The sequence below is a fragment of the Methylopila capsulata genome (genome assembly GCF_016907975.1).
GTDB classification, from domain to species: Bacteria; Pseudomonadota; Alphaproteobacteria; order Rhizobiales; family Methylopilaceae; genus Methylopila; species Methylopila capsulata.
Genome location: NZ_JAFBCY010000005.1, coordinates 111,641 through 280,424 on the forward strand (window position 1 = coordinate 111,641; position 168,784 = coordinate 280,424).

The 168,784-nt window shown below is 70.6% G+C and carries 151 protein-coding genes, 1 tRNA gene and 2 riboswitches (1 of these 154 only partly in view); of the genes, 91 read left to right on the forward strand and 61 right to left on the reverse strand.

Going from position 1 to position 168,784, the window contains the following annotated elements:
- The 4 genes from JOD31_RS18525 to pyk form a co-directional block, all read left to right on the forward strand.
- On the forward strand, positions 1–482 hold the 3' portion of the coding sequence (locus JOD31_RS18525) for a DMT family transporter (protein ID WP_204951916.1). It extends 433 nt beyond the left edge of the window; the window shows 482 of its 915 coding nt (coding positions 434–915); its start codon lies off the left edge, out of view; its stop codon occupies positions 480–482.
- Positions 479–1,774: a glycerate kinase type-2 family protein gene (locus JOD31_RS18530; RefSeq protein ID WP_204951917.1), complete on the forward strand. Its 1,296-nt coding sequence runs from the start codon at positions 479–481 to the stop codon at positions 1,772–1,774. The genes JOD31_RS18525 and JOD31_RS18530 overlap by 4 nt, the downstream gene beginning before the upstream one ends.
- 141 nt (positions 1,775–1,915) lie before the next feature.
- Positions 1,916–2,386 (forward strand): DUF1036 domain-containing protein, encoded by a 471-nt coding sequence (locus JOD31_RS18535; RefSeq protein ID WP_428980920.1) that lies wholly within the window; start codon positions 1,916–1,918, stop codon positions 2,384–2,386.
- On the forward strand, positions 2,383–3,819 hold the full coding sequence (pyk, locus tag JOD31_RS18540; RefSeq protein ID WP_204951919.1) for a pyruvate kinase: 1,437 nt from the start codon (positions 2,383–2,385) through the stop codon (positions 3,817–3,819). Before JOD31_RS18535 ends, pyk begins: the two co-directional genes overlap by 4 nt.
- A gap of 57 nt (positions 3,820–3,876) precedes the next feature.
- Here the strand turns inward: pyk and JOD31_RS18545 are convergent, their stop codons facing one another.
- From JOD31_RS18545 to ykgO, 3 genes are all read right to left on the reverse strand, one after another.
- Entirely contained in the window at positions 3,877–4,863 is a 987-nt protein-coding gene (locus JOD31_RS18545) for an alpha/beta fold hydrolase (RefSeq protein ID WP_204951920.1), read from the reverse strand.
- Positions 4,863–5,543, reverse strand: a complete 681-nt coding sequence (locus tag JOD31_RS18550) for a tetratricopeptide repeat protein (RefSeq protein ID WP_204951921.1) — start codon at positions 5,541–5,543, stop codon at positions 4,863–4,865. The genes JOD31_RS18545 and JOD31_RS18550 overlap by 1 nt, the downstream gene beginning before the upstream one ends.
- Before the next feature lie 118 nt (positions 5,544–5,661).
- Positions 5,662–5,787 carry a type B 50S ribosomal protein L36 gene (gene ykgO, locus JOD31_RS18555; RefSeq protein ID WP_020186918.1) on the reverse strand — a complete coding sequence of 42 codons (126 nt, stop codon included), beginning with the start codon at positions 5,785–5,787 and terminating at the stop codon, positions 5,662–5,664.
- 274 nt (positions 5,788–6,061) lie between these two features.
- On the opposite strand from ykgO, the gene JOD31_RS18560 reads away from it, so the two are divergent.
- On the forward strand, positions 6,062–6,952 hold the full coding sequence (locus JOD31_RS18560) for an HpcH/HpaI aldolase/citrate lyase family protein (protein WP_204951922.1): 891 nt from the start codon (positions 6,062–6,064) through the stop codon (positions 6,950–6,952).
- 195 nt (positions 6,953–7,147) lie between these two features.
- On the opposite strand, the gene JOD31_RS18565 is transcribed toward JOD31_RS18560, so the two are convergent.
- Together JOD31_RS18565 and JOD31_RS18570 are read right to left on the reverse strand one after the other, a co-directional pair.
- Positions 7,148–9,262: a TonB-dependent receptor family protein gene (locus JOD31_RS18565; RefSeq protein WP_204951923.1), complete on the reverse strand. Its 2,115-nt coding sequence runs from the start codon at positions 9,260–9,262 to the stop codon at positions 7,148–7,150.
- Between the two features lie 112 nt (positions 9,263–9,374).
- On the reverse strand, positions 9,375–9,755 hold the full coding sequence (locus JOD31_RS18570; RefSeq protein WP_204951924.1) for a hypothetical protein: 381 nt from the start codon (positions 9,753–9,755) through the stop codon (positions 9,375–9,377).
- Positions 9,756–9,868: 113 nt separating this feature from the next.
- Here JOD31_RS18570 and JOD31_RS18575 point away from each other — a divergent pair, with 113 nt between their 5' ends.
- The 4 genes from JOD31_RS18575 to JOD31_RS18590 all read left to right on the forward strand — a co-directional run bounded on the left by JOD31_RS18575 (position 9,869) and on the right by JOD31_RS18590 (position 14,112).
- The gene (locus JOD31_RS18575; RefSeq protein ID WP_204952059.1) at positions 9,869–11,098 is read left to right on the forward strand and encodes a winged helix-turn-helix domain-containing protein; all 1,230 of its coding nucleotides are present in this window, start codon (positions 9,869–9,871) and stop codon (positions 11,096–11,098) included.
- Between the two features lie 39 nt (positions 11,099–11,137).
- Positions 11,138–11,608: a response regulator gene (locus tag JOD31_RS18580; protein ID WP_204951925.1), complete on the forward strand. Its 471-nt coding sequence runs from the start codon at positions 11,138–11,140 to the stop codon at positions 11,606–11,608.
- A gap of 85 nt (positions 11,609–11,693) precedes the next feature.
- Entirely contained in the window at positions 11,694–12,653 is a 960-nt protein-coding gene (gene tal, locus JOD31_RS18585; RefSeq protein ID WP_204951926.1) for a transaldolase, read from the forward strand.
- 289 nt (positions 12,654–12,942) lie between these two features.
- The gene (locus JOD31_RS18590) at positions 12,943–14,112 is read left to right on the forward strand and encodes a GSCFA domain-containing protein (protein ID WP_204951927.1); all 1,170 of its coding nucleotides are present in this window, start codon (positions 12,943–12,945) and stop codon (positions 14,110–14,112) included.
- Positions 14,113–14,226: 114 nt separating this feature from the next.
- Here JOD31_RS18590 and JOD31_RS18595 read toward each other — a convergent pair whose 3' ends face one another.
- Positions 14,227–15,114: a MurR/RpiR family transcriptional regulator gene (locus JOD31_RS18595; protein WP_204951928.1), complete on the reverse strand. Its 888-nt coding sequence runs from the start codon at positions 15,112–15,114 to the stop codon at positions 14,227–14,229.
- A 214-nt stretch (positions 15,115–15,328) separates the two neighbouring features.
- Here JOD31_RS18595 and JOD31_RS18600 point away from each other — a divergent pair, with 214 nt between their 5' ends.
- From JOD31_RS18600 to JOD31_RS18620, 5 genes are all read left to right on the forward strand, one after another.
- Positions 15,329–16,834, forward strand: coding sequence for an amino acid permease (locus JOD31_RS18600; RefSeq protein WP_204951929.1), 1,506 nt, complete (start codon positions 15,329–15,331; stop codon positions 16,832–16,834).
- Between the two features lie 75 nt (positions 16,835–16,909).
- Entirely contained in the window at positions 16,910–18,277 is a 1,368-nt protein-coding gene (locus JOD31_RS18605) for a glutamine synthetase family protein (protein WP_204951930.1), read from the forward strand.
- Between the two features lie 28 nt (positions 18,278–18,305).
- On the forward strand, positions 18,306–19,691 hold the full coding sequence (locus tag JOD31_RS18610) for an aldehyde dehydrogenase family protein (RefSeq protein ID WP_204951931.1): 1,386 nt from the start codon (positions 18,306–18,308) through the stop codon (positions 19,689–19,691).
- Between the two features lie 237 nt (positions 19,692–19,928).
- Positions 19,929–21,107: an iron-containing alcohol dehydrogenase gene (locus JOD31_RS18615; protein WP_204951932.1), complete on the forward strand. Its 1,179-nt coding sequence runs from the start codon at positions 19,929–19,931 to the stop codon at positions 21,105–21,107.
- Complete coding sequence (locus JOD31_RS18620; RefSeq protein ID WP_204951933.1) at positions 21,104–21,991, forward strand: type 1 glutamine amidotransferase; 888 nt, start codon at positions 21,104–21,106, stop codon at positions 21,989–21,991. Before JOD31_RS18615 ends, JOD31_RS18620 begins: the two co-directional genes overlap by 4 nt.
- Positions 21,992–22,316: 325 nt before the next feature.
- On the opposite strand, the gene JOD31_RS18625 is transcribed toward JOD31_RS18620, so the two are convergent.
- From JOD31_RS18625 to JOD31_RS18635, 3 genes are all read right to left on the reverse strand, one after another.
- A complete protein-coding gene (locus JOD31_RS18625; protein WP_204951934.1) occupies positions 22,317–23,129 on the reverse strand; it encodes an OmpA/MotB family protein in 813 nt (270 codons plus the stop codon).
- Position 23,130: 1 nt separating this feature from the next.
- Positions 23,131–23,901, reverse strand: a complete 771-nt coding sequence (locus JOD31_RS18630; RefSeq protein ID WP_204951935.1) for a motility protein A — start codon at positions 23,899–23,901, stop codon at positions 23,131–23,133.
- Between the two features lie 131 nt (positions 23,902–24,032).
- Positions 24,033–25,043, reverse strand: coding sequence for a KpsF/GutQ family sugar-phosphate isomerase (locus JOD31_RS18635; RefSeq protein ID WP_204951936.1), 1,011 nt, complete (start codon positions 25,041–25,043; stop codon positions 24,033–24,035).
- Positions 25,044–25,239: 196 nt separating this feature from the next.
- On the opposite strand from JOD31_RS18635, the gene JOD31_RS18640 reads away from it, so the two are divergent.
- The gene (locus JOD31_RS18640) at positions 25,240–26,724 is read left to right on the forward strand and encodes an outer membrane beta-barrel protein (RefSeq protein WP_204951937.1); all 1,485 of its coding nucleotides are present in this window, start codon (positions 25,240–25,242) and stop codon (positions 26,722–26,724) included.
- Positions 26,725–26,953: 229 nt separating this feature from the next.
- Here JOD31_RS18640 and galU read toward each other — a convergent pair whose 3' ends face one another.
- Complete coding sequence (galU, locus tag JOD31_RS18645) at positions 26,954–27,832, reverse strand: UTP--glucose-1-phosphate uridylyltransferase GalU (RefSeq protein ID WP_204951938.1); 879 nt, start codon at positions 27,830–27,832, stop codon at positions 26,954–26,956.
- A 261-nt stretch (positions 27,833–28,093) separates the two neighbouring features.
- Between galU and JOD31_RS18650 the strand changes: the two genes are divergently transcribed.
- Both JOD31_RS18650 and JOD31_RS18655 read left to right on the forward strand, forming a co-directional pair.
- Entirely contained in the window at positions 28,094–29,314 is a 1,221-nt protein-coding gene (locus tag JOD31_RS18650) for a lytic murein transglycosylase (RefSeq protein ID WP_204951939.1), read from the forward strand.
- A gap of 46 nt (positions 29,315–29,360) precedes the next feature.
- Entirely contained in the window at positions 29,361–30,827 is a 1,467-nt protein-coding gene (locus tag JOD31_RS18655) for an SGNH/GDSL hydrolase family protein (RefSeq protein WP_204951940.1), read from the forward strand.
- Between the two features lie 219 nt (positions 30,828–31,046).
- Here JOD31_RS18655 and JOD31_RS18660 read toward each other — a convergent pair whose 3' ends face one another.
- Both JOD31_RS18660 and gltB read right to left on the reverse strand, forming a co-directional pair.
- Positions 31,047–32,471, reverse strand: a complete 1,425-nt coding sequence (locus JOD31_RS18660) for a glutamate synthase subunit beta (RefSeq protein WP_204951941.1) — start codon at positions 32,469–32,471, stop codon at positions 31,047–31,049.
- 182 nt (positions 32,472–32,653) lie between these two features.
- Positions 32,654–37,384 (reverse strand): glutamate synthase large subunit, encoded by a 4,731-nt coding sequence (gene gltB / locus JOD31_RS18665; RefSeq protein ID WP_246482602.1) that lies wholly within the window; start codon positions 37,382–37,384, stop codon positions 32,654–32,656.
- Between the two features lie 462 nt (positions 37,385–37,846).
- Between gltB and JOD31_RS18670 the strand changes: the two genes are divergently transcribed.
- On the forward strand, positions 37,847–38,914 hold the full coding sequence (locus JOD31_RS18670) for a threonine aldolase family protein (RefSeq protein ID WP_204951943.1): 1,068 nt from the start codon (positions 37,847–37,849) through the stop codon (positions 38,912–38,914).
- A gap of 111 nt (positions 38,915–39,025) precedes the next feature.
- On the opposite strand, the gene JOD31_RS18675 is transcribed toward JOD31_RS18670, so the two are convergent.
- Entirely contained in the window at positions 39,026–39,490 is a 465-nt protein-coding gene (locus JOD31_RS18675; protein WP_204951944.1) for an Hsp20 family protein, read from the reverse strand.
- 622 nt (positions 39,491–40,112) lie between these two features.
- Between JOD31_RS18675 and JOD31_RS18680 the strand changes: the two genes are divergently transcribed.
- Positions 40,113–41,015 carry an alpha/beta fold hydrolase gene (locus JOD31_RS18680; RefSeq protein WP_271206206.1) on the forward strand — a complete coding sequence of 301 codons (903 nt, stop codon included), beginning with the start codon at positions 40,113–40,115 and terminating at the stop codon, positions 41,013–41,015.
- A 2-nt stretch (positions 41,016–41,017) separates the two neighbouring features.
- Here JOD31_RS18680 and JOD31_RS18685 read toward each other — a convergent pair whose 3' ends face one another.
- From JOD31_RS18685 to JOD31_RS18695, 3 genes are all read right to left on the reverse strand, one after another.
- Positions 41,018–41,449: a DUF805 domain-containing protein gene (locus tag JOD31_RS18685; RefSeq protein WP_204951946.1), complete on the reverse strand. Its 432-nt coding sequence runs from the start codon at positions 41,447–41,449 to the stop codon at positions 41,018–41,020.
- Between the two features lie 25 nt (positions 41,450–41,474).
- Positions 41,475–42,260, reverse strand: coding sequence for a histidinol-phosphatase (gene hisN / locus JOD31_RS18690; protein ID WP_204951947.1), 786 nt, complete (start codon positions 42,258–42,260; stop codon positions 41,475–41,477).
- A 444-nt stretch (positions 42,261–42,704) separates the two neighbouring features.
- Complete coding sequence (locus JOD31_RS18695; RefSeq protein ID WP_204951948.1) at positions 42,705–43,598, reverse strand: N-formylglutamate amidohydrolase; 894 nt, start codon at positions 43,596–43,598, stop codon at positions 42,705–42,707.
- Between the two features lie 171 nt (positions 43,599–43,769).
- On the opposite strand from JOD31_RS18695, the gene cpdR reads away from it, so the two are divergent.
- From cpdR to JOD31_RS18710, 3 genes are all read left to right on the forward strand, one after another.
- On the forward strand, positions 43,770–44,138 hold the full coding sequence (cpdR, locus tag JOD31_RS18700; RefSeq protein ID WP_020186943.1) for a cell cycle two-component system response regulator CpdR: 369 nt from the start codon (positions 43,770–43,772) through the stop codon (positions 44,136–44,138).
- 41 nt (positions 44,139–44,179) lie between these two features.
- Positions 44,180–44,350 carry a hypothetical protein gene (locus JOD31_RS18705; RefSeq protein WP_204951949.1) on the forward strand — a complete coding sequence of 57 codons (171 nt, stop codon included), beginning with the start codon at positions 44,180–44,182 and terminating at the stop codon, positions 44,348–44,350.
- Positions 44,351–44,479: 129 nt separating this feature from the next.
- Positions 44,480–44,554 (forward strand) — tRNA-Val (locus JOD31_RS18710).
- Positions 44,555–44,700: 146 nt separating this feature from the next.
- On the opposite strand, the gene rtcR is transcribed toward JOD31_RS18710, so the two are convergent.
- A complete protein-coding gene (gene rtcR, locus JOD31_RS18715; RefSeq protein ID WP_204951950.1) occupies positions 44,701–46,308 on the reverse strand; it encodes an RNA repair transcriptional activator RtcR in 1,608 nt (535 codons plus the stop codon).
- 194 nt (positions 46,309–46,502) lie between these two features.
- Between rtcR and JOD31_RS18720 the strand changes: the two genes are divergently transcribed.
- Together JOD31_RS18720 and JOD31_RS18725 are read left to right on the forward strand one after the other, a co-directional pair.
- Positions 46,503–48,059 (forward strand): vWA domain-containing protein, encoded by a 1,557-nt coding sequence (locus JOD31_RS18720; RefSeq protein ID WP_204951951.1) that lies wholly within the window; start codon positions 46,503–46,505, stop codon positions 48,057–48,059.
- Between the two features lie 838 nt (positions 48,060–48,897).
- A complete protein-coding gene (locus tag JOD31_RS18725) occupies positions 48,898–50,298 on the forward strand; it encodes an RtcB family protein (RefSeq protein ID WP_204952060.1) in 1,401 nt (466 codons plus the stop codon).
- Between the two features lie 95 nt (positions 50,299–50,393).
- Here JOD31_RS18725 and JOD31_RS18730 read toward each other — a convergent pair whose 3' ends face one another.
- Complete coding sequence (locus JOD31_RS18730) at positions 50,394–51,725, reverse strand: LLM class flavin-dependent oxidoreductase (RefSeq protein ID WP_204951952.1); 1,332 nt, start codon at positions 51,723–51,725, stop codon at positions 50,394–50,396.
- 702 nt (positions 51,726–52,427) lie between these two features.
- On the opposite strand from JOD31_RS18730, the gene JOD31_RS18735 reads away from it, so the two are divergent.
- Together JOD31_RS18735 and JOD31_RS18740 are read left to right on the forward strand one after the other, a co-directional pair.
- Positions 52,428–53,246, forward strand: a complete 819-nt coding sequence (locus JOD31_RS18735) for a TorF family putative porin (RefSeq protein ID WP_204951953.1) — start codon at positions 52,428–52,430, stop codon at positions 53,244–53,246.
- A gap of 64 nt (positions 53,247–53,310) precedes the next feature.
- Complete coding sequence (locus JOD31_RS18740; RefSeq protein WP_204951954.1) at positions 53,311–53,652, forward strand: SMR family transporter; 342 nt, start codon at positions 53,311–53,313, stop codon at positions 53,650–53,652.
- A gap of 9 nt (positions 53,653–53,661) precedes the next feature.
- Here JOD31_RS18740 and betI read toward each other — a convergent pair whose 3' ends face one another.
- Positions 53,662–55,608: a transcriptional regulator BetI gene (betI, locus tag JOD31_RS18745; protein ID WP_271206205.1), complete on the reverse strand. Its 1,947-nt coding sequence runs from the start codon at positions 55,606–55,608 to the stop codon at positions 53,662–53,664.
- Positions 55,609–55,804: 196 nt separating this feature from the next.
- Between betI and JOD31_RS18750 the strand changes: the two genes are divergently transcribed.
- The 5 genes from JOD31_RS18750 to betA all read left to right on the forward strand — a co-directional run bounded on the left by JOD31_RS18750 (position 55,805) and on the right by betA (position 62,317).
- The gene (locus tag JOD31_RS18750) at positions 55,805–56,752 is read left to right on the forward strand and encodes a choline ABC transporter substrate-binding protein (RefSeq protein ID WP_204951955.1); all 948 of its coding nucleotides are present in this window, start codon (positions 55,805–55,807) and stop codon (positions 56,750–56,752) included.
- A gap of 110 nt (positions 56,753–56,862) precedes the next feature.
- On the forward strand, positions 56,863–57,720 hold the full coding sequence (gene choW / locus JOD31_RS18755) for a choline ABC transporter permease subunit (RefSeq protein ID WP_204951956.1): 858 nt from the start codon (positions 56,863–56,865) through the stop codon (positions 57,718–57,720).
- A complete protein-coding gene (gene choV, locus JOD31_RS18760) occupies positions 57,717–58,946 on the forward strand; it encodes a choline ABC transporter ATP-binding protein (protein WP_204951957.1) in 1,230 nt (409 codons plus the stop codon). The genes choW and choV overlap by 4 nt, the downstream gene beginning before the upstream one ends.
- Positions 58,943–60,454, forward strand: coding sequence for a betaine-aldehyde dehydrogenase (gene betB / locus JOD31_RS18765; RefSeq protein ID WP_204951958.1), 1,512 nt, complete (start codon positions 58,943–58,945; stop codon positions 60,452–60,454). The genes choV and betB overlap by 4 nt, the downstream gene beginning before the upstream one ends.
- A gap of 162 nt (positions 60,455–60,616) precedes the next feature.
- Positions 60,617–62,317, forward strand: coding sequence for a choline dehydrogenase (gene betA, locus JOD31_RS18770; protein ID WP_204951959.1), 1,701 nt, complete (start codon positions 60,617–60,619; stop codon positions 62,315–62,317).
- Between the two features lie 15 nt (positions 62,318–62,332).
- Here the strand turns inward: betA and JOD31_RS18775 are convergent, their stop codons facing one another.
- The gene (locus JOD31_RS18775; protein WP_204951960.1) at positions 62,333–62,725 is read right to left on the reverse strand and encodes a winged helix-turn-helix transcriptional regulator; all 393 of its coding nucleotides are present in this window, start codon (positions 62,723–62,725) and stop codon (positions 62,333–62,335) included.
- An 87-nt stretch (positions 62,726–62,812) separates the two neighbouring features.
- Here JOD31_RS18775 and JOD31_RS18780 point away from each other — a divergent pair, with 87 nt between their 5' ends.
- Positions 62,813–63,667 (forward strand): NAD(P)H-binding protein, encoded by an 855-nt coding sequence (locus JOD31_RS18780; RefSeq protein ID WP_204951961.1) that lies wholly within the window; start codon positions 62,813–62,815, stop codon positions 63,665–63,667.
- A 19-nt stretch (positions 63,668–63,686) separates the two neighbouring features.
- On the opposite strand, the gene JOD31_RS18785 is transcribed toward JOD31_RS18780, so the two are convergent.
- The gene (locus tag JOD31_RS18785) at positions 63,687–64,697 is read right to left on the reverse strand and encodes a GlxA family transcriptional regulator (protein WP_204951962.1); all 1,011 of its coding nucleotides are present in this window, start codon (positions 64,695–64,697) and stop codon (positions 63,687–63,689) included.
- Positions 64,698–64,908: 211 nt separating this feature from the next.
- Here JOD31_RS18785 and JOD31_RS18790 point away from each other — a divergent pair, with 211 nt between their 5' ends.
- The 15 genes from JOD31_RS18790 to mmsB all read left to right on the forward strand — a co-directional run bounded on the left by JOD31_RS18790 (position 64,909) and on the right by mmsB (position 82,362).
- Entirely contained in the window at positions 64,909–66,162 is a 1,254-nt protein-coding gene (locus tag JOD31_RS18790; RefSeq protein WP_204951963.1) for a sarcosine oxidase subunit beta family protein, read from the forward strand.
- Between the two features lie 13 nt (positions 66,163–66,175).
- A complete protein-coding gene (locus JOD31_RS18795) occupies positions 66,176–66,469 on the forward strand; it encodes a sarcosine oxidase subunit delta (RefSeq protein WP_204951964.1) in 294 nt (97 codons plus the stop codon).
- Positions 66,469–69,453, forward strand: a complete 2,985-nt coding sequence (locus JOD31_RS18800) for a sarcosine oxidase subunit alpha family protein (protein WP_204951965.1) — start codon at positions 66,469–66,471, stop codon at positions 69,451–69,453. The genes JOD31_RS18795 and JOD31_RS18800 overlap by 1 nt, the downstream gene beginning before the upstream one ends.
- Positions 69,446–69,997 carry a sarcosine oxidase subunit gamma gene (locus JOD31_RS18805; RefSeq protein ID WP_204951966.1) on the forward strand — a complete coding sequence of 184 codons (552 nt, stop codon included), beginning with the start codon at positions 69,446–69,448 and terminating at the stop codon, positions 69,995–69,997. Before JOD31_RS18800 ends, JOD31_RS18805 begins: the two co-directional genes overlap by 8 nt.
- A gap of 161 nt (positions 69,998–70,158) precedes the next feature.
- A complete protein-coding gene (locus JOD31_RS18810; protein WP_204951967.1) occupies positions 70,159–71,514 on the forward strand; it encodes an L-serine ammonia-lyase in 1,356 nt (451 codons plus the stop codon).
- Positions 71,515–71,559: 45 nt separating this feature from the next.
- Positions 71,560–71,748 carry a type II toxin-antitoxin system HicA family toxin gene (locus JOD31_RS18815; protein ID WP_204951968.1) on the forward strand — a complete coding sequence of 63 codons (189 nt, stop codon included), beginning with the start codon at positions 71,560–71,562 and terminating at the stop codon, positions 71,746–71,748.
- Positions 71,749–71,756: 8 nt separating this feature from the next.
- Complete coding sequence (locus tag JOD31_RS18820) at positions 71,757–72,164, forward strand: type II toxin-antitoxin system HicB family antitoxin (RefSeq protein ID WP_204951969.1); 408 nt, start codon at positions 71,757–71,759, stop codon at positions 72,162–72,164.
- Between the two features lie 115 nt (positions 72,165–72,279).
- Positions 72,280–73,539 (forward strand): aromatic ring-hydroxylating oxygenase subunit alpha, encoded by a 1,260-nt coding sequence (locus JOD31_RS18825; RefSeq protein ID WP_204951970.1) that lies wholly within the window; start codon positions 72,280–72,282, stop codon positions 73,537–73,539.
- 5 nt (positions 73,540–73,544) lie between these two features.
- A complete protein-coding gene (locus tag JOD31_RS18830) occupies positions 73,545–74,666 on the forward strand; it encodes an FAD-binding oxidoreductase (protein WP_204951971.1) in 1,122 nt (373 codons plus the stop codon).
- On the forward strand, positions 74,663–76,705 hold the full coding sequence (locus JOD31_RS18835) for an NADH:flavin oxidoreductase (RefSeq protein ID WP_204951972.1): 2,043 nt from the start codon (positions 74,663–74,665) through the stop codon (positions 76,703–76,705). Before JOD31_RS18830 ends, JOD31_RS18835 begins: the two co-directional genes overlap by 4 nt.
- 280 nt (positions 76,706–76,985) lie before the next feature.
- Entirely contained in the window at positions 76,986–78,869 is a 1,884-nt protein-coding gene (locus JOD31_RS18840) for a DUF3483 domain-containing protein (RefSeq protein ID WP_204951973.1), read from the forward strand.
- Positions 78,866–80,065 carry an electron transfer flavoprotein subunit alpha/FixB family protein gene (locus JOD31_RS18845; RefSeq protein ID WP_204951974.1) on the forward strand — a complete coding sequence of 400 codons (1,200 nt, stop codon included), beginning with the start codon at positions 78,866–78,868 and terminating at the stop codon, positions 80,063–80,065. Before JOD31_RS18840 ends, JOD31_RS18845 begins: the two co-directional genes overlap by 4 nt.
- The gene (locus JOD31_RS18850) at positions 80,062–80,841 is read left to right on the forward strand and encodes an electron transfer flavoprotein subunit beta (protein WP_204951975.1); all 780 of its coding nucleotides are present in this window, start codon (positions 80,062–80,064) and stop codon (positions 80,839–80,841) included. The genes JOD31_RS18845 and JOD31_RS18850 overlap by 4 nt, the downstream gene beginning before the upstream one ends.
- Positions 80,842–80,882: 41 nt before the next feature.
- Entirely contained in the window at positions 80,883–81,383 is a 501-nt protein-coding gene (locus JOD31_RS18855; RefSeq protein WP_204951976.1) for a prolyl-tRNA synthetase associated domain-containing protein, read from the forward strand.
- Between the two features lie 88 nt (positions 81,384–81,471).
- Complete coding sequence (mmsB, locus tag JOD31_RS18860) at positions 81,472–82,362, forward strand: 3-hydroxyisobutyrate dehydrogenase (RefSeq protein ID WP_204951977.1); 891 nt, start codon at positions 81,472–81,474, stop codon at positions 82,360–82,362.
- Here mmsB and JOD31_RS19790 read toward each other — a convergent pair.
- The 3 genes from JOD31_RS19790 to JOD31_RS18875 form a co-directional block, all read right to left on the reverse strand.
- Positions 82,321–82,986 (reverse strand): helix-turn-helix domain-containing protein, encoded by a 666-nt coding sequence (locus JOD31_RS19790; protein WP_204951978.1) that lies wholly within the window; start codon positions 82,984–82,986, stop codon positions 82,321–82,323. The two genes, mmsB and JOD31_RS19790, sit on opposite strands and share 42 nt — an antisense overlap.
- Complete coding sequence (locus JOD31_RS18870) at positions 82,983–83,246, reverse strand: hypothetical protein (RefSeq protein ID WP_204951979.1); 264 nt, start codon at positions 83,244–83,246, stop codon at positions 82,983–82,985. The genes JOD31_RS19790 and JOD31_RS18870 overlap by 4 nt, the downstream gene beginning before the upstream one ends.
- A gap of 106 nt (positions 83,247–83,352) precedes the next feature.
- A complete protein-coding gene (locus tag JOD31_RS18875) occupies positions 83,353–83,541 on the reverse strand; it encodes a hypothetical protein (RefSeq protein WP_204951980.1) in 189 nt (62 codons plus the stop codon).
- 512 nt (positions 83,542–84,053) lie between these two features.
- Between JOD31_RS18875 and JOD31_RS18880 the strand changes: the two genes are divergently transcribed.
- From JOD31_RS18880 to JOD31_RS18895, 4 genes are all read left to right on the forward strand, one after another.
- Positions 84,054–85,337 (forward strand): putative HlyD family type I secretion protein, encoded by a 1,284-nt coding sequence (locus JOD31_RS18880; protein WP_204951981.1) that lies wholly within the window; start codon positions 84,054–84,056, stop codon positions 85,335–85,337.
- Positions 85,338–85,341: 4 nt separating this feature from the next.
- Positions 85,342–87,450, forward strand: coding sequence for a peptidase domain-containing ABC transporter (locus JOD31_RS18885; protein ID WP_204951982.1), 2,109 nt, complete (start codon positions 85,342–85,344; stop codon positions 87,448–87,450).
- A 103-nt stretch (positions 87,451–87,553) separates the two neighbouring features.
- The gene (locus JOD31_RS18890) at positions 87,554–87,976 is read left to right on the forward strand and encodes a VOC family protein (protein WP_204951983.1); all 423 of its coding nucleotides are present in this window, start codon (positions 87,554–87,556) and stop codon (positions 87,974–87,976) included.
- A gap of 14 nt (positions 87,977–87,990) precedes the next feature.
- Complete coding sequence (locus JOD31_RS18895; protein ID WP_204951984.1) at positions 87,991–88,467, forward strand: VOC family protein; 477 nt, start codon at positions 87,991–87,993, stop codon at positions 88,465–88,467.
- 3 nt (positions 88,468–88,470) lie between these two features.
- Here JOD31_RS18895 and JOD31_RS18900 read toward each other — a convergent pair whose 3' ends face one another.
- The gene (locus tag JOD31_RS18900) at positions 88,471–89,220 is read right to left on the reverse strand and encodes an SRPBCC family protein (RefSeq protein WP_204951985.1); all 750 of its coding nucleotides are present in this window, start codon (positions 89,218–89,220) and stop codon (positions 88,471–88,473) included.
- Between the two features lie 154 nt (positions 89,221–89,374).
- Between JOD31_RS18900 and JOD31_RS18905 the strand changes: the two genes are divergently transcribed.
- The 4 genes from JOD31_RS18905 to JOD31_RS18920 all read left to right on the forward strand — a co-directional run bounded on the left by JOD31_RS18905 (position 89,375) and on the right by JOD31_RS18920 (position 94,194).
- Complete coding sequence (locus tag JOD31_RS18905) at positions 89,375–90,064, forward strand: fumarylacetoacetate hydrolase family protein (protein ID WP_204951986.1); 690 nt, start codon at positions 89,375–89,377, stop codon at positions 90,062–90,064.
- Positions 90,065–90,159: 95 nt separating this feature from the next.
- Positions 90,160–91,755: an inorganic phosphate transporter gene (locus JOD31_RS18910; protein ID WP_204951987.1), complete on the forward strand. Its 1,596-nt coding sequence runs from the start codon at positions 90,160–90,162 to the stop codon at positions 91,753–91,755.
- A 13-nt stretch (positions 91,756–91,768) separates the two neighbouring features.
- Positions 91,769–92,752, forward strand: a complete 984-nt coding sequence (locus tag JOD31_RS18915) for a transporter (RefSeq protein ID WP_204951988.1) — start codon at positions 91,769–91,771, stop codon at positions 92,750–92,752.
- A 125-nt stretch (positions 92,753–92,877) separates the two neighbouring features.
- The gene (locus JOD31_RS18920; RefSeq protein ID WP_204951989.1) at positions 92,878–94,194 is read left to right on the forward strand and encodes an MFS transporter; all 1,317 of its coding nucleotides are present in this window, start codon (positions 92,878–92,880) and stop codon (positions 94,192–94,194) included.
- Between the two features lie 4 nt (positions 94,195–94,198).
- Here the strand turns inward: JOD31_RS18920 and nth are convergent, their stop codons facing one another.
- Positions 94,199–94,975: an endonuclease III gene (nth, locus tag JOD31_RS18925; protein ID WP_204951990.1), complete on the reverse strand. Its 777-nt coding sequence runs from the start codon at positions 94,973–94,975 to the stop codon at positions 94,199–94,201.
- 20 nt (positions 94,976–94,995) lie between these two features.
- On the opposite strand from nth, the gene JOD31_RS18930 reads away from it, so the two are divergent.
- Entirely contained in the window at positions 94,996–95,514 is a 519-nt protein-coding gene (locus tag JOD31_RS18930) for a DUF2244 domain-containing protein (protein WP_204951991.1), read from the forward strand.
- Positions 95,515–95,556: 42 nt separating this feature from the next.
- On the opposite strand, the gene JOD31_RS18935 is transcribed toward JOD31_RS18930, so the two are convergent.
- The 3 genes from JOD31_RS18935 to dapB form a co-directional block, all read right to left on the reverse strand.
- Positions 95,557–96,627, reverse strand: coding sequence for a TraB/GumN family protein (locus tag JOD31_RS18935; protein WP_271206204.1), 1,071 nt, complete (start codon positions 96,625–96,627; stop codon positions 95,557–95,559).
- A gap of 163 nt (positions 96,628–96,790) precedes the next feature.
- Positions 96,791–97,417 carry a 2,3-bisphosphoglycerate-dependent phosphoglycerate mutase gene (locus JOD31_RS18940; protein WP_204951992.1) on the reverse strand — a complete coding sequence of 209 codons (627 nt, stop codon included), beginning with the start codon at positions 97,415–97,417 and terminating at the stop codon, positions 96,791–96,793.
- 120 nt (positions 97,418–97,537) lie between these two features.
- On the reverse strand, positions 97,538–98,353 hold the full coding sequence (dapB, locus tag JOD31_RS18945) for a 4-hydroxy-tetrahydrodipicolinate reductase (RefSeq protein ID WP_204951993.1): 816 nt from the start codon (positions 98,351–98,353) through the stop codon (positions 97,538–97,540).
- A gap of 212 nt (positions 98,354–98,565) precedes the next feature.
- On the opposite strand from dapB, the gene JOD31_RS18950 reads away from it, so the two are divergent.
- From JOD31_RS18950 to ku (JOD31_RS18970), 5 genes are all read left to right on the forward strand, one after another.
- Positions 98,566–99,594, forward strand: coding sequence for a Fe(3+) ABC transporter substrate-binding protein (locus tag JOD31_RS18950; protein ID WP_204951994.1), 1,029 nt, complete (start codon positions 98,566–98,568; stop codon positions 99,592–99,594).
- A gap of 13 nt (positions 99,595–99,607) precedes the next feature.
- Positions 99,608–101,311, forward strand: coding sequence for an ABC transporter permease (locus tag JOD31_RS18955; RefSeq protein ID WP_204951995.1), 1,704 nt, complete (start codon positions 99,608–99,610; stop codon positions 101,309–101,311).
- Between the two features lie 114 nt (positions 101,312–101,425).
- Positions 101,426–102,652 (forward strand): 5-aminolevulinate synthase, encoded by a 1,227-nt coding sequence (gene hemA / locus JOD31_RS18960; protein ID WP_204951996.1) that lies wholly within the window; start codon positions 101,426–101,428, stop codon positions 102,650–102,652.
- A gap of 43 nt (positions 102,653–102,695) precedes the next feature.
- Entirely contained in the window at positions 102,696–103,214 is a 519-nt protein-coding gene (locus JOD31_RS18965; protein ID WP_204951997.1) for an RNA pyrophosphohydrolase, read from the forward strand.
- Positions 103,215–103,276: 62 nt separating this feature from the next.
- Positions 103,277–104,080: a non-homologous end joining protein Ku gene (gene ku, locus JOD31_RS18970; RefSeq protein ID WP_204951998.1), complete on the forward strand. Its 804-nt coding sequence runs from the start codon at positions 103,277–103,279 to the stop codon at positions 104,078–104,080.
- 222 nt (positions 104,081–104,302) lie between these two features.
- On the opposite strand, the gene ligD is transcribed toward ku (JOD31_RS18970), so the two are convergent.
- From ligD to JOD31_RS18985, 3 genes are all read right to left on the reverse strand, one after another.
- Positions 104,303–106,825 carry a DNA ligase D gene (ligD, locus tag JOD31_RS18975; protein ID WP_204951999.1) on the reverse strand — a complete coding sequence of 841 codons (2,523 nt, stop codon included), beginning with the start codon at positions 106,823–106,825 and terminating at the stop codon, positions 104,303–104,305.
- A 2-nt stretch (positions 106,826–106,827) separates the two neighbouring features.
- Positions 106,828–107,736, reverse strand: coding sequence for a non-homologous end joining protein Ku (ku, locus tag JOD31_RS18980; RefSeq protein WP_204952000.1), 909 nt, complete (start codon positions 107,734–107,736; stop codon positions 106,828–106,830).
- A gap of 69 nt (positions 107,737–107,805) precedes the next feature.
- On the reverse strand, positions 107,806–108,831 hold the full coding sequence (locus JOD31_RS18985) for a LacI family DNA-binding transcriptional regulator (RefSeq protein WP_204952001.1): 1,026 nt from the start codon (positions 108,829–108,831) through the stop codon (positions 107,806–107,808).
- Positions 108,832–109,037: 206 nt separating this feature from the next.
- Between JOD31_RS18985 and JOD31_RS18990 the strand changes: the two genes are divergently transcribed.
- From JOD31_RS18990 to JOD31_RS19005, 4 genes are all read left to right on the forward strand, one after another.
- A complete protein-coding gene (locus tag JOD31_RS18990) occupies positions 109,038–109,949 on the forward strand; it encodes a phytanoyl-CoA dioxygenase family protein (RefSeq protein WP_204952002.1) in 912 nt (303 codons plus the stop codon).
- Between the two features lie 128 nt (positions 109,950–110,077).
- The gene (locus JOD31_RS18995) at positions 110,078–111,436 is read left to right on the forward strand and encodes an MFS transporter (protein ID WP_204952003.1); all 1,359 of its coding nucleotides are present in this window, start codon (positions 110,078–110,080) and stop codon (positions 111,434–111,436) included.
- A 66-nt stretch (positions 111,437–111,502) separates the two neighbouring features.
- Complete coding sequence (locus JOD31_RS19000; RefSeq protein WP_204952004.1) at positions 111,503–112,384, forward strand: lipid kinase; 882 nt, start codon at positions 111,503–111,505, stop codon at positions 112,382–112,384.
- Position 112,385: 1 nt separating this feature from the next.
- Complete coding sequence (locus JOD31_RS19005; protein WP_204952005.1) at positions 112,386–112,832, forward strand: MEKHLA domain-containing protein; 447 nt, start codon at positions 112,386–112,388, stop codon at positions 112,830–112,832.
- On the opposite strand, the gene JOD31_RS19010 is transcribed toward JOD31_RS19005, so the two are convergent.
- Together JOD31_RS19010 and JOD31_RS19015 are read right to left on the reverse strand one after the other, a co-directional pair.
- A complete protein-coding gene (locus JOD31_RS19010) occupies positions 112,829–114,124 on the reverse strand; it encodes an MFS transporter (protein WP_204952006.1) in 1,296 nt (431 codons plus the stop codon). The two genes, JOD31_RS19005 and JOD31_RS19010, sit on opposite strands and share 4 nt — an antisense overlap.
- Positions 114,121–114,603, reverse strand: coding sequence for a DUF2938 family protein (locus tag JOD31_RS19015; RefSeq protein ID WP_204952007.1), 483 nt, complete (start codon positions 114,601–114,603; stop codon positions 114,121–114,123). The genes JOD31_RS19010 and JOD31_RS19015 overlap by 4 nt, the downstream gene beginning before the upstream one ends.
- Before the next feature lie 304 nt (positions 114,604–114,907).
- On the opposite strand from JOD31_RS19015, the gene JOD31_RS19020 reads away from it, so the two are divergent.
- From JOD31_RS19020 to JOD31_RS19045, 6 genes are all read left to right on the forward strand, one after another.
- Complete coding sequence (locus JOD31_RS19020; protein ID WP_246482603.1) at positions 114,908–115,456, forward strand: RNA polymerase sigma factor; 549 nt, start codon at positions 114,908–114,910, stop codon at positions 115,454–115,456.
- Positions 115,457–115,563: 107 nt separating this feature from the next.
- Positions 115,564–116,505, forward strand: a complete 942-nt coding sequence (locus JOD31_RS19025) for a FecR family protein (protein ID WP_204952008.1) — start codon at positions 115,564–115,566, stop codon at positions 116,503–116,505.
- Positions 116,506–116,639: 134 nt separating this feature from the next.
- Entirely contained in the window at positions 116,640–119,114 is a 2,475-nt protein-coding gene (locus JOD31_RS19030; protein WP_246482604.1) for a TonB-dependent receptor, read from the forward strand.
- 60 nt (positions 119,115–119,174) lie between these two features.
- Complete coding sequence (locus tag JOD31_RS19035; protein WP_204952009.1) at positions 119,175–120,173, forward strand: calcium-binding protein; 999 nt, start codon at positions 119,175–119,177, stop codon at positions 120,171–120,173.
- Positions 120,174–120,238: 65 nt separating this feature from the next.
- Positions 120,239–120,841: a biliverdin-producing heme oxygenase gene (locus JOD31_RS19040; RefSeq protein WP_204952010.1), complete on the forward strand. Its 603-nt coding sequence runs from the start codon at positions 120,239–120,241 to the stop codon at positions 120,839–120,841.
- The gene (locus tag JOD31_RS19045; protein WP_204952011.1) at positions 120,838–121,701 is read left to right on the forward strand and encodes an energy transducer TonB family protein; all 864 of its coding nucleotides are present in this window, start codon (positions 120,838–120,840) and stop codon (positions 121,699–121,701) included. The genes JOD31_RS19040 and JOD31_RS19045 overlap by 4 nt, the downstream gene beginning before the upstream one ends.
- A 26-nt stretch (positions 121,702–121,727) precedes the next feature.
- Here the strand turns inward: JOD31_RS19045 and JOD31_RS19050 are convergent, their stop codons facing one another.
- Both JOD31_RS19050 and JOD31_RS19055 read right to left on the reverse strand, forming a co-directional pair.
- Complete coding sequence (locus JOD31_RS19050) at positions 121,728–123,143, reverse strand: FAD-binding oxidoreductase (RefSeq protein ID WP_204952012.1); 1,416 nt, start codon at positions 123,141–123,143, stop codon at positions 121,728–121,730.
- Positions 123,144–123,388: 245 nt separating this feature from the next.
- Entirely contained in the window at positions 123,389–124,678 is a 1,290-nt protein-coding gene (locus tag JOD31_RS19055) for an MFS transporter (protein WP_204952065.1), read from the reverse strand.
- Between the two features lie 314 nt (positions 124,679–124,992).
- Here JOD31_RS19055 and cyoA point away from each other — a divergent pair, with 314 nt between their 5' ends.
- From cyoA to JOD31_RS19090, 7 genes are read left to right on the forward strand one after another with little or no spacing between them, the layout of a single operon-like run.
- Positions 124,993–126,141: a ubiquinol oxidase subunit II gene (gene cyoA, locus JOD31_RS19060; RefSeq protein WP_271206203.1), complete on the forward strand. Its 1,149-nt coding sequence runs from the start codon at positions 124,993–124,995 to the stop codon at positions 126,139–126,141.
- A gap of 18 nt (positions 126,142–126,159) precedes the next feature.
- A complete protein-coding gene (gene cyoB / locus JOD31_RS19065) occupies positions 126,160–128,163 on the forward strand; it encodes a cytochrome o ubiquinol oxidase subunit I (RefSeq protein ID WP_204952013.1) in 2,004 nt (667 codons plus the stop codon).
- Between the two features lie 4 nt (positions 128,164–128,167).
- Complete coding sequence (cyoC, locus tag JOD31_RS19070; protein WP_204952014.1) at positions 128,168–128,788, forward strand: cytochrome o ubiquinol oxidase subunit III; 621 nt, start codon at positions 128,168–128,170, stop codon at positions 128,786–128,788.
- A complete protein-coding gene (cyoD, locus tag JOD31_RS19075; RefSeq protein WP_204952015.1) occupies positions 128,788–129,225 on the forward strand; it encodes a cytochrome o ubiquinol oxidase subunit IV in 438 nt (145 codons plus the stop codon). The genes cyoC and cyoD overlap by 1 nt, the downstream gene beginning before the upstream one ends.
- Positions 129,222–130,016, forward strand: coding sequence for an SURF1 family protein (locus JOD31_RS19080; protein ID WP_204952016.1), 795 nt, complete (start codon positions 129,222–129,224; stop codon positions 130,014–130,016). The genes cyoD and JOD31_RS19080 overlap by 4 nt, the downstream gene beginning before the upstream one ends.
- Positions 130,013–131,323, forward strand: a complete 1,311-nt coding sequence (locus tag JOD31_RS19085; RefSeq protein ID WP_204952017.1) for an ATP-binding protein — start codon at positions 130,013–130,015, stop codon at positions 131,321–131,323. The genes JOD31_RS19080 and JOD31_RS19085 overlap by 4 nt, the downstream gene beginning before the upstream one ends.
- Positions 131,313–131,846, forward strand: coding sequence for a response regulator transcription factor (locus JOD31_RS19090; RefSeq protein WP_204952018.1), 534 nt, complete (start codon positions 131,313–131,315; stop codon positions 131,844–131,846). Before JOD31_RS19085 ends, JOD31_RS19090 begins: the two co-directional genes overlap by 11 nt.
- A 133-nt stretch (positions 131,847–131,979) precedes the next feature.
- Here the strand turns inward: JOD31_RS19090 and JOD31_RS19095 are convergent, their stop codons facing one another.
- The 10 genes from JOD31_RS19095 to JOD31_RS19140 all read right to left on the reverse strand — a co-directional run bounded on the left by JOD31_RS19095 (position 131,980) and on the right by JOD31_RS19140 (position 142,775).
- Positions 131,980–132,972 (reverse strand): Ldh family oxidoreductase, encoded by a 993-nt coding sequence (locus tag JOD31_RS19095; protein WP_204952019.1) that lies wholly within the window; start codon positions 132,970–132,972, stop codon positions 131,980–131,982.
- Between the two features lie 18 nt (positions 132,973–132,990).
- On the reverse strand, positions 132,991–134,019 hold the full coding sequence (locus tag JOD31_RS19100; RefSeq protein ID WP_204952020.1) for an ABC transporter ATP-binding protein: 1,029 nt from the start codon (positions 134,017–134,019) through the stop codon (positions 132,991–132,993).
- Positions 134,019–135,563, reverse strand: coding sequence for an ABC transporter permease (locus JOD31_RS19105; RefSeq protein ID WP_204952021.1), 1,545 nt, complete (start codon positions 135,561–135,563; stop codon positions 134,019–134,021). Before JOD31_RS19105 ends, JOD31_RS19100 begins: the two co-directional genes overlap by 1 nt.
- Positions 135,560–136,579 (reverse strand): extracellular solute-binding protein, encoded by a 1,020-nt coding sequence (locus tag JOD31_RS19110; protein ID WP_204952022.1) that lies wholly within the window; start codon positions 136,577–136,579, stop codon positions 135,560–135,562. Before JOD31_RS19110 ends, JOD31_RS19105 begins: the two co-directional genes overlap by 4 nt.
- 145 nt (positions 136,580–136,724) lie before the next feature.
- Positions 136,725–137,645: a hypothetical protein gene (locus JOD31_RS19115; protein ID WP_204952023.1), complete on the reverse strand. Its 921-nt coding sequence runs from the start codon at positions 137,643–137,645 to the stop codon at positions 136,725–136,727.
- A 90-nt stretch (positions 137,646–137,735) separates the two neighbouring features.
- Positions 137,736–138,905, reverse strand: coding sequence for an acetylornithine deacetylase (argE, locus tag JOD31_RS19120; RefSeq protein WP_204952024.1), 1,170 nt, complete (start codon positions 138,903–138,905; stop codon positions 137,736–137,738).
- A 10-nt stretch (positions 138,906–138,915) separates the two neighbouring features.
- On the reverse strand, positions 138,916–139,347 hold the full coding sequence (gene apaG / locus JOD31_RS19125) for a Co2+/Mg2+ efflux protein ApaG (protein WP_020187030.1): 432 nt from the start codon (positions 139,345–139,347) through the stop codon (positions 138,916–138,918).
- 194 nt (positions 139,348–139,541) lie between these two features.
- A complete protein-coding gene (locus tag JOD31_RS19130) occupies positions 139,542–140,546 on the reverse strand; it encodes an Hsp33 family molecular chaperone (protein ID WP_204952025.1) in 1,005 nt (334 codons plus the stop codon).
- Between the two features lie 79 nt (positions 140,547–140,625).
- Positions 140,626–141,555, reverse strand: coding sequence for an ornithine carbamoyltransferase (argF, locus tag JOD31_RS19135; RefSeq protein WP_204952026.1), 930 nt, complete (start codon positions 141,553–141,555; stop codon positions 140,626–140,628).
- Entirely contained in the window at positions 141,552–142,775 is a 1,224-nt protein-coding gene (locus JOD31_RS19140) for an aspartate aminotransferase family protein (protein WP_204952027.1), read from the reverse strand. The genes argF and JOD31_RS19140 overlap by 4 nt, the downstream gene beginning before the upstream one ends.
- A gap of 427 nt (positions 142,776–143,202) precedes the next feature.
- Between JOD31_RS19140 and JOD31_RS19145 the strand changes: the two genes are divergently transcribed.
- Positions 143,203–143,775, forward strand: a complete 573-nt coding sequence (locus tag JOD31_RS19145) for a GcrA family cell cycle regulator (RefSeq protein ID WP_204952028.1) — start codon at positions 143,203–143,205, stop codon at positions 143,773–143,775.
- A 79-nt stretch (positions 143,776–143,854) separates the two neighbouring features.
- Here JOD31_RS19145 and JOD31_RS19150 read toward each other — a convergent pair whose 3' ends face one another.
- Entirely contained in the window at positions 143,855–145,054 is a 1,200-nt protein-coding gene (locus JOD31_RS19150) for an O-succinylhomoserine sulfhydrylase (RefSeq protein ID WP_204952029.1), read from the reverse strand.
- Positions 145,055–145,111: 57 nt separating this feature from the next.
- Positions 145,112–145,191, reverse strand: a riboswitch (SAM riboswitch).
- A gap of 92 nt (positions 145,192–145,283) precedes the next feature.
- Here JOD31_RS19150 and JOD31_RS19155 point away from each other — a divergent pair.
- Complete coding sequence (locus JOD31_RS19155; protein ID WP_204952030.1) at positions 145,284–146,384, forward strand: 2'-deoxycytidine 5'-triphosphate deaminase; 1,101 nt, start codon at positions 145,284–145,286, stop codon at positions 146,382–146,384.
- A gap of 33 nt (positions 146,385–146,417) precedes the next feature.
- Here the strand turns inward: JOD31_RS19155 and JOD31_RS19160 are convergent, their stop codons facing one another.
- A complete protein-coding gene (locus JOD31_RS19160; RefSeq protein WP_204952031.1) occupies positions 146,418–147,056 on the reverse strand; it encodes a thioredoxin domain-containing protein in 639 nt (212 codons plus the stop codon).
- 233 nt (positions 147,057–147,289) lie between these two features.
- Here JOD31_RS19160 and JOD31_RS19165 point away from each other — a divergent pair, with 233 nt between their 5' ends.
- Positions 147,290–147,832, forward strand: a complete 543-nt coding sequence (locus tag JOD31_RS19165; protein ID WP_024816522.1) for a TIGR00645 family protein — start codon at positions 147,290–147,292, stop codon at positions 147,830–147,832.
- Positions 147,833–147,935: 103 nt separating this feature from the next.
- Entirely contained in the window at positions 147,936–148,436 is a 501-nt protein-coding gene (locus JOD31_RS19170) for a hypothetical protein (RefSeq protein ID WP_204952032.1), read from the forward strand.
- A gap of 10 nt (positions 148,437–148,446) precedes the next feature.
- Here JOD31_RS19170 and bluB read toward each other — a convergent pair whose 3' ends face one another.
- From bluB to JOD31_RS19210, 8 genes are all read right to left on the reverse strand, one after another.
- On the reverse strand, positions 148,447–149,178 hold the full coding sequence (gene bluB, locus JOD31_RS19175; RefSeq protein WP_246482605.1) for a 5,6-dimethylbenzimidazole synthase: 732 nt from the start codon (positions 149,176–149,178) through the stop codon (positions 148,447–148,449).
- Positions 149,179–149,229: 51 nt separating this feature from the next.
- Positions 149,230–149,413, reverse strand: a riboswitch (cobalamin riboswitch).
- Between the two features lie 105 nt (positions 149,414–149,518).
- Entirely contained in the window at positions 149,519–150,241 is a 723-nt protein-coding gene (locus JOD31_RS19180; RefSeq protein ID WP_204952033.1) for a heme-binding protein, read from the reverse strand.
- Between the two features lie 396 nt (positions 150,242–150,637).
- Positions 150,638–151,615 carry a D-erythronate dehydrogenase gene (gene denD / locus JOD31_RS19185; protein WP_204952034.1) on the reverse strand — a complete coding sequence of 326 codons (978 nt, stop codon included), beginning with the start codon at positions 151,613–151,615 and terminating at the stop codon, positions 150,638–150,640.
- 30 nt (positions 151,616–151,645) lie between these two features.
- Positions 151,646–152,392, reverse strand: coding sequence for an SDR family oxidoreductase (locus tag JOD31_RS19190; RefSeq protein WP_204952035.1), 747 nt, complete (start codon positions 152,390–152,392; stop codon positions 151,646–151,648).
- A gap of 13 nt (positions 152,393–152,405) precedes the next feature.
- Positions 152,406–153,107, reverse strand: coding sequence for a GNAT family N-acetyltransferase (locus tag JOD31_RS19195; RefSeq protein ID WP_204952036.1), 702 nt, complete (start codon positions 153,105–153,107; stop codon positions 152,406–152,408).
- A 50-nt stretch (positions 153,108–153,157) separates the two neighbouring features.
- On the reverse strand, positions 153,158–155,032 hold the full coding sequence (locus JOD31_RS19200; protein WP_246482606.1) for an IlvD/Edd family dehydratase: 1,875 nt from the start codon (positions 155,030–155,032) through the stop codon (positions 153,158–153,160).
- A 247-nt stretch (positions 155,033–155,279) separates the two neighbouring features.
- Entirely contained in the window at positions 155,280–155,627 is a 348-nt protein-coding gene (locus tag JOD31_RS19205; RefSeq protein WP_204952037.1) for a hypothetical protein, read from the reverse strand.
- Between the two features lie 56 nt (positions 155,628–155,683).
- Positions 155,684–156,256 (reverse strand): type 1 glutamine amidotransferase domain-containing protein, encoded by a 573-nt coding sequence (locus tag JOD31_RS19210; protein WP_204952038.1) that lies wholly within the window; start codon positions 156,254–156,256, stop codon positions 155,684–155,686.
- Between the two features lie 140 nt (positions 156,257–156,396).
- Between JOD31_RS19210 and JOD31_RS19215 the strand changes: the two genes are divergently transcribed.
- Together JOD31_RS19215 and JOD31_RS19220 are read left to right on the forward strand one after the other, a co-directional pair.
- Positions 156,397–157,584, forward strand: a complete 1,188-nt coding sequence (locus tag JOD31_RS19215; RefSeq protein ID WP_204952069.1) for a pyridoxal phosphate-dependent aminotransferase — start codon at positions 156,397–156,399, stop codon at positions 157,582–157,584.
- Positions 157,585–157,706: 122 nt separating this feature from the next.
- Entirely contained in the window at positions 157,707–158,279 is a 573-nt protein-coding gene (locus JOD31_RS19220) for a hypothetical protein (protein ID WP_204952039.1), read from the forward strand.
- A gap of 74 nt (positions 158,280–158,353) precedes the next feature.
- Here JOD31_RS19220 and JOD31_RS19225 read toward each other — a convergent pair whose 3' ends face one another.
- From JOD31_RS19225 to eda, 3 genes are all read right to left on the reverse strand, one after another.
- On the reverse strand, positions 158,354–158,650 hold the full coding sequence (locus JOD31_RS19225) for a DUF2934 domain-containing protein (RefSeq protein WP_204952040.1): 297 nt from the start codon (positions 158,648–158,650) through the stop codon (positions 158,354–158,356).
- A gap of 362 nt (positions 158,651–159,012) precedes the next feature.
- On the reverse strand, positions 159,013–159,861 hold the full coding sequence (locus JOD31_RS19230; protein ID WP_204952041.1) for a DUF533 domain-containing protein: 849 nt from the start codon (positions 159,859–159,861) through the stop codon (positions 159,013–159,015).
- Positions 159,862–159,945: 84 nt separating this feature from the next.
- Complete coding sequence (gene eda, locus JOD31_RS19235; RefSeq protein WP_204952042.1) at positions 159,946–160,596, reverse strand: bifunctional 4-hydroxy-2-oxoglutarate aldolase/2-dehydro-3-deoxy-phosphogluconate aldolase; 651 nt, start codon at positions 160,594–160,596, stop codon at positions 159,946–159,948.
- A gap of 159 nt (positions 160,597–160,755) precedes the next feature.
- Between eda and JOD31_RS19240 the strand changes: the two genes are divergently transcribed.
- Genes JOD31_RS19240 through JOD31_RS19690 form a run of 3 tightly spaced genes read left to right on the forward strand, consistent with a single transcriptional unit; the run spans position 160,756 to position 162,660 of the window.
- Positions 160,756–161,622, forward strand: coding sequence for a LysR substrate-binding domain-containing protein (locus tag JOD31_RS19240; RefSeq protein WP_246482607.1), 867 nt, complete (start codon positions 160,756–160,758; stop codon positions 161,620–161,622).
- A 7-nt stretch (positions 161,623–161,629) separates the two neighbouring features.
- Positions 161,630–162,529, forward strand: coding sequence for an ROK family protein (locus JOD31_RS19245; protein ID WP_204952044.1), 900 nt, complete (start codon positions 161,630–161,632; stop codon positions 162,527–162,529).
- Positions 162,526–162,660 carry a hypothetical protein gene (locus JOD31_RS19690; RefSeq protein WP_271206202.1) on the forward strand — a complete coding sequence of 45 codons (135 nt, stop codon included), beginning with the start codon at positions 162,526–162,528 and terminating at the stop codon, positions 162,658–162,660. The genes JOD31_RS19245 and JOD31_RS19690 overlap by 4 nt, the downstream gene beginning before the upstream one ends.
- Before the next feature lies 1 nt (position 162,661).
- Here the strand turns inward: JOD31_RS19690 and JOD31_RS19250 are convergent, their stop codons facing one another.
- Entirely contained in the window at positions 162,662–162,805 is a 144-nt protein-coding gene (locus tag JOD31_RS19250; RefSeq protein WP_020187066.1) for a hypothetical protein, read from the reverse strand.
- Between the two features lie 111 nt (positions 162,806–162,916).
- Here JOD31_RS19250 and JOD31_RS19255 point away from each other — a divergent pair, with 111 nt between their 5' ends.
- The 4 genes from JOD31_RS19255 to JOD31_RS19270 all read left to right on the forward strand — a co-directional run bounded on the left by JOD31_RS19255 (position 162,917) and on the right by JOD31_RS19270 (position 166,221).
- Complete coding sequence (locus JOD31_RS19255; RefSeq protein ID WP_204952045.1) at positions 162,917–163,804, forward strand: glucosamine kinase nucleotide-binding domain-containing protein; 888 nt, start codon at positions 162,917–162,919, stop codon at positions 163,802–163,804.
- The gene (gene nagA, locus JOD31_RS19260; protein WP_204952046.1) at positions 163,801–164,943 is read left to right on the forward strand and encodes an N-acetylglucosamine-6-phosphate deacetylase; all 1,143 of its coding nucleotides are present in this window, start codon (positions 163,801–163,803) and stop codon (positions 164,941–164,943) included. The genes JOD31_RS19255 and nagA overlap by 4 nt, the downstream gene beginning before the upstream one ends.
- 80 nt (positions 164,944–165,023) lie before the next feature.
- Positions 165,024–165,305 (forward strand): hypothetical protein, encoded by a 282-nt coding sequence (locus JOD31_RS19265; RefSeq protein ID WP_204952047.1) that lies wholly within the window; start codon positions 165,024–165,026, stop codon positions 165,303–165,305.
- Between the two features lie 37 nt (positions 165,306–165,342).
- Positions 165,343–166,221: an aldose 1-epimerase family protein gene (locus JOD31_RS19270; protein ID WP_204952048.1), complete on the forward strand. Its 879-nt coding sequence runs from the start codon at positions 165,343–165,345 to the stop codon at positions 166,219–166,221.
- Between the two features lie 43 nt (positions 166,222–166,264).
- On the opposite strand, the gene JOD31_RS19275 is transcribed toward JOD31_RS19270, so the two are convergent.
- Positions 166,265–167,842, reverse strand: coding sequence for a BCCT family transporter (locus tag JOD31_RS19275; protein WP_204952049.1), 1,578 nt, complete (start codon positions 167,840–167,842; stop codon positions 166,265–166,267).
- Between the last annotated feature and the right edge of the window lie 942 nt (positions 167,843–168,784).

Here is a 168,784-nt window from a genome sequence, read left to right on the forward strand (position 1 = left end):
CAGCGCTGATCGGCGAGAGCATGAGCGTCGATCCGGCGCGCCTCGCCGGAGACCTCTACGGAGTGGTCACCTCGGTGTTCTTCGGGGCCTATTTCCTCGCCGTCAGCCGCGCCCGGCGCAGCCACGGCTCGGGCCGACTCATCTTTCTGTCGTCGCTGATCACCGCCCCGGCGCTCGGCGCGATCGCCTTCGCCTTCGAGGACCGGTTGCTGCCCGCGAGCCTGAGCGGCGCCGCAGCGCTGCTCGCGCTCGGGATCGTCAGCCACGCCGGCGGCCAGGGGCTGCTCGCGGTCGCGCTCGGGCGGCTCCCGGCCACCTTCTCGTCGCTCGTGATCTTCCTCGAGGCGATCGCCGCGGCCCTGCTCGGCTGGGCCGTGCTCGGCGAGCGCCTCTCCGCCGTCCAGGCCCTGGGCGGCGTCATCATCCTGCTCGGTATCTACGTCGCGCGACCGCGCGCCGTTCCTGTGGAGCCTCATCCATGACGCCAGACGAACGCCGCCAGCTTCTCCGTCGCGCCTTCGACGCCGGCGTCGCGGCCGCCCACCCGGCCGTGTGCATCCCCGCGCACCTTCCGGCCCCGCCGAAGGGCCGCGTGATCGTGCTCGCCGCGGGCAAGGGCGGCGGCGCCTGCGCCGAGATCGCCGAGAAGGTCTACCGCGAGCAGTACGGCCTCGGGCCGGACCGGCTGATCGGCCTCGCCGTCACCCGCCACGGCCACGCGCGGCCGACCGAATGGATCAAGGTGATCGAAGCCGGGCACCCGGTGCCGGACGCCGCCGGCCTCCAGGGCGCGGCCGACACGCTCGCACTCGCCGAGCAGGCCGGTCCGGACGACCTCGTGGTCGCGCTGATCACCGGCGGCGGCTCCGCCAACTGGGTGGCGCCGGCGGCCGGCCTCGACCTCGCGGTCAAGCAGGGCACCACCAAGGCGCTGCTGCGCTCGGGCGCGCCGATCGACGCCATCAACACCGTGCGCAAGCACCTCTCGCGCATCAAGGGCGGCCGCCTCGCCCGCGCCGCCTACCCCGCCAAGGTCGTGACGCTCGCGATCTCCGACGTGCCGCGGGACGATCCCTCGGTGATCGCCTCCGGCCCGACCGTGCCGGACGCCTCGACCCTGGCCGACGCCCGCGCGGCGCTGGAGCGGTACAAGGTGACGCCGCACCCGGACGTGGCGCGGGCGCTGTCGGACCCTGCGAACGAGAGCCCGAAGCCGGGCGACCCCGCGTTCGAGCACGCGAGCTTCACCGTCGTCTCGCGGCCCGCGGACGCGCTGGCCGCGGCGATCAAGACGCTCGAGGACGCCGGCGTCGAGGTGCGGGTGGTCGGCGCCGACCTCGAGGGCGAGGCGCGCGAGGTCGCCGCCGAACACGCCGCGATCGCGCGCGGGCTCGAAGCGCTGGCGAGGCCGGTGGCGCTGATCTCGGGCGGCGAGCTCACGGTGACCATCCGCGGCCAGAACGGACGCGGCGGCCCGAACCAGGAGTACGCGCTCGCGCTGGCCCATGCGCTCCGGGGCGTCTCCGGATGGTCGGCGCTCGCCGGCGACACCGACGGCGCGGACGGCGGCGGCGGATCGCCGGAGGACCCGGCCGGCGCCGTGGTCGATCCGGGCACGCTCGAGCGCGCCGACGCCAAGGGTCTCGATACCGCCCACTTCCTGGCGGAGAACGACAGCACCGGATTCTTCGAGCAGACGGGGGACGGGCTCTACACCGGCCCGACGTGCACGAATGTCAACGACCTGCGTATTCTGCTCGTTGACAGCGTTTAACCATCGCCGCACAAAGCGCCCTGACGCGTCGCAACGCCAGCGTTCCCCCGCCGTATGACGATTCGCTTTCCAGAATGCCCGCGCGCTCAGCGCCGTCTCCCGCGTCTCGCGGTCGCAGTCGGCGTCGTCGCGGCGGGCGTCGTGGCGTCGGGGGCGGCGCAGGCGGACTTCCGTCTCTGCAACAAGACCGACAGCCGGATCGGCGTCTCGATCGGCTACAAGGACAAGGACGTCTGGTCGACCGAGGGCTGGTGGAACGTCTCCGCCAACTCCTGCGAGACTCTGCTTCGGGGGCCCTTGGCCGCTCGCTTCTACTACGTCTACGCGATCGACTACGACCGCGGCGGCGAATGGAACGGCAAGGCTTACATGTGCACCCGCGGCAAGGAATTCACAATTCGGGGGATCGAAGACTGCCTCGCGCGCGGTTATGACCGTTCCGGATTCTTCGAGATCGACACCGGCGAACAGAGGAGCTGGACGGTGCAGTTGACCGAACCGACCGCGAGGGCGGCCGACCCGGCCCAGACCCAGCCGGCCCCGCGCGCGGCCGTGCCGCCCGCGACGAACGGCGCCAGCGCCGGCGTCCTGCTGGGCGCAGCGGTCCGATGAGGCGGCTGCGACGCGTCAAGATTCTCGCGACCCTGGGTCCGGCGTCGTCGACGCCCGAGATGGTCGAGAAGCTGTTCCGCGCGGGAACCGACGTCTTCCGCATCAACATGAGCCACACCAGCCACGACCGGATGCGCGAGCTCGTGCAGACGATCCGCGACGTCGAGGACGAGGTGGGCCGCCCGATCGGCATCCTGATCGACCTGCAGGGGCCGAAGCTGCGCGTCGGCAAGTTCGCCGAGGGCGCCGCCATGCTGAAGGCGGGCCAGAGCTTCACGCTCGATTCCGACGAGACCCCGGGCGATGAAAACCGCGTGCGCCTGCCGCATCCGGAAATCCTCGAGGCGCTTGAGCCCGGCCACACGCTGCTGCTCGACGACGGCAAGATCCGCCTGATCGCGCGGTCCTGCACGCCGACGTCGACGACCGCCGAAGTGGTGGTCGGCGGCCGCCTGTCGGACCGCAAGGGCGTCAGCCTGCCGGACACGCTGATCAAGACCTCGGCGATGACGCCGAAGGACCACGCCGACCTCGAGGCCGCGCTCGCGACCGACAGCGTCGACTGGATCGCGCTGTCCTTCGTGCAGCGGCCGGAGGACATCTCGGAGGCCCGCGACATCATCAAGGGTCGCGTCGGGGTGATGACCAAGATCGAGAAGCCCCAGGCGATGACCCGGCTCGCCGAGATCATCGAGCTGTCGGACTCGGTCATGGTCGCCCGCGGCGACCTCGGCGTCGAGATGCCGCTCGAGAAGGTGCCGGGCCTGCAGAAGCAGATGACGCGCGCCTGCCGCAAGGCCGGCAAGCCGGTGATCATCGCGACGCAGATGCTCGAATCGATGATCACGCAGGCGACCCCGACCCGCGCCGAAGTCTCGGACGTCGCGACCGCGGTGTTCGAGGGCGCGGACGCGATCATGCTGTCCGCCGAAAGCGCCGCCGGCGCCTACCCGGTCGAGGCGGTCGCGATGATGAACTCGATCGCGACCAACGTGGAGAGCGATCCCTACTACCGCTCGATCATCGACGCCCAGCACGCCGAGCCCGAGGCGACGGGCGCCGACGCGATTTCGGCCGCCGCGCGGCAGATCGCCGAGACGCTCGACCTCGCCGCGATCATCTGCTGGACGGCCTACGGCACGACGGCGCGCCGCGCCGCGCGCGAGCGGCCGAAGCAGCCGATCATCGCGCTGACGCCGAGCCTCGAGACCAGCCGGCGCCTCGCGCTCGTCTGGGGCGTGCACTCGGTGCTGACGCACGACGCCCACGATCTCGACGACATGGTCGACCGCGGCTGCGACATCGCCAAGGACCAGGGCATCGCCCAGGACGGCGAGCGCGTGATCATCTCCGCCGGCGTCCCGCTGCGGACGCCCGGCGCGACCAACATGCTGCGCATCGCCTATGTCGACGGCGACCACAAGCGCGACTGACGCGGTCGGATCTGGATCTGACAATCAAAGACGGCGCGCCTGCGAAGGCGCGCCGTCTTACTTTTGAGCGGGCGTCCTCATGGCCAGCGCGTCGATCTCGTCGACCACGCGGTCGGTCGCGCTCCAGTGCGGCATGTGGCCCACGCCGGGGATGACGACCAGCCTCGCGCCCCGGATCTGCCGCGCGAGCGGACGCGAATGCACTTCCGGCGACACGATGCCGTCCTTGTCGGACGTGACGATCGTGGTCGGCACGCGGATGGCCCCGTAGCGCGGAGCCTGGCCGCGGAGGAACGCGTTGAGATCGGTCAGGTCCTGGGCGTTGGCGCGAAACTCCGACGGCCGCAGGACGAGCTTCGCGTCGGTGCGTTCGACGTAGTCCGGCGGCGGCGGTCGGGGCGCGAACACGCTCGAGATCGCGCGATCAAAGGTGGCGAGACCGACCGGCGCGACGACCGTCGCCGCGAACAGGTCCCCCAGCACCGGCGTCGCGGCGACGCTGTTGTACCAGGCGACCCCGCCCGGCCAGGGATGGGTCGCGCCCGAGAGCAGCGCCAGCCCCGACACGTGGTCGGGATGATCGAGCGCGAGGTTCGTTGCGGCCGAGCCCGCCCAGGAATGGCCCACGACGACCACGCGGCCGATGCGGAGCGCCTCCAGCGCCTGGACGACGGCGTCGGCCTGGGCGGCGGGGGAGGCCATCTCACGCCCGCCGAGACGATCGCTGCGGCCATGGCCCGGCCGGTCGACGAGGATCACGCGATGCCGCGCGGCGAGCCGCCGGCCGATCGACTCCTCGAGGTCCTTGAGGTTTCCGCTCGCGCCATGGAGCAGAAGCAGCGTGCGTCCCGAGGCGCGGCCCTGCGGCTCAAGGATGACGACGTTGAGCGCGCCGCCGCGCACAGGCACGCGCAGGGTCTCGGCGTTGGTCCTCGCGGCGAGCTGCTCGGCCCGCCGGGCCTCGACGGCGGACACGGCGGCCAGCAGCGCCGCAAGCGTCATCGTCGCCGCGACGACGATGGTCGCCACCCTTCCGGAGCGCATCAGATGGGCTGGCCTTCGACCTTCAGCGTCAGTTCGTCGATCTCGCGCTTCAGCCCCTCGGCGGCGGGATAGAGCGCGTAGGCCCTGCGGTAGGCGGCGAGCGCCTTGGCGTCCAGACCGGACTCCTGAAGGATGCGGCCGAGCCCGATCCAGACGCCGAAGTGGCGCGGCTCCCGCAGCAGGGTCTCGTGAATGTCGACCATCGCCTGGTCGTAGTCCTTCGCCTCGACGTGGATCGCGGCGCGCCGGCTCCAGCCTTCGGCGAACTCCGGCTTCAGGCTCACCACCTCGCCAAGAAGCTTCAGCGCCATGCCGGTGTTGGCCTTGCGTTGCGCTTCGAGAGCCCGGCTGGTGAGGAGATCGATCGTGTCGCTGCCGGAGCGGATCCACAGCGCCTGGACGGCCATGGCGATGCGCTTCGCGGTCTGCGGGTCGTCGGTCTTGGCGAGACGGGCGAGAAGTTCATCCACCGCCTTTCCGCGACTGTCGTTCGCGCTCTCGCCGGTGACCGCGGGATCAGCGGCGGGCGGCGACGGCGGGGCCGCGCCGGGCGGCGTCGGAAGGATGGGGGTCGTGGTCTCCGGCGAGCCGTCGAGCGGCGGCGCAGGCTGCGCGGAGGCTCCGACGCAGCCGAGACCGAGAGCGACGACGACGGTCGCGACCAAGTGAAAACGCATCATGGCCCGAAGCTTACGCTCCGGACCTGCGCGTCGTCAAAACACAGAAGCCTGCAAGACATGCACGCGGCGCGTGCGCCGCGACGGCGATCCGCAACGGGGCGGAGGCCGTAAAACGCCTTCAGCCCTGGCGGGCCTTGTAGCGCTTCTGGGTCTTGTTGATGATGTAGACGCGGCCCTTGCGGCGCACGATGCGGTTGTCCCGGTGGCGGTTGCGCAGCGACTTCAGCGAGTTGCGGATCTTCATGGCTCTCGTCCTCAAGACGCCGGCCGCGTGCGCGGCGACTTGCGTCGGTCGTGTTCGTGTCTGTCGGGGGCGGACAGGACGCGGATCGGCCGCGACCACGGCGACCGCCGGTTCGGGCCGCCTTCTAGTCGGATGCGGGGCAATTTGCAAGGCCGGAGGCGCGCTCGCCGCCGTCGCCCACGCCATCTCGCACCTGCGAAAGGCGAGATTGTCCACGCCGCGCGCCTGTGGTCTAGGGGACGTCAAAGACAAATAGAACAAAGGGGATGCGGAAATGGCCTCGGACCTGCGTCTGCGTCGCAGCGTGCTCTACATGCCGGGCTCCAACCAGCGCGCGCTGGACAAGGCCAAGACCCTCCACGCCGACGCCCTGATCCTCGACCTCGAGGACGCCGTCGCGCCCGACGCCAAGGACATCGCGCGCGAGCAGGTCTGCGCGGCGGTGAAGGCCGGCGGCTACGGCGACCGCGAGCTCATCATCCGCGTGAACGCGCCGCAGACCCCCTGGGGCGAGGCCGACCTCCACGCCGCGATCGAGGCCAAGCCCGACGCGATCCTGATGCCGAAGGTCTCCTCGCCCGCGGTGCTCGAGAGCATCGCGAACCGCCTCGAGGCGCTCGACGCGCCGGAGAGCGTGAAGATCTGGGCGATGATCGAGACGCCGGCCTCGATCCTGAACATCCGCGAGATCGCGGCCTCCCGGCGCCTGCTGCCGGGCGCCCGCCTCACCTGCCTGGTGCTCGGCACCAACGACCTCGCCAAGGACACCTGGGCGCAGATCGTGCCCGGCCGCGTGCCGATGCTGCCGTGGATCATGCTGGCGCTCGCCGCGGCCCGCGCCGAGGGGCTCACCATCCTCGACGGCGTGTTCAACGACATCGCCGACGTCGACGGCTGCCGCACCGAGTGCCGCCAGTCGCGCGACCTCGGCTTCGACGGCAAGACCATCATCCATCCCGACCAGATCGAGCCCGCCAACACCAGCTTCGCGCCGACGGACGAGGAGGTCGCCCGCGCCCGCAAGGTGATCGACGTGTTCGACGAGCCGGAGAACGCCAAGCGCGGCGCGATCAAGATCGACGGCCGCATGTACGAGCGCCAGCACATCGGCATGGCTCGCCGCGCCGTCGCCTGGCGCGAGGCGATCGACGCCAAGGGGTACTGAGGGGCTCTCGAAGGCGCGCTGCCGCAGCGCCCTCGGTTCGTGTCCCACCCGCACCGTCATGGTCCGGCTTGACCGGACCATCCACCGGCGGCGTCGAACCCGACGCCTGAGATGGGTCCTCCGGTCAAGCCGGAGGACGACGGCCCGGTGGGACGGCTCGGTGGGAGAGCGGCCCGCGTTAGGCCGCCCCTCCCCTCACCAGCGGTACTTCACGCCCGCGTAGATCGCGCGGCCCGTGCCCGGCTCGTAGAGCGCGGACGTGGGCGCCGCTCGGTCGGTCACGCTGACGCTCGCGATGTACTTTTTGTCGAGCACGTTCCGCGCCTCCACATAGGCCGAGAGCGCGCCGCCCGCGTCGTAGCCGGCCTTCAGCCCCAGCAGCGCGTAGGCCTGCGTCTTCGTGGTGTTGGCGCTGTCGACGTAATAGGCCTGGGGGACCCACTCGACGTTCGGTCCGGCGTAGACGCCGACCGGGTGCTTGTAGAGCAGCTCCGCCCGCAGGTAGTGCCGCGGCGCGCCGGGAATCTTGTTGTCGCCGAAGGCGTCGTCGTCGTCGAAACGGAAGTCGCTGAACGTGTACGCGAGGTTCAGCCAGACCTTGTCCGGCGCGTCGCCCTGGACCGCGAGGCCTTTGAGGATCGCCGCTCCGAAGCCGAGCTCGACGCCCTGGTGCATGGTGCGGTCGAGGTTGACCACGGCGCAGTTCCCGGACGCGCCGTCCCCGGCGTCGCAGAAAAATTCGTCGCGGATCTGGGCGCGGTAGAGCGCGACGTCCCAGGCCACGTCGTCCAGCCGACCCCGGCTGCCGATCTCCGCCGTCCACGCCTTCTGCGGTTTTGCGAGCGCGGCGTTCGCAAAGCTGTTCTCGCCGAAGCTCGGGACCTCGACCGAGCGCGAGACGTTGGCGAACGCCTGCCACCTCGGATCGATGTCCCACAGTAACCCGACCTTGGGGCTTGCGACCGAGAACGACTTGCGGCCGGAATCATTAGGGTTTGGGTCAGGCGTATTCGGATTGCCGTTCAACGGCGGATCCGCAAAGAACCGATCGTCCTGCTTGCGGCGGGCATAAAGGTACTGCAGCGCCGTCACCACGCCGACCGTCGGCGCGACATAGAACGTGTTCTCGGCATAAGCCGACAGGTTCGATGACGTCTGCTTGGCGTCGAAGGTTTTCGCGCCCTTGTCGCCGAGGACGTTGACGTACTGCCTGGCGTCGTTCTTGCCGTTGTGCAGCGTCACGCCCGCGATGAAGCGGTTGGCGTGGCCCGCGATCTCGCGCTCGTCGGTGACCCGGCCGAAGCCGCCGTAGTCGACATACTTGTAGTCCAGCCACTGGAAGATCGGGTGCATGAGGTGGCGGTCGACCACGAAGGCGCCGACGTCGAGCGAGGTGGTCTCGCCGAAGCGGACGGTGGTCTTGTTGGCGAAGCGGAGCGTGTCGATGTTTCGCTGGGAATCGAACAGGTTGACGTTGCTGGAGGCCGCGGTCTTCGGGTTTTTCAGCGCGTCCCGCCGGGTCACGGAGCCGGGGATTCGCTGGTCGACGTCGTTGGCGTTCAGGTAGAACCGCGTCTCGACGTCGTCGGAGAAGCGATAGCCGAGGTTCGCGCTCATGCGCGCCGCGCGCCCCCCGCTGTGGTCGCGGAAGCCGTCGGCCTCCTGCCACGCGCCGGTGACGAAGTAGTCGGCTTTCCCGTGGACGCCGCCTGAGCTCGCCTGGGTCCGGACGAAGCCGAACGACCCGACGTCGACGCCGCCCTGCGCGACGCTCGCGAGCGGATCCCGGCCCGTGGCGGTGACGAAGTTGATCGCGCCGCCGAGCGCGTTGGCGCCGTAGCGCAGCGCGTTGGCGCCCTTGTAGACCTCGATCAGCCGGTAGGCGGATGGGTCGATCTCCTGGAAATCGCCGTAGCCGTCCGCGGTGTTGATGGGGATGCCGTCCATATACAGCTGGACGCCGCGCAGGTGGAAGTTGCGCGCGAGCCCGGACCCGCGGATCGAGAGCCGGGTGTCGTCGCCCCACTTCGGCTGCGCGAACACGCCCGGCGTGTAGTCCAGCGCGTCCTTGATGGTGAGCGCCGGCGTCGTGCGCTTGTAGCCCTCGGCGTCGATCACCTCGACGGCCCCGGGGGTGCGCTCGATCTCCCGGCGGCGCTCCTCCAGCGACGGGGCGGTGAGGCTCTGTGAGAGCGCGGAGCCCTCGACGGTCAGGGGTTCGAGCGCGATGACGGGCTCCGACTGCGCGGAGGCGGGTGCGGCGTGAAGCGCGCAGGCGAGCGCGGCGCTCGCCGTGAGGCGGGTTTTCATGAGAGCGTTTCCGAAGGGACGTCGGCAGGGCGCGACGCGTCCGCCCAAGCCTCTCGGGGCCTCGGGGCGGTCGCGCGCGCGGGCGGCGCCGGGCACAAGGCCCGGCGGGGCGTCAGCCGATGACGGGCGGCCCTCGAGGTCGTCGAACGACGGCGTCCGCCACCGCGGACGCCGGGGCGTCGGGGTCCGCCGCCGGACGCGGCGCGGGTCTCGCCCTGGGATAGTCGAAGCCGGCGACCTCGGGTTCCGACGCCGGGGCGATGGCGACGCCGACGCAGCCGAGCGTGCAGCACGCCGCCATGTCGGCCGCGTCGTGTCCCGCGGTTTCGGCGCCCCCCTTGGCGAGGGTCGAGCACAGCACCGCGAAGGGATCGGCGCCGGCAAGCGCCGCGTGGCGGCCGCCGGCGAACCCGCCGAGCGCGGCCTGAGCCACGAGCACATACGCCGCGACCACCGCGAAAATCAGCCTGAAGAGGGTCAGACGACGGCCCACGCGCAAAGTCTCCTGCCCCTTGGCCGTAGCACAGGCGAAATCGCGGCGAAACTGCGGCAGGGGCCCGCAGCGGAGGATTGCCGCCGGTGACCGGCCGGGTCATATCGCCTGTGATGATCGAGCTCTCCCTCATGGACGCGCGGCGCATCGCGCTTCTCGCCTGCGGCCTCGCCGGCCCGCGGCCCGCCCGCGCCGGCCCCGCGGCCCTCGCCGCGCTCTACGACCGGCTGGCGATGACGCAGATCGACAGCGTCAACGTGCTCGCCCGCGCGCACCTGATGCCGGCGTTCTCGCGGCTCGGGGACTACGACGTGGCCCGGCTCGACCGGATGCAGACGGGGCCGAAGCGGGCGCTGTTCGAATACTGGGGCCACGAGGCCTCGCTGATCCGGGCCGACCTGCAGCCGGCGCTGCGCTGGCGCATGGCGCGCGCCAGGGAGGGCCGCGGGATCTACGCCGGCCTCGCCCGATTTGGACGCGAGCGAAAGGACTTCGTGGAGGCGACGCTGGCGGAGGTCGCCCGGCGCGGCCCTCTGTCGGCGGGCGAGCTCGGGGCGGGCGCCAAGGGCGAAGGCGGCTGGTGGGGCTGGAGCGAGGCCAAGATCGCGCTCGAATGGCTGTTCTGGGCGGGGCTCGTCACCACCCGCTCCCGCCGCGGCTTCGAGCGGATCTACGACCTCACCGACCGCGCCCTGCCCGAGGCCGCGGCCCTGCCGACGCCGGACGAGCCGGAGGCGCAGCGCATCCTCTTGCGGGCGGCCGCCCGGGCGCTGGGGATCGCGACGGCGGGCGATCTCAGGGCCTACTGGCGGATCGGGCCGGAGGACGCCAGGGCGCGGATCCCGGAGCTGGTCGAGGCCGGGGATCTCGTCCCGGCGCGCGTCGAGGGCTGGGCGCAGCCGGCCTATCTCGCACGCGGAGCCGAGCCTCCGAAGCGGCGGCCGCGGGCCGCGGCGCTGGTCTCGCCGTTCGACCCGCTGCTCTGGGAGCGCGACCGGGCCGAGAGGCTCTTCGGATTCCGCTACCGCATCGAGATCTACGTGCCGGCGCACAAGCGCGAGCACGGCTACTACGTGCTGCCCTTCGTCATGGGCGAGCGGATCGCCGCGCGCCTCGACCTCAAGGCGGACAGGGCCGCCGGCCGGCTGGTGGTCGCCGCCGCCCATCTCGAACCCGGCGCGCCCCCGGCGGAGACGGTGGAACGGCTGGCCCTGGAGCTCGAGCGGCTCTGCGGCTGGCTCGGCCTGTCCGGCGTCGACGTCGCGCCGGCCGGAAATCTGGCGGACGCGCTCCGCCTCCGGATCGCCCCCGCGGCGATGGCGCTGACGACGGAGTTGGGTTAACCGGGGTTAACGGGGGGTCAACACGGGGAGAATCGCGGGATGCGCGTGCTGATCGTCGAGGACGACATGGTGATCGCCGGCAATCTGGGCCCGATCATCACGCGGGCCGGCCATGATCTGGTCGGGCTGGCCGCCGAGATGGGAAGCGCGGTCGCCCTGCTGCGGTCGACCCGCGTCGACGTCGCCTTCATCGACATCCACCTGCTCGACGGCCGGACCGGCGTCGAGGTCGCCCGCGTCGCCGCCGAGGAGGGCGCCGTCGCGATCTTCACCACGGCGAACCGCGGCCTGGCGCCGCCGGACTTCGCCGGCGCCTGCGGGGTGATCGAAAAGCCCTATCACGACGCGGCGATCGAGGCCGCGCTCGCCTATGTCGCCGCCCGGCTCGCCGATGGCTGGACCGCCGCCCCGCCGCCGCCCGGCTTCGAGCTGTCGCCGCAGTGGGCCAAGCGTCCGAACGCGACCCCTCGCCCCCGGCCCGCCGCGACCGAAAGCCAGCCCAGCGTCTGAAGCGCTTGCGCTCGGGCCCGCGCGCCGGTATCGGCGAAGCGTTCCGGGCGGCGGCTCCGCCCGGCGACCCAGGGAGAGAGCCCGCATGGCCTCCAAGCTCGAGCAGCTCCGCCGGATGTCGGTGGTCGTGGCCGACACCGGCGAGATCGAAACCGTCCGCCGGCTCAAACCCCAGGACTGCACCACCAATCCCTCGCTCATACTGAAGGCGGTGGACGGCGGCGCGGCGGCCGCCGTGGTCGACGAGGGCGTGGCCTGGGGCAAGCGCCAGTCCGGCGCGCCCGAGGCGGTGGCCCGCGCGGTCTGCGATCGGCTGGCCGTCTCGCTCGGCGTGGAGCTCAGCCGCATCGTGCCGGGCCGGGTCTCGACCGAGGTCGACGCCGATCTCTCCTTCGACACCGAAGCGACGCTCGCCAAGGCGCGCGCCCTCATCGCCCAGTACAAGGAGCGCGGCGTCGAGCGCGACCGCATCCTGATCAAGATCGCCGCCACCTGGGAGGGCGCCCAGGCCGCCAGGATCCTCCAGGCGGAAGGCGTCGACTGCAACATGACGCTGATCTTCGGCCTGCCGCAGGCCGCAATCTGCGCCGACGCCCGCGCCTTCCTGATCTCGCCCTTCGTCGGCCGCATCCTGGACTGGCACGTCAAGGCCGGCGGCGGCCCCTACAGCCCGGACGAAGACCCCGGCGTCCGCTCGGTCAAGGCGATCTACGCCGACTACAAGAGCCGCGGCGTCGAGACCGTGGTCATGGCCGCCTCGTTCCGCAACGCGGGCGAGATCGAGGCCCTGGCCGGCTGCGACCGGCTGACGATCAGCCCCGCCCTGCTCGACGAGCTCGCCGGGGCCGACGGCGAGCTGCCGCGGCGGCTCGATCCCGCGACGCCGGACGCGGCTCCGGCGGCGGCGCCGACCGACGAGGCGGGCTTCCGCTTCGCACTCAACCAGGACCCGATGGCGACCGAGAAGCTCGCCGAGGGCATCCGCCAGTTCGTCAAGGATCTCAACACCCTGCGCGGCCTGATCGCCAAGCGTCTGGAGAGCTGAGCCGCGCCCGGCGCGGCCGGTGCGCGGGCGCTACAACCAGAGAGGCTTTGACTTCTCACGCAAAGTTGCTGCATCGTTAGCATCTGCAGCATAGGGGAGTCTCATGGCTGACGAAAGCGCAACTGCAAGTAAAAGCGGTGACAAGCAACACAGAATTGTCACAATGGTCGATGGCAAAAAAAGAACTATCGGTCATTCTTTCAATCGCGGCGAACAGGCCACCTTCGGCCCTTCTGAATCCCAGCTTACCCGACCGACCGGCCTGCAGCGTTACCTGACCAAGGGCCTGATGCCGGCGGAACGATTCATCGAAGCCGACACCACGATCGTCGCTTTCGGCAGCTGCTTCGCCAACAACATCAGCAACTACCTCAACAATCTCGGCTACAACGTAGCCACCAAGAAGGACAACGTCGCCTATATTTCGAAGATGGGCGACGGCATGGTGAACACGTACGCCATCCGTCAACAGTTCGAGTGGGCCTGGAACAACGTCGTTCCGAAGGCCGACCTGTGGCGCGGCTACGACGCCGAAGAGTTCGGGTACGACGAGAACGTCCGCCTGCGCACGGCCGAACTGTTCGACTCCGCGGACGTCTTCATCATCACGCTCGGCCTGTCGGAGATCTGGTACGACGAGCCGACCGGTGAGGTGTTCTGGCGCGCCGTGCCGAAGGACAAGTACGATCCCGAACGCCACAAGTTCCGGGTCGCGGGGTTCAACGAGAGCCTCGAGAACCTGCGCGCGATCTACAGTCTGATCCGCGAGCGCAAACCCGAGGCCACCATCGTCTTCACGGTCTCGCCGATCCCGCTGGCGGCCACCTTCCGCCCGATCTCGTGCATCGTCGCGAACGCGGAGTCGAAGGCGATCCTGCGCGCCGCGCTCGGCGAATTGCTGCGCGACTGTCAGCCGACTGACGCCAAGCTGATGTACTTCCCGTCCTATGAGATCGTGACGGAGGCCTTCCGTCACCAGTTCGGCAGCGACCGGCGGCACGTCTATCCGCACGTCCTCAACCTGAACATGAAGGCGTTCGAGCGCTTCTACTGCAAGACCGAGCTGTCGGACGAAGAGCTCGAGAAGGTCTACACGGACGCGATCCTCCGCGACAAGGCGCTCGGCGGCAATGACCAAGCGGCGGAGAGGGCCCGCCTCCACGCAGAGAAAACGGAAGCTCGCCAGAAGCTTATCGCCGATCGCAAGGCCCGCGGACTGAACACGACCGGCGCCAAGACCCGGGAAGAGCGCGCCGCCGCCCGGGCGAAGGCGCTGGCGGCCCTCGGCAAGACCGACGCGCCCGCCAAGGGCAAGAAGGTCAAGACGGCGAAGCCCGACAAGGTCAGCGGCGAAGCCAAGCGCGCGGCGACCGCCGCCGAGCGCAAGATCGCGAAGCGCGCCGAGCGCAAGGCGAAGGCGGGCGCAGCGACGACCGCCATCGACGGCAAGGCGGCCTGACACGGCCGTCGGCCGGTCGCTGCAGGCCGGTCACTGACCTGAACGAACGGTCGCTCTTCCCCGGAGCGGCCGTTTCGTGTTTCGCCCCGTCGCCGCGCGGCCGCAGCGGCATCGTCAGTCCTCGCCCAGCATCTTCGCCCGGATCTGCTCGACGCGGCCGAGCCGCTCGGCGGCCTCGTGGCTCATGAGTTCGGTCACGCGCGCGACCAGCGCCTCGGTGACCGCCATCAGGCTGGTGAAGCTGTCCCAGGCGCCCGCGCTCTCCGTCGCGCCGATCAGCGTCGCTTCCGCCGACGCCGCCGCCGGCGCGTCGGCCGCGTCGGTCAGAAGGATCACGGAAGCCCCCCGCTCCGCCGCGAAGGCGCAGAGCCGCACCACGTCCGGCTGGTAGCGCCGCACGTCGTAGGCGACCACGACGGTGCGGCGGCCGACGTCGATCAGCCGGTCCGGCCAGGTGGCCGACAGCGAGCCGACCTCCTCGACGCCGCCGCGCACGATCTCGAGGTGGCGCACCAAGAGCCGCGCCAGCGCCTGGCTGAAGCGCCCGCCGACAACGAGCACGCGCCGGCGCGGGTCCGACAGCCGCTTCGCCGCCGTTTCGAACGCGGCGCGGTCGAGGCCGGCGAAGGTCCCGGCGAGGTTCTCCGCCAGCTTCGCGCCGAAGGCCGCCAGCCGGTCGTCGCCTTCGGCGTGCGCCGTCGTCGCGCGATGGGCCGTCCAGCGGCCGAGCGGCGAGGCGCGCTCGCCCGCGAGCTCCGCCTTCAGCTGGTCCTGCAGGTCGCGCCAGGCCGCGAAGCCGAGCTTGGCGAGGAGCCGCAGCACGGTCTGCGAGCTGGCGCCTGCGCCGCGGGCGAAGCGCGCCATCGGCGCGAGGCCCGCGACGGGGTAATGCTCGCGCAGATGATCGGCGGCGCGCCGTTCCTGCGGCGTCAGCCCACCGTCGATTTCGCGCAGGGCCTCCGCGACCGTCCTTGGCCGCCGCCCCGCCTCGCCATCCGCCATTTCACGTCCCCAACCGCCCATTTGCGCGCCATGCCGAAGTTAACGGCGCATGACGGCCCCGGGCATATTGACAGACGATCGACGTGCGCGGAACGTTCATTCCAAACACGGGACGGTGAACACATTCGCCGCGGCATCGGACGGGGGACGCGTCGACCGGCGCGGAAACGAGGGCGCCGCGCTCGACCACTGACGACAACGGGGATTGAGCGGCATGGCACAGGACGGCAAGAGCGGCGTCACCTACCAGAAGGTGGACGCCGGCTACTTCGAAAAACGCGGTCTGACGCGCTACGCGGGCGTCGCGAGCCTCTGGGCGCTCGGCGTCGGCGCGGTCATCTCGGGGCACTTCTCGGGCTGGAACTTCGGCTTCGCCACCGGCGGCTGGGGCGGCATGCTGGTCGCGGCCATGATCATCGCGATCATGTACCTCGGCCTGACCTTCTCGATCGCCGAGATGTCGGCCGCCCTGCCGCACACCGGCGCGGCCTACTCCTTCGCCCGCACGGCGATGGGTCCCTGGGGCGGCTTCTTCACCGGCCTCTGCGAAAACGTCGAATACGTCATCACGCCGGCGGTCGTCGTCACCTTCATCACCGGCTACGTCAACTCGATCTTCGGGCTCGATCCGGCCTATTCGCCGCTGATCTGGCTGACGTTCTACGTGCTCTTCGTGGCGCTGAACGTGTTCGGCCTGGAGCTGTCGTTCAAGGTGACAATGGTGTTCACGCTGCTGTCGCTCGCCGTGCTGGTGTTCTTCTGGGTCAGCGCGATCCCGCACATGGACTTCTCGCGCTGGGCGCTGAACATCGCGGCCGGCCCCGACGGCGCCCCGGTCGAGCTGCCCGAGGGCGGCGGTTCGTGGTTCCCGTTCGGCGTCTCGGGCGTGCTCGCCACGCTGCCCTTCGCGGTGTGGCTGTTCCTCGCCATCGAGCAGCTTCCGCTCGCAGCCGAAGAGTCGGTGGACCCGGCCCGCGACATGCCGAAGGGCATCGTGCTCGGCATGATCACGCTGATCGTCTCGGCCTTCATGATCGTGCTGCTCAACCCGTCGGTCGCGGGCGTCGGCTCGTTCCATCTCGCGACGGCGCTCGAGCCGCTGCTCGACGGCTTCAAGGCGGTCTACGGCGACGGCGGCGTGGTGATCCTCGGCATCGTGGCGCTCACCGGCCTGATCTCGAGCTTCCACACCATCCTCTACGCGCAGGGTAGGCAGATCTACTCGCTCTCCCGCGCGGGCTACTTCCCCCGCGGCCTGTCGGTGACGCATTCGACCTACCGCACGCCCTACGTCGCGATGATCGTCGGCTCGCTGGTCGGCTTCGGCGTGATGCTGATCATCTGGTTCGCGCTCGGCGCGGAGACGGCGGGCTCCACCATCGGCAGCGTGCTGCTGAACATGGCGGTGTCCGGCGCGATGTTCTCCTACATCGCCCAGGCGATCTCGTTCATCCTGCTGCGCAAAAACGCGCCCCACATCAAGCGGCCGTTCAAGAGCCCGGCCGGCGTCGCCGGGGCGGTGCTGACGATCGTGATCGCGATCATCACGCTGTTCTACCAGGTGCAGGACCCCAACTTCACCAAGGGCGTGCTCTGGGTGCTGGTGTGGTTCGGCCTCGCCACCGTCTACTTCGGCGTCTACGGCCGTCACAAGCTTGTGCTCTCGCCGGAGGAAGAGTTCGCCCTGTCCGGCGGCAAGGGCGAGTACAAATCGCACTGAGCGCCGCACGGCGTCATCTCACGCTTGCATCCCGGCCTCGCGGCCGGGATGCGGCAGTCGGGGCCCTTGACACACATGAGCGCGCCCTCGCCCCACACCGCCGACAGCCTCCTCGCCCTCGTGACGGAGCGCGGGCTCTCCCACGTCAAGGTCGGGGTGACGGACGCGGACGGCGTGCTGCGCGGCAAATACATGAGCCGCGAGAAGTTCGCCTCGGCGCTCGAAAAGGGCTTCGGCTTCTGCGACGTGATCTTCGGCTGGGATTCGAACGACCAGCTCTACGACAACACGAGCTTCACCGGCTGGCGCACGGCGTTTCCCGACGCGGAGGTCCGCCTCGTTCCCGAGACCGCGCGCGACCTGCCGCTCGAAGGCGACATGGTGTTCGTGCTGGGCGAGTTCGGGGGCCGGGCCGAGGCGATCTGCCCGCGCGGGGTGCTGAAGCGGACGCTCGCCCACGCCGCGGACATGGGCTTTTCCGTCAAGGCCGCCGCGGAGTTCGAGTTCTTCCTGTTCGAGGAGACGCCGCGCTCGGTCCGCGACAAGGGCTACGCCGGGCTGACGCCGATGACGCCGGGCTTCTTCGGCTATTCGGTGCTGCGCTCGGGCGTCCACTCCGCGCTCTACGCCGACCTGCTGAAGCTCTGCGCGGACATGCGCATGCCGATCGAGGGGCTGCACACCGAGACCGGGCCGGGGGTGCTCGAAGCCGCGATCGAGGTCTCCGACGCGCTCGAGGCCGCCGACCGCGCCACGCTGTTCAAGACCATGGCCAAGACCTTCGCCCAGAAGCGCGGGCTGATGGCGACCTTCATGGCCAAGTGGTCCAAGGAGTATCCCGGCCAGTCCGGGCACCTCCACCTGTCGCTGCAGGACGCGGACGGCCGCTCCGCCTTCCACGACGCGGCGAAGCCTCACGGCATGTCCGACGCCATGCGTTGGTTCGTGGGCGGGCAGCAGGCGCTGATGCCGGAGCTGCTCGCCATGGCCGCGCCGACGGTGAACGCCTACACGCGCATGGTCCCCGGCTTCTGGGCGCCGACCGACGCCACCTGGGGCGTGGAGAACCGCACCTGCGCGCTGCGCGTGATCGAGGGCGGCCCGAAGGCCCAGCGCGTCGAGTACCGGATCACCGCGGCCGACATAAACCCCTACGTCGCGCTCGCCGCGGCCCTCGGCTCCGGCCTCTGGGGGATCGCGCGCCGGATCGAGCCGGACGCGCCCGTGACGAGCAGCGCCTACGACATGCGCCACCCGGCGGAGCGCGCCCTGCCCCGCTCGCTCGGCGAGGCCGCGGCGCGGTTTTCGAAATCGAAGCCGGCGGAGGAGCTTTTTGGCGCCGCATTCGTGGAGCATTGGGCCGCGACCCGCGACTGGGAGCAGCGCGAGTTCAACAAGGCCATCACCGACTGGGAGCTGCAGCGCTATTTCGAGATCATCTGACGCGCGGCGACACTTGAAACGGACGATCATGACCGACCTCATCTGCATCTCCCCCATCGACGGCCGCGAGGTCGCCCGCCGGCCGATCGACGGCCCTGACGTCGTCGCGGCCGCCGTCGCCGACGCCACGCGCGCGCAGAAGGACTGGGCGAAGGTCTCCGTCGCCGAGCGCGGCCAGAAGATGCTCGCCTTCCTCGAGGCGCTGCTCGGCCTCAACCAGCAGATCATCCCCGAGCTCGCGCTGCAGATGGGCCGCCCCGTGCGCTACGGCGGCGAGATGCGCGGCGTCGAGGAGCGGGTGAAGCACTGCGTCACGATCGCCGAGAAGGCGCTGGCCCCGCTTGTCCCCGAGCCGAAGCCGGGGTTCCGCCGCATGATCAAGCGCACGCCGATCGGCGTCGTGCTGGTGATCGCGCCGTGGAACTACCCCTTCCTGACCGCGGTCAACACCATCGTCCCGGCGCTGATCGCCGGCAACGCGGTGCTGCTGAAGCACGCCAACCAGACGATCCTCGCCGGCGAGCGGCTGCAGGAGGCGATGGACACGGCGGGCCTGCCGAAGGGCCTGTTCCGCAACCTCTATCTCGGCCACGACGAGACCTCGGACCTGATCCGCTCCGGCGCGGTCGGCCACATCAACTTCACCGGCTCGGTCGGCGGCGGGCGGGCCATCGAGCGCGCCGCGGCCGGGACCTTCGCGAGCCTTGGGCTGGAGCTCGGCGGCAAGGACCCCGCCTATGTCCGGGCCGACGCCGACCTCGACTTCGCGATCGAGAACCTCGCGGACGGCGCCTTCTACAACTCCGGCCAGTGCTGCTGCGGGATCGAACGCGTCTACGTGCACGAAAGCCTCTACGACCGCTTCGTGGACGGGGTCGTCGAAGCCGCCTCGAAGTATGTGCTCGGCAACCCGCTCGACGACGCCACCACGCTCGGGCCGATGTCCGCGACCCGCTTCGCCGAGACCGTGCGCGCCCAGACCGCGGAGGCGATCGCCAAGGGCGCGAAGGCCCATCTCGACCCGCGCGCCTTCGCGGCCGACAAGGCCGGCACGCCCTATCTCGCGCCCCAGGTGCTGACCAACGTCGACCACTCCATGAGCGTGATGATGGAGGAGAGCTTCGGGCCCGTCGTCGGGATCATGAAGGTCTCGGGCGACGAGGAGGCGCTGCGGCTGATGAACGACAGCCCCTACGGCCTCACCGCCTCGATCTGGACGAAGGACGTCGACCTCGCCGAGGCGCTCGGCGACCGGGTCGAGACCGGCACCGTGTTCATGAACCGCTGCGACTACCTCGACCCGGCGCTCGCCTGGACCGGCGTCAAGGACACCGGCCGCGGCGCCGGCCTCTCCGAGATCGGCTTCCACACGCTGACGCGGCCGAAGAGCTTCCATCTCCGCGAGGCGACGTAACCTTCCTGATCCCTCCTCGCGCCGAAGGCGTGGGGAGGGTGGCCCGCCGCGCAGCGGCGGGCCGGGTGGGGCCTTCGACGCCGCGGCGGATAAGGCCTTCAGGAGGACGCGGGACGCGTCCGACGTGAACGGGCGCCTCGGTCAACCCGGCGGCGCACCCCACTCGACCTCGCTGACGCGAGGCCACGACGTCGCTTGTGACCACCCATCGACCGCATTCCTGCCGCGAGAACGCCCATGACCAGCCCCTTCACCGCCGCCTGGAACTACCCGACCCGTGTCCTCGTCGGCCCCGGCCGCATCGCGGACCTCGGCGAGGCCTGCGCGCAGGCCGGGATCGCGCGGCCGCTGCTCGTCACCGATCCCGGGCTGATGAGCACGCCGCTCGTCGCGCGCGCGCTTGAAATCCTGGCGCGCGCCGGGCGGCCCGCGACCGTGTTCTCCGAGGTGAAGGGCAACCCGACCAACGCCAACGTCGAGGCGGGGGTCGCGGCCTACACGGCGGCGGACGCGGACGGCGTCGTGGCCTTCGGCGGCGGCTCGGGGCTCGACGTCGGCAAGATGGTCGCCTTCATGGCCGGCCAGACCCGGCCGATCTGGGACTTCGAGGACGTTGGCGACTGGTGGACCCGCGCCGACGCCGCGGCCATCGCGCCGATCGTGGCGGTCCCCACCACCGCCGGCACCGGCTCCGAGGTCGGCCGCGCCGCGGTCGTCACCAACGAGGCGAGCCACGAGAAGAAGATCATCTTCCACCCGAAGATGCAGCCGGCGGTCGTCATCCTCGATCCCGAGCTGACGGTCGGGCTGCCGCCGAAGCTCACGGCCTGGACCGGCTTCGACGCGCTCGCCCACTGCCTCGAGGCGTTCTCCGCCCCCGGCTTCCACCCCATGGCGGACGGCGTCGCGGTGAACGGCGCGCGGCTGATCAAGCTCTATCTCCCGCGCGCGGTGGCCGACGGCGCCGACATCGAGGCCCGCGCCAACATGCTCGCCGCCGCCAGCATGGGCGCGACCGCGTTCCAGAAGGGCCTCGGCGCCATCCACTCGCTGTCGCACCCCGTCGGCGCGCTCTACGACACCCACCACGGCCTCACCAACGGCGTGGTCATGCCCTACGTCTTCCTCGCCAACCGCCCGGCGATCGAGGAGCGCTTCACCCACCTCGCGCGCTCATTCGAGATCGACGGCGGGTTCGACGGCTTCATCGACTGGCTCCTGCGCTTCCGCGAGGACCTGCACGTACCCCACGCGCTGGCCGAGCTCGGGGTGGACGAGAGCCGCATCGACGAGATGGCGGAGAAGGCCGAGCGCGATCCCTCGACCGGCGGCAATCCCATCCCGTTCAAGGCCGCGGACTTCGCGCGGCTCTACCGCGCCGCGATCCGCGGCGACCTCGACGCGGCGCGGGCGTGACCGCGATGCGTCCGCTCCGCCTGCTCGTCGTCGAGGGCAACCCCAAGGCCATGCGCGAGCGGCACGCCGCCGTCTCGGGCCAGACGCCGAGCGCGTTCTACGCCGACATCCTTTCCGGGCTCGCGGCTGACGAGACACTCGAGGCCACGGTCGACGTCTGCTTTCCGGCGGACGAGGGCGCCAACCTGCCGGACGGCTCGGACCTCGCGTCCTACGACGGCGTCGCGATCACCGGCTCCGGGCTCAACCTGTGGAAGGCGGAGCGCGAGTCGCTGGTGCAGGTGGACTTCGCCCGCGCGGTCTACGACGCCGGCGTGCCCTTCTTCGGCTCGTGCTGGGGCCTGCAGGTGGCCGCGGCCGCGGCCGGCGGCGAGGTGAAGCTGAACCCGCAGGGCCGCGAGATCGGCATCGCCCGCGCGATCCACATCACCGACGCCGGCCGCGGCCATCCGCTCCACGCCGGCCGCACCCAGGTGTTCGACGCGCCCGCGATCCACTCCGACGAGGTGGCGGCCGTGCCGCCGGGCGCGATCGTGACCGCGACCAACGACCTCTGCGCCGTGCAGGCGGCCGAGATCCGGCACGGAAACGGCGTGTTCTGGGGCGTGCAGTTTCACCCGGAATACACCTTCGCCGAACTCGGCGGGATCCTGTCGCGCTACACGCCGATCATGCTGGAGGAGGGTTTCTTTCGCGACGGCGAGGAGGCGGCCGGCTACATCACCGACCTCGTGGCGCTCGACGCCGATCCCGGCCGCAAGGACGTCGCCTGGCGCCTCGGCGTCGCGCCCTCCGTGCTCGACCCGAAGATCCGCCGCACCGAGCTGATCAACTGGCTCACGCTGCAGGTGCTGCCGACCGCGAGCGCGCGCCTGAGGGGGTGAGGCGGCGGCTCGGCTGGCCGCTCCGCCCGCGTCCCGGCCTTGAGCCGGGACCAAGATTCTCAGGTCATCTCAAGAGGGCGCGGCGGCCGGCGCGCGAGCCTTATCCTGATGCCCACCCCACCCGGTCGGCCTGCGGCCGTCCACCCTCCCCTGTCCCAGGGGAGGGATCCCCGCGCCTCCTCTTCCACGCCGCAGATCCGGGCTCGGGCGATCCCTCCTCGCGCCGAAGGCGTGGGGAGGGTGGCCTTGGCGAAGCCAAGGTCGGGTGGGGCCTTGTGCGTAGGGCGCGGTCGCGGGCCCAGCGTGGAGCCAAACGGGCAAAACCCTACGGCTTCAGGTCCATCGGCAGCGCGCCGGGGGCGGCAGTCAACGAGATCGTCACGCGGCGGTTGGCGGCGATCTGGGGCGCGTCGGGGAACATCGGGTCGGTCGCGGCCTTGCCCTGCACCACGGTGAAGCGGCCGTCCGGCACGCCGTTCGAGGCCAGCAGCTCCCGCGCCGCGCTCGCCCGGTCGGCGGACAGGCGCCAGGCGTCGAGCGCGCCGGCCTCGGACACGCCCGCCGCCGTGTGGCCGGTGACGTAGATCGGGTAGTTCAGCGCGCGGATCGTCGGCGCCATGGCGGTCAGCGCGTCGACGATGCGCTGCGAGGGCCGCGCCGAGCCGGGCTGGAACATCGAGCGGCCGTCCTGGTCGATCAGCGAGATCGACACGCCCTCGGAGTTGTCCTCGACGACGATCTGGTTCGAGACGTCCGCGATCTCCGGCATGGCGCGCAGCGCCTGGCGCAGGCTCGCGGCGGCGCGGGCGTAGCCGCGGGCGACGGCCGCGGTGTCCGCCTTGTCCTTGGACAGCGGCCCCGACAGGTTCGCGGCGTCGTTCATGGTCTTGGCGCTGTTGTTTAGCAGCTCGGTGCGCGTCGGCGTGCCGCCGATGTCGATCACGCCCGCCGCCACGACCTCCCGCTGCGAGCCGAAGGCCTCGCGCATGGAGCCGGCGACCGCCGCCATCTTCTTCTTGTCCTGGTTCGAGAACGCGACCAGCACCACGAAGAAGGCCATCAGCAGGCCCATCAGGTCGGCGAAGGTGACGAACCAGCCGTGTCCGCCGCCGTGGTCGGCGTGCTTCTTCTTGGCCATGTCAGGCCGCCGCCTCGATCACGGCCGCCCGGTGCTTCTCCGGCAGGTAGGCGATCAGCATTTCCTTGACGACCGCCGGGCTCTTGCCGGCGCGCAGCTGGAGCACGCCGTCGATCACCAGCGTCTGGTTCAGCTCGTCATGGGCGAACTTGATGGCGAGCTTGTCGGCGATCGGCAGGAAGAAGAAGTTGCCGACGATCGCGCCGTAGAGCGTGGCGAGCAGCGCGATCGCCATGAACACGCCGAGCTTCGAGGGGTCCGACATCTCGGCGAACATCTGCACCATGCCGATGAGCGTCCCGATCATGCCGAAGGCCGGCGCGCAGTCGCCGATGCCCCGGAACACCTTGCCGGCCATCTCCAGCCGGTGAAGGTTCAGGTCGCGCTCGCGCTCCAGGGTCTCGCGGATGAAGGTCTCGTCGAAGCCGTCGGCGACGTAGCGCACCCCCTTGGCGAGGAAGGGATCATGCGGCGTCGCCTTGTCCAGCCCGACCGGCCCGGACTTGCGCACGATCGCCGCCATCTCGGCGATCTCGGCGATCAGGTCGCGCGGGTTGCCGTGGCTGCCGCGGAAGACGGTCTTGATCGCGGTCGGAAAGGCCGAGAGGAACGCGCTGAGCTCGAAACGGATCAGCGTGGCGGTGAGCGAGCCGCCGAAGATCACGATCACCGCGTGCTCGGAGTAGTAGCGCTCCAGACCGCCGCCTTCATGGATCAGGAAGCCGAGGACGCCGATGCCGCCCACGAAACCGATGATGGTCGCGAAATCCATGTCCGCCCCTTGCGCGCGCCGCACCGGAATTCTTCCGCGGCCGTGGGAGGATGGTGAAGATTCCCGGTTAAGGCGGGGTGAAGGCGCTCCGGGGCCGGCGCTTCCGGAGATCTACGGACGCCGCGCGGGCGTCACGCCACGCCGAGCTTGAGCAGGTCGTGGATGTGGACGAGGCCGACCGGCTTGCCGCCGTCGACGACGAAGAGGGCGGTGATCGCCCGGCTCTGCAGCTCGCTCAGCGCCTGGGCGGCGAGGTCGGTCGAGCGCACCGTGCGCGGCGAGCGGGTCATGACCTCCTCGACCGCCATGGCGGTGAGGCCCGGGCCCATGTGGCGGCGGAGGTCGCCGTCGGTGACGATGCCGACCAGCTCTCCGCCCGCGTCCGTGACGCCGACGCAGCCGAAGCTCTTCGCCGACATCACGATCAGCGCCTCGGACATCTTGGTGCCGAGCGGCGCGAGCGGCACGGACTCGCCCTGGTGCATGGCGTCGCGCACGAAGGTGAGCACCGCGCCGAGCTTGCCGCCGGGGTGGAAGCGGCGGAAGTCGGACGGCGTGAAGCTGCGGCTCTCCAGCAGCGCGACGGCGAGCGCGTCGCCGATCGCCATCTGCATGGTGGTCGAGGTGGTGGGGGCGAGGCCGTGCGGGCAGGCCTCGGTCGCGCGCGGCAGCACGAGCGCGATGTCCGCCTCGCGCCCGAGCGCGCTGTCCGCGCGCGAGGTGACCGCGATCAGCGGCACCCGGAACCGGCCGGTGTAGTGCACCATGTCGCGCAGCTCCGCGGTCTCGCCGGACCACGACAGCGCGATCACCACGTCGTCGGAGGTGATCATGCCGAGATCGCCGTGGCTGGCCTCGGCCGGGTGCACGAAGAAGGCCGGCGTGCCGGTGGAGGCGAAGGTCGCCGCGATCTTGCGGCCCACGTGGCCGCTCTTGCCCATGCCGGAGACGATGGTGCGCCCGCGCGCCGCCGCGATGGTCTCGACCGCGCGCGCGAAGGGATCGCCCAGGGCGCCGCTGAGCGCCGCGGCGAGCTCCGAAAGGCCGGCGGCTTCGGTCTCGACCGTGCGCAGCGCCGAGGCGACGGACTGGGCCGGCGTCGTCAGGCCGGGCGACGGGGGGGTGCGCAGAGGTTCGGCCATCGAACGATCAGTCCTGGAATGCGACGGGTCCGCAAGGCCCGGGAGCCCCGCGGATCCCCTAACTAGCACCGCCGCCGCGACCGCGCCAAGCCGGCCCGCGGCAAGGCTTTGTTAACCACGATGGTTTCAAGGTCGTTAACCACGCCGCCGGTTCGCGCCGCGCCGGTCTCCGTCCACGCGCCGATCCAAGGACGCCATGCCGCGCGCGCAGCGCCTTGCAGCCCTCGCCCTCGTCGCGCTCGTCGCGGCGGCTGGCGTCGCGCGCGGTCAGGAAGCCCTCGACGACGAACCGCTGCGCCGGCTCGACCCCGACACGCTCGCCGGCGGCGACTACGGCGGGACCGAACCCCAGCCGCTCGCCGGCGGAACCTACGGCCGCGAGCCGCAAGCCGCGCCGCGCGCGGCGGTCGAGGAGCCGCTCACCACCCAGCTCCAGATCGGCGACCCGCTGGCGGGCTCGCGCGCGGGCTTCGGCGCGCCGCCGCGGGGGCCGCGCGCGCGCCGGCTCGCGGACGAGCCCTACAGCCCGACGGGCATCCGGGCGGGCGCCTTCATCCTGCGGCCGACGCTGGAGAGCACCGCGGGCTACGACACCAACCCGAACGAGGTGAAGACCGGCGGCAAGGGCTCGGCCTACGGGCGGCTCCGCGGCGACCTCGACGCGGTCTCCGACTGGTCCCGCCACCAGCTCGATGTGCGGCTCAGCGGCCAGATCCGCAAGTTCACCAACGCGCCGGACATCGGCCTGGAGCCGCAGGCGAGCGCGACGGTCGACGGCCGGATCGACGTGACCGCCGACACGCAGATCGTCACCCAGCTGCGCGCCTCGATCACCACCTCGAGCCCCGGCGACCCGGAGACCGCGACCGACGTCGACGGCGACGAGATCCAGAAGTCCTACGGCGCGACGCTCGGCGTCGCCAAGCGCTTCAACCGCTTCAGCCTGCAGCTCGACGGGCTGGTCGACCGCTACCTCTACGACGACAGCAAGCTGCTCGACGGCAGCGAACTCGACAACTCCGACCGCATCTACAACGCCTACGAGGTGCGGCTGCGCGGCGCCTACGAGCTCTCGCCGCGGCTGCAGCCCTTCGCCGAGATCGCGGTCGACACCCGCGACTACGACAAGCGGTTCGAGCGGCTGGAAGACGCCGAGGGCAACCCGGTCAATGGAAAGAAGCTCGGCTCGGACGGCTACGCGCTGCGGGCGGGCGCGAAGTTCGAGGCGACGCGGCTGATCACCGGCGAGCTGGCGCTGGGCTACGGCCGCCAGACGCCCAAGGAAAAAAGCCTCGATCCGGTCGAAGGCCTGCTGATCGACGGCTCGATCGCCTGGGTCCCGACGGCGCTCACCACCGTCCGGCTCAACGCCCGCAGCGCGCTGCAGGAGACCAACCTCACCGGCGCAAGCGGCGTGCTGACGCGCTCGGTCGGCGTCGCGGTGGAGCATGCGCTGCGCCGGAACGTGCTCCTCACGGCGCGCGCGACGGTGGAGCGGCTGAACTACAAGGGCATCGGCCGCGTCGACGACGCCGTCACCCTGGCGCTCGAGGGCGAATACCGGCTGAACCGGTCGCTCTCGCTCATCGGCAGCTTCCAGCACGAGAAGCTCGCGAGCTCCGAAAGCGGCGAGGGCTACAGCTCCTCGATCATCGAGGTCGGCCTGCGTTTGAGGCGGTGACCGGGGCGGGTGGGCGCCGGTCGGATGAGGGGTCGTCCGGGACATCCCGAGCCGTTGGAGGTCGTCCGAGACGACGCCGCACCCCAACCCTCTCCCGCAGGGGGAGAGGGGACCACGACGTCGCGCATCACCTCAACGCGAAGAGCCACGCTCTGCTGTTGAGGGCGCGTAAGCGCCGGATGAGGGGTCATCTGGGACATCCTGAACGGCGTCGAGGGCGGCGACCCTCTCAGCCCCGCAGCAGGGCCTCGAGCTCCTTGCGGAAGTCGCCGGCGAGGTCGTCGCGTTCGAGCGCGTAGGCGACGTTCGCGGTGAGGAAGCCGATCTTGGAGCCGGTGTCGAACACCCGACCCTCGAAGGCGAAGCCCGAGAAGGCCTGCTCCTTCGCGAGCGAGAGCATGGCGTCAGTGAGCTGGATCTCGCCGCCGGCGCCCGCCTCCTGCTTCGCCAGCAGAGTGAAGATCTCGGGCTGCAGGATGTACCGCCCCGAGATGGCGTAGTTCGATTCCGCCGTGCCCTGCTTCGGCTTCTCGACCATCGAGGTCATCTTGAAGCCCTTGCCGATCTTCTCGCCGGCGCCGACGATGCCGTACTGGTGCGTCTGGTCGTCCGGCACCTCGTAGGTCGCGACCACGTTGCCGCCGGCGGCGTTGTAGACGTCGATCATCTCGGCGAGGCAGCTGCGGTCCTCGCTCTGGTGCAGCATGTCCGGCAGCAGCAGCGCGAAGGGCTCGTTGCCCACGAGCTCGCGCGCGCACCACACCGCATGGCCGAGGCCGAGCGGCTCCTGCTGGCGGGTGAAGCTCGCTTGGCCGGCGCTCGGCAGGTCCTCCTTGAGAAGGCGCAGCGCATCCAGCTTGCCGCGGCGCTCCAGCGTCGCCTCGAGCTCGAACTGCTTGTCGAAGTGATCCTCGATGACGCCCTTGTTTCGGCCGGTGACGAAGATGAAATGTTCGATGCCGGCCTCGCGGGCCTCGTCCACCACGTGCTGGATCACCGGCCGGTCGACCACCGTCAGCATTTCCTTCGGCACCGCCTTGGTGGCGGGCAGGAAGCGGGTGCCGAGACCCGCGACGGGGAACACGGCCTTGCGGATGGGACGGGACATTGGTTCTCCGGGCGTTCGCGTCATTTTATGAACGGCGGTCCATTGACCGTCGTCCGAGCGTAGTTCTGGGGCTGAGAGCCGCCGCGTAAAGGCGCGGCGCGGAAGGAGGGCGACGCAAGACCGTTTCCCGGCGCTCACGTCCTGCTGATCATCAAGGACCAACGCGGTTAACCGAATGCAAACTCTGGCGCGTATGCTGCCGGCAGATATCAGGAACGCAATCGGGCGGCTGAGGCGGCCCGGCTCAGAGGAGACGTCGACATGCGCCTTGCAGGTCGCCCCGTCCGATTCGCCAGCGCCACGCTGACCGCCGCCCTGCTCGGCCTCGCTCTTGCGAGCCCGGCCGCGGCGGATGCGATCGACCAGCGGTTCCAGGCCTTCGTCGCCCAGCTCCGCCCGCAGGCGGCGGCCGCAGGCGTCAGCGCCGGGACCTTCGACCGCGCCTTCCGCGGCCTGAAGCCCGACCGCGAGGCGATCGCGAAGTCGCAGTACCAGCCCGAGTTCAAGACGACGATGGCGCAGTACATCGACACGCGGGTGTCGGACACGCGCATCAACGCCGGCCGCGAGAACTACCAGCAGTGGGCCAAGACGCTCGCGGCGCTGGAGCGTTCGACCGGCGTCGACCGCTACGCCATCCTGTCGGTCTGGGGCATGGAGACCAACTACGGCGGCTCCATGGGCGGGCACAACGTGATCGAGGCGCTGGCGACGCTCGCCTGCTGCCAGTCGCGCCGGCCGGAGTTCTTCCGCAAGGAGCTGATCACGGCGCTGCAGATCCTCCAGCGGGGCGACGTGGCCCCGGAGAACATGATCGGCTCCTGGGCCGGCGCCATGGGCCACACCCAGTTCATGCCGACGAGCTTCAAGGCCTACGCCGCGGACGGCGACGGCGACGGCCGCCGCGACATCTGGACCTCGGTGCCGGACGCGCTGGCCTCGACCGCCAACTATCTCCGGAAGCACGGCTGGCGCTCCGGCGAGACCTGGGGCTACGAGGTCATCCTTCCCGGCGGCATGAACGCCAAGGCGGGCGCCAAGATGCCGCTCGGCCGCTGGCAGGCGGCGGGCGTCCAGCGCGCCTCCGGCGGCGGCTTCGCCCGCGCCACCGACGTCGCCACCCTGCTGCAGCCCGCGGGCCCGCGCGGCCCGTCGTTCCTGATGACGCAGAACTTCCGGGTCATCAAACGCTACAACAACGCCGACAGCTACGCCCTCGCGGTCGGGCACCTCGCCGACCGCATCCGCGGCGGCGGCGCCTTCGTCACGCCCTGGCCGAACCACGACAAGCCTCTCGACGAGCAGGAGCGGCTGGAACTCCAGGCGCTGCTCGCCCGCCGCGGCTTCGCCGTTGGCGAGCCGGACGGCAAGATCGGGCCTGCGACCCGCGAGGCGATCATGTCCTACCAGCAGCGCCAGGGCCTCGCGCCCGACGGCTACGCCGGGGTCTCCCTGCTCCGGCACCTGCGCTCCGCGCGGTAAGGTCCGCGCATGGTCGGCGCGGGGGGATCATGGTAGCGTCCTCGCCATGATCCGGCGCATCCCGACCGGCGCGTTCCCCGCGCGCCTGCTGGCCGTAATGCTGGCCCTCGGCGGGCTTGCGCTCTCGTTCGCCCCCGCCTCGGCCCAGGACGGCTACTACCGCCGCTACTACGACGCGCCCGGCGGCTACGTGCGGGAGCGGTCCTACGACCGCTACGACGAAGACCGCATGATCGACGAGCGCGTCAACGCCTACCGGCGTGAGGCGCTCGCGCGCCGCGAGGCGGAGCGGCGGCGGGCCGTGGACGACGCAGCGCGCACCGTGCGCCGGCGCGAGAGCCAGCCCAACTTCTTGCAGCGCCTGTTCGGCGCGCGGCCGCGCGCCCCCGAGATCGACGACGGCTGGACGGCGCGCCGCGACCCCGGCGCCGTCGAGGTGAGGCCGAAGCCCCGCGCGCGCCGCAAGCCGGCGGAGCCCACGCCGACCCCGGTGCCGCCGATCCCGACCGGCGACCCGAGCGCGCCCCTCGCCCCGCCCAGCGTCTTCGTCGCCGTGATCGGCGACAGCGTCGCCGACGGCCTCGCCGGCGGGCTGCAAGAGGCCTTCGCCGATGCGCCCGAGATCGGCGTCAAGCGCTACGCCCGGCCCAACGCCGGCCTGGTGCGCGCCGACTACCACGACTTCGCCGACGCCGCGCAGAAGGCGGTCGACGAGGGCCCGCTCGCCTATGCGGTGATCGACGTCGGCGTGAACGATCGCCAGCCCTTCCTCGACATGCGCGACGCGGCCCCGCTCTCGGCGCCCTGGCGCGAGCGTTACCTCGCGCGGGTCGACGCGCTGATCGCGCCCTTCAAGGCGAAGAAGATCCCGGTCTATTGGGTCGGCCTCGCGCCCTCCTCCAGCGCGCGCGTGAACTCCGACCTGATCGCGCTGAACGCCCTGGTGAAGGAACGGGTGCAGGCCGCGGGCGGGACCTTCGTGGACGTGTGGGAAGGCTTCGTCGACGAGAACGGCGCCTACGCCGCCGTGGGCCCGCAGCTCGACGGCCAGAACGCGCGCCTGCGGCTCGACGACGGCGTGCATTTCTCCAAGGCCGGCTCCCGCAAGCTCGCGCACTACGTCGAGCAGGAGATTCGCAAGGCCTACCGTCCGAAGCCGGCGGACGCCCTGATCGGCGCGCTGCCGAACGGCGGGGAACCCAACGCCTCGCCGCTGGTCGACCGGCCGAAGCCGCTGGCGGGCCCGGTGGTGGTGCTCACCGCCCCCCGCCGCTCCGAGGGCGGCGCGCTCGTCGGCGGCGCGGCGGGTCCGCGTTCGGACGCCGCGGAGCGCCTGCTGGTCCGCGGCGAGGCGCTGAACGCCGACCCCGGCCGCCTGGACGACCACCGCTGGCCGGGCGCCGAGGCCGCGAAAGCCGATTCGGTCAAGCCGGACGCGGCCGAGCTAGATGCGGCAAAGCCAGATGCGGCAAAGCCGGACGCCCCCGCCGAGGCGGCTGCGGCGAAGCGCTGAGATCTAGAGCGGTCTTGCATCAGGCGACGCGACGGCGCCTCGCACTCCGCCGTCGCCCCGGGCTTGTACCGGGGCCCATAAGCCCGCCGGTCGCGGTTGGTCGCCGCCGGCGGGATTATGGATTCCGGGACTCGCCCGGAATGACGGCGGGATTCACCGCGTCAACGAAACCTGAGATCGCGCTGCGACGCCCTTCGAACGGCCGGCTCGCCGCCGTCGTCAGCGCGGGAGCTTGGACGAGCCCATTAGGAAGGTGTCGATCGCGTTCGCGGCCTGACGGCCCTCGCGGATCGCCCAGACCACCAGCGACTGGCCGCGGCGCATGTCGCCGGCGGCGAACACCTTCGGGTTCGAGGTGACGTAGCTCTTCTCGTCGGCCAGCACGTTGCCGCGCTTGTCGAGCGCGACGCCGGACTGCTCGACGAGGCCTTCCTTCAGCGGCCCGGAAAAGCCGAGCGCGATGAAGACGAGGTCGGCCTTGAGGATGAACTCCGAGCCCGGGACCGGCTGGCGCTTGGCGTCGGCGCGGGCGCACTTCACGCCGACTACCTTGCCGTTCTTGCCCTCGATGCCGAGCGTGACCGCCGCGAACTCGCGGTCGGCGCCCTCGGCCTGGCTGGACGAGGTGCGGAACTTGGTCGGCCAGTAGGGCCAGGTCAGCAGCTTGTCCTCGACCTTCGGCGGCACCGGCCGGATGTCGAGCTGCGTGACCGAGATCGCGCCCTGGCGGAACGAGGTGCCGACGCAGTCGGAGGCGGTGTCGCCGCCGCCGATGACCACGACATGCTTGGCGAAGGCCTCGACCGGGGTTTCCGGAATGTGGTTCTCGAAGCCGACGCGGCGGTTCTGCTGCACCAGGAACGGCATGGCGTAGTGCACGCCCTTGAGGTCCTGGCCCGGCAGCTGCGGGTCGCGCGGGTGCTCCGCGCCGCCCGCGAACAGCACGGCGTCGTGCCCCTCGACAAGCTCGGAGACCGGCGTGGTGACGCCGACGTTCACTCCGTAGTGGAACGTGACGCCCTCAGCCTCCATCTGCTCGACGCGCCGGTCGATGTGGCGCTTCTCCATCTTGAAGTCCGGGATGCCGTAGCGCATCAGGCCGCCGGCCTTGGGCTCGCGCTCGTAGACATGGACGTCGTGGCCGGCGCGCGCCAACTGCTGGGCTGCGGCCATGCCGGCAGGGCCGGAGCCCACGATCGCGACTGTCTTGCCGGTCTTCGTCTCCGGCGCCTCGGGCGTGACCCAGCCGTTGGCCCAGGCCTTATCGGCGATCGCCTGCTCGACGGTCTTGATCGCGACCGGCGTGTTCTCGAGGTTCAGCGTGCACGCCTCCTCGCACGGCGCGGGGCAGATGCGGCCGGTGAACTCCGGGAAGTTGTTGGTGGAGTGGAGGTTGCGGGAGGCCTCCTTCCAGTCGTCGGCGTAGACGAGGTCGTTCCAGTCCGGAATCTGGTTGTTGACCGGGCAACCCTGCGGCCCGTGGCAGAACGGGATGCCGCAGTCCATGCAGCGCGCCGCCTGGCCCGCCACTTCGGCGTCCGACAGCGGCAGCGTGAACTCGCGGTAGTGCCGGATGCGGTCGGACGCCGGCTGATACCGCGCTTCCTGCCGGTCGATCTCAAGAAAGCCTGTAACCTTGCCCATCGTATGGTCTCCTCCCGCGGAGGCCCTTGTCGCTAGCGCGCCCGGCGCGTCGCTCCCCGGCCCGAGCGCCTGAGGCGCTTGGCCGATCGTTCGCCGCGTTAAGCTCTATCCTGATGACAGTCCCGGAGCGACCCTTCGGGCTCCGGGACGACGATGTCCTGCGCGTGACGGAAGCCCGTCGCTCACTCCGCCGCCTGCAGCGTCCGCGCCTTCTCCATCTCGCGGAGCGCGCGGCGGTACTCGACCGGCATCACCTTCACGAACTTGTTCCGGTAGCTCGCCCAGCCGTCGAGGATCGCCTTGGCGCGCGCGGAGTCGGTGTGCGCGAGGTGCGCGGCGATGAGCTGCTTCAGGCGCTCCTCGTCGTGCCGGGTCATGTCGGGATCGACGTGGATCCGGCCCTTGAACTCGAGGTCGCCGCCGTGGTGGTGGAGCTCCTCCAGAAGCTCCTCCTCCTCCGGCACCGGCTCGAGATCGACCATCGAGAGGTTGCAGCGCGCGGCGAAGTCGCCGGCCTCGTCCAGCACATAGGCGACGCCGCCCGACATGCCGGCCGCGAAGTTGCGCCCGGTCTTGCCGAGCACCACCACCACGCCGCCGGTCATGTATTCGCAGCCGTGGTCGCCCGCGCCCTCGACGACCGCGATCGCGCCCGAGTTGCGGACCGCGAAGCGCTCGCCCGCGACGCCGCGGAAGTAGCACTCGCCCTCGATCGCGCCGTAGAGCACCGTGTTGCCGACGATGATCGACTCCTCCGCCACGATGCCGGCGTCCTCCGCCGGGCGGATGATGATGCGCCCGCCCGAGAGGCCCTTGCCGACGTAGTCGTTGGCCTCGCCGGTGAGGTGCATCGTGACGCCCGCCGCGAGGAACGCGCCGAAGCTCTGGCCGGCGGTGCCGGTCAGCTTCACCGTGATGGTGTCGTCGGGCAGGCCCGCGGAGCCGTGCGCCATGGCGACCGCGCCCGAGAGCATGGCGCCCGCGGAGCGGTTGCGGCTCTTGATCGCGCGTTCGATCACGACGGTCTCGCCGTGCTCGATCGCGGGCATGGCGGCCGCGATCAGGTCGCGGTCGAGCACCGCCTCCAGGTGATGGTCCTGCACCTCGGCATGGCGGATCGCGACGTCGGCGCCGACCACGGGCTTGGCGAACAGCTTCGCAAAATCGAGGCCCTTCGCCTTCCAGTGGCCGATGGCGTCCCGCTTGTCGAGCAGGTCGGAGCGGCCGATCACCTCGTCCAGCGTCGTCGCGCCCATCTCGGCGAGAATCTGCCGGACCTCCTCGGCGACGAAGAACAGGTAGTCGATGACGTTCTCGGGCGTGCCCTTGAAGCGCTTGCGCAGCACCGGGTCCTGGGTCGCGATGCCGACGGGGCAGGTGTTGAGGTGGCACTTGCGCATCATCAGGCAGCCGGCCGCGATCAGCGGCGCGGTCGAGAAGCCGAACTCGTCGGCCCCGAGCAGCGCGCCGACGATGACGTCGCGGCCCGTGCGGAGGCCGCCGTCGACCTGCAGGCGGACGCGGCCGCGCAGCTTGTTCATCACGAGCGTCTGCTGGGTCTCGGCGAGGCCGGTCTCCCAGGGTCCGCCGGCGTGCTTCAGCGAGGTCAGCGGGCTCGCGCCGGTGCCGCCCTCGAAGCCGGAGATCGTGATGTGGTCCGCGCGCGCCTTGGCGACGCCCGCCGCGACCGTGCCGACGCCGACCTCGGAGACGAGCTTCACCGAGACGTCAGCCTTCGGGTTGACGTTCTTCAGGTCGTAGATGAGCTGCGCCAGATCCTCGATCGAGTAGATGTCGTGGTGCGGCGGCGGCGAGATCAGGCCGACGCCCGGCGTGGAGCGCCGGACCTTGGCGATCGCGGCGTCGACCTTGTGGCCAGGCAGCTGGCCGCCCTCGCCGGGCTTCGCGCCCTGCGCCACCTTGATCTGGATGGTGTCGGCGTTGACGAGGTACTCGGTGGTGACGCCGAAGCGTCCCGAGGCGACCTGCTTGATGGCCGACCGCTTCGAGTCGCCGTTCGCCATCGCGACGAAGCGCTCCGGCTCCTCGCCGCCCTCGCCGGTGTTCGACTTGCCGCCGATCCGGTTCATGGCGATGGCGAGCGTCTCGTGCGCCTCGCGGCTGATCGAGCCGAACGACATGGCGCCGGTCACGAAGCGCTTCACGATCTCCGTCGCCGGCTCGACCTGCTCGAGCGCCACGGTCTCGCGGCCGCGCTCCTGGGCGGTCTTGATGCGGAACAGCCCGCGCAGGGTCAGCAGGCGCTCGGCCTGCTCGTTCATGTCGCGCGCGAAGTCCTCGTACTTGGCGAAGGACTGGGTGCGGACCGCGTGCTGCAGGTCCGCGACCGATTCCGGCGTCCAGGCGTGGTCCTCGCCGCGGATGCGGTAGGCGTACTCGCCGCCGACCTCGAGTGCGGAGCGCAGCACCGGCACGTCCGCAAAGGCGAGCGTGTGGCGACGCACCGTCTCTTCGGCGATCTCGGCGAGGCCGACGCCGCCGACCGGGGTCGCGGTGCCCGTGAAGAACTTGTCGACGAAGTCCTTGGACAGGCCGACCGCGTCGAAGATCTGCGCGCCGCAATAGGATTGGTAGGTCGAGATGCCCATCTTGGACATCACCTTCAGCAGGCCCTTGCCGATCGACTTGATGTAGCGCGTGCGCACCTCGGTCGCGTCCACGCGCTCGGGGAAGTCGAGCGCCTGGTGCATCGAGGCCAGGGTCTCGAACGCGAGATAGGGGTTGATCGCCTCCGCGCCGTAGCCCGCGAGCACCGCGAAGTGGTGCACCTCGCGCGGCTCGCCGCTCTCGACCACGAGGCCGACCGACGTCCGCAGCCCCTTGCGGATCAGGTTGTGGTGCACGGCCGCGGTCGCGAGCGCCGCCGGGATGGCGATGCGGTTCGGGCCGACCAGCCGGTCGGACAGCACGACGATGTTGAAGCCGCCGTGGACGGCCGCGGTCGCCCGCTCGCACAGCCGCTCGATGGCGTCCGCCATGCCGGCGGCGCCCTTCTCGGCGGGGTAGGTCGTGTCCAGCGTGCGCGACTGGAACTGGCTCTCGGCCAGATCGTCGATCGCGCGGATCTTCTCCAGGTCCTCGTTGGTGAGGATCGGCTGGCGTACCTCGAGCCGCTTCTTCTTCGACGCGCCGTCGAGGTCGAACAGGTTCGGCCGCGGCCCGATGAAGGACACCAGGCTCATCACGAGCTCCTCGCGGATCGGGTCGATCGGCGGGTTCGTGACCTGGGCGAAGTTCTGCTTGAAGTAGGTGTAGAGCAGCTTGGAGCGGGTCGACAGCGCCGAGAGCGGCGTGTCGGTGCCCATGGAGCCGGTCGCCTCCTGGCCGGTGGTCGCCATCGGCGTCAGCAGGAGCTTGATGTCCTCCTGCGTGTAGCCGAAGGCCTGCTGGCGATCGAGCAGGCTCACCTCCGGCCGCGGCCGGGGCGTCGGCGCGTCGGGCAGGTCCTCGAGCACGAGCTGCGTCTTGGCGAGCCACTCCCTGTAGGGGCGCGCGGCGGCGAGGCTCGACTTCATCTCCTCGTCGGAGACGATGCGGCCTTCCGCCAGGTCGATCAGCAGCATGCGGCCGGGCTGCAGCCGCCACTTGCGGACGATCTTGCTTTCCGGGAAGGGCAGCACGCCCATCTCGGACGCCATCACGACGAGGTCGTCGTCGGTGACGTACCAGCGCGCCGGGCGCAGTCCATTGCGGTCGAGCGTGGCGCCGATCTGGCGGCCGTCGGTGAAGGCGATCGCGGCCGGCCCGTCCCACGGCTCCATCACGGCGGCGTGGTACTCGTAGAAAGCGCGGCGCTGCTCGTCCATCAACGGGTTGCCGGCCCAGGCCTCGGGCACGAGCACCATCATGGCGTGGACGAGGCTGTAGCCGCCCTGCACCAGGAACTCGAGCGCGTTGTCGAGACACGCGGTGTCGGACTGGCCCTCGTAGCTGATGGGCCAGAGCTTCGAGATGTCGTTGCCGTAGAGCTCGCTGTCGACGGAGGCCTGCCGGGCCGCCATCCAGTTGACGTTGCCCCGCAGCGTGTTGATCTCGCCGTTGTGCGCGACCATCCGATAGGGGTGCGCCAGCGACCAGGCCGGGAAGGTGTTGGTGGAGAAGCGCTGGTGCACGAGCGCGAGCGCGCTCTCGAACCGCTCGTCCTTCAGGTCGGGGTAGTAGGCCGAGAGCTGGTCGGCCAGGAACATGCCCTTGTAGACGATGGTCCGGCACGACAGCGAGACCGGGTAGTAGGACGAGGCGCGCGGGTCCGCGCCGTAGATCTCGTTCGAGACCACCTTGCGCAGAATGAACAGCTTGCGCTCGAAATCGTCCTCGTTGTCGATCGAGGGAGAACGGCCGACGAAGACCTGCAGCTGCACCGGCTCGGTCGGCTTCACGCTCTCGCCGAGCGTCGAGTTGTCGGTCGGCACCTCGCGCCAGCCGAGGAAGGTCTGCCCCTCCTCGACGACCACGCGCTCGAACACCGCCTTGAGGTTGGCGACCGCCGCCGGGTCGCGCGGGGCGAAGACGTGGCCGACCGCGTAGAAGCCCGGCTCCGGCAGCGCGAAGCCGAGACGCTCGGCCTCGGCCGCGAAGAACTTGTGCGGGATCTGCACCAGCATGCCGGCGCCGTCGCCGGCGCGCGGGTCCGCCCCCACGGCGCCGCGATGCTCGAGGTTCTCGAGGATCTTCACGCCGTGCTGGATGATGGTGTGACTCTTGCGGCCCTTCATGTCGGCCACGAAGCCGACCCCGCACGAGTCCTTCTCGTGGCGCGGGTCGTAGAGCCCCTGCGCCGGCGGAAGGCCGTGGTCGATCGCGATCGGTTTTGCGGCGGCGCGAACGGTCGCGTCAGCGCGGTCGAAGCCGTGCGCCGGAGAGGTCATCTCGTTCTCGATCGTCTCGGTCATGGCGCACCCCATGATGCCGCCGGCTGGAAGACCGGCATGGTTGCTCGTTCCGCGTCTCGATATCACCGACGCGCGTTCCCGCAGCGCGACCGGCTCCACCTCCGCCGCCCTTTACGCTAAGGGCGCGAGCTCTGGAACCGTTCTTGAGTGAATAAGGAACGTGGCCGTCATGCAAATGGACAGCCTTACTGTCCTATTGCGTGCGCGAACATGTCAGAAAGGCGGCCGGCGCACAAGCGGCGCCAAGGGCGCATATGGCGATTTTCGGACGCCGCCGGGCAGCTATGCGCAATTTAGCATGCAGAGATGCGCCCGCGGCGACATTTTATGTCGCACGCGCCGTCAAGGCTTCCAGCACCCTTCCTCCTGCGCCGGCTGTTTTACGGCGCGGCGCCCTCGACGGACGGGGGCGCCCGCCGCTAGCGTCTGCGACCTTGCGCCTAAGCCTTAAGGAGCCCCCCCATGTTCTTCGTCAGCGACAACGCCGCCCCCGCGGCCGACGCCGTGCTCTCGGCGCTCGCGCGCGCCAACGCCGGCCTGTCGGCCCCTTACGGCAAGGACGAGGCGACCAAGCGGGTGGAGCGCAAGCTCGCCGAGGTGTTCGAGCGCGAGGTCGCGGTCTCCCTCGTCACCACCGGCACCGCCGCCAACGCCATCGCGCTCGCGCAGCTCACCGCGCCCTGGAAGGCCGTGATTTGCCACGAAGAGGCGCACGTCATGCACGACGAGTGCGGCGCGCCCGAGTTCTTCACCAACGGCGCGAAGCTCGCCGGGGCCTCCGGCCTCGACGGCAAGATCACGCCCGACGGCCTGACGGCGCTGCTCGACCGGGACTTCTGGACGCCGCCGACCCACGTCGCGCCGGCCGCCCTCACGATCAGCCAGGCGACCGAGGCGGGCACGGTCTACACCGCGTCCGAAGTCGGCGCGCTCGCGGACGTCGCGAAGTCCCGCGGCCTGCGCGTCCACATGGACGGCGCGCGATTCGCCAACGCGGTCGCGAGCGCCAACGTCTCGCCGGCCGAGCTGACCTGGAAGGCCGGCGTCGACATCCTGTCCTTCGGCTTCACCAAGAACGGCGCGATGGCGGCCGAGGCGATCGTGGTGTTCGACACGGCGCTCGCCGCCGACCTCGCGGAGCGCCGCAAGCGCAGCGGGCACCTGTGGTCGAAGGGGCGCTACATCGCGGCTCAGATCGAGGCGCTTCTGGCGGACGACCTCTGGATCGCCTTCGGCCGCCGCGCCAACGCCTCTGCCGACCGGCTGGCCCGCGGCCTCGAGGCGCGCGGCCTGACGCTCGCCTTCCCGCGCCAGGCGAACGAGGTGTTCGTGCATCTGCCGGCGCCGGTCGACGCCGCGCTCAAGGCTGCGGGCGGCGTCTACTACACCTGGTCGAGCGAGGCGGTGCGCCCGGAGCGGCAGGGCCGTCCCGGCGATGTCTTCGCCCGCCTGATCGCGTCCTTCGAGACGACCGACGCGGAGGTCGACGGCCTGCTCGGCGTCGTCGACCAGGCGCTCGTGGCCGCCTGAAGCCAAGCGATCCGCGCGCGCTTCATCGGGTTTAGGCGCGGGCGATCCCTCGACACGAAAAAAGCGCCCCGGTTCCCCGGGGCGCTTCGTCTCGGTTCGGGCGAGCGGCGCTTACGCGGCCTGCTGGACCTGAGCCTCGATCGCGGCGGGCTTCGCGCCCGAGCCGATCGGAATGGCGCGCGGCTTCTTGGCCTCCGGCACCTCGCGGACGAGCTCGATGTGAAGGAGCCCGTTCTCGAGGTTCGCGCCGGTCACCTGCACGTGGTCGGCGAGCTGGAAGCGGCGCTCGAAGGCGCGGGCCGCGATGCCCTGGTGGAGCACCTCGCCCTTGCGGTCCTCCGGCTGCTTCTCGCCGCGGACGCTGAGCGCGTTTTCCTTCACCTCGATCGCGAGATCCTTCTCAGCGAAGCCGGCCACCGCGACGGTGATGCGGTAGGCGTTCTCGTCCGTGCGCTCGATGTTGTAGGGCGGATAGCCTGGGGCCGCCTCGCCGCCCGCGACGTTGTCGAGCAGGGAGAAGAGGCGGTCGAAGCCAACGGTCGAGCGGTAGAGCGGGGTGAGATCGAACTGGCGCATGGTACATATCCTCTTTCAAGCGACATGACGTGCGGCCCGCCGTCGAGGCCGGGCCGTTTGTTCAACGATCGCAGCCTGTTGGCCTGCGACGGGGGTTAGGTGGTGATGGGGTTTCGGCGGTTCAATAGGCTGCGGACGGCTCTCGTCACGTGTTTCCTCAAGCGCCGCTCTACGGTGAGCGAACACAAGACGGGAGACGCGCCGGACTCGGAGCTGCTCCCGGGCGGACCCGTCCGCGGCGCAGATCTGAAGATTGGCGACCGCACAGACCGCGGCGCTACAATTGTAAATATCATCTACGACATCACACTGGAACGACGCCTTGTTGTCTGCAAAAGTGACCACAACTATTACTACACTTACGATGAGAAATTTTCGGATTGTATTTTTGAGGACCTTCATTTTCGATACTGGTACTCGCCCCATGGCCCTTCGGCCTCACTTTACGCGTCTGCGGACCTAGCGGAAAAAGATGCTCGACGTGAGATTCCCTGGCTTCTCGAACTTCCCTCAGAGTGAGGCCGCGAAAGATTTGAGACCGCGGCGCGCCACCCGTTCCGCGCTCCAACCCGTCCGCGACAGCTTCGTCATCGCGCCCGGCGTTCCCCCGCCGGCGGGGGCCGTGTGCCGGACGTTCGTCACGGCGGACGGCGTCGCCCTGCGCGCCGCGGTCTGGCGGCCGGAGGGCGCGCCGCGCGGCACGGTCTGCGTGTTCCAGGGCCGGGCGGAGTTCATCGAGAAATACGCCGAGGTCGCGGCCGACCTCGTGGGCCGCGGCTTCGCCGTCGCGACCTTCGACTTCCGCGGCCAGGGCGGCTCGCAGCGGCTGCTGGCGAACCCGCTGAAGGGCCACGTCGACAGCTTCGACGACTACCGCCGCGACGCCGAGGCCTTCATGCGGCAGGTGGCGCTGACGGAGACCCCGGGACCGTACTACGCGCTGGGGCACTCGATGTCCGCGCCGGTGCTGGTCGCGCTCGCCCTGCGCCAGCCCCAGTGGTTCGAGCGGCTGGTGCTCGTCGCGCCGCTGATCGGTCTGCCGCTGGCGCGCGCCGAGTTCTTCGCCCGCGGGCTCGCCACGGGGCTCGGGCGGCTGGGCTTCGCCGGCGCCTACATTCCGCGCGGCGGGGACCGGATCATGGCGCTCCGCCCGTTCGAGCGGAACCCGGTGACGCGGGATCCGGAGCGTTACGGCCGTTCGGTGGCGCTCATCGCGCAGGAGCCCGGCCTCGCGCTCGGCTCGCCCACCATCGGCTGGGTCCACGCCGCCTTCCGGGCGATGACCGCCACCGCGCTGCCCGGCGTGCCGGAGTCCTTCCGCACGCCGACCCTCGTCATCTCCGCCGGCGCCGACCGCATCGTCGACCCGCGGGCGAGCGAGCGCTTCGCCGCGCGCATCCGCGGCGGCGGCCACATCCGCCTCGACGGCGCGGAGCATGAGATCCTGATGGAGCGCGATCCGGTCCGGGAGCTGTTCTGGGCCGCGTTCGACGCCTTCGTGCCGGGCAGCCGGACGCTGGCCTGACCTCAGGCGTCCGGCGCGTGTGGGTTCGGCCCGTAGGCGTTCGCGCCCGGCGTGCCGCGGACGAAGCCGAGGTAGACGAACAGGGCGAGCGAGACGCAGCTCGCCGCCACCGCCATCACGAACAGCGCGCCGCTCGCCTCCTCGACGGCGTAGGACAGCCCGGCCGACAGCGCGACGGCTGCGAGGCCGAGCCAGCCGTTGCGGCCGAGATCGTGGAACCGGCGCACCGTGATCGACGCCCAGCCGCCGAGGCTGATCGCGAGGCCAAAGCCCACGAGCGCGAAGAACGCGACGCGGCTGTAGCTCGCGACCAACAGCCCGGCGAACACGAAGGGCAGCGCGACCAGCCCCGCCTGAAGCGAGCGCTTCCAGTAGGTCAACCGACTGATGCGCCCCCGGAACGACAGGAACGCGGAGCAGAAGCGCGTCAGCATCCGGCGTCCTCCGGTCGGACCGGCCTCACCCGCGCGCAAGCCGCTCGAGCGCCAGCGCGTGCAGGCGCTTGTCGCCCGCGGCGATGATACGGCCGCCGTCGGTGGCCGGACCTCCGTCCCAGGTCGTGACGACGCCGCCGGCGCCCTCGACGATCGGGATCAGCGCGACGATGTCGAACGGCTTCAGGTCGGCTTCGATCACAAGGTCGACGTGGCCGGCGGCGAGCATGGCGTAGCCGTAGCAGTCGGCGCCCCAACGGGTCAGCTTCGCGTCGCCGGAGACAGCGTCGAAGGTCGCGCGCTCCTCCGCCGTGAACATGGTCGGCGAGGTCGACATCATCAGCGCGTCCTCGATCCGCGCGCAGGGCCGGGTCCGCAGCCGGCGCTGGCCGCCGCGCCCCGCATAGCTCGCGCTCGCGCCGTCGCCGAAGAAGCGCTCGCCCACGAAGGGCTGGTTCATCAGCCCGAAGCAGGGCGCGCCGCCGCGGGTGAGGCCGATCAGCGTGCCCCAGATCGGCATGCCGAGAATGAAGGAGCGCGTGCCGTCGATCGGGTCGAGCACCCAGACGAACTCGGCGTCGGTCCGGTCGTCGCCGTGCTCCTCGCCGACGATGCCGTGCTCGGGGAAGGTCTCGCGGATCAGCGCGCGCATGACGCTCTCGCCGGCCTTGTCCGCCGCGGTCACTGGGTCGAAGCCGCCGCCGTGGCCCTTGTCCTCGACGCCGATCGAGGTGCGGAAGAACGGCAGGATCGCCTCGCCCGACGCGGCGGCGAGGCGATCGACGAAGGCGGTGAAATCGACGGCCGTCATTGGCGAACTCCTGGGCGCGGCGTCGCCGCGAACGCGAGGGCGCCAGAGGGCCAAAATCGCGCGCTTTGAGCAAGCGCGAAGACGCGACCCGTCGCCGGAACGGCGAGAGCGCGAGGGCGTGGCCACCAAAAGGAAATCGCCGGAAACTGCGACAGGCGGTCGCAGCCGGCGATAAAGGTCATTAGAGCTTGCGTTTTGTGCGGCGCGGCCGCATCTTATTGCAGCGCGGCATTGCGATCTCCGGATCGCGACGCCGCCGCCCTCCTTGGGCGTTTCCTCCCTAGACTTGGGCCGCTGGCTAATGCCGGCGGCCTTTTTTTGTTGTCTCTCGTCCAGGTGGCGGGACATTGGCGGCGAATGGCCGCGTTTGCAAGTCCTTTTCCTATCGATCCATCGACGAAACCCTCGCGACGTCTTGGACTTTCGGATGGGTGCTACGAAAGTCTATTCCGCGGCGAGGCGATGCACGCCGAGCGCCGCGAGCGGCGCGCCTGCGATCGCGCGAACCAGCGTCGTCATGTCGGCCTGCACCTTGGCGAAGCCCTTGGTCTTCGCGTGCGCGCGCTCGTCCATGTAGAGCGCGCGGTTGATTTCGATCTGGAGGGCGTGGAAGCCGCTGCCCGGCGCGCCGTAGTGCTCGGTGATGTAGCCGCCGGCGTAGGGCCTGTTGCGCAGGACGAGGTAGCCGAGGTCGCGCAGCGTCTGCTCCGCGAAGTCCACCAGCGCCGGGGCGCAGCTCGTGCCGTAGCGGTCGCCGAGCACGACGTCGGCCCGCGGCCGTTCCTCGCGCAGCGCGCCTGCGGAGGGCATGGAGTGGCAGTCCACCAGCAGCGCCGCGCCGTGCAGCCGGTGCGCGCGGGCGATCAGACGGCCGAGAGTCCGGTGATAGGGCTTGTAGTAGGTCTCAATCCGGGCAAGCGCCTCATCGACCGGCAGACGGGCGCCATAGATCTCCTGCGCCTCGCCCACGATCCGGGCGATCGTGCCGAGCCCCCCCGCGACCCGCAGCGAGCGGGTGTTGGCGAACGGCGGCAACCGCCCGTCGAACATCCGCGGATCGAGCTCGTAGGGCTCGCGATTGACGTCGAGGAAAGCGCGCGGGAAATGCGCGCGCATCAGCGGCGCCCCGAAGCTCGGGGCCGCGGCGAACAGCTCGTCGACGAAGGCGTCCTCGGACCGCCGCAGGGTCCGCGGGTCCAGCCGCGAGGCCGCGAGGAAGCTCGCGGGATAGGTCGCGCCCGAGTGGGGCGAGTTGAACGTGGCCGCGCCCGCTCCGCCGTCCGGTTCGGCGACGTCGAAGGCGGGATCGACCGCGTCGTTGGGCGAGACGTGCGTCACGTGCGCGGAGAGCTCCGGGAAGGCTGCCGGGGGAAAGGCCCGCCGAAGGGGGGATAGTTGCCGAAGGGCGACGCGTCTGTCCATCGCGACGCCCGCGCAACGCTCTGTTTACCAAGGCGGGCACTTATGGAATGACTTGATTCAGCAGCCGAAACGCAAGGCCCCCGCCCCGTGAACGCGAATTCCAAGATCCTGCTCGCCGAAGACGACGACGACATGCGCCGCTTCCTCGTCAAGGCGCTGGAGAACGCCGGCCATTCGGTCGTCTCCTTCGACAACGGGCTGTCGGCCTATCACCGCCTGCGCGAGGAGCCGTTCGAGCTTCTGCTGACCGACATCGTGATGCCGGAGATGGACGGCATCGAACTCGCCCGGCGCGCCACCCAGCTCGACCCCGACATCAAGGTCATGTTCATCACCGGCTTCGCGGCCGTGGCGCTCAATCCCGACAGCCAGACCCCGAAGGACGCGAAGATCCTGTCGAAGCCGTTCCACCTGCGCGAGCTGGTGACGGAAGTCGACAAGCTGCTCGCCGCCTGAGGCCGCCTTCCCTGTCGCTTCGAGACGTCGCCCCGCCGCTCTTGATCCTCGGCGCGCTCCTGATCTGGGCGTCGGGCGCGTTCGATCGCCCCGGCTTCGAAGGCGTCGGGCAGGGCTTCGCGTTCGGCGCGGCCTGCGCTGTCCCGCTCTGGCTGCTCAGCCTGAGGCGGCGCGCCGCGGCGCGGAAACCGCCCGACGAGGCGGAGCGCTGATCCCCCTCACAAAGCGTCGCGGGACCGCTTGCAAGCCCCAAAGCGATCCGATATAGCCGGCGCTCTGTTCCGGACCGCCTCCCGCGCGGTTCGGGATCGCTAGGTTCGGCGGACGCGCAAGCGTCGCCAGGGCGTGTAGCTCAGCGGGAGAGCACTACGTTGACATCGTAGGGGTCACAGGTTCGATCCCTGTCACGCCCACCAACAGAATGAGGCGGTTCCAGAGCTCTGGAACCGCCTCATTTGTTTCGGATCCGGCGAATGCCGCGCCGCCCGCCGCGAGCCCCGCCATGGTCGGCAGCGTTCGCCCGCGCGCTCCGCGGCACGCGGAACGGGGGCGAGCCGCCGCCTCATGCTCCCCTCTCGCGCACGGCGGTCCAATCGAGACCGAAACGCCCGAGGTATTTTCGCAGCCGATCGGCGTCGTTGGCGCTCGCCTTCTTGGCGCGGCTGGCGGCGAACAGCGCGCGGCCGGCCGCGCTTGCGGTCGGTTCGCGCCGGCAGACCTTCACGACCTCGACCAACTGCACGCGGTCGAACAGGTCGATCCCGTCCAGTTCGCTCTCCCCGAACAGGTCCGCCAGCAGATCCCGGTCGTCATCGGCCTTCGAGGCCCAGGCGCGACGGAGCCGCGCCAGTTCCTCATCGACGGTCGCCGCGTCGATGCGGCCGCGCGGCGCGAGCGTCGCCATGCGCGTGACGGAGGCGCCGAGGTCGCGGAAGTTCGCAAGCCACCGCGCCGCCGGGGAGGCTGCGAACGCCAGGTAGCGCTGGCGCGCCTCGCGGTTGATCGTGACGTGCAGGCCTTCGCGCTCGCTGAAACGGGCGAGTTCGAAATCGAGGTTGGGCTCGATGTCCTCGGGCCGATCGGCGAGGCCCGGCAGATCGAAGGTCCAGAGATTGAGGCGCGCCAGAAGATCCTCCCGGAAGCGCCCGGCGCGCACGTCCAGGGACAGGTCCCGGTTGGTGCCGGCGATCAACTGGAAATCGGAGCCGACCTCCTTGTCCGAGCCGACCGGCAGAAAGCGCTTCTCCTCGATCGCGCGCAACGCCATCGCCTGTTCGTCAGGTCCGAGTTCGCCGATCTCGTCGAGGAACAGGATGCCTTTGTCGGCCGCCCTCAGCAGCCCCGCGCGCTCGGACGCGGCGCCCGTGAAGGCGCCTCTCACGTGGCCGAACAGGGCGGAGGCCGCGCCGTCGCCGCGCAGCGTCGCGCAGTTCACCTCGACGAAGGGTCCGCCGACCTGACGGCGCGCCTTCTTGAGCTCGTAGATCCGTCGCGCCAGCTGCGACTTGCCGGCGCCGGTCGGGCCGCAGAGCAGAAGAGGCGCCTTCGAGCGGATCGCGACCTGCTCGATCCGGTCGATCATCCGGTTGAACGCCTCGTTGCGGGTCTCGATGCCGGATTTGAGGAAGTTCGCCGCCTCGTCGCGGTCGCGGCGGAAGCGCGTGGCGATCCGGTCGTAGCGCGAGAGATCGATGTCGATCAGGCCGTAGGAGCTCGGCTGGCGCTCGCCGCCGTCGCGCCCGCCCCGCGGCGGCGAGAGCTGGAGGATCTTGGCCGGGATGAAATGCGCTTCGATCAGCAGGAACCAGCAGATCTGGGCGACATGCGTCCCGGTGGTGATGTTGACGAGGTAGTCCTCGGCGTCGGGATCGAACGGATAGCCGCGCGCGAAGTCGTGCAGCGCGCCATAGACCTCCTCGAAATCCCATGGGTCCGCCAGGTTCATGAGATGCCTGCGGACCTCGGTCGCGGGCGAAACCTGGGCGATGTCGGCGGTCACCCGCTCGGCGAGCGCCATCGAGCCCTCGCCGTGGATCATGTCGAGCCGGCCGATCGGCAGGTCGCGGTATTGGCAGAGCTCGACCGTCGGCCGCCACCGCCCCCACCGGTTTTGCTTTCCGGCGTCCAGCGTGGTGCCGAGAAAGCCGATGACGACGCGCTTCTTCTCCATTGGACGATCCGAACAGATAAACAACGATATGTCAGTATCGATATTTTGCCGCGCTTGTCGCAAGCCGGGATCGGGGGAAAGTCGGACAAAGAAATTTAATCATTTGAAATCAATACATTGAAAGAAAACTCGCGGCCCCTGGCCCGCTCTGGCACGCGCCTCGCAATGAGGTCTGGGTGAACGGAGGACGGATCATGGCGAACAAGGCGCTTTTCAAATCCATCGTCGGGAAGCTCGTTCCGGCCGCGACCGCGACCAACCATGCGGGCGCCCCGGCCTACGCCTATGAGCCGCGCCACGCGCTGGCGCAGCTCGCGGCGACTGGAACGCTCGGCCGGACCTTCTACGCCGAGCCGGAGGCCCAGCTCGAGGCCGCGCTGAAGCTCGTCTGCGAGATCGAGCCGGAGTTCGTGGCCAAGACCGCAATCTACGCTCGTCAGCGCGGCCACATGAAGGACCTTCCGGCTCTCCTGCTGGCGGCGCTGTCGGCCATGCACGGGACCGAGTTCGCTCGCGCCTTCCCGCGGATCGTCGACAACGGCCGCATGCTGCGCAATTTCGTGCAGATCATGCGCTCGGGCGTCACGGGCCGGAAGTCGCTGGGCACGCGGCCGAAGAAGCTGGTGCAGGGCTGGCTCGACGCGGCGTCGGACGCCGAGATCCTGCGCGCGTCGGTGGGTCAGGACCCGTCGCTTGGCGACGTGATCAAGATGGTCCATCCGCGTCCGGCCTCGGCCGAGCGGGCGGCGCTGTTCGGGTGGCTGATCGGACGGCCTTACGACGTCGCGGCGGCTCCGGAGATCGTCCGGGCCTTCGAGGCGTTCAAGGCGGATCCGACCGGCGAGGTTCCGGACCTGCCGTTCCAGATGCTGACCTCGCTGCCCCTCACGAAGGAGCAGTGGGCCGGCGTCGGCCGGAAAGCCGGCTGGCACATGCTGCGCATGAACCTCAACACCTTCGCGCGCCACGGCGCGTTCGAGGTCGAGGGCTTTGCGGAGCATGTGGCGGAGCGGCTCCGGGACGGCGACGCGATCCGCCGCGCCCGAGTCTTCCCGTACCAGCTCATGGCGGCCTACGCCGCGACGGGCTCGGGAGTCCCGGCTGCGGTCCGCGAGGCGCTGCAGGATGCGATGGAGATCGCGGTCTCCAACGTGCCCGCGGTGGCGGGGAACGTCGTGGTCTGCCCGGACGTGTCCGGCTCGATGGGCTCGCCCGCCACCGGCTACCGCCCGGGCGCGACCTCGGTGGTGCGCTGCGTCGACGTGGCGGCGCTGGTCGCCGCTGCGTTCCTGCGGGCGAACCGTACGGCGCGGGTGATGCCGTTCGAGCAGGATGTGGTCGATGTGGACCTCAACCCGCGCGACAGCGTCATGACCAACGCGGGCAAGCTCGCGGCGGTCGGCGGCGGCGGCACCAACTGCTCGGCCCCGGTCGAGCGACTGGTGGCGGAGAAGGCCAGGGTCGATCTCCTCGTGTTCGTCTCGGACAACCAGTCCTGGATGGACGCGCAGGCGGCCCGCTCGGGCACGGGTCTGATGCAGGCCTTCAACAGGCTGAAGGCGATCAATCCGGGCCTGAAAATGGTCTGCGTCGACATCCAGCCCTACGGCGCGACCCAGGCCGTGGAGCGCGAGGACATCCTCAACGTCGGGGGCTTCTCCGACGCGGCGTTCGAGATGATCGGCCGCTTTGCGGACGGGACCCTCGGGCCGGCGCACTGGGTGGGCGAGATCGAGAAGATCGAGCTCTGACAACAACGGGGCGCGGGCGATGGGGCCCGCGTCCCTCAGAAGGAGAAACGAGGACAGGTCCGTCCCGGCGACGCGACGAATGCCGGCCGAGAGTACATCACCATCTGGAGCGCAGGCGATTGATACCCGCCCCCGACTCACCGTTATCGGGACGCTCGCCTCTCGCCACACTCGTCGTCGCGTCCCCCGGACGGATCCGAAGACCAAGCCGTGACGAATGCTGACGGAACTACATCCCTCCACGGACCAGATGCGGGTTCGAATCCCGCCGGGCCGGCCATCCATCGGCCCGTGCTCAATGGACAGAGCAGGCGGCGGCGATCTCCGAAAGGCGATCCTCGCCAGACGTTTCGTCGAACCTCGTCGTCACGGCTTCGTCCTGTCGCGGACGCGGCGAATACCAGTGGGACTACATCGCAGACGCGGCCGCCCCTTCGGGGGCGGCGGGAGGCTCGAAACCTCCCGTGAGGGTGCGAATCCCTCCGTCGCCAACGGGCGACGTGGCGGAAAGGCGTCCCACGACCAGATTGTCGCCGCGGCCCCGACGGGAACGAACATGACGTGACGAATGCTGACGGGACTACACGGCTAACGCGGGTTCGAATCCCGTCGGACCGAGAGGTCCGTGTCCCGCCGCCTCTCGTCGTCACGGCCTTGAACTGACGCGGCGAATGCCTGCGGGACTACATGGTAGAGCGCCCGCCTGAGACGGCGGGAGGTCGGCGGTTCGCATCCGCCCCCGGGACAACCGGGTAGCTCAATAACGTCCCGTAAACACACTGGTCGCCGCGACCTCTGGACTGCCCGAAAGCCTAGACGCGCAAGGAGACGCGCCGTGATCACTGGAAAGACGCTCATCGACTGGGGGTTTGGGCCCGGTCCCTGGTTCACGGACGCCATCGCGGCGGCGCAGGCCGCGGCCGCGCGCGGCGAGGACGCGCGCGCGGCCGTCGCCGCCGTGGCGCCGAAGCCGGTCGCCAGGCGTGGCCTGCGCGGGCCGGGCGCCCTTCCGTATCACCTCAACATACGCGCCGAGAACGAGGGCGACGCCGAGAACATCGCGAGCGTGCAGGCTCATATGGACGAGCTGATGCGGGTTCCGACCGTCCGGGCGGGCGCGGTGATGCCGGACGCCTGCCCGGCCGGCCGTGCGCCCGGCACCATCCCGGTCGGCGGCGTGATCGCGACCGAGAACGCGATCCATCCCGGTTTCCATTCCGCCGACATCTGCTGCTCGATGGCGCTGACCTCGTTCGGCGACGTCGACCCGACCGCGATCCTCGACGCCGGCATGGCATGGTCGCATTTCGGCGGCGGCGGCCGGCCGCGCGGCGCGCAGATCCGCCCGCCGGCCGAAATCCTCGCGGCGATGGACGCGAACCCGTTCCTCAGCAAGCTGACCTCGGCGGCGATCGAGCACTTCGCGACGCAGGGCGACGGCAACCACTTCTTCTATGTGGGCCGCCGGACCTCGACGGGCGACGTGACGCTCGTCACCCACCACGGCTCCCGCAAGCCCGGCGCGCTGCTCTACAAGGCCGGCATGGCGCTGGCCGAGACGACGCGGCGGGCCGCGTCTCCCGAGACGCCGAGCCACAACGCCTGGATCGACGCCGACACGGCCGAGGGCGAAGCCTATTGGGAGGCGCTTCAGATCATCCGCCTGTGGACCAAGGCGAACCACTACGCCATCCACGACCTGGTCGCCGACGCGCTGGGATTGAAGCCGGTCGACCGCTTCTGGAACGAGCACAACTTCGTCTTCCGCAAGACCGACGGCCTGTTCTACCACGCCAAGGGCGCGACGCCGGCCTATGACGGCTTCAGCGCCGACGACACCGGCCTGACGCTCGTGCCCCTCAACATGGGCGAGCCGATCCTGATCACGCGTGGGCTGGACGCGCCGAACGGCCTCGGCTTCTCCCCGCACGGGGCCGGCCGCAATTTCAGCCGGACCGCCTTCCTGAGGGCGCAGACCGAAACGCCGGAGGAGCAGCTCGCGGCCATCCGCACGACCATCGACGCGCGGTTCTTCAGCGGCGTGCCGGACGCGTCGGAACTGCCCGCCGCCTACAAGAACGCCGACACGGTGCGCGCCCAGCTCGCCGAGTTCGGTCTGTGCGAGGTCGTGGACACCGTCGAGCCGGTCGGCTGCATCATGGCCGGGGACTGGCAGGTCAACGCGCCGTGGCGGAAGAAGAAGGTCGCGAAGGACGCGCAGGCGGATGCCATCGGCTGAAGGTCGCCGCCAGGCGGACCGCTCGCCTTGCGGCCACGTCCGGTGACGGGGCGTGGCCAGAGCGGCGGTTCCGCCGAGGCTGGAGGCGGCCTCCGTCAGGAGGCGGGCGCCGGGAACCAGCGGTTCTCCGGCCGGGGCAGGCCGAGGTGATCGCGCAGCGTCCGTCCCTCGTAGGCGGCGCGGAAGATCCCGCGGCGGCGAAGTTCCGGGACCACGCGGTCGACGACGTCGTCGAGCCCCTGCGGGAGAAAGGGAAACATGACGTTGAAGCCGTCGCAGCCCTCGGTCTCCAGCCATTCCTGCATGCCGTCGGCGATGGTCTGGGGCGTGCCGACGAAGGCGAGGCCGGAGTAGCCGCCCACGCGCTGGGCGATCTGGCGGATCGAGAGGTTCTCGCGCCGTGCGAACGCGACGATCCGCGCCTGCGCGCTGCGGCTGGCGTTGGTCTCGGGGAGTTCCGGCAGCGGGCCGTCCGGATCGAAGCCGGAGACGTCGTGGCCGAGCATGGTCGAGAGCGACCCGAAAGCGCTGTCGACGTGCACCAGGGCGTCGAGCCGGGCGCGCGTCTCGCGCGCCTCCTCCACGCTGTCGCCGACCACGATGAAGGCGCCCGGCAGGATCTTGAGATGATCGGGGTCCCGCCCGACCGCCGCCATCCGGCCTTTGACGTCCTTGTAGAAGGCCTGCGCCTCGGAGAGCCGGCGCGGAGCGGCGAACACCACCTCCGCCGTCTCGGCGGCGAGCTGTCGGCCGGGCTCCGAGGCGCCGGCCTGCACGATCACCGGCCAGCCCTGCGGCGGGCGGGCGATGTTGAGCGGCCCCTGCACGGACAGGAACTCGCCCTTGTGGCGCAGCGCGCGCATCCGGGACGGGTCGACGTAGACGCCGGCCTCCACGTCGCGGACGAAGGCGTCATCGGCGAAGGAGTCCCAGAGCCCGGTGACCACGTCCACAAACTCCCGCGCCCGCCTGTAGCGGTCGCCATGCTCCACGTGCTCATCGAGCCCGAAGTTGAGCGCCGCCTCGGGATTGGAGGTGGTGACGACGTTCCAGCCGGCGCGGCCCTCCGACAGGTGATCGAGCGAGGCGAAGCGGCGGGCGACGTGGTAGGGCGCGTCGAAGGTCGTCGAGGCCGTCGCGACGAGGCCGATCCGCTCCGTCACGGCGGCGAGCGCCGACAGCAGCGTGAAGGGCTCGAACGAGGTCACCGTGTGGCTGCGCTTCAGCGCGTCCGCGGGCATGTTCAGAACGGCGAGGTGATCCGCCATGAAAAAGGCGTCGAAGGTCGCCTCCTCGAGCCGCTGCGCCATACGCTTCAGATGCCGAAAGTTGAAGTTCGCGTCGGGCCAGGCTCCGGGATAGCGCCAGGCGCCGGTGTGCAGGCTCACCGGGCGCATGAAGGCGCCGAGCTTCAGTTGACGCGCCATGCGCAGCTTCTCCTCGAGGTCCCGCCAAGGCGCTTACGCCGCCGCACGCGCGGCCGCCAGCCTGCGCGTGCGGCGCTCCGTCCACAGACGCGTGCGGCGCAGGATTGTGCATTTGCCCAGTTTGTGCTCAAATCGTTGCATGAACGTGCGCCATCCGTCGGACTGCACCGAATCGCCGACCTGCAGATCCGGGGCGCTTCGCTGACTTCGACCGAAAAAAGCCCGTTCTAGAGCGACTTGTCGCGCGCCTTGACGACGGGCGGCCGCGCAAAAACACGTGGCCTTCGAGGCGCGTCGGCGCTCGCGCGCAAAGACATTCGCGTTTTTTCTAAAGACTGCGACAGCACATCCACATTCTGGATTGCGCGCAGGCTCGCCTCGCAAGGTCCAGGGGCGGAGCCCGCAGCCTTAATATGCTGCGCTCAAGAACTATTGAACGACGTCCAATCACACCTACGACTTTCGTCACACGCGTGAAATCTTTTGCGAACCGCCCGCGTCCGTCTGTATTCCCAAACAACATCTCAGTTAAACCTCGCCATCCGCAAGGATGAGACGTCCGGTCGCACTGTGTTCCGAATGTCTCATATCGATGACGATCGTCGCCCGCGAGATCTATCCCCTCTCGCGCCGCGCTGAATTGCACCGATACTGGCTTCGCGAATTGGCAGTTCTGTCAAAACAGTTTCGGGGATTAAGCAAATGATTAAGAACGCGGGGATCGCGCTTGCTCTGGGCGCGTCGTTCGCCCTCGCGGGGGCGGGGCAGGCTTCGGCCGCCGACCTCTCGGCGCCGGAGACCATGGTCACCGAAGTGACGCCGCTGTGGGACGTCGCCTTCGGCGTCGCCTTCATGAACGACTACCGCTCGCGCGGCATCAGCAACTCCGACAAGGAGTTCGCGGTTCAGGGCTACGCCGAGCTGCAGGCTCTCGACTGGTTCTACGCCGGCATCTGGGCGTCGAACGTGCAGTTCGCGGACGGCTCGACCGATCCCGCAGCCGAGGTCGACCTCTACGGCGGCGTGCGCCACACCTTCGGCGCCCTCACCCTCGACGCGGGCGCGCTGTACTATTGGTACCCGGGTGAGGACGGCGGCGAGACCAACTACTGGGAGCTGTCGTTCAAGCCGAGCTACGCGATCACCGACGACCTCGTCGTGAGCGGCACGTTCCTCTACGGCTGGGACATCGGCAAATCCGGCGGCGACGGCTTCTATCTCGTGGGCGGCGCCAAGTACACCCTGCCCTTCCAGCCCATCACGGACGTCTCCCTGTATGTCTCGGGCGAGTTCGGCAAGCAGTGGCTCGGCAAGACCGACTCGGGCTTCAACCCGAGGGACTACCTGACCTGGAACGCCGGCCTCGGCGGCACCTACAAGGCGATGACCCTCGACGTCCGCTACATCGACACCGACCTCAGCAAGACCGAGTGCGGGCTCAACACCGGCAACCGCGGCTATTGCGGCTCCACGGCCCTCGTGAAGCTCTCGTTCGACACCGCCTTCAGCAAGCTCAAGTAAGCTTGTAAGAAAAAGGGGGCCGCGCCGGCCGGCGGGGCCCCCTTTTTGACGTCTGGAGCCGGCCATGAACGGCGTTCCCGCCTATGTCCTGCTCGCTCTCGCGATCGTCGCGGAGGTCATCGGAACCTCCGCGCTGAAGGCCTCCGACGGGCTCTCGCGCCTGTGGCCAAGCCTGATCACGCTGGTCGGCTACGGCGTCGCGTTCTATCTTCTCTCCCATGTCCTGAAGACGATCCCCACCGGCGTCGCCTACGCGATCTGGTCCGGCGGCGGCATCGTGCTGATCGCGCTGGTCGGCGTCCTGTGGTTCCGGCAGGCGCTCGACGGTCCGGCCCTCGTCGGCATCGGCCTCATCCTTGCGGGGGTGATGGTTGTGACGCTGTTCTCGAAGTCCGTCGCGCACTGACCAAAGGCGTCAGTCCGCGTCCTGCTCGCAGGCGAGCGTCCGGCGCACCCGCCCGAACGCCCCTGCGTCCGGCTCGAGCCAGTCCTCTTCGGCCGAAGCGAAGCCGCCTCCTCCGTCGTTGATACGGCAGACGGCCGCCTCCGCCGCGCGGGCCAGCCGACGCGCCCGCGCGACGTCTCCCGCATAGACGCCGAGCGACAACCCCGGCCCCAGAGCTTTCAGCCGCGCCGCGGCGTCGGCCTCGGTCGCGAAGCCGCACGTCAGAACGATCGGCGCGAACAGCGGCGTCCGCGCGACGGCCATGCCCTCGTGGCCGTCGTCGAGCAGCGTGGGCTTCAGAACGGCCGCCCGGCTCCGGCCGCCGAGATCCCCGGCGCGGCCGCCGAGCTTCACCCGGGCGCCGTCGCGCCGCGCCGCTTCGATCAGGGCGAGCGCGCGTTCGAGCTGATCGCGCGAGACCATGGGACCCACTTCGACCACAGGATCCATCGGATCGCCGACCACCAGCGCGGCGATCTCAGCCCGGAGCCGCTCGACGAACGCCGGGCGCACGGCGTCGGCGACGAAGACCAGCGTCTCGCTCAGGGCGCGCGCGCGCGCGAACCGCCGGGCGCCGCGCACGATCTCGGCCGCCGCCCGGTCGAGATCGGCGTCGGCGGTGACCAGCACCGCGGATTTCCGCGGCGCGTCCGCCCACCCCGTCGACGGACCGCCCGCAGCGCGTACCGCCCGTTCGGCGTCGTCGCCGCCAAGCACGGCGAAGGCGCCCTCGGGCGCGCCCGCTTCGCGCGCGATCTCCGCAAGGCGGGACAGCGCGCGGGTCTTCCGCGCCGCGGAGCACGCGACCGCCGCCGCGCCCTCGGCCAGCGCCGGCGCGACGAGGCGGCTTGCGAGCAGCAGAGGCGCGCTCCAATGGACCGGCGCGAGCACGGAGGCGGGCGGGGAGCGGTCCGCCCAGCCCCTCCGGCCTCCGCCGAAATCGACGTGGTCGGCCGCCGGGGCCGCGGCCCGCTCGGCCGCGCGCTCGAAGGCGCGGATCACCCGCGGCAGATCGTGCGCCTCGACGTCCGCCACCGGGCGGCCGGCGTCGCGGGCCTCGAGCCGCGCGATCGCCTTGCGCTCATCGCGCAGGCGCAGCGCGACGCGCCGCAGCACCTCGCCCCGCTCCGCGCGCGCCGCGGTCCGCCAGGCCGCGCTCCCGCCCGCGTCCGACGAAAGCCACGGGCGGGCGGGCGTCGACGGCGCGACCGCGGCGGGTTGCGCAGGCGCAGCCGCCTGGCGCGCCGCGCCTTCCCGCGTGATCAGGAGCGTGACGAGCTCCCGCACGATCGACCGCGCTTCGGATCCATCGGACCTCACGACGCCGGTCGAATGCGATTGAAGCCACAGGCCGTCGATCGTCGCGGCGATGAAGGAGACCGAGATCTCCAGCCGCGCGGGATCGACCAGCGGCCTCAGCCCATAGCGCAGGTTCGCCCGCATGCGCTGTTGGTAGATCGACTGCACTCTGCGGTAGGGCTCGGAGTGCATGATCTGGCCCCAGAACGCGAGCCAGACCGCGCTGGTACGGGGATCGAACTCCTCCGGCGCGAGCGCCGACTCCGGAACCGCCAGCACGCGCTCCAGCGGCGTGAGGGCCGCGCGCAGACGCGCGGCCGTCGCGCGCGCGAGCCGGGCCGCCATGAACCGCAGCGTCGCTTCGAGCAGACCGTCCTTGTCGCCGAAATAGTGCGCGAACAGCCCCTGGCTGACGCCTGCGCGCCGCGCGATCTCGCCGAGCGACGCCGCCTTGAAGCCGACGTCGGAGACGGTCTCGATCGTCGCTTCGATCAGATGCCGCCGGCGCTCCGCTTCGAAGCTGCGCATGGGCTCGGACGGCGAGGCGGCGGACTGCGGTGGGGCCATGACCAAGCATACGCCGCCGTTGAACACCTGTTCAACATCGATCTGACGCACCCCTCTCCTTTCCACGGAAACGCCCCCCCGCGCCGCGGCGAAGCACAATTTTTGAACAAAATGACGCGTTTAAATTCAACGCCATGACTGTTTTTGCACCGCAACAGCTTACTTTTTGCTGTTGAACGATCATTCAATGCGTTCTAATGAGTCAGGCACGCAAGTTGAAGCCCCGTTCACCTGGAGGGTCTCCGTGATGCGTCTCCGCATGCTCCTGTCCGCGATCTGCGCAGCCGGACTCCTCGGCGGAGGGCCCGCCCTGGCGGCCGAGCCGGCCGCCTGCAAGACCGTCCGGTTCGCCGACGTCGGCTGGACCGACATCACCTCCACCACCGCCATCGCCTCGCGCATTCTCGAAGGTCTCGGCTACCAGACCAAGACCCAGGTGCTGTCGGTGCCGGTCACCTACGCCTCGCTGAAGTCCAAGGACATCGACGTCTTTCTCGGCAACTGGATGCCGACGATGGAGGCCGACCGGAAGCCCTACGTCGAGGCCAAGCAGGTCGACGTGATCGGCCCGAACCTGACCGGCGCGAAGTACACGCTGGCGGTCCCGACCTATCTCTACGACAAGGGTCTCAAGACCTTCGCCGACATCGAGAAGTTCAAGGACGACCTGCACGACAAGATCTACGGCATCGAGCCCGGCAACGACGGCAACCGGCTGATCCTCGGCATGATCAAGGACGGCAAGTTCGGCCTCAAGGACTTCGATCTGGTCGAGTCGAGCGAACAGGGCATGCTGGCCCAGCTCGACCGCGCCCAGCGCCGCAAGGAGGCCATCGTGTTCCTCGGCTGGGAGCCGCACCCGATGAACACCAAGTATTCGATCAAGTATCTCGAGGGCGGCGACGACGTGTTCGGCCCGAACCTCGGCGGCGCCGAGATCTACACCAACCTGCGCGCAGGCTACGCCGGCGAATGCCCGAACCTCGGGGCCTTCTTCAACAAGCTGACCTTCACGCTCGACACCGAGAACAAGGTCATGGGCTCGATCCTGTTCGACGGCATGGAGGGGGCCAAGGCCGCCGAGGCCTGGCTGAAGGCCGAGCCCGACGCCTGGAAAGGCTGGCTCGACGGCGTGACCACGCTCGACGGGCAGCCGGCCCTGCCGGCGGTGCGGAAGAGCCTTGGACTGAACTGACCGTTCGCGGCGGGCGGCGCGCCTGATCGCCGCCCGCCGCCCCGAGCCGCCTCCGCCCGCGGAGGCCTCAACGTCACAGACATCGCTTCGCCTCGAGATGAGGACTGCGCATGACCGACTGGCTGACCACCCACAAGATCCCGCTCGGACCCGTGCTCGCGACGGCGATCGAGTGGCTGACCGACCACGGTCAGGCGTTCTTCGACTTCATCGCGATCGCGCTCTCGGCGCTCGTCGACGGGCTCACCGACCTCCTGCTGTGGATCCCCGCGCTGATCCTCGTCGCGGCCTTCGCGATCGGGGCCTATGCGCTGCACCGCTCGATCGGCCTCGTCGCCTTCATCGTCCTGTCGCTGCTGCTTGTGATCAACCTCGGCTACTGGGAGGCGACGATGCAGACGCTCTCCCTGGTGATCTGGGCGACGGCGACCTGCATCGTGATCGGCGTCCCCGTCGGCATCGCCGCCGCGCACCGGCCCTGGCTCTATCAGGCGATCCGCCCGGTGCTCGACCTGATGCAGACCATCCCGACCTTCGTGTACCTGATCCCGACGCTGGTGCTGTTCGGCCTCGGCACGGTGCCGGGCGTGATCTCGACGGTGATCTTCGCCCTGCCCGCCCCGATCCGCCTCACCCAGCTCGGCATCTCGACTGTGCCGGAGGCCCTGCGGGAGGCGGCGCTGGCCTATGGCGCCACCAAGCGCCAGCTGCTGTTCAAGGTGGAGCTGCCGCACGCCATGCCGACGATCCTCGCCGGCGTCACCCAATGCATCATGCTCAGCCTCTCCATGGTGGTGATCGCCGCCCTCGTCGGCGCCGACGGGCTCGGCAAGCCGGTCGTGCGGGCGCTAAACTCGGTCAACATCTCCATGGGCTTCGAGGCCGGCATCGCCATCGTCATCCTCGCGATCATCCTCGATCGCGTGTGCAAGCGGCCGGAGCGCCGCGCCAAGAGGAGGTCGGCATGACCGTGATCGCCGAACCGGGCGTCGCCGCGGCCGTGCCCGCTTCGAAGCCGAGCCGCGCCGACAACGCCGTCGAACTGCGCGACCTCGCGATCATCTTCGGCCGGACGAAGGAGGCGCTCGCCCTTGCCGACCAGGGCGCGAACCGCGACGAGATCCGCGACAGGACCGGCGCGATCCTCGGCGCCTACAAGGTCGACCTCGACATCCGCAACGGCGAAATCTGCGTGCTGATGGGCCTTTCCGGCTCCGGCAAGTCGACCGTTCTGCGCGCCGTGAACGGGCTCAACACAACAGCGCGCGGCGAGGTGATGGTGTGCCACGAGGGCGCCCTCGTCGACGTCGCGACCTGCGGGGCCAAGACCCTGCGCGACATCCGCCTCAAGACCGTCTCCATGGTGTTCCAGCAGTTCGGCCTGCTGCCGTGGCGCAGCGTGCGTGACAACGTCGGCTTCGGCCTGGAGATCCGCGGCATGGGCGCGGCGGAGCGGCGCGCCATCGTCGACGAGAAGCTCGAGATGGTGGGCCTGTCGAACTGGGCCGACAAGCAGGTGCAGGAGCTCTCCGGCGGCATGCAGCAGCGCGTCGGCCTCGCCCGCGCCTTCGCCACCGACGCCGACATCCTGCTGATGGACGAGCCCTTCTCCGCGCTCGACCCGCTGATCCGCGACAAGCTGCAGGACGACCTGCTCGCGCTGCAGGAGAAGCTGCACAAGACCATCATCTTCGTCAGCCACGACCTGTCGGAGGCGCTGAAGATCGGCAACCGCATCGCCATCATGGAAGGCGGCCGCGTCGTGCAGTTCGGCGCGCCGGCCGACATCATGCTGCGCCCGGCCGACGCCTATGTGGCCGAGTTCGTGAAGCGCATGAACCCGCTCGATGTGCTGTGCGCCGACGCCGTGATGACGCCGACCGCCAAGCTCTCCCGCGAGGCCGGCGCCGTGATGATGGACGGCGACGGCGGCGCCGTCGCGCTGACGCTCTGCAGCGAAGGCAAGCCGCTGACGCTGATGATCAACGGCCAGGTCCGGACGATCGGGGCGGTCGACGTCTCCGGCGCCGTCACCCGGAAGGGCGACGTCGTGGTCGCGCCCGCCGAGCTGCCGCTGAAGACCGCGATCGACGTGCGCCGTCAGTCGAACTACCCGATCGCGCTCGTCGACCAGCTCGGCCGCCTCGCCGGACTGTGCGACCACGAGGACATCTACCGGGGCCTGCTGCGATGACCGCCGCCGCCCGCGCCGCGTCCGCGACCGGCCTCGCCCCGCGCTTCGGCCTGCAGCGGCTCCACATCGGCGGCGCCTACGTGGACGCCGCCGGCGCCGAGACCTTCGAGACGGTGAACCCTGCGACCGGCGAGGTGCTGGCGCTCGTCCAGCAAGCCTCCGCCGCGGACGTCGACCGCGCCGTGGAGGCCGCGGCCGCGGGCCAGACGATCTGGGCGGCGATGACGGCGATGGAGCGTTCGCGGGTGCTCCGCCGCGCGGTCGCGCTGCTCCGGGAGCGCAACGACGAGCTGGCCGAGCTCGAAACTCTCGACACCGGCAAGCCGCTGTCGGAGACGCTCGCCGTCGACGTCGTCACCGGCGCGGACGTGCTCGAATACTACGCCGGCCTCGCGCCCGCGCTCGAAGGTCGCCAGATCCCGCTGCGGGAGACCTCCTTCGTCTACACCCGCCGGGAGCCGCTCGGGGTCGTCGCCGGCATCGGCGCCTGGAACTACCCGATCCAGATCGCGCTCTGGAAGTCGGCGCCGGCGCTCGCCGCCGGCAACGCCATGATCTTCAAGCCGAGCGAGGTGACGCCCCTCACCGCGCTGAAGCTCGCCGAAATCTATGCGGAGGCGGGGCTCCCCGCCGGCTGCTTCAACGTGCTGAACGGCGCGGGCGCCGCCGTCGGCGCGGCGCTGACCGAGCATCCGGGGATCGCCAAGGTGTCGTTCACCGGCGGCACGGCCACAGGCAAGAAGGTGATGGCCTCGGCCTCCGCCTCGACGCTCAAGGACGTCACCATGGAGCTCGGCGGCAAGTCGCCGCTGATCGTGCTCGACGACGCCGACCTCGACCGCGCCGCCGACATCGCCATGGCCGCGAACTTCTTCTCCACCGGCCAGGTCTGCACCAACGGCACCCGCGTCTTCGTGGCCCGGCCCCTGATGGCGGCGTTCGAGGCGAAGGTGGTCGAGCGCGCGAAGCGCATCCGCATCGGCGACCCGCTCGACCGCGCGACCAACTTCGGGCCGCTCGTCAGCTTCGCGCACCGCGACAAGGTGCTGGACTACATGGCGCGCGGCAGGGGCGCCGGCGCGCGCCTGCTGACCGGAGGCGGAGCGCCGGAGGGCGCGGCCTTCGCGAACGGCGCCTATGTCGAGCCGACGATCTTCGCCGACTGCGCCGACGAGATGGACATCGTGCGCGACGAGATCTTCGGGCCGGTGATGAGCCTGCTGGCTTACGAGACCGAGGACGAGGCCGTCGCCCGCGCCAACGCCAGTCCTTACGGCCTCGCGGCCGGCGTCGTCACCCGCGACCTCGCCCGCGCGCATCGCGTCATCCATCGGCTCGAGGCCGGCATCTGCTGGATCAACACCTGGGGCGAGTCGCCGGCCGAGATGCCGGTCGGCGGCTACAAGCAATCCGGCGTCGGGCGCGAGAACGGCGTCGAGACGCTGGAGCGCTACACGCAGTGCAAGTCGATCCAGGTCGAGCTCGGGGCGTTCGCCGCCGTGTTCTGACGCGTCGCTCCCTGCGCGCTTCGAGACGCGACCCTTCGGTTCGCTCCTCAGCGTGAGGAGCGTTGAGAGAATGAAGTCGCGCCAACCCTCCTCATGCCGAGGAGCCGCCAAAGGCGGCGCCTCGAAGCATCGGGAGACGGCGCAGAAACCGCGACTGTACCCATGGCCCAGACACCCAAGCGCGAGTTCGACTACATCGTCATCGGCGCCGGCTCCGCAGGCAACGTGCTGGCGACGCGCCTGACCGAGGATGCGGACGTCACCGTGCTGCTGCTGGAGGCGGGCGGGCCGGACTACCGGCTCGACTTCCGCACCCAGATGCCCGCGGCGCTCGCCTTTCCGCTCCAGGGCCGGCGCTACAACTGGGCCTACCTCACCGATCCCGAGCCCCACATGAACGGCCGCCGCATGGAGTGCGGCCGCGGCAAGGGGCTGGGCGGCTCCTCGCTGATCAACGGCATGTGCTACATCCGCGGCAACGCCATGGACTTCGACGGCTGGGCGCAGGCGCCCGGCCTGGGCGACTGGACCTACGCCGACTGCCTGCCCTATTTCCGCAAGTCCGAGACCCGCGACGTCGGGCCGAACGCCTATCACGGCGGCGAGGGCCCGGTGTCGGTGACGACCTCGAAGCCCGGCGTGAACCCGCTGTTCGAAGCGATGGTCGCCGCCGGCGTGCAGGCGGGCTACCCCCGCACCGACGACCTCAACGGCTTCCAGCAGGAGGGCTTCGGCCCGATGGACCGGACGGTGACCCCGAAGGGCCGTCGCTCCTCCACCGCGCGCGGCTATCTCGACCAGGCCAAAGGCCGGCCGAACCTCACCATCGTCACCCACGCCACCACGGACCGCATCCTGTTTTCAGGCCGCCGCGCGGTCGGCGTGTCCTATCTCGTGGGCGCGAACGACGACGCGATCGTCGCGCACGCCCGCCGCGAGGTGCTGCTGTCGGCAGGCGCCATCGCCTCGCCGCAGATCCTGCAGCGCTCCGGCGTCGGCCCCGCGGCGCTGCTGCGCGAGGTCGGCGCGCCGGTCGTGCAGGACCTGCCGGGCGTGGGCCGGAACCTGCAGGACCACCTCGAGATGTACCTGCAGTACGAGTGCGTGAAGCCGGTGTCGCTGGCGCCGGCGCTGAAGTGGTGGAACCAGCCGAAGATCGGCGCGGAATGGCTGTTCGCCGGCAAAGGACTTGGCGCCTCGAACCAGTTCGAGGCCGGCGGCTTCATCCGCTCGAGCTCGGAGTTCGCCTGGCCGAACATCCAGTTCCACTTCCTGCCGGTCGCGATCTCCTACAACGGCACCAACGCCTTCGAGGGCCACGGATTTCAGGCCCATGTGGGCTCCATGCGCTCGCCCAGCCGCGGCCGGATCGCGCTCAAATCCATGGACCCGCGCGAGCACCCCTCGATCCTGTTCAACTACATGAGCCACGACCAGGACTGGCGGGAGTTCCGGGACGCGATCCGCCTCACCCGTGAGATCATGCGCCAGCCGGCGCTCGACCCCTACCGCGGCCGCGAGATCAGCCCGGGCGACCAGCGCCAGAGCGACGCCGACCTCGACGCCTTCGTGCGCGAGCACGCCGAGACCGCCTACCACCCCTCCTGCTCCTGCAAGATGGGCGAGGACGAGACGGCGGTGGTGGACGGCCAGGGCCGGGTGCACGGGATCGAGGGCCTGCGGGTGGTCGACGCCTCGATCATGCCGCTGATCATCACCGGCAATCTCAACGCCACCACGATCATGATGGCGGAGAAGATCGCCGACCGGATCCGCGGCCGGACGCCGCTCGCCCGCAGCGACGCGCCGTACTTCGTCGCCGGCGACGCGCCCGCGAAGCGTCCGGCGCAGCGGGCGGCCTGACTGCGGAGCGCCGGTTCAGCGGCCCGCGCGCTGGACGAGAATCTCCGACAGGTTGGTCTCGATCCAGTCCGCGAGCGCGTTGACCTTCTCGGCGGCCCCGCCCCCGAGCGGCGTCAGGCTGTACTCCACGTGCGGCGGCACCACCGGCAGGGCGCGCCGCTCCACCAGCCCGTCCTCCTCCAGCGCCTTCAGCGTCTGCGCGAGCATGCGCTCGCTGACGCCGTTCACCCGGCGGCGCAAAGCGCTGAAGCGCAGCGTTCCGGACCGGAGCGCCACCAGCGCCAGCACGCCCCAGCGGCTCGTCACGTGCTGCATGATCTCGCGCGACGGGCAGCGCACGGAAAACACGTCGCCGCGCGCCATGCGCTCCTCAAGCAGCGCGCCTGTGGTCAGGGGATCCGTCGTCATGACGCTTACCTTTGTGTGCGTACTTACGAAAAGTAATCTAGTGGCGTATCTAAGCGAGCGCAACGGCGCACCACGGAAGGACCCGCCATGTTCGCCATCACCGGAGCCACCGGCCAGCTCGGCCGCCTCGTCATCGACGCTCTGACCAGGACCATCGCGCCCGACCGCATCGTCGCCGCCGTGCGGACGCCGTCCAAGGCCGCGGATCTGGCCGCTCGGGGCGTCGTCGTGCGCGAGGCCGACTACGACCGCCTCGAAACCCTCGCCGCGGCCTTCGCGGGCGTCGAAAAGCTGCTGCTGATCTCGTCGAGCGAGATCGGCCGACGCATCGCCCAGCATCAGGCCGCGATCGACGCCGCCCGCGCGGCCGGCGTCGGCTTCGTCGCCTACACCAGCGTGTTGCGCGCGCCCACGTCACAGCTCGGCCTCGCCGAGGAGCACCGCCGGACCGAGGCGGCGCTCGGCGCCTCCGGCCTCGCCCACGCCCTCCTCCGCAACGGCTGGTACGCCGAGAATCATCTCGCGAGCGTCCCGGCGGCGCTGGCGCACGGCGCCGTCTTCGGCGCGGCCGGCGAGGGTCGCATCGCCGGCGCCGCCCGCGCGGATTACGCGGAGGCCGCGGCCGCCGTGCTGACGCGGGACGACCAGGCCGGCGCGGTCTGGGACCTCGCCGGCGCGCCGAGCTGGACGCTGGCGGACTTCGCCGCCGAACTCAGCCGCCAGACCGGACGGACGATCCCCTACCGCGACCTGAGCGAGGCGGACTACGCCGCGGCGCTGCTGCAGGCCGGGCTCCCCGAGCCGGTCGCGCGCCTGCTGGCCGACAGCGACGCCGCCGCGGCGAAGGGCGCGCTCGACGGTTCCGGCGACGATCTCCGCCGGCTGATCGGCCGTGCGTCGACGCCGCTTGCAGACAGCGTCGCCCAGGCGCTGAAGGGCTGACGCTGCTCAGGCCGCGCGCTCACTCCGCGGCGCGCGCGGCCGCCTGCGGAACCGGGGCTTTGCGTTCCGCGCTCGGCGGGCGGCCGAAGCCCTCGAAATAGGCGCGGGAGAAGTGCGAAGCCGAGGAGAAGCCGCATTCGAGCGCAATCGACAGGATCGGCATCGAGGTCTGGCGGATCAGCGTGCGCGCGCGCTCCAGTCGGATCTTGAGGTAGCGCTTGGCCGGCGACTGGCCGAGGTACTTGAAGAACAGCCGCTCGAGCTGCCGGGTCGAAAGGTGCACGGCGTCCGCGAGCTCCTGGCTCGACAGCGGGTCCTCGATGCGCTCCTCCATCAGCTGCACGACCTTCAGCAGCTTGGGGTGCGCCACCCCGAGCCGCATCCGCAGGTCCATGCGCTGGCCCTCGCCGGCGTCCCGGATGCGGTGGTGCAGCAGCTGCTGCGCCACCTCGGAGGCGAGCGCGTGGCCGTGGTCGCGGGCGATCACCGCCAGCATCATGTCGGCCGCCGCGAAGCCGCCGGCGCAGGTCAGCCGGTCGCGGTCGATCTCGTAGAGCTCGGATTCCAGCTCCATCTCCGGATGCTGGGCCGCGAGGCTCGCGAGGTTTTCCCAGTGGATGGTGGCCCGGTAGCCGTCGAGCAGGCCGGCGCGCGCCAGCACATACGGGCCGGTGCAGAGCGCGCCCAGCGTCTTCCGGCGCGAGGCGAGGCGCCGCAGCAGCACGGTGAGCGCGGCGTGGTCCGCCTTCTCCACGTCGACGCCGCCGCAGACGAAGGCCATGTCGAGGTCCGGCGCGTCGGCGAAGCGGCCGTCGACCGCCACCGCCACGCCGTTCGAGGCGGCGCAGGAGAGGCCGGCGTCGGAATAGAGCGCGAGCGCGTAGAGGTTGCGCCCGGCTTCGCGGTTCGCGAGCCGCAGCGGCTCGATGGCGGCCGCGAAGGCGATCATCGAGAACCGCTCGACCAGCAGGAAGCCGACCTTGCGCGGCCCATCGCTTGCGAAGCTCTGCGGCGTCACGTGCGAACCCATTCGGCGCTCCTGGCCTCGGGTGATTTTCACCCCGCGGTGATCCGCGTCAATGCAAGATTGGAGCCGTTCGAACAAGGCGCCGCGGTCCCTCCCCGGCGGCGCTCGGCGCTTTCCCGGACGCCCGTCGCAAAAGCTGAAATCGCGGTCGCCTGCGGGCAAGCCCGCGAGGGACGCCGGCGGCACGATCCTCCCCGTCACGCGAGGTGGATCGATGCGCCGTTTCTCACTTGCATCCCTTCTGTCGGAAGCTGTCGGCGGCCATCAGGGCTGGGGCCGCCAGTGGCGCGCGCCGGAGCCGAAGCCGTCCTACGACGTGGTCATCGTCGGCGGCGGCGGCCACGGCCTCGCCACCGCCTACTATCTCGCGACGGTCCACGGGATCACCAACGTCGCCGTGGTCGAGAAGGGCTGGATCGGCGGCGGCAACACCGGCCGCAACACCACGATCATCCGCTCGAACTACCTCTACGACGAGAGCGCGCATCTCTACGAGCACGCGCTGAAGCTCTGGGAGGGCCTGTCCCAGGAGCTGAACTACAACGTGATGTTCTCGCAGCGCGGCGTTCTGATGCTCGCGCACAACATCCACGACATCCAGAGCTTCAAGCGCCACGTCTACGCCAACCGCCTCAACGGCATCGACAACGAGTGGCTGTCGGCGGAGGAGTGCAAGGCGTTCTGCCCGCCGCTGAACATCTCCCGCGAGGCGCGCTACCCCGTGCTCGGCGGCGCGCTGCAGCGCCGGGCCGGCACCGCCCGCCACGACGCCGTGGCCTGGGGCTACGCCCGCGGCGCCGACGCCCGCGGGGTCGACATCCTGCAGAACTGCGAAGTGACCGGAGTCCGCCGCGACGCCGGCGGCGCCGCGATCGGCGTCGAGACTACCCGCGGCTTCATCGGCGCGAAGCGCGTCGGCGTGGTCGCGGCCGGCAACACCTCGCGCGTGATGGACATGGCCGGCGTCCGCATGCCGCTCGAGAGCTATCCGCTGCAGGCGCTGGTGTCGGAGCCGGTCAAGCCGGTGTTCCCCTGCGTCGTGATGTCGAACGCGGTGCACGCCTACATCTCGCAGTCCGACAAGGGTGAGCTGGTCATCGGCGCCGGCACCGACCAATACACCTCCTACAGCCAGCAGGGCGGCCTCCACATCACCAACCATACGCTGGACGCGATCTGCGAAATCTTCCCGCAGTTCACGCGGATGCGGATGCTGCGCTCCTGGGGCGGCATCGTGGACGTGACGCCGGACCGCTCGCCGATCATCGGCCGGACGCCTGTGGACAACCTGTTCGTAAACTGTGGATGGGGCACCGGCGGCTTCAAGGCCACGCCCGGCTCCGGTCATGTCTTCGCCCACACGCTGGCGACGGGAGAGCCGCACCCGATCAACGCGCCCTTCACGCTCGACCGCTTCCGCACCGGCCGCCTGATCGACGAAGCCGCCGCCGCCGCCGTGGCGCACTGAGGGGGATCGAACCATGCTGCTGATCGACTGTCCCTTCTGCGGGACGCGGCCCGAGACCGAGTTCCGCTGCGGCGGCGAGGCGCACATCGCGCGGCCGACGGACCCCTCCGCGCTCGACGACGGCGCCTGGGCCGAGCACCTGTTCGTGCGCTCCAACCCGCGCGGCCTGCACGCGGAGCGCTGGATCCACGCCCACGGCTGCGGGCGCTGGTTCAACGCCGTGCGCGACACCTACACCGACCGCTTCGTCGAGACCTACAAGGCCGGCGAGCAGCCTTCCCACCCCATCGACGACGCGAGGGCGTGATGGCTCAGCCGCACCGTTTGCCCCAGGGCGGCCGCGTCGACCGCGCGACGCCGATCCGCTTCAGCTTCGACGGCCGGACCATCGAGGGCTTCGCCGGCGACACCGTCGCCTCGGCGCTGCTCGCGAACGGCGTCCATCTCGTCGGCCGCTCGTTCAAGTACCACCGGCCGCGCGGAATCCTGACCCATGGCTCCGACGAGCCGAGCGCGCTGCTTCAGGTCGACCGCGGCCCGGGCAAGATCGACCCGAACAACCGCGCGACCGTTGTCGAGGCCCGCAACGGTCTGACGACCTCCTCGCAGAACCGCTGGCCCTCGCTCGCCTTCGACGTCGGGGCGGTCAACGACCTGCTGTCGTCGGTGTTCGTGGCGGGCTTCTACTACAAGACCTTCATGTGGCCGCGATCGTTCTGGGACAAGGTCTACGAGCCGGTGATCCGGGCCGCCGCGGGCCTCGGCGTCGCGCCACAGGTCGCCGATCCGGACGCTTACGCCAACCGGCACGCCCACTGCGACGTGCTGATCGTCGGCGCGGGTCCTGCAGGCCTTGCGGCGGCGCTCGCGGCGGCGAAATCGGGCAAGCGCGTCATCCTCGCCGACGAGCAGCCGGAGTTCGGCGGCTCGCTGCTGCACGACACGACGGCGACGATCGACGGCCAGAGCGCCGAGGCCTGGCGCATCGCGGCGATCGAAGAGCTCGACGGATACGAGACCGTCACGTTGCTGCCGCGCACGACGGCGTTCGGCTATTACAATCACAACCACGTGGCCCTGACGGAGCGCGTCACCGACCACCGCGAGACCCCGGCCAAGGGCGCGCCGCGGGAGCGCCTGTGGCAGGTGCGCGCCGGCGAGGTGGTGCTCGCCACCGGCTCCCACGAGCGTCCGCTCGTCTTCGCCGACAACGATCGGCCGGGCGTGATGCTGGCCGAGAGCGTGCGCGTGTTCATCAACCGCTACGGCGTCGCGCCCGGCCGCCGCATCGTGTTCGTCACCAGCGGCGCCTCGGCCTACGCGGCGGCCGCCGACGCCAAGGCGGCGGGGCTCGAGGTCGTGATGGTCGACCTGCGGCCGGAGCGCGACTGCGGCCCGGAGGCCGCCGATCTGCGCCTGAAGGGCGTCGAGGTGCTGACCGGCCAGACCGTGATCGAGACCAAGGGCCGCAAACGCGTCGCTGGCCTCGTGGTCGCGCCCTGCGCGAACGGAACCGTGGGCGACCGCCGCGTCATCGCCTGCGACTGCGTCGGCATGTCGGGCGGCTGGACGCCCGCCGTCCACCTGTTCTCCCAGTCCCGCGGCAAGCTCGCCTACGACGAGGGCCGTGACGCCTTCCTGCCCGGCGTCTCGGCGCAGGCCGAGCGCTCCGTTGGCGCGGCGGCGGGCCTCTACGACCTCGCGACCTGCCTCACCAGCGGCTACGCCGCGGGCGCGGCGGCGGCCGGCGTCGCCGGCGGACGCGCCTTCGCGGCGAGCCAGACGCCGACCGGCTTCACCCCCGTCCGCGACCTGCCGACCGACGCGAACCCGGCGAAGGTGCGCGCCTTCGTCGACTTCCAGAACGACGTGACCGCGAAGGACCTGAAGCTCGCGATGCGCGAGGGCTTTGAGTCGATCGAGCACGTCAAGCGCTACACCACGACGGGCATGGCGACCGACCAGGGCAAGACGTCGAACATGAACGCCCTCGGCATCGTGTCGAAGGCGCTCGGCCGGCCGCTGCCCGCGATCGGCACCACCACCTTCCGCCCGCCTTACACGCCCGTAACCTTCGGCGCGCTGGTCGGCCCGGCGCGCGACGCGCTGTTCGATCCGATCCGCACCACGCCGATCCACGAGTGGGCGGCGGAGCATGGCGCGGCGTTCGAGAACGTCGCGCTGTGGCGGCGCGCCTGGCATTTCGCCCGTCCCGGCGAGGACATGCACGCCGCGGTCGACCGCGAATGCCGGGCGGTGCGCGAGGGCGTCGGGATCTTCGACGCCTCGACGCTCGGCAAGATCGAGGTCGTCGGCCCCGACGCCGCCGAGTTCATGAACCGGATGTATGTGAACCCCTGGACCAAGCTCGGCGTCGGCCGCTGCCGCTACGGGCTGATGCTGAAGGAGGACGGCTACATCCTGGACGACGGCGTCGTCGCAAGGATGGCCGAGGACCGCTTCCACGTGACGACCACCACCGGCGGCGCGCCGCGCGTGATGAACCACATGGAGGACTACCTCCAGACCGAGTGGCCGGATCTCGACGTCTTCCTCACCTCCACCACCGAACAGTGGGCGGTGATCGCGGTGCAGGGGCCGAGGGCGCGCGACGTGATCGCACCGCTGGTCTCCGGGATCGACCTCTCGAACGAGGCGTTCCCGCACATGTCTGTGCGCGAGGGCGCGATCTGCGGCGCGCCCTGCCGGCTGTTCCGCGTGTCCTTCACCGGCGACCTCGGGTTCGAAATCAACGTGCCGGCGGACTACGGCCGCGCGGTGTGGGAGGCGGTGTTCGCGGCCGGCGAGCCCTACGGAATCACGCCCTACGGCACCGAGGCGATGCACGTGCTGCGCGCCGAGAAGGGCTACATCATCGTCGGCCAGGAGACCGACGGCACGGTGACGCCCGACGACGTCGGACTCGCCGGGATGATCGCCAAGGCCAAGAAGGACTTCGTCGGCAAGCGTTCGCTCGCCCGGCCCGACGTGGTCGCCGCCGGCCGCAAGCAGCTTGTCGGCCTCGCGACCGAGACCGCCGCGCTGGTGCTGGACGAGGGAGCGCAGATCGTGGCGGACCCGGGCGAGCCGATCCCGATGACGATGCTCGGCCACGTCACATCGAGCTACTTCAGCGCCAACTGCGGCCGCTCGATCGCGCTCGCGCTCGTCGCCGACGGCCGCGCGCTCATGGGCCGGACGCTGCACGTCACCACGCCGGCCGGCTTCGCGGCGGCGACCGTGTGCGATCCGGTGTTCTTCGACTCCGAGGGAGGGCGCATCCATGCTTGACCGGAGCCTTGTCGCCCGCCGCGACCGCCCGCTGGGCGCCGCGCCCACCTCCAACGACCGCGCGCGCGTGGCGCCGGCGCCGGCCGGCGTCCGCCTGTCGCTGCGCGTTCGAGGGGCCGAGGGCCTGAGCTCTCTCGGCCTCGGGCTCGCGATCAACCGCATGTCCGCCGAGGGCGAGCGCTTCAGCGCGCGGCTCGGCCCCGACGAGTGGCTGCTGGGCGCGGGCGAAGCCGAGCTGGAGACGCTGGAGGGCGAGATCGCCGCGGCGCTCGGGGACCGGTTCCGCTCCGTCGTCGACGTCTCCCACCGCAACGTCGCGGTCGAGATCGCGGGACCGGACGCCGCGTCCGCCCTCAACGCCGGCTGCCCGCTCGACCTCTCCGACGCCGCCTTCCCGGCGGGCTCGGCGACGCGCACTCTGCTGGGCAAGGCCGAGATCGTGCTGCTGCGGCCGACGGCCGAGCCGCTCTACCGGGTCGAATGCTGGCGCTCGTTCGCGACCTACGTCCACGGGTTTCTGGTCGAGGCCGCCCGCACGGCGTGAGGCGGGACGTCCAAGCCTCAGACGCGACGTCATCTCCCGGGCAAGTCGGGGATGACGGCTCATTTGGCCCCGGCCACGACTTTTTTGCTGCAGCGCGGCACGCGCCCCATGTTTCGTCTAAGACTGAAGCCCACGCCGCTTCGCCGGAGAGACCCCGCCACGTGATCAGCGCCTTCGATCTCTTCAAGATCGGCATCGGGCCGTCGAGCTCCCACACGGTCGGGCCCATGATCGCGGCGCGTAACTTCCGCATCCGGGCGGCGAAGCGCGGCGGCGTCGCGCGGCTGCGGGTGGAGATCTTCGGCTCGCTCGCCTGGACCGGCAAAGGCCACGGCACCGACATCGCGCTGTGCCTCGGATTCCTCGGCCACGAGCCCGCGACCGTCGATCCCGACCAGGTCGAGGCCCACATGGCCGCGCTGAGAAGCGCCAACAGCGTCCAGATCGGCCCCGCCCGCGTGGCGTTCGATCCCGCGGTCGACGTGATCTTCGAGATGAAGGAGCTGCTGCCGCTCCACACCAACGGCATGCGCTTCCGCGCCTACGACGCCGCCGGCGCCCTGGTCGACGAGCAGATCGCCTACTCGATCGGCGGCGGCTTCGTGGTGAGCGACGGCTCAACCGCCGCGGAATGCGCCGTCGTTTGGCCGCAGCCCTTCGCCAGCGGCGAGGAGCTGCTGAAGCTGTGCAAGACCACCGGGCTCTCGATCCCCGAACTGCAGCTCGCCAACGAGTGCGCGGCGCGGCCGCGCGCGCAGGTCGAGGCCGGGCTCGACGCCATCGCCGACGCCATGTTCGACTGCATCGAGCGCGGGCTGAAACAGGAGGGCATGCTGCCCGGCGGCCTGAAGGTTCGCCGGCGCGCCAGACGCCTGCACGAGACGCTGCAGCAGCGCGCGACCCTGAACCAGGGCCGCATGCCGCACGAGATCGTCGACTGGGTCAGCCTGTTCGCGCTCGCGGTGAACGAGGAGAACGCCTCCGGCGGCCGCGTCGTCACCGCGCCGACCAACGGCGCCGCCGGCATCGTGCCCGCCGTGCTGCGCTACCTCCGCGACTTCGGGCCGGACTGGTCGCGCGAGCGCTGCCGCGAGTTCCTGCTCACCGCCACCGCCATCGGCGGCCTGATCAAGCGCCGCGCCTCGATTTCCGGAGCGGAGGTCGGCTGCCAGGGCGAGGTCGGCTCGGCCGCCGCCATGGCCGCCGCCGCCCTCACCTCCGCGCTCGGCGGCAGCCCGGAGCAGATCGAAAACGCCGCCGAGATCGCCATGGAGCATCACCTCGGCATGACCTGCGACCCGATCGGCGGGCTGGTCCAGATCCCCTGCATCGAGCGCAACGCCTTCGGCGCCAACAAGGCGATCGTCGCCGCCTCGCTGTCGCTGCGCGGCGACGGCATCCACCGGGTCACGCTCGACGAGGTCATCGAGACCATGCGCCAGACCGGCGCCGACATGCAGGCCAAGTACAAGGAGACCTCGCAAGGGGGCCTGGCCGTCGCCGTGGCGGCGTGCTGAGGGGGCGCGTTGCCCTCGCCATCCGGCTAATGCATACTCATATGCATGGACAGCCGGTCAATCATTGCCGCGCTTCTGGCCGCCGGCTGGTTTGAGGCGAACAGGGTCGGAAGCCACGTCCAGTTCAAGCATCCGAAAAGGCCGGGGCGGGTGACGGTTCCGCATCCGAAGCGGAACCTGCCGCTCGGGACGCTGCGCTCGATCGAGAAGCAGTCAGGCCTGAAGCTGAGGTGAGCCCCGTCATGCGCGACTACATCGCCCTGATCCACAAAGACGCGGACAGCGATTTCGGCGTCTCGTTTCCGGATCTTCCCGGCTGCGTCACCGCAGGAACGACGCTCGACGAGGCCCGCGCTCTCGCCCAAGAGGCGCTGGCGCTTCACCTGCAGGGAATGGCGGAGGACGGCGAGGCCGCGCCCGAGCCGTCCTCGCTCGAAGCCATCATGTCAGAGCGCGCGAACCGGGACGCGGTCGCCGCAGTCATCCCCGGCTCGAGGGGCGCCGCGAAGGCGATGCGCATCAGCGTCACCTTCCCCGAGGACGTGCTGGGCGAGGTCGACGCCTACGCCGAAGCCCACGGCTACACCCGCTCCGGCTTCTTGCAGGCCGCGGCGCGGCGCGCCATGCGCGAGGACGAGACCGCGGCGTAGAGGCCCCTCGTCACCCACGTCGCCCCGCCGTCAGACAATGTCGCTCGGGGGACAGCGGGGCGTCGACCGCAGATCATAATCGCTCCAACAACGCGGTTCCTGCGGAGCTGGTCCGATGCTCGACCTGCCGACGACGCCCCTGAAATCCCTGTTGAACGAACGCCTTCCCGGCCACAGTCTGCCCGCGCCGTTCTATCTCAGCCCCGGCGTCTTCGCGGCCGACATGGAGCACATCTTCGCCAAGCACTGGATCTACGTCGGCGTCGAGCCGGACGTGCCGGAGCCGGGCGACGTCGCGATCTTCGACATCGGCCGGTATTCGATCGCCCTGGTGCGCGACGACGACGGCGAGGTCCGCGCCTTCCACAACGTTTGCCGCCACCGCGGCGCGCGGCTCGTCACCGACGAGAAGACCACCGTCGGCAACCTCGTCTGCCGCTACCACTCCTGGACCTACGACCTCACCGGCGCGCTGATCCACGCCGACCACATGGGGCCGACGTTTAAGCGCTCCTGCCACGGGCTGAAGCCGGTCCACATCCGCTCGCTCGAGGGCCTGCTGTTCGTCTGCCTCGCCGACGAGCCGCCGGCGGACTTCGACGAGATGGCCCGGCGCATGGGCCCCTACATCGCGCCCCACAATGTCCGGAACACCAAGGTCGCCCACCAGCACGACCTGATCGAGCCGGGCAACTGGAAGCTGACGATGGAGAACAACCGCGAGTGCTACCACTGCGGGACCAACCATCCCGAGCTGACGGTCCCGCTGTTCGCCTACGGCTTCGGCTTCGCGCCGGAGGAGATGGACGAGCACGACAGGGCGCAGGCCGAGCGCTACGGCTGCCTCGTCGACACCAATCATGCCGCCTGGGAGGCGGCGGGCCTACCCTCGCGCGAGATCGACGAGCTCGACACCATGGTGACGGGCTTCCGCACCGAGCGCCTGCCGCTCGACGGCGACGGCGAGAGCCACACGCTCGACACCAAGGCCGCCTGCCGCAAGCTGCTGGGCGACCTGCCTTCGGCCAAGCTCGGCGGGCTGTCGTTCTGGACGCAGCCGAACTCCTGGCACCACTTCCTGGCCGATCACATCGTGACCTTCTCGGTGCTGCCGCTCGACGCCGAGCGCTCGCTGCTGCGGACCAAGTGGCTGGTGCACAAGGACGCGGTCGAGGGCGTGGACTACGACCTCGACAACCTGATCGGCGTGTGGATGGCGACCAACCAGCAGGACAGCGACCTCGTGGGCCTGTGCCAGCACGGCGCGCGCAGCCCCGCCTACCAGCCCGGCCCCTATTCGCCCAACACCGAGATGCTCGTCGACAAGTTCGTCAACTGGTACTGCGGCCGCATGGCCGCCCACGTGGGGCGGTGACGGCGATGGACGCCGTCGCTCACGTGAAAGAGCCGGCCGCCGTCCGGCTCGCCGCGCCCGCGGCGTGGGACGCCGAGGCCGACGACGCGCTGGTCTGCCGCGCGGTCCGCGCCGAGACCCACGACGTGAAGACCTTCGTGTTCGCGGCGCGCGAACCGCGCCGCTTCTCGCACCAGCCCGGCCAGTTCCTCACCTTCGCCTTCGAGATCGCCGGGGAAACCGTCCACCGCTGCTACACCATCTCCTCCGCGCCGACGCGGCCGGACACGGTGGCGATCACGGTGAAGCGCGTTCCCGGCGGGCCGGTGTCGAACTGGCTGCACGACACGGTGAAGCCGGGATCGATGGTCCGCGCGGTCGGCCCGATGGGCGACTTCTCCTGCTTCGCGCACCCCGCGCCCAAGTATCTGCTGCTGTCGGGCGGCTCGGGCGTCACGCCGATGATGGCGATGGCGCGCACCTTCCACGACCTCGCCGAGCCGCGCGACGTCGCCTTCGTGCACTCCGCGCGCACCCCCGCCGACATCGTGTTCCGCGACGAGCTGGAGCGCATGGCGGCGCTGGACGAGAGCTTCCGCTTCACGGCCGTCTGCGAGGGCGACGGGCCGGGCGAAGCCTGGGGCGGGTTCCGCGGGCGCCTCACGCTGCCGATGCTGGAGCTGATCGCGCCGGACTGGCGCGCGCGCGAGGTCTTCGTCTGCGGCCCCGCGCCTTACATGGCGGCGGTGAAGGCCATGCTGGCCGGCGCCGGCTTCGACATGGCCCGCCACCACGAGGAGAGCTTCGACTTCGAGGCGCTGTCGGTCGCGGACACGGAGGCCGTCGAGGCGGCCGAGGCCGAACTCGACGCGGCTCCGACCGTGCGCACCTTCCGGGTGGAGTTCGCCAAGACCAAGCGCGCGATCGACTGCCCGGAAGACCAGACGGTGCTGGACGTCGCCCGGAAACAGGGCGTCCGCCTGCCGTCGTCCTGCTCCAAGGGCCTCTGCGGCACCTGCAAGTCGAAGCTCATCTCCGGCACGGTCGCGATGACGCACGCCGGCGGCATTCGCCAACGCGAGATCGACGCTGGGATGGCGCTGCTGTGCTGCTCGAAGCCGACCAGCGACCTGGTGGTTGACCGATGATCGCCAACGCCGACGCGCTGCTCAAACCCCTGACCATCAAGGGCCTGACGATCCGCAACCGGGTGATGTCGACGAGCCACGCCCCCGGCTATGGCCAGGACGGCAAGCCGCAGGAGCGCTACCAGCTCTATCACGCGGAAAAGGCCAAGGGCGGCATCGGGCTGACCATGTTCGGCGGCTCGTCCTCGGTCGCGCTCGACAGCCCGGCCGCGCCCTGGAACCAGATCTCGGTCGCCGACGACAGCGTCGTGCCGTTCTTCCAGCAGTTCGCCGACCGGGTGCACGCGCACGGCGCCAAGCTGATGATCCAGCTCACCCACATGGGCCGGCGCACCAAGTACGACACCGAGAACTGGTTCCCGACGCTCTCCGCCTCCGCGATGCGCGAGCCGGCCTCCCGCACCATCCCGAAGGAGATGGAGCAGGAGGACATCGACCGCGTGGTCCGCGATTTCGCCGCCGCCGCGCGCCGGTGCAAGGAGGGCGGGCTCGACGGCTGCGAGGTCTCCGCGGCGCATGGCCACCTGATCGACCAGTTCTGGTCGCCCGGCGTGAACCGGCGCACGGACAAGTACGGCGGCTCGCTCGAGAACCGCATGCGCTTCGGCATCGAGGTGCTGGAGGCGATGCGCGCCGAGGTCGGCGACGACTACGTCATCGGCATCCGCATGTCCGGCGACGAGATGATCGCGGACGGCCTCAGCCACGAGGACTGCCTGACGATCGCGAGCGAGTACGCCCGGCGCGGGCTCGTCGACTTCCTCAACATCCTCGGCGGTCAGGCGCGCGACCACATCGCCCACGCCATCTCGCTGCCGAACATGAGCTTCCCCGTCGCGCCGTTCCTGTTCCTGCCCTCGGCGGTCAAGCGCGAGGTGGACGTGGCCGTGTTCCACGCCCAGCGTGTGACGGACCTCGCCACCGCCGCCCGCGCGGTCTCGGAGGGCCACGTCGACATGGTCGCGATGACCCGCGCCCACATCGCCGACCCGCATCTCGTCAAGAAGCTCTCGGAAGGCCGGGCGGACGACATCCGCCAGTGCGTCGGCGCGGGCTACTGCATCGACCGCATCTACGTCGGCGGCGACGCGCTCTGCATCCAGAACGCCGCGACGGGGCGCGAGGCGACCATGCCGCACGTCATCGCCAAGGCCGACGTGCGACGGAAGGTGGTCGTGGTCGGCGCGGGGCCCGCGGGGCTCGAGGCCGCGCGGGTGGCGGCGGAACGCGGCCACTCGGTGGTGCTGTTCGAGAAGGAAAAGCTCGCCGGCGGGCAGATCGGGATCGCCGCCAAGGCCGGCTGGCGCGAGGCGCTGTCGGGCGTCACGCGCTGGCTCGTCGGTCAGGTCACCAAGCTCGGCGTCGACTTGCGGTTCGGGACCGCGGCGACGGAGGAGGCGATCCTCGCCGAACGGCCCGACGTGGTGATCGTCGCGACGGGCGGCCTGCCCTCGCGCGGTCCCGCCAAGGGCGCGGCGGAGCACGCCGTCACCACCTGGGACGTGCTGACCGGCGCGGTCGAGCCGACCGGCTCGGTGCTGCTCTACGACGAGATGGGCCAGCACAACGCCGCCTCCACCGCGGAGCTGCTGGCGAAGCGCGGCTGCCTCGTCGAGCTCGCGACCCACGACCGCATGGTCGGCGAGGAGCTCGGCGCGACGAACCAGCCGGTCCACCTGCGCGAGCTCTACAAGCTCGGGGTGATCATGACGCCGAACATGGAGCTGATCGAGATCTACCCCGAGGGCAACCGCCTGGTGGCCGCGCTTCGCAACACCATGACGGACGCCGAGGAGGAGCGCGTGGTCGACCGCGTGATCGTTGAGCACGGGACGTTGCCGGTCGACGCGCTGTTCTTCGGCCTCAAGGGCGGCTCGGTGAACCAGGGCGTGCTCGACCAGGCCGCGATCGTGCGCGGCGAACCTCAGCCCTACGACCTCGCCAAGGGCTATGCGCTCTACCGCGTGGGCGACGCGGTCGCTGGCCGCAACATCCACGCCGCGATCTACGACGCGCTGCGGCTGTGCAAGGATCTGTGAGCGCCATGGCGCTCGGAAGCGGAACGACCGCCATCATGGCCGCAGCGCCGGGCGCCGGGCGCCTCACGCGCGCTTCTTCCCCCCTCCCCCTTGCGGGGAGGGGCCGGGGGTGGGGGTGGTCCAGAACCCAGCGCATCGGGTGGGGCGCATGGCCCCGCCGGCTCGCCGTATCCTGCGCCACCCCCACCCTTACCCTCCCCGCAAGGGGGAGGGAGGCGGCGACGTCGCGCTCGTCTGGCGAGGCCGTCGCTCGCGTCGGCTTGGGTCGCGTCGAGCGGCCATGACCTACGCCCTCCCCGCTTTGGTCTTCGTCATGGTCGCGCTCGCGACCGTGCAGACGCTCCGGCGCGCGGCGTGGTGGCGGCTGGGGGCGGCCGCCCCAGTTGCCTGGGGCGCCGGACTGCTGGCGCTGCCGAAGCGCTACCTCGTCGACGTGCACCATGTGGTCGCCCGCGACGCTTACGCCTCGCGCATGCACGCGGTGGTCGCCGGCGGCCTGCTCGCGGCCACGCTGCTCGCAGCCCTCGCCGCCCTGCCGCCGCTGGGCGGGAGCCGGATCTACTGGGCCGCGGTCGCTCTCGCCTTCGGCGTGACGGCCGCGGGCGCGGTGCTGGTCGGCGCCCGCCGCTACCCCAAGCGGCCGAAGCGGCTCTCGGGCGGCGGCTTCCAGATCCTGCCGGTCCTGCTGCTGGCCTACGCCTTCGGCGGCCTCGCCGCGGCGCTGCTGCTGGCCTTCGGCGTCGCGTCCGCCCCGGCGCTCGTCGCGGCCGTCGCGCTCGCGGCGGGCGGCGGCCTCGGCCTCGCCTACGAGGTCCGCAGCGGCCCCATGCGCCATGCGGTCGCCGGCGCGCTGCACCTGATCGCCCATCCGCGACCGCGCCGCTTCGACGGCGGCGCGCCGGACGCGGCGCTGGTCGCGCTCGACCTCGACGCCCCGCGCCTCGGCGTCGAGACCCCGGCCGACCTCGCCTGGAACCGGCTGCTCAGCTTCGACGCCTGCATCCAGTGCGGCCGCTGCGAGAGCGCCTGTCCCGCCTTCGCCGCCGGCCAGCCCCTGAACCCGAAGCGCCTGATCCAGGACCTCGTCGCCGCCGCCACCGCCGACGAGCGCGCTTACGCCGGGAGCCCCTATCCGAACGCGCGCGACGTGGCGGCCCCGACCGAGCCGCTGTTCCGCGTCATCGGCGAGGGCGCGCGGATCCATCCCGACACGCTGTGGTCCTGCACGACCTGCCGCGCCTGCGTGGAGGAGTGCCCGATGATGATCGAGCACGTCGACGCCATCGTCTCGCTCCGCCGCCACCAGACGCTGGAGCTCGGCGCCGTCCCGGCGAAGGCCGCCGCGACGCTCGACAATCTTCGCGCCGCGGAAGAACTCGGCGGCCGGCCGCTCGCCGCGCGCGTGGACTTTGCCGCAGGCGCGCCTCTCCCCGTCATTGGCGAGCGCGAGGTCGACGTGCTGCTGTGGCTCGGCGAGGGCGCCTACGACCTGCGCTACGGCCGCACGCTCCGGGCGCTGGTGAAGCTCCTGAACATGGCGAAGGTCGACTTCGCGGTGCTGGGCGCTGAGGAGCGCGACACCGGCGACCTCGCCCGCCGACTGGGCGACGAGGCGACTTACCAGACGCTGGCCCGCGCCAACGTCGCGACGCTCGCGAGGCATCGGTTCAAGCGGATCGTGACCTCCGACCCCCATGCGCTCCACGCGCTCCGCAACGAGTACAGGGCGTTCGGCGCCACTTACGAGGTCGTGCACCACACCGCCTTCCTACTGGAGCTGGTCGAGCAGGGGCGGCTCGCGCCCGGCGCGCTCGGGGGCGCCAGCGTCACCTACCACGACCCCTGCTACCTCGGCCGCTACAACGGGGAGACCGAAGCGCCCCGGAAGTTGCTTGATCGCCTCGGCCTCGACCGGGTGGAGATGGCCCGCCACGGCCGCCGCTCGATGTGCTGCGGCGGCGGCGGTGGCGCGCCGGTGAGCGACATTCCCGGCGACGCCCGCATCCCGGACCTGCGCATGGCCCAGGCGGCAGAGACCGGCGCGGGAATCGTCGCGGTCGCCTGCCCCACATGCACCGCCATGCTGGAGGGCGTGACGGGCCGCACGGCGGAGGTGAAGGACATCGCCGAACTGCTGCTCGCCTCCGTCGAGGCCGGGCGATGACCCGCGCCCGCCGCGATCCGCGGAGCGAACGGGCCGCGGCCGCGCGGCCCGGATTGACGCGGCCGCGCTTCGAGCTCTTCGCTCGGGAGTCTGGCCGACGACCGCGGCGCAATCCGCGGTCGGAGACCCTTGCGCAGCAGGTCGAAGGGCCCTCTCGCCTAAGGCTCGATCGCGCCCAGACCGGCCGCGCGGCCGCGGCGCTCGCGCCGGAGCGCGCAGAACCTGCCGCCGCGCCGGCGCCGACGACCATCGTCGTGGAGGCCCCGGCGTTCCTGGTCGCGGTGGTCCCCGACCTCGCTGGCGGCCGGCTCTCGCTGCACGACCGCCAGCTGTTCGACGCCGCGCGCACGCTCGCGGGGGCCGACGGCGGCGTGATCGCACTCGTGGGCACAGAGGGCGCCGAGTTCGGCCCGGCGGGAGCCGACCGGACCGCCCGCGTCGCCGCGCCCGAAGGCTACGATCCCGACGCCCGCGCGGCAGCGATCGCGGCGGCCATGGCGGCGCTGGATCTGCGCCACGTGATCTTCCCCGAGACGCCCGACGGCGGCGACCTCGCCCGCCGCGTCGCCGTGCTCGCCGGCGAGCCGCTGTTCGCCGATGTCGAAATGGTCGCGGCCGCGACGCTGATGCGCCCCGCGCGCGGCCGACGCGTTGAGCAGCGGGCGGCGCCGGCGCGCCTGATCACGCTCGCGGCCGACGCCGTCGCGCCCTACGCCGGCGCGCCGCGCGAAGCCCGCGACGAGCCGCTCGACACCTTTGCGGCGCCGGCCTCGGCGATCCTCTCGGCCGAACGCATCCCGGCCGATCCCGCGCGGACGCCGCTCGGGCTCGCGGACTTCGTGGTCTCGGCAGGCGCCGGCGTCACCGATTTCGACGCCTTCCGCGCGACGGCGGCGGCGCTCGGCGGCACGCCGGGCGCGAGCCGCGTGCTTTGCGACGCGGGGCTGATGCCGCGCGAGGCCCAGGTCGGCGCCTCCGGCACGGTGCTGTCCGCCACCTGCTATCTCGCGCTCGGAATCGCGGGCGCGCCGCAGCACCTGCAGGGGATCGCCGGCTGCGACCACGTGGTCGCCGTCAACACCGACCTCCACGCCGCCATGGTCGAGCGGGCCGGCCTCGCCATCGTGCAGGACGCGCAAGCGGTCATGCCCGCGCTGATCGCCGAGCTCGCGCGCGAGCGGGAGGCCTCCGCATGAAGGTGGTCGTCCTCCTCTCCGCCGGGCGGCATCCCGTCTCGGGCCTCGGCGCGCTGCCCCGGCTGGAGGCGCAGGCGATCCGGCTCGGCGCCGCGCTGGGCCCGATGCGCGGCCTCCACGCCGGCCCTGACGCGGAGGCCGTCGCCGAAGCGCTCGGCCGCGGGCTGTCGGAGATCGACCATGTGGCGCTCGGCGCCGGGGCCGACCCGGTTCCCGCGCTCGCCGCCGCCTTGCGCGCCGCGGCGCCGGACGTCGTGCTGGCCGGTCGCCGCGGACAGGGCGGCGACGAGACGGGGCTCGTCCCCTACGCCCTCGCCCGCGCGCTGGGCGCAACGTTGATCCCCGACGTGATCGCCGCGCGTCCAGGCTCGGAGCCGGGCGTGATCGAGGTCGAGCAGGCGCTGCCCAAGGGCGCCGCCCGGCGCCTGGTGGTTCGGTCCCCGGTGGTCCTCACCGTGCACAGCGCCGCTCCGGAGCCGCGTCCATACGCCTTCGGCCAGGTCCGCCGCGGCCGGATCGAGCCGCTTGCGGTCTCCGCTCCCGAGGAGCCCGCCGCGGTCGCGATCGCCGAAAAGCCCTACCGTGCGCGTCCGAAGATGATGCGCGGCGCGCCCGCCGGCGGCAGCGCCGCGGACCGGCTCAAGGCCGCCACCGGCGGCGGCGAGGCGGTGCAGGCCGACGTGATGGTTTCGCCCGAACCGCGCGAGGCGGCGCGCGCCATCCTCGCCTATCTCCGGCAGGTGGGCGTGCTGCCGCCGCCGGCGCGCGCCGGCTAACCCTCCCCTCCCCCGCATCGCATCGCATCGGAGCCGAAACCATGGCCACGCCCGACGACCTGTTCGCCAAGCTCGCGGAGCTCGGCCTCGCCGTCGCGACGCGGGAGCACGCGCCGGTTCTGACCGTCGAGGAGATGATGGCGGTCACTGGCGACCTGCCGGGCGCGCACACCAAGAACCTGTTCCTGCGAGACGGAAAGAAGACCTTCTTCCTCGTCACCCTGCGCCACGACCAGCCTCTGGACCTCAAGGCGCTCCGCGGCGTCATCGGCGCCCGCGGCGGCCTGTCGTTCGCGTCGGCGGAAGCGCTCGATGAGCATCTCGGCGTGAAGAGCGGCGCGGTGTCGCCGTTCGCAGCGCTCAACGACGCCGGCGGCGCCGTGCGCGTCTGCCTCGAGGAGGCGCTGATGCGCGCCGCGACGATCAACCTGCACCCGCTGACCAACGACCGCACCACCGCGATCGCGCCCGCGGACCTCGTCCGCTTCCTGGCCGCGACCGGCCACGAGCCGCTGACCTTCAGTCTCGAAGCCGCCGCCTGAGGCGGATCGGGAGCGGGACAGCGTCGTGTCCGCGCGCTAGCTTTCCTCGCAAGCGCCGGCACAAGGCGCCGCAGGGAGGACGACTGGAATGAGCGTCATCGGTTTCATCGGGCTCGGCGCCATGGGCGGCGGCATGGCGGCCAATCTCGCGAAGGCCGGCCATGAGGTGCGCGCCTTCGATCTGTCGGAGGAGGCGCTGGCGCGCGCCGAGGCCGCGGGCTGCGTGGTCGCGTCGTCGGCCGGCGACGCCGGGGCGGGGGCCGAGGCCGTGGTCACCATGCTGCCCGCCGGACGGCACGTGGCCGAGGTCCACCAAGGCGAGGTCTTCGACGCGGCGTCGCCCGGCGCGCTGCTGATAGACTGCTCCACCATCGACGTCGCCACCGCCCGCGCCGTGGCGGAGGCGGCCGAGGCGCGCGGCTTCGCGATGGTGGACGCGCCGGTCTCCGGCGGCATCGCGGCCGCGAACGCCGGCACGCTCACCTTCATGGTCGGCGGCCCCCCCGCCGCCTTCGAACGCGCGACGCCGATCCTCGAAGGCATGGGGCGCGCGGTGATCCGCGCGGGCGACGCCGGCGCGGGCCAGGCGGCCAAGATCTGCAACAACATGCTGCTGGGCGCGACCATGGTCGCCACCTGCGAGGCCTTCCTGCTCGCGGAGAAGCTAGGGCTCGATCCGGCGGTGTTCTACGAAATTTCCTCGAAGGCCTCGGGACAGAGCTGGTCGATGACGAGCTACTGCCCGGTGCCCGGCGTCGGCCCCGAGACGCCGGCGGACCGCGGCTACCAAGGCGGCTTCGCGGCGGCGCTGATGCTGAAGGACCTAAAGCTCGCGATTGAAGCGGCGCAGGGCGCGAACGCCAGCACCCCGATGGGGGCCGCGGCCGGCGCGCTCTACCAGGCGATGGCGAACGCCGGCGACGGCCGCCGCGACTTTTCAGCGATGATCCGCTTCCTGGACGGCAAGACCGGCGCCTGAGGCGGGAGCCGCGATCGGCGGCCGGCGGGTCTTCACAGCGCCGGTCGGGCTGCGGCCGATCAGGCGGCGGAAGGTGCGGCCCATGGCGCCCGCGTCCGGAAAACCGGACAGCCGGGCGACCTCGGCGAGGCTCAGCTCTCCGCCCGGGATGAGCGCCTGCGCCCGCGCCAGCCGCTCGCGCAGCACGTAGCGGTGGGGCGTCACGCCGAAGGCGCCGCGAAAGGCGCGCACGAAATAGCTCTCGCTCAAGCCGAGGGCGTCGGCCATCTCACGCAGGGTGAGCGACTCCGTCAGGCGGGAGGCCACGAGTTCGCGCATCTTGTGCGCCTGCAAGCGGGTGAGCGAAGCCGGCTTCCGCCGTTTTGACGCCGTCGACACGCCCGCCGCCCGCAGAATCGCGAGGGCCACGCTTCCGAGAAACAAGGGATCGGCGCTTTCGGTCTCGCTCGCGTCGTCGCACAGGGCCGCGAACAAGCGGCGGATCTGCGGGCGGTCCTCGAGCGCGCCGGTCGTTGGCGCGACGGGGAGATCGGACAGCCGCTTCTGGAACATGCGCTCGGCCGCGTGCGGCGAGACCGAGACGCTGCGGGCGCGGTAGGCTCCGTCCCAGAGGATCCGGCTCACCTGGCCGGGCCCGTGAAGAACGAAGCCGTCGCTCGTGTGTGGATGGCGGGGCCGCCGTCGCCGGCGAAGGTCAGGCTGGCGCCGGGCCCAGGCTCGAACACGCCGACATGCAGCCCGAAGACCGTGCGCGTAGCGGCGCCGCTTGCGTCATAGGCGTAGTCGACGAGGCTGACGCCGTCGACGTCGGACAGGAACCGGATGATGCGATCCGGAGGAGAGCTCAGTTCGCCCTGCAGACCGCCGTTCGCGTAGCGCAACACGTCGTCTCCCGAACGCGCAGCGCCCCGGCGGCGACAGGCGTCGCCGGGGCGTCGGTGCGAAACCACGAACCTTTGGGGGAAGGACGTCGTCCCGCGACGGGAGATCTTAGGTCAGGCCGCCGACGGCGCCGAGCAGGCCGCCCACCAGTCCCGACACAAGGCCGCCGACCTGGTCGATCGTCCCGGACACCGCGCCGAGCTCCGCGCTCAGGTCGAGGTCCAGAGAGAGCCCGCCACCGACGTGGTCAAGCTCGGCCGCGCTCAGCTCACGGATCGTCTCGTTGTTCTGAATCATTTAAGAAATCTCCCTTTTCGACTTTTGAGTAATGTTCGCTGTCTTATGGGATCTGAGGCGAAATCTGCATCGCCTCAGATCGAAACGGTACCGAAGCTGAGTCGCGTTGCAAGCCTGTACTTTCGCGATGATTTACGTCGGCGGGCGGGTGAACGCCGGGTTGGTCAATTCCTGTCACGGGATGCGACGAGGGCGACACGGCCCTCGATCCTGGGAAAAACCAGCGGTCTGCGACCATCGGACGGCCGAGGGGAGCCGCTGTCCCGGCTTTGGGTTTGGGCAAAAACTGACGCGTTCGCTCATCGCCCGCGCGATCGGCTCCCCAAAGAGGCTCAAACCACTGGAATCAAGCGCTAATTCCACATTTCCGCGGCAATATGGCGCAGTCCGGCGTCGGCAGGCGTCGGATGGATCACAAGCTTGCCATGGAGAATACGGGCGCTAAGACACCTCCCCTCGGCGCGGGCGATCCGTCTCGGGCCATCGCTGAGCGTCTCCGACGAAAGGCCTCGATGAGCTCTCCGTTGTTTCGCCAAGAAGTGGCCGCCGCACGCCGCGACGCCTGGCTCGGCGAAGCCCGTCTTGCGCAACCCCTTCCGATCCAGCTGGTCGCCGTCATCTGCGTCGTGATGCTCGTCGCGGTCGTGCTCTACGCGATCTTCGGCGTCTACACCCGTCGCGTGCACGCCGAGGGCCTGCTGACCCCGAACGTCGGCCTCATCACCATCGCGAGCCCCGCGGCGGGCCGCGTGGTGAGCTCCGGCGTCAAGGAGGGCGACAAGGTCGCCAAGGGACAGCTCCTCTACACCATCAGCCTGGACGCCGTGTCGTCGAGCGGACCGACCCAGGAGCGCGTGATCGAGCAGCTTGGCCGGCAGCGGGACAGCGTGGAGCAGCAGCGCGCGCTGCGCGCCGCCACCGCCGCGACCGAGAAGCGCTCGCTCGCCGAGCAGATCGAGAACCTCGAATCCCAGTCGAGCCAGCTCGCCGAGCAGATCGAGCTGCAGGACAAACTGGTGACGCCGCTGAAGGACCGCGTCGACGTGCTCGCCAAGGCCTTGAACGACGGGCTCACCCGGGCCGCCGACCTCCAGAGCCAGAACTACCTCTACATGCAGGCGAGTTCGCAGCTCGCCCAGTTCAAGCAGGCCCGGCTCCAGATCGAGGGCAAGCTCTCGGAGCTCAAGGCGCAGCACGCGACCTTCGACGACAACCTGTCGCGCGATCTCGCGGAGATGGACCGGGCCGCTGCTCAGCTCGAGCAGCAGCGGGCCGAAAGCGAAGCCCGCCGCGGCGTCGAGGTGCGCGCGCCGGAAAACGGCACGCTGACCTCGATCCGCGCTCTCGCCGGCCAGAGCGTCGCCGCCGGCGCGCCGATGATCACCCTGCTGCCGACCGAAGGCCGGCTGCAGGCCAACCTGTTCGTCGACTCGTCCTCGATCGGCTTCATCGAGGCGGGGGCGGTGGTCATGCTGCGCTACGCCGCTTTCCCGTTCCAGCGCTTCGGCCTTCACCGCGGCGTGGTGGTGGAGGTGACGCGGGCGCCGCTCGCGGGAGACGACGCGCCCCGCGGAGCGCCGAAGGGCGAAGGCGAGGCCGCCCAGGGCGGACTCTACCGCATCATCGTCAAGCCCGACGAGGACGGCGTCATGGCTTACGGCGAGCGCCGGCGGCTGGAGGCGGGCATGAAGGTGGACGCCGACATCGCGCTCGAGACCCGCTCGCTCTACCGCTGGCTGCTGGATCCGCTCTACCACGCCAAGCGCAGCCTCGACCTCGTGACGGAAGGCGGCTGATCCCTTGAGCGTGCTCCAGACCCTCAGGTTCGGCTTCGGCCGGCGGCTGCCCGTCGTGCTGCAGGCGGAGGCCGCCGAATGCGGCATGGCCTGCGTCGCCATGGTGCTCGGGCGCTACGGCCGCCACGTCGACCTCGGCGCGCTCCGCCGCCGCCACGCGCTGTCGCTCAAGGGCATGACGCTGCGCAACCTGATCGACCTCGCCGGCGGCATGGGGCTCGCGACCCGCGCCCTCCGCTGCGAGCTCGCCGACCTGCCGAAGCTCAAGACGCCCTGCATCCTGCACTGGGGGCTCAACCACTTCGTGGTCCTCGACCAGGTGCGCCCCAAGAGCCTCGTGATCCATGATCCCGCGCGCGGCCGCCGCGTCGTGCCGTTGGCGGAGGCCTCGCGCGAGTTCACCGGCGTCGCGCTCGAGGCCACGCCCGCCATGGAGTTCGTGCAGGAGAAGCCCGCGCCCGGCTTCAAGCTCGGCCACCTCTTCCGCAACATCTCGGGCGTGCGCGGCGCGCTCGGCCAGGTCTTCGTGCTCTCTCTCGGCATCGAGCTGGTCGCGATCCTGCTGCCGATCGCCTCGCAGATCGTGATCGACGAGGTCATCGTGAACGCCGACCTCGACCTGCTGCTGGTGGTCGCGATTGGCCTCGGGTTGCTGCTGGTTGTGCAGCTCGTGCTCGCCGTCGCCCGCACCTGGGCGATCATGCTGGTCGGCGCGAACCTGAACTACCAGTGGTCGGGCAGCCTGTTCGACCACCTGTCGCGCCTGCCGCTGGACTACTTCGAGAAGCGCCATGTCGGCGACGTGATCTCCCGCTTCGGATCGCTCACCACGATCCAGAAGGCGCTGACGACGGACCTCGTGCAGGCGACGCTCGACGGGATTATGTCGGTCGGCATGCTGATCATGCTCTCGATCTACGGCGGCTGGCTGACGCTTGTCGTCGCGGCCTCGACGCTGCTGACGACGGCGCTGCGCGTCGTCGCCTACAACGCCTACCGCGAGGGCACCGAAGAAGCGATCGTCGCCGAGGCGCGGCAGCAGTCGCACTTCATCGAGACCGTGCGCGGCATCGCCAGCGTCAAGCTGCTCGACCTGCGGGAGCGGCGGCGCGGGGCCTGGATGAACCAGCTTGTCACGGCGCTCAACGCGCGGCTCCGGCTGCAGCGGCTCGACCTCGTCTTCGCCCGCGCCAATGAGCTGCTGTTCGGGCTCGACCGGCTCATCCTGCTGGTGCTGGGCGCGCGCGCGGTGATCGACCAGTCCATGACGCTCGGCATGCTGATCGCGTTCCTGGCCTACCGCGACCAGTTCTCGACCCGCGTGGGCGCGCTGATCGACGCCGGCTTCAAGCTGCGCATGCTCAACGTGCAGACCGACCGGCTGTCGGACATCGTGCTGAGCGACCCGGAGGAGCAGCCCGGCGCGGCTGAGCTGGGCGGATCGCCGGCGGCGCCGGCCGTCGCAACCGGCTCCCGAGCGATCGGCGTGCGCAACCTCGCGCTGCGCTACGGCGACGACGAGCCCTGGGTGTTCCGCGACCTCGCCTTCGACATCGCGCCCGGCTCGAGCCTCGCGATCACCGGCCCCTCCGGCTGCGGAAAGACGACGCTGCTGAAGATCATGATGGGCCTGCTGCCGCCGAGCGAAGGCGCCGTGCTGGTCGAGGGCCGCGACATCCGCACCGGCGGCGGCCCCGCCGCGCACCGCCGCTCGATCGCGGGCGTGATGCAGAACGACGGATTGTTCGCCGGCTCGATAGCGGAGAACATATCCTCGTTCGATGAGCACCCGGACATGGGCTGGCTCCAGGAGTGCGCCGCCCGCGCCGCGATCCTCGACGACGTCAGGCGCACGCCGATGGGCTTCGAGACGCTCGTCGGCGACATGGGCTCGACGCTCTCCGGCGGCCAGAAGCAACGCGTCGTGCTCGCCCGCGCGCTCTACCGCCGGCCGCAGATCCTGTTCCTCGACGAGGCCACCAGCCACCTCGACGAGCCGACCGAAGCCGCGATCGCCGCCGCGCTGCGGGAGTTGAAGATGACGCGCGTGATCGTCGCCCACCGTCCGGCGACGATCGCCCACGCGGATTTCGCGCTGGCGCTCGGGGGATGAGCGCGGCCTCGGGCGCTCGCCTTGCGGATTTTTCCTTGGCCTCCTGTCGGGACCGTCTCCGCCCGCCCGTCCTATGGTTCGTAAGACCCGACAGGAGGCCGCGATGTCCAAGCTGATTTTCGTCAACCTGCCCGTGACCGACCTTGCCCGGTCGATCGCCTTCTACGAGGCGGTCGGCGCCCGGAAGAATCCGAACTTCTCCGACGACACCGCCGCCTGCATGGTCTTTTCCGAGACCATCCACGCCATGCTGCTGACGCACGACAAGTTTCGCCAGTTCACCTCGAAGCCGATCGTCGACGCCAAAGCGGCCTGCGAGGTGCTGATCTGCGTGTCGGAGGAGAGCCGCGCGGCGGTCGACGCCGCCGTCGAGACGGCAGTCGCCGCGGGCGGCGCGGCGGACCCGACCCCGACCCAGGACTACGGCGTCATGTACGGCCGCAGCTACGAGGACCCGGACGGCCACGTCTGGGAGGTGATGTGGATGGACCCGGCCGCCGCCGCGGGCGGCTCGCCCGCGGCCTGAGGGGGACGACGCGCATGAGCAAGATCTCGCCCTGTCTCTGGTTCGACGCCGATGCGGAGGAAGCCGCCGCCTTCTACGTCTCGCTCCTGCCGGATTCGCGGATCGACTACGTTCAGAAGAACGTGGTCGACACCCACGCCGGACCCGCCGACCGCACGCTCGTGGTGGCTTTCACGCTCGCGGGTTGCAGCTATCTCGGCCTGAACGGCGGCTCGCCGGCCGCCCATTCGCACGCCATGTCTCTGCATGTCGCCTGCGAGGACCAGGCGGAAATCGACCGGCTGTGGGAGGCGCTGCTCCAGGGCGGCGCGCCTCAGCGCTGCGGCTGGCTGAACGACCGTTGGGGCGTGCCGTGGCAGATCGCGCCCAAGCAGATGCCGGAACTTCTCGCCGACCCGGATACGGCCAAAGCCGCCCGCGTGATGCGGGCGATGATGGGCATGGTGAAGCTCGACATCGCCGCGCTCGAGGCGGCGCATAGGGGCGGGTGAGCGTCAGACCGGCGGCGGCGCCGCCAGCACGAAATGGTAGACGGCGAATCCGATCGCGATGACAACGGCCGCGACCAGCAGGATGCGGCCCACATGGCCGCTCGCGGAGACCGGCGCGGACGCGTCGACCGCGGCCGGCGCGGGCTCCGGCTCGGCCTGTTCCGACGGCTTCGCCTCGATCGCAGGCGGCGCGAACGGCGGCGGGGGCGGCGCGGCGACGTCAAGCGGAGGGGCCGCGACCGTCGGAGTGGGGCCGGCCGCCGGCTCCTCGTGGACGAGCGGCGGCGCGTCGGCCATAGGCGTCTCGGCGCCGCGGCTCTCGATCTCGCGGGCGAGGTTGGCGAAGAAGCTCTCCGCCATCTGCCGCGCGACGCCTACCACCACACGCGAGCCGAGCTGGGCGACCTTGCCGCCGACTTCGGCGTGGCCGTCGTAGGCGACGACGGTCTCGGCGCCCTCGGCGGTGAGCGTCACCTCTGCCTGGCCCTTGGCGAAGCCGGCGGCCCCGCCCGAGGCCTGGCCTGCGAGGGTGAACCGGTGCGGCGGCGCGGCGTCGAGCAGGGTGAAGGTCCCCGCGAACAGCGCCTTCACCGGCCCGACCTTGGCGGAGGCGGCGGTCTTCATCTCCTGGTCCGAAATCCGCTCCAGGCTCTCGCATCCCGGCACGCTCGCCCGCAGCGCGTCCGGGTCGTTGAGCGCCGCCCACACCGCGTCGCGCGGGGCGGAAAGCCGGTAAGACCCTGAAAGCTCCATGGAACGCTGACCTGACGGAAGTTGGAGACGGGGCGGACAATATTGCGCGCAAGGGCGTCCGGTCCAGTCGCCCCGCGCTCTTGCGGCGCGCGGCCGGAGGCGCATTGTGGCGCAGCCCGCCGCGGACGCGCGGCACGGATCCCAGGATTGGCTCATGACGTCGTATGTGTTCGCGCCCCCGCCCCAGGCCGCCGTCGCGGTCAAGGGTACGTCCGCCCTGTTCCCCGCGCGCCGGGTCTACTGCATCGGGCGCAACTACGCCGCCCACGCCATCGAGATGGGCCACGATCCAAACCGCGAGCCGCCGTTCTTCTTCCTGAAGACGCCGGACGCGCTGCTGCCCACCGGCCGGACATTTCCCTACCCGCCCGGCACCTCCGACCTGCATTACGAGATCGAGATGGTGGTCGCCCTCGGCAAAGGCGGCCGCGACGTTCCGGAGGCCGAGGCGCTCGACCTCGTGTTCGGCTACGGCGTCGGCATCGACTTCACCCGCCGCGACCTCCAGGCGGAGGCGAAGAAGCTCGCCCGGCCGTGGGAGATCGGCAAGGCCTTCGACCACGCCGCGCCCTGCGGCCCGATCGCGCCGGCGTCCGAGATCGGCCACCCCGCCCGCGGCGCGGTGACCCTCGACGTCAACGGCGAGCGCCGCCAGACCGGCGACCTCGACCAGATGATCTGGAAGACGCCGGAGATGATCGCCTACCTCTCGCGCTACTTCGAGCTCGCAGCCGGCGACCTGATCTTCTCCGGCACGCCCTCCGGCGTCGGCGCGGTGGTGAAGGGCGACACGCTCGAAGGCCGCGTCGAGGGCGTCGGCGAGATCGTCGTGACGGTCGGTTGACCACGTTCACGCAACCGTCTCACGAAAGCGTTACCTGAAGCGCCCCAGGGCGGACCACGGCAAGAGCGTGAACGGCCGCCGATCGAGAGGCCTTCATGTCCGACGCGTCACCCCTGAGCATCGCCCCATCGGAACGCGCGCCGTCCCGATGGATCCCGGTCGCCGTCTTCACCGCCGCGCTCGGCGCCGGCGTCGTCTACTCCGGCGCGAGCCTGCTGCACGACCTGCAGGCCGCGCCGCTCGGCTCGTGGCTGCCCTACGCCCTGCTCGGGCTCGCGCTTCTGATCGCGCTCGGCTTCGAGTTCGTGAACGGCTTCCACGACACCGCAAACGCCGTCGCGACCGTGATCTACACGCACTCGCTGAAGCCGAACACGGCGGTGATGTGGTCCGGCCTCTGGAACTTCCTCGGCGTGCTCACCTCGTCCGGCGCGGTCGCCTTCGGCATCGTCTCGCTGCTCCCGGTGGAGCTGATCCTGCAGGTCGGCAGCGACGCCGGCTTCGCGATGGTGTTCGCGCTGCTGATCGCCGCCATCATCTGGAACCTCGGCACCTGGTGGTTCGGGCTTCCGTCCTCGTCCTCGCACACGCTGATCGGCTCGATCATCGGCGTCGGCCTGATGAACCAGTGGATGGCGCCGACCGCGAGCGGCACCTCGGGCGTCGACTGGACCCAGGCCGCCGGCATCGGTCGTGCGCTGTTGCTGTCGCCGCTGATCGGCTTCGGCGCCGCGGCGCTCCTCCTGCTCGCCATGAAGGTGCTCGTGAAGCGGCCGGAGCTCTACGAGGCGCCCAAGGGCTCGGCTCCGCCGCCGCTCTGGATCCGCGGCCTGCTGGTGCTGACCTGCACGGGCGTGAGCTTCGCCCACGGCTCCAACGACGGGCAGAAGGGCATGGGCCTCATCATGCTCATCCTGATCGGCGTGGTTCCGACCGCCTATGCGCTGAACCGCGCCGTCGAGCCGAGCCACATCGCGGCCTTCACGGCCAACTCCGAGAAGGCGAACGCGGCGCTCGCCGCCCATGCGGACGGCGCGCCGCGCTTCGCCGGCGATCCCGCCAAGGCGGTGACCGCCTTCGTGGCGAGCCGGACGCTGAGCCCGGAAACTGTGCCGGCCCTGCAGGCGCTGATCGCCGGGACCGCGAAGGAAGTGACCGGCTACGGCTCGATGTCGGCGGTGCCGCCGTCCGAGGTAAAGAACGTCCGCAACGACATGTACCTCGCATCCGAGGCGCTCCGGATCATCGAGAAGACGAAGCAGCCGGCGATGTCGGCCGACGAGACGGCCGCGCTGTCCGCCTACAAGGCGTCGCTCGACGAGGGCACCAAGTTCATCCCGACCTGGGTCAAGGTGGCGGTCGCGATCGCGCTCGGCCTCGGCACCATGGTGGGCTGGAAGCGCATCGTCGTCACCGTCGGCGAGAAGATCGGCAAGACCCACCTGACCTACGCCCAGGGCGCCTCCGCCGAGTTGGTGGCGATGGCGACGATCGGCGCGGCGGACGTCTACGGCTTGCCCGTCAGCACCACACACGTGCTGTCCTCCGGCGTCGCCGGAACCATGGCGGCGAACCGGTCCGGCCTGCAGCTCTCGACCATCCGCAATCTGGCGATGGCCTGGATCCTGACGCTGCCGGTCTCGATCGCGCTCGCGGGCGCGCTGTTCTGGATCTTGCGGCACGTCTTCTGATACGCCGGTCGCAATGCTTGCGATCGACGACAAACGGCTGATCTACGGCGCCCGGACCACAGGTTCGGGCGAGACCGTCAAGCTCGGCTGGGATGACGTGGATTCCGCGCTGGCGGCGCCCGACGGCTTCGTCTGGCTGCATCTCAACGCCTCCGACGCGCGCGTCCAGGCCTGGCTCGCGGACTGCCCCCACCTGCCGGAGGACGCCCGCGAGACGCTGCTCGGCACCGACCGGCATCTCCGGATCGAGGCGAGCTCCGACGGCGTCATGGGAGTCGTCGGCGATCTCCACCACGATTTCGCGGACGATCCGACCCGCGTCGGCACGCTGCGCATCTTTTTCGACGACCGCCGCTTCGTGACCTCGCGGCGCAACCCGCTGCGGGCCGTCGACCGCCTGCGCCACTCGGTCGAGAAGGGCGAGTGCGAGCGTCGCCCCGTGCCGCTGCTGGCGGAGCTGCTGCACCACCTGTCCGACGCCTTCGCCGGCGTGCTGGTGGAGGCGACCGAGGACCTCGACGACTTCGAGGCCGAGGTCCTCGCCGACCGGGTGCGCGACGGCGGAACGCAGCTCGGGCGCGTCCGCCGGACGCTGGCGCACGTGCGCCGCCACCTCGGGCCGCAGCGCATCGCCCTCGGGGGCCTGCTCGCACGGCTGCCGTCCTGGACCACGCCCGACGACGCGACGGAGCTGCGCAACGCCGTGGCGCGGCTCGACGCCGTCGGCCACGACCTCGACCTCGCCCAGGACCGCGCCCGCCAGCTCCAGGACGAGCGCGGCGCCCGGCTCGCCGAGATCACCAACCGCAACCTCTATGTGCTCTCGATCTTCACCGCGGTCTTCCTGCCCATGACGCTCGTCACCGGCGTGTTCGGCATGAACGTCGCGGGCCTGCCGGGCGTGGACAACCCGCACGGCTTCCTCTGGACGCTGCTGCTGATGGCCGCGACCGGCCTCGGGACGCTCGTCGTGCTGCGGCTCTCACGCATCGTCTGACGAAGGCGCCAGGCGGAAACGATTGTGCATCTTGAGCCGGAGAGGTAAGGACGCGCCTTCCGCCGTACGCTCCCACGTTTCCAGCGCGCGATGTCTTGCGCGCCCGAAGTCGAAAGCCTCCGCCCGTGACGTCGTCGCCCGCTCCCCGCAACTCCCCCGCCCGCGTGCTGTTCGCGAGCCTGATCGGCACGACGATCGAATTCTTCGACTTCTACATCTATGCGACAGCCGCGGTGCTGGTGTTCCCCAAGCTGTTCTTCCCGACCAGCGACCCGACCTCCGCGGTGCTGCAGTCGTTCGCGACCTTCGCGATCGCGTTCTTCGCGCGGCCGGTGGGCGCCGCGATCTTCGGCCACTTCGGCGACCGCATCGGCCGCAAGGCGACGCTCGTCGCGGCGCTGATGCTGATGGGCCTCTCCACCGTCGCGATCGGCCTGCTGCCGACCTACGCCGCGATCGGCGTGGCGGCGCCGCTGCTGCTCGCGGTCTGCCGGCTCGGACAGGGCCTCGGCCTTGGCGGCGAATGGGGCGGCGCGGTGCTGCTCGCGACCGAGAACGCCCCTCCCGGCAAGGCCGCGTGGTACGGCATGTTCCCCCAGCTCGGCGCGCCGATCGGCTTCATCTGTTCCGCCGCGAGCTTCCTCGCGCTCGACGCCTTCCTCACCGACGAGCAGTTCTTCTCCTTCGGCTGGCGCATTCCCTTCGTCGCGAGCGCGCTGCTGGTCTTCGTCGGGCTCTACGTGCGCCTCAAGATCCACGAGACGCCCGCGTTCCAGAAGGCGCTCGACAAGCAGGAACGTGTGCGCGTGCCCATGCTGACCGTGCTGAAGGACCACACCGGCACGCTGGTCCTCGGGACGCTCGGCGCCACGGCGACCTTCACGATCTTCTACCTGATGACCGTGTTCGCGCTGAGCTGGGGCACCTCGGAGCTGCACTTCACGCGCGGAACCTTCCTGCCGCTGCAGATGGTCGGCATGGTGGTGTTCGCGCTCACCATCCCGCTCGCGGCCAAGATCGCGGACCGGGTCGGCCGCGACGTCGCGCTGATCGCGGCGACGGCCGCCATCTTCCTGTTCGGCTTCGCCTTCGAGCCGCTGTTCACCGAAGGCCACGTGCTGCTGGTGACGCTGTTCCTGTCGATCGGCCTCGGGCTGATGGGCTGCACCTACGGGCCGCTGGGCGCCGCTCTGGCCGAGCTGTTCCCGACCTCCGTGCGCTACACCGGCGCCTCGCTGACCTTCAACCTCGCCGGCATCCTCGGCGCCTCGCCCGCGCCTTACGTCGCGACCTACCTCGCCAAGACCTATGGGCTGGCCGCGGTCGGCTGGTACCTGTCGGCGATGGCGGCGATGACCGGCCTCGCGCTGATCGCGGTCGCCCGGCGCTCCCGCCGGGGCGCGGCTGCGCTTGCGGCGGAGGCTGCGGCGGTCGCGCGCTGAACGATCAGCCGGGTCCGGGGGTCTTCGGCTCGAACGGGCACAGGTCCTCGATCAGGCAGCGGAAGCAGTCCGGCTTGCGGGCCTTGCAGACGTAGCGGCCGTGCAGGATCAGCCAGTGGTGGGCGTGCCGGCGGTAGGCGTCGGGCACGGCGGCCTCGAGCCCGAGCTCGACCTCCAGCGGCGTCTTGCCGGGCGCAAGCCGGGTGCGGTTGCCGACGCGGAACAGGTGGGTGTCGACCGCGATCGTCGGCTCCCCGAAGGCGGTGTTCATCACCACGTTCGCGGTTTTCCGGCCGACGCCCGGCAGCAGCTCCAGCGCGGCGCGCGACGGCGGCACCGCCCCGCCGTGCTCCGCGATCAGCCGCTCGGACAGCGCGATGACGTTCTTCGCCTTGGTGCGGAACAGGCCGATGGTGCGGATGTGCTCGCGCACCCGCTCCTCGCCGAGGGCCACCATGGCCTCGGGCGTCGCGGCCTCGGCGTAGAGCCGACGCGTCGCCTTGTTGACGCCGACGTCGGTGGCCTGCGCGGACAGCACGACGGCCACGAGCAGCGTGTAGGGGTCGACATACTCGAGCTCGCCCTTGGGCTCGGGGTCGCGCGCATGGAAGCGACGAAAGATTTCCTCGACGACGGCCGGCGGCAGGCGCTTTGCGCGCCCCGGCTTCGACGTCTTCACAGCGCCGGTCTTGGCGCCACCGGCTTTGACCCGCGACTTCGCCGGAGCGGCGTCGGGCGCAGGTTTCGGAGAGGCGGCGGCGGACGGCTGGCGGGGCGGCATCCCCGCGTTATACTGAAGCCATGACGCCGGACGCCAGATCGTATCGCGCGGTCGAAGACCCGGTCTTCGACGCCGAGATCACGCCGCACCGCTCGCTCGGTCCGCGCGGCTTCGCGATCCTCATGGCCGCGTTCGGGACGGCGTCGCTTCTGCTCAGCATCCCCTTCTTCCTGATCGGCGCCTGGCCGGTGGTCGGCTTCTTCGGCCTCGACGTCGCCCTGCTATGGCTCGCCTTCCGCATGAGCTTCACCGAGGGGCGCGCCTGCGAGAAGATCGTGCTCACCTACCTCGAGCTCGTCGTCCGCCGGGTCACGCCTAAGGGCGTCGCCCAGGAGTGGCGGTTCAACCCATCCTGGGTGCGGCTCGAAAGCGAGACGGACGCCGACTTCGGCATGACGCGGCTCGCCGTGCGCTCCCGGGAAGCGTCGATCGACGTCGCCCGCGCGCTGTCGCCGCACGAGCGCGCCGAGTTCGCCGACGCCTTCGGCGCGGCGCTCGCCGCCGCCAAGGCCGGTCCCCACTTCGCCGACGAGCGCTGAGCCGCGCCGTCGCGACTGACGCGCGTCATTTCCCTAGGCCGGTCACCAGATCCGCGTGACCATAAAGCCGGAGCTTCGGATCATCTCGACGAGGCCGTTCGGTCCCGGCAGGTGCAGCGCGCCGACCGCGAGGAAGGCGTCGCCGTCGGAGATGATCGGCAGCGCCCGCTGCAGCATGGTGACGTTGCGGCGGGTGATGAAGGCGGAGAGGAAGTCGGCGTAGCCGTCGGCGTCGAACATCCCCGCCCAGGCGGGCCCGCGCATGGCGAGCAGGTAACCGATCCGCCGGGTCTGGTAGAGGCCGGTGATCGTGCTCTCGATGTCTTCGGGGCGCGTGTTGCGCTCGGCGGCGTCCCGCAGCATCCGCAGGGCGACGCCGTCCGGCACCGAGGCCAGCGCGTCCACCTGCTCGATCGGCGTCTCCAAGGCCACAACCTCGGCGCCCTGTTCGTGCGCCATCCGCTCGATCCGAGCGTCGGCGGTCTCGGGGTCCGAGCGCTGGATCGGCGCCGCGCAGTTCGAGCGTGACAGGGCGAGCGCCAGGTACCAGGGGTTCAGCTGGTTCGCGACCGAGGCGGGGATGCCCGCGCGGGCGACGCGCGCCTCGACCGCCGGGCGGACGTGTTCGGGCAGCAGGCGCAGCGTGTCGCCGCCGGGGCGGAACGAGCGGTTGGCCACCAGCCGGCGCAGCTCGGAGGCGACGCGCTTCGTGCTTGCGCCCGGTAGCTCGATCGCGACGACGTGGGAGCGCGCAAGCGCCCGCAGCACGAGATCGTCGAACTGCTTCGCCTGATCGTCGGACGAATGCATCGTGCCGAAGAGATAGGAGACCTTGGCGCCCGGCCGCTCGACCCGCCACAGCAGCCCCTGGCCGTTGACGACGCCGCGCGCCGCGCCTTCGAAAGTCTCGAAGCCGTCGGGGTCGCTCGCCTGAAGCGACTTGACGAGATCGACGCCGGAGCACGGCTCAAGCTGGGTCGCGGCGCTCGTCAGAGCCCGCGCCGCATCGCCCGATCGCACCGAACCGACGTCCGGCGCGGCCTCGTCGGCCCGCGCGGACGACGTGAGAAGGACGCCCGCGACGAGGACGAACGCTGCGGTCGCGGCCCTCACGCTGCGCGCGAGACCCGCCGAGCCAACTGAAACTTCGAGCCGAGCAGCCGAAGACGACGTCGCCATGACGGTAGGATGGGGCGCCGTTCACCCCACGCCAATCACTTCTTTGCTGGCGCAGACCAGCTCCGACGTTTTCGACGGCCGTCGGCGCGCGGACGCCTCAGAGGCCGGCGCCGAGATCCTTCACCGACGCGATCGTGGAGTCGGCGTTCATGTCGTAGATGATCGGGGCGGCGGTGAAGAGCTCACGCTGCAGCAGCGCGTCCGGCGTCAGGCGCTCGAGCACCATGATCAGCGCCCGCAACGAGTTGCCGTGGGCGGTGACCAGCGTCTGCTCGCCGTTCAGCACCCGCGGCAGGATCTGGGCGACGAAGTAGGGCAGCGTGCGGGCGACAGTGTCGCGCAACGACTCGCCGCCGGGCGGCGGCACGTCGTAGGAGCGGCGCCACATCAGCACCTTCTGCTCGCCCCAGGTCTTCCGGGCGTCGTCCTTGTTGAGGCCGGTCAGCTCGCCATAGTCGCGCTCGTTCAGCGCGGCGTCCTCGATCACCGGCACGGCGCGGCCGCCGAGTTCGGCGAGAATGAGCTGGTTGGTGCGCTGGGCGCGCTGAAGCTTGGAGGTGAAGGCGACGTCGAACGTCACTCCCGCCGCCTTCAGCCTGCGCCCGGCCGCGCTCGCCTCGGCGAGGCCGCGTTCCGTGAGCCCCGGATCCTTCCACCCTGTGAAGAGATTCTTGAGGTTCCACTCGCTCTGGCCATGACGCACGAGCACGAGTCGACGTTGCATGCGAGAGAGCTCCTGGGGCTGTCGGCCTGCCGGTCGGCGGGGCTGCGGGAGGGCCGCTTGAGGCGTCGTGGGACCCTTTAGCGCACCCCTTCGACCTTTGCACGAAGCTTTCGCGCGGCTTCAGTCCCGCTGAAGGCCGAGGACGTCCGCCATCGAATAATGCCCGGGCTTGCGCCCGAAGCCCCACAGCGCCGCCTTCACGGCGCCGCGGGCGAAGATCATGCGGTCCTCGGCGCGGTGGACCAGCTCCACCCGTTCGCCGGCGCCGGCGAGGATCACCGTGTGCTCGCCGACGACGGAGCCGCCGCGGAGCGTGGCGAAGCCGATCGCGCCCTCCGCCCGCGGCCCGGTGTGGCCGTCGCGCACGCGCACCGACGCGTCCTTCAGCGCGACCTCGCGGCCCTCGGCCGCCGCTTCGCCCAACAGCAGCGCCGTGCCGGACGGCGCGTCGACCTTGGCGCGGTGATGCATCTCCAGGACCTCGATGTCCCAGTCCGGCCCAAGCGCCCGCGCCGCCTGCCGCACGAGGGCGGCCAGCAGGTTCACGCCGAGGCTCATGTTGCCCGAACGCACGACCACCGCGTGGCGGGCGACGGCGTCGAGCCGATCGAGGTCGGTCTCCGACAGGCCGGTAGTGCCGACCACGTGGACGATCCGCGCCTGCGCCGCGAGCTCGGCGATGGCGACGGTGGCCGCCGGGGCCGTGAAGTCCACAACGCCGTCGGCATGGGCCACCAGCGGCAGAGGATCGTCGGTGACGCGCACGCCGAGCGGGCCGAGGCCGGCCAGTTCCCCCGCGTCCGCGCCGAGATGGGCCGAGCCCTCGCGCTCCAGCGCGCCGGCGAGCGTCACGCCCTCGATCTCGGCGATCGCCCGGGTCAGCGCTCGGCCCATGCGGCCGGAGGCTCCGAGGACGATGAGGCGCATGTCGGTCATGGGCGGGCTCCTCGGGGCAGGACGGAACGGCTGGGCGGCGGCCGCTATAGCATCCGGAACGGGCGGAGGCGACCGCGGCGCAGGAATTGCGTTGAATTGCTCTAATTCCAGACTTTTGAACTCTTCGCGACGACGTTGACCGTCCGCCGCGCAGGGTCCTACCAGAACCCTGCCGCTCCGCAGAGACGCGGCCGCTCCGGGGGACCGACGTCATGACCGCATCTTTCAAGGCCGCCGCTTTCGCCGCTTTCGCTTCGCTTGGGCTGGCCCTGCCGGCCGCCGCCGCCGAGGTCAACGTCTACACCACCCGCGAGCCCGGCCTGATCCAGCCGCTGCTCGACGCTTACGCCGAGAAGGCTGGCGTCAAGGTCAACACTGTCTTCGTCAAGGAGGGTCTCGCCGAGCGCGTGGCGGCGGAGGGCGAGAACTCGCCGGCCGACATCCTGATGACGGTCGATTTCGGCAACCTGATCGACCTGGTCGACCGGGGCCTGACGCAGCCGACGACGTCCGCCGCGATTGAGGCCGCGGTGCCCGCGAGCTTGCGCGACGCCAACGGCCAATGGACGGCGCTCTCGCTCCGCGCGCGCGTTCTGTATGTCTCGAAGGACCGCCTGCCGGACCTCAAGGCGATGACCTACGAGGACCTCGCCGACCCGAAGTGGAAAGGCAAGGTCTGCATCCGTTCGGGTCAGCACCCCTACAACACCTCGCTGATCGCCGCGGTGATCGCGAAGGACGGCCGCGACGCCGCCAAGACCTGGTTGACGGGCCTCAAGGCGAACCTCGCCCGCAAGGCGAGCGGCGGCGACCGCGAGGGCGCCCGCGACGTGCTCGCCGGGCTCTGCGACGTGGCGATCGGCAATTCGTACTACGTCGGGCTGATGCGTTCGGGCAAAGGCGGTCCTGACCAGCAGAAGTGGGCCGAGGCGATCAACGTCGTGCTGCCGACCTTCGCCAAGAGCGGCGGCACCCACGTCAACGTCTCGGGCGCGGCGGTCGCGAAGAACGCGCCGAACAAGGAGCAGGCCGTGAAGCTGCTCGAGTTCCTGGTCTCCGACGAGGCGCAGGGCCTCTACGCCAAGGCGAACTTCGAATACCCGGTGAAGCCCGGCGCGCCGGTCGATCCGATCCTCGCCTCGTTCGGAGAACTGAAGGTCGACGACGCCTCGCTCGCCGAGATCTCTAAGAACCGCAAGGCCGCCTCCGCCCTGGTCGACGAGGTCGGCTTCGACGGCTGAGCCGACCACGGCGGTGACGCTCGCGGCCGAGACGTCGCCGCGCCTGAACCGCCCGCCTCGCGACGGCGGCCGCTGGCTTGCGGCCGGCGTCGTGATCGCGTGCCTGACGCTGGCGCCGGTCGCGGGGCTCATCGGGCTTGCGTCCCGCGGCTCCGGCGATCTCTGGCCGCACCTCACGGCCTACGTGCTTCCACGGGCGGCCTGGGAAACGCTGCAACTGCTCGCGGGAGTCGGCCTCGTCACCACCGTCGTCGGGGTCGGAACCGCCTGGCTGGTCGTCGCCTACCGCTTTCCCGGCCGCAAACTGTTCGAGTGGGCGCTGCTGCTGCCGCTCGCGATGCCGACCTACATCGCGGCCTTCGCCTACCTCGACCTGACGCACCCGATCGGCCCGGTCCAGACGACGCTGCGCGCCCTGCTCGGGATCACGGACGTTCGGGGCCTGTGGTTCCCAGAGATCCGCTCCATGGGCGGCTGCGTCCTGCTGCTCGGCGCTGTGCTCTATCCCTATGTCTACCTGACGACCCGCGGGCTGTTCCTGATGCAGTCCTCTGCGGCGCTGGAGGCGGCGCGCACGCTCGGCGCCGGCGGCCTGCGAACCTTCCTCACCGTCGCGTTGCCGCTCGCCCGTCCCGCCATCGCGGTCGGCGTGTCGCTCGCGCTGATGGAGGCGCTGAACGACATCGGCGCCGCCGAGTTTCTGGGCGTGCGCACCTTCACGGTCGCGATCTATTCCACCTGGGTGAACCGCTCCAGCGTCGAGGGGGCGGCGCAGATCGCGCTCGTGATGATCGCGCTGGTGCTGGCGCTGGTGGCCTTGGAGCGCTGGGCGCGCCGCCGCCAGGGGGTCGCCGGCGAGGCGCGCGCCGCCCGCCGCAGCGAACCGCGCGACCTCGGGCCCCTCGGCCAGACCGGCTGCGTGCTCGCCTGCGCCGCGCCGATCGCGCTCGGCTTCGCGGCGCCGGCGGCCTACCTCGCCCACGCCGCCGCCGTTCGCATCGCCGCCTTCGGCGTGCCGCCGCAGATCTATGGCGAGATCGCGCGCACCCTCGGCTTCGCGCTGGTCGCGACCGCGATCGCCGCCGCCCTCGGGCTCGTCCTCGCCTACGCCGCTCGCGTGCGGCGGGGCCTTCCGGCGCGGGCGGCGCAGATCGCCGCCGGCGTCGGCTACGCCATGCCGGGCACGGTGCTGGCGGTCGGGCTGCTGACGCCGCTCGCGGGCTTCGACAACATGGTCGACGGCGTCGCGCGGCAGGCGCTTGGGATCTCGACCGGGCTGTTGATCTCGGGGTCCGGCGCCGCGCTGATCTTCGCCTATGTCGTGCGCTTCCTCGCGATCCCCTCCGGCGGCGTCGACGCCGGCCTCGCCAAGATCCCGCTGTCGCTGGACCACGCCGCCCGGACGCTCGGCGCGCGGCCGGCGGGGGTCGCCCGGGCGCTCCACCTGCCGCTCGCCGCGCCGGCGCTTGGGGCCGCCGCGCTGCTGGTGTTCGTGGACTGCATGAAAGAGTTGTCCGCGACGCTCTTGCTTCGCCCCCTGAACTTCGAGACCTTGGCGACCCATGTCTACGGCGAGGCGTCGCGCGGGACCTACGAGAGCGGCGCGGTCGCCGCCCTCGCCATCGTTCTCGTGGGCCTCGCCCCTGTCGCCCTCATCGCCCGGGCCTCATCCCGGAACCGACCAGCCTTCGCCGAAAAGCTGGCCGTCGCCCCCTAAGGACAATCCCGGAGTTGACCTGACGCCCAGCGCGACGTTCTGTCGCTCAGGGTCCTTCGAACGACGACATCACGGGTTCGAACGATTATGACCTGTCGGCGAAAAGAGAGGCCGATGAACTACGACGACGTCTTCCGTCACGCGGTCGAGCAGCTTCACCTTGAGAAGCGCTATCGCGTTTTCGCCGATCTCGAACGCCGCGCGGGCGACTTCCCGCACGCGACGTGGCACGCGGCCGACGGCCCGCGCGACGTCGTGATGTGGTGCTCCAACGACTATCTCGGCATGGGCCAGCACCCCAAGGTGCTCACCGCCATGACCGAGACGGTCAACCGGCTCGGCGCCGGCGCCGGCGGCACGCGCAACATCGCCGGCACCAACCACCCGCTCGTGATGCTAGAGCATGAGCTTGCCGATCTCCACGGCAAGGAGGCCGGGCTGGTGTTCTCCTCCGGCTACGTCTCGAACGAGGCCGGCATCTCGACCATCGCCCGGCTGTTGCCGGACTGCGTGATCCTCTCCGACGCGCTGAACCACGCCTCGATGATCGCGGGCGTGCGCGGCTCGGGCTGCGACAAGAAGATCTTCGCCCACAACGACGCCGAAGACCTCGAGCGCCTGCTGAAAGAGGCCGGCGACCGGCCGAAGCTGATCGCCTTCGAGAGCGTCTACTCGATGGATGGCGACATCGCGCCCATCAAGGCGTTCTGCGACCTCGCCGACCGCTACGGCGCCATGACCTATCTCGACGAGGTCCATGCGGTCGGCATGTACGGCCCGCGCGGCGCCGGCATCGCCGAGCGCGAGGGCGTCATGGACCGGATCGACGTGATCGAGGGCACGCTCGCCAAGGCCTTCGGCGTGATCGGCGGCTATATCACCGGCACGCGTTCGCTGATCGACGCGGTGCGTTCCTACGCGCCCGGCTTCATCTTCACCACCGCCATGCCGCCGGCGATCGCCGCCGCGGCGCGGGCCTCGGTCGCCCATCTCAAGACGTCGCAGAGCGAGCGTGACCGGCACCAGGCCCAGGCCGCGCGCACCAAGGCCGCGCTCGCCGACCGCGGCCTGCCGGTGATGGACTCCGAGACGCACATCGTGCCGGTGTTCGTGGGGTGCCCCGAGAAGGCGAAGGCCGCCACCGACATGCTGCTGGCCGAGCACGGCATCTACATCCAGCCCATCAACTACCCCACCGTGCCCCGCGGCGCCGAGCGGCTGCGCATCACCCCGACGCCGTTCCACGACGACGCGCTGGTGGCGAAGCTCGCCCGCGCGCTGGACGCGGTGTGGACCAAGCTCGATCTTCCGCGCCGCCCGATCGCCCAGGCCGCCGAATAAGGCGGCGCCGGCGGGCGGGGACAAGGCGGCGCTTCCACGAGGCATGCCCCTGAGCGACGCCGCCGCCCTGCCCTATCGCCCCAATGTCGGCGTCGCGCTGTTCGACGCGCGCGGCCGCGTGCTGATCGCCCGGCGCATCGGCGACGACGGCCCGGAGGTGCTGGTCCCCGGCTGTGAATGGCAGATGCCCCAGGGCGGGATCGACCCCGACGAGGACATCGAAGCCGCGGCGCGGCGTGAGCTGTTCGAGGAGACCGGGGTGCGCAGCGCCTCCCTCATCGGCGCGCATCCCGCGTGGCTGACCTACGATTTTCCGCGCTACGACGGCCCGCCCCACAAGCTCGCGGCCTTCCGCGGCCAGCGCCAGCGCTGGTTCGCCATGCGCTTCCAGGGCGTGGAAGGCGAGATCGATCTCGCCCCGGCCGACGCCGGCGCCGAGCCGGAGTTTTCGGAGTGGCGCTGGGAACGTCTGGACCGGCTCCCGGCGATGGTCGTGCCCTACAAGCGCGCGATCTATCTGGAGGTCGCGCGCGCCTTCGCGCCCTTCGCCGAAGGCGGCTGAACAAAGCGGGGAACCGCAACGCCCGCAGGGCTGTTCTCCTCCCGCGAAGAGGGGACTGCACGATGGCCGGACGGGCGTTCTGGAAGGGATATCTCAAGCTCTCGCTCGTCACCTGCCCGGTGGCGATGACGCCAGCGACCTCCGAGAGCGAGAAGGTGCGTTTCCACACCCTGAGCCGCGCCACCGGAGCGCGCGTGGTCAGCGAATACGTCGACTCGGTCACGGGCGATCCCGTCGAGCGCGAGGACGAGGTCAAGGGCTACCCGCGCGGCGAGGACGACCACGTCCTGCTGGAGGACGAGGAGCTCGACGCGGTCGCCCTCGACACGACCCACACCATCGACGTCGAGATGTTCGCGCCCGCCGATTCCGTCGGCTGGATCTGGTACGACAAGCCGCATTACCTCGTCCCCGACGACAAGGTCGGAGAGGAGGCCTTCTCCGTGATCCGCGAGGCCATGGCCGCGACCGGCATGGTCGGGATTTCGCGGCTCGTGCTCTACCGCCGCGAGCGCGCCGTGCTGCTGGAGCCGCGCGGCAAGGGCATCGTGCTCTGGACCCTGCGCTACGGCGACGAGGTGCGCGATCCGGAGGACTATTTCGGCGGCCTGGAGACCGACAAGCCCGACCCGAAGCTGATGACCCTGGTCACCTCGCTGATCGAGGAGCGCACCAAGCCGTGGTCGCCCAAGATGGTGGACGATCCGGTGCAGGCCCGCCTGCTGGAACTGATCGCCTCGCGGAAAAAGGGGCGGAAGACCAAGCCGAAGGCGAAGGCCGAGGAGCCCGCCGAGACCGGCAAGGTCATCAGCATCATGGACGCGCTCAGGAAGAGCCTCGCGAAGGAGAGCGGCGGGAAGCGGTGAGCCTCACGGCTGCGGCTGCCCCAAGCTACCGCGAGCCGTCGTCCCTCCGGCTTGACCGGAGGACCCATCTCGAGCGTCGAGCTCTGCGTCGAACATGGATGGTCCGGTCAAGCCGGACCATGACGGCGAGAGGCCCCCCGGCGCTGCGGGCAATTCTGAACTAGCGGCGTTTCTGGGTCCCGGCTCAAGGCCGGGACATGAGCATGAGGGCGTCGGCGGAGCTTACCGTCTCTTGCGGCGCGCACCGCCCGTTTCGCCCTCCGGCAGCGGCTTCGCGGCCTTCCGGAAGCCCGCCCAGGGGTCTTTGTCCAGCGCCGCCAGCCTCTGCGGCATGTTCGCAACCGTGAAATAGGCCGGGCCGATCGCGGGTCCCAATTCGTCCCAGGCGAGCGGCGCGGAGACGGCCGCGCCCGGGCGCGCGCGGGTCGAATAGGGCGCGACCGCGGTCTGGCCCCGGCCGTTGCGCAGGTAGTCGATCAGGATCTTGCCGCGCCGCTTGGCCTTCGACACGGTCGCGACATAGGCCTTGGGGTCGTCCGCCGCCATTGCCTCCGCGATCGCCTTGGTGAAGGCCTTCGCCTCCGGCCACTCCGCCCGCGGCTCCAGCGGCGCGACCACGTGCAGGCCTTTGCCGCCCGACGTCTTGACGAAGGCCGCGAGACCCGCCGCCTCCAGCCGCGCCTTGGCCTCATGCGCCGCCGCGATCACCCGGTCCCAGCCGACGCCGTCGCCCGGATCGAGGTCGAGGATGATCATGTCCGGCCGCTCGAGGTCTTTCAGCGCCGAGCCCCAGGGGTGAATCTCCAGCACTCCGCCCTGCACCAGGCCGAGCAGGCCCTCGCGGCTGTCGATCGTGAGCACCGGCTCGTCGTCGGTCGGGTCGGGCGCCTGCCCGATCGCGGCGTTCATGCCCTTCCAGCCGTGCTTCTGGAAAAAGCACTGGTCCTTCACCCCGCCGGGGCAGCGCAGCAGCGACAGCGGCCGGCCGACGATGAAGGGCGCGATCTTCGGCCAGACCTCCATGTAGTAGTCGGCGAGGCCCTGTTTGGTGACGCCGACGTCGGGCCAGTACACCCGGTCGGGATGCGTCAGGCGAACGTTCGGGGCGGAGACCTTTTCGGCCCGCGGCGCCTCGTCCGGCGAGGACGCTTCCTCGCGCTTCACCTCCTCCGCCGGCTTGTCCTCGCGCAGGCCGCGGAACGAGGCGTGGCGCAGGTGGTGGTCGCCGGTCCAGGCTCGGAACTCGACCTCGGCGACGAGATCGGGCCGCACGTAGCGCACGCCGCGGGCTTCGTCGGCGGTCAGCTTGGTCGCGAACGGCGACCGCTTGACCTCGCGCTCCTGCAGGCGCGCGAACAGGTCCCGCGCGATCTTGGCGGAGAAGCCGGTCCCGACCCGGCCCACGGTGACAAGCTTCGTTCCCTCATGCACGCCGACGACCAGCGAGCCGATCGCGTCCTTGGCGCCGCTGGAGAGCGTGTAGCCGCCGATCACGAACTCCTGCCGGTGGGTGCACTTCGACTTGATCCAGCTGCGCCCGCGGCCTGAACGGTAGGGCGCCTCGCGGTCCTTTGAGACCACGCCTTCGAGGCTGAGGCGGCAGGCGTGCTGCAGCACCAGGCCGCCGTTCTCCTCGAAATGCTCGCTGAGCTTCACGATCGGTCCGCCCTCGCCCACGAGCTTGGCGAGCGCCGCCTTGCGGTCGATCAGCGAGCAGGGCCTCAAGTCCTCGCCGTCGCGGAACAGCAGGTCGAAGACGTAGAACACGAAGCTGTTCGTCCGCCCCTCGCTCAGCGCCTCCTGCAGCGCGGAGAAGTCGGACGCGCCGGCGTCGTTCTCGACGATCAGCTCGCCGTCTATCATAGCCTCGGTCACCGGCAGCGCTCTCAGCGCCTCGACCACGCGGGGGCCGAAGCGGTCGGTCCAATCGAGGCCGCTCCGGGTCATCAGCCGCACCTCGCCGTCCGCGATCCGGGCGATCAGGCGGTAGCCGTCAAACTTGATCTCGTGGATCCATTTCGTCCCCGCCGGCGCCTTGGCGGCGAGGGTCGCGAGCGCCGGCTCCACGAAGTCGGGCGTCGCAGCCTTCTTCGCCTTCTTGAGCTTCGACGGCGGGGAGGCCGAGCGCCTGGTCTTCGGACCCTCGATCTTGCCAGTCTTCGAAGACCACCCCGGCGCCTCGCCGGCGATCTCCTCCAGCACGCGGCCGGTCTTCACCGACTCCGGACGCTCCTCCAGGATGTCCGGCGCGCCCTCGTCGCGGCCCGCCTCGTCGTCCCCCTTGATCAGCAGCCAGTTGTCGCGCTTCTCGCCGCGCTTGCGGGCCATCCGCACCAGATTCCAGCGGCCGCCGAGCTTCTCGCCGTGCAGCTCGAACTCGAGGTGGCCCTTGGCGAAGCCGCGCTTGGGGTCGGCCAGCGGCGTCCACGTCCCGCGGTCCCACAGGATGACCGTGCCGCCGCCGTACTCGCCCTTCGGGATCGTGCCCTCGAAATCGCCATAGGCGAGCGGATGGTCCTCGACCTCCACCGCGAGGCGCTTTTCGCCGACGACCAGGCTCGGCCCCTTCGCCACCGCCCAGCTCTTCAGCACGCCGTCGAACTCCAGCCGCAGGTCGTAGTGCAGCCGGGTCGCGTCGTGCTTCTGGATCAGGTAGGCGTCGCCGCCGGCGGACGCCGCCGCGTCGCCGGAAGGCTCGCTGGTCTTCTTGAAGTCGCGCTTTCGCCGGTAGACGTCGAGCGCCATGGTCAGCTCGCCTTGCGGCGCTCCGCGGTCCTGGCGGGCGCAGACTTGGCGGGCGCTTTCGCCTTCGTCTTGGCGGGGGCCGGCTTCGCCTTCGACGTCTTTGACGCCGTCTTGGCGGAAGTCTTGGCCTGGTCGTCCTTAAGACCGGCGCTCTCGCGCAGCGCCGCCAGGAGATCGGTGACCTTCGCCGGCGCCTTGGGCTTCTTCGGCGTGATCTTGCGACCCTCCACCTTGGCCTGCACCAGCTCCGCGAGCGCGGCCTCGTAGCGGTCTTCGGTGGCGGCGGGGTCGAAGGTCCCGCGCTTGGTGTCGATGATGTGGCGGGCGAGGTCGAGCATCTCGCCCTTGATCTTGCCGGCGGCCAAGTCCCGGAACGCCTCCGTCGCCGAGCGCACCTCGTAGTCGAAGTTCAGCGTGGTCCCGATCAGCCCGTCGCCGTGGGGGCGGATGAGCACCGTGCGCTCGCGCCGGAACAGCACCGTGCGGGCGAGCGCGACGACCTTCTTCGCGCGCATGCCCTCGCGCAGCAGCGCGAAGGCCTCCTCCGCCGCGCCGTCGGCGGGCGCGAGGTAGTAGGGCTTGTCGAAATAGACGTCGTCGACCGCGTCGCAGGCGATGAAGGCGTCGACGTCGAGCGTCTTGTCGCTCTCGGGCGTCGCGGCCGCCACCTCCTCGGGCTCCAGCGTCACGTATTCGCCGGACGCGACCTCGTAGCCCTTCACCTGGTCGTCGCGCTCCACCGGGTCGCCGGTCTCGCTGTCGACGTAGCGACGCTTCACGCGGTTGCCGGTCTCGCGGTTGAGGGTGTGGAACGCAATGCGGTCGGAGGTCGACGCCGCGGTGTAGAGCGCGACGGCGCAGGCGACTTCGCCGACCTTCAGAAAGCCCTTCCAGTTTGCGCGCGGCGCCACGGCGGTTCTCCGTTGAAGACGGACTCGAACGTCGGGCGCGGCGTCCGGTTCCCCAAGGCTCTCAAGGGCTCAGGCGGAGCTGCGGCGGACCACCTCGTAGCCGATGTCGAACACCGCCTGCTCCGGCGTTTCGCCGGCGATGCGCTTCACCAGCATGGCGCCGGCCTCGGCCCCGATGTTGCGGCCGGCGATCCGCATGGTCGTCATGTCGAGCCCGGCCGGCTGGGCGAGCGCGAAATCGCCGAAGCCGGCGATTCCGAGCCGTCCCGGCACGTCGATCCCGCGCCGCCGCGCCTCGAACAGCGCGCCGGCCGCGAGCGTGTCGACCGAGCAGGCGACCGCGTCCGCCTCCGGGTGTTGGTCGAGCAGGGCGACCAGCGCCGCTGCGCCCTCCTCTAGCGTCGCCACCGGGCCGTGCAGCCGGATCTCGCGCCGCGGCGCGCCGAGGTCGTCCATCGCGCGGCGGTAGCCGTCGAGGCGCTTCAGGCCGCGGCGATCCCGCTCTGAGCTGGGCGCGACGAAGGCGATCCGGCGGTAGCCGAAGCCGTGCAGCGCGAGCGTCATCGCCCGGCCCGCGTCCACGTTCGAGAAGCCCACCACCATGTCGACGGGCTCGGCCGGCAGGTCCCAGGTCTCGACGATCGGCACGCCGGCCGCCGCCAGCAGCCGCCGCGCGCGCGGGGTGTGGAACGCGTCGGTGAGCATGACGCCGTCCGGGCGCCGGCCGAGGATCGCCCGCAGCAGGCGCTCCTCGTCGGTCTCGGAGTAACCCGAGGAGCCCAGCAGGATGGTGAAGCCCGCCGCCTCCGCGGCCTCCGTCAGGCCTGCGATCGTCGGCGCGAAGATCGCGTTCTCGAAGGTCGAGACGACGGCGGCGATCAACCCGCTGCGGCGCGCGGCGAGGCTGCCGGCGACGAGGTCCGGCACGTAGTCGAGCTGCGCCATGGCGGCTTCGATGCGGGCGCGCGTCTCGGGCGCGACCTTCTCCGGCGTCCGGAGCGCGCGCGACACCGTCATCTGCGACACGCCGGCGAGCTCCGCCACGTCGTCCATGCGCAGCCGGCGGTCGCCGTCGGGCGTCTTCGCGTTGACCATGTCGCTCCACAGGGCGCGCAAACGGCGCCTCCAACCCGTGTTCGTCTTAGCGGGTTCGCGCCGCCGCGCCGAGCCCCGCGCAGGTCGGACGAGGGCGTCGAAAAATACCACGCCCCCGGGTTGACGGGTGCGACATGTTTGCGCAATCATCGTCATCGAGACCGGTTCCAAGCCGGCGAAACGGCATCACGAGGAGACGCCACGACATGCTCACCCAGGACCAGATCAAGGCCTATCACGAGGACGGCTACGTGCTCGTCGAAGACGCCGTCACCGGCCCGCTGCTCGAGGAGCTGCGCGCGCTGACCTACGGCATGATCGAGCGCTCCCGCGCCGTCACAGAGAACGACGCCGTCTTCGATCTCGACGAGGGCCACTCCAAGGACAGCCCCCGTCTGACCCGCATCAAACAGCCGCATGTGCACATGCCGGCCTTCTTCGAGGTGCTGCGCTCGCCGAAGGTCCGCGGCGTGCTCGAAGCCCTGCTTGGCCCTTCGGTGCGGCTGCAGACCAGCAAGCTCAACACCAAGGCGCCCGGCGGCGGCGCGGCGGTGGAGTGGCACCAGGACTGGGCGTTCTACCCTCACACCAACGACGACGTGCTGGCGATCGGCCTCATGCTGGAGGACGTCGAGGAGGCGAACGGCCCGCTTCAGGTGGTCCCGGGCACGCATGAGGGGCCGATCCTCAGCCACTTCGTCAACGGCGTGTTCGCGGGCGCGATCGACCCCAACGACCCCTTGTTCGAGAAGGACAAGATCCGGATGCTGACCGGCAAGGCGGGCTCGATGTCGCTGCACCACTGCCGCACGCTGCACGGCTCCGCGCCCAACATGTCGGACCGCGCCCGGCTGATGTGCTTCTACGAGCTCTCGGCCGCCGACGCCTGGCCGCTGGCCGGGGCCGCCGGCGCCTTCGTCGGCATGAACCAGAACCAGGTCTGGGACACCGTCACCAGCCGGATGGTGTTCGGCGAGCAGACCAACCGCCCGCGGCTGAAGGACGTGCCGGTGCTGCTGCCGCTGCCGCCGGCGCCGGACAGCTCCTCCATCTTCAAGGTCCAGAAGAGCGCGGGCGCCGTGTCCGCCTTCGCCAAGCCCGGAGAGCGCGCCGCCTGACGCGACAGGCCCGATCGCACGACCCGCCGCCGCGCCGAACGACGGCGGCGGGACAAAAAATTCCAGCGGAACGACCCGGCGTCCAACGAGGCGCCGGGCGCCAAAACATAAGATCTGGGAGGATCGCCATGTCGGCTGCCGCCGAAGGGAGGCCTGCGCACTCGCGCAGGGTGATCGCCGCGTCCTGCGTGGGCACGGCGCTCGAATGGTACGACTTCTTCATCTACAGCTCGGCCGCGGCCCTGGTCTTCGGCCACCTGTTCTTCCCGAAGCTCGACCCCGCCACCGGCACGCTGGTCGCGCTCGCGACCTTCGGCGTCGGCTTCCTGTCGCGCCCACTCGGCGGGCTCGTGTTCGGCCATCTCGGCGACCGCATCGGCCGCAAGCCGGTGCTGATCATCACGCTGCTGCTCGTCGGCGTCGGCACCCTGCTTATCGGCCTGCTGCCGACCTATGACCAGATCGGCGTCTGGGCGCCGATCCTGCTCGTGTTCCTGCGGCTGGTGCAGGGCTTCGGCGCCGGCGCCGAGTACGGCGGCGCGGTCCTCATGCTGGTGGAGCACGCGCCGCCCGGCCGTCGCGGATTCTGGGGCTCGTTCGCGCCGCTCGGCGTCGGCGCCGGCATGATGCTGGCGTCCGGCGTGTTCGCGCTGGTGTCGCGGCTGCCGCAGGAGGACTTCCTGAGCTGGGGCTGGCGCGTGCCGTTCCTGCTCTCGATCGTCATGGTGATCTTCGGCGTCGTCATCCGCATGGGCCTGAAGGAGACGCCCGTGTTCGAGAAGATCGCGGCGGAGCCCGAGACCAAGTCGAAGAACCCGGTCTGGGAGTCGATCTCCCGCCAGCCCCGAAACTTCTTCGTGGTGCTGGGCTCCCGCCTCGCCGAGAACGGCCACGGCTATCTCTTCCCGGTGTTCGGGCTGAGCTACGCGGTCAACAACCTCGGCGTGCCGAAATCGGAGGCGCTGTTCGCGATGATGAGCGGCTACGTGGTGCAGATGATCTGCGTGGTCGCCTTCGCCTCGCTGTCGGACCGCATCGGCCGGCGGCCGGTCTATATCTTCGGCGCCTTGTTCGGCTGCCTGCTCGCCTTCCCGTTCTTCGCCATGCTGGAGGCCAAAACCACCTTCTGGCTGTGCGCGGCGTTCTGGCTGGCGCTCGGCGGCAACGCGGCGATGTTCGGCACCCAGGCCGCCTATTTCGCGGAGCTGTTCGGGCCGAAGCGGCGGTTCTCCGGCTTCGCCTTCGCGCGCGAGCTGGGCTCGATCCTCGCCGGCGGCCCCGCGCCGGCGATCGCCACGGCGCTTGTCGCCTGGGCCAGCGGCTCGTCCTGGCCGGTCGCGCTCTACGCGATCTTCCTCGGCCTCGTCACGGCCTACGCGGTCTGGATGGGCCCAGAGACCTACCGGGACGACATCACCGTCGACGCGAGCGAGAGCGAGCCGGAGCGCGCCAAGGCCGAACCACGCTTTGTCCGCGCGGTCGCCTGACGCCTCCGCGCCGATCCCTCCGGCGGGCGCTTGAACCTGCGCCCGCCGGAGCCACTTAGCCGCGTCATGTCCCCCCGCGCGCTCCTCATCGTCAACGCCAAGAGCCGCACCGGCCAGGATGCGCGCGACCATGCGGTCGACGCCCTCCGGTCCGCAGGACTCACGCCGATCCCGCTCTCCGCCGACAGCCGGGACGAGCTGTCCCCCGCGATCGCGGCGCGGGCGGACGAGGCGGAGATGATCCTGGTCGCGGGCGGCGACGGCACGCTGAACGCCGCCGCCAAGGGCGTGCACGCCTCGCAGAAGCCGCTCGGCGTGCTGCCGACCGGCACAGCCAACGACCTCGCCCGCACGCTTGGCGTTCCCCCCGACCTCGACGCCGCGATCCGCATCGTGGCGGAGGGCCGCACGCGCCGGATCGACCTCGGCCAGGTCAACGACGAGCTGTTCTTCAACGTCGCGAGCCTCGGCCTCAGCGTGGACCTCGCGGAAGAGCTGACGAGCGACCTCAAGCGTCGCTTCGGCCGGCTGGGCTACGCCGTGGCGGCGGCGCGGGCGCTCGCGCGGGCGAAGCCGTTCCGCGTCACGATCGAGAGCGACGCCGGCCGGGTGCGTACGCTCAGCCTGCAGGTCGCGGTGGGCAACGGCCGCTTCTACGGCGGCGGCAACGTCATCGAGCGCACCGCCGCCATCGACGACGGCCGGCTCGACCTCTACAGCCTCGAGTTCGCCCGCGCCTGGCGGCTGGCGCTGATGCTGAAGGCGCTCCGGATCGGCGACCATGGGGCGTGGCGGGAGATCCGATCGATGAGCGGCCAGTCCTTCGACGTGCGCACCCGAAAGCCGAAGCCGATCAACGCCGACGGGGAGATCATCGCGGAGACGCCCGCCCGCTTCCGGCTGCTGCGCCGGGCGATCGAGGTCTTCGTGCCGGCGGAGAGCGCCTGACGTGATCGATCTGACGCGCGACCCGGCGTTCTTCCGCGTGCTTTCGGACAGCCACGCCCGCTTCGTCGGCCGCCCGCTCGCCCCCGAAGGCGCGGACGCGGCCTGGCTCTACGACGACGCGCCGTTCGCCGTGCTGGCCCACGACGGCGGAGCGGACCCGCGCTTCGTCTACGCCAATCTGACAGCGCAGAGGTGCTTCGAATACGGCTGGGATGAGATCATCGGCCTGCCCTCCCGGCTGTCGGCGGAGGCGCCGGAGCGCGCGGCCCGGCAGGCGCTGCTCGACGCGGTGACGCAGAACGGCTTCGCGGAGAACTACCGCGGGATTCGCGTCGCCAAGTCCGGCCGGCGGTTCTGGATCGAGCAGGGCGTGGTCTGGCGACTGGTCTCGCCGGACGGGTCGGCGGTCGGCCAGGCCGCGACCTTCGCGAACTGGCGCGACGCTTAAGCCCGCTCCCGCCGCCACAGCCACAGCCCGACGGCGCAGCCCAGCGCGGAGAGCGCCGCCACGTAGTGGGCGTGGGCGAAGGGATCGAGCCGCAGCAGGAACGGCAGCAGCACCGGCGTCAGCCCGCCGAAGACGGCGTAGGCGACGTTGTAGGAGAACGACACCCCAGTGAAGCGCACAGCAGCCGGGAAGGCGCGCACCATGACGTAGGGCACGCCCGCAACGACGCCGACCGCGAGCCCCGCAAGCGCGTAGAGCGGCGTCAGCAGGGCGGGGTCGCTCGGCGCGTAGGCGTAGAAGATCCAGACGCAGACGCCGAGGACGGGAGCGCCGAACGTGAAGAACGGCCCGGCGCCGATTCGGTCGATCAGCGCCCCGGCCAGGACGCAGCCGATCGCGAGCCCGACGGTGGCCGCGGCGTTCGCCGACAGCGCGGCGGCGATCGGGACGCCGTGCAGCCGTTCCAGCAGCGCGGGGGTCATCAGGATGACCACCACGATCGCCGCCGACAGCAGCCAGGTCAGCAGCATCGAGACGATCACGGCGCGGCCATGGTCGCGCAGCGCCGCCTTCAGCGGCAGTTCGGCCGCGACCTCGGCCCGGGCCTTCATCTCCCGGAACACCGGCGTCTCGTCCAGCAGGCGGCGGAGGTAGACTGAGGCGAGCCCGAACACGCCGCCGAGCAGGAACGGCAGCCGCCAGGCCCAGTCCGCGACGGTTTCGGGCGTGAAGGCGCGGTTCACGAGTCCGGCCGCGAGCGAGCCCATCAGGATGCCGACGGTCAATCCCGCCGTCAGCACGCCGCAGGCGAGGCCGACGCGGTTCGGCGGCGCGTGCTCCGCCACGAACACCCAGGCGCCCGGCGCCTCGCCGCCGATCGCGGCCCCCTGCGCCACGCGGAGCGCGAGCAGCGCGATGGGCGCGGCGACGCCGATCGTGGCGTAGGTCGGCAGCAGGCCGATGCCGAGCGTCGCGAGCCCCATCAGCAGGATGGTGAAGGCGAAGACGCGTTTGCGGCCGACCCGATCGCCGACATGCGCCATGACCACCCCGCTCAGGGGCCGCACGAGATAGCCGACGGCGAACAGCGCGAAGGTCTGCGCCTGCCGGAGCCACTCCGGGATTTCCGGCGGAAAGAACAGCTGACCGATCACTGTCGCGAAGAACACGAACACCACGAAGTCGTAGAACTCGAGCGCGCCGCCGAGCGCCGCGAGACCGAGCGTCTTGCCATCGCGCGCGGTGAGCGGGCGGGCCGGAGCCTGCGCGAGATCCGGGGCCAGAGCGCTCACGCCAGAGCCTCGACGATCACCGCTGCGAGGTACAATCCGAGCCCGAACACGGCGTGGCCGACGATCTGCGCCAGACGGATGCGGTTGGGGTTCGGGCGCTTGCGGGAGGCGATCCCGGCGCCCATCCCCGGCGCGAGGATCAGCCAGCCCGCGAGCACGGTGACGAGGCCCACCGCGAGGGCGGGGCCGAGGGTCGGCGCCTTCGCCCAGTCGAGCCCCCAGATCGCCAGCAGCGCCGCGGCGAACAGGACGCCGATGAGGTAGTGCATGGTCCAGCCGATGGCGGTCTCGCCCCTCACCGGCGCCGCCGCCGCGATGTCCGCATGCGCGAAGCGTCCGCGCCCGGCGTGCGCGAACCACCGGCCGACCAGCGCCCAGTTCGCCGCGGGCAGGCGCAGCAGAACGAGCAGTCGGATCCACAGATCGAACAACGCCGTGGCGCCGACCCCGATCAGCGCAGCCCTGACGACGAACTCCATGCGGAGCGCTCCTCGCCGAACGCTCCGCTTCGAAGGAAACGGCCTCGACGTCGACGGCGGGTTTCTTGAAGCCCGAACATCCCGAACATTCAAGCTCGCGGGACGCGCCGCTCAAGTCACGCCAGTGAAATCTATCTGGAATTATACCAAATCAACTGTGTGGAATAATGCTTGTCTTTGGCCCGGAGTTCGTCTTGATCGTGGACGGCGCACGCTCGGCGCCGAAACCCTTCATCGTCTTACGCCGTTTCACGGCGACACTGCGGCTGCGCCCCATGTCCTCCTGCGTTTCAGCGGCCACGCCATGGCGAGCGTAACGTCTCCCACGTCGATGTCGTCCTGGCGCTCGTCTCTCACCCGACTGTTCGAAGGGCACCGCGGTCAGCTCGAACGCATGGTCCGCCGGCGGGTGCGCGACGGCGAAGCCGCGGCGGACATCGTGCAGGACGTGTTCGCGCGCGTCTTCAAGGCCGGCAGCGCGGGCTCCGACGACGACGACCGCCGCATCCTCTACGCCGCCGCCCGCAACGCCGCGATCGACCACAACCTCGCGGCCGGCCGGCGCTCCCGCGCGCTCGCCCAGCTCACGCCGGAGCAGCTCGCCACCGAGCCGGCAACCCAGGACGACGCCTTCGCCGCGCAGGAGACGCTGAAGGCGCTCGCGAAGGCGCTGGAGCGTCTTCCGCCCCGCACCCGCGAGATTTTCGTCGCCCGCCGGCTGAGGGGCGAAACCAACGCCGAGATCGCGGCGCGGCTCGGCGTCACGGTCCGGGCGGTGGAAAAGCAGCTCGCGCGCGGCCTTGCGCAGTGCCGCGAAGCGCTGGCCGATCACCTCGGCGACGATTTTTCCTGAAACCTCGTTCGGGCTTCGCGCGCTCGATCGTTCTTGAGACAGAAGCTGGAAGCCTTCTAAGGTCGGAACGTGAGAGAACGCGCGCGAAATACCACAGGCCGCCGCCCATGACGGCCGAACGACCGACCGAGGCCCACCGCGCAGCCGCCGCGTGGTGGCTCGCCCGCCGGGACGGGTCCCAGGGGGCCGCCGACGAGGCGAGCTTCGCGGCATGGCGCGACGCGGACCTCCGCCACGCCCAGGCCTATGATCAGGCCGAGCGGCTCTGGGCCGCGCTCGGCGCCCCGCTTGCGACGGTCGCCCAACGGTCAGCGCGCCCGAAGGTCCGGCGGCCCGCGGCGGCGTTCCTCCGTCCACGCTTCGCCGCGCTGGCGATCGCCGGCGCGCTCGTCGTCTGGGCCGCGGCCCCGCTCGTGACCACGCTGCGCGCCGACGTGGCGACGGCTCCGGGAGAGACGGCGCTGCACGTGTTGCCCGACGGCTCGACCGCGCGACTCGGCCCCGACGCCGCGCTCGCCGCGGATTTCGAACCGGGCGCCCGCCGGGTGGCGCTGCTGAAGGGCGAGGTCTATTTCGAGGTCGCTCCGGACCCCCATCGCCCGTTCACCGTCGATGCCGGCGAGGCCAGCGTCCGGGTCGTCGGCACCGCCTTCGACGTGGACCGCGCGGAGGGCGGCGTCACCGTCACGGTGAAGCGCGGCGCCGTCCGCGTCCTGGGCGACGCCGACGCGTCGGAAGTGGCGCTCGGGCCCGGACAGCAGGTCGCGGTCGTCGACGGACGTCCCGGCGAAGCCGCTCCGGCGAACGTCGACGCCGCGCTCGCCTGGATGTCGGGCCGGCTCGTGTTCGACAAGGCGCCGCTCGGCCGGGTCGTCGAGTCGCTGCAACGGCAGACCTCGTCCCGCATCGTGCTGCGGGGGTCGCTGGCCGATCGCCGCGTCTCCGGCACCTTCCCCACGACAGGCGTCGCGCAGAGCCTCGACGCCGCGGCCGCCGCCGTCGGCGCGCAGACCTTTCAGATCACGCCGTGGGTGACGGTGGTCTACTGACGCTCCGCAGAGGGGCGGAGCGGCGCCCCTTCGTTCCCGAGTCTTTTTCGCCGATCGCGGTTCGCAAACCCCGGGCCTGCTCGTTTCTCATCCTGAGAGCCGGGCGACGCCGGCTCGGGGGACGGGACGGCGTGATGCGTTTGGCGATGGGACGGGGCTTCAGGCTCGCGGGGTTGAGCGCGTGGCTGCTGGGCGCGAGCGCGCTCTCCGCCGCGCCAACGCAGGCGCAGCAGGCTTCCGAGACCACCTACCGTTTCGACGTCGCCGCGAAGCCGCTGGCCGCCGCGATCGCCGACGTCGGCGCCACCAGCGGCTGGCGCATCGCCTATGCTGCGCCCTTGCCGGCCGGCGCGCAGAGCCGCCCCCTCAGCGGCGTCTACTCCACGCCCCAGGCGCTCACGGCGCTTCTCGGCGATACGCCCTTCGGCGTTCGCGTCGTGGGGCCGCGCGCCGTGACGCTGTACGACCGGAACGCCGCCGCCATTCCGTCCGGCGTGGACGCGGGCGACGCCATCCTGATCGGCCCCGTCGAGGTGACGGCGAACGCGGGCTCTGCCGGTGGCCCCGGCTGGCAGGGCGCCTCCGACGACGTCTACGAGACCCCGGGAAGCGTGGCGCAGGTCGGCCGGCAGGCGATCGACGAGCGCGGCGGCGCCCGCAACACCGCCGACATCCTGCGCGGCGTCTCGGGCCTCAACACGGTGGTCGACCGGCAGAACCCGGGCGTGAACGTCAACATCCGCGGCCTGCAGGACCAGGGCCGCGTGAACATGTCGATCGACGGCGCCCGGCAGAACTTCCAGCAGGCGGGCCACGGCTCGACGGCCTACGTCTACGTCGACCCCGAGCTGCTCTCGCGCGTCGACGTCGAGAAGGGCGCGACCTCGACCGCCGGCGGCGCGGGCGTCATTGGCGGCGTGGTGAACTTCCGCACGCTCGACGCCTCCGACGTGATCCTCGACGGCAAGACCTGGGGCACGCGGCTCAACGCGACCACGGGCACCAACGCGTTCGACTTCAACGGCAGCGCGGCGCTTGCGGCGCGCGTGGGCGAATCCGTCGAAGTGATCGGAGCGGTGGGCCGCAAGAAGCTCGGCGAGTACGAGGCGGGCAAACGCGGCGACGCGCTGGACGAGCGGTCCTCCGATAGCTCCAGCACGCCCGTCTCAGACTTCGTGACGCAGGACCAGTGGTCCTGGCTGCTGAAGGCGAGCGCCGAGGTCGCCGAAAACCACAAGATCACGTTGAGCTATATCGGCCTGAACACGGACTTCGGCACGGGCAGCGGCGCGTACATCGACACGAACACCGTCGAAAACCACACCGCTACGGCCGCCTATCGCTGGACGCCGGGCGGACCGTGGTTCGACCTCGACGCCAAGGTCTATTACACGCGCACGTCGGACGACCAGTTTCGACCTGCGCGCCCCCCAAGGACCCCGGCGGCCCGGGTCGACTACGCCATCGACACCTTCGGCGGCTCGCTTCAGAACACGTCGCGCTTCGAAATGCCGGGCGTCAACGTCGCGGTGACCTACGGCGGCGAGTACTTTCACGACAAGACCGACACCGCCTCGGTCTGGGCCGACCCCGGCTTCGATCCCGACAACGTTCAGTTTTCGGGCAGCAACCCAAACGGCAAGCGCGGCGTGGGCAGCGCGTTCGGTCAGATCGAATTGACCCATGCCGACTGGCTGCAGGTGATCGGCGGGCTGCGCTACGACCGGTACGATCTGAGCGGATCCGGCCTCGTGTTCAGCGAACTCGCGGGCAACGCGTTCCTCCCATTCCACGTGGACCGATCGCAAGGTCGCCTGTCGCCGACCGCGACAATCGCGGTGACGCCGCTCGCGGGAGTGCAGGTCTACGGCTCCTACAAGCAAGGCTTTCGGCCGCCGACGATCATGGAGACCCTGCTCGGGGGATCCCACATCGGCGGCTCCATCTACTTCGCGCCCAATCCGAACCTGAAGCCCGAGATCTCCGAGACCTGGGAGGCCGGCGTCAACCTGAAATTCGATGGCGTCCTGCGCGACGATGACGCGTTCCGCGCAAAGATTGCGATCTACTCCACCGAGGTCAAAAACTTCATCACTCAGGCGACCATCTCCAACGGCGGGGAAGGCTATTACTTTGCCAACGTGAACCTGAAGAATCCGGCCACGCTTAAGGGCCTCGACCTCGAAGCGAATTACGACGCCGGCACGGCGTACATCGGCGCGTCGGTCTCGCTCATCGACGGCACCTACGACGAAGACTACGATTCCGGCGGCTACGCGTATCCAAGCCTGCAGAGTCTCTATCTCGCGCCGAAGACGAAGGTGGCGATCGACGGCGGCTTCAGGTTTTTCGAACGCAAGCTGACCGTCGGCGGCCGTCTCACCCGCGTCGTCCCCGAGGACATGCTGGGAGCAGCCAACACGCAGTCGCCGATCTACAAGCCGTATGTCCTGCTGGACGCGTACGCATCCTACAAGATCAACGATAATTTCACCGTCCGCGCCGCGATCGAGAACATCACCGACCGCGCCTATGTGGACGCGATGGCCTCCCAACTCACCGCTTCGCCGGGCCGCACAGCGACCCTCGGCGTGACGGCGCGGTTCTGAACCGCCGCGCCCGCTTCAAGCCCTCGCCTTGACCGAGGGACGACCCAAGGAGATTGCGCCATGGCTCTCACCATCACCGCTTACGACGCTGACGGCGACGGCGTCGGCGTCAACGTCGCGACCTACCTCTCAGGCTTCGACGCCGACTTCGCCCCCAGCGGCTGGGGCTTCTTCAGCGCCAACCCGTCCGACTTCTCCGGCGACGAGTTCGCGGTGTCGGACAGCAGCGACACCACGCTGCCGATCGCGGACGGCCAGTCGGTGATCTTCGAATCCGGATCGGCCGGCGATCTCAACTACAACTTCTCGAACCACACCCTGGGCGGCGCGCTCGACGCGGTGACCCTCGGCGAGGGCCTCACCTACGCCTCGGCCGCCGACGACTTCACCTCCACGGTCGACCTCAGGATCAGCGGGTTGGGGCTCACCGGCACGGGCGCGAACAACGCCGTGCACAACCTCGTCTACGACACGATGAACGGCGGCACGACGGCGCTGAAGGCCCAGCTCGCCGCGAACGCGATCGTGTTCAAAGGCAGCACCGGCGCGGACACCTTCACCGGCTACGGTCACGCCGACACGCTGAACGGCGGCAATGGCAACGACACGCTCACCGGCGGCGCAGGCAATGACACGCTGAACGGCGGCGCGGGCAACGATCGTCTCATCGGCGGCCTGGACAACGACCGTCTCGTCGGCGGCGACGGCGCCGATGTCTTGAGCGGCGGCAAGGGCAACGACACGCTCTACGGGCAGGCCGGCAACGATCGCCTCATCGGCGACGCGGGCAACGACGTCTTGATCGGCGGCGAAGGCCGCGACGTGTTCCAGTTCGCCGCGGGCTTCGGCAAGGACCGCATCAACGACTTCGAGGCGGGACCCGGCGCCGGCGACCGCATCTCGTTCGCCTCGTCGATCTTCGACAGCTTCGAGGACGTGCTGGCCGCAACCACGGACTCGGGCGCGAACGCCGTGATCAGGGTCGACGCCAACAACACAATCACGCTCCTCGGCGTGAACGCCGCAGACCTTCACGCCAACGACTTCCTGTTCACCTGACCCTATTGTTCCAAGGCCGGCGCGGACCTGTTCGCGCCGGCGCCTGACCACGACGAGAGACCCCAATGGCCGACGCCGCGCCCGACCTGATCGACCGCCCCGCGGAGAGCCGCGTCCAGACGCTGCGCCGCGCCACCCACGACATGCACGAGCGCCTCGACGCGCGGATCATGCAGGCCCAGCCCTTCGCCAGCCGCGCCTCCTACATCCGCTTTCTCGAGGTCCAGCGCCGCTTCCATGCGGACGTCGCGCCGCTCTACGCCGACGCCAGGCTGCAGCTGGTCGCGCCCGACCTCGCCGCGCGCGCGAAGCTGGCGCTGATCGAGCAGGACCTGCGTGATCTCGGCGCGGAGCCGGCGCCGCTGACGGACCCCGCCGTCGACCCCTCCGATCTTCCCGCCGCGCTCGGTTGGCTCTATGTGGCGGAGGGCTCCAGCCTCGGCGCCGCCTTCCTGCTGAAGGAAGCGCTCAAGCTCGGGCTGGACCCGGACTTCGGCGCGCGCCACCTCGCCGCCCATCCGGAAGGCCGCGGCCTGCACTGGCGCCGCTTCACCCAGGCGCTCGACGACGCCCCGCTGAGCGCCGACGACGACGCCCGCGCCGTCGCGGGCGCGGCCGCCGCCTTCGCCCGGGTGCGGGCGCTGGTCGACGACCTCATGCCGAAATGACGGCGGCAGCGGCCGCCTTTCCGGCCGCTGTGCAGGGGCCGGGCGCCGGGCGCTGGGCCGCCGCCTTCGCCGTCGCGGCCGCGCTTCATCTCGGCCTCGGCGCCGGCGCGCTGATGCGCTGGGCGCCCGCGCCGGCGCAGCCCGCGCCGGAGGCGGCGGCTGTGATGATCGACTTCGCGCCGCTGCCGACCGCTCCGGCCTCGGAGGCGAGCGACGCGGCGCCCGCGGTCGAGTCCGCGACCGCGGCCGCCGACGCGCTGGAGCCGGTCGAGCCCGACGAGGTCCAGGCGGAGCCTTCCACGGACGACGCCGCCGAGGTCCCGCCGGACGAGCGGGCCGCCGAGTCCGCCGCGCTCACCGCGGAACACGCGCCGGTGGAAGCCGTGGTCGCCGCCGCTCCGCCTGAACGGCCGGCCCGGGAGGACGCAAAGCCGCGGCCCGCGGACCCCAGGCCGAAGTCGCAGCGCGCCCGTCCGACCCCAACCCCCGCGCGCGAGACGACCGCGGCTCCCAAGGTCAATGCGGCCCGGTCCGAGCGCGTCGCCGCCAGCTCGCCCGGGGTCGCCAGCGCGGTCGCGCCCGCCGACTGGACCAACCGCGTGCTCGCGCAGATCAACCGGCACAAGCGCTATCCGCTGCCGGCGAAGAGCCGTCGCGAGGAAGGCGTCGCCTACGTGCGCATCACCATCGATCGTTCGGGCGTCGTGCAGGCGGCGGAGCTCGCGCGCGGCACCGGGCATGCCGATCTCGACCGCGAGGCGGTGGCCGTGACCCGCCGCGCCTCGCCGCTGCCGGCGCCGCCCGCTGAGGTGCGCTCGCTGAAGATCCTGGCGCCGGTGAGCTTCAGCCTGCGGTCGTAAGCGGCCGTGACCCGGCCCGCCCGCGCTCACCCCAGCGGGTCGACCACCGCGCCGGCGTTCATCACGTTGCCAGGGTCGAACGCGGTCTTGATCCGCCGCATGGTCTGGCGGCGCACAGGATCGCCGTAGCGCTCGAGCAGGCCGCGCTTCAGCCGGCCGACGCCGTGCTCGGCGCTGAAGGCTCCGTCCATCTCGGCGGCGAGATCGTAGAGCTGCGGCGCAAGCTCGGTCTCGATCCGCTTGGAGAAGGCGAGGCGCTCCTCGCCCGGCGGCACCAGCACGTTGTAGTGCAGGTTGCCGTCGCCGACGTGGCCGTAGACCGAGAGCCGGAAGGTCGCGTCGTAGGCCGCGACGATCTCCGCGCCGCGCACGAGGAAGGCGTCGACCGAGGAGATCGGCACCGAGATGTCGTGCTTGATGGAGCCGCCGGCCTTCAGCTCTCCCTCGGGGATGGTCTCCCGCATCCGCCACATCTCGGCGCGCTGGCGCTCGTTGCTGGCGAGCAGGCCGTCCTCGATCCAGCCGCGCTCGGCGAGTTGCTCCACCGCCCCGAGCAGCACGTCGTCGAGCGGAATGCGGTCCGACGAGGACGACAGCTCGATCAGCAGCGTCCCGCCTTCGCCGGCGTGCAGGCCCGAATCCGAGCCGGCGACCAGGCCGAGCGCGGTGGTGGTGATGAACTCGAACGACGAGATCAGATCCGCCGTCTCGCGCCGCATCAGCGCCAGCATCTCGGCGAGCGGCGCCGCGGCGGCCAGCGGCAGCCAGGCGGTGGCGCGGCGGGAAGCCTGCGGGATCAGCTTCAGCACCGCGCCGGTGACGATCCCGAGCGTGCCCTCGGCGCCGACGAAGCACTGCTTGACGTCGTAGCCGGTGTTGTTCTTGCGCAGCCGGCGCATGTCGCGCAGCACCGAGCCGTCCGGCAGCACCGCCTCGATTCCGAGCAGCAGGTCGCGCATCATGCCGTAGCGCAGCACCGAGAGCCCGCCGGCGTTGGTGCCGAGCAGGCCGCCGATGCGCGCGCTGCCCTGCGACCCGAGGCTCATGGGCAGCGTCAGACCGGCGTCGTCCGCCGCCTTCTGGGCGTCGGCGAGGATGACGCCCGCGTCGAGCGACAGGGTGAAGCCGAGCGGATCGACGGAGCGGATCTTCGCCATGCGCTCGAGGCTGACCACAAACTGCCGCCCGCTCTCGTCCGGCGTCGCCCCGCCGCAGTAGGAGGTGTTGCCGCCCTGCGGCACCAGGCCCAGGCCGGCCGCGCCGACGATCTCGACCGCCTTCACGACCTCTTCGGTGGAGGTGGGCCGCAGGATCGCAGGGGACTTGCCTGTGAGGTACTTCCGCATGTCGACGAGGTAGGCGCCCGTCCGCTCGGGGTCCGTCAGCACGCCTGCGTCGCCGAGAGCGGCGCGAAGGGCGGCGAGGACGGTGTCGGTGCTCATCGGTCGGGGCTCCGGGAAGGTCGATCAATGCGGGAGGTTATAGCCCGCCGCCTGTCCGGGACCCACCCCACCCGACCTCGGCTGCGCCAAGGCCGCCTCCCCTTCCGGAGGAGAGACCGCCCGCCTCTGGTTCTCGAGCTTTTGAGGATTAGCCGGGATGGGATGGGGCCTTCGGCGCATCGCCCAAACACGAAGGGCGCAGCCACGCGGCCGCGCCCTTCCCGAACAGCCCGGCGATGAAGCCCTCAGTCGACCGTGGCGAGCTGGCGGGCGAAGAACAGCGAGGCCAGCGTGCAGGCGACGCCCGACAGCAGGTAGAGCGCCACGAAACCGAGGCCGAACTTGGCGGAGAAGCCGAGCGCGACCAGCGGGGCGAAGCCGGCGCCGATCAGCCAGGCGAGGTCGGAGGTCAACGCCGAGCCGGTGTAGCGGTTGCGGCGCTGGAAGATTGAGGAGAGCGCGCCGGAGGACTGGCCGAAGGCGAGGCCGAGCAGCCCGAAGCCGACGAGGATGAACGCGGTCTCGCCGTTCACGCCGCCGCCGAGCAGCCAGGGCGCGAGCAGGCTGTAGACGCCGATCGCGACCGCCGCGGAGCCGAGCACCGTCCGCCGGCCGACGCGGTCGGCGAGCAGCCCGGACGCCACGATCGCGGCGATGAAGACGAAGGCGCCGATGATCTCGATCACAAGGAATTCGCCGGCGTGCCGGTCCGTGAACAGCGTCACCCAGGACAGCGGAAAGATGGTCACGAGGTGGAACAGCGCGAAGCAGGCGAGCGGCGCGAAAGCGCCGGTCAGGACAGTCAGGCCGTCGACCTTCAGCAGCTCGTAGATCGACGTCGGGTCGAGTTCCTGGCTTTCGAGCGACTCGCTGTACTCCTTGGTCACGACGAGCCGCAGGCGGGCGAACAGCGCGACGACGTTGATCGCGAAAGCCGCGAAGAACGGATAGCGCCACCCCCAGCTCAGGAAGTCGGCCTCGGACAGCACGCCGACGAAGAACAGGAACAGGCCGGCGGCCAGCAGGAAGCCGAACGGGGCTCCCAGCTGCGGCATCATCGCATACCAGCCCTTCTTGTTCTCTGGAGCCGACAGCGCCAGCAGCGACGGCAGGCCGTCCCACGCGCCGGCAAGAGCAAGGCCCTGGCCGATACGAAAGGCGGCGAGCAGATAGATCGCGGCGGCGCCGATCTGGGCGTGGCTCGGCAGGAAGCTGATCGCGGCGGTCGAACCGCCGAGCAGGAACAGCGCGATGGTGAGCTTCACTCCGCGGCCATGCCGGCGCCCGATCTCGGTGAACAGCACGGAGCCGACCGGGCGGGCGACGAAGGCCAGCGAGAAGATCGCGAAGGAGTACAGCGTGGCCGTGAGCGGCTCCGCTCCAGGGAAGAGGAGCTTGGGAAACACCAGCACCGAGGCGATGCCGTAGACGAAGAAGTCGAAGAACTCCGACGTCCGGCCGATCACCACCGCGAGCGCGATCTCGCCCGGCGACACGCTTTCATGCCGCTCGGTCTTTCCCTCGTCGGGGGCCATCTCCCCGTGCGTCAAAACCGCCTGCTGGCTCATGCGTCCACCCTCGTCCTTTTCCCCGTGCGCGTCCGTTCGGCGGCGCGTCGCCTTGTTCTCTCGAACGGAGTATGGCGCGCGCGGCCATCGATTCCTACGCTCAACTCGGCGGAGGGCGTCCCGTTCCCGAGCGACCGCCGCCGAGAGCGCGACGATGCGCGCACTCCAATCCTGTTGCAGCGCAAAAGCCCATGGGACAAACCGTCCAATGTCGCGGCCGCCGCTAGGCGCATAGGCCGTCACGCGAGCCTTCGTCACACCAACCTGATCAGGCCGTTACGTTGACATTCCGCAGACTCGTCCTCCTCCCGCTGTTGGGCCTGCTCGCAGGCTGCAACCTGGTCGTGATGAAGCCGTCGGGCGATATCGCGTCGCAGCAAAGCGACCTGATCGTCATCTCGACGATCCTCATGCTGCTCATCATCATTCCGGTGATGGCGCTGACCGTCCTGTTCGCCTGGCGCTACCGCCAGTCCAACAAGGACGCGGTCTACGATCCCGACTGGCACCACTCGACGCGGCTCGAGATCGTCATCTGGGCGGCCCCGCTCGCGATCATCGTGGCGCTCGGCGCGATCACCTGGGTGTCGACCCACCTGCTCGATCCCTACCGGCCGCTCGACCGCATCGCCGCCAACCGCCCGCTGCCCGAAGGCGTGAAGCCGCTCGTCGTCGAGGCCGTGGCGCTCGACTGGAAGTGGCTGTTCCTCTACCCCGACCTCGGGATCGCGACGGTGAACGAGCTGGCGGCTCCGGTCGACCAGCCGATCCAGTTCAAGATCACTTCGTCGACGGTGATGAATTCGTTCTTCATTCCGGCGCTCGCGGGCCAGATCTACGCCATGCCCGGCATGGAGACGAAGCTCCACGCGATCATCAACAAGGCCGGCGAGTACGACGGCTTCTCCGCGAACTACAGCGGCGCCGGCTTCTCCGACATGCGCTTCAAGTTCCACGGGCTCGCCCGCGAGGACTTCGACAGGTGGGTCCAGTCCGCGAAGGACGGCGGCGGTTCGCTGGACCGCGCGGGTTATCTCGGGCTCGAACGCCCCAGCGTGAAGGAGCCGGTGAAGCGCTACGGCGCCGTCGATCCCGCGCTCTACGACGCGATCCTCAACATGTGCGTCGACACCGCCAAGATGTGCATGAAGGACATGATGCGCATAGACGCCAAGGGCGGCATGGGCATGGCCGGCATCGGCAACGTGTTCGCGCTCAAGTACGACAGGCCGCGCGTCCGCGGCGGAGAGCAGGCCCCGCCGAAGCGCTTCGTCGCAGCCGTCTGTACCCCCGAGGCGCCCCGCGACGGCGAGACCCCGGAGGTCGCGACGCCGCGGCCTGCGGCCGCCGGCCGCGCTTCGCTCGAAACCTTTACGCCCCGCACGTCGGTCGCCGAGCGCGCTCAGGCCGACCGACCGGTCGCGGAATGACCGACGAGAGTTTGTGAGATGACCCCAACCCCGGCCCCCGAGAGCCTGCTGTTCGGCCGCCTCTCGCTCGAAGCCATTCCGCTGCATGAGCCGATCCTGCTCGTGACCTTCGCCGGCGTGGCCGTCGGCGGTCTCGCGACCCTCGGCGCGATCACCTACTTCCGCCTCTGGGGGTGGCTGTGGCGCGAGTGGCTGACCTCGATCGACCACAAGAAGATCGGGATCATGTACATGATCCTCGGCGTCATCATGCTGCTGCGCGGCTTCTCCGACGCCCTGATGATGCGCGCCCAGCAGGCGATCGCCTTCGCCGGCTTCGAAGGCTACCTGCCGCCGCACCACTACGACCAGATCTTCACCGCCCACGGCGTGATCATGATCTTCTTCGTGGCGATGCCGATGGTCACCGGCTTCATGAACTACGTCGTGCCGCTGCAGATCGGCGCGCGCGACGTGGCCTTCCCTTTCCTGAACAACTTCAGCTTCTGGATGACGACCGGCGGCGCCGTGCTCGTCATGACCTCGCTGTTCGTCGGCGAGTTCGCCGCCACGGGCTGGCTCGCCTACCCGCCGCTGTCCGGCATCGCCTACAGCCCCTGGGTCGGCGTCGACTACTACATCTGGGCGCTGCAGATCGCGGGCGTCGGAACCTTGCTGTCGGGCGTCAACCTGATCGCCACCATCGTGAAGATGCGGGCGCCGGGCATGACCATGATGCGCATGCCGATCTTCACCTGGACCGCCCTCTGCACCAACGTGCTGATCGTGGCGTCCTTCCCCGTGCTGACCGCCGTGCTGGCGCTGCTCTCCCTCGACCGCTACCTCGGCACCGCCTTCTTCACGAACGACATGGGCGGCAACCCCATGATGTACGTGAACCTGATCTGGATCTGGGGCCACCCGGAGGTCTACATCCTGATCCTGCCCGCCTTCGGCATCTTCTCCGAGGTGGTCTCGACCTACTGCGGCAAGCGCCTGTTCGGCTACGCCTCGATGGTCTACGCCACGGTGGTCATCACCATCCTGTCGTACCTCGTCTGGCTCCACCACTTCTTCACGATGGGGTCGGGCGCGAGCGTGAACTCGTTCTTCGGCATCACCACGATGATCATCTCGATCCCGACGGGCGCGAAGATCTTCAACTGGCTGTTCACGATGTATCGCGGCCGTATCCGCTTCGAGCTGCCGATGATGTGGACCGTCGCCTTCATGCTGACCTTCGTCATCGGCGGCATGACGGGCGTGCTGCTGGCCGTGCCGCCGGCCGACTTCGTCCTGCACAACTCGCTGTTCCTGATCGCGCACTTCCACAACGTCATCATCGGCGGCGTGCTGTTCGGCCTGTTCGCCGGCATCAACTACTGGTTCCCGAAGGCCTTCGGCTTCAAGCTCGACGAGTTCTGGGGCAAGGTGTCGTTCTGGTTCTGGGTGGTGGGCTTCTATGTCGCCTTCATGCCGCTCTACGTCCTGGGCCTGATGGGCGTCACCCGCCGCGTCTCGAAGTTCGAAGACCCCTCGCTGCAGATCTGGTTCGTGATCGCGGCCTTCGGCGCGGTGCTGATCGCTGTCGGCATCGGCGCGTTCCTGATGCAGATCTTCGTCAGCATCCGGAAGCGCGAGCAGCTCAAGGACGTCACCGGCGATCCCTGGGACGGGCGCACGCTGGAGTGGGCGACCTCGTCGCCGCCGCCGGCCTACAACTTCGCCTTCACCCCCGTGGTGCACGACCTCGACGCCTGGCACGACATGAAGCGCCGCGGCTACGTGCGGCCGACCTCGGGCTTCATCCCGATCCACATGCCGAAGAACACCGGCGCGGGCGTCGTGCTGTCGGCTCTCAGCGTGATCTGCGGCTTCGCCCTGATCTGGCACATCTGGTGGCTCGCCGCCGCCAGCCTGCTGTGCCTGATCGCGGCTGCGATCGTGCACACCTTCAACTACGACCGCGACTTCCACATCCCGGCGTCCGAGGTCATCGCCTCGGAGCGGGCGCGGACGAAGCTGCTCGAAGGGCGGGCCTGACGCCATGACCACCACCACGATCGCCTCCGGCGCCGCCGCGCCGCAGTTCTACACCACCGAGGAGCACCATCCGGAGAACGGCACCCTGCTGGGGTTCTGGCTCTACCTGATGAGCGACTGCCTGATCTTCGCGGTCCTGTTCGCCTGCTACGGCGTGCTTGGCCGCAGCTACGCCGCGGGGCCGTCGGGCAAGGACCTGTTCGACCTCGGGCTGGTGGCGCTCAACACGGCGTTCCTGCTACTGTCGTCGATCACCTACGGCTTCGCCATGCTTGAGATGGCGAAGAACCGGAAGGGCTCCACTCTGTTCTGGCTCGGCGTCACCGGCCTGTTCGGCGCGGCGTTCCTCTGCGTCGAGGTCTACGAGTTCGCGCACCTCATCCACGAGGGCGCGACGCCCCAGCGCTCGGCCTTCCTGTCGTCCTTTTTCACGCTGGTCGGCACCCACGGCCTGCACGTCACCTTCGGCATGATCTGGCTGATCACGCTGATGATCCAGGTCACGCGCCGCGGCCTGATCGCCGAGAACCGCCGCCGCCTCGCCTGCCTGTCGATGTTCTGGCATTTCCTCGACGTCATCTGGATCGGCGTCTTCACCTTCGTCTATCTGATGGGGACGCTGTGATGAGCTCCGCACCGCCCGCCGTTCACAGCCACGACCCCGCCGGCCACGACGCGCACCACGACCACGACGAGCACGGCGCGTCCCACGGCACCTTCGGCGGCTACCTCGCCGGCTTCCTGCTGTCGGTCCTGCTGACCGCGATCCCGTTCTGGCTGATCATGGGCGACGTGTTCCGCAGCCCGACGACGGCGGCGATCGTGGTGCTGGTGTTCGCCGCGATCCAGATCGTGGTGCACATGGTCTACTTCCTCCACATGAACTCGAAGTCGGAGAGCGGCTGGACGATGCTGGCCCTCATCTTCACCATCGTGGTGGTGGTGATCACGCTCGCCGGCTCGTTCTGGGTGATGCACCACCTGAACGCCAACATGATGCCCATGGGCGCGCACGACGACAGCATGCCGATGTCGCCCGAGGGCGCGCGCCAGATGCGATGACGGCGGCGGGCGGGAACATCCCGCCCGCTCCGGAGGCCCCGGAGCGGAGCGCGCGGCCACGATCGGCCGCAGCGCTGACGATCCTGGCTCTCCTCGGACTTGCGTTGATCGCGGGGTTTTCCGCCCTCGGCGTCTGGCAGGTGGAGCGCCGCGCCTGGAAGCTCGACCTCATCGCCCGTGTGGACGCCCGCGTCCACGCAGGCCCCGTCCCCGCCCCCGGCCCGGACGCCTGGCCAACGATCTCCGCCGCCGACGGCGAGTACCTGCGCGTCGCGTTGACGGGCGTCTTCGACCACGCGAAGGAAACCCTCACCCAGGCCACGACCGATCTCGGCGCCGGCTTCTGGGTGATGACGCCGCTCCGCACGCGCGAAGGCTTCACCGTCCTGGTCAACCGCGGCTTCGTGCCGCCCGAGCGCCGCGCGCCCGCAAGCCGCGCGGCGGCCCAGACCCCGGGCGAGACGACCGTAACTGGCCTGCTCCGCGTCACCGAGCCGAAGGGCGGCTTCCTGCGGGCGAACGATCCCGCGCGCGATCTCTGGCGCTCGCGCGACGTGGCCGCTATCTCCGAGACCCGGGGTCTCGATCATGTCGCGCCCTATTTCGTGGACGCGGACCGCACGCCGAACCCCGGCGGCTGGCCGGTCGGGGGCCTCACCGTGATCGCCTTTCCCAACAGCCATCTGGTCTACGCGCTCACCTGGTTCGGTCTGGCGTTGATGGTCGCCGCAGCGGCCGTCGTTGTGGCTCGGCACGAGCGCCGCGTCCGCCGCGAGACCCGCGCGACGTGACGCCGCCTCTCGCCCGCCCCGCCGCAGGGCCTGGCGCCGGCGCGGGCCGCAAGAACCTGATGCTGCTGATCCAGCTGCGCTGGATCGCGGTCGTCGGCCAGATCGTGACCATCGCCTTCGTCGAATGGGCGCTCGACATCCGCCTGCCGCTGGCGCCCATGGCCGCCGCGCTGGCCGCGCTCGCCGCGCTCAATCTCGTCAGCCTCCTGCGCCTGAAGGCCTGGCCGCAGGAGGTCTCGAACCAGGAGCTGTTCCTGGCGCTGACCTTCGACGCCGCGGCGCTGACCGCCCTGCTCTACCTCAGCGGCGGCGCCACCAACCCCTTCGCCTTCCTCTACCTGCTGCAGGTGACGCTGGCGGCCGTGCTGCTGGCGGCATGGTCGACCTGGGCCATGGTGGTCGTCACCGTCGCGTGCTTCGGCGGGCTCGCGCTCGCCTACCGCCCTCTGGCGCTCGCGCCGGGCGCCGACCTGTTCGAGCTGCACGTCATCGGCATGCTGGTCTGCTTCGCGCTCGACGCCGCGCTGCTCGTGATCTTCGTCGGCCGCGTCAGCGCAAACCTCAGGGAAGGCGACGCGCGGCTCGCGGCGCTGCGCCAGCAGGCCGCCGAGGAGGCGCACATCGTCCGCATGGGCCTGCTCGCCTCCGGCGCGGCGCACGAGCTCGGCACGCCGCTGTCGACGCTCGCGGTGATCCTCGGCGACTGGCGCCGCATCCCCGCGATCGCCTCCGACGCCGAGCTGATCGCCGACGTCGACGCCATGCAGGCGGAGGTCGCACGCTGCAAGGCGATCGTCACCGGTATCCTGCTCGCGGCCGGCGAGGCCCGCGGCGAGGCGCCGGCCGTCACCACCATGCGCGCCTTCCTCGCCGAGATCGTCGACGACCGCCGGACCGCCCGCGCGGTCGACGCCCTGGTCTATGACGACCGCTTCGGCGACGACGTCGCGATCGTCTCGGACTCCGCGCTGAAGCAGGTGATCGGCAATGTCATCGACAACGCCGTGGAGGCCTCGCCGCGCTGGGTGGGCGTGGCCGCCGAACGGCGCGGGGAAACGCTCGCGATCACCGTGCGCGACGCTGGCCCCGGCTTCGCGCCGGACATGATCGAAAACCTCGGCCGACCGTACAACTCCACGAAGGGGCGCCCCGGCGGCGGGCTCGGCCTGTTCCTCGTGGTCAACGCCCTGCGCAAGCTCGGCGGGGCGGTGGAGGCCCGCAACCGTCCGGAAGGCGGCGCCGAGGTGCTGCTGACCTTGCCGCTCGCGGCGCTGATGCTGGAGGAGCCGACGGCCGATGGCGGATGACCGGATCCTCGTGATCGTCGACGACGACGCCAAGTTCGCGGCGACGCTGCGCCGCTCGTTCGAGCGCCGTGGCTACGAGGCCCACGCGACCGCAGGCCCCGAGGAGCTGGACGCGCTGCTGACCACGGTCTCGCCGGCCTACGCGGTGGTCGACCTCAAGCTCGCGGGCTCCTCTGGCCTCGCCTGCGTGCAGCGGCTGCACGCGCACGACCCCGACATGCTCATCGTGGTGCTGACCGGCTTCGCGAGCATCGCGACCGCGGTCGAGGCCATCAAGCTCGGCGCCTGCCACTATCTGGCGAAGCCTTCGAACACCGACGACATCGAGGCCGCCTTCGCACGCGTCGAGGGCGACGCCGAGACCCCGCTGACCGAACGTCCGACCTCGATCAAGACGCTGGAGTGGGAGCGGATCCACGAGACGCTGATCGAGACCGAGTTCAACATCTCCGAGACCGCCCGCCGCCTCGGCATGCACCGCCGGACGCTCGCCCGGAAGCTGGAGAAGCGCCCGGTGAAGTAAGGCGGGAGGAGCGGGAGTGCGTGCGCCGTCATGCCCGGCGAAGCCGGGTATCCACGACTTGGACGTCGAGCGCCCCGAAGTCGTGGATACCCGCGAAGACGCGGGCATGACGCGAGGAGACCTTCGTCAGCCTTCAGCTCAACCCCTTGATGGTCGCGATCAGCGCGGCGTCGACCGCGACGCCCTCGGCCGCCGCCGTGGCGCGGGCGGCGATGCGGCGGGAGCCGGGGAGACGCGCGCCGTCCTGGGCCTCGACCGCCTCCGCCAGCACGGCGAAGCGCTGGGGACCGGAGCCGGAAAATGCGGCGGGGTCGATCGCGATGATCAGCTGGCCGACGTCGGGCGGGCCGCCCGTGCCGTCGAACATCGAGGACGCCTCGTGGCCGAAGCTCGCGCCGACCAGGCCGGCGGCCAGCAGCTCCACCATCATGGCGAGCGTCGCGCCCTTGGCGTCACCGGCGGGGACCATGGTGCCGGCGAGCGCCGCCGCGGCGTCGGTGGTGGGGCGGCCATCGGCGTCGAAGGCCCAGCCCTCCGGGATCGGCTCGCCGCGCTGGTGCGCCGCCATGATGTTGCCGCGCGCGACCTTGGAGACCGACATGTCGATCACCACCGGCTCCCGGCCGGGCAACGGGCAGGCGAAGGCGATGGGGTTGGTGCCGAACAGCGGGACCTTGCCGCCCCAGGGCGCGATCGAGGCCGGGGCGTTCGCGACCATCAGCGCAACGAGGCCCTGCTCCGCCAGCGCCTCGACGGTGTGGCCGGCGGCGCCGCAGTGGTTCGACCGGCGGATGGCGGCCGCCGCGATCCCCTGCTCGGCCGCCGCCGCCGGCAGGGCCTCGATCGCGAGCGTCAGCGCGGGATAGGCGAAGCCGTGGGCGGCGTCGATCGCGAGCACACCGGGGCGGGGCCGGGTCAACGTGGGCGTGACCTTGCCGTCGACTTTCCCTGTGCGAAGGTGGGCCACATAGGGCTGGACGCGCGCGAGGCCGTGCCCCTTCAGCCCGTCGGCCTCGGAGGCGACGAGCGCCTGGGCGACGCGGGCCGCGACCTCCTCCCGCGCGCCATTGCGGAGGAAGGCGGTCGCGGCGAGAGCGTGGGCCTCGGCGAGGGACAGCTGGGGCATGCGGCAGGCCTTTGTCGGTCAGGAAGGAAGAAAGGCGACGCAGGGGCCCGCGATCGCGAGATGCACGAGGCCGGAGGCGTCGGCCTCGAAGGCGGCGGGCGCGCGCACGTTCAGGCGCCGATCGTCCACCACCACGGTGAGGAGGCTGTGGTCGCCGCGGAAGCTCATGTCCACCACTTTGGCGGCGCGGCCCCCGTCCGGCCGGGCGAGCACGATCTGCTCCGGCCGCAGGCAAAGCGACGCCCGGCCGTTTACTCCCTCCGCCACCGCGCCGAGATCCGCCATCCCGAGCGGCGTCGTCGCCCGGCCGGCGGAGACCGTCGCGTCGAGGAAGATCGCGGCTCCGGTGATGCGCGCGACCTCGGGGCTCGCCGGCGTAAGGTAGACCGTGCGCGGATCGGCAGCCTGGGCGATGCGCCCGGCGTGCATCACCGCGACGAGGTCGGCCGAGGCGAAGGCCTCCTCCGGGTCGTGCGTCACGAGGATGGCGGAGGCGCGGGTGCGCCTGAGCGTGGCGGTGACGTCGGCCGCGACCGCGCGCCGGAGATCGAGGTCGAGCCCGTTGAACGGCTCGTCCAGCACCACCAGCCGCGGGCGGGGAGCCAGAGCGCGCGCCAGCGCGACCCGCTGCTGCTGGCCGCCGGAGAGCTGATGAGGGTAGCGGTCGCCAAGCGCCGCGCAGCCGACGAGGGCGAGAGCCTCGGCGATCCGGGCCGGCGTGCGGTCCCTCCGGGCGAGCCCGAAGCCGACGTTGCCGGCGACGGTGAGGTGGGGAAACAGCGCCCCTTCCTGCGGCACGTAGCCCACGCGGCGCCTTTCCGCCGGCTCGTGCCGCCCCTCCCCTGAGACGACCGCACCGTCGATCGAGATCAACCCGTCGTCAACGCGATCGAAACCCGCGATCAACCGCAGCAGCGTGGTCTTCCCGCAGCCGGACGGGCCGAGCAGCGCCGCGATCCGGCCCTCGCCGACCGCGAGGTCGACGCCCTTCAGCACCGGGTGGCCCGCATAGGCCTTCATCACGTTCGAGACGACGACGCTTCGCATCAGAGGTCGTGGAGCTCCAGGCTGCGGCGGGTGAACACGTAGACGGGCAGGGCCGAAAGCGCCACCAGCAGGGCCGCGAACGGGGCCGCCGCCGCGTACTGCCCGTCGTTCGCTCGCGACCAGACCTCGGTCGCGAGCGTGGTCACGCCGATCGGGGCGAGCAGCAGCGTGGCGGTGAGTTCCCGCACAAGCTCCAGGGTCATCAGCGCGAGCGACGCCCCGACGCCGGGGAGGATGTTGGGCAGGGTGACAGTCGCGAAGGCCATGAGCGGCCCCTTGCCCAGGCTGCGCGCGACCTCTTCCAGCCCTGGCGGCGCGAGCTCCACCGAGGCCCGGAGCGCCGATTGCGCGAGCGGTAGGAAAAGAACGGCGTAGGCCGCGAACAGCAGCGCGGTGGTCTGGTAGAGCGCGGGAACGTAGCGGATCGCGAAGAAGGTCAGCGCCAGCGCGACCACGAGTCCGGGCAGGCCGTGGACGACGTAGGGCAGCCGGTCGAGCAGCGCCGTCAGCGGGCTCCGCCTGCGGGTCGCGGCCAGCACCAGCGGCAGCGCGAGCGCGGTGACGATGAGCGCGCCGGGGAGCGCGAGGCCGAGCGAGCCTTCGACCGCCGGCCAGATGTCTACGACGCCGCGCGCCGCGGAGCGGCCGACCGCAAGCCAATAGACCAGCATGCCCGCCGGCACGCCGGAGCCCAGCGCCACGAGGACGGCGAAGGCCACAACGACGAGGAGCTTCAGACGCCCGAGCGCCAGCAGCCTAGGCGCGCGGCGTCCGCCTCGCCCGCTGCGGGAAAAGCGCATGCCGCGCCGGAGCCGCATCTCGAAGAGGGCCGCCGGGAGGCTGAGCGCCAGCAGCACGGCCGACTGCAGGGCTGCGTTCGAGCTGTCGAACTGAAGCTCGTAGGAGGCGAAGATCGCGGTGGTGAAGGTCTGCACCCGCAGGAGCGCGAGCGCCCCGAACTCCGCCAGCATGTGGGTGAGCGCGAGCAGCGCCCCGGCCCCCAGCGCCGGCCAGACCTGCGGCAGCGCGACCCCGAAGAACGCGCGCCAGGGGCCGCGGCCGAGCGAACGCGCCACGTCCTCATAGGCCGGGTCCATGCTGCGGAGCGCCGCGGCCACCGGCAGATAGACCAGCGGGTAATGCGACAGCGACAGGATCAGGATGGCGCCGCCCATGCCCTGGAAGGCGACGTCGAGCGAGGCCCAGGCGAAGCTCGCCACGAAGGCGGGGGTCGCGAGCGGCAGCGCTAGCAGGATGCGCCAGGCGCGCCGCCCCGGCAGGTCGCAGCGCTCGACCACCCATGCGCAGGCGACGCCGAGGATCGCGGAGATCACGGTCACCGACAGCGACAGCGTCAGCGTGTTGACCAGCAGCTCCAGCGTGCGCGGCCTCAGCAGCTCGTCCGCCACGCCTGCCGCGCCGACGCCCCATGCCCGTAGGGCGACGTAGGCGAGCGGCAGGGCGATCAGCAGGCAGGTCGGGGCCGCGGCAAGCAGCAGCCAGACCGGCGGCGCCGGGCTTCGCCGCGAAAGCGCGAGGCTCACGCCAGGCCCGCCTCGCGCTGCAGGGCGAGCGCCTCGGCCGCGTCGCTGACGTCGTCCGGCGTCAGGTCGGGCGGGTCGAGCTGGTCCATCGGCTTGAGCTTGTAGGGCGAAACCACGCCCGGCCGCACCGGGTACTCGGCGACGGCGTCCACGATCGCCTGCTGCCCGGCGGTCCCGGTCATGAAGGCGACGAAGCGCTGCGCGAGCTCCGGCTTGCGGCTGGAGGCGAGCACGCCCGCGGCCGACAGCGTCACCAGAGCGCCCGGGTCCTTGGCCCCGAGGTAGTGCAGCTGGCAGCGCATGTTCTCCTCGCCGATCTCGTCGGCGACCGAATACCAGTAGTAGCTGTTGACCAGCGCGGTCGCGATCTCGCCGCGCTGCACCGCCTGCACGGCGGCGACGTTGCCGTTGTAGATCCGGCCGTTGTCCTTCAGTCCCTTCAGCCAGGCGATCGCCGCCTCGCGGCCCCGGAGCTTCACGATCGCGAGCGCCTGGCTCTGGAACTCGCCGCTGGTCGGCACATAGGCCACGCGGTCCTTCCAGGCGGGCGTGGCGTAGTCCAGCACGGAGGACGGCAGCTCGGCGGGCGTCACCTGCTTGGCGTCGTAGGCGACGACACGGCAGCGCGCGGTGACGCCGATCCAGCGGCCGTCGTTCGCGGCGTAGGCCGCCGGAATCTGGCGCAGGGTCTCCGCCGCCACCGGCGCCAGCAGCTTGCGCGCGGCGAGCGTCGTGACCGGCGCGGTTTCTTCCGAGAAGAACACGTCCGCGGGCGAGGCCGCGCCCTCCTCGATGATCTGGTTCGCAAGCTGCGCGCTGCCGCCTTTGCGGATCGCCACCTGAACGCCGGTCGCGGCCATGAAGGCCTGGACGACGGCGGTGGCGGGCTCGGCGTGCTGGCCGTTGTAGAGCGTCAGCACCTCCGCGGCCGTCGCACGTGGCGCGAACGGGACAACCGTCGCGGCGCCCAGGGTCACGCCGGAGCGCAGCAGCGCTCGCCTGTCCAACGCGCTCATTAGAATACCTCTAAACGACTGCGTTCGCTCACGAAGTCGTTAGAGCGCCCGTTTGCCCGCCGCTGTCAACCGCCGGCTCCGCCGTCCCGGCAACCGCCTTGGGCGCGATCCGGTCGCGCCGATCAGATGACTGGCCAACCGGCCGTTAAGACAGCCACAGCTCCAGCGTTCCGCGGCGGGGCGGGGCGCCGTACCGGCGGAAATCCTGGGCGCGGGGAGCGACGCCGACTGCGCCTTCGACCGCGCGGCTCAGGGCGTCGAGCGAGCCCCGGTCCGCGTCGTAGAAATAGCGCATCGCGTCCTGACGCACCGGGAACGGCACGCCGCGGATGCCGGCGACCGCCACGCCCTCGCGCTCCAGTTCGGCCGCGACCGCGCGGGCCCGGGCGATGGCGCGGGCGTCCGACGCGCGGACATGGATGAACACCCGCACCGACCCTTCGGGCTCGGCCGTCAACGGATCGTCGACCGTCGCCGCCGACCGCTCGGGTTGATCGCGCTCCGTCGAGGCGCGGGCGACGATCGGTCCCTGATCCGTCCGAGCGGCTCGCGCGGCAGGCGCTTCGCCGGCCTCGTCGGCGGGCGCTTCCGCGACGTCGGCCTGAGCCTCGTCCGGTTGCGTGGGGCCTTCCGGCCTTGCCGCCGGCTGCTCGGGGGACGACAGCGGCGCCGCAAGTTCGGCGACCTCACGCTTCAGGGCGTCGCGCTGGCGCTCCAGTTCGGCCAGTTCACGCTCCACGACCGCCTTGCGCGCGTCGTCGTCGAGGCGCTTCGCCTCACGTCGCGCGGCGGCGTCGGCGGCGCGCTCACGCTCCGCCTCCAGCGCGGCGAGCTTCGGATCGGTCGCAGGCGCGGCGGCGGATTTTTCGGGTGTGGCTGGCGCGTCGCGGTCGATAAGGCTCGAGCCGGCGTAAGCCGCGGCCAGCGACGTCACGCCGACGATGCCCAGGACGAGCCCGAAGCGTCTCAGACGACGGCCGCTCGTCGTGGCGGAGCGCCGGCGCAGCGGATCGCCGCCCGTGGTCGTCGCGGGAACGCGGCTCTTGCCTTTCATGCTGTCGGACATGCTCGTGCTCCCGGGGGCTCGCGGCCCGCTCGTCGTCGCCCTTGGCGACGATATAGGACGCGGGCGTTCCACGCCGAGTCCTGCAACGGATCAAAGACCCGACGCGCAGCGCTCCGCAAGCCGCACAAGAAAGCGTTCGAGCGCGACGAGCTGGGACATATCGAGGAATTCATCCGCGGTGTGCGCCTGGGCGATCGAGCCGGGGCCGCAGACGACCGTCGGCACGCCCGCGCGCTGAAAGTGGCCGGCCTCCGTGCCGTAGGACACCGCGAAGGAGCGGTTCTGGCCGGCGAGCGCGAAAGCCAGCGTCTCCGCGGGAGACCCCGGCTCGGGCGAGAGCTCCGGCACCTCGACCAGGGCGGTCGTCACCACGTCGGCGTCGGGCGCTGTGTCGCGCAGCGACGGCAGCACGTGACGCTGCGCGAAATCCGCGAGACGCGCCGGCGGTCCCGCGCCGTCGAAGCCCGGAAGCCCGCGGAAGCCCCAGGCGATGCGGCAGCGCTCCGGCACGATGTTGCTCGCCTCGCCGCCTTCCACGATCCCCACCGTGATGGTGGTCTCCGCGGGCGTGAAGCGGCCGGACGGGTCGCCGTCCATGGCGAGCGCCTCGCGCATATGGTCGAGCTCGACGAGCAGCTTGCCCGCGGCCAGCACGGCGTTGGCTCCGAGCTGCGGCATGCTGGCGTGGGACGACCGGCCTGTGACGACGGTCTCGAAGGCATAGACGCTCTTGTGCGCGTTCACGACCGTCATCTCGGTCGGCTCCCCCACGAGACAAAGCTTCGGCCTCGGCAGATCGACGCCGAACCGCGCGATCGTTCCCTCGACCCCGATGCAGCCGACCTCCTCGTCGTAGGAGAAGATCAGGTGGATCGGCGTCGCGAGATCCGCCGCGAGAAAGCGCGGGACGGCCGCGAGCACGCCGGCGAGGTAGCCCTTCATGTCGCAGGCGCCGCGGCCGTAGAGACGACCGTCGCGCTCGACCAGGGTGAAGGGGTCGGACGTCCAGCGCTGGCCGGCCACCGGCACCACGTCGGTGTGGCCCGAGAGCAGCACGCCGGGGCGGTCCGTGGGGCCGATGGTGGCGAACAGCGCGGCCTTGGCTCCCGTGGCGTCAGGCGTCCGCACGGACGCGACGCCGACGGAGGCCAGCAACGCCTCGACATAGTCGATCAGCGGCAGATTCGATTTCGAGCTGACGGTGTCGAAGGCGACGAGGCGCGCAAGGATCTCGCGCGCATCCGGGAAGGCGGCTGTCATCGCCGCGAGGTCAGTGCAGGGTGCGGACGGCGTGCGGGCTTTCCAGCGCGAAGGCCGGGATCGCCACCTCGAACGGCTGACCGGCGTCGGTCTGCATCTGATAGGCGCCGACCATGATGCCGGAGGGCGTCGGGAGAGGCGCGCCGCTGGTGTAGGTGTAGGACTGGCCCGGCGGCAGAAGCGGCTGTTCCCCGACGACGCCAGGTCCCCGCACCTCCTCGGTGCGGCCGCGGCCGTCGATGATGCGCCAGTGGCGCGCGACCAGCCGAACCGTCTCCTCGCCCTCGTTCACGATCTCGACCGTGTAGGCGAAGACATAGCGCTCCTCTTCCGGCGCGGACTCGCCGGGCATGTAGCGCGGTTGCACGGTCACGCGGATCGCCCGCGTCACCGCGGTCCAGCTGTGGTCGTCGTTCGATTCCAGGGGCGCGGACGTGCTCATTCCTGCAGCATAAGCTCCCACGCGCGCAGGCCGTCAACTGTCGCGCCGTCGCGGACGCGCGCCGGCCCGCCGCAGTCACGTTTCGGCATCAGCCATAGAACGCCACGTCTCGACGAACAGAGAGCCGCGCCGCAGCGAACTGACGGCTGACGGTCATCCCGGATCGTTCTCCGGGGCGCGGCGCCGGCCGGCGTTCAGTCCGCCGCGGTCTCGTCGGCGGCTTCGCGGTCGATCGCCGCCACCTCGGCGACATCGAAGCCGTACTTGGTCGAGCAGAAGTCGCAGGTCACCTCGATCGCCCCGGCGTCGGTGAGCATGTCGCGGCGCTCCTCGGGCGAGAAGCTTTTCAGCATCCCGCGCACCCGCTCGTGGGAGCAGCGGCAGGCCTCGCGCACGGCGCGGCTGTCGAACACGCGGATCTCGCGCTCGTTGAACAGGCGGATCAGCAGGCGCTCCGGCGCCAGCATCGGGTCGATCAGCTCGTGGTCCTCGACGGTGGCGACCAGCGTCTCCGCCTCGACCCATGCGTCGTCGACCGGCGTTTCGTCGAACGCCGCGCCCTCCGGCGCGTCGCCGGGGGCGAGGTCCGGCGTGCGCATGCGCTCGGGCGCTTCCGGCAGGAACTGCACCAGCAGCCCGCCGGCGCGCCAGGAGTGGCGGGCGCCGGCCTCGAAGCTCTCGGCGACCGCGAGCCGCACCTTGGTCGGGATCTGCTCGGACTGCTCGAAGTAGGTGTGGGCGGCGTCCTCGAGCGAGCCGCCCTCCAGCGCCACGACGCCCTGGTAGCGCGAAGCCTCGGAGCCGGTGTCGATGGTCAGCGCCATATGGCCGTGGCCGAGCAGCGCGCCGGCGGACGCTCCGTTCGTCTCCGCGAGGCGGTCGGCGTCGAAGCGGGCGCAGGCGCGCACCTTGTCGGGCGCCTCGAAGTCGACGACCAGCATGCCGACCGGTCCGTCGGACCGCGTCTGCAACTGAAACCGGCCTTCGAGCTTGAGCGAGGAGCCGAGCAGCACCGTAAGGGCCACGGCCTCGCCGACGAGCTTCGAGACCGGCGCGGGATAGGCGTGGCGCTCCAGCACGCGGTCGATCGCGGGGCCGAGACGCACCACGCGCCCGCGCACGTCGAGCTCTTCGATCTGAAACGGCAGGATGCGGTCGTCGCCGTCCTCGCGGGGGGCGGAGGGTGAGATGTCGTTCATGGCCGCCTACTTAGGGAGAGAGAGCGCCGGGCGGAAGAGCGCCCGCCGCATGCATGGCCGCCGGACGGACGCCGCCGCCTCAGGCGCCCACTGCGCCGAAGCACCAGGCGAGCACGCCTTTCTGCGCATGGAGGCGGTTTTCCGCCTCGTCGAACACCACCGACTGCGGGCCGTCGATCACCTCGTCGGTGACCTCCTCGCCGCGGTGGGCCGGCAGGCAGTGCATGAAGATCGCGTCCGGCGCCGCCTTGCCCATCAGCCGCTCGTTCACCTGGTAGGGCCGGAGCAGGTTGTGACGGCGCTCGCCGTCGGCGTCGCCCATCGAGACCCAGCTGTCCGTGATGACCGCGTCCGCGCCGGCGACGGCCTCCTCCGGATCGACGCCGAGGCGCAGGTCTGCGCCCTCGCGCTTCGCCCAGGCGACGATGGCCTCGCAGGGCGCGAGCTCCGGCGGAGTCGCGACGTTGATGCGGAAGTCGAAGCGCGCCGCGGCGTGGATCCAGGAGGCGAGCACGTTGTTGGTGTCGCCGGTCCAGGCCACGGTCCGGCCCCGGATCGGCCCCTTGCGCTCCTCGAAGGTGAGAAGATCGGCCATCACCTGACAGGGATGCGAGACCTTCGTCAGGCCGTTGATCACCGGCACGGTGGCGTGCTTCGCAAGCTCCAGCAGCGCGTCGTGCTTGAGCATGCGGATCATGATCGCATCGACGAAGCGCGACAGCACGCGCGCGGTGTCGGCGATCGCTTCGCGCTCGCCGAGCTCGATCTCCTTGCCGGAGACCATGATGCTCTCGCCGCCAAGGTCGCGGATCCCGACGTCGAACGACATGCGGGTGCGCAGGGAAGGCTGCTCGAACACCATGGCGACGACCTTACCGGCGAGCGGCTTGTCGGACTCCGCGGCGGGCGTACGCCGCCGCCCCTTCATGGCGCGGCCGGCGTCGAGGATCGCGCGGAGCTCGGAGCCCGACAGATCGGCCAGGTCGAGGAAGTGGTTGGGCGTCGTCATTCGGCGGCTCCCCGCGCAAGCGCGAGTCCCATGTCCCGTTCGATGCGGCCGAGCGCGCGGTCGATCATCCCGATCGCCTCGCCGATCTCGGCCTCCGTCACGATGAGCGGCGGCAGCAGGCGGACGACGTTGTCGCCGGCGCCGACGCTGAGCAGCCGCTCGGCGCGGAACGCCGCGGCGACATCGCCGTTCGGGATCGCGCAGCGCAGGCCGGTGAGCAGCCCCTCGCCGCGCACCTCGGTCACGAGCGACCGATGCGCGTCCACGACGCCCGCGAGCCTCTGCCGCAGCAGCAGGCCCATCCGGCGGACATGGTCGAGGAAGCCCGGCGCCAGCACGACGTCGAGCACGGCGTTGCCGACCGCCATGGCGAGCGGATTGCCGCCGAAGGTCGAGCCGTGAACGCCGGCGGTCATGCCGTCGGCCGCGGCGCGCGTGGCGAGGCAGGCGCCGAGCGGAAACCCGCCGCCGATGCCCTTGGCGATCGCCATAACGTCCGGGGTCACGCCGGACATCTCATGCGCGAACAGATGGCCCGTGCGGCCGACGCCGGTCTGGACCTCGTCGAACACCAGCAGCAGGCCGGTCCGGTCGCAGATCTCGCGCAGGGCCCGCAGGAACGCCGGCGGGACGAGACGGACGCCGCCCTCGCCCTGCAGGGGCTCGATCAGGATGCCGGCCGTCTCGGGCGTGATCGCCGCCTCGACGGCGTCGAGATCGCCGAACGGGACCTGGTCGAAGCCTTCGACCTTGGGTCCGAAGCCCTCGATGTACTTGGCCTGGCCGCCGGCCGCGATCGTCGCCAACGTGCGGCCGTGGAACGCGCCTTCGAAGGTGATCAGCCGAAAGCGCTCGGGCTGGCCGTTGGCGTGGAAATGCTTGCGCGCCAGCTTGATCGACGCCTCAAGCGCCTCGGCGCCGGAGTTCGCGAAGAACACGACGTCGGCGAAGGTCGCGTCGACCAGTCGCTGCGCCAGCCGCTCGCCTTCCGGGATCCGGTAGAGGTTGGAGACGTGCCAGAGCTTCTGGGCCTGCGTCGTCAGCGCCTCGACCAGGTGAGGATGCGCATGGCCGAGCGAATTGACCGCGACGCCTGCGGCGAAGTCGAGGTAGCGCGCGCCCTCGGCGGTCTCCAGCCAGCAGCCCTCGCCTCGCTCGAAGGCGAGGTCCGCACGCGCAAAGACGGGCAGGAGCGGAGATGGAGACGGGGCGGGGGACACGGGATCGGCCGTCCTTGGCGGTTCGGCGGCGGCCGCTGTCGTCGTCGCGGCGCGCTCCAGGCGTCGAAAAAAAGAAAAGAGCCGCCCAGCCGAGCGGCCCTTCTCCACGATTTCCGCATGATAGGCGCCAAGGGCCTGCTGTCAATCCGCGCGCGTATGACGCTCTCGGCCCCGCAGCGCCAGCGACGCCTGTGCGTAAGCAGTGGATAAACGAAAACGCAGGAGCTGGGGAAAACCCCAGTGTTGCAGATCGGACTCTTTACGCTGAGTCGCCGCCTATCGTAGTTTAGATTTCATTAACGCAACGACATTTCGTGGCGACGAGATCCCAGGCGAACATGACGGCGGCGACGCCCGCGCGCGCGATCAGCGCGTAACGGCGAAGGCTTCCGGATTCCGCCTGAGACAAAGAGCTTTGGAGGATCCAATGCAGTGGACCGACGAGCGGGTCGAGCTTCTGAAGAAGCTTTGGGCCGACGGCCTCAGCGCAAGCCAGATCGCGGCGGAACTTGGCGGCGTGACCCGTAACGCCGTCATCGGCAAGGTCCATCGCCTCGGCCTGTCCGGCCGCGCCAAGGCGGCCCCGACCGCCGTCGCCCGCATCCGCAAGCCCGTCGCCTCGCCGACGCGCCCGGCGGCGTCGTCGGGCAACGGCGGCGCGTCCCGTCCGCAGCAGCAGGCGGTCTACGCCTCCCGCGGCAACGCCGCGCTTGCGGCGGCCCCCGTGATGGAGGCGCGCCATGTCGCGGCTCCGGCGCCCCGGCCTGTCGCGATGCAGCTCGTCGAGACGACGCCTTTCGCCTGCGAAAGCGTCACGATCATGGAGCTCAAGGAAAACATGTGCCGCTGGCCGCTGGGCGATCCGAGCCAGGCCGAGTTCCGCTTCTGCGGCGGCCGCTCGACCCCCGGCCACGCCTACTGCCCGCACCACGCGACCATCGCCTATCAGCCGGCCAACGACCGTCGACGCGATCGCCGGCCGATGATGCCCTCGCACTGAGCCGAGCGACGTTCAAACAAAAGGCCGCCTGGGGCTCGGCCCCAGCGGCCTTTTTTGCGTCCGGCCGACGGCCGCCGCGTCACACCGCCTTGAGGGCGACGTCGATGTCCTCCAGCAGGTCGGAGACGTCCTCGAGCCCGACCGACAGCCGCAGCATGGCGTCAGAGATGCCGAGTTCGGCCCGGGCCGGCGGCGCGAGGCGCTGATGCGTCGTGGTCGCGGGATGGGTCAGGATCGACTTGGCGTCGCCGAGGTTGTTCGAGATCTTCACGACCTGCAGCGCGTTTCCGAAGCGGAAAGCGCCCGCCTTGCCGGCGTCGATCTCGAAGGCGACCAGCGTGCCGCCGCCCGCCATCTGCGCCTTCACCAGATCCGCCTGCGGATGGTCCGCCCGGCCGCAGTAGGTCAGCTTCGACACCTTGGGATGATCGGCGAGGAAATCTGCGACCGCGCCGGCGCTCGCCTGCGCCCGCTCCACCCGAAGCGCCAGCGTCTCCAGCCCCTTCGCCAGCGTCCAGGCGTTGAACGGCGACATCGCGGGACCGGTTTGCCGCAGGAAGTTGTGCAGGTGGTCCATCACGAACTTTTCGGAGCCGAGCACGACGCCGCCGAGCACCCGGCCCTGGCCGTCGATGTGCTTGGTGGCGGAGTAGACCACGACGTCCGCGCCGAGCTTCAGAGGCTGCTGCAGGATCGGCGTCGCGAACACGTTGTCGACCACCAGCCGGGCGCCGGCCTCGTGCGCGATCGTGGCGATGGCCGCGATGTCGTAGACCTGCAGCGTCGGGTTGGTCGGGCTCTCGAGGAACAGCACTTTGGTCTGCGGCCGGATGGCGGCGCGCCACTGCGCGAGGTCCGCCCCGTCGACCAGCGTCGCCGAAATGCCGAAGCGCGGGCAGAGGTCCTCGACGACGTAACGGCAGGAGCCGAACAGCGCCTTCGCCGCCACCACGTGGTCGCCGGCGTTGAGCTGGCACAGCATCGCGGCGGTGACCGCGGCCATGCCGCTCGCGGTGGCGCGCCCGGCCTCGGCGCCTTCGAGCGCGATCATGCGTTTCTCGAAGGTGGCGACGGTGGGGTTGGAGAAGCGGGAGTAGATGAAGCCGGGGTCCCGCCCGTCGAACCGCGCCTCCGCCGCCTCCATCGTGTCGTAAGCGAAGCCGGAGGTGAGGTAGAGCGCCTCGGACATCTCGCCGTAGCCCGAGCGGGCCTCGCCCTCGTGGATCAGGCGCGTGGCCGGCTTTACGGCGCGGTCGAGGGGAAGCGGCGGACGGCTCATGGCGGTGCGACCTTCAGCGAACGGGCCGGGTCGCGACGTGACGCCCCGAACGGGGCTCGAGCGCGCAATCCGGCCTTTTAGCGGGTTGTTTTAACGTGGCGGCAAGCCGGCCGGCCCAAGGAGCCACGAAGAATGGCGTCGGTCGTACTGCGCAGGTGCGCCAGCGTCAACGTTCGCGTACACGGGTCCGATATGCCGGCCGCCGGCGAGACAGCGAAGGGTCCGCGACGTGGAACTGAGGGATGAGCGCCGCGGGGGAATTCTGCCGAGCCAGGCGATCGAGCGGCTGATCGCCGACGGCGGTCTCGTTCTCGACGCGCCGCCCGCCGACGACCAGATCCAGCCCGCGAGCCTCGACCTTCGGCTCGGGCCTGTCGTCCACCGCGTGCGGGCGAGCTTCCTTCCCGGCGCGGGCCGCACGGTGGCGGAGCGGCTCGACGAGTTCCGGCTGCACACCATCGACCTCCGCCAGGGCGCCGTGCTCGAGACCGGCTGCGTCTACATCGCCCCGCTGATGGAGAGCCTCGCGCTGCCCGCGGACGTCGCCGGCGCGACCAACCCCAAGAGCTCGACCGGCCGCCTCGACGTCTTCACCCGCGTGATCGCCGACGGCGCGCGCGCCTTCGACGCCGTGCCCGCCGGCTACCGCGGCCCGCTGTTCGCCGAGATCAGCCCGCGTACCTTCCCCGTGCTGGTGCGGACCGGCTCCCGCCTGTCGCAGCTCCGGCTCCGCCAGGGCGAGGCCCGCCTCGACGACGCCGCGCTGGCCGCGCTGCAGGCGACCAGCCGGCTGATCGACACCGACGCGCCGGACGTCCACGGCGGCGTCGCGGTCACCGTCGACCTGCTCGGCGCGGACGACGCGATCATCGGCTGGCGGGGCAAGCGCCACACCGGCGTGGTCGACGTCGACGCCCGCGCCATGCAGGACGTCTCGGAGTTCTGGGAGCCGATCCGCGCCGGCCGGTCCGGCCTCGTGCTCGATCCCGGCCAGTTCTACATCCTGGCCTCGCGCGAGGCGGTGCAGGTGCCGCCGGACCACGCGGCTGAGATGACGCCGTTCGACCCGCTCGTCGGCGAGTTCCGCGTGCACTACGCCGGCTTCTTCGACCCCGGCTTCGGCCACGTCGAGGGCCGCGGCGCCGGCGCGCGCGCCGTGCTCGAGGTGCGGAGCCACGAGGTGCCGTTCATCCTGGAGCACGGCCAGAACGTCGGCCGCCTCGTCTACGAGCGCATGCTGGAACGGCCGCGGACGCTCTACGGCGAACTCGCGACCTCGAACTACCAGGGCCAGGGCCTGAAGCTGTCGAAGCACTTCCGCGCGCCCTGAGCGCGGAAGCGCTGACGTCCGCCGCCGCCGTCGTCAGGCCAGCATCGGGTCGACGATCGCGCTGAAGCGCTCGAGGGTCAGGGCTCCCTGCTCCTTCCGCCCGCCGCTGAAGAAGAACGTCGGGGTGCCGGTCACGCCCGCGACCGCGCCGCCACGGGCCACCGTATTGACGTCGTCGAGCAGCTTCTGGTTGGAGAGACAAGCCTCGAAGGCCTCGTTGGTCATGCCGACCTGCTTCATGACCCGCTTGAGCTCCGCGACCGGATCGGGCGCGTGCGCCCAGGTTTCGGAGCTGCGGTAGAGCAGGTCGATCGTCGAGTACCAGCGATCCTCCGGCGCGCAGCGCGCCAGCATGAAGCCGCCGGCCGCGAGCGCGTTCGTTGGGAACTCCCGCATGACGAAGCGGATCTTGCCGGGATCGACGTACTTCGCCTTGATCTGCGGCCAGGTGTTGAGGTGAAAGTTCAGGCAGTGATGGCAGGTGATCGACGCGTATTCGATCACCTTGACCTTGGCGTCGGCCGGTCCGAACGCCTGTTCGGGAAGCGGTCCGGGCTTGGCGAGAGCGGCCTCGTCGACGGTCTGCGCCCGCAGCGGCGCGCCGCCCAGGGCCAGGCTCAGCGGGGCCGCGCCCATGGCGGCGAGCAGCGTTCGACGGCTTTGGCCGATCATCTTCGTCCTCCCGAATGTCACGCTCACCGTGACGCCATCGCCCGGCGCCGGTTCAAGAGGGCGGAGATCACGAATAGGCGAGCGCCCGGCTATGCCCGCGGGGTCGATCGGTCGTCGGGAGGCGGCGAACCGCCGCGCTTCACGTCTTCGAGCGGTCATCCGGACCGCTTGCGGCGCATGCTATCCGGGGCCTTCGGCGCATCGCCGATCGTCATCAACTCCGGAACCCGACTTTGTCCGCTGAAAAGCCCCTGTCCGCAGGCCGCCTGCGTCCGTTGCCTCTCGTCATCTTCAGCTCGCGCTGGCTCCAGTTGCCGCTCTATCTCGGCCTGATCCTCGCGCAGTGCGTCTACGTGTTCCAATTCCTGAAGGAGCTGTGGCACCTCGTGAGCCACGCCACCTCCTTCACCGAACAGCAGATCATGCTGACCGTGCTCGGCCTGATCGACGTCGTGATGATCTCGAACCTGCTCGTGATGGTGATCGTCGGCGGCTACGAGACCTTCGTGTCCCGCCTCGGCCTCGCCGGCCACCCCGACCAGCCGGAATGGCTGAGCCACGTCAACGCCGGCGTGCTGAAGGTGAAGCTCGCCATGGCGATCATCGGCATCTCGTCGATCCATCTGCTGCGCACCTTCATCGAGGCCGGCAAGATCGGAGTGCCCGGCGGGCTCACCTCCGAAGGCGTGATGTGGCAGACCATCATCCATTCGATCTTCATCCTCTCGGCCATCGGCATCGCCTTCGTCGACAAGATGACGCAGCAGGAGCACTGAGCGGGGCGCAGGCCCCGGGCGTCGCCTCGGTCCGGGGTTGATCCCGACGGCGTGATCGGGCGATGACTTCTGCGGCCCACTCGCGCCGCAGGAGACCCGAGCCATGATCTCAGCCCGCCTCTCGCCCGCCGTCGCGCTCTCCATTCTCGCGTTCGGCCCGAGCGCCGCCACGGCGCAGGAGGCCCCCGACGTCTGGAGCTCCGGCTACCAGATGGGCGCGTTCTGGGCGGCGGTCTCCACCAAGGGCGGCGACGTGCTCTCATTCTCCTGCGGCGAGGGCGGCGGCCCCCATGTTCAAAAGGGAGCTTCGGCGCGCGTGGTGCTGGCCTCGATCAAGGGACAGGCGGCGACGCGCCAGAAGATCGAGGCGCAGTTCGCCGCGGACGGGCTGTCGGTCGCCTTGCCCATGACCGCGTCGGAGGGAGAACTGACGCTCGGCCAGGGCGCCGACCCCGCCGCCCTGGCCAAGCTCCTGGGCGCGCTTCGGACCGCCAAGACCGTGTCGGTCGCGATCGAGGGCGTCTCGACGTCCTTCGCGTCGACAGGATCAAGCGAAGCGCTCGAAGGCGTCGCCGGCTGCGCCAAGGCGCAGGCGAAACCCTAAGGACGGCGCCTCACTCGGCCTGAGCAGGCCTCTCGCCCCAGCGCTCCTCGAACACCACGTCGTCGAGCGGCGACCGTCGCGCCCAATGCCGCGCCTCGAGCTCGGGCCGGACGAAGAGTTCGTCGACGTAGCCCACGCAGAGATAGGCGACGACCACGGCGCGCTCCGGCACGCCGAGCAGAGGCTTAAGGTCCTCCGGGTCGAAGATGCTGACCCAGCCGACCCCGATCCCCTCCGCCCGCGCCGCGAGCCACAGGTTCTGCACGGCGCAGACCGCGCTGTAGAGGTCGGTGTCGCGCTGGTGCGTGCGGCCTAGGACCTGCGGCCCGCCGCGGTCCCGGTCGCAGGTGACGCAGATGTTGAGCGGCGCGGTCAGGATGCCTTCGAGCTTCAGGCTGCGGTAATGATCGCCCCGCGCGCCCTCGAACCGGTCGGCGGCCTCCGCGTTGCGCAGCGTGAACGCCTCGTGGACGCGGCCGCGCGTCCGCGGATCGCGGACGAGGATGAAGTTCCACGGCTGCATCAGCCCGACCGAGGGCGCGGCGTGGGCCGCGGCCAGGATGCGCCGTAGGACGTCGTCCGGCACCGGGCGCGCCGAAAACTCGTTCCGCACGTCGCGGCGGGTCTCGATGGCGCGGTAGACGGCGGCCCGCTCAGCGTCGGAAAACGCGCCCGCCGGCGCCAGGTCGGAGATTTGGTAGCCCTGCGGCGGGGGTGGCGGGGACGTCACGGCAAGCGACATCGCTTTCGCTCCTCTTCAGCGAATGCAACGCCCCTCCCGCCGTCCGCGCGGTCATGGCTCTGGCGTCCGGCCGGTCTTCTGGCTCGGGATCGTCCCGGGCGCGGCGCCTTCCCGGCCTCGTCGGCCAGTGGCGTCATGCCGTCCCGGTCCCCCTCACAGCGTCGGGCACGCCGCGGGTTCGCACCGCGTTTCCGATTCTCCCGCTCGCGCGGGCACCGAACGAGGCGGATGCTAGCGGCGCAGGCCGCGACGGCCAAGCCGCCGATGGTCGCGGATGTGTCCCAGCCGGCGCCGCGCGACGAGACGGGCCTCGTCGCGCGGTCCAGGTCTACGGTCGATTTCAGGAGGCGGGCACGTTCACGCCTGCGGAGAACTTGTCGTTCGGACAGTGCGGGTGGCCGCTGAGGTCGTTGAACGTCAGCCGGTCGTTGCCCTCGGACGGCGCGGCCGAAAGCCTGTTCCGGGCCCGGAACGCCGTCGAATGGTCCGCGCAGGCGGTGTCGCCCGACAGTCCCAGGCCTCCAACGGCCTTGGTTCCGCTGTAGAGGCCGAGGCCGCCGCCGAAGGTGATCGTGCCGCCGACGCGTTTGCCGATCAACGGATCCTCTGGGGTGCCGAACTTGGAATAGTCGCCGTCGAACACCGCGGAACCGTCGAGCGGATTGCCCGCCGCGAGACCGAAGAGGGGATTGCCGCCGCTTGGGCTGCCCTGAACCCAAGGGTAGAGCATCGCCGTCGAGATCGGCGCCCCATCAAGGCTGAGGCCGTTCGCCGTAAACGCCTTGGCGGCTGCGATCTGCCGGCTGAGCAGCCACTGGGATCCAACGGTCGATCCCGAATAGGCCACCGCGCAGACCGCTCCGCTCCGGTTCACGACAACTGCCCAGAAATGATTGTTCAAGCCCGTCGAGTCCGCGTCGTCCGCGCGCATAAGCGCCGACTTCAGCGCCGCATGAGTGGTCGGGCAGTCTTCGGCGCGCGCCGCGTCCGCACCTGCGATGGCCGCAAAGCCAGCCACAGCTATCGCGCACGCGAACGCGCGCCTCGTCTTCTGAAGGTTCATGGCGTTTCCCCGGTATGAAGAGTCGTTGGTTGAAAGACACTAAGTCGAGCCGACGCGTCGATCAGAAGCACGTCGACGTACAGAGCCGGCCATGACGACCCACGGCGACTCCGCATCTCAGCAATTCACGCAACAATTCGGGGGATATTGATCAGCCAGATGGATATCCAAACAAAGGCCATTGGAGAAAGGGAAGCTCCGTGGGCTGTCTTTGTCAATCGAAATTGGTAGCCGCCATCGGCCCGCTCTTTCGGAATAGTCAGGATTACTTAGCGTTTAGGTCCGGCGTGACGCCGACGGCGCGCTGTCGATCGGCGCGGCGGATCCGACGGTCGCCGCTGGAGGGGGCACGGCCTCGCTGTCGCGGAACCGGCCCGCGCCCCCGAGCGGAGCGGTTTACGCCACGAAGGATCCGCCGAGCTCGTCCTCGATGTGGGCGCGGACGATCGCCTCGAAGCTGGCGTCGGCCTTGAAGCCGAGTTCGGCGGCGCGCTTCGCCTCGAAGGCCTCCGGCCAGCCGGAGACGATCTTCAGCACGGTCGCGTCGGGCTCGCGCCTGATGCGCGAGGCGACCGCGTCGCCAGCGACCGCCTTCAGGCCCTCGATCATCTGGCCGACCGTCACTTCCACGCCTGGCAGCGTGATGTTGCGGCGCGGACCGACCGCGGCGCCGTCGATCTCGGCGGCGTGGATCAGGAACTGCACTGCGGCGCGCGGGCTCGCCAGCCAGTGCCGCACGTCGTCCCCGACGGGGAGGATCGCCTCGATGCCCGACAGCGGCTCGCGGATGATGCCGGAGAAGAAGCCCGACGCCGCCTTGTTGGGCGCGCCCGGCCGCACGACGATGGTGGGGAAGCGCAGGCCGACGCCGTCCACGAAGCCCTTGCGGGTGTAGTCGGCGAGCATGAGCTCGCAGCAGGCCTTCTGCGCGCCGTAGGAGGTCAGCGGCGTCAGATGGAAATCGTCCGGAATGTACTCGGGGAACGGCGCGCCGAAGACGGCGATCGACGAGGTGAAGACCAGACGGGGGACGTAATTGGCGTGGCGGATGGCCTCCAGCAGATAGCGGGTGCCGTCCATGTTGATGCGCCAGCCCTTGTCGAAGTCGGCTTCGGCCTCGCCGGAGACGATCGCCGCGAGATGGAAGATCACGTCGGGCTTGTCGGCCACCAGCAGCGACGCGGTCGCCGGCTCGGAAAGATCGGCCGCCGAGACGTTGACCGGGAACGCCGCGCCGTCGGGGGCCTTGGGCGCGACCACGTCGACGAGGTCGAGGCGCTCGATCGTCCGGCCGGCGAGAGCGCCGTTGGCGACGAGCTTTTCGGTGAGCTTGCGGCCGACCATGCCGGCCGCGCCGATGACGAGGATATGCATCGTGTCTGTCCTGACTCTTTCGCGGGCCGCCTAGATGGCGAAGCCGCCGTCGACGAAGTGAAGGTGGCCGGTGACGAAGCTCGACTCGTCGCTGGCGAGATAGACCGCGAGTGCGGCGACTTCGCGGGGCTCGCCGAGGCGGCCCATGGGCTGCCGGTCGACGAAGGCCTGCTTGACCTCGGCAAGCGGCGCCCCCGACGCCGCCGCCTGCTCGGTCATGCGCTGCTCGAGCGAGGGCGACTGGACGGTGCCGGGGCAAATGGCGTTGGCGCGGACGCCGGAGCGCACGAAGTCCGCGGCGACGCCCTTTGTGAGGCCGACCACCGCCGCCTTGCTGGCGTTGTAGACGTAGCGGTTGGGCACCGCCTTCGCGACGCCTGCCACCGACGCGACGTTCACGATCGAGCCCCGGCCGCGCGCCAGCATGCCGGGCAGCACGGCGCGGATGGTCCGGTGCATGGAGCGCACGTTGACGTCGAAGGCGAGATCCCAGTCGGCGTCCGTGCAGTCGAGGATCGAGCCGGCGTGGACGACGCCCGCGGCGTTGGCGAGCACGTCGAACGGCCCGTGCGAAGCCACCAGCGCCTCGACCGCCGCGCCGTCGCGCACGTCGAGCGCGGACGTCACGGCGCCTGCGAGATCGGCGAGCTTGGCGGCGTCGAGATCGGTCGCGACCACCTCCGCGCCCTCGGCCAGGAACGCCTCGGTGATGGCGCGTCCGATGCCCTGCCCCGCCGCCGTCACCAGCGCGCGCTTGCCCTTCAGCCTGTCAGCCACCGTCGCCTCCTTCTCAAAGCTCCGCGCGGACGTCTTCAAGCCGACGCTTCTGCCGGCCGTCCGCGTCGAAATTGGCCGGCTCCAGCCAGCGTTCGAAAGCCGCCTTCGCGCGCGGCCACTCGTCGTCCGTGATCGCGAACCAGGCGGTGTCGCGACTCCGGCTCTTGACGATCATGTGCTTGAGAAAAACGCCCTCGAAGCGGAAGCCGAACCGGAGCGCCGCCGCGCGGGAGGGCGCGTTCAGGGCGTCGCACTTCCACTCGTAGCGCCGGTAGCCGAGGTCGTCGAAGGCGTGGCGCGCCATCAGGTACATGGCTTCCGTGGCCGCAGGCGTGCGCTGCAGAAACGGCGAGAACAGGATCGATCCCACCTCGATCACGCGGTGGGTCGGCTCGATGCGCATGTAGGAGGCGCGGCCGATCGCCCTGCCCGTCGCGGCGTCCCGGATCGCGAGAAACACCGGGTCGACGAGGCCCGCGGTCTTGGCGAGCTCCGCCGCGAGCGCGTTTTCCGAGGCGAAGGGTCCATTGAACAGATAGGTCCAGAGCCGCGCGTTCTCGGGGCCCGAGACCACCGGGAACAGGTCGGCCGCGTCCGCGCTCGGGTTCGGCGGGGTGAGGCGAACGAACCGGCCTTCGAGCGTGGTCGCCGTGGGGCGCAGCGCCGGCTCCGCATAGGAAACGGCGGGACCGACGGGCTGTTCGGCTTGCGGCATGACGGGCGACCTTCGCGCGAAGAGGGGTGCTGTCCGCGCCCCCACACGCTTCAGTGGTTGTCGCGCGGCACGCCCATGGACTGGGCGACGCGTTGGTACTTCACCGCCGGCTTCAGCACCATGCCGTTGTCGAACTGGTCGACCATGCTGCGCTGGATCTCCTGCCAGGGCGTCTGGTGCTGCGGAATCGGGAAGCCGCCCTTGGCCGCAAGCTCGGCGCGACGACGGTTCAGCTCCTCGACGGGCAGGAGGATGTTGGCCTCGCCTTTCCCGAGGTCGATCCGCACCCGGTCGCCGGTCTGCAGGATCGACAGCCCGCCGCCGGCCGCCGCTTCCGGCGAGGCGTTCAGGATCGAGGGAGACCCGGAGGTGCCGGATTGGCGGCCGTCGCCGATGCAGGGCAGCGCGTGGACGCCCCGTTTGATGAGCTCGGCCGGCGGTTGCATGTTCACCACCTCGGCCCCGCCGGGGTAGCCGATCGGCCCGGTGCCGCGGATGAACAGCATGCAGTTCTCATCGATCCCGAGCGACGGGTCCTCGATGCGGTGGTGGTAGTCCTCCGGTCCCTCGAACACGATCGCCCGGCCTTCGAAGGCGTTCGGGTTCTTAGGGTCGGAGAGGTAGCGCAGCCGGAACTCCTCGGAGATCACCGAGGTCTTCATGATGGCGTTGTCGAACAGGTTGCCGCGCAGCACCAGGAAGCCGGCCTCGGCCTTCAGCGGCGCGTCGAACGGCATGATCACGTCGGCGTCGAGCGTCAGCTTGCCGCGGCAGTTGTCGCCGATCGACCGGCCGTTGACCGTGATCGCGTTCTCGTGGATCAGGCCCTTCTCCATCAGCGCCGCGACCACCGCGGGCACGCCGCCGGCGCGGTGGAACTCCTCGCCTAGATACTTGCCGGCCGGCTGGCAGTTCACCAGCAGCGGCACCTTGTGGCCGTAGGTCTCCCAGTCCTGCACGTCGAGCTCCACGCCGATGTGGCGGGCGATGGCGTTGACGTGGATCGGAGCGTTGGTGGAGCCGCCGATCGCGGAGTTGACCACGATCGTGTTCTCGAACGCCTCGCGGGTCAGGATGTCGGAGGGCTTCAGGTCCTCCCACACCATGTCGACGATGCGCTTGCCGGTCTCGTAGGCGATCTGGCCGCGCTCGCGGTAGGGCGCGGGGATGGCGGCGCAGCCGGGCAGCGTCATGCCGAGCGACTCGGCCAGCGCGTTCATGGTCGAGGCCGTGCCCATGGTGTTGCAGTGGCCGACCGAGGGCGCCGACGAGGCGACCAGCTCGATGAAGCCGTCGTAGTCGAGTTTGCCCTCGGCCATCAGCTGGCGGGCGTGCCAGACGATGGTGCCGGAGCCGGTCCGCTCGCCGTTGAACCAGCCGTTGAGCATGGGTCCGCCCGACAGCACGATCGCCGGGATGTTCACCGTCGCCGCCGCCATGATGCAGGCCGGCGTGGTCTTGTCGCAGCCGGTCGTCAGGACCACGCCGTCAAGGAAATAGCCGTAGAGCGTCTCGACCAGACCGAGGTAGGCGAGGTTGCGGTCGAGGGCTGCGGTCGGGCGCTTTCCCGTCTCCTGGATCGGATGCACCGGGAACTCGAAGGCGACGCCGCCGGCGGCGTTGATGCCCTCGCGGGTGCGCTTGGCGAGTTCGATGTGGTGGCGGTTGCAGGGGCTCAGATCCGAGCCGGTCTGGGCGATGCCGATGATCGGCTTGCCGGACTGCAGCTCCTCGCGGGTCAGGCCGAAATTGAGGTAGCGCTCGAGGTAAAGCGCTGTCATCCCGGGGTTTGCGGGGTTATCGAACCACAGCTGCGAGCGGAGCTTCCGCTTCTGGCCGGGCTTCAGCAGATGGACGTCATCGCCGCTTTCGGCATGGCCGTCGATGTTGCCGTGTCCGTTTCCGCCCTTGCCGTTGCTGGACATCTCGCGCTCCCTCACACCACGCGCGCGACGTCTTCCGCGCCGCATCGCGTTTCGAATGGCTTCAAAGTGGGCGGAGAATGCTCCGGCGACTGCGGCGGATCAAGGGCAATCGAACAAAAGTTCGGTTTCTGAAAACAAGTCTCAGCCCGCCCGGGTCCTAACGAAAACGCCCGCTCCCTCGCGGGAACGGGCGTTAACATGAGGCGACACGCGGGTTAACGCGCGCGGCTTATTGGGTAACCTGAGGTCAACCGCGGGTGTTCGTCGGCCCGAGCGGCTTGCCGTCCTTCGAGCGGGTCTGGTCGCTCGGCGCGCCCCTGTCCTGACGAGTCTCGTCGGCCGCTTTCTGGTCCTGAAGATAGGTGCGGCCGTTGGTCGACTGCGTGCCGGTGGTGCTGCCGCCCGGTGCGGCTTCCGCGGCGCCGGTCGGCGCGCCGGGATCCATACGGGTCTGGTCGGCCTGAGACTGGTCGTTGAGATACGTCTGGCCGCTGGTCGACTCGGCGCTGTTGGGGCTCTGCGCCATGGCGGCGGGAGCGACGGCGAACGAGGCGGCGATGAGGCCAGCGAACAGGCCGTGAGCAATCTTGGTCATGTTAAGTCTCCTTGCGAGAGTTGGTGGTCGCGCTGGTCGGTCGTTGTCTCTGGCGATCAGGCCGCGGAGCGGCGCTGACCGTCGTGCCGACCTTCGGCGAATTCTTCGATGATCTTGGCGTTGAACGCCGGAATGTCGTTCGGGTTGCGCGATGTCACGAGACCTTGATCGGTCACGACTTCTTCGTCCGAGACGATCGCGCCGGCGTTCTTGAGATCCTGCTGGATCGACTTGAAGCCGGTCATCTTGCGGCCCTTCACCAGGCCCGCGCTGATCAGCACCTGCGGGCCGTGGCAGATCGAGGCCACTGGCTTGCCGGCTTCGAAGAAGCTGCGGGTGAAGCTCAGGGCCCTGTCGTCGACGCGAAGCGCGTCGGGGTTGAACAGGCCGCCGGGGATCAGCAGACCGTCGAACGACCCTGCGTCCGCGGAGGCGAGCTCCTGGTCGACCTTGACCTTCTGGCCCGGCTTGTCGTGCACGAAACCCTGGATTTCGCCGGACTTCGGGCTGACGACCGTGACCACGGCGCCGGCCTCCTTGAGGGCCTTCACCGGCTCGGTCAGCTCGACCTGCTCGAAGCCGTCGGTGGCGAGCACGGCGATGCGACGCCCGTCGAGGCGATTGGCCATGATGAATCTCCTTGAATTGTCGTCGTAAGGACGCTTTGAAGCGCGTCCGCGGCGCGTCACGCGCTTGTTGCAAATACAACCCAGAGCGGCGAACGATCGTTCCGCCTCTCGCCATGCAAGCGAGCATTTCAGTGATGCGTATGAACGCCCTCACCACCGTCGCGGCCTTCGACCGCATCGGCGAGGAAAACGCCTTCGCCGTGCTCGCCCGCGCCACCGCCCTCGCGGCCCAGGGACGCGACATCGTCAATCTCGGAATCGGCCAGCCGGACTTCCCGACGCCGCCGCATGTGGTGGAGGCCGCGGTCAAGGCGCTGCGCGACGGCCACCACGGCTACACGCCGTCGGTCGGCATCCTGCCGCTGCGCGAAGCCGTCGCCCGCGACCTCGACCGGCGCTTCGGCGTCGCCGTCGATCCGGACCTCGTGATGATCGTGCCGGGCGGCAAGGTGACGATGTACGCCGCCATCCGCCTGTTCGGAGAGCCGGGCGCGGAGATCCTCTACCCGGACCCCGGCTTCCCGATCTACCGCTCCATGATCGAGCACACCGGCGCGACGCCGATCCCGGTTCCGGCGCGCGAGGAGAACGGCTTCGCCTTCTCAGCCGACGAGCTGCTGGCGCTGATCACGCCGCAGACCCGGCTGATCATCATCAACTCGCCGGCGAACCCGACCGGCGGCGTGACGCCGGCCGCGGAGATCGACAAGCTGGTGACGGGCCTCGAGGCCCATCCGCACGTGGCGCTGATGTCGGACGAGATCTACGACCAGCTGATCTTCGACGGGCTCGAGCACCGCACCCTGCTCGCCTACCCCTCGATCCGCGACCGGCTGATCGTGCTGAACGGCTGGTCCAAGACCTACGCCATGACCGGCTGGCGCCTCGGCTGGTCGATCTGGCCGAAGGCGCTCTACGACGACGTTCGCAAGCTCGCGGTCAACGCCTGGTCCTGCGTCAACGCCTCCACCCAGTACGCCGGGATCGCGGCGCTCGACGGCCCGCAGGACGCCGTCGACCACATGCGCGCCGAGTTCGACAAGCGCCGCGCGCTGGTGACCGAGGGCCTGAACGCGCTGCCGGGCGTCAGCGCCATCACGCCCAAGGGCGCGTTCTACGCGTTTCCGAACGTCAGTCGCACCGGCTGGAAGGCCAAGCCGCTCGCCTCGGCGTTACTGGAAGACGCCGGCGTCGCCGTCATCGGCGGACCGGACTTCGGCGTGCACGGCGAGGGCTACATCCGCCTCTCCTACGCCAACTCAGCCGCGAACATTTCCCGCGCGCTGGAGCGGATGCACGCTTTCCTCAGCGAGCGGAAGCCGGGCTGAAGCTGGCGCGGGCTAGCCTGATCGACCGCTTGGAACGCGCTCCGCCGAACGGCGAAGCCTTTATTGGATCTAGTGTGGTACGGTCCAATCTTCCAGGGGCGCCCCATCGGAGGATCGGATCGATGAAAGCGGTTGTCGCAGCAGTCATGTTCGCAGCGGGGTTGGCTTGCGCGCCAGCTCAGGCGCAGGTCGCGTTCATCAAGCAGGACTCGCCCTGCGGGACCCAGGCCGACGGCTACACCTGCATCACGCTTTCGCCCGGCGACTTCGAGCCCAAAAACCTCCCGGCCTACCGCGTGCGGTTTCCGGGCGCGGGGAAGGCCCTTGTGTCCTGGCAGGGGACCGTGACCTGCTACGCCAACCCGCGCGTGCTGTTCGGCGGCGGGGTCTCGCGCGCGATCTACGAGTACTACGTCAACCTGGCGCTCAAGAACGACGCCACGGCCTTTGTGCCGAACGCAGCTGGAACGGCCTCGGTAGGCGAGAAATCGGATCTGATCAGCAACAATCCGAGCGTGCCGCCCCCGACCAATCCGCACACCGCGCGGACGCCGGTCACGCTGTCGAAGCTGTTCAACGTCCCGGCGGCCGGCGTGCAGAGCTTCCACGTGCTGGTGCTGCCTGATCTGCGGACATTCGGCGGCAGTTCCTGTTACATCAGCGGCGGAACGACGATCGTTCAGTACGTCCCCTGACCGGCGCCGCTCCGCGGGCTGGAACGCCCAGCCCGCCGGGTCTTAAGGTTCAGGTATCGAGATCTGAACCGGGGTTATTCCCCGCGGCGCGGCGCGTGCGTGCCGCCGCCCTGGTCGGTCTGAAGCCCCGGGAACTCACCGAGATTGTCCTGCAACGAGGCCTCCTCGACCGGGCTCCCGCGTTCGGCCGGGGTCACGACGCCGTCCGCAAGCGGGTTCGGCTCGAGACCGGCGCCGGGGCTCGACTCCATGCCGGCCAATTCCTTGGCGCGCTCCAGATACTCGTCCTCGCGGCCCTCGGGCGAGCCGGCGTCGATCCAGAGCTTGCGGGCGCGCTCGCGGAGCTTCGGCGTAACGGGGGTCTCGGACATGGTCGTTCCTCGCAAGGGCTGATGAGTGTGGGAGGCAACTCTGCGCGCCGACGCTTGGTTCCGCATTGATCGAGCGCAGCGCCGCAACGAAAAAGGGCCCGAAGCGACGCTCCGGGCCCAATTCTCGACCGCAAGGCGACCGATCAGTAGCGGTAATCCGGGCGCCGCCGCGCGCCGCGCTGCGCGATCTTCTTGGTGATCCAACCCACGAACAGCGCCTTGAGAATGTTCTTCAGCATCCGTGCCTCCGTATAACTCTTGAAGGCAGAACAAACGGCGCGGCCTCTTGGTTCCCTTAGGCCGGCTCGTCTGCCGATAGACCGTTCAAGAGAACGTTATCGTCATCCGGCGGCGCGGTTAAGTCAGCCGGTCGTGACGCCGCTCGCCTTGGCCTGGGCCGCGGTCGCCTCGAGATGGGCGACGTGCGCCTCGTCGAGCTTCAGCTTGGCGGCCAGCGCCTGCAGGAAGTACTGCTCCGCCGGCGTGTCGGGATCGATCGTCAGGCGCGCCGCAAGCCAGATCTCGGAGCCCAGCTCCGGCCCGTTGGCCTCCGCGGCGATGGCGTCGAGATCGTCGGCCTGGCCGAGGTGCTCCAGCAGGAACTCCTCCTCGTTCGCCTCCGCGCCCGCCGCTTTCAGCGCCTCCTTGATCTTCCCGATCTCCTCGCGGTCGATCCTGCCATCGGCGCGGGCGGCCGCGATCATCGCGCGGATCAGCAGCAGCCCGAGCTTCTGCTCGTCGGCCGAGGTGGAGGGACTGAACGGGGTCTCGCTCGGCGGCGGCAGCACCTCGATGGGCGCCGACTGCGGCTGGGTCTGGTGGCCCGGCGCCTGGGGATAGGGGTAGGGCGCGCCCGGCGCGGGCGCCTGCTTCGCCTGGTAGTTCTGCCACGCCTTGTAGGCGAGGCCGCCGAGGATCGCGAGGCCGCCGAGCTTCATGGCGCTGCCGCCGAGCGCGGGCCCCTTCTTGGAGCCCTTGCCGCCCAGCAGCACCGAGGCCAGCGTGCCGGCGATCGCGCCGCCGGCGATGCCGCCGAGGTTGCCCTTGGCGAGGCCCTCGACCTGCTTCATCAGATCGCCGGAGCCGCCGGCCGAGCCCTTTCCGCCGGGAGCCGCCGGGCCGCCCATGCGCTTGAGGAGGTCGCCCATGCCGCGGTTCGCACCGCCGCCGGAGCCGAGAAACTGGTCGAGAATGGATTTGGCGTCGAGCACGGCAGGTCTCCGATCGGCGTCATGATGCCGTTCGGAGGTAGGGTCGCGAGGCCCCGGCCGCAAGCGGCCGTCCGGACTCGGCCGTCAGCGCGCCTTGAGCTTCGAGGCTTCGCGCGCGAGCGCCGTGATGCCGGCCCAGTCGCCGCGGGCGATCAGATCCGCGGGCGCGACCCAGGAGCCGCCGACGCTGACGACGTTCTTGAGCGCGAGGTAGCTCGGCGCGTTGGCGAGGTCGACGCCGCCGGTCGGCACGAAGTGCAGGTTCGGCAGCGGGGCGAGCAGCGCCTTCAGATAGGCCGGGCCGCCGGCGGGGCCGGCGGGGAAGAACTTGGCGAAGTTCGCGCCGCGCTCGGCGAGCTGCATCGCCTCGGAGGCGGTGGCGACGCCGGGCAGGAACGGCACCGGCGCCTCGCTGCCGGCGGCGATCAGCCGGGAGCTGACGCCCGGGCTGACGAGGAACTCCGCGCCCGCCTGGATCGCGGCCTGGACGTGCTCGGTCTCGAGCACCGTGCCCGCGCCGATGGTCACGCCCTCGACTTCGGAGACGATGGCCTGCAGGGCTTCAAGCGACTTCGGGGTGCGCAGCGTCACCTCGAGAACGGGCAGGCCGCCGTCCCGGAGCGCCTTCGCGGTGGCGACGCCGCTCGCCGCGTCATCGAAGGTGAGCACCGGGATGACCGGGGCCTGGGCCAGGATCGCCGCGAGGCGTTCGGTCTTGGCGAGCGTGAAGGACATGAGCATCTCCTCGCGGGGGCGTAGGTGACTTTCGGCGCATGCTGCATCGCGCCCAAGCGTCGTCACGTCAAGTTTGGCGCCGGGATGCGCCGCTCGCATGACTGTCGATCCGCCGCTATGGTCGCCCTCGGCTCCACGTTCGCCGCACGAGACACGTCCATGACCCGCCACCTCGACCTCGACGCTCTGGCGACGCTGGCGGCGGTCGTGGACATGGGCGGCTTCACCGCCGCCGCGGGGCGGCTCGGCCGCACGCAGTCGGCCGTCAGCGCCAAGATCGCGGCGCTGGAGGCGGAGCTCGGCCATCGGCTGATCGAGCGCGGGCGCAGCGGCGCCGTCGCGACGCCGGCCGGGACGGAGCTGCTCGGCTACGCCCGGCGGCTTCTGCAGATCGAGGACGAGGCGCGGCTGGCGCTGGGCGGCGAAAGCCTCGGCGGCCGGGTGCGGCTCGGCATCCCGGACGACTACGTCGAGCCGTTCGGCGCGCTGCTGCTGCGGCGGTTCATGACGACCCACCCCAAGGTGCAGCTCGACGTGCGCTGCGAGATCAGCCATCGGCTGGAACGCGACCTGGCGCAGGGCGCGATCGACGTCGCGGTCATCACGCGCGATCCCGAGCGGCCGACCGGCGAGCTGCTGCGCTACGAGCCGCTGGTCTGGTGCGCGCCGCCGGACCATCGCCCGGAGCTGGTCGATCCGCTGCCGCTCGCGGTGTTCAGCGAGGGTTGCCGCTTTCGCGGCGTGGTGCTGGGCGCGCTGGAGACCTCCGGCCGCCCGTGGCGCATCGCCTATGCCTCGTCGAGCCTGCAGGGCGTGCTGTCGGCGGTTTCGACCGGCTTCGCGCTCGCCTGCGTCGCCGAAAGCTCCGTGCCCGCGGGCTGGCGGCGGCTGGGCGCGGCGGAAGGCCTGCCGGCCATGCCCGCCGCCGAGATCGGGCTCGTGGTGCGGCCGGACGCGGGCGTCGCCTCCCGCACGCTCGCCAACACCATCCGCGCCACGCTCGCGCGCCTCGACCGGGCGGCCTGACCCGCACATGCTGATCGGAATCGACTGGGGCGGCACCAAGATCGAGGCGATCGCGCTCGACGAAAGCGGCGCGACGCTGCTTCGCGAGCGCGCGCCGACGCCCCGGGACGACTACGGAGCTTGCGTCCGGACCGTCGCCGGGCTCGTGGCCCGCTTCGAGAGCGCCCTCGGCGCGACCGGTTCCGTCGGCGTGGGCATGCCGGGCTCGCTGTCGCCCGCGACCGGGCTGCTGCGCAACGCCAACTCGACCTGGCTGAACGGTCGCCCGCTGAAGCAGGACTTGGAAACCGCGCTCGGCCGCCCGGTGCGGCTGCAGAACGACGCCAACTGCCTCGCGGTGTCGGAGGCGACCGACGGCGCCGCCGCGGGCGCGGCGGTGGCCTTCGCCGTGGTCGTCGGCACCGGCTGCGGCGCAGGCGTCGCGATCGGCGGACGACCCTGGGCCGGCCGCCAGGCGATCGCCGGCGAGTTCGGCCACAACCCCCTGCCCTGGGCGAGCGGGACCGAAGAGGCCCCCGGCCCGCTGTGCTGGTGCGGCCAGCGCGGCTGCGTCGAGACCTTCGTGTCGGGCTCCGGATTCGCCCGCGCCCACGCGCTGACGACCGGCGTCGCCATGAGTGCGGAGGCCGTGGTCGCGGCCGCCCGCGGCGGCGACGCGGACGCGGCCGGATCGCTATCGGTCTACGTCGACCGGCTCGGCCGGGCGCTCGCGACGGTGGTCAACCTGCTCGACCCCGACGTGATCGTGCTCGGCGGCGGCATGTCGAACGTCTCGGAACTCTACGAGGGCCTGCCCGCCGTCATCGCCTCCAGGGTGTTTTCGGACGGCTTCTCCACCCCGATCCGGCCCGCCGCGCACGGCGATTCCTCCGGCGTCCGCGGCGCGGCCTGGCTGTGGAAGCCATGAGCGCCGCGCCCGGTCCCCAGGGAGGACGTCAGGAAGGGCGCTGGGAGCGCCGCCTCTGGATCGCGGCCTATGCGCTGATCGTGGTCGTGCTCGCCGCCGGCGCGGCGCGGCGGATCCTGGCGCTGTGGTGACTCAGCGCGTCAGCAGCGTGGCGATGTCGACGAGGTTGACCACGAGCCACATCCCGACGCCCCATGACGCGAGCATCGCGATGGAGCCGCCGTATTCGGCGAAGCGGCGGCGGCGCTCGAAGCGTGCGATGGTCGGGTCGATCATGGCTCAGAATCCCCCGGAGCGCGCGCCCCCTCAGGCGCCGCCCCATGTGTGTCCGAAACGCGGCGGCGGGCGTCTGGTTCCCTGCCGATTCACCATAGGAGCTGCGGCGGCATGAGCGGGTTTGAGGGCGGGCCCCTGTTCCTCGGCGTCGACGGCGGCGGCACCCGCTGCCGCGCGCGGGTGCGGGACGCCGCCGGCCTCCTCGTCGGCGAAGGCCTCTCCGGGCCCGCGAACGTGCGGCGCGGCGCGCGGGCGGCGATCGACGCCGCGGTCGCGGCGGCGGAAGCGGCGCTCGCCGCGGGCGGGCTCGGACGCGACGCGCTCGGCCGCCTGCACGCGGGCCTCGGCCTCGCGGGCGTGTCGCAGACGCAGGCGCTGGCGGCCGTGCTCGCCGAGCCGCACCCCTTCGCGAGCCGGACCATCGCGACCGATTTCGCGACCGCCTGCCTCGGCGCGCACGGCGGCGGCGACGGCGGGCTCGTCATCGTGGGCACGGGCAGCGCCGCCTACGCCCGCGTCGACGGCCGCGAGCACCGTTTCGGCGGCTGGGGCTTCGAGATCGGCGACGAGGGCGGCGGCGCGCCGCTCGGCCGCGAGGTCCTGCGCCACGCGCTGCGCGCCGCCGACGGACTGGAGCCGCGCGGCCCCCTTGCCGACGCCGTGCTCGCGGCCGTCGGCGGGAGCCAGGACGCGGCGGTCGAGTGGGTGTCGGCGGCGACGCCGGCCGACTTCGGCGCCCTCGCGCCGCTGGCCGTCGCCCACGCCGCGACGGACCCGGCCGCCGCCGCCCTGCTGGACGAGGCGGCGGCTCACGTGGCGAAGCTCATCCTGCGGCTGGCCGCGTGCGGCGCGGAGCGCGTCACGCTCGTGGGCGGGCTTGCGGCCGTCCACGCGCCCCGTCTCCCCGACGCCGCGGCGGCGCTCCTCGTCGCGCCGCTGGGCGACGCCGCGGAGGGCGCGATCGCGCTCGCCCGCGACGCCGCGCGGGCGCCGGCATGACCCGGCGCGCCTTACTGCCCGACCGGCTGTTCGACGGCGAAGGCTTCCACGAGGGCGTCGCCGCGCTGGTGGAGGACGGCCGCATCCTGGGCCTCGCGCGCGTCGACTCCGTGCCGTCGGACGTCGCGGTCGAGACGGTCGAGGGCCTGCTGGCGCCGGGCTTTATCGACGTGCAGGTCAACGGCGGCGGCGGGCTGCTGCTGAACGACGCCCCGACGGCCGAGACCATGGCGACGATCGCGCGCGCGCACCGGCGCTTCGGCACGACCGGCCTGCTGCCGACGCTGATCACCGACGGCCCCGCCGTCATGGCGGCGGCGGTCCGCGCCGCGACCGAGGCGATCGCGGCGGGAACGCCGGGCGTGCTCGGCCTCCATGTGGAGGGGCCGTTCCTCAATCCGCTGCGCAAGGGCGTGCACGACGCCGCCGTGATGCGCGCGCCCGACGACCACGACATCGCCGTGCTCTCGCATGCGACCGGCGGCGTGACCGTGGTGACGCTCGCGCCGGAGCGCGTGCCGACGCTCGCGATCCGGCGGCTCGCGGCCGCCGGCGTACGCGTCGCGGCCGGCCACACCGAGGCGACGGCGGCCGATCTCGCGGAGGCGCACCACGCCGGCCTCAGCGGCTACACCCACCTCTTTAACGCCATGCCGCCGCTGCAGGGACGCGCGCCGGGGCCGGTCGGCGCGGCGCTGTCCGAGCGCGACACCTTCTGCGGGCTGATCGCCGACCTGCACCATGTCGCGCCCGAGGCGCTGAGGACGGCGATCGCCGCCAAGAGCCGCGACCGCGTCATGCTCGTCACCGACGCCATGTCCACGATCGGAACCGAGATGACCGAGTTCCGGCTGCAGGGGCGCCGCATCCTGCGCGCGGGCGGGCGGCTGACCACCGAGGACGGCACGCTGGCCGGCGCCGACCTCGACATGGCGACGGCGGTGCGCAACGCGGTCGACGCGCTCGGGCTGCCTCTGGCCGACGCGCTGATCATGGCGTCGCGCACGCCGGCCATGTGGCTCGGCCTCGGCGACCGCCTGGGCCGGATCGCCCCCGGCTACCGCGCCGATCTCGTCGCGCTCGATGCCGGGCTGCGCGTCCGCGCCACCTGGATCGGCGGCCTGCGCGAGGAGGCGTGACCTTTTCGCCGGCCGCGCTAGGATGGCGGGAACATTCTTCTCGCGCGCCGGCTGGCGCGGCCCACGGGATCCGACCTCAGGTGACGGCCTCTTTCGACGAAGCGCCCGACGACCGGTCCAGCCGCGGACTCCGCGGCATCGGCCGCTATCTCGTGTCGCCGCTGCGACGCCTCGTGCAGAAGGGCGAGGACGCGCAGACCCTGCGCGCCCGCGCCATGTCGGACGCGGAACTCGCCGACGCGCTGACCGTCGAGGTCTACGCCGCGCAGAACGCCGACGACGAAATCTGGGTCGAGGGCGCGGCCGTGCTGCAGGAAGCGGCCCGGCGCCTGCGCGAGCGCGGGCGCGTCGGTCCCGCGTGATCCCTTCGACGCCGATCCCCTCCCAAGGAGCACCTGCTTGAGCGACAGCCACGGCATAGGGTCGTCCCGCGTCTCCGCGACGATCACGGCGAAGGGCGCCGAACTCGTCAGCCTGAAGGACGCCGGCGGCGACGAACTGCTCTGGCAGGCGGGGCCGGAGTGGCCGCGCCACGCGCCCGTGCTGTTCCCGATCGTCGGCAAGCTCGCCGGCGACGCGCTGCGCCACGACGGCGCGGTCTACCGCATGACCCAGCACGGCTTCGCCCGCGACGCGGCCTTCGTCTGGGAGGAACGCAGCGCCAGCCGGGCAACCCTGAGCCTGTCCGACAGCCCCGCCACCCGCGCGATCTATCCCTTCCCCTTCCGCCTGACCTTGGCCTATGCGGCGGAGGACGCCGTCCTGAGCGTGGCCGCGACGGTCGCGAACCCCGGCGACGCGCCCCTGCCCTTCTGCCTCGGGGCGCATCCCGGCTTCCGCTGGCCGCTGGTCGACGGCGTCGCGAAGTCCGACCATGTCATCGTCTTCGACGCCGAAGAAACCGGGCCGCGTCTCCTGATCGAAGGCGGGCTGCTGGGGGCCGAGGGGCCGGCGCCGATCGAGGGCCGGGTGATGCGCCTGAGCGAGGAGCTGTTCGCGGCCGACGCGGTGGTGCTGCCCGCCGCCCGCAGCAGCTCGGCGCGCTACGCCGCGCTCGGGCCCGACGGCGCGGAGCTTCGCGCGCTGACCGTGTCCTGGGACGGCTACGACGATCTCGGCGTCTGGTCCAAGCCGGGCGGCGCGCCGTTCCTCTGCATCGAACCCTGGCGCGGCATGGCGAGCCCCGTCGGCTGGGACGGCGACTTCGTGGACAAGCCCGGCGTGGTGCTGCTCGCGCCCGGCGAAGAGCGCAGCTTCGTGTGGCGGGTGGAGGTTTAGCGGCCGGGCGGAGGCGAAGGGCCCCGCGCCGACGGCGAAGAGTTCACCCCTCCGCCGGCTCCAGCACGGCCGGCCGCTGGGGCTCGCCGCGCGGCGACGGCTCCACGGCGCCGGAAAGGTCGTCGTTCAGGCCGCGCCACAGCGAAAGGCACATCCCGACCATCACCAGGAGAAACGGCGCCGCGGCGAGAATCGACGCGGTCTGCAGCCCCTGCAGCCCTCCCATCACGAGCAGCACGCAGGCCGAAGCGCCGGCCAGCGCGCCCCACAGCACCACGACGCCGGCGCGGGGATGGAGCGCGCCGTGGGACGACAGCATGCCCATGACGACCGACGCGGCGTCGGCGCCGGACACGAAGAAGACCGCGACGAGGAACATGGCGACCATCGAGGTGAGCCATGACCACGGGAACTGCTCGAGCAGGACGAACAGCGACACGGCCTCGCCCTTGGCGTTGACCGCGGCGACCAGCCCGCCCGGGCCGAAGAGCTCCGAATGCAGCGCCGCGCCGCCCATGACCGTGAACCACACGAAGGTCACCGCGCTCGGGATCAGCAGCACGCCGACCACGAACTCCCGGATCGTGCGGCCGCGCGAGATCCGGGCGATGAAGACGCCGACGAACGGCGCCCATGAGACCCACCACGCCCAGTAGAAGATCGTCCAGCTCGACAGCCATTTGCCGTCGCTGAACGCCGCGGTGCGGAACGACATCGCGACGATGTTCCCGATGTACTCGCCGATCGACTCGATGAAGGTGTTGAAGATGAAGACGGTCGGCCCGCACAGCGCCAGAAACGCCAGCAGGAGGACCGCGGCTACCATGTTCATCTTGCTGAGAAACTGAACGCCCCGGCTGACGCCGGAGACCGCGGAGAGGATGAACGCCAGCGTGAGCGTCGCGATGATCGCGAGCGGGATCCAGGTCGCCTCCCCCGTGCCCCACAGGAAGTTCAGCCCGCTGTTGATCTGCTGCGCGCCGAGACCGAGCGAGGTCGCCGTGCCGAACAGCGTCGCGACGATCGCGAGCACGTCGATGGCCTTGCCGGCCGGGCCGTGGATGGCGTCCCCGAGCAGAGGCTGGAACGCGCTCGACACCAGCACCGGCAGCCCGCGCCGATAGCTGAAGTAGGCGAGCGCAAGGCCGACGACGGCATAGATCGCCCACGGGTGCAGCGCCCAGTGAAAGTAGGAGTACTGCATCGCGACCAGGGCGGCGGCCTTGGTTTTCGGCTCCGCCAGGCCGTGCGGCGGAGCGCCGAAATGCGAGATCGGCTCCGCGGCGCCCCAGAACATCAGGCCGATGCCCATGCCCACGCTGAACATCATGCAGACCCACGAGATCGTCGAGAACTCCGGTTCCTCGTCGTCCCGCCCCAGCCTGATGTCGCCGAGCCGGCTAATAGCCAGGAACGCCGAGAACACGAGGAAGAACGCGGTGGAGAGGACGAAACTCCACCCGAACGACCGGATGATCCCCGCGAGCGTCCATTTGGCGGCGGCCGAGAGACTGTCGGGGGCGATGGTTCCCCAGAGAACGAAGCCGCCGCCGATGGCGAGGGCCGGCCAGAACACGGCTGGATCGAGCCCAAGGGGCCTGGTCGCTTCCTGCGTCGTCACGTCCCGTCTCCCTCTGGTTCCGGACCGGCGCTGAAGCGCCGGCGCTTCAGCGCCTTTCCATTCCTCGGCAACGACGGCGCGACGGGCCGCGACCTCGCTTTCGACCTTTGCGGCCTCGGCGAGCCGCGCGGGCGGCCGGCTTCGTCTTGCCTGTGATGGTAGGGAGGGCGAACCGAGCCGCTTACGACGCCGCGACTGGAACTGCTCTGATTGCGACATTCCTGCGGCGGAACGATCAAGCGAACAGGCCCGCGCGGGCCCCGCGGCGATCGTCACCGGACGGGGCCGAAGCCCTGGCCGCTGGCGAGGCGTTGGCGGAGATCACGCCGCCGCCTTGGACCGGACGCCCTTGGACCCGGAGTCGCCGTTTCCCGGCAGAGGAGGATCGCCCCCGGACATCGCGGCTCGCGCGTGATCCGACGGGCCCGGAAGCCTGAGCGCGCGACCTGTCTCAGCTGCTGTGGCGGCGAATGGCGACGGATCCAGAGACCCGCGGGCGGAGCGGTGCGGATGGATAAGAGCCGCCGCCGGGGACCGAAGTTGAGCGCCCCGCGCTCCGCGCGCCGACGAGAAGGGCTACGTGCTGGACGCGGTCGGCCCGATGATATCGGCCCGCTGGCGCGATCGCGATTGCAGGCGCGACGTCCAGCCAACTCCCGATGGCGGCCCCCATTCCCGCGGGCCGATCTCGAAGGCGGGTCCGCACGCGACCGTCTCGCTGATGGTGAAACCGACGGGTCCGCCACCGTCCGCGACGCGGCCACGGCTTCCTTACCCCCTAAGGGCGTCGATCGTCGCGACGCCGTGTTCGACGCGGACCGGTCGACAGCGGCGAAGACCAAACACGGCGCGGGGTCGTGGTTTGTTTTGGTTATTTCTGAGTTTTGAACGACGACAGCCCCGCTTTTTGGGCGGGGCTGTTTGGTTGTTTTGGTTGCGGGG

Bases quoted from the DNA above. Each gene is read 5' to 3' on its own strand.
- JOD31_RS18530 (WP_204951917.1), top strand. From the start codon at position 479: ATGACGCCAGACGAACGCCGCCAGCTTCTCCGTCGCGCCTTCGACGCC.
- pyk (WP_204951919.1), top strand. From the start codon at position 2,383: ATGAGGCGGCTGCGACGCGTCAAGATTCTCGCGACCCTGGGTCCGGCG.
- JOD31_RS18545 (WP_204951920.1), bottom strand. From the start codon at position 4,863: ATGCGCTCCGGAAGGGTGGCGACCATCGTCGTCGCGGCGACGATGACG.
- JOD31_RS18550 (WP_204951921.1), bottom strand. From the start codon at position 5,543: ATGATGCGTTTTCACTTGGTCGCGACCGTCGTCGTCGCTCTCGGTCTC.
- ykgO (WP_020186918.1), bottom strand. From the start codon at position 5,787: ATGAAGATCCGCAACTCGCTGAAGTCGCTGCGCAACCGCCACCGGGAC.
- JOD31_RS18560 (WP_204951922.1), top strand. From the start codon at position 6,062: ATGGCCTCGGACCTGCGTCTGCGTCGCAGCGTGCTCTACATGCCGGGC.
- JOD31_RS18565 (WP_204951923.1), bottom strand. From the start codon at position 9,262: ATGAAAACCCGCCTCACGGCGAGCGCCGCGCTCGCCTGCGCGCTTCAC.
- JOD31_RS18575 (WP_204952059.1), top strand. From the start codon at position 9,869: ATGATCGAGCTCTCCCTCATGGACGCGCGGCGCATCGCGCTTCTCGCC.
- JOD31_RS18580 (WP_204951925.1), top strand. From the start codon at position 11,138: ATGCGCGTGCTGATCGTCGAGGACGACATGGTGATCGCCGGCAATCTG.
- tal (WP_204951926.1), top strand. From the start codon at position 11,694: ATGGCCTCCAAGCTCGAGCAGCTCCGCCGGATGTCGGTGGTCGTGGCC.
- JOD31_RS18590 (WP_204951927.1), top strand. From the start codon at position 12,943: ATGCCGGCGGAACGATTCATCGAAGCCGACACCACGATCGTCGCTTTC.
- JOD31_RS18595 (WP_204951928.1), bottom strand. From the start codon at position 15,114: ATGGCGGATGGCGAGGCGGGGCGGCGGCCAAGGACGGTCGCGGAGGCC.
- JOD31_RS18600 (WP_204951929.1), top strand. From the start codon at position 15,329: ATGGCACAGGACGGCAAGAGCGGCGTCACCTACCAGAAGGTGGACGCC.
- JOD31_RS18605 (WP_204951930.1), top strand. From the start codon at position 16,910: ATGAGCGCGCCCTCGCCCCACACCGCCGACAGCCTCCTCGCCCTCGTG.
- JOD31_RS18610 (WP_204951931.1), top strand. From the start codon at position 18,306: ATGACCGACCTCATCTGCATCTCCCCCATCGACGGCCGCGAGGTCGCC.
- JOD31_RS18615 (WP_204951932.1), top strand. From the start codon at position 19,929: ATGACCAGCCCCTTCACCGCCGCCTGGAACTACCCGACCCGTGTCCTC.
- JOD31_RS18625 (WP_204951934.1), bottom strand. From the start codon at position 23,129: ATGGCCAAGAAGAAGCACGCCGACCACGGCGGCGGACACGGCTGGTTC.
- JOD31_RS18630 (WP_204951935.1), bottom strand. From the start codon at position 23,901: ATGGATTTCGCGACCATCATCGGTTTCGTGGGCGGCATCGGCGTCCTC.
- JOD31_RS18635 (WP_204951936.1), bottom strand. From the start codon at position 25,043: ATGGCCGAACCTCTGCGCACCCCCCCGTCGCCCGGCCTGACGACGCCG.
- JOD31_RS18640 (WP_204951937.1), top strand. From the start codon at position 25,240: ATGCCGCGCGCGCAGCGCCTTGCAGCCCTCGCCCTCGTCGCGCTCGTC.
- galU (WP_204951938.1), bottom strand. From the start codon at position 27,832: ATGTCCCGTCCCATCCGCAAGGCCGTGTTCCCCGTCGCGGGTCTCGGC.
- JOD31_RS18650 (WP_204951939.1), top strand. From the start codon at position 28,094: ATGCGCCTTGCAGGTCGCCCCGTCCGATTCGCCAGCGCCACGCTGACC.
- JOD31_RS18655 (WP_204951940.1), top strand. From the start codon at position 29,361: ATGATCCGGCGCATCCCGACCGGCGCGTTCCCCGCGCGCCTGCTGGCC.
- JOD31_RS18660 (WP_204951941.1), bottom strand. From the start codon at position 32,471: ATGGGCAAGGTTACAGGCTTTCTTGAGATCGACCGGCAGGAAGCGCGG.
- gltB (WP_246482602.1), bottom strand. From the start codon at position 37,384: ATGACCGAGACGATCGAGAACGAGATGACCTCTCCGGCGCACGGCTTC.
- JOD31_RS18670 (WP_204951943.1), top strand. From the start codon at position 37,847: ATGTTCTTCGTCAGCGACAACGCCGCCCCCGCGGCCGACGCCGTGCTC.
- JOD31_RS18675 (WP_204951944.1), bottom strand. From the start codon at position 39,490: ATGCGCCAGTTCGATCTCACCCCGCTCTACCGCTCGACCGTTGGCTTC.
- JOD31_RS18685 (WP_204951946.1), bottom strand. From the start codon at position 41,449: ATGCTGACGCGCTTCTGCTCCGCGTTCCTGTCGTTCCGGGGGCGCATC.
- hisN (WP_204951947.1), bottom strand. From the start codon at position 42,260: ATGACGGCCGTCGATTTCACCGCCTTCGTCGATCGCCTCGCCGCCGCG.
- rtcR (WP_204951950.1), bottom strand. From the start codon at position 46,308: ATGGAGAAGAAGCGCGTCGTCATCGGCTTTCTCGGCACCACGCTGGAC.
- JOD31_RS18720 (WP_204951951.1), top strand. From the start codon at position 46,503: ATGGCGAACAAGGCGCTTTTCAAATCCATCGTCGGGAAGCTCGTTCCG.
- JOD31_RS18730 (WP_204951952.1), bottom strand. From the start codon at position 51,725: ATGGCGCGTCAACTGAAGCTCGGCGCCTTCATGCGCCCGGTGAGCCTG.
- JOD31_RS18735 (WP_204951953.1), top strand. From the start codon at position 52,428: ATGATTAAGAACGCGGGGATCGCGCTTGCTCTGGGCGCGTCGTTCGCC.
- JOD31_RS18740 (WP_204951954.1), top strand. From the start codon at position 53,311: ATGAACGGCGTTCCCGCCTATGTCCTGCTCGCTCTCGCGATCGTCGCG.
- JOD31_RS18750 (WP_204951955.1), top strand. From the start codon at position 55,805: ATGCGTCTCCGCATGCTCCTGTCCGCGATCTGCGCAGCCGGACTCCTC.
- choW (WP_204951956.1), top strand. From the start codon at position 56,863: ATGACCGACTGGCTGACCACCCACAAGATCCCGCTCGGACCCGTGCTC.
- choV (WP_204951957.1), top strand. From the start codon at position 57,717: ATGACCGTGATCGCCGAACCGGGCGTCGCCGCGGCCGTGCCCGCTTCG.
- betB (WP_204951958.1), top strand. From the start codon at position 58,943: ATGACCGCCGCCGCCCGCGCCGCGTCCGCGACCGGCCTCGCCCCGCGC.
- betA (WP_204951959.1), top strand. From the start codon at position 60,617: ATGGCCCAGACACCCAAGCGCGAGTTCGACTACATCGTCATCGGCGCC.
- JOD31_RS18775 (WP_204951960.1), bottom strand. From the start codon at position 62,725: ATGACGACGGATCCCCTGACCACAGGCGCGCTGCTTGAGGAGCGCATG.
- JOD31_RS18780 (WP_204951961.1), top strand. From the start codon at position 62,813: ATGTTCGCCATCACCGGAGCCACCGGCCAGCTCGGCCGCCTCGTCATC.
- JOD31_RS18785 (WP_204951962.1), bottom strand. From the start codon at position 64,697: ATGGGTTCGCACGTGACGCCGCAGAGCTTCGCAAGCGATGGGCCGCGC.
- JOD31_RS18790 (WP_204951963.1), top strand. From the start codon at position 64,909: ATGCGCCGTTTCTCACTTGCATCCCTTCTGTCGGAAGCTGTCGGCGGC.
- JOD31_RS18795 (WP_204951964.1), top strand. From the start codon at position 66,176: ATGCTGCTGATCGACTGTCCCTTCTGCGGGACGCGGCCCGAGACCGAG.
- JOD31_RS18800 (WP_204951965.1), top strand. From the start codon at position 66,469: ATGGCTCAGCCGCACCGTTTGCCCCAGGGCGGCCGCGTCGACCGCGCG.
- JOD31_RS18805 (WP_204951966.1), top strand. From the start codon at position 69,446: ATGCTTGACCGGAGCCTTGTCGCCCGCCGCGACCGCCCGCTGGGCGCC.
- JOD31_RS18815 (WP_204951968.1), top strand. From the start codon at position 71,560: ATGGACAGCCGGTCAATCATTGCCGCGCTTCTGGCCGCCGGCTGGTTT.
- JOD31_RS18820 (WP_204951969.1), top strand. From the start codon at position 71,757: ATGCGCGACTACATCGCCCTGATCCACAAAGACGCGGACAGCGATTTC.
- JOD31_RS18825 (WP_204951970.1), top strand. From the start codon at position 72,280: ATGCTCGACCTGCCGACGACGCCCCTGAAATCCCTGTTGAACGAACGC.
- JOD31_RS18830 (WP_204951971.1), top strand. From the start codon at position 73,545: ATGGACGCCGTCGCTCACGTGAAAGAGCCGGCCGCCGTCCGGCTCGCC.
- JOD31_RS18835 (WP_204951972.1), top strand. From the start codon at position 74,663: ATGATCGCCAACGCCGACGCGCTGCTCAAACCCCTGACCATCAAGGGC.
- JOD31_RS18840 (WP_204951973.1), top strand. From the start codon at position 76,986: ATGACCTACGCCCTCCCCGCTTTGGTCTTCGTCATGGTCGCGCTCGCG.
- JOD31_RS18845 (WP_204951974.1), top strand. From the start codon at position 78,866: ATGACCCGCGCCCGCCGCGATCCGCGGAGCGAACGGGCCGCGGCCGCG.
- JOD31_RS18850 (WP_204951975.1), top strand. From the start codon at position 80,062: ATGAAGGTGGTCGTCCTCCTCTCCGCCGGGCGGCATCCCGTCTCGGGC.
- JOD31_RS18855 (WP_204951976.1), top strand. From the start codon at position 80,883: ATGGCCACGCCCGACGACCTGTTCGCCAAGCTCGCGGAGCTCGGCCTC.
- mmsB (WP_204951977.1), top strand. From the start codon at position 81,472: ATGAGCGTCATCGGTTTCATCGGGCTCGGCGCCATGGGCGGCGGCATG.
- JOD31_RS18875 (WP_204951980.1), bottom strand. From the start codon at position 83,541: ATGATTCAGAACAACGAGACGATCCGTGAGCTGAGCGCGGCCGAGCTT.
- JOD31_RS18880 (WP_204951981.1), top strand. From the start codon at position 84,054: ATGAGCTCTCCGTTGTTTCGCCAAGAAGTGGCCGCCGCACGCCGCGAC.
- JOD31_RS18890 (WP_204951983.1), top strand. From the start codon at position 87,554: ATGTCCAAGCTGATTTTCGTCAACCTGCCCGTGACCGACCTTGCCCGG.
- JOD31_RS18895 (WP_204951984.1), top strand. From the start codon at position 87,991: ATGAGCAAGATCTCGCCCTGTCTCTGGTTCGACGCCGATGCGGAGGAA.
- JOD31_RS18900 (WP_204951985.1), bottom strand. From the start codon at position 89,220: ATGGAGCTTTCAGGGTCTTACCGGCTTTCCGCCCCGCGCGACGCGGTG.
- JOD31_RS18905 (WP_204951986.1), top strand. From the start codon at position 89,375: ATGACGTCGTATGTGTTCGCGCCCCCGCCCCAGGCCGCCGTCGCGGTC.
- JOD31_RS18910 (WP_204951987.1), top strand. From the start codon at position 90,160: ATGTCCGACGCGTCACCCCTGAGCATCGCCCCATCGGAACGCGCGCCG.
- JOD31_RS18915 (WP_204951988.1), top strand. From the start codon at position 91,769: ATGCTTGCGATCGACGACAAACGGCTGATCTACGGCGCCCGGACCACA.
- nth (WP_204951990.1), bottom strand. From the start codon at position 94,975: ATGCCGCCCCGCCAGCCGTCCGCCGCCGCCTCTCCGAAACCTGCGCCC.
- JOD31_RS18930 (WP_204951991.1), top strand. From the start codon at position 94,996: ATGACGCCGGACGCCAGATCGTATCGCGCGGTCGAAGACCCGGTCTTC.
- JOD31_RS18940 (WP_204951992.1), bottom strand. From the start codon at position 97,417: ATGCAACGTCGACTCGTGCTCGTGCGTCATGGCCAGAGCGAGTGGAAC.
- dapB (WP_204951993.1), bottom strand. From the start codon at position 98,353: ATGACCGACATGCGCCTCATCGTCCTCGGAGCCTCCGGCCGCATGGGC.
- JOD31_RS18950 (WP_204951994.1), top strand. From the start codon at position 98,566: ATGACCGCATCTTTCAAGGCCGCCGCTTTCGCCGCTTTCGCTTCGCTT.
- hemA (WP_204951996.1), top strand. From the start codon at position 101,426: ATGAACTACGACGACGTCTTCCGTCACGCGGTCGAGCAGCTTCACCTT.
- JOD31_RS18965 (WP_204951997.1), top strand. From the start codon at position 102,696: ATGCCCCTGAGCGACGCCGCCGCCCTGCCCTATCGCCCCAATGTCGGC.
- ku (WP_204951998.1), top strand. From the start codon at position 103,277: ATGGCCGGACGGGCGTTCTGGAAGGGATATCTCAAGCTCTCGCTCGTC.
- ligD (WP_204951999.1), bottom strand. From the start codon at position 106,825: ATGGCGCTCGACGTCTACCGGCGAAAGCGCGACTTCAAGAAGACCAGC.
- JOD31_RS18985 (WP_204952001.1), bottom strand. From the start codon at position 108,831: ATGGTCAACGCGAAGACGCCCGACGGCGACCGCCGGCTGCGCATGGAC.
- JOD31_RS18990 (WP_204952002.1), top strand. From the start codon at position 109,038: ATGCTCACCCAGGACCAGATCAAGGCCTATCACGAGGACGGCTACGTG.
- JOD31_RS18995 (WP_204952003.1), top strand. From the start codon at position 110,078: ATGTCGGCTGCCGCCGAAGGGAGGCCTGCGCACTCGCGCAGGGTGATC.
- JOD31_RS19000 (WP_204952004.1), top strand. From the start codon at position 111,503: ATGTCCCCCCGCGCGCTCCTCATCGTCAACGCCAAGAGCCGCACCGGC.
- JOD31_RS19015 (WP_204952007.1), bottom strand. From the start codon at position 114,603: ATGGAGTTCGTCGTCAGGGCTGCGCTGATCGGGGTCGGCGCCACGGCG.
- JOD31_RS19020 (WP_246482603.1), top strand. From the start codon at position 114,908: ATGGCGAGCGTAACGTCTCCCACGTCGATGTCGTCCTGGCGCTCGTCT.
- JOD31_RS19025 (WP_204952008.1), top strand. From the start codon at position 115,564: ATGACGGCCGAACGACCGACCGAGGCCCACCGCGCAGCCGCCGCGTGG.
- JOD31_RS19030 (WP_246482604.1), top strand. From the start codon at position 116,640: ATGCGTTTGGCGATGGGACGGGGCTTCAGGCTCGCGGGGTTGAGCGCG.
- JOD31_RS19035 (WP_204952009.1), top strand. From the start codon at position 119,175: ATGGCTCTCACCATCACCGCTTACGACGCTGACGGCGACGGCGTCGGC.
- JOD31_RS19040 (WP_204952010.1), top strand. From the start codon at position 120,239: ATGGCCGACGCCGCGCCCGACCTGATCGACCGCCCCGCGGAGAGCCGC.
- JOD31_RS19045 (WP_204952011.1), top strand. From the start codon at position 120,838: ATGACGGCGGCAGCGGCCGCCTTTCCGGCCGCTGTGCAGGGGCCGGGC.
- JOD31_RS19050 (WP_204952012.1), bottom strand. From the start codon at position 123,143: ATGAGCACCGACACCGTCCTCGCCGCCCTTCGCGCCGCTCTCGGCGAC.
- JOD31_RS19055 (WP_204952065.1), bottom strand. From the start codon at position 124,678: ATGGCCCCCGACGAGGGAAAGACCGAGCGGCATGAAAGCGTGTCGCCG.
- cyoB (WP_204952013.1), top strand. From the start codon at position 126,160: ATGACCCCAACCCCGGCCCCCGAGAGCCTGCTGTTCGGCCGCCTCTCG.
- cyoC (WP_204952014.1), top strand. From the start codon at position 128,168: ATGACCACCACCACGATCGCCTCCGGCGCCGCCGCGCCGCAGTTCTAC.
- cyoD (WP_204952015.1), top strand. From the start codon at position 128,788: ATGAGCTCCGCACCGCCCGCCGTTCACAGCCACGACCCCGCCGGCCAC.
- JOD31_RS19080 (WP_204952016.1), top strand. From the start codon at position 129,222: ATGACGGCGGCGGGCGGGAACATCCCGCCCGCTCCGGAGGCCCCGGAG.
- JOD31_RS19090 (WP_204952018.1), top strand. From the start codon at position 131,313: ATGGCGGATGACCGGATCCTCGTGATCGTCGACGACGACGCCAAGTTC.
- JOD31_RS19095 (WP_204952019.1), bottom strand. From the start codon at position 132,972: ATGCCCCAGCTGTCCCTCGCCGAGGCCCACGCTCTCGCCGCGACCGCC.
- JOD31_RS19100 (WP_204952020.1), bottom strand. From the start codon at position 134,019: ATGCGAAGCGTCGTCGTCTCGAACGTGATGAAGGCCTATGCGGGCCAC.
- JOD31_RS19110 (WP_204952022.1), bottom strand. From the start codon at position 136,579: ATGAGCGCGTTGGACAGGCGAGCGCTGCTGCGCTCCGGCGTGACCCTG.
- JOD31_RS19115 (WP_204952023.1), bottom strand. From the start codon at position 137,645: ATGTCCGACAGCATGAAAGGCAAGAGCCGCGTTCCCGCGACGACCACG.
- argE (WP_204952024.1), bottom strand. From the start codon at position 138,905: ATGACAGCCGCCTTCCCGGATGCGCGCGAGATCCTTGCGCGCCTCGTC.
- apaG (WP_020187030.1), bottom strand. From the start codon at position 139,347: ATGAGCACGTCCGCGCCCCTGGAATCGAACGACGACCACAGCTGGACC.
- JOD31_RS19130 (WP_204952025.1), bottom strand. From the start codon at position 140,546: ATGAACGACATCTCACCCTCCGCCCCCCGCGAGGACGGCGACGACCGC.
- argF (WP_204952026.1), bottom strand. From the start codon at position 141,555: ATGACGACGCCCAACCACTTCCTCGACCTGGCCGATCTGTCGGGCTCC.
- JOD31_RS19145 (WP_204952028.1), top strand. From the start codon at position 143,203: ATGCAGTGGACCGACGAGCGGGTCGAGCTTCTGAAGAAGCTTTGGGCC.
- JOD31_RS19150 (WP_204952029.1), bottom strand. From the start codon at position 145,054: ATGAGCCGTCCGCCGCTTCCCCTCGACCGCGCCGTAAAGCCGGCCACG.
- JOD31_RS19160 (WP_204952031.1), bottom strand. From the start codon at position 147,056: ATGATCGGCCAAAGCCGTCGAACGCTGCTCGCCGCCATGGGCGCGGCC.
- JOD31_RS19170 (WP_204952032.1), top strand. From the start codon at position 147,936: ATGATCTCAGCCCGCCTCTCGCCCGCCGTCGCGCTCTCCATTCTCGCG.
- bluB (WP_246482605.1), bottom strand. From the start codon at position 149,178: ATGTCGCTTGCCGTGACGTCCCCGCCACCCCCGCCGCAGGGCTACCAA.
- JOD31_RS19180 (WP_204952033.1), bottom strand. From the start codon at position 150,241: ATGAACCTTCAGAAGACGAGGCGCGCGTTCGCGTGCGCGATAGCTGTG.
- denD (WP_204952034.1), bottom strand. From the start codon at position 151,615: ATGCATATCCTCGTCATCGGCGCGGCCGGCATGGTCGGCCGCAAGCTC.
- JOD31_RS19195 (WP_204952036.1), bottom strand. From the start codon at position 153,107: ATGCCGCAAGCCGAACAGCCCGTCGGTCCCGCCGTTTCCTATGCGGAG.
- JOD31_RS19200 (WP_246482606.1), bottom strand. From the start codon at position 155,032: ATGTCCAGCAACGGCAAGGGCGGAAACGGACACGGCAACATCGACGGC.
- JOD31_RS19205 (WP_204952037.1), bottom strand. From the start codon at position 155,627: ATGACCAAGATTGCTCACGGCCTGTTCGCTGGCCTCATCGCCGCCTCG.
- JOD31_RS19210 (WP_204952038.1), bottom strand. From the start codon at position 156,256: ATGGCCAATCGCCTCGACGGGCGTCGCATCGCCGTGCTCGCCACCGAC.
- JOD31_RS19215 (WP_204952069.1), top strand. From the start codon at position 156,397: ATGAACGCCCTCACCACCGTCGCGGCCTTCGACCGCATCGGCGAGGAA.
- JOD31_RS19220 (WP_204952039.1), top strand. From the start codon at position 157,707: ATGAAAGCGGTTGTCGCAGCAGTCATGTTCGCAGCGGGGTTGGCTTGC.
- JOD31_RS19225 (WP_204952040.1), bottom strand. From the start codon at position 158,650: ATGTCCGAGACCCCCGTTACGCCGAAGCTCCGCGAGCGCGCCCGCAAG.
- eda (WP_204952042.1), bottom strand. From the start codon at position 160,596: ATGTCCTTCACGCTCGCCAAGACCGAACGCCTCGCGGCGATCCTGGCC.
- JOD31_RS19240 (WP_246482607.1), top strand. From the start codon at position 160,756: ATGACCCGCCACCTCGACCTCGACGCTCTGGCGACGCTGGCGGCGGTC.
- JOD31_RS19245 (WP_204952044.1), top strand. From the start codon at position 161,630: ATGCTGATCGGAATCGACTGGGGCGGCACCAAGATCGAGGCGATCGCG.
- JOD31_RS19690 (WP_271206202.1), top strand. From the start codon at position 162,526: ATGAGCGCCGCGCCCGGTCCCCAGGGAGGACGTCAGGAAGGGCGCTGG.
- JOD31_RS19250 (WP_020187066.1), bottom strand. From the start codon at position 162,805: ATGATCGACCCGACCATCGCACGCTTCGAGCGCCGCCGCCGCTTCGCC.
- JOD31_RS19255 (WP_204952045.1), top strand. From the start codon at position 162,917: ATGAGCGGGTTTGAGGGCGGGCCCCTGTTCCTCGGCGTCGACGGCGGC.
- nagA (WP_204952046.1), top strand. From the start codon at position 163,801: ATGACCCGGCGCGCCTTACTGCCCGACCGGCTGTTCGACGGCGAAGGC.